Origin of the sequence: Limosilactobacillus coleohominis 101-4-CHN (assembly GCF_000161935.1) — a bacterium.
Taxonomy (GTDB): domain Bacteria; phylum Bacillota; class Bacilli; order Lactobacillales; family Lactobacillaceae; genus Limosilactobacillus; species Limosilactobacillus coleohominis_A.
Genome location: NZ_GG698802.1, coordinates 320594 through 547476, shown reverse-complemented (window position 1 = coordinate 547476; position 226883 = coordinate 320594). Strand labels below are relative to the sequence as shown.

Annotated in this window: 251 protein-coding genes, 4 tRNA genes, 1 other RNA gene, 3 pseudogenes and 2 other annotated features (1 of these 261 cut by a window edge); of the genes and pseudogenes, 212 read left to right on the top strand and 47 right to left on the bottom strand. The window is 41.7% G+C overall.

All coding sequences use genetic code 11. The annotated features are described in order from the left end of the window. From mutM to HMPREF0501_RS02795, 20 genes are all read left to right on the top strand, one after another. Window positions 1-687, top strand: the 3' portion of a protein-coding gene (gene mutM, locus HMPREF0501_RS02890) for a bifunctional DNA-formamidopyrimidine glycosylase/DNA-(apurinic or apyrimidinic site) lyase (protein ID WP_006916349.1). The gene continues 147 nt to the left of window position 1, outside the view; the window shows 687 of its 834 coding nt (coding positions 148-834); its start codon lies off the left edge, out of view; it ends in the stop codon at window positions 685-687. Continuing rightward, window positions 684-1274, top strand: coding sequence for a dephospho-CoA kinase (gene coaE, locus HMPREF0501_RS02885; protein ID WP_006916348.1), 591 nt, complete (start codon window positions 684-686; stop codon window positions 1272-1274). Before mutM ends, coaE begins: the two co-directional genes overlap by 4 nt. Before the next feature lie 56 nt (window positions 1275-1330). Beyond that, window positions 1331-1807 (top strand): transcriptional regulator NrdR, encoded by a 477-nt coding sequence (gene nrdR, locus HMPREF0501_RS02880; protein WP_006916347.1) that lies wholly within the window; start codon window positions 1331-1333, stop codon window positions 1805-1807. Beyond that, window positions 1800-3197, top strand: coding sequence for a DnaD domain protein (locus HMPREF0501_RS02875; RefSeq protein ID WP_006916346.1), 1398 nt, complete (start codon window positions 1800-1802; stop codon window positions 3195-3197). The genes nrdR and HMPREF0501_RS02875 overlap by 8 nt, the downstream gene beginning before the upstream one ends. After that, window positions 3197-4108, top strand: a complete 912-nt coding sequence (dnaI, locus tag HMPREF0501_RS02870; RefSeq protein ID WP_006916345.1) for a primosomal protein DnaI — start codon at window positions 3197-3199, stop codon at window positions 4106-4108. The genes HMPREF0501_RS02875 and dnaI overlap by 1 nt, the downstream gene beginning before the upstream one ends. Before the next feature lie 54 nt (window positions 4109-4162). Next, window positions 4163-4297: a sequence feature (ribosomal protein L20 leader region), on the top strand. A gap of 43 nt (window positions 4298-4340) precedes the next feature. Beyond that, window positions 4341-4865 carry a translation initiation factor IF-3 gene (gene infC, locus HMPREF0501_RS02865; RefSeq protein WP_006916344.1) on the top strand — a complete coding sequence of 175 codons (525 nt, stop codon included), beginning with the start codon at window positions 4341-4343 and terminating at the stop codon, window positions 4863-4865. A 9-nt stretch (window positions 4866-4874) separates the two neighbouring features. Further along, a complete protein-coding gene (gene rpmI / locus HMPREF0501_RS02860; RefSeq protein ID WP_006916343.1) occupies window positions 4875-5072 on the top strand; it encodes a 50S ribosomal protein L35 in 198 nt (65 codons plus the stop codon). A 52-nt stretch (window positions 5073-5124) separates the two neighbouring features. Further along, window positions 5125-5478 (top strand): 50S ribosomal protein L20, encoded by a 354-nt coding sequence (gene rplT / locus HMPREF0501_RS02855; protein WP_006916342.1) that lies wholly within the window; start codon window positions 5125-5127, stop codon window positions 5476-5478. 120 nt (window positions 5479-5598) lie between these two features. Then, entirely contained in the window at window positions 5599-6129 is a 531-nt protein-coding gene (locus tag HMPREF0501_RS02850; RefSeq protein ID WP_006916341.1) for a YqeG family HAD IIIA-type phosphatase, read from the top strand. Then, window positions 6122-7249, top strand: a complete 1128-nt coding sequence (yqeH, locus tag HMPREF0501_RS02845) for a ribosome biogenesis GTPase YqeH (protein WP_006916340.1) — start codon at window positions 6122-6124, stop codon at window positions 7247-7249. Before HMPREF0501_RS02850 ends, yqeH begins: the two co-directional genes overlap by 8 nt. Before the next feature lie 17 nt (window positions 7250-7266). After that, window positions 7267-7578 carry a ribosome assembly RNA-binding protein YhbY gene (yhbY, locus tag HMPREF0501_RS02840; protein WP_006916339.1) on the top strand — a complete coding sequence of 104 codons (312 nt, stop codon included), beginning with the start codon at window positions 7267-7269 and terminating at the stop codon, window positions 7576-7578. Window positions 7579-7590: 12 nt separating this feature from the next. Continuing rightward, window positions 7591-8220, top strand: coding sequence for a nicotinate-nucleotide adenylyltransferase (locus tag HMPREF0501_RS02835; RefSeq protein ID WP_006916338.1), 630 nt, complete (start codon window positions 7591-7593; stop codon window positions 8218-8220). Further along, on the top strand, window positions 8213-8827 hold the full coding sequence (gene yqeK / locus HMPREF0501_RS02830; protein WP_006916337.1) for a bis(5'-nucleosyl)-tetraphosphatase (symmetrical) YqeK: 615 nt from the start codon (window positions 8213-8215) through the stop codon (window positions 8825-8827). The genes HMPREF0501_RS02835 and yqeK overlap by 8 nt, the downstream gene beginning before the upstream one ends. Beyond that, window positions 8827-9183: a ribosome silencing factor gene (gene rsfS / locus HMPREF0501_RS02825; RefSeq protein WP_006916336.1), complete on the top strand. Its 357-nt coding sequence runs from the start codon at window positions 8827-8829 to the stop codon at window positions 9181-9183. Before yqeK ends, rsfS begins: the two co-directional genes overlap by 1 nt. Then, window positions 9184-9927: a class I SAM-dependent DNA methyltransferase gene (locus HMPREF0501_RS02820; RefSeq protein ID WP_006916335.1), complete on the top strand. Its 744-nt coding sequence runs from the start codon at window positions 9184-9186 to the stop codon at window positions 9925-9927. 1 nt (window position 9928) lies between these two features. Continuing rightward, window positions 9929-11086, top strand: coding sequence for a nucleotidyltransferase (locus HMPREF0501_RS02815; RefSeq protein WP_006916334.1), 1158 nt, complete (start codon window positions 9929-9931; stop codon window positions 11084-11086). A gap of 54 nt (window positions 11087-11140) precedes the next feature. After that, on the top strand, window positions 11141-11692 hold the full coding sequence (locus tag HMPREF0501_RS02810; RefSeq protein ID WP_006916333.1) for a DUF177 domain-containing protein: 552 nt from the start codon (window positions 11141-11143) through the stop codon (window positions 11690-11692). A gap of 50 nt (window positions 11693-11742) precedes the next feature. Continuing rightward, on the top strand, window positions 11743-11922 hold the full coding sequence (gene rpmF / locus HMPREF0501_RS02805; RefSeq protein ID WP_006916332.1) for a 50S ribosomal protein L32: 180 nt from the start codon (window positions 11743-11745) through the stop codon (window positions 11920-11922). A 138-nt stretch (window positions 11923-12060) separates the two neighbouring features. Then, the gene (locus HMPREF0501_RS02800; RefSeq protein WP_006916331.1) at window positions 12061-12747 is read left to right on the top strand and encodes a response regulator transcription factor; all 687 of its coding nucleotides are present in this window, start codon (window positions 12061-12063) and stop codon (window positions 12745-12747) included. Between the two features lie 15 nt (window positions 12748-12762). Beyond that, on the top strand, window positions 12763-14250 hold the full coding sequence (locus HMPREF0501_RS02795) for a HAMP domain-containing histidine kinase (protein WP_006916330.1): 1488 nt from the start codon (window positions 12763-12765) through the stop codon (window positions 14248-14250). A 50-nt stretch (window positions 14251-14300) separates the two neighbouring features. Here HMPREF0501_RS02795 and HMPREF0501_RS02790 read toward each other — a convergent pair whose 3' ends face one another. From HMPREF0501_RS02790 to HMPREF0501_RS02780, 3 genes are all read right to left on the bottom strand, one after another. Beyond that, entirely contained in the window at window positions 14301-14711 is a 411-nt protein-coding gene (locus HMPREF0501_RS02790; protein WP_006916329.1) for a peptide deformylase, read from the bottom strand. 143 nt (window positions 14712-14854) lie between these two features. Further along, complete coding sequence (gene yidC, locus HMPREF0501_RS02785; RefSeq protein ID WP_040455681.1) at window positions 14855-15793, bottom strand: membrane protein insertase YidC; 939 nt, start codon at window positions 15791-15793, stop codon at window positions 14855-14857. A 72-nt stretch (window positions 15794-15865) separates the two neighbouring features. Further along, window positions 15866-16144, bottom strand: a complete 279-nt coding sequence (locus HMPREF0501_RS02780; RefSeq protein WP_006916327.1) for an acylphosphatase — start codon at window positions 16142-16144, stop codon at window positions 15866-15868. A 60-nt stretch (window positions 16145-16204) separates the two neighbouring features. On the opposite strand from HMPREF0501_RS02780, the gene HMPREF0501_RS02775 reads away from it, so the two are divergent. The 10 genes from HMPREF0501_RS02775 (at window position 16205) to HMPREF0501_RS02730 (ending at window position 24533) form a co-directional block, all read left to right on the top strand. Beyond that, on the top strand, window positions 16205-16978 hold the full coding sequence (locus HMPREF0501_RS02775) for a TrmH family RNA methyltransferase (protein WP_006916326.1): 774 nt from the start codon (window positions 16205-16207) through the stop codon (window positions 16976-16978). Window positions 16979-17063: 85 nt separating this feature from the next. Further along, window positions 17064-17570 (top strand): HD domain-containing protein, encoded by a 507-nt coding sequence (locus tag HMPREF0501_RS02770; RefSeq protein ID WP_006916325.1) that lies wholly within the window; start codon window positions 17064-17066, stop codon window positions 17568-17570. A gap of 26 nt (window positions 17571-17596) precedes the next feature. Next, on the top strand, window positions 17597-17929 hold the full coding sequence (locus tag HMPREF0501_RS02765) for a winged helix-turn-helix transcriptional regulator (RefSeq protein ID WP_006916324.1): 333 nt from the start codon (window positions 17597-17599) through the stop codon (window positions 17927-17929). A 288-nt stretch (window positions 17930-18217) separates the two neighbouring features. Next, window positions 18218-19264: a phenylalanine--tRNA ligase subunit alpha gene (pheS, locus tag HMPREF0501_RS02760; RefSeq protein WP_006916323.1), complete on the top strand. Its 1047-nt coding sequence runs from the start codon at window positions 18218-18220 to the stop codon at window positions 19262-19264. 6 nt (window positions 19265-19270) lie between these two features. Further along, window positions 19271-21700 (top strand): phenylalanine--tRNA ligase subunit beta, encoded by a 2430-nt coding sequence (pheT, locus tag HMPREF0501_RS02755; protein WP_006916322.1) that lies wholly within the window; start codon window positions 19271-19273, stop codon window positions 21698-21700. A gap of 87 nt (window positions 21701-21787) precedes the next feature. Then, window positions 21788-22147, top strand: coding sequence for an endolytic transglycosylase MltG (locus tag HMPREF0501_RS02750; RefSeq protein ID WP_006916321.1), 360 nt, complete (start codon window positions 21788-21790; stop codon window positions 22145-22147). Between the two features lie 15 nt (window positions 22148-22162). Further along, window positions 22163-22804, top strand: a complete 642-nt coding sequence (gene udk / locus HMPREF0501_RS02745; RefSeq protein ID WP_040455677.1) for a uridine kinase — start codon at window positions 22163-22165, stop codon at window positions 22802-22804. Between the two features lie 86 nt (window positions 22805-22890). Next, a complete protein-coding gene (gene greA, locus HMPREF0501_RS02740) occupies window positions 22891-23367 on the top strand; it encodes a transcription elongation factor GreA (protein WP_006916319.1) in 477 nt (158 codons plus the stop codon). Window positions 23368-23433: 66 nt separating this feature from the next. Next, entirely contained in the window at window positions 23434-23880 is a 447-nt protein-coding gene (locus HMPREF0501_RS02735; protein WP_006916318.1) for a DUF3290 domain-containing protein, read from the top strand. A gap of 11 nt (window positions 23881-23891) precedes the next feature. Beyond that, window positions 23892-24533 (top strand): DUF421 domain-containing protein, encoded by a 642-nt coding sequence (locus tag HMPREF0501_RS02730; protein WP_006916317.1) that lies wholly within the window; start codon window positions 23892-23894, stop codon window positions 24531-24533. A gap of 100 nt (window positions 24534-24633) precedes the next feature. Here HMPREF0501_RS02730 and HMPREF0501_RS02725 read toward each other — a convergent pair whose 3' ends face one another. Continuing rightward, complete coding sequence (locus HMPREF0501_RS02725; RefSeq protein ID WP_412047819.1) at window positions 24634-27225, bottom strand: YfhO family protein; 2592 nt, start codon at window positions 27223-27225, stop codon at window positions 24634-24636. A 262-nt stretch (window positions 27226-27487) separates the two neighbouring features. Here HMPREF0501_RS02725 and HMPREF0501_RS02720 point away from each other — a divergent pair, with 262 nt between their 5' ends. From HMPREF0501_RS02720 to HMPREF0501_RS02690, 7 genes are all read left to right on the top strand, one after another. Continuing rightward, window positions 27488-29539, top strand: coding sequence for a peptidoglycan D,D-transpeptidase FtsI family protein (locus tag HMPREF0501_RS02720; protein ID WP_006916315.1), 2052 nt, complete (start codon window positions 27488-27490; stop codon window positions 29537-29539). 141 nt (window positions 29540-29680) lie between these two features. Continuing rightward, window positions 29681-29830: a 50S ribosomal protein L33 gene (gene rpmG / locus HMPREF0501_RS02715; RefSeq protein ID WP_006916314.1), complete on the top strand. Its 150-nt coding sequence runs from the start codon at window positions 29681-29683 to the stop codon at window positions 29828-29830. Between the two features lie 119 nt (window positions 29831-29949). Next, window positions 29950-30507, top strand: a complete 558-nt coding sequence (locus HMPREF0501_RS02710) for a 5-formyltetrahydrofolate cyclo-ligase (RefSeq protein ID WP_006916313.1) — start codon at window positions 29950-29952, stop codon at window positions 30505-30507. 9 nt (window positions 30508-30516) lie between these two features. Further along, the gene (locus tag HMPREF0501_RS02705) at window positions 30517-31179 is read left to right on the top strand and encodes a rhomboid family intramembrane serine protease (protein ID WP_006916312.1); all 663 of its coding nucleotides are present in this window, start codon (window positions 30517-30519) and stop codon (window positions 31177-31179) included. A 2-nt stretch (window positions 31180-31181) separates the two neighbouring features. Beyond that, window positions 31182-31403: a YqgQ family protein gene (locus tag HMPREF0501_RS02700; RefSeq protein ID WP_191975855.1), complete on the top strand. Its 222-nt coding sequence runs from the start codon at window positions 31182-31184 to the stop codon at window positions 31401-31403. A gap of 13 nt (window positions 31404-31416) precedes the next feature. Beyond that, window positions 31417-32400 carry an ROK family glucokinase gene (locus HMPREF0501_RS02695; protein WP_006916309.1) on the top strand — a complete coding sequence of 328 codons (984 nt, stop codon included), beginning with the start codon at window positions 31417-31419 and terminating at the stop codon, window positions 32398-32400. Between the two features lie 25 nt (window positions 32401-32425). Continuing rightward, entirely contained in the window at window positions 32426-32848 is a 423-nt protein-coding gene (locus tag HMPREF0501_RS02690; RefSeq protein WP_006916306.1) for a rhodanese-like domain-containing protein, read from the top strand. Between the two features lie 57 nt (window positions 32849-32905). Here the strand turns inward: HMPREF0501_RS02690 and HMPREF0501_RS08715 are convergent, their stop codons facing one another. After that, the gene (locus tag HMPREF0501_RS08715) at window positions 32906-33082 is read right to left on the bottom strand and encodes a DUF3042 family protein (RefSeq protein WP_040455674.1); all 177 of its coding nucleotides are present in this window, start codon (window positions 33080-33082) and stop codon (window positions 32906-32908) included. Window positions 33083-33167: 85 nt separating this feature from the next. Between HMPREF0501_RS08715 and miaA the strand changes: the two genes are divergently transcribed. Continuing rightward, a complete protein-coding gene (miaA, locus tag HMPREF0501_RS02680; RefSeq protein ID WP_006916304.1) occupies window positions 33168-34091 on the top strand; it encodes a tRNA (adenosine(37)-N6)-dimethylallyltransferase MiaA in 924 nt (307 codons plus the stop codon). Between the two features lie 280 nt (window positions 34092-34371). After that, window positions 34372-36819 (top strand): mucin-binding protein, encoded by a 2448-nt coding sequence (locus tag HMPREF0501_RS02675; RefSeq protein ID WP_006916303.1) that lies wholly within the window; start codon window positions 34372-34374, stop codon window positions 36817-36819. Between the two features lie 70 nt (window positions 36820-36889). Here HMPREF0501_RS02675 and HMPREF0501_RS09240 read toward each other — a convergent pair whose 3' ends face one another. Then, window positions 36890-37015 carry a hypothetical protein gene (locus tag HMPREF0501_RS09240; protein WP_006916302.1) on the bottom strand — a complete coding sequence of 42 codons (126 nt, stop codon included), beginning with the start codon at window positions 37013-37015 and terminating at the stop codon, window positions 36890-36892. A gap of 222 nt (window positions 37016-37237) precedes the next feature. Here HMPREF0501_RS09240 and HMPREF0501_RS02670 point away from each other — a divergent pair, with 222 nt between their 5' ends. The 10 genes from HMPREF0501_RS02670 (at window position 37238) to HMPREF0501_RS02625 (ending at window position 44074) form a co-directional block, all read left to right on the top strand. After that, the gene (locus HMPREF0501_RS02670; RefSeq protein ID WP_006916301.1) at window positions 37238-38125 is read left to right on the top strand and encodes a hypothetical protein; all 888 of its coding nucleotides are present in this window, start codon (window positions 37238-37240) and stop codon (window positions 38123-38125) included. Beyond that, a complete protein-coding gene (locus HMPREF0501_RS02665; protein WP_040455671.1) occupies window positions 38118-39047 on the top strand; it encodes a hypothetical protein in 930 nt (309 codons plus the stop codon). Before HMPREF0501_RS02670 ends, HMPREF0501_RS02665 begins: the two co-directional genes overlap by 8 nt. Before the next feature lie 12 nt (window positions 39048-39059). Further along, window positions 39060-39578 (top strand): hypothetical protein, encoded by a 519-nt coding sequence (locus HMPREF0501_RS02660; RefSeq protein WP_006916299.1) that lies wholly within the window; start codon window positions 39060-39062, stop codon window positions 39576-39578. 380 nt (window positions 39579-39958) lie between these two features. After that, window positions 39959-40032, top strand: a tRNA-Arg gene (locus HMPREF0501_RS02655). A gap of 494 nt (window positions 40033-40526) precedes the next feature. Continuing rightward, window positions 40527-41162: a TetR/AcrR family transcriptional regulator gene (locus tag HMPREF0501_RS02650; RefSeq protein WP_006916297.1), complete on the top strand. Its 636-nt coding sequence runs from the start codon at window positions 40527-40529 to the stop codon at window positions 41160-41162. Between the two features lie 60 nt (window positions 41163-41222). Beyond that, window positions 41223-41292: a sequence feature (ribosomal protein L21 leader region), on the top strand. 12 nt (window positions 41293-41304) lie between these two features. After that, the gene (gene rplU / locus HMPREF0501_RS02645; RefSeq protein ID WP_006916296.1) at window positions 41305-41613 is read left to right on the top strand and encodes a 50S ribosomal protein L21; all 309 of its coding nucleotides are present in this window, start codon (window positions 41305-41307) and stop codon (window positions 41611-41613) included. Between the two features lie 13 nt (window positions 41614-41626). Continuing rightward, window positions 41627-41953: a ribosomal-processing cysteine protease Prp gene (locus HMPREF0501_RS02640; protein ID WP_006916295.1), complete on the top strand. Its 327-nt coding sequence runs from the start codon at window positions 41627-41629 to the stop codon at window positions 41951-41953. Between the two features lie 22 nt (window positions 41954-41975). After that, entirely contained in the window at window positions 41976-42257 is a 282-nt protein-coding gene (rpmA, locus tag HMPREF0501_RS02635) for a 50S ribosomal protein L27 (protein WP_006916294.1), read from the top strand. A 72-nt stretch (window positions 42258-42329) separates the two neighbouring features. Then, window positions 42330-43406, top strand: coding sequence for a M24 family metallopeptidase (locus tag HMPREF0501_RS02630; RefSeq protein WP_006916293.1), 1077 nt, complete (start codon window positions 42330-42332; stop codon window positions 43404-43406). Between the two features lie 2 nt (window positions 43407-43408). After that, window positions 43409-44074, top strand: coding sequence for a 2'-5' RNA ligase family protein (locus tag HMPREF0501_RS02625; RefSeq protein WP_006916292.1), 666 nt, complete (start codon window positions 43409-43411; stop codon window positions 44072-44074). A 137-nt stretch (window positions 44075-44211) separates the two neighbouring features. Here the strand turns inward: HMPREF0501_RS02625 and HMPREF0501_RS02620 are convergent, their stop codons facing one another. After that, window positions 44212-45333: a tyrosine-type recombinase/integrase gene (locus tag HMPREF0501_RS02620; RefSeq protein WP_006916291.1), complete on the bottom strand. Its 1122-nt coding sequence runs from the start codon at window positions 45331-45333 to the stop codon at window positions 44212-44214. A 77-nt stretch (window positions 45334-45410) separates the two neighbouring features. Between HMPREF0501_RS02620 and HMPREF0501_RS02615 the strand changes: the two genes are divergently transcribed. After that, window positions 45411-45623 carry a hypothetical protein gene (locus HMPREF0501_RS02615; RefSeq protein WP_006916290.1) on the top strand — a complete coding sequence of 71 codons (213 nt, stop codon included), beginning with the start codon at window positions 45411-45413 and terminating at the stop codon, window positions 45621-45623. On the opposite strand, the gene HMPREF0501_RS02610 is transcribed toward HMPREF0501_RS02615, so the two are convergent. From HMPREF0501_RS02610 to HMPREF0501_RS02580, 6 genes are all read right to left on the bottom strand, one after another. Then, window positions 45620-46018, bottom strand: a complete 399-nt coding sequence (locus HMPREF0501_RS02610; RefSeq protein ID WP_006916289.1) for a DUF2513 domain-containing protein — start codon at window positions 46016-46018, stop codon at window positions 45620-45622. The genes HMPREF0501_RS02615 and HMPREF0501_RS02610 overlap by 4 nt on opposite strands. Window positions 46019-46527: 509 nt before the next feature. Beyond that, complete coding sequence (locus HMPREF0501_RS02600; protein ID WP_006916287.1) at window positions 46528-46818, bottom strand: zinc ribbon domain-containing protein; 291 nt, start codon at window positions 46816-46818, stop codon at window positions 46528-46530. 208 nt (window positions 46819-47026) lie between these two features. Then, window positions 47027-47143 carry a zinc-ribbon domain-containing protein gene (locus HMPREF0501_RS08710; protein WP_191975854.1) on the bottom strand — a complete coding sequence of 39 codons (117 nt, stop codon included), beginning with the start codon at window positions 47141-47143 and terminating at the stop codon, window positions 47027-47029. A 65-nt stretch (window positions 47144-47208) separates the two neighbouring features. Then, on the bottom strand, window positions 47209-47688 hold the full coding sequence (locus HMPREF0501_RS09045; RefSeq protein WP_006916285.1) for an SHOCT domain-containing protein: 480 nt from the start codon (window positions 47686-47688) through the stop codon (window positions 47209-47211). A gap of 1 nt (window position 47689) precedes the next feature. Beyond that, window positions 47690-47989 (bottom strand): hypothetical protein, encoded by a 300-nt coding sequence (locus HMPREF0501_RS02585; RefSeq protein ID WP_006916284.1) that lies wholly within the window; start codon window positions 47987-47989, stop codon window positions 47690-47692. Between the two features lie 18 nt (window positions 47990-48007). Continuing rightward, entirely contained in the window at window positions 48008-48340 is a 333-nt protein-coding gene (locus HMPREF0501_RS02580; RefSeq protein ID WP_006916283.1) for a helix-turn-helix domain-containing protein, read from the bottom strand. A 144-nt stretch (window positions 48341-48484) separates the two neighbouring features. Here HMPREF0501_RS02580 and HMPREF0501_RS02575 point away from each other — a divergent pair, with 144 nt between their 5' ends. Both HMPREF0501_RS02575 and HMPREF0501_RS02570 read left to right on the top strand, forming a co-directional pair. After that, a complete protein-coding gene (locus tag HMPREF0501_RS02575; RefSeq protein WP_006916282.1) occupies window positions 48485-48700 on the top strand; it encodes a helix-turn-helix transcriptional regulator in 216 nt (71 codons plus the stop codon). A 41-nt stretch (window positions 48701-48741) separates the two neighbouring features. Continuing rightward, window positions 48742-49035 carry a hypothetical protein gene (locus HMPREF0501_RS02570; protein ID WP_006916281.1) on the top strand — a complete coding sequence of 98 codons (294 nt, stop codon included), beginning with the start codon at window positions 48742-48744 and terminating at the stop codon, window positions 49033-49035. A gap of 64 nt (window positions 49036-49099) precedes the next feature. On the opposite strand, the gene HMPREF0501_RS09085 is transcribed toward HMPREF0501_RS02570, so the two are convergent. Next, window positions 49100-49243 (bottom strand): hypothetical protein, encoded by a 144-nt coding sequence (locus HMPREF0501_RS09085; RefSeq protein ID WP_006916280.1) that lies wholly within the window; start codon window positions 49241-49243, stop codon window positions 49100-49102. A 50-nt stretch (window positions 49244-49293) separates the two neighbouring features. Here HMPREF0501_RS09085 and HMPREF0501_RS09235 point away from each other — a divergent pair, with 50 nt between their 5' ends. Continuing rightward, complete coding sequence (locus HMPREF0501_RS09235; RefSeq protein WP_263598698.1) at window positions 49294-49422, top strand: hypothetical protein; 129 nt, start codon at window positions 49294-49296, stop codon at window positions 49420-49422. 5 nt (window positions 49423-49427) lie between these two features. Here the strand turns inward: HMPREF0501_RS09235 and HMPREF0501_RS09005 are convergent, their stop codons facing one another. Then, window positions 49428-49598, bottom strand: a complete 171-nt coding sequence (locus tag HMPREF0501_RS09005; protein ID WP_191975853.1) for a hypothetical protein — start codon at window positions 49596-49598, stop codon at window positions 49428-49430. 195 nt (window positions 49599-49793) lie between these two features. Between HMPREF0501_RS09005 and HMPREF0501_RS08905 the strand changes: the two genes are divergently transcribed. Next, window positions 49794-49946 (top strand): hypothetical protein, encoded by a 153-nt coding sequence (locus HMPREF0501_RS08905; protein WP_006916275.1) that lies wholly within the window; start codon window positions 49794-49796, stop codon window positions 49944-49946. Here the strand turns inward: HMPREF0501_RS08905 and HMPREF0501_RS08900 are convergent. Then, a complete protein-coding gene (locus HMPREF0501_RS08900; RefSeq protein WP_006916274.1) occupies window positions 49943-50107 on the bottom strand; it encodes a hypothetical protein in 165 nt (54 codons plus the stop codon). The genes HMPREF0501_RS08905 and HMPREF0501_RS08900 overlap by 4 nt on opposite strands. A gap of 61 nt (window positions 50108-50168) precedes the next feature. Here HMPREF0501_RS08900 and HMPREF0501_RS02560 point away from each other — a divergent pair, with 61 nt between their 5' ends. Together HMPREF0501_RS02560 and HMPREF0501_RS08895 are read left to right on the top strand one after the other, a co-directional pair. Continuing rightward, on the top strand, window positions 50169-50384 hold the full coding sequence (locus HMPREF0501_RS02560) for a hypothetical protein (RefSeq protein WP_006916273.1): 216 nt from the start codon (window positions 50169-50171) through the stop codon (window positions 50382-50384). Between the two features lie 2 nt (window positions 50385-50386). Continuing rightward, window positions 50387-50527, top strand: coding sequence for a hypothetical protein (locus tag HMPREF0501_RS08895; RefSeq protein ID WP_155801143.1), 141 nt, complete (start codon window positions 50387-50389; stop codon window positions 50525-50527). Here the strand turns inward: HMPREF0501_RS08895 and HMPREF0501_RS08890 are convergent. Beyond that, window positions 50524-50685: a hypothetical protein gene (locus tag HMPREF0501_RS08890; protein ID WP_006916272.1), complete on the bottom strand. Its 162-nt coding sequence runs from the start codon at window positions 50683-50685 to the stop codon at window positions 50524-50526. The two genes, HMPREF0501_RS08895 and HMPREF0501_RS08890, sit on opposite strands and share 4 nt — an antisense overlap. 57 nt (window positions 50686-50742) lie before the next feature. On the opposite strand from HMPREF0501_RS08890, the gene HMPREF0501_RS02555 reads away from it, so the two are divergent. From HMPREF0501_RS02555 to HMPREF0501_RS08880, 17 genes are all read left to right on the top strand, one after another. Continuing rightward, window positions 50743-51165 (top strand): hypothetical protein, encoded by a 423-nt coding sequence (locus tag HMPREF0501_RS02555; RefSeq protein WP_006916268.1) that lies wholly within the window; start codon window positions 50743-50745, stop codon window positions 51163-51165. Window positions 51166-51181: 16 nt separating this feature from the next. Next, the gene (locus HMPREF0501_RS02550) at window positions 51182-51421 is read left to right on the top strand and encodes a hypothetical protein (RefSeq protein ID WP_006916267.1); all 240 of its coding nucleotides are present in this window, start codon (window positions 51182-51184) and stop codon (window positions 51419-51421) included. A gap of 12 nt (window positions 51422-51433) precedes the next feature. Then, complete coding sequence (locus HMPREF0501_RS02545; RefSeq protein ID WP_040455665.1) at window positions 51434-51640, top strand: hypothetical protein; 207 nt, start codon at window positions 51434-51436, stop codon at window positions 51638-51640. 5 nt (window positions 51641-51645) lie between these two features. Further along, window positions 51646-51870 (top strand): hypothetical protein, encoded by a 225-nt coding sequence (locus HMPREF0501_RS02540; RefSeq protein WP_006916266.1) that lies wholly within the window; start codon window positions 51646-51648, stop codon window positions 51868-51870. A 43-nt stretch (window positions 51871-51913) separates the two neighbouring features. Further along, window positions 51914-52228: a hypothetical protein gene (locus HMPREF0501_RS02535; protein ID WP_006916265.1), complete on the top strand. Its 315-nt coding sequence runs from the start codon at window positions 51914-51916 to the stop codon at window positions 52226-52228. Continuing rightward, entirely contained in the window at window positions 52218-52463 is a 246-nt protein-coding gene (locus HMPREF0501_RS02530; protein WP_040455662.1) for a hypothetical protein, read from the top strand. Before HMPREF0501_RS02535 ends, HMPREF0501_RS02530 begins: the two co-directional genes overlap by 11 nt. A gap of 11 nt (window positions 52464-52474) precedes the next feature. Further along, a complete protein-coding gene (locus HMPREF0501_RS02525; protein WP_006916262.1) occupies window positions 52475-52972 on the top strand; it encodes a host-nuclease inhibitor Gam family protein in 498 nt (165 codons plus the stop codon). Between the two features lie 11 nt (window positions 52973-52983). Beyond that, window positions 52984-53700, top strand: a complete 717-nt coding sequence (locus HMPREF0501_RS08505; protein ID WP_006916260.1) for an ERF family protein — start codon at window positions 52984-52986, stop codon at window positions 53698-53700. Next, a complete protein-coding gene (locus HMPREF0501_RS02515) occupies window positions 53700-54398 on the top strand; it encodes a putative HNHc nuclease (protein WP_040455659.1) in 699 nt (232 codons plus the stop codon). The genes HMPREF0501_RS08505 and HMPREF0501_RS02515 overlap by 1 nt, the downstream gene beginning before the upstream one ends. Next, window positions 54379-54693: an HNH endonuclease gene (locus tag HMPREF0501_RS02510; protein WP_006916258.1), complete on the top strand. Its 315-nt coding sequence runs from the start codon at window positions 54379-54381 to the stop codon at window positions 54691-54693. Before HMPREF0501_RS02515 ends, HMPREF0501_RS02510 begins: the two co-directional genes overlap by 20 nt. Window positions 54694-54895: 202 nt before the next feature. After that, window positions 54896-55378 carry a single-stranded DNA-binding protein gene (ssb, locus tag HMPREF0501_RS02505; protein ID WP_006916257.1) on the top strand — a complete coding sequence of 161 codons (483 nt, stop codon included), beginning with the start codon at window positions 54896-54898 and terminating at the stop codon, window positions 55376-55378. An 11-nt stretch (window positions 55379-55389) separates the two neighbouring features. Next, window positions 55390-56340 carry a DnaD domain protein gene (locus HMPREF0501_RS02500; RefSeq protein WP_006916256.1) on the top strand — a complete coding sequence of 317 codons (951 nt, stop codon included), beginning with the start codon at window positions 55390-55392 and terminating at the stop codon, window positions 56338-56340. Continuing rightward, a complete protein-coding gene (locus HMPREF0501_RS02495; protein WP_006916255.1) occupies window positions 56337-56639 on the top strand; it encodes a hypothetical protein in 303 nt (100 codons plus the stop codon). Before HMPREF0501_RS02500 ends, HMPREF0501_RS02495 begins: the two co-directional genes overlap by 4 nt. Beyond that, window positions 56636-56908 (top strand): hypothetical protein, encoded by a 273-nt coding sequence (locus tag HMPREF0501_RS02490; protein WP_006916254.1) that lies wholly within the window; start codon window positions 56636-56638, stop codon window positions 56906-56908. Before HMPREF0501_RS02495 ends, HMPREF0501_RS02490 begins: the two co-directional genes overlap by 4 nt. Beyond that, window positions 56905-57420 carry a DUF1064 domain-containing protein gene (locus HMPREF0501_RS02485; RefSeq protein WP_006916253.1) on the top strand — a complete coding sequence of 172 codons (516 nt, stop codon included), beginning with the start codon at window positions 56905-56907 and terminating at the stop codon, window positions 57418-57420. Before HMPREF0501_RS02490 ends, HMPREF0501_RS02485 begins: the two co-directional genes overlap by 4 nt. A 193-nt stretch (window positions 57421-57613) precedes the next feature. Beyond that, window positions 57614-57772 (top strand): hypothetical protein, encoded by a 159-nt coding sequence (locus HMPREF0501_RS08885; protein WP_006916251.1) that lies wholly within the window; start codon window positions 57614-57616, stop codon window positions 57770-57772. Continuing rightward, window positions 57762-57917: a hypothetical protein gene (locus HMPREF0501_RS08880; protein WP_006916250.1), complete on the top strand. Its 156-nt coding sequence runs from the start codon at window positions 57762-57764 to the stop codon at window positions 57915-57917. Before HMPREF0501_RS08885 ends, HMPREF0501_RS08880 begins: the two co-directional genes overlap by 11 nt. 11 nt (window positions 57918-57928) lie before the next feature. On the opposite strand, the gene HMPREF0501_RS02475 is transcribed toward HMPREF0501_RS08880, so the two are convergent. Further along, window positions 57929-58147, bottom strand: coding sequence for a hypothetical protein (locus HMPREF0501_RS02475; protein WP_006916249.1), 219 nt, complete (start codon window positions 58145-58147; stop codon window positions 57929-57931). Between the two features lie 67 nt (window positions 58148-58214). Here HMPREF0501_RS02475 and HMPREF0501_RS02470 point away from each other — a divergent pair, with 67 nt between their 5' ends. The 11 genes from HMPREF0501_RS02470 to HMPREF0501_RS02420 all read left to right on the top strand — a co-directional run bounded on the left by HMPREF0501_RS02470 (window position 58215) and on the right by HMPREF0501_RS02420 (window position 62551). After that, window positions 58215-58412, top strand: coding sequence for a helix-turn-helix domain-containing protein (locus tag HMPREF0501_RS02470; RefSeq protein WP_040455656.1), 198 nt, complete (start codon window positions 58215-58217; stop codon window positions 58410-58412). Next, complete coding sequence (locus tag HMPREF0501_RS02465; RefSeq protein WP_006916248.1) at window positions 58405-58638, top strand: hypothetical protein; 234 nt, start codon at window positions 58405-58407, stop codon at window positions 58636-58638. The genes HMPREF0501_RS02470 and HMPREF0501_RS02465 overlap by 8 nt, the downstream gene beginning before the upstream one ends. Beyond that, entirely contained in the window at window positions 58631-58981 is a 351-nt protein-coding gene (locus HMPREF0501_RS02460; protein WP_050755739.1) for a hypothetical protein, read from the top strand. The genes HMPREF0501_RS02465 and HMPREF0501_RS02460 overlap by 8 nt, the downstream gene beginning before the upstream one ends. Further along, window positions 58971-59258, top strand: coding sequence for a hypothetical protein (locus HMPREF0501_RS02455; protein ID WP_006916246.1), 288 nt, complete (start codon window positions 58971-58973; stop codon window positions 59256-59258). The genes HMPREF0501_RS02460 and HMPREF0501_RS02455 overlap by 11 nt, the downstream gene beginning before the upstream one ends. Further along, a complete protein-coding gene (locus tag HMPREF0501_RS02450) occupies window positions 59239-59448 on the top strand; it encodes a hypothetical protein (RefSeq protein WP_040455654.1) in 210 nt (69 codons plus the stop codon). Before HMPREF0501_RS02455 ends, HMPREF0501_RS02450 begins: the two co-directional genes overlap by 20 nt. A gap of 229 nt (window positions 59449-59677) precedes the next feature. Then, window positions 59678-60166 (top strand): ArpU family phage packaging/lysis transcriptional regulator, encoded by a 489-nt coding sequence (locus tag HMPREF0501_RS02445; RefSeq protein ID WP_040455651.1) that lies wholly within the window; start codon window positions 59678-59680, stop codon window positions 60164-60166. A gap of 346 nt (window positions 60167-60512) precedes the next feature. Next, a tRNA-Asn gene (locus HMPREF0501_RS02440) sits at window positions 60513-60585 on the top strand. 434 nt (window positions 60586-61019) lie between these two features. Further along, the gene (locus HMPREF0501_RS02435) at window positions 61020-61490 is read left to right on the top strand and encodes a Panacea domain-containing protein (protein WP_006916242.1); all 471 of its coding nucleotides are present in this window, start codon (window positions 61020-61022) and stop codon (window positions 61488-61490) included. Further along, window positions 61480-61920, top strand: a complete 441-nt coding sequence (locus HMPREF0501_RS02430) for a hypothetical protein (RefSeq protein ID WP_006916241.1) — start codon at window positions 61480-61482, stop codon at window positions 61918-61920. Before HMPREF0501_RS02435 ends, HMPREF0501_RS02430 begins: the two co-directional genes overlap by 11 nt. A gap of 212 nt (window positions 61921-62132) precedes the next feature. Further along, window positions 62133-62348, top strand: a complete 216-nt coding sequence (locus HMPREF0501_RS02425; protein ID WP_006916240.1) for a hypothetical protein — start codon at window positions 62133-62135, stop codon at window positions 62346-62348. After that, the gene (locus HMPREF0501_RS02420; protein WP_006916239.1) at window positions 62348-62551 is read left to right on the top strand and encodes a hypothetical protein; all 204 of its coding nucleotides are present in this window, start codon (window positions 62348-62350) and stop codon (window positions 62549-62551) included. The genes HMPREF0501_RS02425 and HMPREF0501_RS02420 overlap by 1 nt, the downstream gene beginning before the upstream one ends. A gap of 129 nt (window positions 62552-62680) precedes the next feature. Here the strand turns inward: HMPREF0501_RS02420 and HMPREF0501_RS02415 are convergent, their stop codons facing one another. Beyond that, window positions 62681-63067 (bottom strand): type II toxin-antitoxin system HicB family antitoxin, encoded by a 387-nt coding sequence (locus HMPREF0501_RS02415; protein ID WP_006916238.1) that lies wholly within the window; start codon window positions 63065-63067, stop codon window positions 62681-62683. A gap of 59 nt (window positions 63068-63126) precedes the next feature. Beyond that, window positions 63127-63312: a type II toxin-antitoxin system HicA family toxin gene (locus HMPREF0501_RS08700; RefSeq protein WP_223206775.1), complete on the bottom strand. Its 186-nt coding sequence runs from the start codon at window positions 63310-63312 to the stop codon at window positions 63127-63129. A 103-nt stretch (window positions 63313-63415) separates the two neighbouring features. Here HMPREF0501_RS08700 and HMPREF0501_RS02410 point away from each other — a divergent pair, with 103 nt between their 5' ends. The 37 genes from HMPREF0501_RS02410 (at window position 63416) to recN (ending at window position 95327) form a co-directional block, all read left to right on the top strand. Then, the gene (locus HMPREF0501_RS02410) at window positions 63416-63973 is read left to right on the top strand and encodes a terminase small subunit (protein ID WP_006916237.1); all 558 of its coding nucleotides are present in this window, start codon (window positions 63416-63418) and stop codon (window positions 63971-63973) included. Next, a complete protein-coding gene (locus HMPREF0501_RS02405; protein ID WP_006916236.1) occupies window positions 63924-65084 on the top strand; it encodes a PBSX family phage terminase large subunit in 1161 nt (386 codons plus the stop codon). Before HMPREF0501_RS02410 ends, HMPREF0501_RS02405 begins: the two co-directional genes overlap by 50 nt. Before the next feature lie 221 nt (window positions 65085-65305). Beyond that, a complete protein-coding gene (locus HMPREF0501_RS02400) occupies window positions 65306-65932 on the top strand; it encodes an HNH endonuclease signature motif containing protein (protein ID WP_006916235.1) in 627 nt (208 codons plus the stop codon). A 192-nt stretch (window positions 65933-66124) separates the two neighbouring features. After that, window positions 66125-67855, top strand: a complete 1731-nt coding sequence (locus tag HMPREF0501_RS02395) for a phage portal protein (RefSeq protein ID WP_006916234.1) — start codon at window positions 66125-66127, stop codon at window positions 67853-67855. Then, window positions 67845-68789 (top strand): minor capsid protein, encoded by a 945-nt coding sequence (locus HMPREF0501_RS02390; protein WP_006916233.1) that lies wholly within the window; start codon window positions 67845-67847, stop codon window positions 68787-68789. Before HMPREF0501_RS02395 ends, HMPREF0501_RS02390 begins: the two co-directional genes overlap by 11 nt. 211 nt (window positions 68790-69000) lie before the next feature. Further along, on the top strand, window positions 69001-69609 hold the full coding sequence (locus HMPREF0501_RS02385) for a DUF4355 domain-containing protein (protein ID WP_006916232.1): 609 nt from the start codon (window positions 69001-69003) through the stop codon (window positions 69607-69609). 20 nt (window positions 69610-69629) lie between these two features. Beyond that, window positions 69630-70526: a N4-gp56 family major capsid protein gene (locus tag HMPREF0501_RS02380; protein ID WP_006916231.1), complete on the top strand. Its 897-nt coding sequence runs from the start codon at window positions 69630-69632 to the stop codon at window positions 70524-70526. 19 nt (window positions 70527-70545) lie between these two features. Next, window positions 70546-70896 carry a phage head-tail connector protein gene (locus HMPREF0501_RS02375; protein ID WP_006916230.1) on the top strand — a complete coding sequence of 117 codons (351 nt, stop codon included), beginning with the start codon at window positions 70546-70548 and terminating at the stop codon, window positions 70894-70896. Beyond that, window positions 70890-71231: a hypothetical protein gene (locus HMPREF0501_RS02370; RefSeq protein ID WP_040455647.1), complete on the top strand. Its 342-nt coding sequence runs from the start codon at window positions 70890-70892 to the stop codon at window positions 71229-71231. Before HMPREF0501_RS02375 ends, HMPREF0501_RS02370 begins: the two co-directional genes overlap by 7 nt. After that, the gene (locus tag HMPREF0501_RS02365) at window positions 71215-71709 is read left to right on the top strand and encodes a hypothetical protein (RefSeq protein ID WP_006916228.1); all 495 of its coding nucleotides are present in this window, start codon (window positions 71215-71217) and stop codon (window positions 71707-71709) included. The genes HMPREF0501_RS02370 and HMPREF0501_RS02365 overlap by 17 nt, the downstream gene beginning before the upstream one ends. Further along, entirely contained in the window at window positions 71709-72113 is a 405-nt protein-coding gene (locus tag HMPREF0501_RS02360) for a hypothetical protein (protein WP_006916227.1), read from the top strand. Before HMPREF0501_RS02365 ends, HMPREF0501_RS02360 begins: the two co-directional genes overlap by 1 nt. Window positions 72114-72151: 38 nt before the next feature. Further along, window positions 72152-72865, top strand: coding sequence for a hypothetical protein (locus HMPREF0501_RS02355; protein WP_006916226.1), 714 nt, complete (start codon window positions 72152-72154; stop codon window positions 72863-72865). 252 nt (window positions 72866-73117) lie between these two features. Beyond that, window positions 73118-73618 carry a tail assembly chaperone gene (locus tag HMPREF0501_RS02350; RefSeq protein ID WP_040455644.1) on the top strand — a complete coding sequence of 167 codons (501 nt, stop codon included), beginning with the start codon at window positions 73118-73120 and terminating at the stop codon, window positions 73616-73618. Window positions 73619-73638: 20 nt separating this feature from the next. After that, window positions 73639-73992 (top strand): hypothetical protein, encoded by a 354-nt coding sequence (locus HMPREF0501_RS02345; protein ID WP_040455641.1) that lies wholly within the window; start codon window positions 73639-73641, stop codon window positions 73990-73992. Further along, window positions 73989-78884: a tape measure protein gene (locus tag HMPREF0501_RS02340; RefSeq protein ID WP_006916224.1), complete on the top strand. Its 4896-nt coding sequence runs from the start codon at window positions 73989-73991 to the stop codon at window positions 78882-78884. The genes HMPREF0501_RS02345 and HMPREF0501_RS02340 overlap by 4 nt, the downstream gene beginning before the upstream one ends. Before the next feature lie 16 nt (window positions 78885-78900). Next, window positions 78901-79809 (top strand): phage tail domain-containing protein, encoded by a 909-nt coding sequence (locus HMPREF0501_RS02335; protein WP_006916223.1) that lies wholly within the window; start codon window positions 78901-78903, stop codon window positions 79807-79809. Then, window positions 79806-81488 (top strand): phage tail protein, encoded by a 1683-nt coding sequence (locus HMPREF0501_RS02330; RefSeq protein WP_040455638.1) that lies wholly within the window; start codon window positions 79806-79808, stop codon window positions 81486-81488. Before HMPREF0501_RS02335 ends, HMPREF0501_RS02330 begins: the two co-directional genes overlap by 4 nt. Further along, complete coding sequence (locus tag HMPREF0501_RS02325) at window positions 81485-82576, top strand: hypothetical protein (RefSeq protein WP_006916221.1); 1092 nt, start codon at window positions 81485-81487, stop codon at window positions 82574-82576. The genes HMPREF0501_RS02330 and HMPREF0501_RS02325 overlap by 4 nt, the downstream gene beginning before the upstream one ends. Before the next feature lie 13 nt (window positions 82577-82589). After that, the gene (locus tag HMPREF0501_RS02320) at window positions 82590-82862 is read left to right on the top strand and encodes a hypothetical protein (protein ID WP_006916220.1); all 273 of its coding nucleotides are present in this window, start codon (window positions 82590-82592) and stop codon (window positions 82860-82862) included. Continuing rightward, window positions 82862-83980, top strand: coding sequence for a phage baseplate upper protein (locus HMPREF0501_RS08500; RefSeq protein ID WP_050755738.1), 1119 nt, complete (start codon window positions 82862-82864; stop codon window positions 83978-83980). The genes HMPREF0501_RS02320 and HMPREF0501_RS08500 overlap by 1 nt, the downstream gene beginning before the upstream one ends. A gap of 15 nt (window positions 83981-83995) precedes the next feature. Then, window positions 83996-84451 (top strand): hypothetical protein, encoded by a 456-nt coding sequence (locus HMPREF0501_RS02310; protein WP_006916218.1) that lies wholly within the window; start codon window positions 83996-83998, stop codon window positions 84449-84451. 12 nt (window positions 84452-84463) lie between these two features. Beyond that, complete coding sequence (locus HMPREF0501_RS02305) at window positions 84464-84820, top strand: hypothetical protein (protein ID WP_006916216.1); 357 nt, start codon at window positions 84464-84466, stop codon at window positions 84818-84820. Next, a complete protein-coding gene (locus HMPREF0501_RS08695; RefSeq protein ID WP_006916215.1) occupies window positions 84820-84942 on the top strand; it encodes an XkdX family protein in 123 nt (40 codons plus the stop codon). The genes HMPREF0501_RS02305 and HMPREF0501_RS08695 overlap by 1 nt, the downstream gene beginning before the upstream one ends. Window positions 84943-85066: 124 nt before the next feature. Next, window positions 85067-85381: a hypothetical protein gene (locus tag HMPREF0501_RS02300; protein WP_155801142.1), complete on the top strand. Its 315-nt coding sequence runs from the start codon at window positions 85067-85069 to the stop codon at window positions 85379-85381. Further along, the gene (locus HMPREF0501_RS02295; protein ID WP_223206774.1) at window positions 85368-85655 is read left to right on the top strand and encodes a hypothetical protein; all 288 of its coding nucleotides are present in this window, start codon (window positions 85368-85370) and stop codon (window positions 85653-85655) included. Before HMPREF0501_RS02300 ends, HMPREF0501_RS02295 begins: the two co-directional genes overlap by 14 nt. Continuing rightward, window positions 85636-86886: a LysM peptidoglycan-binding domain-containing protein gene (locus HMPREF0501_RS02290; RefSeq protein ID WP_081443404.1), complete on the top strand. Its 1251-nt coding sequence runs from the start codon at window positions 85636-85638 to the stop codon at window positions 86884-86886. The genes HMPREF0501_RS02295 and HMPREF0501_RS02290 overlap by 20 nt, the downstream gene beginning before the upstream one ends. A gap of 100 nt (window positions 86887-86986) precedes the next feature. Further along, window positions 86987-87274 carry a type II toxin-antitoxin system RelB/DinJ family antitoxin gene (locus tag HMPREF0501_RS02285; RefSeq protein ID WP_040455636.1) on the top strand — a complete coding sequence of 96 codons (288 nt, stop codon included), beginning with the start codon at window positions 86987-86989 and terminating at the stop codon, window positions 87272-87274. Then, window positions 87264-87584 carry a hypothetical protein gene (locus HMPREF0501_RS02280; protein ID WP_006916209.1) on the top strand — a complete coding sequence of 107 codons (321 nt, stop codon included), beginning with the start codon at window positions 87264-87266 and terminating at the stop codon, window positions 87582-87584. Before HMPREF0501_RS02285 ends, HMPREF0501_RS02280 begins: the two co-directional genes overlap by 11 nt. Before the next feature lie 418 nt (window positions 87585-88002). Continuing rightward, entirely contained in the window at window positions 88003-88446 is a 444-nt protein-coding gene (locus HMPREF0501_RS02275; RefSeq protein WP_006916208.1) for an Asp23/Gls24 family envelope stress response protein, read from the top strand. Then, complete coding sequence (nusB, locus tag HMPREF0501_RS02270) at window positions 88446-88859, top strand: transcription antitermination factor NusB (RefSeq protein WP_006916207.1); 414 nt, start codon at window positions 88446-88448, stop codon at window positions 88857-88859. The genes HMPREF0501_RS02275 and nusB overlap by 1 nt, the downstream gene beginning before the upstream one ends. Window positions 88860-88934: 75 nt before the next feature. Continuing rightward, a complete protein-coding gene (locus tag HMPREF0501_RS02265) occupies window positions 88935-89795 on the top strand; it encodes a bifunctional methylenetetrahydrofolate dehydrogenase/methenyltetrahydrofolate cyclohydrolase (RefSeq protein WP_006916206.1) in 861 nt (286 codons plus the stop codon). After that, window positions 89788-91179: an exodeoxyribonuclease VII large subunit gene (gene xseA / locus HMPREF0501_RS02260; RefSeq protein WP_006916205.1), complete on the top strand. Its 1392-nt coding sequence runs from the start codon at window positions 89788-89790 to the stop codon at window positions 91177-91179. Before HMPREF0501_RS02265 ends, xseA begins: the two co-directional genes overlap by 8 nt. Beyond that, on the top strand, window positions 91166-91465 hold the full coding sequence (locus tag HMPREF0501_RS02255; protein ID WP_006916204.1) for an exodeoxyribonuclease VII small subunit: 300 nt from the start codon (window positions 91166-91168) through the stop codon (window positions 91463-91465). Before xseA ends, HMPREF0501_RS02255 begins: the two co-directional genes overlap by 14 nt. A 9-nt stretch (window positions 91466-91474) precedes the next feature. Next, window positions 91475-92338: a polyprenyl synthetase family protein gene (locus tag HMPREF0501_RS02250; protein WP_006916203.1), complete on the top strand. Its 864-nt coding sequence runs from the start codon at window positions 91475-91477 to the stop codon at window positions 92336-92338. An 8-nt stretch (window positions 92339-92346) separates the two neighbouring features. Then, the gene (locus tag HMPREF0501_RS02245) at window positions 92347-93165 is read left to right on the top strand and encodes a TlyA family RNA methyltransferase (RefSeq protein WP_006916202.1); all 819 of its coding nucleotides are present in this window, start codon (window positions 92347-92349) and stop codon (window positions 93163-93165) included. Between the two features lie 15 nt (window positions 93166-93180). Further along, complete coding sequence (locus HMPREF0501_RS02240; RefSeq protein WP_006916201.1) at window positions 93181-93630, top strand: arginine repressor; 450 nt, start codon at window positions 93181-93183, stop codon at window positions 93628-93630. A 14-nt stretch (window positions 93631-93644) separates the two neighbouring features. Further along, window positions 93645-95327 carry a DNA repair protein RecN gene (gene recN, locus HMPREF0501_RS02235; protein ID WP_006916200.1) on the top strand — a complete coding sequence of 561 codons (1683 nt, stop codon included), beginning with the start codon at window positions 93645-93647 and terminating at the stop codon, window positions 95325-95327. A 51-nt stretch (window positions 95328-95378) separates the two neighbouring features. Here recN and HMPREF0501_RS02230 read toward each other — a convergent pair whose 3' ends face one another. Then, window positions 95379-95714 carry a hypothetical protein gene (locus HMPREF0501_RS02230; protein WP_050755737.1) on the bottom strand — a complete coding sequence of 112 codons (336 nt, stop codon included), beginning with the start codon at window positions 95712-95714 and terminating at the stop codon, window positions 95379-95381. A gap of 171 nt (window positions 95715-95885) precedes the next feature. On the opposite strand from HMPREF0501_RS02230, the gene gmk reads away from it, so the two are divergent. The 31 genes from gmk (at window position 95886) to rplS (ending at window position 129264) form a co-directional block, all read left to right on the top strand. Continuing rightward, window positions 95886-96506 carry a guanylate kinase gene (gene gmk, locus HMPREF0501_RS02225; protein WP_006916199.1) on the top strand — a complete coding sequence of 207 codons (621 nt, stop codon included), beginning with the start codon at window positions 95886-95888 and terminating at the stop codon, window positions 96504-96506. Continuing rightward, a complete protein-coding gene (rpoZ, locus tag HMPREF0501_RS02220) occupies window positions 96503-96778 on the top strand; it encodes a DNA-directed RNA polymerase subunit omega (RefSeq protein WP_006916197.1) in 276 nt (91 codons plus the stop codon). The genes gmk and rpoZ overlap by 4 nt, the downstream gene beginning before the upstream one ends. A gap of 80 nt (window positions 96779-96858) precedes the next feature. Then, window positions 96859-98055, top strand: a complete 1197-nt coding sequence (gene coaBC, locus HMPREF0501_RS02215) for a bifunctional phosphopantothenoylcysteine decarboxylase/phosphopantothenate--cysteine ligase CoaBC (RefSeq protein WP_040455748.1) — start codon at window positions 96859-96861, stop codon at window positions 98053-98055. Between the two features lie 17 nt (window positions 98056-98072). Beyond that, the gene (gene priA / locus HMPREF0501_RS02210; protein ID WP_040455634.1) at window positions 98073-100493 is read left to right on the top strand and encodes a primosomal protein N'; all 2421 of its coding nucleotides are present in this window, start codon (window positions 98073-98075) and stop codon (window positions 100491-100493) included. Between the two features lie 13 nt (window positions 100494-100506). Then, window positions 100507-101457 carry a methionyl-tRNA formyltransferase gene (gene fmt / locus HMPREF0501_RS02205; protein ID WP_006916194.1) on the top strand — a complete coding sequence of 317 codons (951 nt, stop codon included), beginning with the start codon at window positions 100507-100509 and terminating at the stop codon, window positions 101455-101457. Further along, on the top strand, window positions 101450-102793 hold the full coding sequence (rsmB, locus tag HMPREF0501_RS02200) for a 16S rRNA (cytosine(967)-C(5))-methyltransferase RsmB (RefSeq protein ID WP_006916193.1): 1344 nt from the start codon (window positions 101450-101452) through the stop codon (window positions 102791-102793). The genes fmt and rsmB overlap by 8 nt, the downstream gene beginning before the upstream one ends. 18 nt (window positions 102794-102811) lie before the next feature. Further along, window positions 102812-103543, top strand: coding sequence for a Stp1/IreP family PP2C-type Ser/Thr phosphatase (locus tag HMPREF0501_RS02195; protein WP_006916192.1), 732 nt, complete (start codon window positions 102812-102814; stop codon window positions 103541-103543). 17 nt (window positions 103544-103560) lie between these two features. Continuing rightward, on the top strand, window positions 103561-105480 hold the full coding sequence (gene pknB / locus HMPREF0501_RS02190) for a Stk1 family PASTA domain-containing Ser/Thr kinase (RefSeq protein ID WP_006916191.1): 1920 nt from the start codon (window positions 103561-103563) through the stop codon (window positions 105478-105480). A gap of 12 nt (window positions 105481-105492) precedes the next feature. After that, window positions 105493-106362: a ribosome small subunit-dependent GTPase A gene (rsgA, locus tag HMPREF0501_RS02185; protein WP_006916190.1), complete on the top strand. Its 870-nt coding sequence runs from the start codon at window positions 105493-105495 to the stop codon at window positions 106360-106362. A 16-nt stretch (window positions 106363-106378) separates the two neighbouring features. After that, window positions 106379-107032, top strand: a complete 654-nt coding sequence (rpe, locus tag HMPREF0501_RS02180) for a ribulose-phosphate 3-epimerase (protein WP_006916189.1) — start codon at window positions 106379-106381, stop codon at window positions 107030-107032. 46 nt (window positions 107033-107078) lie between these two features. Then, entirely contained in the window at window positions 107079-107744 is a 666-nt protein-coding gene (locus HMPREF0501_RS02175) for a thiamine diphosphokinase (protein ID WP_006916188.1), read from the top strand. Between the two features lie 121 nt (window positions 107745-107865). Further along, window positions 107866-108054, top strand: a complete 189-nt coding sequence (gene rpmB, locus HMPREF0501_RS02170) for a 50S ribosomal protein L28 (RefSeq protein WP_006916186.1) — start codon at window positions 107866-107868, stop codon at window positions 108052-108054. A gap of 139 nt (window positions 108055-108193) precedes the next feature. Further along, window positions 108194-108556 carry an Asp23/Gls24 family envelope stress response protein gene (locus HMPREF0501_RS02165; RefSeq protein ID WP_006916184.1) on the top strand — a complete coding sequence of 121 codons (363 nt, stop codon included), beginning with the start codon at window positions 108194-108196 and terminating at the stop codon, window positions 108554-108556. A 25-nt stretch (window positions 108557-108581) separates the two neighbouring features. Further along, window positions 108582-110267: a DAK2 domain-containing protein gene (locus HMPREF0501_RS02160; protein WP_040455632.1), complete on the top strand. Its 1686-nt coding sequence runs from the start codon at window positions 108582-108584 to the stop codon at window positions 110265-110267. Window positions 110268-110391: 124 nt separating this feature from the next. Continuing rightward, a complete protein-coding gene (recG, locus tag HMPREF0501_RS02155; RefSeq protein WP_006916182.1) occupies window positions 110392-112422 on the top strand; it encodes an ATP-dependent DNA helicase RecG in 2031 nt (676 codons plus the stop codon). 15 nt (window positions 112423-112437) lie between these two features. Continuing rightward, entirely contained in the window at window positions 112438-113469 is a 1032-nt protein-coding gene (gene plsX / locus HMPREF0501_RS02150; protein WP_006916181.1) for a phosphate acyltransferase PlsX, read from the top strand. A gap of 39 nt (window positions 113470-113508) precedes the next feature. Then, the gene (gene acpP / locus HMPREF0501_RS02145) at window positions 113509-113757 is read left to right on the top strand and encodes an acyl carrier protein (RefSeq protein ID WP_006916180.1); all 249 of its coding nucleotides are present in this window, start codon (window positions 113509-113511) and stop codon (window positions 113755-113757) included. An 80-nt stretch (window positions 113758-113837) separates the two neighbouring features. Further along, a complete protein-coding gene (gene rnc, locus HMPREF0501_RS02140) occupies window positions 113838-114539 on the top strand; it encodes a ribonuclease III (protein WP_006916179.1) in 702 nt (233 codons plus the stop codon). A 15-nt stretch (window positions 114540-114554) separates the two neighbouring features. After that, a complete protein-coding gene (gene smc / locus HMPREF0501_RS02135) occupies window positions 114555-118124 on the top strand; it encodes a chromosome segregation protein SMC (RefSeq protein ID WP_006916178.1) in 3570 nt (1189 codons plus the stop codon). 14 nt (window positions 118125-118138) lie between these two features. Continuing rightward, window positions 118139-119473, top strand: coding sequence for a signal recognition particle-docking protein FtsY (ftsY, locus tag HMPREF0501_RS02130; protein WP_006916177.1), 1335 nt, complete (start codon window positions 118139-118141; stop codon window positions 119471-119473). A gap of 27 nt (window positions 119474-119500) precedes the next feature. Then, a complete protein-coding gene (locus tag HMPREF0501_RS02125; protein WP_006916176.1) occupies window positions 119501-119842 on the top strand; it encodes a putative DNA-binding protein in 342 nt (113 codons plus the stop codon). A gap of 12 nt (window positions 119843-119854) precedes the next feature. Beyond that, the gene (gene ffh / locus HMPREF0501_RS02120; protein ID WP_006916175.1) at window positions 119855-121297 is read left to right on the top strand and encodes a signal recognition particle protein; all 1443 of its coding nucleotides are present in this window, start codon (window positions 119855-119857) and stop codon (window positions 121295-121297) included. 114 nt (window positions 121298-121411) lie between these two features. Further along, window positions 121412-121993 carry a histidine phosphatase family protein gene (locus tag HMPREF0501_RS02115; RefSeq protein ID WP_040455628.1) on the top strand — a complete coding sequence of 194 codons (582 nt, stop codon included), beginning with the start codon at window positions 121412-121414 and terminating at the stop codon, window positions 121991-121993. A 92-nt stretch (window positions 121994-122085) separates the two neighbouring features. Next, window positions 122086-123165 carry a YSIRK-type signal peptide-containing protein gene (locus HMPREF0501_RS02110; RefSeq protein ID WP_040455626.1) on the top strand — a complete coding sequence of 360 codons (1080 nt, stop codon included), beginning with the start codon at window positions 122086-122088 and terminating at the stop codon, window positions 123163-123165. Continuing rightward, window positions 123131-125407, top strand: a complete 2277-nt coding sequence (locus tag HMPREF0501_RS02105) for a mucin-binding protein (RefSeq protein WP_006916173.1) — start codon at window positions 123131-123133, stop codon at window positions 125405-125407. The genes HMPREF0501_RS02110 and HMPREF0501_RS02105 overlap by 35 nt, the downstream gene beginning before the upstream one ends. Window positions 125408-125458: 51 nt before the next feature. Then, on the top strand, window positions 125459-125734 hold the full coding sequence (gene rpsP / locus HMPREF0501_RS02100) for a 30S ribosomal protein S16 (protein ID WP_006916172.1): 276 nt from the start codon (window positions 125459-125461) through the stop codon (window positions 125732-125734). Window positions 125735-125754: 20 nt separating this feature from the next. Continuing rightward, entirely contained in the window at window positions 125755-126015 is a 261-nt protein-coding gene (locus tag HMPREF0501_RS02095) for a KH domain-containing protein (RefSeq protein WP_006916170.1), read from the top strand. 60 nt (window positions 126016-126075) lie between these two features. Next, window positions 126076-126591: a ribosome maturation factor RimM gene (gene rimM / locus HMPREF0501_RS02090; protein WP_006916168.1), complete on the top strand. Its 516-nt coding sequence runs from the start codon at window positions 126076-126078 to the stop codon at window positions 126589-126591. Then, a complete protein-coding gene (gene trmD, locus HMPREF0501_RS02085; protein WP_006916167.1) occupies window positions 126591-127349 on the top strand; it encodes a tRNA (guanosine(37)-N1)-methyltransferase TrmD in 759 nt (252 codons plus the stop codon). Before rimM ends, trmD begins: the two co-directional genes overlap by 1 nt. Further along, a complete protein-coding gene (locus tag HMPREF0501_RS02080) occupies window positions 127339-128775 on the top strand; it encodes an APC family permease (RefSeq protein WP_006916166.1) in 1437 nt (478 codons plus the stop codon). Before trmD ends, HMPREF0501_RS02080 begins: the two co-directional genes overlap by 11 nt. 126 nt (window positions 128776-128901) lie before the next feature. Then, window positions 128902-129264, top strand: a complete 363-nt coding sequence (gene rplS / locus HMPREF0501_RS02075) for a 50S ribosomal protein L19 (RefSeq protein WP_006916165.1) — start codon at window positions 128902-128904, stop codon at window positions 129262-129264. 106 nt (window positions 129265-129370) lie between these two features. Here the strand turns inward: rplS and HMPREF0501_RS08690 are convergent, their stop codons facing one another. Then, entirely contained in the window at window positions 129371-129547 is a 177-nt protein-coding gene (locus tag HMPREF0501_RS08690) for a tyrosine-type recombinase/integrase (protein ID WP_006916164.1), read from the bottom strand. 158 nt (window positions 129548-129705) lie between these two features. Here HMPREF0501_RS08690 and HMPREF0501_RS02070 point away from each other — a divergent pair, with 158 nt between their 5' ends. After that, window positions 129706-131052, top strand: a complete 1347-nt coding sequence (locus HMPREF0501_RS02070; protein ID WP_006916163.1) for an FAD-dependent oxidoreductase — start codon at window positions 129706-129708, stop codon at window positions 131050-131052. A 48-nt stretch (window positions 131053-131100) separates the two neighbouring features. On the opposite strand, the pseudogene HMPREF0501_RS02065 reads toward HMPREF0501_RS02070, so the two are convergent. Continuing rightward, window positions 131101-133765 (bottom strand): annotated as a pseudogene (locus HMPREF0501_RS02065) (HAD-IC family P-type ATPase). Between the two features lie 254 nt (window positions 133766-134019). Between HMPREF0501_RS02065 and pyrR the strand changes: the two are divergent. From pyrR to HMPREF0501_RS02020, 9 genes are all read left to right on the top strand, one after another. After that, a complete protein-coding gene (gene pyrR, locus HMPREF0501_RS02060; RefSeq protein ID WP_040455746.1) occupies window positions 134020-134541 on the top strand; it encodes a bifunctional pyr operon transcriptional regulator/uracil phosphoribosyltransferase PyrR in 522 nt (173 codons plus the stop codon). 115 nt (window positions 134542-134656) lie between these two features. Then, complete coding sequence (locus HMPREF0501_RS02055; protein ID WP_006916158.1) at window positions 134657-135610, top strand: aspartate carbamoyltransferase catalytic subunit; 954 nt, start codon at window positions 134657-134659, stop codon at window positions 135608-135610. Next, entirely contained in the window at window positions 135610-136896 is a 1287-nt protein-coding gene (locus HMPREF0501_RS02050) for a dihydroorotase (protein WP_006916156.1), read from the top strand. The genes HMPREF0501_RS02055 and HMPREF0501_RS02050 overlap by 1 nt, the downstream gene beginning before the upstream one ends. Before the next feature lies 1 nt (window position 136897). Next, window positions 136898-137977: a carbamoyl phosphate synthase small subunit gene (locus tag HMPREF0501_RS02045; protein ID WP_006916155.1), complete on the top strand. Its 1080-nt coding sequence runs from the start codon at window positions 136898-136900 to the stop codon at window positions 137975-137977. Window positions 137978-137979: 2 nt separating this feature from the next. Continuing rightward, window positions 137980-141156, top strand: a complete 3177-nt coding sequence (gene carB / locus HMPREF0501_RS02040) for a carbamoyl-phosphate synthase large subunit (protein WP_006916154.1) — start codon at window positions 137980-137982, stop codon at window positions 141154-141156. Between the two features lie 19 nt (window positions 141157-141175). Beyond that, entirely contained in the window at window positions 141176-142102 is a 927-nt protein-coding gene (locus HMPREF0501_RS02035; protein ID WP_006916153.1) for a dihydroorotate dehydrogenase, read from the top strand. Between the two features lie 274 nt (window positions 142103-142376). Beyond that, window positions 142377-143303 carry a DNA/RNA non-specific endonuclease gene (locus tag HMPREF0501_RS02030; RefSeq protein WP_006916152.1) on the top strand — a complete coding sequence of 309 codons (927 nt, stop codon included), beginning with the start codon at window positions 142377-142379 and terminating at the stop codon, window positions 143301-143303. A gap of 33 nt (window positions 143304-143336) precedes the next feature. Then, window positions 143337-144722 (top strand): RsmB/NOP family class I SAM-dependent RNA methyltransferase, encoded by a 1386-nt coding sequence (locus HMPREF0501_RS02025; protein WP_006916151.1) that lies wholly within the window; start codon window positions 143337-143339, stop codon window positions 144720-144722. Between the two features lie 12 nt (window positions 144723-144734). Then, window positions 144735-145145, top strand: coding sequence for an OsmC family protein (locus HMPREF0501_RS02020; protein ID WP_006916150.1), 411 nt, complete (start codon window positions 144735-144737; stop codon window positions 145143-145145). A 176-nt stretch (window positions 145146-145321) separates the two neighbouring features. Here HMPREF0501_RS02020 and fni read toward each other — a convergent pair whose 3' ends face one another. From fni to mvk, 4 genes are read right to left on the bottom strand one after another with little or no spacing between them, the layout of a single operon-like run. Then, entirely contained in the window at window positions 145322-146350 is a 1029-nt protein-coding gene (gene fni, locus HMPREF0501_RS02015) for a type 2 isopentenyl-diphosphate Delta-isomerase (RefSeq protein WP_006916149.1), read from the bottom strand. Window positions 146351-146365: 15 nt separating this feature from the next. Beyond that, window positions 146366-147469, bottom strand: a complete 1104-nt coding sequence (locus HMPREF0501_RS02010; protein ID WP_006916148.1) for a phosphomevalonate kinase — start codon at window positions 147467-147469, stop codon at window positions 146366-146368. 21 nt (window positions 147470-147490) lie between these two features. Further along, on the bottom strand, window positions 147491-148459 hold the full coding sequence (gene mvaD / locus HMPREF0501_RS02005) for a diphosphomevalonate decarboxylase (protein ID WP_006916147.1): 969 nt from the start codon (window positions 148457-148459) through the stop codon (window positions 147491-147493). After that, a complete protein-coding gene (gene mvk, locus HMPREF0501_RS02000; RefSeq protein WP_006916146.1) occupies window positions 148456-149403 on the bottom strand; it encodes a mevalonate kinase in 948 nt (315 codons plus the stop codon). Before mvk ends, mvaD begins: the two co-directional genes overlap by 4 nt. A 201-nt stretch (window positions 149404-149604) precedes the next feature. Between mvk and HMPREF0501_RS01995 the strand changes: the two genes are divergently transcribed. The 13 genes and pseudogenes from HMPREF0501_RS01995 (at window position 149605) to HMPREF0501_RS01940 (ending at window position 165029) form a co-directional block, all read left to right on the top strand. Continuing rightward, window positions 149605-152445: a helicase C-terminal domain-containing protein gene (locus HMPREF0501_RS01995; RefSeq protein ID WP_040455619.1), complete on the top strand. Its 2841-nt coding sequence runs from the start codon at window positions 149605-149607 to the stop codon at window positions 152443-152445. Window positions 152446-152492: 47 nt separating this feature from the next. Beyond that, on the top strand, window positions 152493-153011 hold the full coding sequence (locus HMPREF0501_RS01990) for a DUF5590 domain-containing protein (RefSeq protein ID WP_006916144.1): 519 nt from the start codon (window positions 152493-152495) through the stop codon (window positions 153009-153011). Between the two features lie 21 nt (window positions 153012-153032). Then, window positions 153033-154331, top strand: coding sequence for an asparagine--tRNA ligase (asnS, locus tag HMPREF0501_RS01985; protein ID WP_006916143.1), 1299 nt, complete (start codon window positions 153033-153035; stop codon window positions 154329-154331). 149 nt (window positions 154332-154480) lie between these two features. Beyond that, window positions 154481-155209, top strand: a complete 729-nt coding sequence (locus HMPREF0501_RS01980) for a DnaD domain-containing protein (protein ID WP_006916142.1) — start codon at window positions 154481-154483, stop codon at window positions 155207-155209. A 94-nt stretch (window positions 155210-155303) separates the two neighbouring features. Then, window positions 155304-156308: a DUF1002 domain-containing protein gene (locus HMPREF0501_RS01975; RefSeq protein WP_006916141.1), complete on the top strand. Its 1005-nt coding sequence runs from the start codon at window positions 155304-155306 to the stop codon at window positions 156306-156308. A gap of 137 nt (window positions 156309-156445) precedes the next feature. Then, on the top strand, window positions 156446-157396 hold the full coding sequence (locus HMPREF0501_RS01970; protein WP_081443401.1) for a DMT family transporter: 951 nt from the start codon (window positions 156446-156448) through the stop codon (window positions 157394-157396). A 275-nt stretch (window positions 157397-157671) separates the two neighbouring features. Beyond that, the gene (gene pdhA / locus HMPREF0501_RS01965) at window positions 157672-158763 is read left to right on the top strand and encodes a pyruvate dehydrogenase (acetyl-transferring) E1 component subunit alpha (RefSeq protein WP_006916139.1); all 1092 of its coding nucleotides are present in this window, start codon (window positions 157672-157674) and stop codon (window positions 158761-158763) included. Between the two features lie 2 nt (window positions 158764-158765). After that, window positions 158766-159743: an alpha-ketoacid dehydrogenase subunit beta gene (locus HMPREF0501_RS01960; RefSeq protein WP_006916138.1), complete on the top strand. Its 978-nt coding sequence runs from the start codon at window positions 158766-158768 to the stop codon at window positions 159741-159743. A gap of 15 nt (window positions 159744-159758) precedes the next feature. Continuing rightward, window positions 159759-159932, top strand: a pseudogene (locus HMPREF0501_RS09350) (biotin/lipoyl-containing protein); the annotation flags it as partial. 195 nt (window positions 159933-160127) lie between these two features. Then, complete coding sequence (locus HMPREF0501_RS01955; RefSeq protein ID WP_050755743.1) at window positions 160128-161351, top strand: 2-oxo acid dehydrogenase subunit E2; 1224 nt, start codon at window positions 160128-160130, stop codon at window positions 161349-161351. 7 nt (window positions 161352-161358) lie between these two features. Next, window positions 161359-162765 carry a dihydrolipoyl dehydrogenase gene (lpdA, locus tag HMPREF0501_RS01950; RefSeq protein WP_006916135.1) on the top strand — a complete coding sequence of 469 codons (1407 nt, stop codon included), beginning with the start codon at window positions 161359-161361 and terminating at the stop codon, window positions 162763-162765. 24 nt (window positions 162766-162789) lie between these two features. Then, entirely contained in the window at window positions 162790-163809 is a 1020-nt protein-coding gene (locus HMPREF0501_RS01945) for a lipoate--protein ligase (protein ID WP_006916134.1), read from the top strand. Between the two features lie 80 nt (window positions 163810-163889). Further along, on the top strand, window positions 163890-165029 hold the full coding sequence (locus HMPREF0501_RS01940) for a GDSL-type esterase/lipase family protein (RefSeq protein ID WP_006916133.1): 1140 nt from the start codon (window positions 163890-163892) through the stop codon (window positions 165027-165029). Between the two features lie 33 nt (window positions 165030-165062). Here HMPREF0501_RS01940 and HMPREF0501_RS01935 read toward each other — a convergent pair whose 3' ends face one another. Continuing rightward, a complete protein-coding gene (locus tag HMPREF0501_RS01935; protein ID WP_040455616.1) occupies window positions 165063-167297 on the bottom strand; it encodes a transglycosylase domain-containing protein in 2235 nt (744 codons plus the stop codon). Then, on the bottom strand, window positions 167290-167925 hold the full coding sequence (gene recU, locus HMPREF0501_RS01930; RefSeq protein WP_006916130.1) for a Holliday junction resolvase RecU: 636 nt from the start codon (window positions 167923-167925) through the stop codon (window positions 167290-167292). The genes HMPREF0501_RS01935 and recU overlap by 8 nt, the downstream gene beginning before the upstream one ends. A 107-nt stretch (window positions 167926-168032) precedes the next feature. On the opposite strand from recU, the gene HMPREF0501_RS01925 reads away from it, so the two are divergent. From HMPREF0501_RS01925 to HMPREF0501_RS01895, 9 genes are all read left to right on the top strand, one after another. Continuing rightward, on the top strand, window positions 168033-168617 hold the full coding sequence (locus tag HMPREF0501_RS01925) for a DUF1273 domain-containing protein (protein ID WP_006916127.1): 585 nt from the start codon (window positions 168033-168035) through the stop codon (window positions 168615-168617). 105 nt (window positions 168618-168722) lie between these two features. Next, the gene (gpsB, locus tag HMPREF0501_RS01920; RefSeq protein WP_191975852.1) at window positions 168723-169085 is read left to right on the top strand and encodes a cell division regulator GpsB; all 363 of its coding nucleotides are present in this window, start codon (window positions 168723-168725) and stop codon (window positions 169083-169085) included. Window positions 169086-169117: 32 nt separating this feature from the next. Beyond that, window positions 169118-169491, top strand: an RNA gene (gene rnpB, locus HMPREF0501_RS08685) — RNase P RNA component class B. 135 nt (window positions 169492-169626) lie between these two features. Then, window positions 169627-170637, top strand: a complete 1011-nt coding sequence (locus HMPREF0501_RS01915) for a LysM peptidoglycan-binding domain-containing protein (RefSeq protein ID WP_006916125.1) — start codon at window positions 169627-169629, stop codon at window positions 170635-170637. After that, on the top strand, window positions 170637-170954 hold the full coding sequence (locus tag HMPREF0501_RS09080; RefSeq protein WP_223206773.1) for a hypothetical protein: 318 nt from the start codon (window positions 170637-170639) through the stop codon (window positions 170952-170954). The genes HMPREF0501_RS01915 and HMPREF0501_RS09080 overlap by 1 nt, the downstream gene beginning before the upstream one ends. Continuing rightward, a complete protein-coding gene (locus tag HMPREF0501_RS09075; RefSeq protein WP_223206772.1) occupies window positions 170951-171112 on the top strand; it encodes a hypothetical protein in 162 nt (53 codons plus the stop codon). The genes HMPREF0501_RS09080 and HMPREF0501_RS09075 overlap by 4 nt, the downstream gene beginning before the upstream one ends. A gap of 79 nt (window positions 171113-171191) precedes the next feature. Continuing rightward, window positions 171192-172361, top strand: a complete 1170-nt coding sequence (locus HMPREF0501_RS01905) for an ATP-binding protein (protein WP_006916123.1) — start codon at window positions 171192-171194, stop codon at window positions 172359-172361. Then, window positions 172348-172806, top strand: a complete 459-nt coding sequence (locus tag HMPREF0501_RS01900) for an NUDIX hydrolase (protein ID WP_006916122.1) — start codon at window positions 172348-172350, stop codon at window positions 172804-172806. The genes HMPREF0501_RS01905 and HMPREF0501_RS01900 overlap by 14 nt, the downstream gene beginning before the upstream one ends. Before the next feature lie 21 nt (window positions 172807-172827). Next, on the top strand, window positions 172828-173961 hold the full coding sequence (locus tag HMPREF0501_RS01895) for a THUMP domain-containing class I SAM-dependent RNA methyltransferase (protein ID WP_006916121.1): 1134 nt from the start codon (window positions 172828-172830) through the stop codon (window positions 173959-173961). Window positions 173962-174145: 184 nt separating this feature from the next. On the opposite strand, the gene HMPREF0501_RS01890 is transcribed toward HMPREF0501_RS01895, so the two are convergent. Next, the gene (locus HMPREF0501_RS01890) at window positions 174146-176218 is read right to left on the bottom strand and encodes a BglG family transcription antiterminator (RefSeq protein WP_006916120.1); all 2073 of its coding nucleotides are present in this window, start codon (window positions 176216-176218) and stop codon (window positions 174146-174148) included. A gap of 135 nt (window positions 176219-176353) precedes the next feature. Here HMPREF0501_RS01890 and HMPREF0501_RS01885 point away from each other — a divergent pair, with 135 nt between their 5' ends. From HMPREF0501_RS01885 to tkt, 4 genes are all read left to right on the top strand, one after another. Then, entirely contained in the window at window positions 176354-176794 is a 441-nt protein-coding gene (locus HMPREF0501_RS01885) for a PTS sugar transporter subunit IIA (protein WP_006916119.1), read from the top strand. A gap of 13 nt (window positions 176795-176807) precedes the next feature. Further along, window positions 176808-177104, top strand: a complete 297-nt coding sequence (locus HMPREF0501_RS01880; protein WP_006916118.1) for a PTS sugar transporter subunit IIB — start codon at window positions 176808-176810, stop codon at window positions 177102-177104. Window positions 177105-177195: 91 nt separating this feature from the next. After that, window positions 177196-178548 (top strand): PTS ascorbate transporter subunit IIC, encoded by a 1353-nt coding sequence (locus HMPREF0501_RS01875; protein ID WP_006916117.1) that lies wholly within the window; start codon window positions 177196-177198, stop codon window positions 178546-178548. A gap of 101 nt (window positions 178549-178649) precedes the next feature. Then, window positions 178650-180611 carry a transketolase gene (tkt, locus tag HMPREF0501_RS01870; RefSeq protein ID WP_006916116.1) on the top strand — a complete coding sequence of 654 codons (1962 nt, stop codon included), beginning with the start codon at window positions 178650-178652 and terminating at the stop codon, window positions 180609-180611. 70 nt (window positions 180612-180681) lie between these two features. On the opposite strand, the gene HMPREF0501_RS08680 is transcribed toward tkt, so the two are convergent. Further along, entirely contained in the window at window positions 180682-180930 is a 249-nt protein-coding gene (locus HMPREF0501_RS08680; RefSeq protein ID WP_006916115.1) for a tyrosine-type recombinase/integrase, read from the bottom strand. Window positions 180931-181855: 925 nt separating this feature from the next. On the opposite strand from HMPREF0501_RS08680, the gene HMPREF0501_RS01865 reads away from it, so the two are divergent. Continuing rightward, window positions 181856-181928 (top strand) — tRNA-Asn (locus HMPREF0501_RS01865). Window positions 181929-182396: 468 nt separating this feature from the next. Here the strand turns inward: HMPREF0501_RS01865 and HMPREF0501_RS01855 are convergent. Continuing rightward, window positions 182397-182786, bottom strand: a complete 390-nt coding sequence (locus HMPREF0501_RS01855) for a ribonuclease HI family protein (RefSeq protein WP_006916112.1) — start codon at window positions 182784-182786, stop codon at window positions 182397-182399. A gap of 32 nt (window positions 182787-182818) precedes the next feature. Here HMPREF0501_RS01855 and HMPREF0501_RS01850 point away from each other — a divergent pair, with 32 nt between their 5' ends. Genes HMPREF0501_RS01850 through HMPREF0501_RS01830 form a run of 5 tightly spaced genes read left to right on the top strand, consistent with a single transcriptional unit; the run spans window position 182819 to window position 188244 of the window. After that, the gene (locus tag HMPREF0501_RS01850) at window positions 182819-183226 is read left to right on the top strand and encodes an EbsA family protein (RefSeq protein ID WP_006916111.1); all 408 of its coding nucleotides are present in this window, start codon (window positions 182819-182821) and stop codon (window positions 183224-183226) included. After that, on the top strand, window positions 183216-183719 hold the full coding sequence (gene lspA, locus HMPREF0501_RS01845; protein ID WP_006916110.1) for a signal peptidase II: 504 nt from the start codon (window positions 183216-183218) through the stop codon (window positions 183717-183719). Before HMPREF0501_RS01850 ends, lspA begins: the two co-directional genes overlap by 11 nt. Then, window positions 183688-184614 carry an RluA family pseudouridine synthase gene (locus HMPREF0501_RS01840; protein WP_006916109.1) on the top strand — a complete coding sequence of 309 codons (927 nt, stop codon included), beginning with the start codon at window positions 183688-183690 and terminating at the stop codon, window positions 184612-184614. Before lspA ends, HMPREF0501_RS01840 begins: the two co-directional genes overlap by 32 nt. Window positions 184615-184664: 50 nt before the next feature. Next, window positions 184665-185747, top strand: a complete 1083-nt coding sequence (locus tag HMPREF0501_RS01835; protein ID WP_006916108.1) for a carbamoyl phosphate synthase small subunit — start codon at window positions 184665-184667, stop codon at window positions 185745-185747. Then, entirely contained in the window at window positions 185740-188244 is a 2505-nt protein-coding gene (locus tag HMPREF0501_RS01830; RefSeq protein ID WP_006916107.1) for an ATP-grasp domain-containing protein, read from the top strand. The genes HMPREF0501_RS01835 and HMPREF0501_RS01830 overlap by 8 nt, the downstream gene beginning before the upstream one ends. A 26-nt stretch (window positions 188245-188270) precedes the next feature. Here the strand turns inward: HMPREF0501_RS01830 and HMPREF0501_RS01825 are convergent, their stop codons facing one another. Then, entirely contained in the window at window positions 188271-189956 is a 1686-nt protein-coding gene (locus HMPREF0501_RS01825) for an NFACT RNA binding domain-containing protein (RefSeq protein ID WP_006916106.1), read from the bottom strand. A 192-nt stretch (window positions 189957-190148) separates the two neighbouring features. Here HMPREF0501_RS01825 and HMPREF0501_RS01820 point away from each other — a divergent pair, with 192 nt between their 5' ends. Beyond that, window positions 190149-191024: a DegV family protein gene (locus HMPREF0501_RS01820; RefSeq protein WP_006916105.1), complete on the top strand. Its 876-nt coding sequence runs from the start codon at window positions 190149-190151 to the stop codon at window positions 191022-191024. Continuing rightward, entirely contained in the window at window positions 191024-191560 is a 537-nt protein-coding gene (locus tag HMPREF0501_RS01815) for a hypothetical protein (protein WP_040455609.1), read from the top strand. The genes HMPREF0501_RS01820 and HMPREF0501_RS01815 overlap by 1 nt, the downstream gene beginning before the upstream one ends. 21 nt (window positions 191561-191581) lie before the next feature. Here the strand turns inward: HMPREF0501_RS01815 and HMPREF0501_RS01810 are convergent, their stop codons facing one another. After that, on the bottom strand, window positions 191582-192238 hold the full coding sequence (locus HMPREF0501_RS01810) for an HD domain-containing protein (RefSeq protein WP_006916103.1): 657 nt from the start codon (window positions 192236-192238) through the stop codon (window positions 191582-191584). A 101-nt stretch (window positions 192239-192339) separates the two neighbouring features. On the opposite strand from HMPREF0501_RS01810, the gene HMPREF0501_RS01805 reads away from it, so the two are divergent. After that, a complete protein-coding gene (locus HMPREF0501_RS01805; RefSeq protein ID WP_006916102.1) occupies window positions 192340-193158 on the top strand; it encodes a glycosyltransferase family 8 protein in 819 nt (272 codons plus the stop codon). Here the strand turns inward: HMPREF0501_RS01805 and HMPREF0501_RS01800 are convergent. Both HMPREF0501_RS01800 and HMPREF0501_RS01795 read right to left on the bottom strand, forming a co-directional pair. Next, a complete protein-coding gene (locus HMPREF0501_RS01800; protein WP_040455606.1) occupies window positions 193144-193788 on the bottom strand; it encodes an endonuclease III domain-containing protein in 645 nt (214 codons plus the stop codon). The genes HMPREF0501_RS01805 and HMPREF0501_RS01800 overlap by 15 nt on opposite strands. A 1-nt stretch (window position 193789) precedes the next feature. Then, a complete protein-coding gene (locus HMPREF0501_RS01795; RefSeq protein ID WP_006916099.1) occupies window positions 193790-194647 on the bottom strand; it encodes an alpha/beta hydrolase in 858 nt (285 codons plus the stop codon). A 135-nt stretch (window positions 194648-194782) separates the two neighbouring features. On the opposite strand from HMPREF0501_RS01795, the gene HMPREF0501_RS01790 reads away from it, so the two are divergent. Beyond that, window positions 194783-195304 (top strand): GNAT family N-acetyltransferase, encoded by a 522-nt coding sequence (locus HMPREF0501_RS01790; RefSeq protein WP_006916097.1) that lies wholly within the window; start codon window positions 194783-194785, stop codon window positions 195302-195304. A 162-nt stretch (window positions 195305-195466) separates the two neighbouring features. Here HMPREF0501_RS01790 and HMPREF0501_RS01785 read toward each other — a convergent pair whose 3' ends face one another. From HMPREF0501_RS01785 to HMPREF0501_RS01760, 6 genes are all read right to left on the bottom strand, one after another. Continuing rightward, window positions 195467-196810, bottom strand: coding sequence for a PFL family protein (locus HMPREF0501_RS01785; protein WP_006916095.1), 1344 nt, complete (start codon window positions 196808-196810; stop codon window positions 195467-195469). Window positions 196811-196822: 12 nt separating this feature from the next. Next, on the bottom strand, window positions 196823-197089 hold the full coding sequence (locus HMPREF0501_RS01780) for an ACT domain-containing protein (RefSeq protein ID WP_006916094.1): 267 nt from the start codon (window positions 197087-197089) through the stop codon (window positions 196823-196825). 281 nt (window positions 197090-197370) lie between these two features. Further along, window positions 197371-200364, bottom strand: a complete 2994-nt coding sequence (locus tag HMPREF0501_RS01775; RefSeq protein WP_223206778.1) for a mucin-binding protein — start codon at window positions 200362-200364, stop codon at window positions 197371-197373. Window positions 200365-200379: 15 nt separating this feature from the next. Then, window positions 200380-201390 carry a YSIRK-type signal peptide-containing protein gene (locus tag HMPREF0501_RS08495; protein ID WP_050755736.1) on the bottom strand — a complete coding sequence of 337 codons (1011 nt, stop codon included), beginning with the start codon at window positions 201388-201390 and terminating at the stop codon, window positions 200380-200382. Between the two features lie 292 nt (window positions 201391-201682). Then, entirely contained in the window at window positions 201683-202003 is a 321-nt protein-coding gene (locus HMPREF0501_RS01765) for a carboxymuconolactone decarboxylase family protein (protein ID WP_006916092.1), read from the bottom strand. 18 nt (window positions 202004-202021) lie between these two features. Beyond that, window positions 202022-202435: a cupin domain-containing protein gene (locus HMPREF0501_RS01760; protein WP_006916091.1), complete on the bottom strand. Its 414-nt coding sequence runs from the start codon at window positions 202433-202435 to the stop codon at window positions 202022-202024. 133 nt (window positions 202436-202568) lie between these two features. Between HMPREF0501_RS01760 and HMPREF0501_RS01755 the strand changes: the two genes are divergently transcribed. The 4 genes from HMPREF0501_RS01755 (at window position 202569) to HMPREF0501_RS01740 (ending at window position 207600) form a co-directional block, all read left to right on the top strand. Further along, window positions 202569-203450, top strand: coding sequence for a LysR family transcriptional regulator (locus tag HMPREF0501_RS01755; RefSeq protein WP_040455599.1), 882 nt, complete (start codon window positions 202569-202571; stop codon window positions 203448-203450). A 55-nt stretch (window positions 203451-203505) separates the two neighbouring features. Then, window positions 203506-204858 carry a hemolysin family protein gene (locus tag HMPREF0501_RS01750; RefSeq protein ID WP_006916084.1) on the top strand — a complete coding sequence of 451 codons (1353 nt, stop codon included), beginning with the start codon at window positions 203506-203508 and terminating at the stop codon, window positions 204856-204858. A gap of 105 nt (window positions 204859-204963) precedes the next feature. Further along, the gene (locus tag HMPREF0501_RS01745) at window positions 204964-205530 is read left to right on the top strand and encodes a hypothetical protein (protein WP_006916083.1); all 567 of its coding nucleotides are present in this window, start codon (window positions 204964-204966) and stop codon (window positions 205528-205530) included. Window positions 205531-205596: 66 nt separating this feature from the next. Beyond that, window positions 205597-207600: a KUP/HAK/KT family potassium transporter gene (locus tag HMPREF0501_RS01740; protein WP_006916082.1), complete on the top strand. Its 2004-nt coding sequence runs from the start codon at window positions 205597-205599 to the stop codon at window positions 207598-207600. Between the two features lie 166 nt (window positions 207601-207766). On the opposite strand, the gene HMPREF0501_RS01735 is transcribed toward HMPREF0501_RS01740, so the two are convergent. After that, window positions 207767-208990 (bottom strand): MFS transporter, encoded by a 1224-nt coding sequence (locus HMPREF0501_RS01735; protein WP_006916080.1) that lies wholly within the window; start codon window positions 208988-208990, stop codon window positions 207767-207769. Window positions 208991-209109: 119 nt separating this feature from the next. Here HMPREF0501_RS01735 and HMPREF0501_RS01730 point away from each other — a divergent pair, with 119 nt between their 5' ends. Both HMPREF0501_RS01730 and rpsN read left to right on the top strand, forming a co-directional pair. After that, window positions 209110-209961 (top strand): metallophosphoesterase family protein, encoded by an 852-nt coding sequence (locus HMPREF0501_RS01730; RefSeq protein WP_006916075.1) that lies wholly within the window; start codon window positions 209110-209112, stop codon window positions 209959-209961. Window positions 209962-210081: 120 nt separating this feature from the next. Beyond that, on the top strand, window positions 210082-210351 hold the full coding sequence (rpsN, locus tag HMPREF0501_RS01725; RefSeq protein ID WP_006916073.1) for a 30S ribosomal protein S14: 270 nt from the start codon (window positions 210082-210084) through the stop codon (window positions 210349-210351). 33 nt (window positions 210352-210384) lie between these two features. Here rpsN and HMPREF0501_RS01720 read toward each other — a convergent pair. Next, a pseudogene (locus HMPREF0501_RS01720) lies at window positions 210385-211792 on the bottom strand (C69 family dipeptidase). Between the two features lie 85 nt (window positions 211793-211877). Between HMPREF0501_RS01720 and HMPREF0501_RS01715 the strand changes: the two are divergent. The 8 genes from HMPREF0501_RS01715 to HMPREF0501_RS01680 all read left to right on the top strand — a co-directional run bounded on the left by HMPREF0501_RS01715 (window position 211878) and on the right by HMPREF0501_RS01680 (window position 223535). After that, on the top strand, window positions 211878-213710 hold the full coding sequence (locus HMPREF0501_RS01715; RefSeq protein ID WP_006916070.1) for a cation:proton antiporter family protein: 1833 nt from the start codon (window positions 211878-211880) through the stop codon (window positions 213708-213710). Between the two features lie 84 nt (window positions 213711-213794). Further along, window positions 213795-215300, top strand: a complete 1506-nt coding sequence (gene glpK, locus HMPREF0501_RS01710; RefSeq protein WP_006916069.1) for a glycerol kinase GlpK — start codon at window positions 213795-213797, stop codon at window positions 215298-215300. Window positions 215301-215318: 18 nt separating this feature from the next. Continuing rightward, window positions 215319-215573: a hypothetical protein gene (locus HMPREF0501_RS01705; protein ID WP_040455593.1), complete on the top strand. Its 255-nt coding sequence runs from the start codon at window positions 215319-215321 to the stop codon at window positions 215571-215573. A 65-nt stretch (window positions 215574-215638) separates the two neighbouring features. After that, window positions 215639-215712, top strand: a tRNA-Pro gene (locus HMPREF0501_RS01700). Window positions 215713-215775: 63 nt separating this feature from the next. Next, a complete protein-coding gene (locus HMPREF0501_RS01695) occupies window positions 215776-218673 on the top strand; it encodes a YfhO family protein (RefSeq protein ID WP_006916067.1) in 2898 nt (965 codons plus the stop codon). A 34-nt stretch (window positions 218674-218707) separates the two neighbouring features. Beyond that, window positions 218708-221215, top strand: coding sequence for an excinuclease ABC subunit UvrA (locus HMPREF0501_RS01690; protein WP_006916066.1), 2508 nt, complete (start codon window positions 218708-218710; stop codon window positions 221213-221215). A 132-nt stretch (window positions 221216-221347) separates the two neighbouring features. After that, window positions 221348-222658, top strand: coding sequence for a PTS transporter subunit EIIC (locus tag HMPREF0501_RS01685; RefSeq protein ID WP_006916065.1), 1311 nt, complete (start codon window positions 221348-221350; stop codon window positions 222656-222658). Further along, window positions 222645-223535, top strand: coding sequence for an alpha/beta hydrolase (locus tag HMPREF0501_RS01680; protein WP_006916063.1), 891 nt, complete (start codon window positions 222645-222647; stop codon window positions 223533-223535). Before HMPREF0501_RS01685 ends, HMPREF0501_RS01680 begins: the two co-directional genes overlap by 14 nt. 176 nt (window positions 223536-223711) lie before the next feature. Here HMPREF0501_RS01680 and HMPREF0501_RS01675 read toward each other — a convergent pair whose 3' ends face one another. From HMPREF0501_RS01675 to HMPREF0501_RS01665, 3 genes are all read right to left on the bottom strand, one after another. After that, window positions 223712-224314 (bottom strand): nitroreductase family protein, encoded by a 603-nt coding sequence (locus HMPREF0501_RS01675; protein ID WP_006916061.1) that lies wholly within the window; start codon window positions 224312-224314, stop codon window positions 223712-223714. Window positions 224315-224391: 77 nt separating this feature from the next. Next, a complete protein-coding gene (locus HMPREF0501_RS01670) occupies window positions 224392-225393 on the bottom strand; it encodes an asparaginase (protein ID WP_006916059.1) in 1002 nt (333 codons plus the stop codon). 78 nt (window positions 225394-225471) lie between these two features. Continuing rightward, a complete protein-coding gene (locus HMPREF0501_RS01665; RefSeq protein WP_006916058.1) occupies window positions 225472-226869 on the bottom strand; it encodes a DHA2 family efflux MFS transporter permease subunit in 1398 nt (465 codons plus the stop codon). Window positions 226870-226883 lie beyond the last annotated feature (14 nt).

Below are 226883 nucleotides of genomic sequence, written 5' to 3'. Positions count from 1 at the left end.
ATCGAACACGTTGATCGACGTGGCAAATACTTATTGTTTAGATTTTCTAACCACCTAACGATGATTTCACATTTACGGATGGAAGGGAGTTATTTTAAACAAAAGACGGGAATGCCGGTTGATAAGCATACTCACGTGATTTTCCATTTTAAGAATGGTACAGATTTATGTTACCGTGATACTCGTAAATTTGGCCGGATGCGACTAGTAACGACTGGTGAAGAGATGAATTACGGTGGTCTACGGACAATTGGCCCTGAACCCACTGAACAAGACTTTAAGCTCGATTATTTTGAACGGATCTTACACAAGAGTCGCGGCAAAATTAAGCCATTTTTATTAAATCAAAGTCATGTTGCTGGTCTCGGTAATATTTACTGTGATGAAGTATTGTGGATGAGCAAGATTAATCCGGAACAGGCTGCCAACACTCTTACCCATGAACAAGCTAAGACGTTACGAGAAAATATTATTAAAGAAATTGCAACGGCCACAGAACATAAGGGGACGACTGTGCATACTTATAAAAACGCATTTGGGGATGCCGGTGGTTTTCAAGACTACTTAAAAGCTTATGATCATGGTGGCGAGAAGTGTCCCCGTTGTGGAACCAAGATGGTTAAGATTAAGGTTGCTCAACGCGGTACAACTTATTGTCCGCATTGCCAAGAATTGATTGAAAAATGAGGATTATTGGTATTACTGGTGGTATTGCCTCTGGAAAGTCAACGGTCAGTAATTATTTAATCCGCTGCGGTTATTCAGTAGTGGATGCTGATCACGTTGCTAGACAGGTGGTTGCACCAGGAACGCGTGGTTTGAAAAAAATTGTGCAGACATTTGGCCCCCAAATTTTAACTGATGATGGACGTTTAGATAGGCAGAAATTAGGCCAGGTGGTTTTTAATTCACCAAATCAATTACAAAGATTAAACGAGATTTTGCAACCACTGATTCGACAGGAAATTATCCGACAATTGACAGCATTGCAAAGGACAGATCACCAATTAATCTTTTTAGATGCACCGTTACTATTTGAGCAACATTATGATACACTGTGTGATTTAGTAATGGTTGTGGTGGTTTCGCCAGCGATTCAATTAAAACGTTTAATGAAACGTAACCAGCTTACTGTTGAACAGGCTGAGGCAAGAATCAAAAGTCAGCTGCCATTAGGGACTAAAAAAACATTAGCTGATCTAGTCATTGATAATGATTCGACCATTGCTAGAACCGAACAACAAGTCCAGCAATGGTTGGATAATGTTCAGTAATTTGAATGTGGTATAATGATGCTTGTTTAGTAAGCTAGTATAAGGAGGGCAGTAGTTTGATATGTCCACACTGCCATAAAAATGGCTCCAGAGTAATTGATAGTCGCCCGAGCGAAGATGGTACTTGTATTCGCCGGCGGCGTGAATGTGCTAATTGTGGTTTTCGGTTCACTACTTTTGAACGATATGAAGAAACCCCACTGTTAGTTGTTAAAAAGGACGGGACCAGACAGGAATTTAATCGTCAAAAAATTTTAAATGGTTTGGTGCGTTCAGCCGAAAAGCGGCCAGTCAGCATGGAACAACTTACAAAGATTGCGGACAAAGTTGAAAGTCAAGTCCGTCGTTTGGGTGAGACCGAGGTTTCAAGTCAGCTGATTGGTAAGTATGTAATGACCGAATTAAAAGCGGTAGATGAAGTTTCATATATTCGTTTTGCAAGTGTTTATCGGCAATTTAAGGATGTGGATGCCTTTATGAGTGAATTACAAACCATGATTGGTAACAACAAACGAAGTGATCATAATGACTAACTTTCAGTTAACCCCTAAAACCGGCTATGTTGTTAGTGCCGCCCCCGATTTTGCTAATAATAATGAACAAACTTTTGTTGATTATTATTTACCGTTAATGAGTCCCAATGCTTTGGGGCTTTTTTCAGCATTGCAGTATCAACTGAAGGAACGCCCAATGATTTCTGATCGCCAACCAATTACCAAATTATTATCCCAATTAAACGTGGGTATTCGGGCGATTACAGAAGCACTTTCACAATTGGAAGCCGTTGGGTTAATCAAGACGTTTACCAGAAATGACGAATTAGGGGCGGTAGCCGTCTTTGAATTGCATCCCACGTTAACCCCAGCTGCGTTCATGAAAGATGAATTACTAAGTGTTCAGTTATTAGAAATGGTGGGCCCGGAGCGTTTTGAGCAGTTAGGGACTGCGGCATTGAGTTATTATTTAGATGTCGATGGATTAACAAATGTCAGCCATTCCTTCTTTACAGTGTTTCATCCAGATCGGGACTATCTGGCAGATGATGTCGCACTTAAACGCACACAAAAACAAATTAAAGACGCCACTAGTCATCGGGTGGCCACTAATCAGGTTCCTACAGACGGGTTCGATTTACATTTTGTTGCACAACAGTTATCGGGAGCTGGGGCTGATCCCGAAATAGTTAATCAATACCAAAAACTAATTTTAGTTGAACACCGGACATATGGATATGATGAGTTAGCTATTGCTCGTCTGATTGAGCAATCGATTGATGTGGTTGATAATCAGTTCAGTGTTGAGGAATTTAAGAAACGGGCGCGCAATGCTAGTCATGTTTCTACTTCGGCTCAACAAGAAAGTCGCCCGAGTGACAAACCAGTCAATGAACTAGCAATGACCAGTTTACCAGAGAATGTGCAGGAACTAATTCGGCAATGTGAAAGCCAAGCGCCAATGGAGTTTTTAGCACAACTGAAACACCAGACAAATGGTTACGTCAGTTCGGCAGAACGGTACACAGTGGAACGGCTCGTCCAACAAAGTGGGTTATCCGATGGTGCGATCAATTTATTGCTATGGTATATTATTGGTGAACAAGGTTTGGCAACGGTTAAAGCTAATCTAGCAGATGCGATTGCAAATAACTGGGGACGTGCTGGAGTGCAAAATTCGGTGGATGCTTTTAATGAAATTAAACGGCATCAAGCCGCTCGACTACAACGGCAAAGGGCTGGACGTTCGTTCCATAGTAATGGACGAAAAGGATCAGTTAAAGAAAAATTACCTGAGTGGGCAAAGAAGGGCTACCAACCGAAAACCAGGTCAGCGTCTCCTGAACAATTGGCCGAGTCAAAACGATTACTGGCTGAGTTAAGAAAGAACCGTCAAAAGCGTCATCAAGGAAATGGGGGTGACCATTAATGGAACCACTACGTAAGCTATTAAAGAATCAAAATAGTGAAAAAACCACTGAGCAGATTTTTTCTGAAGTGTTTGCTGATCAAGATGTTAAAGCATTTTTAAATACGAATCGAGATCGGCTAACTGATGAAGATATCCAACGGGGACGATCAAAACTATATGAATATGTTCATGAAAAACATCTCGCTCAAAATGGCGCACCGAGTGTTGCTCCCGGATATACTCCACGGCTTGTGATGTCAGCTGGGCAAATTGACGTAACTTATGTTCCAACTGCACAACTATTAAAGCAACAAGCGCTTCAGGCAAAGCAGCGACGAGTCAGCAAGCGGTATATGCCAAAATTTATTGAACATGCGACCCTCGATGATTATTACACTAATAATGAAGGCCGAGCTGCGGCGCTGAATGCAGCTGTAAAATTCGTTAACGGTTACTCGAAGGGTAACTTTGTTCCAGGGATCTACCTTTCTGGTAGCTTTGGGGTGGGGAAGACCTATTTACTTGGGGCCATTGCAAATGAACTGGCAGATCAGGGAGTTAATAGTATGTTAATTCATTTTCCAACCTTTGCGGTGAATATGAAGGGCTCGATTGCTCGTCACACCACTGAGCAAGAGCGTGATGAAGTGAAACAGGCACCTATTTTAATGCTTGATGATATTGGGGCAGATGCATTGTCACCGTGGTTACGGGATGAAGTTTTAGGTGTGATTCTGGAATATCGGATGCAAGAAGAATTGCCCACCTTCTTTAGTTCGAACTTTTCCATGGATGAGTTAACCGACCATCTTGCACAAGATAATAATGGAAATAGTGAACCGTTGAAGGCGCAACGGATCATGGAACGAATCCGCTTTTTGTCCCGTGAGGTTCGGATGGTGGGACCAAATCTTCGGACAAAGGGCTAAAATGAGATTTAGTCTTGACAAAGTCAAGCAAATTGATTAATCTATTATTTGTTGAAAGAAAAGCAGAAGCGCCCGCTTCTCGCCTTGGTGACTAGAGTCGCCGGGCTGACGAGTTGAATGAATCTAGATTACGGATGTGATTTAGTATTTTCAAGCGGGGTGGTTTGCACCTCGCTTTTTTTGCTTGTTCTTTCGTTATCAAAATTGGAGGTGTATTGCCATAGCTCAAGGAATGAATGTCAATAACGGTATCCGTGCCAGAGAAGTTCGCTTGATTGATCAAGATGGAAATCAATTAGGAATCAAATCCAAGCGTGAAGCTTTACAATTAGCAGAAGACGCTGATTTAGATTTGGTTCTTGTTGCACCAAAGGCTCGTCCAGCGGTTGCACGAATTATGGATTACGGTAAGTATCGTTTTGAGATGCAAAAGAAGGAACGTGAAGCCCGTAAGAATCAAAAGACTCAGGCGGTAAAAGAAATTCGTTTGAGCCCAACGATTGATACCAACGATTTTAACGTTAAGTTAAACCGGGTTCGTAAGTTTATTGCCAAGGGTGATAAAGTACGAGTTTCATTACGTTTCCGTGGTCGGGCGATCACGCATAAGGATATCGGTCGTGACATGATTGAAAAGATGGCAGATGAGACTAAGGACATTGCCACCGTTGTTCAACGACCAAAGATGGAAGGACGGAGCATGTTTTTAACACTTGCCCCAATTACTGATAAGGCAAAAAAAATAAAGAGAAGGTAGGAAATAGTTATGCCAAAGATGAAGACTAATCGCGCTGCTGCAAAGCGTTTTAAGCGGACTGCTAAAGGCGGTTTCAAGAGTGGTAACTCATTTACTAGTCACCGTTTCCACGGTAAGACCAAGAAGCAACGTCGTCAATTACGTGGTCTGAGCATGTTAGACAAGACTAACGTAAAGCGTTTCAAGAAGATGCTTCCTTCGAAGTAATGCATACTGCTAATTAATTTAACAATACAAATCAAACTAGGAGGTTACCACTATGCGAGTTAAAGGTGGAACAGTTACACGCGCTCGTCGTAAGCGCATCATGAAGTTAGCTAAGGGTTATACTGGTTCAAAGCATCGTCTCTTTAAGACTGCTAAGGATCAAGTGATGAAGAGTTACACTTACGCTTTCCGTGACCGGAAGGTGAACAAGCGTAAGTTCCGTGAATTATGGATTGCACGGATCAATGCTGGTGCTCGAATGAACGACATTAGTTACAGCAAGTTAATGCACGGCTTGAAGCTTGCTAACATTGACATCAACCGTAAGATGTTAGCTGACTTAGCCGTTAACGACCCAGAAGGTTTTAAGGCGGTTGTTGACGAAGCTAAGAAGGCTTTGAACTAGTTCATCAATTTATTGAGATTAGGGGAACCCAGCGAAGTGACCCTAATCTTTTTTTATTAATTGAACCACCCCTGTTCAATCGTTATAATTAGATTGATTAATGAAACATGAGGTAAGACATTGATAGCAAAATTCAAACCAACGTGGATGGTAAAAACAGTTTATAATATTTCACCTGATCAATTAAAACAACACGGGATTAAGGCGGTGTTATCGGACCTTGATAATACGCTGATTGCTTGGAATAATCCAAACGGTACTCCCGAGCTACGGAAATGGATGAGTGAATTACGACAGGCGGGGATTCCGTTAATCGTTGTTTCTAACAATAGTGCACACCGTGTTGCGAAGGCGGTTAAACAACTTGATTTACCGTTTGTTTCGCGTTCTTTAAAACCGCTGAGCTTTGGGATCACAACAGCACGGAAACGCCTTGGGCTTTCCCAAAATGAGGTGGTCATGGTTGGCGATCAATTGATGACAGACATGCTGTCCGCAAATATTGCTGGAGTACGGTCAATTTTGGTACAACCGTTAATTAACACTGATAAATGGGACACCCAGATTAACCGTTTCTTTGAAAAATTTGTGATGAAAGATCTGCTTAAAAGATATCCAGAATTAAGATGGCAGGAGGATTTGGATGACTGAACAAAGTAAAACTAATGAAGAATTACGGTGTATCGGCTGTGGAGCGATTATTCAGTCTGAGGACCCAAATGAGCCCGGGTATACTCCTGCGGCGGCCGTAAAAAAGGGATTAGTAAACAATGAATTATATTGTCAGCGGTGCTTTCGTCTTCGTCATTATAATGAAATCGCCCCAGTTTCATTAACGGATGATGATTTTCTACAATTACTGAACCATATTCGTGAAGCTAATGCACTGATTGTGTATGTTGTGGACATTTTTGATTTTAATGGGAGTCTCATTCCAGGTCTCCATCGCTTTGTAGGTAACAATCCGGTGCTCTTAGTCGGTAATAAGGAGGATTTACTACCGCATTCTTTACGCCGAACAAAGTTGCGCGATTGGATCAGGCAGCAAGCCAATGTTGCAGGTATTCGGCCCATCGATACTCTTTTGGTATCGGCTAAAAAGAACCACCAGATTGAGGAACTATTAAATACGATTGAGAAATATCGACAACATCGTGACGTTTATGTGGTGGGGGTCACCAATGTTGGTAAATCGACCCTGATCAACCAAATTATTAAACAACGAACGGGCGTCAAAGACTTGATTACAACTTCGCGTTTTCCAGGAACCACTTTAGATAAAATTGAAATTCCACTTGATGATGGACAAGAGCTAATTGATACACCGGGGATTATTCATCAACATCAGATGGCGCATGTTTTACCGGCTCAAGACTTAAAATTAGTGGCACCACAGAAAGAAATTAAGCCTCGTACCTATCAATTATCTGATGGCCAGACCATTTTTATGGGTGGCATTGCACGTTTTGATTATTTAAAGGGTCCTAAGGTCGGTGTGGTAGCATACTTTGATAATAATTTGCAACTTCACCGGACCAAATTTAGTAATGCCGATACGTTCTATGAAAAACATCTGGGCGATTTACTAACTCCACCGACCAAGACCACTAAAGGCCAAATTCCATCATTAGAACGTTTTGAATTTTCTACTGACGAAAAGACCGATTTGGTTTATGAAGGCCTGGGTTGGATTACGGTTCCAGCTGGAATTGCGGTCGCGGGATGGGCTCCTCAAGGGGTTCGTGTTCTGACTCGGCGAGCGATGATTTAATAATAAGGAGTAAACAATTGAAATTAAGAGGAAAACAAAAACGATACCTTCGTGCACAGGCTAACCATTTTCAAGCAATCTTTAGTGTTGGTAAAAATGGGTTAACTCCAGAATGGCTAGCACAGCTGGATGGTGCACTGAATCGTCGTGAGTTAATTAAGGTTAATATTTTGCAAAATGCTGATGTTACAACTGATGAAGTTCGTGATTATATCGAAAGTCACAGTGATATTGATGTTGTTCAGGTCATTGGCCGCGTTCTAGTCTTATTTAAGGAATCTGATCAACCAGAATTTCGCAATGTTTCGTTAAAAGTGAAGAAGATTTAAGGGGCGGTAGTTTTGCGAGCGGCGGTTCAAACGGTACCAAAGGTTAAGTATCAACGCGTGGGTTTTAAGCGACGTAAACGAATTGGCCTCTATGGAGGCACATTTAATCCCGTGCATAATGCGCACCTTCTGGTTGCGGACCAGGTGGGGAAGGCTTTGGGATTAGATAAAGTATTGATGATGCCAGATATGATCCCACCACATGTTGATAAAAAGGATGCTATTGCGGCAAAGTTACGCGTCAAGATGCTTCAATTAGCGATTCAAGGGAACCCGTTTTTGGGGATTGAATTAGCTGAAATTCAACGTGGCGGTGTGAGCTACACTTACGATACCATTTGTGAATTAAAGCAACAGCATCCAGAAGTGGATTACTACTTTATTATTGGCGGTGATATGGTTGACTATTTACCAAAGTGGTACCGAATTCGGGATCTATTAAAAATTGTGAATTTTGTCGGCGTTCGTCGGCCAGGAGCAACTAACAAGAGCGACTATCCAGTAATTTGGGTGGATGTACCTGAAATAGATTTTTCGTCAAGTGATATTCGACAACGAATTCATGATGGTCGTTCGATTAAATATATGGTTCCAGAAAAGGTTGAGCAGTATATTAAGGAGCATCAGTTATACATTGACTAGGCAAATTACATATCAGGAAAATTTATTACCATTATCTAGGAAAGAATTGGTTGAACGGTTACAACAGGCACTTTCAAAGGGGCGCTTTGAACATGTTTGCAGGGTCGAACAAACAGCGATCGAGCTGGCCCAGTTATATAATGTTGATGTCGAAAAGGCCAGTATTGCTGGGCTCTGTCATGACTATGCAAAACAACGCCCAGATGAGGACTTTATCAAGTTAATCCATCAACGCAAAATGTCCCCGGAATTACTCCAGTATGGTAACGCGATTTGGCATGGAGTCGTTGGTGCTGAATTGGTTAAGGATGAGCTTGGCGTTCATGATGAAGATATCCTTAACGCAATCCGTCAACACACCACTGGGGGTCAGTATATGACCAAGTTAGCCCAGATTATTTATATGGCCGATTATATTGAACCGGGCCGTGATTTTCCGGGGGTCGAAGAAGCACGACGAATAACGAAAACAGATTTGGGGGCTGGAGTTGCCTATCAAACTAAACATACGTTAAACTACTTGATTGCCGCTGGACAGCCCGTTTACCCCAAAACGATTGATACTTATAATGCATGGGTACCAAAATATAGAAAGGAAATTAATTAATGAATAGTAAGGAATTATTGGAAAAAGTTGTGAAGGCCGCTGACGGTCGGCGTGCTGAAGATATTGTGGCACTACAAGTGGACCAGATTAGCCCAATGGCCGATTACTTTGTTATTATGACTGGTGGCTCTGATCGTCAGGTCCAAGCCATTGTTAATGCAATTGTTGAGATGGCACATAGTAACAAATTGGAGATTGGCAGTGTAGAAGGAAAAAATGCTGCTCAATGGGTTCTAGTTGATTTAGGAGATGTTGTTGTTCACGTTTTCCGAGAAGAAACGCGGCATTTTTATAATCTAGAAAAACTTTGGTCTGACGCACCATTGGTGAACGTTAGTGAATGGGTTAATGACTAAATGATTTACGGATCTTTTGCCCAATACTATGACGAGTTGTTTGATGAACAATTATATTCAAAATGGGCTCAATACGTTCAAGAGAATACTTCAACGGGAGGGCAGCTACTTGATTTAGCCGGTGGCGCTGGTCGGTTGGGTGTTTTGTTAGCTCAAGCAGGTTATCAAGTTACAGATGCTGATTTATCCGATGAAATGCTTGCTCTTGCTTCCAACCATGCATTGGCAGCGAATATTAAACTGCAATTAGTGCAGGCTAATATGCTGGATTTAACGGCACTAGGCTCGTTTAACACCATTACTTGTTTTGCTGACTCGTTATGCTATCTGCGTGATTTAACAGAAGTAGAGCAAGTTTTTCAACAGGTTCAGCAACATTTAGTTGATGGTGGGATCTTTTTGTTTGATATGATTACACCATACCAAACGGATGTCGTGTATCCGGGATTTATGTATAACTATCAATCTGAAGACCAGCACCGCTATTTTTTGTGGTCAAGTTATCAAAATGATGATGTTGAACACGGTGTGATTCATGAATTATCATTTTTCAATCGACTACGTAATGGTAATTACCAGCGACTTGCTGAAACCCATTTTGAACGTTCATACCCGCGTCAGCAAATTGTCAAGGCACTTCAGCAGACGGGCTTTAAAAAGGTTGAAGTATCCAGTGACTTTGGTCATGGAAAGCTCAATGCACAAACAACTCGTTGGTTTTTCAAGTGTCAGAAGGGTGAATAAGATGAAAGCAGTTGGGTTAGTTGTTGAATACAATCCTTTTCACAATGGTCATTGTTATCACCTGCAACAAGCGCGTAAATTGACCGGAGCGGATGTTGTAATTGCGGTAATGAGTGGTAATTTTACCCAGCGAGGCGAACCGACCATTGTTGATAAATGGCAACGTGCTGAAGCAGCATTGGTCAATGGGGTCGATTTAGTGGTTGAATTGCCACTAGTCACTGCAGCTGAACCTGCCGATCGTTTTGCGGCAGGAGCGCTCCGCCTTTTGGCTGATCTCCAAGTTGACTCAGTTGTGTTTGGTGCCGAACATCCGCAATGGGATTTTGAACGGATGGTAGCGATGGAGGACCGCTTTTCTACTGAACAATTTAAACAGTTTGACCAAACCTACGCAACGCAATTTAACAGTCAGTTACATGAACAGTTAGGAATTTCATTAATTGAGCCGAATGATATTTTGGCGTTTAGTTATACCAAAGCTAAACTCAAAAATGATCTGGACATTAATTTGATTCCGCTCGCCCGTCGAAACAGTCAGTATCATGATCGAACCATCACTGGAAAGATTGCCAGTGCTAGTGCCATTCGGCATGCAGTTCAGGAACGACAATGGGATCGATTGAAAAAGACGGTTCCAAACAAAACCTTTCAGCAGCTGCAAACTCAGTCAAGGGTCCCTTCGTGGGAATCCCTATATCCGATATTGAGAAACGAATTAATCCAGGCACCTAGCTCACGATTAGCGAATATTTATCAGATGTCAGAAGGACTGGAAAATCGTTTAAAACGAGCTGCTCAACACCACCTCACTTTTACAGAGTTTATTAAGGAAGCCAAGACAAAACGCTATACATACGCCCATTTAAGCCGTCTGTTACTATACGTTGTTCTACAAGCTACTGACGGTCAAGTCAATACTGCCATTCAGAATCCATATCATCACGTGTTGGGGTTTACGTCGCGCGGACGCCAATATTTACACGACGTCAAAAAACAATTAGAATATCCATTAATTGTGAAAGTTGACCAAACTCTAAATGGCGGCCGGCTTGATTTAGATTACCGGGCGGGAAAATTGTATCAAAACTTTACGTCAGTTGAGCAGGACTTGAAACACTCACCATTGCGGTTAGAAGTGTCAAGTAAAAGTCGTTGACATTCATTAGTGGTCAGCGTATAATTGGGCACGTTGCATTAGGAGGTTAGTACTATGAAATGGTCACTAAACGAATTACATCGCTATTCAGAAGAACCACTTCATTTCAAAAGTACTTTTGATCTGAAAGCATCATTAATGAAGCGTTTCCCGAATGAAGTTTTGGATGCGCAAGCAATGGATGTTGAAGGTTACGTTAGCTATGACGATGGCGATGCCACAGTCACTGCTCACGTTCAAGGACAGATTACCGTGCCTTCCACCCGTTCATTAACACCTGTCAAGTTGCCGTTAGATTTTGACTATTCAGAGACATACACGGCAGAGGAAAGTCATTTGTCACGGTATGATGATCAAGAGGTCGTTTTCTTGTTACCACATGATCATCAGACAATTGATTTTGACGAGTCGTTATTAGAAAATATCTTTGAGCAGATTCCGACGCGGGTGTTAACCCCTGATGAACAATCCAAGGATCAGTTACCTTCAGGAAAGGGCTGGTCAGTAACTGAAGAGGTTACTGATGATCATCAGGAAACTAACCATGTTGATCCACGTTTCGCTAAGTTAAAAAATTTATTTCCTGATCAGGACACAGATGATTAGCGGACGGTTAAAAACCAAGTGGATAAAATTTTTATAAGGAGGTGTCAAACATGGCTGTACCAACACGAAAGACATCAAAGACTCGTAAGCGTAACCGTCGGGGACACATTAAGTTGACTGTTCCTGGTTTAGCACCTTGTCCAAACTGTGGTGAACTTCGTAAGTCACACATGGTTTGCCCAAACTGTGGTTACTACAATGGTAAGGAAGTTGTTGCTAAGAACAACTAAGCGACCAACTTTAATTAAAGGCTTTCCTCTAGGCGCCGGACCTGGGAAAGCCTTTTTTATTTTGTAATTTTGGGACCGTTAATTAGAGAACTATGATAAACTTAATATTGATTTAGAAAAAATTGTGAAGGTGAAAAAATGAGTCGGATTTTAATCATTGAAGATGAAGAAAACCTTGCCAACTTTGTTAATTTGGAACTGAAACATGAAGGTTATGAAACAGATGTTGAACTTGATGGTCGAGCTGGGTTGGAAGCGGCTTTAAATGAAGATTTTGATGTAATTTTATTGGATCTGATGTTGCCAGAGCTTAACGGTATTGAAGTAGCCCGCCGGGTTCGCGAAGAAAAGAATACGCCGATTATTATCATGACAGCACGTGATTCGGTTATTGATCGAGTATCGGGGTTAGACCATGGTGCTGATGACTATATCGTGAAACCATTTGCGATTGAAGAGTTGTTAGCACGGGTCCGTGCATTACTACGGCGGATTAGTATTGAAGATGGAAATAATAATAACCATCAAACGACGGTTAAGTATCAAGATTTAACCATTGAAAAAGAAAATCGGGTGGTCCGTCGCGGTGATGAAGTGATTAACTTAACTAAACGTGAATATGAATTATTACTCATTCTAATGGAAAACATCAATGTGGTCATGTCGCGCCAGGAGTTACTCAGTAAAGTATGGGGATATGATGCCAAGGTGGAAACCAATGTTGTTGATGTCTATATTCGGTATTTGCGGAATAAAATCGATCGCCCGGGAGAGAAGAGTTACATTCAGACCGTTCGGGGGACTGGCTATGTAATCCGTTCGTAAAACGGGAGGCAGCTTATGGATGATCATGAACAAAAGCCGCGCAAGTTTTTTTCTTTAAAACTAAAGTGGGCGTTTGGGACGGCCATTGGCTCGCTGGTGATTAGTTTAATCGTCGTTCTAACTATCTTTAGTGCGTTTACGAGTGATCTATTGAATCAGGAGCGGACAGCGCTTAGACAAAGTTTAACGACAATTAGTCAGCAATTAGGCGAAAATGCTAATCAACGAGAATTAACTCGTCAGATAGTAAGTGATACTTTACAGAAAAAGGTACTTGATTCGCAACAGGAGACTAGTGAAGATAAAATCTATCACCGGCCTGTGCTTCAAGGATTGAGTGATGCTCACCAAAATGTGACAGTTTTTAATTTAAACGGCAAGCCATTATTTCAAACTGGTGATGTTATACAAAAATTCCAACGTGCTGCGCATCAACGAGTCACGCTAAAAAAATGGCATGGTCATAAAATGATTGTTGGTCGTTCGCCAATTTATGATAAACAGACTCATCAAATTATTGGGTATTTACAAATTGAAAATCCGTTAGTTAATTATTATCAGCACTATCATCGGATGTTATTAATTGTCGTTTTGGCATTATGTTTAGTGGTGATTTTTAGTGGCTTACTAGGTTATGGACTTTCATATATCCTATTACGTCCCTTAACGGATATTGGGAAAACTCTTGCAGTGGTGACGAAAGATCTGACCAAAGATGTTCGGACTCCCGAAACCAAGCGGAACGATGAACTGGGGGAATTAAGCCACTTATTGAACGAAATGCTTGATCGGACGCAGCGTTATATTGACCAGCAGTCCCAATTTGTCGGCGACGTTTCTCATGAATTACGGACCCCAGTAGCAATCATTCAAGGACATATGGAAATGCTAGAACGGTGGGGCAAGGATGATCCTAAGGTTTTGGCAGATTCAATTAAGGCAGCACTGGCAGAAACAAGCCGGATGAATAATCTCGTTCAAGAAATGCTAGATCTATCTAGAGCAGAGCAAGTTGAGATTAAGTTTCGTGATGCCACGACCAAGGTCGAAGAGGTTGTTGAACAAGTTTATAATAATTTCAAGATGATTCATCCAGATTTTCAATTTACTCTCGATGATGACTTACGCCAAGATGTGGAAGTGAATATTTATCGGGATCATCTGGAACAGATTTTAATTATCTTGTGTGACAATGCTGTGAAGTATTCTGCAGAGCGGAAGGAAATTCATTTATCGTTGTCGCGTAATTATAGTTCGGTCGAAATTGCTGTTCAAGATTTTGGTGAAGGAATCGCGCCAGAAGAGGTCGATAAGGTATTTGATCGCTTTTATCGAGTGGATAAAGCTCGCAGTCGTAAGAAAGGTGGTAATGGTTTAGGATTGTCCATTGCCCAGCGGCTAATCAAGGGTTACCATGGGACAATTACTTTGGAAAGCCAGTTGGGTGCTGGTTCCATTTTTCGGATTACACTACCAATTGTGAAGCATGATGACAATAATTAAGCATAAAGGGAGCGTCTATTGACGCCCCCCTTTATGCTTGTTAGTGAAAGTTAAATTAAAATGCCATTGCAGTGGTCAATTTCATGTTGAGCAATTTGTGCGGGAAAACCGTTTAACGTTATTTGCTGACGATGTCCTTGGATATCCATAAATTGAACTGTAATGGTTTGATAACGAGTTGTCGCTCGTTGCCCATTTAGGCTTAAGCAACCTTCTTCAGTTTGATATGGTTGTTGATGATTAATGATTTCTGGATTCAACATTGCAACTCGGGCTGGGCCAATCGTGATTGCTATGATTCGTTTGTGAATGCCAATCATATTGGCAGCGAGCCCAACACAACTTTCCTGATGAGCTTGCAGGGTATCTAGCAAATCTTGAGCGATCTTGACATCACTAAGCTGGGCTGGGGTACTGACCTTGGTTAAAATGTTTTGATCATGAATGATTGGTTTAATCATGTGGAAACTCCTTTATAAAAAAGACGTGATAGAAGCTATTGATAACTTCGGCGTCACGTCCTGAGATAAGTGACTCTCAAGCGGCATGTTAGTGGACACTGGAGTCAATTTACATATTGGATTGTAAGACACAGTACCGTGAATTATGAATTATGATGGTGCTGTTGTTTACCAGCGTTCCGTCGTTTAGGCTTAGTCACTGTTTTATTTTGTAATTGTTGAATGGTGTCTTGATGATCAGCTTTGGTATTGGTCATTGGTTGGGGATGCACAACCGGCTTTGGCGCTGGCCGATTTTTAACCTCTTGAGCAATTTGTTTCTTCAAGTGCGGTCGGTAGGCATTGATTAACCAAGTTTGCAGGATGGCAAATAAACCACCAATAAAGAAATACAATCCTAAACCAGCTGATGAAGTCATTGAAATGAAGAAAATCATTACTGGACTCATTAACATCATCATCCGCATTTGGGCCTGCTGATTTTTAGGCATTCCAATCATTGAAAGCCACCCTTGGAAAAGGTAAGCCACAAAAGATAAGATCGCCAACATAATACTTGGCTTCCCCAGAGGAATACCAAGGAAGGTCGCATGATAAAGATCAGGAGAGTAACGAATGGCGGCGTATAATGCTGCAAAAACCGGTAGTTGAATAAGTAAGGGGAGGCAGCCAATTCCACCAGTCATACTAATATTGTTGTCACGGTACAGCGCCATCATGGCTTGAGTAGCAGCAGCTTGCTCTTCAGGTGTCTTGGCCGCTTTTTGTTGCCGTTGAATTTCTCGTAATTGTGGTTGAATCATTGACATTTTTTCCTGCATCAATGTCGACTTCTTCATTTGACTCATCATTACTGGCAGCAGGATTAGACGAACGACAATTACGATGACGATAATTGCCCAGCCATAATTATTTCCCATCAAACTTGCTAACCATTCCATTAAGTGCTGCATTGGTTTAGCAAGGTATTCATAGACCATCCCGTATGGTTTACCACTTTTGGTCGTTCGTACACAACCGGAAAGTACGAGCAATGCACTAAGCAGGCTTCCCGCTAATAACCAGCGTCGTTGTTTTTTCAATAAACTCAATCCTTTATTTTAAAATTATACAGAAGGTATCTTACCGTAAAAACGGGGGGAATTCCAGTCAGTTTACCATGATTCCTTAATCGAAAACGTTTGGGTATCGATTAAGTTTCCTGGCTTAATTTGGACGTTTGTCACGTGGGCGTATTGATTCACCCCGGTTTGAACTTGTTTGATAAATTTACGCACTATCTCATGTGGCCCCTGAACGATGATATAGACCGTGCCGTCAATTTGATTTTTGACAAAACCGACGAGTCCAAGTTCCTTTGCCAATTGATAGGTACTCCAGCGGAAACCAACGCCTTGCACCTGACCGCTAACTATTAAATGATAATTAATCATTGTAAAACGCCTCCGCTTGATTAATGTTATAATTGCGTTACTAAAATGAGGTGAAACTAAATGAGAGAACAAATAACGTCTGTTCATAATCAACACGTTAAAGATTGGCGCAAGTTGCAAACCAGAAAGGGACGCAAAAAATTCGGCCAATACTTATTAGATGGTTGGCATCTTGTTCAAGAGGCTAGTCACAGTAATCAACGGTTGATTGCATTGATTGGGAGTGCAGAAGAGTTATCCCAACACGAAGACATTGTAGCACGATTTGAAAATGTGTATGAAGTGACACCGGAGATTATTAAGCACATCACAGAAACCAATACCCCGCAAGGAATTGTTGCTGTGGTAGAAATGCCGGATGTAAATCAGGTTACTAATCCTAAGACAGGGGCATGGTTGCTATTAGACCGGGTACAGGATCCAGGAAATGTCGGAACCATGGTCAGAACAGCTGATGCTGCAGGCTTTGCTGGGGTTGTTGCCAGCAAGCGGACTGCTGATTTTTTCAATCCCAAGGTGGTTCGTTCCATGCAAGGAAGCCAATTTCATCTTCAGTTAGTGGTAGCCGATTTAAAACGGTGGATTAACGATTTCCAAGATGATCAGCATCCAGTATACGGGACCCAGTTAAATCCACTGGCCAAAAACTTTCGCCATGTTCAGCCAGGCAAAGATTTTGCATTAGTAATGGGAAATGAAGGCCAAGGAATGGCTGAGGAATTATTAAACCAAACGACTACCAATTTGTATATCCCAATGCGGGGTAATGCTGAATCACTGAATGTTGCCGTTTCGGCTGGTATTTTAATGTTTCAGTTAAATCAGGGGAGCTAAACTTATGAAAAGTAAGTTTGATGTTCCTTTTTGTTTTAAAATCGTGTAAAATATAACTAAAAATAAAAAAGGGGTAATGATCTCAATGAGAACACCGGATGAGTGGAAAAATGACGCCCAGTATGTTGCCATTGTTCAGGATTTGTTAGCTCAACCTGCCGTTCAAAAATTAGCCAATTATACTCAGCACCACCATTCAAATCGTCTCCGTCATTCGATTGCTGTTTCTTATGATAGCTACCGAATCGCCAAGCGAATGCACCTGGATTACCGGAGCACTGCACGGGCAGGATTATTACACGATTTGTTCTATTATGACTGGCGGACAACGAAGTTTGATTTGGGTTCCCATGCTTTTATTCACCCACGGGTGGCTTTACGAAACGCCGAAAAGATTACCAACCTGAATGATAAGGAACGCGACATTATTTTAAAGCACATGTTTGGTGCAACACTAGCAGTGCCAAAGTACTTAGAAAGTTTAATCGTCTCATTAGTTGATGATTATGAAGCGGAGCATGAGTTCTTTAGTCCACTTCGGGTTCGGGTTGAGTCACGGCTTCGTAAGCGTTCATATAAAAAGCTTTCGTAAAATATCTAGAAAAAGGAGGTCAAGTTATGGAGCATTCTAATCGTCAACAGGATGATTTCTGTCTCTGTCCTCGTTTCGAACATACCTTTACAATTTTAGGGAAGAAATGGAACGGGCTAATTATCGAAGTGCTTTTCAATGAGCACACACAGCGTTTTAAGGATCTTGCTGCACACGTTGATAAATGTAGTGATCGGGTCTTAGTTGAAAGACTGAAAGAGTTAGAAGACGAAGAAATCGTTCAACGCAATACTTTTCCTGGTGAAAGCCGGATTGAATACTCACTAACTAAGCGGGGCCAAGAATTAGCCCCAGTAATGAGTGCGGTTCACACTTGGAGTGACAAATGGTGTGATTAGTTCTTGACGTTGGTTGCGGAATTAGTTTACAATAAGACCAACTTTTTAGAAAAGCAATGATGGAAATTAGTAGTCTGGTAAGTCTAGCAGGGAGAAACGATTCATAAACTGCAAGTCGTTTTTAGACTTTAAAGATGAATTTCACTTCCAGAGCTGGTATTGATGTACCCGGTTGATGACCGTTACTGAATCGTTATAAGTGTATGACGATTGTCATAAACTAGGGTGGTACCGCGATAGCCTCGTCCCTTGATGGGATGAGGCTTTTTATTTTTTAAGGAGGATCATATGGGATTAAAGGAAAAACTAGAGGAATTACGTCAGCAAGGTGCTGATGAAATTCAGAACAGTGCGAATTTAGATGCAATTAATCAAATTCGGGTCAAGTTCCTAGGGAAAAAGGGACCAATTACTAATGTCTTACGTGGGATGAAGGACTTAAGTGCCGACGAACGGCCAAAGGTTGGGAAGTATGCTAACCAAGTTCGTGATGATTTACAAAAGATGTTAGAAGAACGGCGCGCAACTTTAGAAAAGCAATTAATGAATGCCCGGCTTGCAAAGGAAAGTCTCGATGTGACATTGCCAGGGACACCAGTTGCCCAGGGACAACCACACGTGATTCAGCAAGTGATTGATCAATTAGTAGATCTGTTTACTGATATGGGATATGAAGTTGCGGTTGGTGATGAAGTAGAAGAGGAAGTTTACAACTTTGAAAAATTAAACCTACCAAAGGATCACCCTGCTCGGGACATGCAAGATACTTTCTATGTCACCCATTCAATCCTGATGCGGACCCAAACCTCGCCGATGCAAGCACGGATGCTTGAAAAACACGATTTTAGTCAGGGCCCGTTGAAGATGATTTCACCAGGTAAAGTTTACCGGCGGGATACGGACGATGCCACCCACAGTCACCAATTCCACCAAGTTGAAGGAATGGTTGTTGGTAAGCACGTCACAATGGCTGATTTGAAGGGAACATTAGAAGTAGTGGCTCAACACCTATTTGGTGATCAATTAAAGGTTCGTCTGCGGCCAAGTTATTTCCCATTTACTGAACCATCAGTTGAAGCGGATATTACTTGTTTCAATTGTTTAGGTAAGGGCTGTGCCATTTGTAAGAATACCGGTTGGATTGAAGTATTAGGTGCTGGAATGGTTCACCCAAACGTTTTAAAGATGTCTGGCGTAGATCCTGAAGAATATGGCGGCTTTGCCTTTGGATTAGGTCCGGATCGCTTTGCGATGTTGAAGTATGGGGTCGAAGATATTCGTGACTTTTACCAAAATGATGTACGGTTCTTAACCCAATTTGATCAGAAAGGATAGTGGACTATGAAAGTATCATATCAATGGCTAAATAAATACCTGCCGCTAGCGCAAAACAAAATTAAGCCAGCTGCACTGGCAGAGAAATTGGCCCGAACGTCAGTAGACATTAATGCGGTCTATTCCCCAAGTGACGGTTTAAAGAAAATTATTGTTGGTTATGTAGAAGAATGTGTTCCGCATCCTGATTCTGACCATATGTCAGTTTGCCAAGTTAAGATTAGTGATGATGAAACCATTCAGATTGTCTGCGGAGCGCCAAATGTGCAAGCAGGTAAAAAAGTGATCGTGGCCCTCCACGGAGCACGGATTGCGGACAACGTTAAAATTAAGCGGGGCAAGATCCGTGGTGAAGAGTCTGACGGAATGCTTTGTGCACTACAGGAAATCGGCTTTAGTGAAAAGGTAGCACCAAAAGACTATGAAGACGGCATCTGGTTCTTGCCTGATGATGCTAAAATTGGTGAATCAGTCTTTCCATACCTTGGAATGGACGATACGATCGTGGATACTGATGTCACGCCAAACCGTGGTGATATGTTGAGTATTTATGGGAATGTGAATGATCTTGCAGCAATCTATGATTTGCCAAATGGTTTTGAAAGTCACGCGGTCAAAGAAAACGACGATGCCAAGGCTGCCGATTTAATTTCCGCAGAGGTTGCTGATGATCAAATGGCACCAGTTTATAAACTGCGGGTCATTAAAAACGTTCAGATTGCGGATAGCCCAATGTGGCTCCAAATTCGTCTGTGGAATTCTGGCATTCGTCCAATTAACAACGTTGTTGATATTACTAATTATATTTTACTGAAGTACGGACAACCATTACACAGTTTCGATTATGATAAGCTACCTAGTCACAAGATCCTTGTTCGGCATGCCAATGAAGATGAAACCATGACGACCCTTGATGGTGAGGAGCAGACGCTCAAGGCCCAAGATATTGTCGTAACTGCAGGTGATCAACCAGTTGCACTTGCTGGAACCATGGGTGGCGAAAGTACCAAGGTCGATGATCAAACAACGAACGTCGTATTAGAATCTGCGATTTTTGATCCAGTGATGGTTCGTAAGCAAGCACGACGACTTGACTTGCACAGTGAATCTTCAATGCGTTTTGAACGGGGAATCAATCCGGAAACTGTTGAACGAGCATTGGATGAAGCGGCATACTGGCTGCAAAAATTAGCTAATGGACAAGTGACTAAGGGGATTGTGGTTGGTCATGACCAGCAATATCCAGCACATGAAATTACCTTGTCTTTACAAAAAGTTAAGCATGTTCTAGGGATCGATATCGATATGGAACAAGTAAAGGCGATTTTTGATCGATTAGCCTTTGAGACAACCCAAAAAGATGAGGATACGTTAGTAGTTAATGTTCCAGCCCGGCGGTGGGATATTAGCCTGCCAGCAGACTTATACGAGGAAATTGCCCGTTTGTATGGTTATGACAATATTCCATCGACACTGCCAGTGATGACTCGGAACTGGGGTGGTTTAACTACCCGGCAAAAGAAGTTGCGGGCTAGTCGCCATGTTCTGGAAGGAATGGGCTTGAATCAGGCGATTAGTTATTCGTTAACCACGGTGGATAAAGCTAAGCAGTTTGGGGTTACCCCAAGTACGACGGAGCCGATGAAGCTGGATTATCCGATGAGCTCTGATCACGTGGCAACGCGGATGAGCATTATTTCTGGTCTGTTAAATGATATTGCCTATAACGAAGCCCGGAAAGTATCCAATGTGGCACTGTATGAACAAGGTCGAGTCTTCATTCCGAAGGGTGGCGAACGCCCTGAGGAACAAGAACATGTTGCTGGTGCAATCACTGGGAGTTTAGTTGCAGATAGCTGGAATCAAAAGGCGCGTCCGGTTGATTTTTATCAAATTAAAGGGATTGTGGAACAATATCTTGATAATTTAGCAGTGGCAGGGACGATTACTTTTGTTGCCGATCAAAGTCGTCCAGAAATGCATCCAGGTCGGACCGCTAATATTTTACTAGATGGTGAAGTAATCGGCTTTATTGGTGAAGTTCATCCAAATGTTGCTAAAGAATACAAGATTAGTGAAACCTACGTGTTTGAAATCAATTTGGAAGCAGTTTTGGCAGCGGATGTTCGTGATAAGCACTATCAACACATTAGTAAGTATCCAGAAATTACCCGTGATATTGCTTTATTAGTCGATGATACCGTTACGAATGATGAAGTCGTCGCAATTATTAAGCGGCGTGGGGGTGCTTTCTTGAAGCACATCCACCTCTTTGATGTTTACACTGGTGTTCATTTACCGAAGGGTAAGAAGTCATTGGCATACACGCTGACTTATCAAGATGATCAGGGAACATTAAAGGAAGAAACGGTTAATCAAGCATTCGCAAAGATCGAAAAACACCTCACTGAAGAATTAGGTGCAGAAATTCGTTAATGAATAATTAAATTGGCAAGGGGCTGAAAGAGAATTTCCGGTCTCTTGCTTTTCGTGTTGTTGTAAGTGAAAGAAAGGGCCTAATTCATGCACCGATTTTCAAAAAAACAAATTCGGCAACAGAATTTGCTGGCCTTAGCAATTGTAGCTTTGTTTTTGGTGGTGGGGGTATGCGTCCATGGTTACTTTAATTATTCGTTAACCCCCGTGAATAAAAATAGTCAAAAGACGAAAAAAGTGATTATTCCACGAAACAGTACTGATCAGCAGGTTAGTACAATCTTGAAGCGACAAGACCTAGTACGCAGTCGCTATGTCTTTTACTATTATTTACAGACACATAAGACGAATGGAGTTAAGGCCGGTACTTTTACATTGAAACAATCTCAGTCGGTTCCCGAAATTACGGTTCGGCTGCAAGAAAACCGTCACGCAAAGAAGCACTAACAATTGGAGGCAAAAATGGAAAAAAAACGACCAATTATCATTGGGGTCACAGGTGGTTCCGGCAGTGGTAAGACGACTGTTGCCCACGCAATCTTTGACCAATTACATGGCAATTCAATTCAAATTATTACGCAAGACACCTACTATAATGATCAGAGTGAGATGACAATGGCTGAACGGAAGGCCGTTAATTATGACCATCCGTTAGCATTTGATACGGCGCTGCTGGTTCAACAGCTGGATCAATTGCGGCATAATCAAGCAATTGAAATGCCGGTCTATGATTATGAACAATATACTCGGTCAGCGGAAACAGTCCACGTAGAGCCACAAGATGTCATTATTTTGGAGGGAATTTTGATTCTTGATGACGAGCGGTTACGTGATTTAATGGATATTAAAGTTTTTGTGGATACGGATAGTGATTTACGCATTATTCGTCGGATTAAACGTGATATGCAAGAGCGTGGCCGGTCACTTGATTCAGTGATTAACCAGTATTTGGCAACTGTCAAACCAATGTATCATCAATTTATTGAACCTACGAAACGTTACGCTGATATCATTGTTCCTGAGGGTGGTCAAAACCAAGTGGCAATTGATTTGTTAGCAACTAAGGTTCGCGATATTCTAGTTAAACGGGGTCATCAGGTTTAAGTAATCGTAATCCAATAGTTGAAAAATTGGTGCCGAAATGGTAATGTTGCACTTGGTATTTTTTAATAAAGGGGAATTAAAAATTTATGGCTGATGAAAAAACATTTCCGATGACTGCGGAAGGTAAAGAAAAGTTAGAACAAGAACTCGAAGATTTACGTTTGAAGCGTCGTCCAGAGGTTATTAAACGCATTAAGATTGCGCGGAGTTATGGTGACCTTTCTGAAAACTCTGAATACGAATCCGCTAAGGACGAGCAGGCATTCGTTGAAGGCCGAATCAGTCAAATCGAAAATATGCTGCAATATGCGGTCATCATCGATAATGATGATGTAGCGGCGGATGAAGTATCAATGGGGCGGAGTGTAACCTTCAAAGAGTTACCGGATGAAGAACCAGAAACATATACAATTGTCGGCGAATCAGAATCTGATCCGCTCTCTGGTAAGATTTCTAACGAATCACCAATGGCAAAAGGACTGTTAGGTCACAAAGTTGGTGAAAAAGTAGATATTGATATTCCAAGTGGGATCATGCATGTGGAAATTATTGAAGTAAAGTAGTAGAAGATAATTTAGTGGGGATAACGGCAGTGTTATTACTCACTATTTTTTTATAAAGGATAAAAAATGACGTTTTACAATTTGACATATTTAGAAAATCACCAGCAAGCTAATACTATTTTTAGCTATGCGTTGATCATTATTTTGGGTGGGTTGATGCTGTTAATGCTGGTTCAGTATACTCGGCATCGTTTGGAAACAAAGTATCGTGATTTGGGAATTATTTTCTCCTTGTTGCTGTTAATCATCATTGGGTTGCAATATACCAAACTGGAATCGCTAAATACACAGAAATCGCAATCTTCACAGATGGTTCCTTTTGTTAAGGCAGTAGCCAAAGATCGCCACGTGAAGACTGGGGAGGTTGTGGTTAACTCAACTACTTTGACGGATGGCATCATTGTGCGGATTAAGGATAAGGATTATCGGGTGAATTTAAGTGCAGATAGTAATAATTATACTTTGACAAGAGCCCACGTGATTGATCATCGCGTAATTATTAAGAAGAAGTAGGGAGGTGCAAGATGGATAATACTTATTTGTTAATTACTCTTAAATTTGCTTTAGGAATGCTCTGCCTGATTTTACAAATCAATTTGCTTGGTAAGGGAAACTTAGCACCCACCTCGGCCCTCGACCAAGTACAAAATTATATTTTAGGGGCTATTATTGGGGGCATTATTTACGATAATGACATTAGCATTGTTGAATTTATTCTAGTCCTCCTTATTTGGACGGTGATTGTTTTAATTCTCCGGTACGTCAAGGAACATAATCGATGGGTCCGGATTGCGATTGATGGGCAGCCACAGTTACTGATTAAAAATGGTCACGTGTTAGTCGACAATTGCATTCGTTCAGGAATGAGTGCGAATGATCTGATGTTTCGTTTGCGGAGTCAAGGCATCTATGAAGTGGCCCGCGTCAAAAGTGGTATTTTGGAGCAAAATGGCCAGTTAGTGGTAATTGAAAATAACGAGCATGATGTGAAATTTCCATTAATCAGTGATGGCCAGTTGAATACAGATATTTTAGAATTAATTCATCGTGATGCTCAGTGGGTAGAACAACAGATCACGGCTGCTGGTTATCATGGATTAGATGATATTTACCTTGGCGAATATTTGCATGGTGAATTGCGGTTGGTCGGGTATCCCAAACGTTGAGTTAAATCAATTAGCGGATTTAAAAATGGCCGTGTCAGTTCAATTGATTCAGAACTGGCGCGGCCGTTATTGTATTATGCAGTTTTTCTTGGAATATAGATTATTGTCGTTTAGATCGCCGTTTTTGGTACCAGCAGCATATGACGAGGGTAATTAGACTAATCAACGTTCCAGAAACGAGAAATGGTGGAATGTAAGTCATGATGACATGATGGGTTCCAGCATTCATTGGAATTCCCATGAAAGTACCAAGGACCTTAAATGGCGTGACGGCATGATTATCCACTTTAACATGCCAGCCCTTTGCATAAGGGATGGTGGTCATCAAAAATTGATGTTGTTTTCGCAAGGTTACCGTTCCCTTAATTTGATTAGCACGGCAATTGGTCACTTTTAAGCCGGCACTTTGCAAAGTTTTGCGGGATTTATGGAATGCTTGACCATTAAGTCGGTACAGACTGACGTTTTGCATCCATAAAGCCTGCTTCTTAAGTTTGAATTGAATGCTAATGGGTTTGCCCTTTTGTTGGTGAGCCACATTAATCACGATGGTATTGTGATAGGTCGGATATTGATCCAGCGATCGCCCATTAAGCTTAATTGAAGCAACGCTTTTGACGCTCGGCCCAAGGGTCAGGTAGTAAGAGTCATTGGTCTGCGGTGTAAAGTGGAGGGTGACGCTGGCAGATTGCAACGGTTCTCTGCGCGTAAAGGTGGTGCCAGTAATTTGTTTGGCACTTTGAACGTTTTTGAAGGTCACATGGTCAAAGTTTTGAACGTTGAAGAGGCGGTTATTGACTGACTGCCCAGCTAATAATTGATAAATTTGTGATTGGTAGCTGAGTGGGTCTAATGTCACGTCATGAAAATTAAGAATTTTTTTGCTAGCACCAAAAGCAATGGGAAGGGCGTTCGCATTTTCCTTAATATTTACTAACTTAGTATGGTGATAATCGCGGATACGATGCCAATCCATTCTAGTACTGGTAATGGGCAGAACTTGATTGTCATTAACTTGACCATGGTGACGGGCGGTTAGAAAGTATTTGAAGCCCAATAAAGAATCGGTAACCTGGGTTCCATTAGAGTAGGTAATGAAACCATCGCCGGCTGGCTGACCAATTGTTCCCATGAAAGTTGAAACGGCAGGTTCCATTGTGGAACCAAAGTGTTCAGCGCCGTAATAGTCACTTTGAAATGGATCATCCTTAGTGCGCATGAAGTTTTTAGCAATTCTGTACCAAGAATGGTCCCCCTGTTTGGTTTTACGAACAGCTTGGTTCATTGCAGTTGTGTAGTTGCCAAACTCGGGTTGAGATACGTACGAGATATGGTTGAGTGAGATTGCCGCATTACTTGTGACATCAACAATAACTAATAGGACAAATAGGAGGTTTGTCATTTTAGGTGCGTGGTGATAATCGATCAGGAGCAGACAGATGCTGATTAGAGCAAAACTGAGACCAATTGCTAGTTGGGATGAATTGATGTATGAAAAATGAGTTTTGTTTAACCACAAATAGGTTGTAATTGCACAAATGAGGATCAATAAACCACCCGCAACATACCAGTTGATTTTAAGGGCGGGTTTTAGAGTCATTGCGGTTAGGTAAAGAACCCAGAAACAGAAAACAAACGAAAAACGAGATGGGTACCAGACAGGAAATTGTCCAAGGTGCCAAATTAAGTCTAATGGTTGAAAACAGAAGGAGAAAACTAGCAAGGCAGAGATCAACAATGCTGTTAATTTGGCCGGCCAATGGTCATGACTGTAAATGAAATAGAGACAGGCTCCAATGATAAATAGCATTCCCACATAAATATTAGGTTGTCCAGAGGGCATTTGGCCAAAGTTAAATGAGCCGGGTACTAATTTAGCTAGAATCTTGAGTGGCTGATACTCAAAGGCCCATTTAATTTTTTGTTCCGTATAAGTTCCCTTGCTTTGAGTTAGTGCATAAATGGTCGGGAGCGTTACGATAGAACTAAGTAGGCCGCTGACGAGTGAAAAGGTGCAGAAGCGTCCGGTAACTTTTCCCAAATGGGACCAGTTACTAAATTGACGAGTAGTTTGCCAAATAAAAAAGAGGACAGTAAAAAGAGCGACCATCCAGGCCATATAGTAGTTATCCAAGATGGTAAGAGTTAACCAAACAACATAACGCCATGGACTCTGATTGTTAATTAAACGGAGCAGGCCGTCAATTACAAGGGGCAGTAAGAAAAGAACATCTAGCCAAATAATATTTAACTGATTGGCAATCATCCACCCCATGAGGGCATAGGCCGTTGCAAAGGCCCAACTACGGGGTGGTGTTTGGAGGTGCCAACGTTGAATTAACCAACAAAAGCTCAGACTAGCGAATCCATATTTGAGTAGTACAAGGATTAGGATCCCAGATGAAAGTGACTGTCCAGGAAAAAACAAGAGAAGCAGATTGAGGGGGCTAAATAGATAGTAAGCATTGGTACCGAGCATTTCACCGCCAAGCCCCTTAGAGAAGGAGTAAAATAAACTGGTTGGGTGGTGAAGAACTAAATTTCGAAAGGCGGCCAAGAAGTCGACGTACTGTTGTCCAAGGTCAACAGTTAAAATCGAATTTTGACCGAAGGGGGCCATTTGGCGGTAAGCGAAATAGCTTCCCATGATGATCACCGGAATAAAGAATGCAACTAACAATGATGATTGCATGTGACTGTGTTTTTTAAACAATAAAATCACCTCAAATAAACTAGCATGTATTATATAACAGGATGCTTTTTTCAACATTGGTTATCATGAAGGTTTTAAATTTAATTAAATCACTGTTAAAGTGCTCACTTTTGATTAAAAAGGGAGTATTATTAACACCGTTACTTTAATATGGAATAATTTTGGTTATTAGCTTGAATGACCATCGATAATCTTTAAAATGAAAAGTTAGAGTTTTCTAACTAATGAAGGAGAATGTCAAGTGAATTTTTTGAATCGCTTTAAAGGACTTTTTAAATTTCGTTCTCGCTCACGAAATAAGACAGCCCAGTCCGCAATCCCATTTCGGTTAAACTTTCTGTTGTGGATTGTCGGCTTGCTACTGCTTGCGCTTGCGATCCGACTGTTCTATTTGCAGGTGTTGAACGGAGCTTCTTACAAGGCAGAGGTCAAGCGTTCTGACACCACGACACAAACAAATAATGTTCAACGGGGAATGATCTATGATGCCACTGGTAAAGTGATGGTTGGTAATCAGGCAACCCAGGCTATCACATATACCAAGGGTCAAAATGTTGATAGTGATGACTTGTACAAAATTGCCAACCGGCTTGGTAACTATTTAACGGTGCCTACTAGTCGTTTAACAACGCGGAATCAGCAAGATTACTACTTAGCTGATAAACAACATTTAAAAACCGTAATCAAATTAGCGAAGAGTACCGATAGTTCTAGTCAGTATGATGATGCAATTGATTACTTAAATCGCCACCCCCACTACTTTAAGCTTACAAAGAGTGAAAAGAATAAGGCGATGATTTATGGCTCCATGAGTGGTGCCTACTCACTTTCAACTACCTATATTAAATCTAAGAATGTATCAGCTAAGGAACTGGCGGAAGTTAGTGAACACTTGAGTGAAATGCCTGGTGTCAAGATTGGAACTGCTTGGTCGCGAAATTACCCATCTGGTAAAGACGTTAAGAGCTTGGCCGGGACGGTTTCGACGACCGGATTACCAAGTGATGAAGTTAATAGTTTATTGTCACAAGGGTATTCACGGAATGATAATGTCGGGCAAAGCTACCTTGAGAAGCAATATCAGGCCACCCTTGCTGGTTCGAAGTCACAAACCCAGGTCACAACTAGTGGCAATAATGTCACGAAGACGAAAGTTACTTATCCAGGTAAAAAGGGTGATAATCTGGTCCTGACTGTTAATGCAAAATTCCAAAATGATGTGCAAAAGATTCTCAAGAGTAACTTCCCGGCAGGTGGTAACTCGACGGGGGTTTATGCCGTGGTTATGAATCCATATACTGGGGCCATTTATGCGATGGGTGGAATTGATCGTAATCCATCAACCGGTAAAATGACCGATGATCAAATTGGGGCAATCAATCACCCCATTACAATGGGATCAGTTGTTAAGCCAGCCACAATTATGGGTGGATTGATGGAAAAGGTAATCACACCAGAGAATAATACGTTAACGGATACGCCAATTAAGGTTGCTGGGACCTCAGTGAAGAGTTCTTGGTTTAACAAATCAGGATCAGCAAGTATGGCATTAACCGCGCCGGAAGCACTAGAAGTGTCATCCAACTCCTATATGATGCAAATTGCGATGAAGGAAGGCGGCATGAACTACCATAGTGGTGCTCAGTTGACTTTGAAACCAAGTATTTTCACTAAGATGCGGTACTACTACAACATGTTTGGGTTAGGTCAAAAGACTGGAATTGACCTCCCTGGGGAAGTATCTGGTTATAAAGGACCATCGAAAAAGAAAAATATTGGTTCTGCACTAGACTTGTCGTATGGAAACTATGATGGTTACACTACTATCCAGTTAGCGCAGTACATGTCGACCATTGCAAACGGTGGTTATCGGATGAAACCATACATTGTCAAGGAAATTCGGGGAACCAAGTCCAATGGTGAGTTAGGAAACATTACCTATACTGCACAACCTCAGGTTCAACAGGTGATTCCAGCACCGAAGTCGTACTTTGAATTGGTTCGGCGGGGATTGTATTTAGTTACTCACGGGACAAATTCTTACACGACTGCTAAGTCGTTAAGTAGTGTTAAGCCATCTATTTCGGCGAAGACGGGGACGGCGGAAACCTTCTACAAAAAACAAAGTACTGAAACACTGAGTTTTGCTGGTTATGCGCCATCAGATAAACCACAAGTGGTAGTTGCATTAGCGATTGCTAACGCTTCAGGTGGAGAAAATAACTTGACGATGGCTAAACAGATTTTCCAAGCTTATTGGAAAGATGTTCAAAGCGATAAGACGAGTCAATAAAGTGTCAAGGAAAAAACCTTAACAAACTTTGGTAAAAAACTGGTCAAACTTACGAATTAATGATATAGTTGTACGAGTTAGGGTTACGTATTAAATAACGTATTCTCGTTAAAAATAAAATTAAGTTTGGAGGCAAAAACAATGCGTGTAAATATCACACTTGAATGCACTGAATGCCACGAACGGACTTACTTAACTAGTAAGAACCGTCGTAACAATCCCGATCGGCTCGAATTAAAGAAGTACTGCCCACGGGAACGTAAGGTTACCTTACATCGTGAAACTAAGTAAGGTAGATGCATGAGACGTCATGGAATTCATTCCATGACGTTTTTTGCTACTATTGGCCTTTTCATTCAATTTGATCATCGGTATAATAGTGCCCGTTAACTATTTGAAGGAGGATAACCATGTATAGCAAAAAGGAAATGCGTCAGGCCTATATTGCTCGACTGCAACAATTGGATCTTAATACTCGTTTGGAAGAAGAAAAACAACTTGCTTCCAAATTATACGATCAGCCAGAATGGTTAAGTGCTCAAACGATTTCAATTACGTTAAGTCAATCTTTCGAAATCAATACTGCACCAATTATTCTTCATGCACGGCATAAGGGACAACAAGTTGTGGTCCCACGTACGCTTCCTCATCGTCAAATGGAATTTGTAACACTTACCGAGGAAACACAGTTTGCCGAGAGCCACTTTGGGGTATTAGAGCCGGTCAATGGCCAGGTAGTTACTCCTGATCAAATTGACCTCATGATAGTTCCGGGAGTCGCCTTTACGCTATCCGGAAAACGGTTAGGATTTGGCGGTGGTTACTATGACCGTTATTTAACTAAATATCACGGTCCTAAGTTAGCGTTAGCTTTGAATACCCAATTGGCAGATGATGATGAATGGACCACAGAAGAGTTTGATATTCCAATGGATCGGGTGGTCAATCTTGCTGGTGATGAAGGATAGAGGCATGGCATGAAAAATTCTTTACGACAAATGCCGGTTACAATTACGCTAATTGCAATTTGTGTTGGCTGTTATATATGGACGATGGTCCAAGGTGGATCAACGAACCTGGCAGTTTTAATTCATTCAGGAGCTAAGGATACTCCGCTGATTTTACAAGGCCAATGGTGGCGATTGTTAACTGCTGGTTTCCTTCATATTGGTATTCAGCATTTAGTAATTAATATGCTAACTTTGTACTTTTTAGGGATGTATGTGGAAACACTCTTTGGTCATTGGCGAATGCTAGTGATTTACTTAGTCAGCGTTGTTAGTGGTAATTTGTTTAGTATGGTGATGCAGCCGGTTAATTCAGTGAGTGCCGGAGCTAGTACAGGGTTATTTGGCCTCTTTGGGGCTTTTATTATGTTAGGAATTGTTTTTCGAGACAATCTTTTAGTTCGCCAAATTGCCCGTCAATTTTTCATCCTGGTGATTTTTAATTTTGGAGCGGACTTGTTAATGCCCGGAGTTGATTTAGCAGGGCACTTGGGCGGCTTTCTAGGTGGCCTTTTAAGTGCTGGGATGTTGGGTTCAACAAAAATTGGCAAAATAGACTTGCTAAAGCGTTTTCTTAGTGGCACTATATTAATTGTATTTATTATCTTAATGTTTTGGAAGGCGGTGTCATAGGGATGAAACCGATTGTACACCTGCGAACGTTATATGACGTTCAGCAACTTCTAAAGCGCTTTGACGTTTTTGTTTATGTTGGGAAACGCTTATGGGATATTGAACTAATGGCGCTGGAAATTGATAACCTCTATCAGGCCGGGGTAATTGATCGAGATCTCTTTTTACAAGCAAAATTAGTGTTAAAGCGTGAACACCGGAATGAACAAAGAATGGCAAAATAAAGGAAGAAATTATATGGAAACAAAGAATAAAAAGCTCATTGGGGTAGATCTTGGTGGAACCACAATCAAGTTTGCAATTTTAACCGCTGCGGGGGAAATTCAACAAAAGTGGTCAATTCGTACTAATATTTTAGATGAAGGATCCCATATTGTTCCTGATATTGTTGACTCAATTAACCACCATATTGACCTTTATAAGATGAGTCGGGATCAATTTATTGGTATCGGGATGGGAACTCCCGGGACTGTTAACCGTGAAAAAGGAACGGTAATTGGGGCTTATAATTTAAACTGGAAGACTCTGCAGCCAGTTAAAGAGCAGATTGAGAAGGGGACAGGTTTGAAGTTTGCCCTTGATAATGATGCTAACTGCGCTGGCCTTGGCGAACGCTGGAAGGGTGCTGGTAATGATGGTGACGATGTGGCCTTTATTACACTGGGCACTGGAGTTGGTGGTGGATTAATCGCCAACCGGAAATTGATTCATGGAGTTAACGGTGCTGGTGGTGAAGTTGGTCATATTATCGTTGAACCAAATGGTTACCAATGTACTTGTGGTAATCATGGTTGTTTGGAACAATATGCATCCGCAACGGGGGTTGTCCATTTAGCTCAAGACTTGGCAGAAGAATACGAAGGTGATTCCAAGCTGAAGGCCATGATTGACAATGGGGATGAAATTACTTCCAAAATTGTCTTCGATTTAGCCAAGGCGCATGATTACTTAGCTAATCGAGTGGTTGACAAAGTTACCTATTACTTAGGGCTGGCAGCTGCCAACATAAGTAACACCCTCAACCCAGAATACATGGTTATCGGTGGAGGTGTTTCTGCAGCGGGTGACTTCCTTCTTGACCGGGTTCAAAAGAATTTTGAAAAGTTTGCCTTCCCAACTGTCCGGACATCGACTAAACTGAAGTTAGCAGAATTGGGAAATGATGCTGGTGTCATTGGCGCTGCTTCATTAGCAACCCAATTTGAAGAAAATGCCAACTAGAATGCAGAGAAAGTAGGGAAAAGAATTGGTAATTGGAGCAATTAGTACCAGTGCCTTGATTTTGGACATTATTTTTATTGCGATTATCTTGGTATGGTTAGGTAGTTATTTATTCGGTCGCTGGCGTCGTAATAAATATGCCACGGTAATTGATGAAGAGGATTTTCAAAAAGGAATGCACAAGGCTCAAGTCTTGGATGTACGTCCAAAAAATCAGTTTGACCGGGGCCACATTTTGGGAGCACGATCAATGCCGCTGACTTTCTTACGTCAACAAATGGGTGAACTTCGTCCAGACTTGCCAGTATATTTGTATGATGAAGGAATGACTTTAAGTACGCAAGCCGCAGCATATTTGGGTAAGCGTGGTTTTAATAAGGTCTATATCCTGAAGGATGGTTATGCCAAATGGTCTGGAAAGACTAAGAAGGCTAAGTATGCGGATTAATAAAAAAGGACAGCGCTCATAGCTGAACGCTGTCCTTTTTATCATCATGATGGGTTATTACATTTGGTGAGCAGAACGTCCCTTACGGTTTGCTGCTCGACGGTTAGTATCGAACTTTTCTTCCGTTTCTTCGATTGGTTCGATTACAGTTTTATGGAATGTGATAATGCCAGTAGCAACGGCTCCCAGGGTTGCTAAAGTCCCTAGAGCAAAACCTTTAGTGAATTGTTTCATAATGGAAACTCCTTTCGTTCTTACTGGTTCCATTATGCAAGATTTTTAAAGAGATTTCCAGTCATCTATAGAAAGGGGTAGGCAGATGGTCAAAGTTGTGGGAATTGTTGGACCGACAGCGGTAGGCAAGACCGCACTGTCGATTCAATTAGCCAAACAATTAAACGGTGAAATTATTTCTGGTGATTCTATGCAGGTGTATCGTGGCTTAGATATTGGGACTGCTAAAATTACTCCCTCTGAAATGGCGGGGGTATCTCATCACCTGATTAATGTACGAAATGTTGATGAACGGTTTTCTGTAGCAGATTTTCAGCAATTAGCCAATCAAGAAATTCAAGAGATTAGTTGCCGTCATCATCTGCCAATGGTGGTTGGTGGAACGGGGTTTTATCTTCAGTCTCTAACCCAAAATCTGACATTAGGGGCTGATCACTTTGATGAACAATCAGCAAAGATTCGTCAAAAGTGGCAGCAAATTGCTGAACAACAAGGGGGACAATTCGTTTGGAACCATTTGAATAAGCTTGATCCAGTTGCTGCCGGTCAAATTCCTGTGGCAAATGTACGTCGGGTAATTCGGGCTTTGGAAGTCATCCAAAAAACTGGCCATCCATTTTCACAACAGGAACAGCGACCAGCATTAAATGATTTTTACTTAATTGGTTTAAACACTGATCGTCAGAAGTTATATCAACGAATTAACCAGCGGGTTGATGAAATGGTTACTCAAGGCCTGGTTGCCGAGGCTCGTTCCCTATATCAGGCCGGTGGCAAAAATTATCAGTCGGGAAAGGGAATTGGTTATCGTGAATTGTTCCCATATTTTGATGGTGAGATTTCACTTGCGCAGGCAATTGATAAAATTAAGTTAGATTCTCGTCACTATGCAAAGCGTCAGTTAACCTGGTTTAGAAATAAAATGACTGTTCACTGGTTTGATTTGGTAGGTGGGCAGAATACGATTACAGAAATTAAGCAGCAGGTTGCCGAGTGGCTTGCCCATTAATTAACCTAAATCAAAAATCCTGAGTTTGGTGATTTTAACCAAGCTCAGGATTTTTTAATGATTGATAATTCGAGATTGCCCACCTTGCCCCGCTTTATATTCCCTAAGGTAACATTTCGAGAATAAATAAATAGATATAATTTTAATTATTATGATTTAACAAGCCCTTGATAAATCATTTATTAATATAACCTTATTTATTCACTTTGAAACCATTGACAAGCGTTTATCAATTATCGTATAAATTTTATTGTTAAAATTCCAGAGGAGTGAGTAAATAATGTTATCACCTAATAACAAAAATGAATTTTTGAAGAAGCAAATTTCTCAACGGCAAAAATTTACCATTAAAAAGTTAACGGTGGGAGTAGCTTCAGTATTAATTGGTTTCATGTTTATGTGGGGTGGCACAAACACCGCTAGTGCAAATACTAACGATGCTAGTGAAACTGCTATCACTGCTAAGAAACAGAGTAATGATCAGAAATTGACGGACAGTCAAAATAATGATCAGGAGATTAATAATAGTACAGGCCAGAGCACCAATACCATTGCAAACAATAGCGGAACAAAGCAAGGAGAAGCTACAACTACGACTAATGAAAGTCAAGATCAATCAACACCTGTACCGAGTTACTACAACATCACAGTGAACTACCGGGACGTAACTCGTAATAATCAACCAATCCAAACGTTAACCAATAATAAGTGGGAATATAAGCAACCTTTTAAGCAAGCAGCAGTCCGGGCTGGTAATAAGGTTTATCAAATCTTTAAAGCCCCATATGCTGGTTACAAGCTGATGAATCCAGAAGTATTAGACCAATACTTCACATTTGATACCTCTGGTTATGCAACTTTGAAGTCGGGACTGACTGACCAAGATATTAACATTACGTTGGACTATGCAATGCTTTCACCAATTAAGGTGGAGTATGTGGATGTTGATAATGGGAATGTGCTCGCTTCAATGGTTTTGCCAACGTACTGGATTACTACTGAATCACCTGCCCACCAAGCTGGTGATATTAAAGCTCCTGATGCATCACGTTATGAAGGTGCAGCAATTAATATTCCAGGTTATGAATTAGTTTCAGAACCAGTTCTTGGCGGTAAAATCACGGGACAAACGCAAAATTCCTTACAAGATCCTAATTATGTTTACCTAACATTTAAATATAAAAAAGTGATGACCAATGATGATGCGGTTACCACTACGTCGGGTAAGGGAAGCGATGGTGCAGTTATCGTACGCCAATGGACCAGTTTACCTGGAATGTTCACCATTCAAGGGGTTTACGGTACCCGGATTGATGAGGACGGTAACGGTGATGTTGAAAAGCGGACTAGTGATCTGATTAACCATTACGAAAAGCAAGGTTATTCCTATGTTGGTACTACTGGTAAGTATTACAATAGTGATTACTACAATTACTATGCTAAGGGAACGAACCTGTACTTACTACCTAATAAGCCAGTGGTGGTTCGGTATGTTGATGAACAAGGAAAACAATTAGCGGCTGACGAAACGATTGCCTTTAACCAAGCAAACCCTGATCAAACCAATGATGGGCTGAATGAAAGGGAACACTGGTATCCAGCTGGCGAATGGCAAGCTGAAGCTAAGTCAATTGATGGCTACCACCTAGTTAAGACTGCCGGAGCAACTACTGGTCAATTTACTGCTTATCAATACGTAACAACCTTTATTTATGCAAAAGATCAAGGAAATGTAATTGTTAAAGTCCATGATCTAACTGATAATAAAGATTTAGATGATTATATGTATGAAACTGGTCTTCAAGATGTTGATACGCCGGTTAATTATCAAATTGCTAAAACCATTGCTGAACTCCAGAAAGTTGGCTACAAAGTTACTAATCCAGATGTTTCTGTTCCAGGGAGGATTGCTAAGGGGACCCAAACGGTCACTATCTATGTTGAACATGATACAGTAACCGTTACCCCGGATAAGCCGGTTGATCCTGATACTCCAGTTAATCCGGATAACCCAACTGGACCTAAGTTTCCTGAAGGAACTTATAATGAACATTTAAACCACAGTTATGTACGAACCATTAATTATATTGATGACAGTACAAAACAATCGGTAGCCGATTCAAAGAAACAAACGGTGAACGCAAAGCGGACTGCTCTCGTTGATAGGGTTAACGGTAATCTCCTTGGCTATGTTGGCGAAGATGGTCAACTCATTGATGGTGATGGTTGGCAGAAAGATTATAATGGATGGGAAGCTGTTAAATCTCCTGAGGTCGATGGTTACCTTACTCCAGATATCACGGAAGTGGAAGCTGTTCGGATTAATCCAAATGATCCATCTAACCACCAACTAGTTAATGTTTCTTATAAGACAAAACCAGGAAACATCGATCCGGAAAATGATGAACCTGGTATTCCAGCTGGCCCAACACCAACGACGCCGGAAACGCCAGATACCCCAGCTCCAGAACAACCAACGACGCCGGCAACACCTGTTACACTAGCTCCAAAACAACCTACTATTCCAGAAAAGCCAACGACAAACACCATTATTGTACGGACCTCAGTAGGTAGCTCGAATAAATGTAACTCAGGTCAGACTAAAGACATTGCTAGTCAATTGCCACAAACTGGTCATGACGACCAAAAATTAGTTGCCTACGTTGGATTAGGGATGTTAACGAGTTTGTTAGTATTAGTTGGTTTAAAAAAACGTCAACAAGATTAATCGAAATCAAATAGAAAAGAGGTTGGGATAACTCCCAACCTCTTTATTAGTTTAATGTTTAATTTTTAAATTAATCACTAAGCTTGGCGGCGTCAGCGTCGATCTTTGCAAAACCAGAGCCATCAGGCTTCTTAGTACCACGCTTTTCCATAGCCTTACGAGCCATTTCTTTGCGTTCTTGCTTACTTAAAGTCATCAACATTCGCCTCTTTCCGAATCCAAACAGTTAACTACTTCACATATGTAAAATAACTAACTATCTCTATTATAGGTCGCCAAATCTAAAATGCAAATTCGTCATAAAATCTTAAGAAATATTACAAGATCAATGATTAACTTTAATTTATCGATCAGAATGGTTAAAATTAATAGTATATAATTACACAGATTATGTGTAACAGTTAAGGAGATATCATCCATGGCAAACGAAAAGTATGACAATGAAAAACTTGATGTGGGTGGCATGATTAACCAGGCCATTACGCAAAAAATTGATTATTTAACTAAACTCAAGGCAGCAGTGACTCGCCATCAAGATGCTGAAATTTACCGTTTACTTGATAATCAACGTTATGCGGCAGAAATTGAACATCGTGAACAACAGGCTAATGATGCTGGGGTAATGAATCTAGTTGATAATTTGGCTGACCAATTAAGTGATTATTTAAGTAAGAGTTTGATCGACTATTTAGGCAAAGCTTACCCATTTTTCTATTATGAAGAGTACCAAACTGGTCATTACCGAATTTATTTTGGTAATTGGTGGGATCGGCGACAATTTGGTGAGTTGGATGTTTTGAATATTCGCTTTGCCTTTAATCAGGATGAATACAATAAGCTTGCCCAGTCATTTAAGTTAAGTGAAGAGGGTAAAAAGTACAACAGTGCTCGTATTCAAAAATTATCAGAAGAAAATGATCATTTACAAAGCTTAATTGATTCCGGAACGGAACGAGAACAAGAAAAGGCAACATTACAGAATGAACTTAAGGAAGCTAATTCGCGATCCGGCTTATTTGAATCAAGTAAGAATAAGGAAGCTCGGCAAGATATTATTGATCGGATTAGCGAATTAGAGGATCAAACTGAAGAAGCGCGGGGTGCTCAGGCACATATTAAGCAGAATAATCAAACGGTTTTGGAATTGTCCAAGGAGAATACGATTTTGAGTTACGAACAAAAGAGTATTGTCGACACGTTTGGCAGCTTTGAAGATTTTGAATTAGCCAACCGCAACCTATATGCCCATTATTTAAAACACTTAGCACAACAAGATGACGGAAAGCAGGTGGCTGATCATGAGTAGTGAAAAAATGCCAGAAACAGCCACTGAAAAAGTCCAAGCGTTAAGTGATTCCTTAACGAATGGACTGCGAATTGGTGAACAATATGTTGCCTTGTTAAATGAATTATGTGGGAAGACAGATCCAAAAGATTTATTAACGGCAACCGTTAAATTAGCTAAGATTGATTTATCATCACCATTTGTAAAGTTTCCTCAACATTATCAAACAGCGGACTACTATCTTTTATTTATGGGTCGCTTATTGGACTTAGCTAATATTTCGGGGTTAAGTATCAATGAAGATGAAACAGAACATCGTTTGTCAATGATATCAACTCATTTTGAAAATATTGAATTTCGTTTTGAGCTAGACCAGCAAAATGGCGGAGCATTTTTTACGGAACAAGAAAAACATGAGCCGTTGTTTTATCTGAATTTGGAACGGAAAGTTTTGCGGTTTAGCAATCGATCACTAGTTAACTTCTTTGTGATTAGGGAGATTAATCGCTATAGTGACTTGGATATTCAAGCAACTTTACAGTCACTAATTGATTTCTCTAAAATTCTGGTTAACGAGTTAGGCTTTACCGTGGATCTCGGCATTTTGGATGTATCCAATGAAGTTGCGTTCCCACTGCAAGCACCTGAATTAGATTTAACAGTAATTGATCGGTTGTTTGTCAAAACTACTGACACAGAATTCATGTTGTTAAGTCTACCAAAGAATAATGGAGCATTGTTAGACTTGGACCGAGAAATTAAGTTAACTCTCTCATATGATCCTGATGATTACAGTAAGCAATGGTACTTCCACGTTAGTGATCCTGATGAACAATATTCATTGTTTGATATCTTGCTGCATTACGATATGATTCGTGATTGGTACCTGAATAACCGGGAGGCGTTAGCAGTACGTTCGGATCCGGTTGTATTTGCTGACTAGTGGGGTGAACACGTGTTAGACATTACTCAATTACTGCAGGATACAATCTATTTTGATAATCAAATCATTGAACAGCGGGACTTATTATTAGGACCGGAGAGCCATCTAAAAGAAATTTTAGTCCATTGTGACCGTTCGTTGGCAAACTTGTACCAACCTGCGATTAGCTATGATTTAAGTAAGACTCCAGCAGTACCGTTATCTGACCACCAGATTTTAGAACGGTATGTTGCTGTTTTGCACTGGTTTTTACTATTTAGTGCGCAAAAACAGTGGACGCACTTAGTTGTCATGGATGAGGATAGCTATCATAAGTTAATCCAGGCAAAGCCAGTTTCAAAGTTAGCGGATCAGGATCAGCAATACTTAACGATTAAGCATTTTCTATTTACGAGTTATTATACCCATCGGCAAGCGGATTTTCGGCATGCCTGGCGGCTTTTGATTAAATATGGCCTGGTCGACCTCAAGCTATCAACGGACGCAATTATGCAAGAACATGAACGTTTAATAAAGGAAAATATAAGATAGAAAAATGGCGTTACTGCATTTAAACAGTAACGCCATTTTCCTGTTGATAAGATAAAAGAAAAAGATCGGCTATGCTTTATGGGAATCCACGCTTGCAGCATGACGTCCCTGGGAGTGCTTCACCGGCTGGAAACCTGATACTTTGGCCTGAGCGACCGCTGATAATGAAATAATTAATACGATGACGATTAATGGTAACATTTCAACACCCCCACAAAACATTGTCTAACTCTTATTATTATCAAAACGATTAAAAATGCAATCTTTTTGTAACATTTAACATCTATTTTTAATATTTCTTAAACAAATTAGGCAGGTTGCTAAAAAGCAGGGATAAAATTGACAAATTTTAAAAAAGTCAGTATATTGTTTATTGGCTTGGGAGGATAGCTCAACTGGATAGAGCATCGGTCTTCTAAACCGAAGGTTGTGGGTTCGATTCCCACTCTTCTCATTGAAATCGCCTTAGAAGCCTTGATTGGATAGGCTTCTTTTTTATTTGTACCCCCGTTGTACCCCAAGCTACCGATGAGTGAAATTATTTCTGGTTTATTAACAATATGATTGTTAACTTTTAAATGTTCAATCTTAAAAGACGGTACCTTGATTTATGTGTTAATGGATCATATAATTTGGAAATGAATAATAGGAAGCCTTCGTAATTAGACTTTCTATTTTTTTATCATCGTGGCTAATTAGTAATGTAGATTATAGAATTTAATGGATAAACAATTTTCATGTGATAAGTTCAACATAATTAACTAAAAAGTTAAAATTATTCAAAAATAATTAAACAATCACGTTCTATAAACCAAATTACTATCGCTAAATAGATGAATAGGGATTAACTGTAATGATTTTTCTTTGACAAAGTGCGGCTAAGCTTTTACACTGCTGGTAAAAGGAATAATTAAGGATTTAATTATCATAAGATGGAGGCTGATTTTTATGGTAGATAAGAAATTAGACCCTCGGGTAGTAAAAACGCGGACGAACTTACGTAAGGCATTGGTTTATCTAATGCAAAACGAAAAAATTGACAGTATCAGTGTTCAGAAGATTACTGAAACTGCCCACATTACACGAGGAACATTTTATTTACACTATAAGGATAAGAAAGACTTTGTTAAAAAGGCAATGGATGAAATTATTACCGAATTTTTTGATTCAGTAATGGTTGATTCAGATACCTTAGTCAATGGTAAGACAGTTCAATTAATGTCACTGAATAAGGCTTTCGACTATATTGAAAAGAATTCTGACATTTTTACAATTTTATTAGACCGAGCGCAAAATAATAATTTCTATCGGCAACTGTATAGTCGTTTGACTAGTGAAATGGAAACCTTCATTAAAGAGATGGGCGAAGATCTTGATGATATGGACGTACCAATGAAGGTCCAGGTTGCTTTCACAGCTTCTGCCATGTTGGGATTAATTACTCAGTGGCTAAATAATGGTTTGATTTATACGGCAAAATACATGACAAAGACAGTGTCACGGATTTTGAATCGTTTTGAAGCAACAGGTATTTTACTTCCATCATTCTTTGATGATGAATTAGAAAGTGGCATAAGTATTTAAGGCTTAACTATTGACGTATTGATAAATCCTTGGTAATATACAAACGTTGTATTTGTGAACCAACAACTACAACCGCACGGTCACAAGTAAAAAGCATTTGCTACTTGTGTCGGCGAGTCTGAGATTTAAGGAGGTGCACAAGATGTACGCAATTATTGTTACAGGTGGAAAGCAATACAAGGTTGAAGAAGGTCAATCAATCTTTGTTGAAAAGCTTGATGTTAACGCAGGCGACAAGGTTACCTTTGACAAAGTCGTTTTTGTTGGCGGTGACAACACTAAGATTGGTACTCCATTCGTTGATGGGGCATCAGTTGAAGGGACTGTTGACAAGCAAGGCAAGGAAAAGAAGGTTGTTACCTTTAAGTACAAGCCAAAGAAGCACACCCACACTAAGCAAGGTCATCGTCAACCATACACTAAGGTTACGATTAACGCTATTAATGCCTAAGTGAGGTGAGATTATGATTCGCGCAGTGTTTAATGTGACGCCGAATCACGAGATTACTTCATTTAAGTTAACGGGACACGCTGATGCAGGTGATTATGGTCATGACATCGTGTGTGCTGCAGTTTCTGTTTTGACCATCTCGACAATTAATGGATTAGAACGGGTTATTGATACTCATCCTGATGTTGAGATGAATGAAACGGAGGGTGGCTACATTAATGCTACTAATTTAGATTTACGGCATGATTCGCAAATCTTATTACAAACTTTCTTGAATGGACTTTTAGATATTCAAGATCGTTACCAACAATACATTGAAGTTAAAATGTATGAAAAATAGTTCATTCTGGAGGTGAACGATTATGATTATGGATCTTCAATTCTTCTCCCACCATAAGGGGGGCGGTTCTACTGCTAACGGTCGTAACTCAGCTGGTCGTCGTCTTGGTACCAAGGCTGCGGATGGTTCTGTAGTTACTGCTGGATCAATTATTTACCGTCAACGTGGTACTCACATCAACCCTGGTGAAAATGTTGGCCGTGGTGGTGACGATACGTTATTTGCAAAGATCGATGGCGTTGTTAAGTTTGAACGCATGGGTCGTAGCAAGCGGAAGGTTTCAGTTTACCCAGCTGAAGCTTAATTTCAAAAAAGCTTTCGTGAATGCGGAAGCTTTTTTTATTGCATTAATTTGATTGAAAGGTTATCAGAGTATATGACAAGAATTGAACGACTCCAAAGGAAATTACCTAGCCTGTATTTAGATGCGTTTTTAGTAACTGATAGTAAAAACATTGAATATTTAACGGGTTTTTCATTGATGCAGGGTGACGGTATTTTATTGATCTCCAATCACCAAGCTATAGTGATTACCGATGCACGATACCAATTAGCATTAGCAGAGTATGAATCAAAATCCGTGGTTGGCTTGATTACTGCAGATTATTATGGAACGCTTAATGAACTTTGTCAGAAAATGCAAATTCAAGTCTTAGGGTTTGAAAAGTCGGTGTCTTATCAGATTTATGATTTGCTGGATGAAATAATGGTTGCCGACCTGGTTCCGTTTGCGAATGTGATTGAAAAGTTAAGGTCAGTCAAAGATTCAGCTGAAATTGCAAAATTAAAACACGCGGCTGATCTATTAAGTGCTGGCTATCAATACGTCCTTAAAATGATTCAACCTGGTATGACAGAAAGGCGCGTGGCTGCAGCATTAGATTATTGGATGAAGGAACATGGTGCGACCGCAGCTTCATTTCCATCTATCGTGGCGAGTGGCCCTAATGCGGCGAAACCACATGCGACGGTGTCTGCCCGTAAAATCCATTCGGGAGATATTGTCATTCTGGACTTTGGCTACTATGTTGATGGTTATACTGCTGATATGACTAGAACGTTTGCTGTTGGCTCCATTGATCCGGAATTACGTGATGTTTATCAAATTGTGAATAATGCTCGCCAACAAGTTATTAACCATGCTCATTCTGGTGTTCGTGGAGATCGGTTAGATCGGTACGGGCGATCTATTATTGACGAAGCAGGCTATGGTGATGAATTTAATCATGGGATGGGGCATGGCATTGGTTTGGCAGTGCATGAACTACCTGCAAGTTATGGACCAGCTGCTCATGGTTTAAAATTAGAAGCTAACCAGGTAATTACTGTTGAACCTGGAATTTATATTCCTCAATTGGGCGGTGTGCGTATTGAAGATGATATCGTAATCACCCATGGCGAACCACAGCTATTGACGAAAGCACCTACTGAGCTAGTAGTTGTAGGTAAGTAACGATGGATGAGCCACTAGACCGACTTTATAAGAAAATTAATCAACAAGGCAGAATTGCAATTCAATGTAGAAATGAACAAATTGACCCCTGGTTAGGCCAGCTGAGAAACGATCACCGCAGATCACTCACACTGATTGCAACGGTTCCCGCTCATGTTTCCCGTAATATAAAAATGTGTCTTCAAGGAATGGAAGCTAGTGTTCCAGAATTATATTATTATCCAAGTTCAGCATTTCATTTAACCATTATGGACTTGTATCGGGGATACCCATCAGATCAACTTCTGGATGATTATGTTAGTCAACTGCAACCATTAGTTAATCGCTTTTTACCCGTTCAATGGCGAATGCAGGGGTTGATAGTCAGCTCAGGAGCGGTTTTAGTTAAGGGTTTTTATTCGTCATCATTAGGGGATTTGCGAAATCAACTTCGTCAGCAAATACCGTTAGCTAACCTTCCGTTAATGGAACGCTATCAGACGTCTTCGGGTCATATGACCATTGCTCGCTTTCCAACTGAGGTTCAACATCGAGCAGGTTTATTAAAATATGTTGAACAAAACTCCAACTTACAGTTTGGAACTTTTGAGGTAAATCAGCTCGACTTGGTAATCCATGATTGGTATCATCGCCGGGTACAATCGGTCGCAACCTTTTCTAATACATAGGGTGATGAATTGTTGCAATTCGGGGCGATTTAGTGCAAAATAAATATAAAAAGATAAGAGCCGTTGATATTGCAATAATACCAACGGCTCTTTTAGTATGCTAAAAGCTGTTTGGGGCACGTATGGGGCTTTCTCGGTTAATCTAGGTTCAAAATTGTATTATCAAATTTTGATTTAGCTTTATTGGTGACATGCAAATATACATTCCGAATAGTAGCAGAATTAGCATGACCAATCCGATCTTCGATGATGTACAAAGGTACACCTAATTCAGCTAATTTTGAAACGTGCGTGTGTCTAAATGTATGCGTGGTTAATTCTTTATCAATTCCTAGGAACTTCTTAGCGTTGAATAATTGGCGATTTAACGTAGTGAAAGAGAAGAAGCGATTATCATAAACGAACAGGAAATCGTCAGGCTGTTTGCCAAAACTCCATTCCTTGTATAACTGAACCGCTCGGTTGGGAAGCAAAACAGAACGCAGCCCACTAGCGGTTTTAGTAGCGTCTTGCTTATAGTAGTCACTGGTTTTCAAGTCGGTGTAAATAAGGGTTCCTGTAACCTGAGCATAGTAGTTACCCTTGTCTTCATAGATGTTTTTGACCTGCATACCTAGTGCTTCACCGATTCGCATACCTGTTAAATATTGCCATTCAAAGATTGCCCCATGTTGGTGGTTATGTTGATAAACATAATCTAGGACGGCTTTGGCTTCAGAATCTTCCAGAAACTTTTTGGCAATCTTTTGATGAGTTTCTTTCTTCCAGTTAATATCTAAATGATTACGTGGCGACTGAGTTACATAATCACGTTTGTAAGCGAAGCGGAGAATGGCGCTTAACTTCCAATAGATATTGCGAACAATTACGTTACTCATATTTTCTTTATACAGTAGTCTTTCGCAAAGCTGAATTAAATAGCGGTCGTCCATTTTATTAACCAAAGTATCAAATCCAACATAATGTTCTATTTTCTTTTTAACTTGGTCGTAATGTGAGAAAGTAGTGGGGCGAACTTGGTTTCTATAAATTGGTTCCCACTCTTCGATGACTTGACCTAGTGTGACACCTTTCTGCACTTTGCCGTTTTCTTGAAGTCGTTTCTGGATTTTAGCTTCAAGAATCATTTGCGCTTTCTTAGCAGTAAATTTGTTATTTTTGTCTAATGAAATAGTAACCTTTTTCAACTTACCAGTTAGAGGGTCTTTATAACGTTCACTATATTTATATGAACCCGATTTGTTCTTTTCAACCCACACGATAACACCTTCTTTCAAACAGATGTTCTGAGTTGTGATAAGATAACAGTAAATAATTAAACGAATGGGGCGGTATTATGAAATCTAAGTTGCCAAGAATTGTTGAAACTCCTAAACATTTCTACATTGATTCAGTTGATCTATCGGGTGCGATTAGCGATAAAACAGGTACCAAAATTAAACCTCTTGAAAATGGTAAGGTGATGGTTACTAAAACTTTCATTGCTAAAAGTTATGAATGCCTTGATGAGCAAGACTTTTACGATTTTTCAAAGCCTAAATTGGATTAAAAAAATAACTTTGTCATAAATCGAGAAGCACTTTGCGGTGTTAGGGGAATTCCTTCATCATGAAGTGCTTGTTTAACTTTTCGCCACGCCTTGGGTTCATTTATTACTGCTAAATAGTTATGGCCCTTAGTTGTTAATCCTTGAATAATATAATTAGTTCCTAAAAAAGCCATAGGTTGTGATTTAGCAACAATTAATTCGTCAATAGCCAAGTTACGGACTATCCTAACAATAGTTTGCGTCATTAATTCACCGTTATAGCCGAGCTTCACAAAATATTGGAGTTCTGGTTTTGGACGTAAAATCTTAATGAGTTGAAAACAATCTCTTATATTGTATTGATTAATTGTTGTTAAGATGAGGTTATAAAATTTCAGATAGTCTTCATTATTCATTCCATATCACTTCCTAAACGTATGTTCTAATATAGCTATTTTTAAACCGCTCCAGAAATGGGGCGGTTTATTACCAACATCAAAAAGTATATACTTTATAAAAAATAAACAGGGGGGGTGCTAAAATGACTCAATTTTCTAAAGATCAGCTAATTCAAATAAAACATTTTTTAAATGATTATGAGAATTATATTTTTGAAAAATACAGTATTCGTAGGGACGATAATTTTCGACCCTATTATTATGATGAGTATTTACAGAAATTTATTTATCATGACGATCTGGTTCAGAAAGTTGTTCGTTTGGATGGGCTTCTTTCCATTCTTGACTCGGTAAGTATAAAGTAGTGAAGATGTTTTCAACTCCATGTAGCATAGATTCAATATCACTGACGGCTGTGAATCCTTGGTTATAATGCGAAATAGAGTTTCTGAAAATAAAAGTTGCACGTATTCTATTACTTTGCCGACGATCAATTAAGCCCAACTTTTTTAATGCACTTAAATAATCTAGTAGAGTCGGTTCACTCCCCAGAATGTAGCCCAAACAATAACACTAATTAAAGCACCAAGACCGGCTTTTTTAGCATTATTAGGTTCAGAGTTACGCCAAATAATATATAAAATCAATCCTACAATAGGAATAAAGAAACCAAGGAAAGCCCAACCGACAGAACCAGTATCGTTTTGAGCATTTACAACTTGATTGTTAGTAACTGGTGCGGGTAATGCTACACCACAGTTAGGGCAAACAACTGCTTTTGGTTCAACTTCTTTACCACAATTAGGACAATATCGCATAGTGTCACTCCTTTAGTAAGGATAAGCAGAAGCGGCGACCGCTACATAAATAATCCACCATACGATTTGCACTGCAAATCCTACCCAAGCCCATACAGCACAACGATGAGCGCGTTTAGGCGTTTCTTTGTGGAATACAAAGTAAAGAATCCAACCAACAATCGGGAAAAAGAATCCTAAAAAGCCCCAACCAGCCGATGGCTTTGGTTCAGCGTTGGGGGGGGGTAACTCCAGTCATTGTTGCGCCTGCAACAGGAACCCCACATTTAGGACATACAACGGCTTCCTCATCAAGTTGAGCACCGCAATTTTGACAGTATTTCATAATGAATACTCCTCCTAAAAAAATAATTGCACCAGCTTTTAACGTCATCAGGATTTGGACAATTTTTATAGTCCTAATAATTGTTTCTTCTTAGTGTCAAATTCTTCTTGAGTAATGGTTCCATCATCAAGTAACTTCTTAAATTTAGCGATTTCGTCAGCAGAACTAGTAGTTGAACCATTGTTAGAATGTACTTCGCCAATTTTTTTGTTAATAAATTCAACAAGCTTGTCCATTTCTTCTTTATGCTTCTTGCCAAAAATTATGGCATTTTTCTTTCCCCAAGCTGATCCAGCATAAATGGGGTCAAGACCACCGAAGCCACCACCATGTTGGTCACCGCTCATAGGCGTTACTACAATATGGCCCCGTGTTAAGCCAGGTTCTTTATAGTCAATGTTAGCAATAGAAGTATAAGGTATAGATTGTGAGCCAGTTCCACCGTGATTAGCTAAACTCCTAAGGCCTTTATGCTCAACAGTAACCTTTTCATCATCAGCAGTAATAATTGCATGTTCCGGGATTTTAATTTCTACTTTGATCATTTTAGTTTCCTTCTTTTCCAAATAATTCGTTGTATCTACGTTCGCTTTCCTTTCGTGCCCAGCCTTCGGCTACCATCGTTTTGCGTTTCTCCTGATTAGATAAGTTGCAGTAATCATAATCATAGTGAACCGTTTCATGAAGGGCAGTTTTGAGCCAGTCAAGATCAGGCTGAAGAGTATTAATATAAACTTCATTACCCTCAATGTGCCCATGATATTTAGGATTATTGATTTCGATACCATAAAACGCTAAATTTGGGTATTCGTCTTCAATTTTTTCAAGGTCTGATAATTCACACATAGAACCACCAGCCTTACATTAAATTCTTCTTCTGAACTTTTTAGCAGCTTGAACCATCTCAATAATAGCGTCCCGCTCTTCATCAGAAGTATCAGGGTCGATGGAGTAGGCTATTAGTTTCTGGTTTTTACTTAAGTCCTTGTCAGGTAGTTTTTCAGAAGTTCTACCTAACAAGTAATCAGTAGAAACATTGAAATAATTAGCAATGCTATTAATTACACTAGAAGAAGGTTCTGATTTACCATTTTCCCATTTAGTAATAGCTTGCTGGGAAGCATGAATAGCCTTTGCTAAATCAGTTTGCGACATTCTCTTTTGAGTCCTTAGCTCATGTATTTTATCGCCTATCATAGTTGTAGTACCTCCCCTTTAGTAGTAATTGTAGTACAAAGAAGTTGTATAAAAAAATTTTATTTAAAAAAATAGTATAAAAGTATTGCATTTTACTCTTAATGTAGTATTATATAAATGTAAACAAGGAAGGGAGGTTAATTAATGAAAAAGGATTTAATGCAATTGAGGAAAGACGCGGGTCTTTCAAGATTCCAACTTGCAAGAAAATTAAATAACACTCCTAATTCCATTTACAATTGGGAGAAGGGAATTTCAAAGCCAAGTGCAGAATCAATCTACAATATGGCGAAGATTTTCAAAGTATCCACTGATGAAATTTTTTTAGCTTTAAATACTACGAACGTAGTAAGGCAGTAATGACAGCTATTATCAAATGTAGTAAAGAGGAGGTGAGAAAGGTGAACCTAAAGGATAAACTCAACGAGCTTCAAAAAAAGCACCCTCAAACAAAATTGAGAGCGCTAGTCATTGAAGATACAGATTTAAATTTTACTTTTACTTTTAGAAGGTCGTTGGGAATTACAGCAATTGAGAGTAATCGGTATAACGGGATTTTATTTCAACGAATTACTCAAGATAGAACGGATCCAGAAAATCCTAATTCATTAAAGATTGAATTGATTGTTAATAGTGAAGAGTTTGATATATCAACAGTTCGTTCAATGTCATTAATCAAGAAATATGAAATATGAACTCATTGAATTTCTCAGAGTAATCAATTCCATTCTTGGAAGCCCAAGACCAAATATGTTGCTTTTAATTTGGTACTTCGTCAAAAGCTAAGGCGTTAACTTTAAATTCTTTCTGATTATTCTTCTTAGCTTTTTTAAGTTCCATATCAAGAAGCAAATAGTCTTGTTGCTCAAATTCTTTGAGTTCTTCATCAGAATATTTAGCCATAAAACTTACCTCCTTTCTAAGGAGAGTATATCAGAAAGGAGATGGACATAATGAAAAGCGGTCAGCAAGTATTTCGCCATTTAGAAAGTTCATATTATGCGAAACCAAAACCACATAACCAAATGAAACAAATTGGATTTAAAAAAGACCAGCCTGCTAAAAAGCAAACTGGTCAATAGATGAACTACTTCTCAGTTCTTACGCCTTTGAACTTAGTACCGTCTTGCTTGACATTTAAAAACTGGCCGGTTTTCGTATCACGCTTCACGTATTGCTTAGTTACAGGATTGTAAGTTTGAGAACGTCCACGAACAGCGCCTTTACGGGAGCCATCTTTAGGTGGATTTGTAGCCACATCATTCACCTCCTTTCTCAAGGAGATAAATACAGTATAGCAAAAAGGAGACGGACATCATGAAAAAGAGCTTTGATTACCAAGTAGTAGATAAAACCAACGAAGGCGCTGATATTCAATTAATGGATTGGGTCAACGACGCTGACTACACAGAAGGTCAAGTTATTCCACGTTAGTTAAAAGGGGACGTAAAAGGTGAACGAAATCCAAAAAAACATCGTTTTGGAAATTACAAATAAAAAAGAGTTTGAAGATTCAATTGATGAAATGATTTCAAGAGTTAAGACCTTAAACGGTGAACTAAAAAAAGCCAATTCTTTATTAAAAGAACTGACTTATAAAGATTAGCCTTTGCTTACAGTAACCAAAGTTCCGCAATTTGGACAATGATTACTACCCAATGAAACCTTAAATTTTAAATGGCAGTTTGGACATTCGGTTTCAAAAGGCTCTTGCAAGGCTTCATCGATAATATCATTTGCAATTTTACCAACGTCAAAATCATTCATATAGTCACCTCCTCAAGGCGATTATATCAAACGAAATAAACACACATAGGAGAAATAAATCATGGATAACACAAACAGTAAACATCTTAAATGTGATTATTGCGGAACTGATATTTTTGGCCCATTCAACATGGAATTTAGTGTTGAGTATTACCGCTACAAATTCAACGGCAGTTATAAAAACTTCTGTTCATTAATGTGTTCAGGAAAGTTTGCTAAAAAACATGGCATTGAAGATGTGTTTGAAGAACCAGTACCACTTAGAAAGGAAGTTTAACAATGAGTGGAGAGGAAACAATCACAAAAACGGCTTGTGATACTTACAAGAAGTTAAAAAAATCGGTAAACCTTAACGATGAACGGATCATTAAGATTGCCGAAATAATCAAAATCTTAGCAACAAATATTAATGGATTTTAATTTAGCTCTTTTTGAATTTGATCAGCGAATTTAGTTGCTTCTTCGTAAGCCTTCTTATAAACTCGTAACTTTTCTTCAACAGTGATTTTATCAGAAGAACTTTGGACGCAAGCAATCGCAAAATCCATTGGATTAATTCGATAGTCTTTTAGTTCCATTTAACTCACCTCCTTTCATAGAAGCTGAGTTGATTATATCAGAAAGGAAGTGAACCAATGACCGAGCTAAACGAGCTTGCTACCAAGCAAGACTTACTAGATCTTAAACATTCAATCATTAATTCGATTGGCGAAATGTTGAAAGAACCAAAAGAAGAATCAATGCCTAAACGGGTATCTGGAAAGTTTTTAATTGAACATCACATTGCGGGAATTGGTGGTTATACCACATTGAAAAGGCGACTGGAACAAATGACCCCAGCGGAATTTGAATCCATCAGGTTCAAAGACGAAGGTAACGCACCAGAGTATGACCCACAAGCATTTCAAGATTGGTTTGATGATTACCAAGCCAAGAAGAAAACGGAAAGCAAAATTGACCCTCGGCTGAAATTGAAAGGGGGTGATCTGATGGCAGTCGCTTATATGCCTCTATTTATGTCGTTAATTGGAATTGCAGTAATTATCTATAACCTTTGAAAGGGGGGTGAAACAAATGGAACTTAATGAGCAGTTAGTAACGGCAATTAAGCGTAAACTTGGGGAACTAAATTTATCCACCGTAGCGCTTGGTTGTCAACTTGGTTTAAGTCGGCGGACGCTGGATAACATTTTCAAGCGTGGTCATCGCAAGGTAACACCAGCAACTTACAAGAAATTAAGTGACTGGTTAATTAGTGAGTATGCAACGGCGGATCAGAAAGAAAGTCAGTTAGTCGCAACTCAGGACAAATAAAGGGTGGTTTGAATGGATATTTTTTCAGAGGATGACCAACGGCAGTTGTTGACCATTAAGGGGCTACATAGACTGACCCGCAATGATTTAGCTGTTCAAATTGGTGTTTCTTTACCAACGATGACGAAACTTATTAATTCACCAGCGCCAATGGCGTTGCAATCAGTTATCTATAAAAAGTTCAAAAGCTGGTTAAATCAACAAACGAAAAAGGAGTGAAAACAATGCGAGTTCTTAAACCACTTATTTATATTGTCACATCAAGTATTGCGACAATTGCATATCGAGAAGGTAACGGTGTGTTAATGAATGTGGTGGCACTAATTATGATCGTGCTTTTCGCCTACGATTGCGCAATGTACATGACTAACAATGAACATTCATTTTTGCAGGACATTGCCAACGATTTCTTCGCTGACAGCACAAAAAAAGGAACTAGCCGCCACTAGTTCCTGAATAGCAAATCTAAATAGATTACGAGGTAATAATATCATGAAATATCTGGAATGTAAAAATTGTGGCTGCACGATCGGTCTTGATCAAGAAAGCGAAGATGATCGCTACTGGTACGCACCTAAGTGTCCAAATATTGTTTTTTGCACGATAGAAGATTGTGCCTACTGGTACGGCTTTAAAAATGTCGATCAAGGTGTGAAAGCCTTAAATATTAAGTTTGCTTATGCAAGTGATATTTACCAAGATCAACTAGACGAAGAAGAACATGAACGTTACTTAGCTGATCGCAACCGTGATGGCTATGTTGATAGTCATTATTTGGACGCAAGGGGTGTTTACGTTGGCTATTAAATTCAAATGCTACATTTGCCAAAAGAAAAAGACGGTAACTGATTGGCACCAGTTTTTTCAATTTGATGGAAATAAGTTTTGTTCTAAAGCGTGTGCTGATAAGTACCAACGAGCAAGAACTAAGCGTGATATCCAATACTACAAGGGCAGTATGGATCAAGCCGGCAAGTTTAACCACGAAGCATTAAAGCAACGTAAAATCCGTAAATTTGCAATTGATGATTTACCTTTTTAGGAGGATTAGCAATGATCGAAGAAACTAAACAAGAAGAAAAGCAACGCTGGACGATTGAAAACGATGACGCTTTAAAATGGACGCTTGATAAAATTCGTTCTTTACAGCTTTATCAAGCAGCTAACACGAAGCACGTCGAAGAAGTGCAAAAACGTGCTGACAAAGAAAACGAAGCATTGCAAAAGGATATTGATAACTTTACCCAACTTGTCAACGAATATACTCAACCGAAGTTTGACGCTGACCCTGAGTATAGATTTAAGTCAACAGCCGGGAACGTTACTTTTGACAAGCAACGTGACAAATGGAATTACAACACGGCCATGTTATTAAAACAACTTGACGGCACTAAATGGGTCAAAGTTAAGGAAAACCGTTCCATTGATAAGACTGGAATTAAGAACAATTTCAAAGTACAGGATGGCAAAGTATTTAATCCTGAAACCGGTGAAGTTCTCAAGGGAATTAACGTTGTTCAAGGAACTAAACAAATGAAGATCAAATTTTAGGAGGTGGCAGCATGGCTGATGAAACAACAAGCAAAGCGGAATTGTTTAAAGCATTAAATCAATTCCATAAAAACCTTGAACAACCATCAAAAGATGGAAATAATCCATTTTTCAAAAGCGGATATGTAACGCTTGAAGGTGTTCAAGATGCTGTTGATAAAGCACTTGAGGGAACAGGCCTTTCATACTTTCAAATGGTCTTTGATGATCCATCTGGGAACAAGGCAGTTAACACAGTAATTGCTCATGAAAGCGGAGCAACGATTACAATGGGGGCTTTGTCACTAAGTCCAGTCAAGAGCGACCCACAGGGCTACGGAAGTGCAATAACTTACGCCAAACGTTATCAGTTAGCGGCGGCTTTTGGAATTAGTTCTGAAAAAGACGATGACGCTAATCAAGCAACTTTTAATAGACAAGCTCCGAATAAAAAGCAATCATCAACTAACACTCGAACAAAGCGATCAACATCAAATAGCCGGCAACAAAAGAAACAGAATCCTCTGCAAAATTTGGCTACTGAATACAAGCAAAAATTACAAACGGCTGTTCAAGCAACCGGAAGTACAGAGAAAACTATTCAGAAAAATGTTGTTGATACTTGCAAATCAGACGTTAAAGGGTATGCCGAATTTGATCGGCAACAGCAACTAAGACAATGGATAAAGGTACTTGATAGAATCCTTCAAAACGCAGCGCAAGTTGATATGTTTGCGGAGAATAACTAGTGTTTGGCTTTATACGTAAAATTGTTGGCCGCTTCCTGATTATTCGACTTAATGATGATCCTGACTTGACTAAATTATTGAAGTACAAGCGTAAGGGTAAACATATTAGAGTCAAAGTTGAAGCGATTGACGATCGACAAATCAGTGATGATCAGCGTAAGAAAATCTTCGCCTTAATCAATGACTTTTGTAATTACACGGGTGACGTTCAACATGACGCTGAGGAATATTTCAAATTCCGTACTCAAATGAGTTTTGGGATTGAATACTTTCATTTATCCAATTGTTCTGTTACGACGGCTAATCAAATGATTTTAACCATCCTGGACTTTTTATTTGAAGAAAATATCCCGTTCAAGCTGAAAACATGGGAAGCCATTCCAAACGAGTTTCCCAAGCAAGTATTAGCCATGAAGACTAGATCGTGTGTCATTTGTGGCAAACCAAATGCTGACTTAGCCCACTACCGGGCCGTTGGAATGGGCCGTAATCGACACGAAATTGACGAACGCAAAATGTATTTCATGAGTTTGTGTCGTGAGCACCATCAGTATCAACACCAGATAGGGATTAACAGTTTTTGCCAAAAATTTCATATTAAACCAGTCAAATTATCAGACGAGGATCTAGTGAGATTTCATATTTTGACAAAAAAGAGATTGAAGGAGTTGAAAGAGGATGACCGAGAAAAAGCGTAAATTTAAATATTTAAATTCATCATATTACATTACAGACCAAGGACATATTGAAAATGCTGATCATCATAGATTAAAGTCATTCGATAACGGGGAAGGATATTTAACAATAAGTTTATCGTCAAATGGGCATAGGAAAAACTTTTATATTCATAGGCTTGTTGCCATGAAATTTATTGACAATCCTAACTTGTTACCAGAAGTAAATCATAAAGATGGAAATAAGAAAAACAATTCCGTAAGCAATCTTGAATGGGTATCAAGGAAAGAAAATGTTCATCACGCAATTAAAACTTGATTAACACCAACAGGCAGCAGAAGTTGGAATGCAAAACTAACCAGTGATCAAGCAGAATTAGTTTTTGATGCTTACTGGTGTGGGATTTCGGTTCTTGAAATTATGAACGCTTTAAATATCAGTCGGCATACAGTTTGTGATATTGCAAAAGGCGACGCTTACAAAAATGAAACCAAGAAACGATTAAAGGAGTTACAAGACAATGATTAATCGAACAGTATTAACTGGACGCTTAACTGATGATCCGGAGCTACGTTATACGAATCAAGGTACCGCTGTTGTGGCCTTCCGCTTAGCTGTTAATCGTCAGTTTCGTAATCAAGATGGCAGTCGTGATGCTGACTTTATTAACTGCGTTGTGTGGCGTAAATCTGCTGAGAACTTTGCCAATTTCATGCATAAAGGCTCACTAGTTGGCATTGATGGCCGATTATCAACCCGTAATTATGAAAATAAGCAAGGGCAAAAAGTTTATGTAACGGAAGTGACCGTTGAGAATTTCGCCTTACTGGAGTCAAGAAAAAACAATCAGGAAAATTACAACGATCAGCAAGACAACTACAACAATAATGTTAATCAATCAGCATCAAACCAGCAGGGCGAGAATGTCGATCTAAGCACGTTACCGTTCAATAACGATGAAATTAACGGAAGTGCAGCAGATACCGATGACGTGCCATTTTAGGAGGTATAGGAATGGCAAAAATTAAAAAGGTATATCAAAAGAGCTTTACTACCCTTGATAATACAATTCTTAATGATGAAGTAGCTTCGTGGAAAGCCAAGGGCCTTTTTACTTATTTATGGTCTAAACCTGATAACTGGAATTACAGCGTTAAAGAAGTTTCAAAGCATGCTAAAGATGGCCGTGACTCAACCAGCGATGGTGTTCAAGAACTCGAAGAACTAGGTTACTTAAAACGTGAACAAACAAACGAAAAAGGTAGTTTTGGCAGTAGTGTATGGACGTTATCTGAAAGACCTATCTTTAAGAATCAAGCCAAGACTAAAAAAGAAGAAACACCGAAGCCGGATAAATCGTTAACGGAAAATCCGTCAACGGGAAACCCGAGCACGGATTTATCGTCATCGGAAAAATCGTCGACGGAAAATCCGGCACTACTAAATACTGACTTACTAAATACTGATATTACTAATAACGGAGTAACTAATCATGAATCCCCTAAAGCCCCCAAGGGCGACGATCCATTTCGATTAGCTCAAGAGTTGAATATCAACGTCAGCGGTGGCACACATATGCCAATGTTTGTTAGTTATATTGACCGACTAGGAGCCGAGCTAGTTTGCTATGCGCTGAAAAAGACCAATGAACAAGCTAATAATCCGGGATGGCGGTACCTAGTAGCTGTTCTTAATCGGCTAGAAAGCGATGGGATTACCACCGTTCAGCAAGCTCAAGAACAGGACGCTAAACGTCGACAGCAGAATCAACAGCGCTACGAGCGTAAGCAACAAGGCAGGCTTAGAGAGCCACAACCGGATTGGTTTAAAAAGCAGCAGGAGCAAGAGCGAAAAGCAAGGCAACGTAGAATGGCCCAAGAGTCGCCGGAAGTAGGACATCCAGCGCTTTTGAGTGATGGGACAACTCCTCCTGAATTGCCAACATTTGGAGATGGTGAATCATGAAAAGCACACTAACTGCACGGGATAAAGTAACCCAAGATGATTTTAAAGAATTTAAGTCAGATCAATTAGCGGCGATTATTAGCGGCCGAATTGATTTTATGCAAATGCGCCGTAAAACATTAACGGCAACACATGGCCGATATCGTTTGACGAACGTTAATCCACCGCTGTATGACAATCAGCTTAAATGGCTGCAAGCGGAACCAGTAACCGTTGATAAAGCGGTGTGGGTGTGGAATAACTGCGCTAATTACTTGGCTTACTGTGAAAAGTTAAAGAAAGCGGGGGAAGTAGCATGAAATATATTGAATTTCAAAAGAAAGTTGAAGCAATGGGTTTTAAAGTGATTTTTAATGAAAACGGTTGGGTCCAAGTGCAAAACCAACAGGGGCAATGGTTAGGCACTGTATATGCAACTGTTCCCTATGATTTGCAATTGTGTATTCAAGACCTGTTTGATTTTTGGGGTGGAGAAATTAAGCGGTGCTTCTTAGATAAGCTCATTGTTCAATTAGCTTCCACCGAGATTAGTAATCGGGGCAGAATGCCGATTGGAGTAGTTTCATGAAACATTTCGGTAAGAAGGTCACGTACAAGGGCGTCAAGTTCGATAGCCAAAAAGAATTAGATTTTTTCAAAAAGTATTTAGAGCATTGCAAATATCGTGTAGAAATACACCAACGATTTCAGCTATTAGGCAAGTTCCCCGTATGTGGCTACAACATGAGCGGGATAGCTTACACTCCTGACTTCGTTGTTTACGATCAGGAAGGGCGAATGCTCCATGTTTACGACGTCAAAACGGGGCTTACCAGTTGGCTAATTGATCCAGCGGCAAAGATCAGATTTAAGCTATTTGCTTGGAAACATAACCTGCCAGTAGAAGTTGTAGTACCACGAGCGCATGATTTCAAAATGAAAATGCCTGGGTTTACAACAAGTGCAATGCACGATAAGCACGTTCACTATGACCGTCACGGCAACATGAAGATTAACAAGCGTAATGGGCAACCTGTCTATGACCGTTACAACGTCTATCGTGACATCAACTACAGCATTCATGAAATTGTGGGGTGGTAGTAATGGGCAGAAGGAAAGGGCTGTACGCTATGTACAAAGGCGATGAGTTCATTGATCTAGGAACGATACCAGGCCTAGCCAAAAAGTATCACGTTAGGGAAGACAACCTAAGGTATAGAGCAACTAAAACATATCGTAGACGTGTTAAACACGGCACTCTGCTAGTTAGAATCGAGGACGAAAAGAATGACGATTGAAGAAGCACAACAACGAATGGATAGTGACCAGCCTGTTAAGTATCGGGGGACATCTTTACATGGTGATCGGCATTAACAAGTTAAATAACATGGTCACGATTGCGCAAGGTGCCGTAGGTAAAGATGTGAAAGCGAGTGAATTAGATGGAGAGTAAACAAAAAATCCCTCACATCAAAATTGATGGAGAGATTTACGATGCGATTAATATTACTAAAAATAACGGGGAATTGATTGCTTCAATTGGGCCAAAAGATGTAATTGAGGCTGACGGATATAAGGTTACTTTTGTAAAACATTAATCAATATTACTTTAGTCTAGATTATTGTTTACAGTTTTATCTGGCTTTGAAACTGGAGTATCCACATTATTAATTTTGCGAACTGAATAACGTGGATAATTACCATTTTTAATTTCACGGACAAACTGAGAACGGGTCATATCGTTTCCAGAATAGTTATCGTGAAAAGTGAGGTTTCTTCCAGTGCTTGATTGGCTAGTTGTTGTTACTCGTTTACGAATAAAAGTCACCTCTTTTCTCGTCTAATGGTCATTATATACTACATTATATTGTGGTACAAACGGAGGTTCGCACAAAATGTGGAAGAATGTTCAAAGAATAATGAATGATAGAAATATGACGGTTTATAGGCTGGCTCGTGAGACAAAGATAAACGAGAATACTTTATATTCGTACAGTAGAGGAGTTTCAGAACCCAGCTTTAAAAACATGTGCAAAGTTGCTGATGCATTAAATGTTAGTTTAGATAAGTTTAGGGAGGATCAACATGGATAAGGATATTAAATCAATCGGGTATGGCGTGAAAGTTGGGAAAACTTACGTTGCCAGTGAAGATACAATAGGAACCTTTTTTGGGAAAGTTAGGAAAGGATTACATTTAGCAAAGGAAAATGTAAAACTGTTTGATGATCTCGATGACGCTAAAGGCACTGCCAATGCTACTAACGGTGAGGTCGTGGAACTCTACGCACGGGAAGTTGAGGATAACGAAGATGAGTGAGAAGAAAGTCTGTCTCGGCGAAGCGATTTACGAAGAACTACAACACAATGATTATTTAGAAAAGTTATCAGTGATTTTAGATAATCAATATTTCAATTGTCTAAATGGGGAGCCGTTTTCATTGACCAGAAAACAGATTAGTCATTTATTACGCTTTGCTGATTTACTATCCAAATCCTTTAATAAGCAAGGGAGCATTAATCAAAAGGTGCGAGCACGAGAAATTATGGATAAAATGCTGAAACTATATCCAACTCGCCCCGATATTCGATACGTTGCCAATTCGGTTTATAAGCACGCTGGATATAACAAACGGTTGGAGGTGTTTGTTGATGAAGATTGATGAATTTATCAAAAAATTAAACCAAAATGACCGTATGTATGCAGAAACGGTTGATGGAGTAGTTGCTATCTATGATGATAGTGAACACGAGGTGCTCGATATTGCTTGCGATGCAACGAATTGGTTAGATATTAACTACTTTATAAATAGTTTTGGTTCCTGTTTTGGCAAGGCAAGTCGTGAGTATTTATCAGCACTAATTGAAGAGTTCCTACACACACCCGTTAAAAAACGTTTCCCAGAAAGGGGGATACCGTTTGCGGTGGCTAGACTCTGATAACTTGGGGGATGGTGAAGCGACTTATCTAGGTCGAAACAATGGTATTGTTGGCAACAAAGCTTATTGGACGCCTCACACCAAATCTATGGCAGAAATTTTTACTGAATCAGAACTAGAAGATTTGAAAAAAGAAAATCCTAAGTTAGCCCCAGCCATGAAGGAACCTGTGGATGGAGATAATGAATAGGTTAATCAAATATGTACCAACGATAATTGCTGGCCTTGTACTGGCTGATGCGATAGAAACAAAATGTGTTGAAGATGTGTTGATGATGTTGGCAATAGTATTTGTGATAGTTGCGGCAGTTAATCTCATCGTCGTTTGGTGTGAAAATGTATAAACAAAAAAAGCCGTCACAATGGACAGCTTCCCTAAATATCAATCAAAAATAATTATAACAAAGGGGAGTGCTGTTGTGGGGCTTTTACCAGAAATTGATAAGAAGGCTACCATCGACCAAGTTCGTGACTTCTTTTATGATGACGATAAGTACGAACGAATTTGTCGAAGAGCTGGAGACTGGGGACTACACTCCCCAAGTATGGATATAACTGGAGTGCCGGGTGGCGGTGCTGGTAATTCGTCAGAACGAAAATTTCTAACTTACGTTGACTATAACAATGCTAAGCGAGCCGTTGATTTCGCCGTTAAAGGGTGTTCTCATGACTCACGATTAATCCTTGAACATCGTTACATTACTGGTAAACGTGACCGATTGGCAGTTTATCAAATGGTGGGACTGCTCAATTGTGGGCGAGACAAGTATTATTCATTAGATGATGATGCGTGCTGGGAGTTCGCCGATACAGTTGAAACCGGCTGCGAAATTTACCATGTTAATCCAGCAATTATTCCAGATTTTCATGTAAGAATTGAAAAACCGGACGATTTACCGACAAAGTAGGACGAAAAACCGACAAAATACCGACACTGAGCCGACACTTAAAGCAGTATATTGGTATTGTTGAAAAGAGTAAAGATACGACCTGAGCATGTCGTTAAAAGGTTCAAGACTAGCAACTACGTTTTGATTGAAGTCGTAACAAGGGACACTCCGAAATAAATACTAAATGTCTTTTCTAACTTAATCTATGGTTATGCTTACAAATTGGTGTTTCTGCTGGTCTAGCACCGCCTGACCCAAAAAGCCCGTTGCTTAGCTTTCACAGGTTTAGCAGCAACAATTTTTAGCAGTCGTGGAACACTGCTAATTATACCTAGGAGAAGGGACAACTCTTCTGTTAGGTTTTGCAGACATAGCCCAGTTGGTAGAGCGTCTGACTGTTAATCAGAGGGTCACAGGTTCGAGTCCTGTTGTCTGCGTTTCCGTGTTTTTACTCATATCCGCACGGAAAGTGCCAACGTTCCTTGGTAGGAGCATAGACAAACAGTCTCGTCTACGCATGAAAATGGTTCGATTCCATTTCTTGGCATTGGCTACCATTAACAGGCGGAACGCTAGTAGTGACGTAAACATCTATTAGTGCTGTTCGGTAGTCTTTAAAAATAGCAAGAATAAGTTTCTTGTAATTGATTGGTTATAGGTAGCATAGAGAAAGCGTCAACTACACTATTAGCTTGATCAGGGGAGCGTGAACCTGTGCCTATATTGTCCGTGATAGGACAACATTTTATTTCACCTTGCCTAGTCATTTTGACTGGGCTTTTCCATAATTTAAATATTAAGAATAGCTCAAAAATGGTTCATAATGCTACCACTATGGTATTATTTAAATGCAAAGTAAGGAGGGAGCATTATGTATAATGTTTTTGAAATCGTAAATTGGTTACGTGTAAAAAACAATGCTGATATGCGTCAGAACCCCAACATTGAGGAATTAACTCAAATGAAGGTAATGAAATTGTTGTACTATATTCAAGCCGCAAGTTTATCGATAACAAATAAGCGAATGTTTGATAATGATATTGTTGCTTGGAAATATGGACCCGTTGTAGAAGCAGTTCATGAAAAATACAAAGGTTATCGTGGAATAGTTGGTGAAATAACTGACGAGGATCTTCGTGATTACAGCAAGCTTCAAAGTGACGCAACAGCATCTAGCATTCTCAATAGTATTTATGATGTTTATGGATACAGTTCGGCTTACGATTTAATGCGACAAACACATAGAGAAAAGCCATGGAAAGAAACGCCTCAAAGTGAAGTCATAAGTGATGAATCTATTAAAAATTTCTATAGTGGGGTATTTGTTTCTGATGAAGATTAAAAGTAAAAACTTTAAATCACCATCATTTCCTAAGAAGACTAAGATTAAACCCCACCATACTTCAAGATTTGCTTTTAATTTCTCTTTTTTAACGAAAGATTCTAAATATAATCTTGATAATCGAGGTACTACTATTAATAGTAAGGTTCGATGGAAGTTCTTAGAAAGAATATGTCAACTATCTCAGGAAGATATTGTTAAGGTACTTGGTTATAACAAAAAACAAGGCCTTGAAAAAATTCCCGAAGCTGAAGTGCGGTTAAGAATCCATTCAGACTTTAAATCGAGTGATCGTTATAAAGAATGCGAGGATGATTATTGGGTATTTCGCTTAGGAAGTCTCGGTAGAGTTCTCGGCAAGAAGAATTCAAATATATTTTATGTAATGAGTATTGATGCCACGTTTGATCAATATGATCATGGATCGTAAAAAAGTCAGCTTAACGGCTGGCTTTTTTAGATAGTAACTTAGATAGCTAGATATAGCTGTGAATAGTAGATATATAGTAGGAGGTTCACGATGGACGTACGAAGTAAACTCATCGCCCTGTGGTGGGCTGATTACATATACAGAAAACTGAACAACGAACAAGCCTGTGATCATGATTGGTGGTCGCAGGCTTTTATTGTGGGGTGAATTGTATGCTAATTGATATAAAAGATGTCAACGACGTTAAACAACTAGTTGAACTAACAATTAATAATGCTAAATCAGACCCTGAATTAGCTCATTCTAACGAAGATTCATTGTATTGGTCTGTTCTGGATGCAGTTGCTAATGGCAATCCTAATGCTATTGACATGGCTAAGGAAGCATTGAAAACAAAGGAAATTGACTTTCCTAGGTGGTGTGCGTAATGAATAATCAAGAAACGAATTGGCAGGAGTTAGACAAAAACCTTAGAAGGGTTAGTTTAAAAATAAGGCAAGTCTTGCAACAAATTGCGTTAAGAAGCGTTAAAAAGCGTGAAAAACAGGAAGTTGAAAAGGCACTATTAACGACTGTTGATAAGCGAAAACGGGCGCATGATGATTTCCATAAGTTTGTGAGGTCACTGTAATGTGAAGTACAAAAAGTTACGGTGTGGTTAGTTGCTGGCAAGAACACAAGATGTTGGTGCAAGCAGAACACACCTTTGAAAGGAAGCAAAAGAAAAAGCCGACAGGTCAACGCTTGCCGGCGGTTAAAGTTAAACACTAAGTTTTTCTTTTAATGCAGTTGTCATTACTTCACTAAAGTTAATGCCATTCTCTTTTCCTAATTCATTTAAGTAGTTAGGAATAGTAATGGTCTTTTTAATCACTTTGTTGTCGTGCTTACGTTTATATTCTGAAACGTTGACGGTAACTAGAGTGACCAAAGAACCGTCTTTAGATTTAGGCAATGTGGTATTAGATTCAGGCAACTTATCTTCCAGAGAATAAGTGCCAATATAATCTTTGGCCATTTCCATGGCGTCAGCAACTGATTTTCCTTCGGTCATTCCGTCAATGTCTGGAATTTCAACAAAGTAAGGGTAATCGGTGTTAGTTTTGTCTTTAGTAATGATAATTGGAAATACTTTAATGTCGTCCATAGTACGCCTCCTAAAATTTGGTACACAAAAGTTCGGCTCGATTAGGAGCCTTGCCTTTGCTATTTCAGATTGAATTTTCTTATCAAAACCTTGTATAGTTTGTCGCTGAACTTTGGGTGACGTGGCAGTTGAGTTTTAATCTTGCCGTTTGACCAGATATCATGATTGCCACCATGTCTAACAAAGTACCAGCCATTATCTTTGAATTTCTTTTCAACCTTGCGACGTTGTACCAAATGTTTCACTTCCCTTCAACACTTATTATAATACACGTATTTGACACGTGCGTCAATACAATGATACATATTTAGCACGTATTTTTTTAGAAAGGTGGTGTGGTGATATGCCATGAAATTAACACAGAAACAACGACTGTTCGCTGATGAGTACATAAAAAGTGGCAACGCCACAGACGCCTATGTTAAGGCTGGTTACAAGTGTTCACGATCAACAGCACGCAGAAATGGTAACAGATTGCTGACAAATGCTGACATTAAATCGTATATAGCAAATAGAACAGCTGAAATTGAGTCGCACAAGATTGCTGATGCTAAAGAAGTACTTCAATACTACACTCGTGTGCTTAGAGCCGAAGAAACCGAAAAGGTAGTTGATGTAGTTAATGGTGGCCTAATTGAAAGCCCACCAACAATTAAAGAACGAACATCGGCCGCTAAAGAACTCATGAAGCGTTATCCACTTAGTGATCCGATGGCTCAAGTAAAATTAAAGAAGCTGAGTGCTGATACTCGAATTAGTGAAGCTAAGGCTCGAGTTCTTGAAAGGGTTGATGATGCAAGTAACGAACAGTTGGACGCAATTCTTAATAAATTAATTGAGGAGGTACCAAAGCAGAATGGCAATTCAGAATCTAATGACCAAGAAACAGATTCAAGTTCTGAGTAGTTATGTTAATGATGATTGGAAGTATTTAATCTTGTCTGGTGCCGTTCGTTCAGGCAAGACTTATGTCGATAATTACTTGTTTTTGTTAGAATTGCGCAGAGTTCATCAGTTAGCAAAAGTACGGCATGACCCTAAACCACAATATATCTTAGCTGGTTACTCATCTAACACGATTTATACCAACGTCATTAGTTCGCTTCAATCACAGTTTGGAATTGAGTTACCTGTGGATCGTCACGGCCATTACCACTTATTTGGAGTTGATATTGTTCCAGCGTACACAGGCTCAGCTCGTGGTATGAATGCTATCCGTGGTATGACTTCATACGGTGCTTATGTGAACGAAACATCATTATCAACTCACGATGTTTTCCAAGAAATATTAGATCGTTGTTCTGTTCCAAATGCTCGTGTTCTATGTGATACCAACCCAGACAATCCTCAACATTGGTTAAAGGTTGATTATATTGACAAATCAAACGAGCCTAAAAATCGTATCAAAGCATTTCATTTCACAATTGATGATAACCCGACACTTGACCCAACTTATGTCAGCACGTTAAAGGCGGTCACCCCTAGTGGCATGTATTATGATCGTTCAATCTTAGGTCTATGGGTTACTGGTGAAGGCGCTGTCTATAAAGACTTCGACGAGCGTAAAATGATTGTTGATAAGGTCCCACCGATGGCTAGATACATAGCTGGTGTCGACTGGGGTTACCAGCACTACGGTTCAATTGTAGTGTTTGGGGTTGATAAAGATGACAACTGGTATTTAGTAGAAGAACATTCAGAAAAGTACAAAGAAATTGATTATTGGACTGATATAGCTCATGAACTGCAAGAAAAGTATGGCAAGAATATGCCATTCTATTGTGATACCGCCAGAACAGAACACATTGACCATTTCAAACATTCAGGGATTAATGCTCTGTATGGTTGGAAGTCGGTTGTACCAGGAATTGAAATCGTAGCGTCCTTGATGAAACAAGGACGTTTTTTTGTGGAGAAAAAAGCTCCAGTACGTTTCTTAGATGAAATTTATAACTACCAATGGGACGACAAGAACGAAGATGCAGTTGTTAAAGAGAACGATGATACACTCGATTAACGATTCTAATTGAGTCGAGTATAAACGCAGGAAAAAATCTGGAAAGCTGAAATGCCAATCAGAACTGAAGTCTTAATTCAAAAGTTAAGACAGGCGCAACGACTAGATAGTGAAACTCTGTTAGAGAATATAACCTATCCACGAGGCCTGCGGTTAAGGGAATAGTTATGGACGCTTGCTGATACTCGATGGTATAATATTCATTGAAAGGAATGGATATTATGAGCAAAACAATTGTCTATGACGGATATAGATTTACAAAATCAGAACATCATCATTATTATCGAAATACTGAACTTGGTATTGACCTTCACCGTTATGTTTGGGAAAAGTATAACGGGCCTATTCCTGACGGATATGAAGTCCACCACAAGGATAGGAACACGGATAATAATGATATTTCAAACTTAGAATGCTTGAGCATACATCAGCATAGAATGTTGCACGCAAAAACTATGAGTGTGGCACGTAAAGAACAGTTACGGGAAAACATGGAGGAAAATGCACTCCCACAGGCTATAAAATGGCACAAGTCCAGTGAAGGCAGAGCTTGGCATAAAAAGCAGTATCAGCGAACTAAGGATAAGTTGCACAAAGTAAGACACTTCGTTTGTCAACAATGTGGCAGGAAGTTTTCTTCTATGCAGTCAAATGCTAGGTTTTGCTCTAATGCTTGCAAAAGTAAGTGGAGAAGAGAGCATCATTTAGATGATGAAGAAAGAACATGCTTGTGCTGTGGCAAAAAGTTTACGTGTAATAAATATTCTAAGAAAAAGTTCTGTTCAAGAAAGTGTTCGGCAAGATATAACGCAGAACATAAGTTGAATCTTCCCCTTAGCAAAAGATAGTCTGAGCTAATACGAAATAAAGTATTAGAAGTAGAGGATAAAGAGCCTTTACGATAACAAAATGGCAGTTAGATATACAATTGCTACATACTTACATTTGAAAGAACGCAAGACCTACCACCCTGAAAGCAATAACCGTCAGGGAATTATGGAAGGTATGCGCCGATTTGGTTTATAAAGTGAGGTGGTTTAATGCTACAAGATAATCAAGAATTATATTCACGTTCAATTTTGAGTGGTCAGCGTTGGAATCCACAAGCCAATCAGTCTTATGTAATGCCGGCTGATGTATTCCATGCTAACTTTGATCACGATAACGTGGCAATGATTGCTGATATTGTGAAGAAGTTCGTAGAGAAGCATTCAACAATTGATGCGCCACGTATTGCAAAGCTACAACGCTACTACTTAGGTGATAACGATATCCATTACTGGAATAACAACAAGAAAGCAATGAACCGAGCAGACAATCGAATTGCGTCAGGCTTTGCTAAGTTCATTACTAACATGCGTGTCGGTTATATGCTAGGGAAACCAATTCAATTCAAGTACAACAATGATGATGGTAACGATAAGAACGATGAACTAGATGATTTAATCAAACCATTCAATCTAGCCAACGATGAGCAGTACCACGAAAAGGTTATGAAAACCAATCTGTCGGTAACTGGTCGTGCCTATGAACTCTTGTACGCTGACGAAGCCAAAGAAGATAGTGATGGAAATGTTGCTACTCCTGATGTCAAAATGCGGGCTATTGATCCATCAACAGCGTTTGTGGTTTATGACACATCAATTGACCAGCATTCATTGTTTGGCGTTCGTTATTACGTAGTGAACTATGACAATCAGCAACAATATTATGTTGATGTCTACACTGCTAACAAGACTTATCATTTCAAATCAAACGATACTAGCAACTCTTCTACTGGTAACTACACACTGATTGGGCAAGAGCAGACTAACTTTGGTGCAGTGCCATTAACTGAGTTCATTAACAACGAGAACAAAACTGGTGACTGGGAATCGAAGCTAGATGAAATTGACGCCTACGATTTAGCAATGTCAGAAATGGCAAACAGTGAAGAAGATTTCGCTAATGCAAAGCTCATGATCAACGGTGACTTTGACTTCTCGGATAATATGAAAGTGGTTCTAAAAAGTGATGGGAAACCATTGTTAGATGATGATGGGCAACCAGTGAAGGTTCCTAACATTGATAGCAAAGACCCGTTTATTTGGTTAAAGCCGTCATTCCATGACAATGCTAACGGCACAACGGTAGTTCCATCGTCAGCTCAATATCTAACTAAACAGTTGAATGAACAAGGTTGGCAGACTTATATCAACCAACTCATTACTGATCTCCATAAGGACACCAACACGCCGAACACGACCGACGAAGCGTTTAGTGGTCAGTCGTCAGGGGTTGCGTTGATGTACAAGCTATTTGGGGAAGACCAAGAGCGGTCAATGCAAGAAAGCCTGTACACTCGGGGGATTATGCGCCGGTTACGTTTGCTAGGTAATTATTGGAAATACAACCGAGCAATTAGTGACCCTAGTTTGATGAATAATTACAAGCCTGACTACCACCCGAACTTGCCACGTAATAATGCTGACATCGTTCAAATGGCAGTCCAACTTAATCAAACTGAATTATTAAGCGACCAGACATTACGTGAGTTCTTAGCAACGGTTACTGGTATTTCTGCTGACGCCGAACAACAACGAATTGACGATGAAAAGGAACAAGACCCTGATCAGAATACCTATGGATTTAATCAAGCACCCTTACAAGGCACCAACCCTGCTGATTTAGCCGAAGCCAAGGCGCAACAATTAGCTGGTCAACAACAACCACAAACACCAGAAGAGTTCATCGCTCAAATGCAGCGCAAGGGTGGTAACAATGCTAAGTAAAAAGCAACAGCGAAAGATCATTAAATCATTCTATGGTGCGGGTAATGATTTAGATAAAGCAATTGGCAGATTGTATCGTATTGCTAATCGTCAAATTAAGGGCGAAATTAGCGCTTTTCTTGCTGATAAGGTTAATTGGTCAAGTAAGCCATCAAAAGCTGATATACAGGACGCTCTGGACGAATTAGCCCAGTTTGGTGAAGATGTTCAACCGTTGACTAATTTCTATGCTTCTGGTCTGTTACTGGGTCACCCTAAAATGGGCGATGTGGTTACAGCTCGCATTGCCACACCGATGATTAAAGTAGCGTCACAAGTTCATAAGATGGTGGGAACGATGGGACATCAGGCACCAAAACAGATTAGAAGGGCAACCGTAGAACAGCATTCCGTTACCCCAAAATTACACAGAATTCCATATAACTATGATGTGATGTTGCAGAAGTCAGTATCACGTTCAGTAGTTCAACGAGAAGGCATTCATACTGACATTAACCGCAATATCCAGCAGACCATTTCTAAGATCAAAGATATTTGTAAAACGGCGTCGTTGGATACTGACGCCAAGCATGATTATGTGAAAGATGTTGACCGAGTGCTTAATGGTAAGGACGGTACTGGTGGTTCATTAGCAAGAGCGAGAACCATATTCAGAACACAAACTTGCCGAGAACTTAACGGGGCAACTATTGGGGATTTAAAAGCACGAGGAGTAAGCAAGTATCGTTTCTTATCGTTGGAAGCGTCGAATACTTGCGCTGAATGCTCACACATTGATGGCAACATCTATGATGTGGACGATGCCGAAGAGGGTATTAACCTGCCACCAATGCACCCGAATTGTCAGTGTTGGATTGAAGGTGTCGAAGAAACCGATACCGATGATTTACCAACAGTTGATGAGATGATGGATAACCCAGATTTATTTGAATAGGTTTAGTCATTTCAAATGACAAAACCTATTTTTTATTTTCTCAATTAACTTAAAAGCAAAGAGAACCCTTTTATATCAAAGGTTCTCTTTTTTCTTAACTAAATTATTTTGACTTTGGCGGTCTGGCAGTCGTTAAAGAATCAGGCTTGTTTCGTCGCCGGACGTTAAACGAGTTTCGCTGGCGAGCGTTACACGCAAAGGAGTTTTAACTATGGAAGAACAAGAACAACCAAAAACTACTGATCAAGTTCAAAACAATGAAGAGCCGAAAGAACAACCAGAAAAAGAAGCTCAAAAGTCTTTTAACCGTGATGAATTAGGTTCGATTGTTTCAGCTCAAATTGCTAAAGAACGTGAGAAGTGGGAAGCCGAACAAAAGCAAAAGATCGAACAGGTACGTCAAGAAGGGATTGACGAGGGTAAAGAAATGGCTGGAATGTCTGCTAAACAACTTGCTGAAAAAGAAGCCAAAGATCGTGAAGATAAGTTGAAGCAACAAAAGTCTGACCTTGATCAACGTCAAAAACAACTTGACCACCGTGAATATGTTGCTCACACCAAAGATCTTTTGTCAGAACAAAACTTGCCAACTAGCGGGGCTGAAATGCTCTTGGGTGAAACCGAGGAAGAAACCAAGTCAAACATTGATATGTTCAAGAAGCTAGTTGATCAAGGGGTACGTAACGAACTACATCGCTCGTCTGCTGGTAAGGCTCCGCAAGGCGGTGCTCCTGCTCAACCACAGGCTCCAACTAAAAATTTGGCTGATATGAACTATGAAGAAATGCAAAAGCTCGTTGATAGCCAGCAACAACAATAATTGAAAGGAAGTTTTAACTTATGGCAACACCAGGTCCTAATAACTATACTCACTTTGCCGATATGCTAGACCCACAAGTTCTAGCTCCAATGATCGGCGCTCAATTATCAAAACTCAATGTATTTCAATCAATCGCACCAGTAGACACTACTCTTGAAGGTAAGCCAGGCGATACGATTACGATTCCAAAGTATGAATTTACTGGAACCGCTCGGGAATACGGTGAAGGCGAACAAATTGACTTTGATAGTCTGAAGTACACAACTCAACAGGCCAAGATCAAAAAGATCGTATCTGCTTACAGTATTTCTGATGAAGCGGCGTTCATTCCTTTTGGTGACCCACGAACAGAAGCGGCACGTCAAATGTCAATGGCACTAGCAACCTATGTTGATGATGATATTCTCAACACTGCCAAGACGGCTCCGCTTCAAGTAACTGGTCACACCCCAGACCAAGTTGACCTGATTGATGATCTGGAAGATAAGTTTGCTAATGCAACTAATGCGGTTGAAGGTGCTACTTATCCGCAACAAGGTGTTCTGTATGTTTCATATAAAGATGCTGCTTCATTACGTAAGTTAGCAGGGGACAACTGGACTCGGGCTTCTGATTTAGGCGACAACATTTTAATTAACGGTGCTTTTGGTGAATTACTTGGTTGGGAAATCATTCGGACGGCTAAGTTGACCAAAGGTCACGCAATCGCAGTTAAGCCAGGCGCTATGAAGACTTATTTGAAGAAAGCACCAACTGTCTATGCTTGGTACGATGGTGATCACCAAATTAACAAGGCTTCAACCACTGAATACCTCGCAACGTCCATCTACAACGATGCATTACTTGCAACTATTGGTTTTGCTGGCGGGTCTACTCCATCACCACAACCATCAAACGATGGCAAACAAAACAAGTAATAAGAAAGAGGTGGTCTGAATGCAAGACGCAAAGTTCAACGAGTTATTGACCACCGTTAAATTAGATAAGAATATCAAAGGCACTGACCTTGATATTCAATTAACAAACTTCATCAAGCAAGCGTCAGATATGGTTTGTTTGTATGTTGGTCAAGATAAACTGCCCACTCAACTAGAAGTGGTAGTGATCAGAATTACAGAAGCTCACTATGTTCAATCACTGAATGACGCTGACGGGGCTAAAACGTATAGTGAAGAAGGGGCGAGCTGGTCGTTTCAAGATAACGAACTCAACCCCTTTATTCCATTATTGGAACGCTATATTGATAACCAACGTTCAGGGTCAAAAGGTGGTGTCTGGACATGGTAAGCCGCATTAGACCAATCGTGTTATGCACCAAAACCGTTATTCATGGAACGCTGGACGATAGCGAAATCTGGACTTATCAACATGTTATCGCTCATGTTACCGAAGTGAACGGGGCTCAGGTTCAAAATAACTTGTTTGGAAAGCAATTCAACATGACTTGGGTTGCTCGTGTTCAGGGCAACCAGAAAGCCAATGCTGTTGCTTTTCCAGAACAAGAGACTAGTGATGATGATTTAAAGAAGTACAAGATCATTCAGGTTCGCAAACATGCAACGAGAACTGATATTTATTTCTCAAATGATTTGAAGGTGGATAGTAATGAGCTGGAACAATGACAACGTCCCCAAGATTATTCTTGATTACGATGATAGCGATTTGCGTCAAACGATGGCTCAGATATCCGCCACACTGGATAAAAACGAGTTTGGTGCTGGTGGTCGAAGATTGCGTAATATGACCGCTGTTGCTTCTGTTAATGGCGAACGGGCTACTAACAAGATGGCGGAGCGGGCAACCAATGAGGTTCGTGATTTGATGAAGTCACGCCAATACCATTCAAAGAGTGGTTATGAAGGCCGCGGATTTATGGTTAAACATTTAAAAGATCATGTTCAAGGCAATCGTCATGAGATTTATACGGACGCGACTAATGGTGGATATAACTACTCACAGGCGTTTGAGTTTGGTCTTTTAACTCGTAAATATCCAGCACACCACCCGTTTGAAGATGCAGCAAATCACTTGAACCTGAACCAATTAAATGGGCCATTTGAACAAGCAATTGATGAAGCAATTCGAAAGGGGTTTAGCTAATGAATGATAAACCATCTTTCGTAAAGATTTATGAATGGTTGGTTGAACATATTGAAGCAATAGGCATATCGACATTTTCAGCGTCACAAGACGTGCCAAAGAAAATGCCAGTATGCCGAGTACAATTCTTGAGTGGTAGCTCTACGGATCAATTTAAAAATGCAACTGAATACAGTTATCCATTTCAGATTGATGTGGTTGACAGTCAGAACAAGCTTGTAAGAAGTTTAACCAATGCCTACAGAATTATGCGTTTGTGTGAACAAGTAAGCATAGACGGTTATTCTGTGGGGTTGGTAGACAAGCTACAGTTATCATCAATGGTTGACAGCTCAACCAATCAGATTTTAAATCGACAAATTATTCGAGTAACTTATAACGTTATTGAAGACGCGGTTTTATAGCCGTGTCTTTTATTTTAAAGAAAGGAATGAATTAACTAATGCCAGTATTAGCAAATGATAATTCTCAAAAGCCAATTGTCGAAGCTCGGTCTTCTGACAAGGTTATGTACTACTACAAACTCCCTACGGAACCAGTAACTAACCCTTGCCATGTTTTAGGTACACAAGGGGCAACTTCTGGTACTAACACCGCAACCTTAGGTTCAACACCAACTAAGCAATTCAACATCAAGGACACTGGTTCCAAGAACCAGCAACGGGTTGTCAATGTTGTTATGACTAAGGGTGATGGCTTTAAGACCGATGTTGCTCGTGACCTTTATATGGTTTGGCAAAACGGTTGGACTATGCCTTTATGGCGTGTCGACTGGAACACTCTTCGTAAGAATGCTAGTGGTAAGCAGGTTGTGGACGCTGAATTCGCTCTGGTTAAGATTTCAGCATTACCAGAAACCGAAGCGCTTAACACGGCCATTGCGCAAAACGTTACCTTTGAAGTCACTGGTGAAACTCGCCGGTACGATGATAACGGTAACCCATTTACTTTAAGCGCCGAAGACTTCGATGAAGGTATGTTTACTGCGGTTGCTAAGTACTACAACTTTACTAAGCCGGGTCAAATTGGTTCTGGTGAAAACGGTGGCCTTGTATCTACTGCTACTGACGATTCCAAGGCTGGTGACGCTTCTGGTACTGTTCCAATGAGCCAAAAGCTCACGGCTGGTAGCGACTCTGCGAGTAGCAACCAATAATCCAACAACCGACAGCACGCCAAAGCCAACGGTTCAAAAGCAACCCGACACTAGCAATCCATCTAATGATGGAGTAGTTGGCTCAAAGACTGGTGACCAACAAGGAACACCTACAACTACACCAACTGGTGATGGTTCTAAAACCGAAAGCAACGGTCAAAATGCTTAATTGATTTGATTAGCTCGCCTCCCACAAATACACAATTCGTTAGTTAATGAGAGCTAACGGGCGGGCGATATGGAGGTATATACATGCAATCTTTAACCATTGATGGTCATGAATACGAAACAAAACTCGATTATAATTTTTACAATCGTTTGATTGAAAAGACAAAGAACAAGGATAATGCAACGGCTGATGGTTTTAGTCAATTAATTGCAGGATTGGTTGATCAAGACCCTGATGCAATTATCACTTTCTATCAAGCCGCAGTTGTAGGCAAGAAGCGTCCAACTCGTGCTGATGTAGAAAAAACCCTTGCTGAAATGGGTGTATGGGACGAAAAAGATCCATACGGGACTGTTTACAAGGAAATTCAGAACGTAGGTTTTTTAAAGTTGAAGATCAATCACTTACTTCATACTCTTCACGAAGATATTACGACTTCAAAAGCCGCCTTAGAAGTAGTCGAAGAAACGAACGACAATTCCAAGGAAGGCAAGAAGAGCCTAGCGGAAGCTCAGAACGGAGTGGCACTAGCCAAGAAACAATACGAACTAACCAAGAAGTTCCTCGAACAGTTAGGCAAGTAATTGCTGACTTTCATGAGTCAATGTTTGACCGCTTACGTTTAATTAACGAAGTGGTCGGTAAGACAACACTTGAAGAAGTGTATGGAATGAGCCCACGAGAGTATGAAGTTGTTGTTGCTGGTGGTTATAAACGTAGTTACAACTTGTTGTCAGATATGCGGTTTGCCTTAGGATCAACGTTGTTGCCAACGGTAATGGTTGACCCAGACAAATATAACGATGATCAGAATAAGAAGACCTTAAATGATCGGTTGCAAGCCATTAGATCAATCACTGACAAACAGTTACAGCATAAGATCACCGATCAGCGCAAACAACAACAACGGTTTATGGATATTTTCATGCCAGATAAGAAAGGAGGGAGAAGCTCATGAGTGATGGTGGAATTATTGTTGAAAAGAAAATCGTAGTTAAAGCGATTGATGAAGTTACTAGCCCCTTAGCTAGAATGAACCAAAGCATGTCTAATCTGGAGCAAAAGCTTGGTCAGTTAGGCATGAAGTTTAATTCTGGGGCAGCGGAACAGACAACGTTTAAGTCCGCTCTAAATGGTACCAAGGCTTCTCTTTCTGAGACTGGTGAAGCAACTCGCAAGCTGGATAAGTCCATCAATGGTCTTAAAAGCAAGAACATTAAAGTTAAGGCTGATACGACCGAAGGACAGGAGAAAGTAACCCGGTTTGATAAGAACGTTAGGGCTCTTCAAAGAGTGAAACCGACTGTTACTCCTAAAGTTAATTCAACAAGTGCTAACGAGAAACTAAATGGTCTGAAGCGTAATGCTGAAAGTACCGGTCATTCATTTACCAAGCTGAAAACTATTATTGCTGGTACCGCAATTGGTACTTCAATTTCTAATAGTTTTGGTATGGCTTTAAGTGGTATTAAGAACGGTATTGTTGGTGCAATGCACGCTGGTATTCAGTTCAACATGACCATGCAAGAAATGAACGCCACTTGGGACACTTTGACCGGTAGCTCTGCCAAAGCTAAGTCGATGTCTAACTCTATTGTTGATTTATCCAACAAACTTGGTTGGGGTGTTGATGTTACCAATGAACTAGCTCAACAGTTCTATCACGTTTTCGATAATCAACCGGAAACTATGAAATTGACTAAATCATTCCTAACGATGGGTGATGCTATTGGTCTTTCTAGTGACCGCTTAAAGCAAGTAGGAATGGACTTTACTCATATGCTTTCTAGTTCAAAGTTGCAACTAGGCGATATGAACCAGATTACAGACGCATTCCCAATGTTTGGGGAAGCACTTCTAAAGTATGAACGTAAAGTCCAACACAATTCTCATTTGACAATGTCAGAACTGCGTAAGGATATTTCAGCAGGTAAGGTATCGGCAAAAGATGCTGAAACAGTTTTCAACGGACTTGGTGACAAGTACAAGAAGGCGTCTGAAAACCTAATGGGTACTCTACCCGGCATGTTCCGTCAAATTTCAGCTAAGTGGAAACAATTAATGGGTGATGCAATGGCACCATCTACCAATGCAGCTAACCCAATTGTTAAACAGGTTTCTGAATGGATTAAGGACAAGAACACCACCAAGGAGTTTGAAACTCTCGGTAAAGCCGTGAACAACGGTGTCGGCTCGGTAATGAAGGCCTTAGCTGACGCCTTTGGTAATGGTTCAGTGTCTAAAATGCTTGATAATATCGTTAGAGGTTTAACTAATTTCGTTAAAACAGTATCCAATTGGACAGCGAATAATGCAGAAAGCATTGTGAAGACCATAAAAGGCTTGGCGTCTATTAGTTCGTCCGTTGGTAAAGGTGTTTTTGACGCTATTGGTGATATGTTGAAAATCGTTAGTGGTACCAGCGGTGATGGCCTAAAAGGTATTGCCAACGCCCTTACAGAAATTTCTAAGCATAAAACAGCTCTGAACATTATTGGACGTGCTCTAGCCACATATTTTGTATATTCTAAGTTGTCAAAGGCAGCTAAAGGGCTATCAAATATGTATTCAGCTATTAAAGGTATCGCTGGAACTTCTGCGACTAAAGTTAAAGCGGTCATGTCTGCCCTGAACGGTGATTATGACGGTAGTAGCAAACTTTTAGGTATGCTAAGTGATCATAAAGCTAGTAAGCCAGTTGGCCCAACTGGAGTTTTAGCACAGGAAGCCGCTAAAGATGGTGAAAAAGCTGGTGGCAACTTTTCAAAGTCATTTATGCTGAAGTCGAAGGGCCTTGGACGTGGCATTACTGGTTTGTTCTTGCCAAGTAGTTTCTTAGATGTAGGAAGTAAGATTGGTAGCAAAATGGTTGCTGGTTTATCGAAGGCATTTAAACCAGGCATTATTGCCATTAAGAAATCTGGTAGTGCCTTGAAAGATCTATCTGCGGTCATTTCTGAAAAAGGTTTTGCTTTGAAAGGTAGAATTGCCGGTTCAAGGTTTGCCAGTGCTTTTGTACGTGCTGGTGGTGCTATAAAGGGCTTTGCAACGAAATATATCATTCCTGAGACTTGGGTAAAGGGAGGCAGAAAAGCTGGAACATTATTCCAACGTGGATTGAGTGCTGCAAGTTCTAAACTGGGTGATTCCTTCATTGGACGTTTAGCATCTAAAATGGGTGGTTCTCGTTTGCTTGGTATTGGTAAAGGTATCGGTGGAAAACTAGTATCTGGTCTCAATATTGCTATTGGTGCCATTGACATTTTACGTGCACTAACAGGGTCACATATCCATAACCGTGCAAAGATGGCTGGTAAAGGTATCGGTACTATTTTAGGTGGCGTCATTGGTACAATGCTTGGTGGACCAATTGGTGGTGCTATCGGTGGAATGCTCGGTAGTGCTATTGGTGGTAAAGCTGGGCCTGCACTTTCTAAGATGTTCAAGGGCGGTCTTGATTTCTTCAAGAAGCTATTGAAAGGTGACTGGAGTGGTGCACTTGGCGGTATTGCTAAAGGGTTCCAAAAAATATGGAAAGGTGTTACTGGCTGGGCAAAAGATACTTTGAAAAAGGTAAAAAATTGGTGGAATAATGATGATGAAAGTAGCTCATCAAGCTCGCATAAGTCTAGTTCTCATAAGTCTAAAAAACCATCTTCTAAGGAAATTAAGTCGCTCGGTGGTAACCATTACTCCAAGACTGATATTGCCAACATTAAGGAAATGAACCGTGCTGTATTGACTTACACGCAAACTTTGAAGAGTTTGAAGCAGGTCGTCAAGCACAATGACCCGACTAAATCTTTAAACAAGATGAACAAGGGCCTAAAGAATTTCGTTAAGGATATGGCGAAGTCAGCCAAGCCGTTAGAAAAGCTTGCTAAGACCTTTAAGACGTTTGGCAAGTCAACTAAGACGATGGCTAGTTCTATTAAGTCACTGACTGGTAAACATGGTTTGGGTGAATTTACCAAATATTTAGACAAGCTCAATAAGGATATGAAGCATACGAAAGTAGGCACGTATTTTGAGAAACTAGCTAAGTCAATCAAGAAGTCAAAACTCGCTGATGAAGTAAAGAAGCTCGACACTTGGTTTGGTGGCATGGTTAAGGACTTCAAGCAATTAACTAAACCGCTGAAACAAGCGACGAAGGAATTTACTAGCTTTGAAAAGACAATTGGCAAACTAGCTAATAAAAAGACTGGTTTGTCAAAAGTTGATAGCGACATTAAGACCCTATCTAAGGATTTGAAAAAGTACAACTTTGGTAAAGTGCTCGGTCAGCAAATGGCCGAAGCCGATAAAGCAGTCGGCAAGCATAGATTCATTAAAGAGTTTGGTTCAATGATGAAAGTGGTCGAAGAAGCCCTTAAATCATTTAGCAAAGACTTTAAACGTTATTGGGGCGATACTTGGAAGAATCTTTCAAGCCAAGCCCGTAGCGGTTTGAATAAGGCCAACCGAACTATCAGTAGCAAGCTTGATGATATTGATGATACGGGACACGACTTTGAACGTGGTTTCAAGCGTTCATGGGATAATTGGCTTGATGATTTAGTATCGGCGTTCAAGTCTGATTTCAACAAGTTACCTAATATTGCTGAAAGCGCCATGAAAGATATTGTTAGCCGTCTGAATAAAGGTATTTCAGGTATTAACAAGGTCATTGGTGACTTTGGCGGTGACAAGAAACTCAGTTCAATCAGTTATGCTTCTGGTACTTCTATGCACAGTGCTGGTTCTGCTTATTCCGCTCACCCTGGTGGTATGGCCGTTATCAATGATGGCGATGGCCCTCATAAGCAAGAATTAGTTTGGCAACCATCACGAGGTTGGCAACTGTTTGCGGGTATTAATCGGCATGTTTGGCTAGAACCCGGTTCACAAGTTATTCCGGGCGAAAAGTCGCATGAATTTTTATCAAAGAAGCGAATTCCCCATTATGCTGATGGAACACTATCTGATGATGAAATGGATAAAATCGCTGACGCCTTCGATAAGAACCCGATTAGTGCTTCTAAGGATTTAATCCTGAAATTAACTGATTGGAACTCGTTAAAGAATATCATTCCAACGTTTGGTAAAGCGTCAGCCATTGCATTTAGCCGTGGAATTGCTAACGTGTTGAAAGACTTATTAGCAATCGTTCAGGAACCTAAAAACGGTGATTGGGGCCCTGTTATTCGTTCGGCTGCTCGAAAGATGAAAGCCCACATCAATGATGGATTTGTATCGAATTTAAAGCAGGTTATCCAAAACGAATCTGGTGGACAAGAAACACGAATTCAGGATGCTTCAACTCATGACCAAAACTCTGGTGGTAACGAAGCTCGGGGACTGTTGCAATATACGGTACCAACATTTAATGCTTATGCTATGCCAAAGTTCCATAACATCATGAAAGGGTTCCACCAATTAATTGCTTTCTTCAACAATAGTGATTATGCTAATTCGATTGGTTGGACGACTATTTGGGGCCACCGTAAGATGGAATGGCTTCACTCTGGTCCGCAAGGTTCACGGCGGTTTGCGTTTGGTGGTCGGGTTCGTGGTTTACAAAACGTTACGGTTGGGGACAACCCAGAACAAGATGAGTTCATCATTAACCCGTACAACAACAATGCTCTACCGTTAATGAAGCAAGCATGGCAAACGATGGAAGCCCACCACCCTGAATTGCGTTCTAACGAGAACGGCAGTCAATTCAACGGGCAAGTTGTTACGTTGCTTCATGAAGTTGTTAAGGCAGTTAATAACATTGATATGCAACCACAACTGGTTGTTGACGAAGTGACTAATGCAATTAATAAACGGAATGCTCATAATTGGCGCAATGCTTATAACTAGAAAGGAGTGAAGAGTAGTGCAAGTATTTTCAACGAAGAAAGTAAAACCACATCTTTACCCCTTTTTGGGTCCGCATGATGACCCAACACCGTATGTCGATTTTGAACCCATTGAGTTCTCAATTTCAGAAGATGGTAAAGAGTGGCATTCGATTTATGATCAACCTGATTTGAAAGATGTTTTATGTTATCTGCATAGTCCAGCACCAGTTCAACAAGAAGACAACCTTGAAAAACTTGGCCTGCAAGATGGGCAGAAGTTAAATTCAACGAGTTATAACACTCGTGAAATTACTATGTCGATTCACTTCTATGGTATGAATGAAGCTGACGCTTTTCTTGCGTTTGACGCCTTGCAAAAACTCATGGATAGCCGAGAAACATATTGGATTTGTTGGGCAGATTTTCCTCAACGTATGTATAAGGTACGGGCTAAATTAGCAGCCCCAACCTTTACCAGTGAAAGAGGGTGGATTTGTCAGGTCACGTTGACTGACCTTTATGGCCTTAGTCGTAGTGTGGGCACAACGGCTGACTTCGATGATATGGTTGAAGGGTTTGGCAACAACCAGCCTATCGACCGTCCACAATATGTGTTTACCAGTAATTCATTTACGGTGCTGAATACTTCCGAAGTCATGATTGACCCTGAAAGACGGGGGAAACCATTAACGATTATTTTAGAAGGTTCGGCTGGTGGGGATATGTCAATCAAAAACAAAACCACAGGCGATGAAGTTACTCGAAAGGGTGGCTGGTCTGGTATCTGGTCTTTGGTTGATGTAAACCCCATGCTCAACGGCAACCATGATGGCATTAACACTAATCACAAAATCATTACCCTTGCTAAGGGACCAAATGAATTTGTAATTAGTGGATTTCAAGGTAAAGTCACATTTGATTTTCCTTTATGGTGGAAATCATGATTGATGTAGCAGTGATCAAAAGCCATGATGGAAAAGCCGAAGAGCGAGTTAATTTTGCTGACCTTTATAACACTTGGCAACGCACTTTTGAGCTGAGTTCAACCTATCAAGTTGAATTTACGATGCGATACTTAAACGGCTTTGAGTACGTTTTTAATCTGGCTCAGGTTCAAGCCGAAGTGTTGTTTATGGGCCAGTCTTATAAGATCAAGGACATTGAACCTGTTACTAACGAACAAGGGGTCGCAACCAAAAAGATTACCGCTACTAACGCTTTAATTGATAAACTTAAAAACCTACGGGTTGCCGATGATGATAAGTCAGACAATTCTTCTAGTGACAGTTCATCAAGCGATGATAATAAACAGCCTGGTACAGTCATTAAACCAGCTCCAGCCGACCCAACCTATACGTTAGACACGGTTATGCACCAGTTCTTTGATAATAACGATCAAAGAATTAGTTACGAACTTCACGGAAGTTTTACCGCTCTAACCGAAAAGGCAAGCGGTAGTTGTTTAGATTTTCTAACATCTAATCTTGCTGGTTGCGGTGGTTACTGGATACCTGACGGGAATGTCTTAAAGATTTATGATCTAAACTCATTAACTCATCAAACGGGCGAAACGTTTAGATACCTTTATGATTCGCCCAATGTAGATATTCAGCAGTCAACGGCTGACTTGGTTAATGTGGTCAATGTGAAAGCTGGGAAGATGGAGAAAACGACTACTACTTCTGATAGCAGCGGACCAGTTTCTCAGGACGCTCAAGGACTAATTAACTATGCTCGTTCATGGTTGGGGCGCCCTTATATCTTAGGTGGACGAACTGAAGCAGGTTCTGATTGCGCAGGTTTTGTGCACTTCTGCTATGCCAAGATGGGTGTTGATATTGGTTGGACGACCTACACACAGGTTGGCTCATTCCATCAAGTAGGCTCTGCACAAACGGGGGACGTTGGGTTTTATGGCTCATTCAGTGCTCCGTATCACGTTTGCCTATTTCTTGATGCCAATACGATTATCTATGAACCGCAGGAAGGCGAAAGCTGTAAGGAAATCCCAGTAGGTAATTACCCGCCATCATGGATTGGGCGCAATGACCAAATGGCTTCTATTATGAACGGCGGTGGTTCGGCTGGTAGTACATCAAGTTCGACAGAAGAATTCTATCAACTCAACTTTCAATTTAAAGACCAACAGTCAATTGATCTTTATGATGAACACGTTGGAGAAGATCAAACCCTTGATACGATTTATGACCAGAACCAAGCAACTCAATATCTACAATCACATTTACAAGTTGCCCCAGCAACTACCATGACATGGACACATAAGGGTGATTGCCCGTACCAACTCGGCGATAGCGTTCATACGTACGACCCCGAATTAAACGTTGACACTGACATGGTTGTGTTCAGTGTCACTACTAACGATTACAACCAGAACAACGATGCCACGATTAACTTTAACAACACGGGTAAAGCGATGAATGACATTAATGAGGCTATACGGAAGCAGTTCAGAAATATCAACCAGCAAATGGTGGGTATCTCCTCGAGTGTTCAAACGGCTACTAGCGGTGCTCGTTATGAAGATCATTTCCAAGGGATTACTACCGTAACGACAAGTGATATGGAGAAGGTCAAAGCATTAACAGGAGGGATTCAATCATGACGGAAGAGATGATTAGACCAATGACCTTGATTGATTATGAAGACCCTGAGAGCCATGTTCCTGTTAAAGCATGTTCTCCTGATAACGGGCGAACGGTTAAAATCTATTTCACGCCTTGGGGGATCGTCTGGCACGCTGACGATGTAGAAGTGTTATGGAATGATTTTCTCAAAGATAAAGTTAAATCTGCTATGTCAGTTGATTGGGATAGCATTCAGAATAAGCCTAAATTTGTTACGCCTGACGAGTTGGAAGCACGACTGAATAAATTATCGATGCCAACGGTTAAATGGGCTGACATTGAAGATAAGCCGGTAATTCCAAGTACTGATGGTTTAGTAAGTAAAAGTGAATTGTCAGGCTATGCGAAACTATCGCAGATTCCTAAAATGCCGGATTTGAGTGGTTATGCCACTACAGCAATGTTGGTGGATTATGTGAAACGCACTGAATTACCAGACTTTACACAATTTGCCAAACGGTCTGATATACCAAGCATTGCTAATTTAGTTAATAAAGCGGAGCTTGATAATTACGCTAAAAAAGAAGATCTACCTGATTTTAGTCAATTTGCTACCAAAGCTGATCTTTCTTCATCTAGTGGTGTGAAACAATCTGACTTGGATAAAGTGAGGGCGACTGCTGAAAGTGCATTAAGTAATGCTAAAAAGGCACAATCAACGGCAGACGCTAATTCCAGTAAGTTTGATTATTATGTCACTACTGAGACGTTGGATAGCTTTGAAGGCGCCGTCAGTGATTTACTTAGCAACAAAGCCGACCGAAATGAATTACCAAGTATTGATACTAGCGATTTACATACAACTAAAAAGCCGTCTGATTATTCTGACGGCTTTTCTTATGAAGTGAAAGCATTATCTGATTTAGGTATCGATCTGACTAAGTACGATAAATCAGTTCAGAACGGCTGGATTGGGCTAGTTAAATCCGAACGTGTTTCTATCTTCAATACGGTGTATGTAACACAAACGGTCAGAGTGCTTGGCTCTTATCGTCCATCAACATTCATTCGTAATGGCAGTAATGACACTTGGTACCCGTTTGAATTGCTTAATACTTGGTCTTAAAGGAGTGATGTAAGTGGCTGAACAAATTAAACTTCATACGACCGATTTACCAATGGTGATTAACCGAGAATTCTATGATGATTTGGTCGAAAACTTTACAACGATTGAGCAAGAAATGAATGAGTTTGCGGAAATGGTTGGGGATAAGAAGTCACAAGCTAATTTCCAAAAACAACTTAACGAACTCAAATCACGAATTAATACCGTTGCCGTTGGGGGAATTGATGAAATCGCCTTAGAAAATGCGGTAACGAGAGTCTTGCAACAGAAAGGGGTGATTAACTAATGGAAATGATGACGTTTCACGTTGACAGCGACAGGCGGAAAATAGCCGGAACAATGGATAGCAATGTGCTTAATATTGACTGGAGCAGTGATCAATATAATTGGATTCAAGCACGGCAATATGATAGTGCAATGCGGCAAGTCCTTGTCCAGGTCTACCGTGGAGATGGTTCAGCAGACAGCCCACAAGTTCCGTTTGATCTAACTGGTTGTAACGTGGTGCTTGAAGGGGTGTTGCCTGACAAGACACACCGTATTTATGACAGTAAACACTGTGTCATGCTGGACGCTACGGGTGGTCAGTTCCGTTTTGACTTCCCAGCGCAAGCCTTTGCTTTGGCTGGATCGTATGCACAAATCTTTTTCCGTATCATGAAGGAAGGGCAGTCAATTGCTACCCTTGAGTTCAACATGGAAATCATGGCAGATAGGGTCATTTCGGGGTTAGTTGCGAGCGACTACATTACACCATTCAATGATCTATATGATAAGTTGTCAGCAATCATTGCTAATGCTGACGGTGATCTTAAGAAGTTCAAAGAAACATGGGATGCTACTATCAAGGCTTTTCTTGCAACTTACACCAAGGACTTCAACGATTTACAAGACGTTATTTCACGGCTTGAAAGTCGGGTTCAGGATATTGTGGCGGAAGTCAAGGCTAATGATGTAGTTACTATGTCAATGCTAGCTCGCTATGCTGGTTGCCCAGTCATGATTGGGATTGCTCATCTAGAGCTTGGCACTAACAGCCAAGGGCTACCAGATATTTACCCGTCAGTCCATGCTTACGCTGGTAAGTATGGGGCAGGTATTGGTGGCGCTGGCGAAACGCCGGCTGGTGGTTCAACGGTCTACGATGTGAATGTACGAGCAGTGCGGAATGAGCCAACGGAAGTTGAGCTGTTCGTTAGCCCTGATAACATTCACGGGTTCATGTCTGATTTAGATATGAGTGACCCAGACGCAAGTTTCGGTGGTTCATTTGTTTATGTTTACAGTGGTATCTTTACCATCGTTTTAGAGTTCAAAGGGGCTACAGTAACCAAGTTTGATGTTGCAAATGACTTCGTAGCGAACTTCAAAGATACGCAACCAGCAAAGACAACAAGCAATTAGAAAGGAGATTGAATAATGTCCGATTATTCAAAATTAAAATTGGCTCATGGTGAATTACCATGGGATCCCAAATATAATGGTTTAGTAGATGCGGTTAGTGATTTATCGGAACAGTACCAAGGCTCCGAGAGTACCGCCAATGTTACCCCATTAAGTGGTGTAACAATTGACCAAAGCGCCATTAAAATTAGAAAGTTAAAGTTTAAAGACGTTACGGTAGTTTTCTTTAATATTTACATTGGTAAAGTCAACGCAAAGCAATGGCAATCAGTACCGGTTTTGAGTATTCCAGCCAGTTTCTTAGATGGTCACTCTAAAGTTGAAAACTATTCAAGTTATCAACATACTGATGACGCAAAGGAATTTACTTATGACTGTAACGCTAATGGAACAATTAATATTTTCCCAAGAACCGCAAACTTTGAAAATCAAGATTTGTATGTGCTGGGTACTCTAATGGCTTATGACTAAGGAGGGTATTTTATGAAGAATATTTATTATTTTGATCAAAACGGAAATTATCTTTACATGGATACCATTAATGCAGATCAAAATATACCAAGCAATGCAACGACGCTGGTTCCTGAAGGATTACATCCACGATTTGACGGTACTAAGTGGAATGCAATGAGTCGTGAGGACTTTGATAAAGCTAATCCACCAATGCGACCAGCTACACCGCAAACACCAAGTCCTGCTGATAAAGCACTTAATGCTTTAGGACTTCAATTAGCCGAAACACAAAAGCAGTTGCGAATTACTAACCAAGCGGTCAATGCGCTTGGTTTACAGTTTGCGAAGCAACAACAAGGCAATACTAAGAATGGAGATGCTCAATAATGTTTGATTTTTGCAAATATATGTTTGAACTGAATTGCCCAATCGAAGGGTATGTTGGTCTTTCAATTACTGCTGACCAATACAAGCAAATTACAGGTAAGGATTACGTCCCTGCCGCTTAATTAAGAAAGGGGGAACCCTTTTTCGTAACACTTCTCGCCTTTGAAATACACAATACATTATGTTGAACCACAGCTCATCACTGTGGTTTTTCTTTTGGGCGGGCTAAAGAAAGGTGGTAATTATGTGAGGTGGTTAATCACACCGCATACTTTCTTGTCACTAGGTTGGGAAGAGTGGGCTTCAATCGTTGCTATTATTACAGCGGTGGCGCTGGTTGGCCGTTGGTTGATTAACACGGCGAAAAGAGAACTGCTGGCAGAAACCAACGATCAACTCCGCCTACTTAATCACAATATGGAGGTCAAAAATCGCCACGATGAACGGGTAGATAATCGTCTTGAAAAGGGCGACCGCAAATTTGAAGAGAACTCGGTTAGGCTAGATGACCACGAAAGGCGCATTACAAGATTGGAGGACGAACAGCATGAAAGAAAATAAAATTACACAAGCATCTTTGAAGAAGTTTTTAAATACAGACGGCACGTTAAACAAAACTGTCGTTGCGTCATTTATTACCTTGTTAATTGTTTTAGTTCAACAGGTCATGATGGCTTGCGGGGTTTCCTACGGTCATTGGGACCAATTAGTCGGCATTATTAATACGGTTCTGACGATTCTAGGGCTTTGCGGTTTTGTAGAAGGAAACGGTGAAGTGGAAAACCCAACCAATGTAAAGGTAGGTGACACGACCAATGAAGCACAAACTAAATAGATGGCTGACGTTTGTAATTGCAACCGCCTTTTTATTTTGTGGAATTTCAACAACCTTCTCAGTTGGGGGAATCACCACAACGACAATTCCTACAGCTTATGCTGCTAAGGGCGATCAAGGAGTTGACTGGTCTAAGTATCAAGGCAACTTTGGTGCTTGGGGGTTGAATGATGATAAGTTTTCAATCAGTCAAGTTGGGGGATATTACAACGGTTCATTTGTTGAACAATACACCTATCCAACGCAGGTAGCGACTACCATTGCACAAGGCAAGCGAGCACACACCTATATCTATGCTCAATTTAGCGGCCGGTGGCAAGCTGACCAAATGCTCAATTACTATCTACCAAAGGTACAAACGCCAAAAGGTAGTATTGTCATGTTAGACGTAGAAAGTGGTAACCCGGACACTGATTCAGTATTATATGCTTTGAAACGTGTACAGGATGCAGGTTATACAGCGGTATTATATGGCTACAAGAATTTCTTGGTTAATCACTTAGATCTACACCAGATTGCTAGTCAATATCCATTGGCATTAGCGGAATATCCTGACTACAACGTAACGAAGCATCCAAACTACAACTACTTCCCAAGCTTTGAAAATATCGGTATCTTCCAGTTCACATCAACATATAATGCTGGCGGCTTAGATGGCGATGTTGATTTGACGGGGATTACTGATAATGGATATAAGGCAGGTAATCCACAGAAGCCAAAGACGAATACTCCAGCTACAACTACTGGTAAGCAACTCCACCAAGACACTCATAACTACACGGTTAAAGCTGGTGACTCTTGGTGGAGCATTGCTCACAAGTTCGGGATGGATATGAACGCTCTAGCGAAGTTGAACGGTACCACCATCAACACCGTTATCCACCCGAACCAAGTATTACGGGTTGCTGATCACGGTTCAGGTAGTCAAGTATCGAACAAGGTACAGAAACCAATTGCTCAACCTAACCAGTCAAACTGGACTGATAACATGGGTGACACTTGGCACCGTGAAAATGGTACCTTTACTTCTACAACATGGTTGCACTTGCGGTGGGGAGCTAAACCAAGTTCTTCATCAATTGCTTATGTTGGACCAGGTACCACCATTAAATATGATGCTTGGTCAAAGCATGATGGGTTCATTTATGTACGTCAGCCACGTTCTAACGGTTATAGTTACATTGCGGTGAGGAACGCATGGAACCATGAACCTTATGGTACATTCAAATAACAGTAAACCCTAGTGGTCATTACAAAAGTAGTGACTGCTAGGGCTATTTTTGTTGTGTTTTAACGATTAAAGAGTATAATATAGTTATGAGGTGATGACAATGGATTCTGTAATGATGAAAAATAAAAACAAAAAGTTACAAGTGAATATTAATCGTGAATTAGCTGGAGAAGCAGAAGATGTAATCGAAGAACTGGGATTAACACCAACCGCTGTTATTAATGCTCTATATCGTGAAATTGTAGCGACTGGCAGAATTCCGCTTAACTTAACCCTTACTCCTGAACAACGTACAGAGTTACACATTCGTCAGTTGTCTAAAGATAAACCAGAAGTAGAAATTAAGACTAATAAAGATTTCGAGGAGTTTTTCGACGATGAAGACTAATGATATTTCAACAGCCTATATTTCTTTTCCTGGTGGCGGCAAACGTAGACCTATCTTCATTATTTCTGATAAAGAAGGGGTTGTTCGTTTTTATAAAATCTCTACTAAATATGCTAACAAGTCCAATAAAATCAAAAAGATGTATTTCCCAATAGATCATTGGCAAGAAGCTGGTTTAAATAAACAGTCATATATTGATACGATTACCGTTGGTCGTATTAATAAACATGACTTTAAATTAAAATTGATTGGTAGACTCATTCCAGAAGATGCACGAAAATTAGAAATGTTCCTTGAACAGCAGTCATAAATAAAAAATCCATCAGCTAAAAGATGATGGACAACGACTATATATTGGAATTTTTACGCAATTTCAGTATCGCAATTTCAGTATATAGTCTTTTTTTGTTTCCGTAAAGAAATGCAACAGATTTTCATTGATAGTTGAATCGGACAATTGCGGTTAAACTCGACAAGTAATATAATAAATTCATGTTCATGGGGCAGAATTAAAGATTTTCACTGAAATTTAACGTGAGGTGCACACAAGGGGCAAACTTTCAGAAATGATATCAACAATCTGGAAGAAAATAATGGTCATTTCAGTTTATGATGGTTGAAAAATCAACTTCTGAAAAACATTGTTTGCCAAGTGAAAAACCCACGATTAGTTTAGTGCAAAATAAATACGATAAGCTATATGAAGAAAGATAATTGGAGGTCAGAGAATGGCTGAGGAATCAAAGATCGTTTTAAGTAGTAAAGATCAAACATTAGGGGCAATTCAAATTTCCCCACGTGTCTTAGAATTTATTGCGGGAATCGCAGCCAGTCAGGTCGATGGGGTTGCGAAGATGTATGGATCACTGGCTAATAATGTTGGTGAATTACTGGGTCGTTCTGACCACCGCCGTGGCGTTAAATTAACGCGTTCTGATGATGATACTTTGATGATCGATGTTGCAGTTTATCTTGATTACGGGGTTTCCGTGCCACAAGTGGCTGCAAAAATTCAAGAAAATGTTAAACAGCGCATTGCTTCGATGACTGATTTAGTGGTCACCACTGTAAATGTCCATGTCCAAGGAATTAATGCTGAAAAGACCGAAAGTGATATTGACCCCAACGATATTTTTGGAACACAAAACAATGATAAAGATGGTGAAGAGTAGTGAGTTTTAGTCGTCATACAATTCGCATTGCAGCCTTTCAAACGCTGTTTGCATTAATCAACAATCCATCAGCAGATAAGGGTGCACTTTATGCTGAAGTTTTAAAACTCGGTTCCAAGGAAACTGCTCCCCAATATCTTGATGAATTAGTAAGTGGAGTTCAAGAACATCAAGCAGATTTGGATGCAATTATTAGTAACTATTTAACCAATAATTGGACGATTGACCGTCTTGCTCGTCCAAATCTAGTTATTCTTCGTATTGCTTTATACGAACTCCAATATGAAAAAGAGTTACCAGCACCGATTGTCATCAATGAAGCGCTTGAATTAGCTAAGTCATTCAGTGATGATAAGTCACGACGGTTTATTAATGGTGTGTTGGGTCACTATGAAAAAGAGCATGCTAATTAATTTCAAAGATACGTGAATTAGGAAAGAGGCTGGCGGTGCCCAACCTCTTTTTTGCAATATGAAAAGGGGAATACGATGGCAAAAGTAATTGATGGCAAACAAATTGCTTCAAATTTAAATCAGCAAACCGCAATGCGGACACAGACACTTATAAATCGTGGAATCACTCCTGGATTGGCAGTGGTCTTGGTTGGCGATGATCCGGCAAGTGTAATTTATACCAGAAATAAATCTCGGCAGGCCAATCGTCTTGGTTTTTATTCCGTTTTGAAAAAGTATCCGGCGGAGGTTAGTGAAGCAACGTTACTTGGTGAAATTCAGAAATTAAATGATGATCCTCAAATCCATGGCATTTTGGTTCAATCCCCTTTACCGGCTCATATTCCTGAAAGTCGGGTCATTGAAGCAATTGCTCCGCAAAAGGATGTCGATGGTTTCAATCCTGTCAATGTTGGCAAATTGTATACCAATGATCAAACTAACTATCCCGTTGCTTGCACACCACGCGGGATCATGACCATGTTGGAAACGATGGATATTGATGTAACTGGTGCCGAAGTGGCTATTATTGGACGTAGCCATTTGGTCGGCAAGCCTCTTCAGTCCCTGATGATGAATCATGACGCGACGGTGACGATTCTTCACCATGCAAGTCAAGATGCCAATTACTATTTAAAACACGCTGATATTGTGGTCGTTGCTGTTGGTAAACCGCAATTTTTAAAGGCTAATCAAGTTAAACCAGGTGCAGTTGTGATCGATGTTGGTATTAATCGTAAACCAAATGGTCACCTTGTTGGTGACGTTGATTATGATGACGTTAGCAGCGTTGCTAGCGCAATTACACCTGTTCCGGGTGGAGTTGGACCAATGACCATTGCAACTTTGATGCAACAAACAGTCGACTTAGCAGAGTGGAGTACAAATAATGACTGAAGTAGAACCAATTACTGTCAATCAGCTCACCAAATATATTCGACGAAAGTTCCAAGCAGACCCTTATATTTACCAGACTAATTTTTGGTTAGTCGGGGAGTTAACTGATTACCGACCGAGTAGCCGGCACCAATATTTTTCTCTCAAGGATGATAATGAAGAATTATCAGCTCGCGACCAATATAAGATCAGCGCGGTGATGTTTGCCAATGATTTTCGTAAGGTTAAGTTTCAACCGGAAAATGGGATGAAAGTGCTGGTTTATGGACATGTTGATATCTATCCTAACCGCGGCGCTTACCAATTTTATGTTAGTCAAATGGAAGTTCAAGGAATTGGTTCCCTTCAAGTTGCCTTCCAGCAAATGTATGAAAAGCTCAAAAAAGAGGGACTGTTTGACCAACCTAAAAAAGTAATTCGATCATTTCCGCAGCGGGTGGCGATTGTAACGAGTAATGATGCGGCAGTAAAACATGATATTATCACTACTTTTCGGCGACGTAATCCACTCATTCAGCTCGTTTGTTATCCAACTAAGGTTCAAGGTGATGATGCAGCACCAATGATTGCACACCAAATTCGCCAGGTCAGCGCTGATGGTAATTACGATACTTTAATTGTGGCTCGTGGTGGTGGTTCGCGGGGCGACCTCTGGGCATTTAACTCGGAAGAAGTGGGGCGTGCGATTGCTGAGTGCCCCATTCCGGTTATTTCATCAGTTGGTCACGAAGTTGATACTACAATTGCTGATTTAGTAGCCGATGATCGTGAGGCAACCCCGACTAGTGCGGCAGTTCGCGCTTCTGCATGGTTACTAGCGGATGTTAAAACGGAAATTCAAAATGTTCGGCAGCAACTTTCCCATTTAATGAAGCTCGACATTGATCATCTTCAAGAACGGCTGACCGCACTACAAAAGAATTATATTTTTCAGGAACCAACGCGGATTTTACAACAGCCCACAGAACGATTAGATGATCTTAAACAACAATTAATGGTAAGTGTTCGTCAACGTCAGCATGAAAAACAACAACAGCTACGTTTATTAACTACTCAATTACATAGTTTTTCGCCTACGGATCGTTTCAAACGAGATCGTGAACGTCTACAGGGCTTGCAACAGCTGTTGCGGACAGTTGGTAGTCGTCAGATTCATCAATCACAACTAGAGTTAACGGGATTAATTAATCAATTGGTGACTCTTGATCCGGAAAAAGTGTTAGCGCGTGGATATAGTTATGTAACGCAAAGTAATCAGGTCATTAAACAGGTTGGGCAGGTAAAAGTTGCTGATCGCATTACTGTTCATTTAGTTGATGGCGACGTAGAAGCAGAAATTAAACAGATTAAACACAAGGGAGCAACACAACATGGCAACAACTAGAAAAAAAGTGACGTTTGAGGAGCAGATGAATGAACTGCAAGAAATTGTTAATAATCTCCAACAAGGAAATCTGTCCTTAGATGATTCACTGAAGCAGTTTAAGAATGGGATGAAATTAGCTAATAAATTGCAAAATCAACTTGATAAAGCAGACGAAACCTTAGCACAGCTGATGGGGGCGGATGGTCAATTACATCCGGCAGAAGAAGCCGGGGATGATTTAAGCAACAATGGTGTTCAGAATCAGGGATATCACTCTGAATTTGTTGATAAAGATGAAAAGTAGGGTAAAGTTATGATTCATGACTATCAAAAGCAGATTAATCAATATTTAAGTGACCATGTCGAAAATGAATGCGCTGAACCGACGTTAGCCACTTCGACCATTTATTCCTTAATGGCGGGCGGTAAACGCCTTCGACCAGCGCTGACGTTGGCAATTTGTGATGCTTTTCAACAATCAATTAATCAAGATGTTTTACGGGCGTCCTGCGCAGTCGAATTATTACATACATATTCACTTATTCATGACGATTTACCAGCGATGGATAATGATGATTTGCGGCGGGGATTGCCGACTAACCATCGCCGTTTTGGTGCAGGGATGGCAACGCTAGCAGGAGATGGCTTACTAACCTTAGCTTTTCAATGGCTGAGCGATAATAATTTGGCAACCACGACCCGGTTATCGCTAGTTAGGGAACTAGCAACGGCAGCTGGACCAGCAGGAATGGTTGCAGGTCAAGCAATGGATATTCATAATGAAGGACATCATTTAGCGTTGCCAGACTTGCAATTGTTGCATGAAAAGAAAACGGGAGCATTAATTCGCTATGCGGTTCTTGCGGGAGGAATTATCACGAATCAAGCTCCGGAAACTAAACATTTACTGGCCAGATTTGGTGAGTATTATGGTTTGGCATTTCAAATTTATGATGATCTAATGGATGTTGTGGGCAGTGAAGCACAGATGGGCAAAGCTGTTCACAAGGACCAAGTGGAAGCAAAAAATACTTATCCAGGTTTGTTAGGTTTAGCTGAAACTAAGCATCAGTTAGCCATAGCCTTAGTTAAGGCTCGCAAATTGGAGGAGGAGCTCAATCGACAAACCAACGGAGATTTTACTGTTTTAGAAGAATTCTTGGCATACTTTAAATAGGTGAAAAAATGGAAAAAGAACGGGTTGACGTATTATTAGTTAAGCAGGGGTTATTTGATTCTCGTGAACAAGCTAAGCGGGCAGTAATGGCTGGAGAAATCCTTGGTAAAAATAATGAAAGATTAGATAAACCGGGACAAAAGATTGCAGTGACCACCACTTTACACATGAAGGGCAAAAAGATGCCATATGTTAGCCGTGGTGGCTTGAAATTGGCTAAGGCCTTAAAGGTGTTTGGAATAACGGTTCGAGATCTGACGGTTCTTGATATTGGTTCGTCGACTGGTGGTTTTACGGATGTGATGCTTCAAAATGGAGCCAAACGCAGCTATGCGCTTGATGTTGGGACAAATCAACTAGTATGGCAATTGCGTGAAGATCCCCGTGTTGTCGTAATGGAACAAACTAATTTTCGGTATAGTAAACTAGCGGATTTCACAATGGGACAACCAGAATTTGCTTCCATTGATGTCTCATTTATTTCCTTGAAATTGATTTTGGAACCATTAAGTCATATCCTCAAGCTCGGTGGTTCTGTGGTGGCATTAATTAAGCCACAATTTGAAGCAGGCCGTAACCATGTCGGTAAGCATGGGATTGTCCGTGATCGAAATGTTCATGAAGAGGTTATAAAGAATGTCTGTCAATTTGCGGTCGAAAATCATTTTGATGTTAAAAATCTCGATTTTTCACCGATTAAGGGTGGACAAGGCAATATCGAGTTTTTGGTCCACCTTCAGTTAACGGATCATCAGGGAACTATTTCCCCAATTGTAGATATTGATCAGGTAATTGATAACGCCTATGCTGAACTTAAACAGTCCTAGAAAGGAGCATGTGGAATGAAAAAATCGGAGCGACAGGATAAAATCCGTGAAATGATTGAAAATCATGATGTTGAACGTCAAGAGGACCTCGTACGGCTTCTTTTGTCTTCAGGAATTCATGTTACACAAGCGACCATTTCGCGAGATATTAAAGAGATGCAGTTGGTGAAGGTTCCCAGTGCAGCAGGTGGTTATCGATATAACATGCCAACTCATCGGCAGGATAATAAGGAACAACAGTTGGCGGATGCGGTGACTAATGATTTGCAGTCGTTAAAGCGTTCTGACCGTTTTTTATCCTTAACGATGCGGCCAGGCCATGCACCAATGGCGGCGGTGCTGATCAAGCGACTTAATTTTCCAGAAGTTTTTACAGCAATTGGTGATGACACAAGTGTTTTGGTGGTCTGCCAATCAGCAGAAGATGCAGTTAAATTTGAGCAAATCATTACTAGCCTGAATTAAAGGGAGGGCGAGTCGTGTTACAAGAAATTACTATTGATAATCTCGCCATTATTAATCATTTAACATTGGCCTTCGGTCAGAATATGACCGTCCTGACGGGGGAAACTGGTGCGGGTAAGTCAATCATCATTGATGCGGTCGGATTACTGGCTGGTGCTCGCGGATCGCAGGAACTAATTCGCCAAGGAACCGATAAACTTGAGGTTCAGGGCCAATTTCTGATTCCGGACGATCCCCAATATAGTGAATTACTTGATCAGTTGGGGATTGATCATGAGGACCGCACCGTTATTATTTCGCGAGAAATTCATCGGAACGGGAGAAATACAATTCGAGCAAATGGAACATTAATTAATACCACTATTTTGCGGAAAATTGGTGCACCACTGGTCGATATTCAAGGTCAAAATGATAATCAGCGTTTATTACAGCCTGATCAGCATCTACCAATGTTGGATCATTTTGCTGGTGCGGAAGTTCAAAAATTACTTCAACAATATCAAGAACATTATCGTCAGTATCGAAAGTTAAAAAAAACCTTGGCCACCAAGCAAGCCAATGAACAACAATGGGCACAACGGTTAGATATGCTCCGCTATCAGGTTCAAGAAATTCAGTCTGCTGACCTAAAGGCTGATGAAGAAGATACTTTAATTAGTGAACGTGATCGCTTAGATCATTTCCAGCAGATTCAAAATACATTACAACAACTAGTCGCGATTTTGAATGGTGGTGAAAATGCACCGGTACTGGATCAGTTGGCAACGGCCATGGATGCAGTCAATGAAATTACGCAATTTGATGATAACTATGCTGACATTGGCAAAGCATTGGAAGATTCATACTATTCATTGCAGGACGTGGCTAACCAATCAAGTCATGAACTGGATGGCTTAGAATTTGATGAAGAACGCCTTAATGAAATTAATACTCGCTTGGATTTGATAAATGATCTGGAAAGAAAGTATGGAGATACTGTGCCGGACATCCTTGCTTATTACAATAAGATTCACCACGAATTAGCTGACATGGAAGGGACAGTGGATTCGAATGATGAGTTAGAGGAACAATTAGCCACAGTTGTGAAACAACTAGAAGAATTAGGAAATCAATTAAGCGAGCAACGAAAAAAGGTGGCTAAGGATCTAGAAAAACGGGTTCATCATGAATTAAGTGCTTTATACATGGAAAAGGCAGTTTTTAAGGTTCATTTTGCTAAGGTTCCGGTTCATAGTTTCACCCCAACTGGGATTGATGATGTTGAATTTTATATTCAAACTAATCCTGGTGAACGGATGGGGCCGTTAGCAAAGATTGCTTCCGGTGGGGAGCTTTCCCGGGTAATGTTAGCTTTGAAGACGATTTTTACGGAGCAAGCGGATGTAACTAGTATTATTTTTGATGAAGTTGATACTGGAGTTAGTGGTCGTGTTGCACAAGCAATTGCCGATAAAATTAAAGTCATTGCTGATCATTCGCAGGTTCTGTGCATTACGCACCTTCCACAAGTGGCCGCAGTTGCTCAACACCAGTTTTTAATTCAAAAACAAGTCCACGATCAACGAACCACTACGACCGTAACTAAATTAAACCATCAAGAACGGGTGGATGAATTATCACGGATGCTGGCAGGAGAAAAAATTACTAAATTAACGCGTGAACATGCTAATGAACTTTTAAAAATGGCTCACGAATAAAAAAGGAATCGTCGTAAACATTCACTATGTTTATCGACGATTCCTTTTTAGTTAACCAGCAATGTAGCGAACCTGTTTTAAGGTGAAAATGTAAGAGACATTTTGATTGCGCAGAAGAAAACGTTTGTTTGGAAGCGGATAAAGTTGTCCACGACAATTGGTAATCTGCCCTTCCGGGGTTAGTGGATTTAATTGGATAAAAATAGATCGATGATCTTCTACTGCAAGCTTAGTAAACAGTTTTCGCTGAGCAACGGGTTGGACTGGTAGTATCTGAGGTACCGGCTGACCGTTGTTTGAAGTGATCTCATCATCAAAAAGGTGGTGGAAATATCTGTTGAGAGCTACAGACCCACGATTGATGAACTTGGTACTTGGATTTTTCATTTGATCATCTCCGAACGCTTGTTTGTAAAATCATTATACGAACAAACGTTCAAAATTGCAAGAGAAATTCAATTTTTTTATTTTGATTGCTAGCAACTGTTGAATTACGGGTGATTTTATTTAATAATGTTTACTAATTACTTTGAATCAATTATGAGGGGTTAACTAATCATGACAAAACGTGGAATGTTGATTGTACTTTCTGGTCCTTCTGGCGTTGGCAAAGGAACAGTGCGTAAAGCATTATTTGATCAACCAGGAAACGACTTTCAGTATTCAATTTCGATGACCACCCGTAAGCCGCGCCCTGGTGAAAAGAATGGTGTCGATTATTTCTTTGTTTCTAAAGAAGAGTTTGAGCACAATATTCAAACTGGACAAATGTTAGAATACGCAAAGTATGTTGACAACTATTATGGAACACCATTAAAATATATTGATGATACATTAGACTTTGGAAAAGATGTTTTCCTTGAAATCGAAGTTAATGGTGCGATGCAGGTCCGTTCAAAACGTCCGGACGGCGTTTTTATTTTTTTGACGCCACCCGATTTAATGGAATTAAAGCACCGATTAATTCACCGTGGGACTGATAGCATGGACGTGATTAATAAACGGATCCATAAAGCATTTGGTGAAATCGAAATGATGCAGAATTATGACTACGCCGTGGTGAACGACAAGGTGGATAATGCTGTTGAAAAAATTAAGGGAATCATTCGCACTGAGCGATTACGGGTTCCACGAGTAATGCCGGATTATCTTGAAATGTTAGGAGATTCAGAAAAATGATTTTATACCCATCAGTTGATGAATTATTAAAGCGGGTTGATTCTCGATACTCATTAATCATGTTGGCCAGCAAGCGTGCCCATGAAATTGATAAATATGAAGCGGATCAATGGCGGGCTGATCACGGTGACAAGCCAGTTAGCATGGAAGGCGACAAGCCATTGTTATTGGACCACTACCAATCAGCAAAATCAGTTGGTAAGGCCTTAGAAGAAATTGAAGCAGGTAAGGTCACGATTGATCCATACCATACTGAAGACAAACAAGACTAACGTACCTTTTGATGGGTTGGGGGATAACAATGGTTATTTTCTAACCCATTAATTATTCTTGGGGAAATTTGGTGAAAATGATGGCAAAAATTTTGGTACATGTGAGTGGTAGTATCGCTGCCTTTAAAGCTGTTACGGTAGTAAGAATGTTACAACGCGCTCATCATGAAGTGCGGGTCGTAATGACTAAATCCGCCACTAAATTGGTGGGCCCAGCGACTTTTACAGCGTTAACCCACTATCCCGTGTTAGTGGATTTATGGGAACCAACGTTGAATGGCGACATTCCTCATATTGAGTTGGCTGACTGGGCGGACTATTCAATTGTAGTTCCAGCGAGTGCAGATGTGATTGCAAAAATTGCCAATGGGATTGCGGATGATGCTGTTACCACAACGGTTTTGGCAACGCCGACGCCAGTTATGATTGTGCCAGCGATGAATACTCACATGTGGAATCAGCCATCAACACAACGGAACCTGGATCAATTACGCCGTGATGGGCGATTAATTCTTTCACCAGTTCATGGACAGCTAGCTGAAGGCTACGCAGGTGATGGGCGGATGCCCGAACCAAAGGTAATTGTCCACTTTATGGATCAGGTTATGTCCTCTCAAGAAATTTTAAAAGGAAAACATGTGTTAATTGCGCTTGGCGGTACTGTCGCACCGATTGATCCGGTCCGCTATATAGGAAATTGGTCTTCTGGGAAAATGGGCTGGTCAATTGCACAGGCTGCTTTAACAATGGGAGCCGAAGTGACGGTCATTGCTGGTCGCACTGATATTCATCTTGAAGCGCAAAAGCGGTTAATGATTCAGCGGGTTCGGACCACGCAGGAAATGTATGAACAGATTGAAAAGCACTTTGGTCAATGTGATGTTTTGATTATGGCAGCGGCAGTGGCAGATTTTAAACCAGCCAACGTTGTTCAACAGAAAATTAAAAAGGATCCTCACCAAACGGTTTTAAACTTACAACTAACACCAACAGTGGATATCTTAAAAAAGATGGGGCATCGCAAAAATCATCAGTTAGTAGTTGGGTTTGCTGCAGAAACTCAAGACGTCCTTGCAAATGCACAGCAAAAGTTAGTTAACAAGGGGGCCGATATGATTGTAGCAAATGATGTTAGTCAAACTACAACGGGCTTTAATGCTGATAACAACAAAGTGACGATTTTACGTCCCCAACAAAAACCGCTTGCCTGGCCAACCGCAACTAAACACGAAATTGGTCAACGCTTAATGAAGTTGATTGCTGAGCAATTATCTTAAAAAAGGAGGGGGTGGCAGTGGCTGAATTAGCGCAAGTCATTGTGGATGTACCGACGTTGCAAACCAATCGGCCATATACTTATCAAGTGCCGCCAAAACTAGAACATCAAATTCAAGTCGGCATGCGGGTGATTGTGCCCTTTGGCAAGGGAAAGCGGTCTGTTCAAGGATTCGTAGTGGGACTTGATCAACCGGCTGATTTTCAAGGAACCCTCAAGCAAATTACGGCCTTAATGGATTTAGTTCCGGTGGTAAATTCGGAAATGATGCAATTAAGCCACTGGCTGGCAGACAAAACCTACTCGTTTTGGATTTCGTGTTTATATACGATGCTTCCAAACATGCTCAAGGCTAAATCCAAGCGCATTGTTAAGCTGGTTCAGCCATTAGCCCCTGAGGATCAAGCGATTTTTGGTCAACAAAACGTACTTGATTACTCATTGGTTCAAAATCAAGCTTCAATTGTTAGTCGACTACTAACGCTCAAGCGCGCTGGTAAGGTTCAATTTGAATATCAGGTTCAAGACCGTGCCCGGGTAAAAACTGTGGCTCAGATTCAACCAGTATTGACGGTTGATGAATACAAGCAACTCCGTTCGAAAACCCGTGCCAACGCTACCGCTCAACGAAAAATGCTGGACTATTTACAATCAATTGTTGGCCAGCAAGTTTTAATTAGCCAAGCCCAAAAGACCACACACCTGTCTTCGGCTAACTTTAGGCAGGCGGAAGATAAGGGCTGGATTTCTATGCAACAAATTGAACAATATCGCCAACCATTCGGTGCGGAGTTGACAGATCCTGCTGCTAAGGACCCCCTTTACTTAAACCTAGATCAGCAACGAGCATTAGCATCAGTTAAACAATCAATTGACAATCGCCAGTCCACGGTCTTCTTGTTACAAGGAGTTACCGGGAGCGGTAAAACCGAAGTTTATTTACAGGCAATGGCTCATGCTCTCCAACAAGGAAAAACCGCGTTATTGATGGTTCCAGAAATTTCGTTAACGCCGCAAATTGCAGAACGAGTTCGGGCTCGTTTTAGCTCCCAAGTTGCGGTTCTTCATTCCGGATTATCGGCTGGGGAACGTTATGATGAGTGGCGGAGAATTGAACGTGGTGAAGCCCAAGTAGTTGTGGGCGCACGGTCGGCGGTCTTTGCACCATTGAAAAATATTGGAATTATTATTATGGACGAAGAGCATGAGACCAGCTATAAGCAAGACGATGCGCCCCGCTACCATTCTCGCGAAGTTGCTAAGTGGCGGGCAAAATATCATCATGCGCCTTTATTATTAGGTTCAGCAACACCGAGTTTGGAAAGTTATTCACGGGCACTGGCAGGTAATTATCAACTATTACAATTACCACACCGGGTCAACAAACGTCCATTACCACCAATTAAAATTGTGGATATGCGTCCAGAGGTTCAGCGACGAGGGGAATCTAACTTTTCAACGGCACTTTTAACCGCTTTGCAGGAACGGCTTACCAAACATGAACAGAGCATTTTAATGCTGAACCGTCGCGGATTTTCCTCTTTTATCATGTGTCGTGATTGTGGATTTGTGTTGAAATGTCCTAATTGCGATATTTCATTAACAATGCATTTAGATACCCATACGATGCGGTGCCACTATTGTGGTCATGAAGAACCCATTCCGCAACGCTGCCCACAGTGTCATGGTCGTCATATTCGTTATTATGGAACTGGTACTGAAAAGGCAACTAAGGAACTACAGGCCTTATTACCCACGGCCCGAATTCTGCGGATGGATGTTGATACCACCCGTCGTAAGGGAATGCATGAAAAGCTGTTGCAAAAGTTTGGCAGCGGTCAAGCAGATATCCTACTGGGGACACAAATGATTGCCAAAGGACTAGATTTTCCTAACGTTACCTTAGTTGGGGTGTTAAATGCCGATACGGGACTTGATTTGCCTGATTTTCGGGCGAGTGAACGCAGTTTTGATTTGTTATCACAAGTCAGTGGTCGTGCGGGCCGGGCTGACAAAAAGGGTCAGGTAATTGTCCAAACTTTTAATCCAGATAATTACGTAATTCGCTTAGTTCAAGCACATGACTATCGTAAATTTTTTAACACTGAGATGCAGATACGACAATTAGCGAGCTATCCACCTTATTACTACACGATTCGTCTGATGGGGAGTCATGAAGATGAACAAGTGGCTGCCAAAATGATGTATGATATTAGACAGGAATTAGGGAAACAGCTTGCGAGTGATACAATGATTTTGGGGCCCACCCCGCGCGCAATTGCTCGTTTGAAAAAACGGTATTATTATCAAATTGTAATTAAATACCGTCAGGATCCTCAACTTCATTCATTATTAACTAAAATTATGCAAGAAGCACAAAATAAATATCAACGTGGTGCGGAATTGGCAATTGATCCGGATCCGCAGTACTTCCTATAAAGAAGGGATTAATATGACATCAGTAGTTTTTATGGGGACTCCCCAGTTTGCTGTGCCCATTTTACAGGCACTAATCACAAGTCCAGATTATGATGTTCAGGCAGTTTTAACACAACCTGACCGGCCGCGGGGCCGTAAACATGTGATGACGGCTTCACCGGTAAAGGAATTAGCAGTCAAAAACGGAATTGAGGTTTTGCAGCCGGCTAAGTTAAGCGGTAGTCCGGAAATGGAACGGGTAATTGATCTCCATCCGGACTTAATGATCACGGCCGCATATGGACAGTTTTTGCCAACTAAAATGTTGCAAGCGGCTAATATCGCAGCGATTAATGTACATGGTTCACTATTACCGAAGTACCGGGGTGGGGCCCCAATTCAGTATGCTGTAATGAATGGTGATACCGAAACGGGTGTGACGATTATGTACATGGTGAAAAAGATGGATGCAGGGGATATTATTGCCCAGCGATCCATTCCAATTACTAAGCAAGATGACACTGGTACGATGTTTGAAAAACTAAGTCTTTTAGGACGAGATTTGTTAATGGAGACCCTGCCAGCATTAATCGAGGGGACTGCACCTTCAATCCCACAGGATGAAACTAAAGTCGTCTTTTCACCAAACATTTCGTCTGCTCAGGAGCGAATTGACTACACTCTGCCAGCTAATCGGATTGATGACTTAGTACGTGGCCTTCGCCCTCAACCATTGGGAAATATGATTATTGATGGGGTACGGACTAAAATCATTGACGTTACTCCATTACCGGAATCAACGTCATTGGAACCTGGTAAGGTCGTGCGGATAGCAAAACATGCGCTGGTAATCGCTGGTGGTGATGGTACAACCTATCAAATTAATCGGTTAAAACCGGCTGGCAAAGGCTTGATGGATATTACCGCATACCTAAATGGTAACCAAGATTTACAACCAGGAGTACAAGCAATTACTAATGAATAATTCAATTCAAAATAGCCCCCGTAATTTGGCTTTAGAAACGCTCGATAAGGTCTTTCAACGGGGGTCTTATTCTAATTTACAATTAAATGAAACACTAAAGCGCCATCAATTAAAAGAAGTTGATAAACGACTAGTGACCACATTAGTTTATGGTGTATTACAACACAAACTAACCCTAGAATACTGGTTAACGCCACTGGTGAAGCGTGATCCCGATAGTTGGGTTAAAACGTTATTGATGTTGTCTTTTTATCAGTATCAATTTATGGATCGGATTCCAGAATGGGCTGCGACAGATGAAGCTATTAAGATTGCTAAATGGCGGGGAAATCCGGGAATTCGAAAGTTTGTAACGGGCGTTTTGCACTCTTTTCTTCGTCAGGGACCTGCTGACCCGTTAGAGATTGCTGATTCCATTAAACGGTTATCGATTATTGGTAGTATTCCTGAATGGTTGGTACGTTGTCTGCTTCATCAGTATGGTCAAGAGCAGGTTGAAAAATTAGTTCGCCAGATTAATGAACCTTCCCGTGTCAGTTTACGAGTGAATACTGCGCGGACAACTGTTCAAGAAGCAATTCAAACCTTAGCTAATGAGCAGATTGATGTTCAACAGAGTAAGGTTGCGCAGGACGGCCTGGTAGTTCAAAGTGGCAATGTACTTACTAGTGCAGCGTTTGCTAACGGGATGGTTACTATTCAGGATGAAAGTGCCATGTTAGCAGTGGAAGCGCTCCAACTTCGGGGCGATGAACGTGTGCTGGACGCGTGTGCTGCACCAGGAGGCAAGACTGGACAAATTGCTGCTGCTTTGGATCCGGCAATGGGTCAAGTTGATGCTTTGGATATTCATCAGCATAAGGTTCGACTAATTCGTAAGAACATGGAGCGGCTAGGGGTTGCTAACCGAGTCGTGGCACGGCAATTAGATGCCCGTCAGGTAGATGATTACTTTACAGATGAGTCTTTTGATAAAATCTTGGTTGATGCCCCATGTTCGGGGATCGGATTAATCCGACGTAAACCGGAAATTCGTTATGATAAAACTAGTTCCACTAGCAGTCGGCTTCATGAAATTCAAGGGACAATTTTAAATGCGGTTGCCCCGAAAGTTAAAAAAGGCGGTATAATTGTTTACAGCACGTGTACAATTCTTCAAGAAGAGAATGAAAACACGATTCAAACGTTTTTGGCACACCATCCAAATTTTCAGTTGTTAAAAACGCAAACGGCACGTGCAATTAAGGCTAACCGTCAGCAGAAGACACTCACGATTTTACCGAGTGATTATGGTTCCGATGGTTTCTTTATCGGGACCCTTCAACGGATTAAATAAAGGAATATTATTTAGATTATGAAAACTGCTTATCAAACTGACATTGGAAAACAGCGCTCACAGAATCAAGATCGTGTGCGAGTCTTTCATAATGGTAAGAATATGCTTGCCATTGTTACAGACGGGATTGGTGGTAACCGGAGCGGTGATGTTGCCGCAACGATTGCTATTGATCAACTTGGCCGCCAATTCATGGCTGCCCAGCCGCAAAGTGTTTCAGAAGCAAAACAATGGTTTCAAGAACAAGTGCTGGCAGCAAATGCATTAATTTTAAAGAAATCACAAGAGAATCAATCGTATCAGGGAATGGGGACAACACTGGTTGTTGCGCTCTTTTTTAATGATCAACAAGTAGTGGTTGCTAACATTGGTGATAGTCGTGGATATATTTACCACGATGGTCTATTGACCCAGATCACGATTGATCACTCATTAGTAAATGAATTAGTAAAAAATGGTGACTTATCTGAGGATGCCGCGCGTGTTTCACCACAAAAAAATATTATTACTCGCGCAATTGGTATTTCTCCAGATGCCCAAATTGAAGTGAACAGTTTTCCGGTTAACCCCGGGGACCTGTTTTTGCTGTGTTCAGATGGTCTGTCCAAAATGGTTAACAACGAACAGATTAAGGCAGTTCTTAGCACTGATCAGTGGACACTGGGTGAAAAATGCCAACGCTTAGTTTCCTTAGCAAACCAAGCGGGTGGCCCGGATAACGTTACCGTGTTAATCAGCCAAAATAATTAAGCGAGGCATGAAGCTATATGAAACCCGGATATGTACTAGGCAATCGGTATAAAATTATCCGATCACTTGGTGAGGGCGGAATGGCCAATGTATATCTAGCACATGATTTAGTCTTAGATCGCGAAGTGTCCGTTAAGTTACTGCGTTTAGACTTGCATGACGATCCGCAAACTAAGAAGCGTTTTCAACGTGAAGCACTTGCCGCAACCCAACTGAATGATCCCAACATTGTTGGTGTTTATGATGTTGGTGAAAACCATGGTATGCAGTATATGGTTATGCAGTATGTGGAAGGCATGGATCTGAAAAAATACATTGCGCAAAATTATCCGATTCCGTTGCCCCAAGTGATCAATATCATGGAACAAGTATTGTCAGCTGTTGAATCAGCACATGAACATGGCATTATTCACCGCGATTTAAAGCCGCAAAATATTTTAATTGATCAAAATAAAAACATCAAAATTACAGATTTTGGCATTGCCACAGCCAGTTTTGACAACTCCTTAACCCAAACGAATACGTTAGTTGGCTCCGTGCATTATCTGTCACCGGAGCAAGCACGCGGTAGTGTAGCCACCAAACGTTCAGATATTTATTCGCTCGGTATTATTCTTTATGAATTATTAACGGGCACAGTTCCTTTTGAAGGCGAGAATGCTGTCTCAATTGCATTAAAGCACTTTAAGGATCAAATCCCATCAGTCCGCGAGTTTAATCCGGCAATTCCTCAAGCAATGGAAAATGTGGTTTATAAAGCTACCGCCAAGGATCCCCAAGAGCGTTATGCTAGTGCCAAGGAGATGGCAGCTGATTTACGGACTTCACTAGATAATCGACGAAGTGGCGAACCACGGTTTAGAGAAAATAGTCATTGTGATGATGAAACAAAGGTTTTGGACCTAAAGTCGATTCAACATGCAAAAAAGCAAGCTGAGCAAGATAATGGTCAAACAAAAGAGATCGGACAGCCTAACCATCAAAATAATCCTACGGCAAAGAAATCCGTCAGTCATCGACGCTGGTGGGTTGGCTTAGCAAGTGGAGCAGCAGTAATAATATTATTTGCTGGTTGGTATTTTAATCGTTTAGTTACCGTGCCTAATATAGATGGGCAATCGACATCCCAGGCTGAAAAAACGTTGGCTAAACGACATTTGCGTGTTGGCAACATTACTAGAACCACCAGTAAGGTTGTGGCGAAGGACCATGTGGTATCGATTGATAGTCCAGAACGGGTACGGTTTGGTCGTTCGGTGGATATTGTTTTGAGTAGTGGTGTGAACAGCTACAAGATGGCTGACTTTGTTGGCGACGATTATGATCACACGGCAGCTCAACTACGTGCGAAAGGATTCACCGTTAATAAAGAAATGGTGTATTCAAATGAAGTTGATGAGGGATCAATTATTAAACAAAACGTTAGTGCCGGTAGCGTCATTAAACCACAGAATAAGGCTATTACCCTGACGGTGAGTCGTGGACAGCATAAGGTCAAGATTCCTAATTTTAAGAATAAAGATCTAAATGAAGTTCAGGATTTTGCTAACAAACACCACCTTCAAGTAACGGTGATTAAAAAGAATTCCAATAAGATTGCAGTTAATCACGTTATTAGTCAAACCCCAAAAGCGGGAACTAAATTGGCCGAGAATGATACCATAGCTGTTCAGGTGGCTGATACAGGAGCCAATTTAAAGACGACTAACATTCAGATTAATATTCCGTTTGATGGAAATGGTGGCAAAAAGGAAAACCGGGTTCAGGTTTATATTTCGGATGCGTACCATAATCTCACAATGGAATATCAAGACATTACGATCAACCAAGAAACTACGATCAATGTTCCGTTTACACTACGGAATCACCAAATGGGCGCTTACAAGGTTATCCGTAATGGTCGAACAATTATGAGTGCAACCAACATCACAGGTTAATGGAGGTGCTTTTTGAAGGAAGGAATTATTCAACAATCATTGAGCGGTTTCTACGATATTATTGCTGACGGCGAGATCTATCGCACGCGAGGCCGGGGGAATTTTCGCAAACGGGGAATTAAGCCACTGGTGGGTGATCATGTTCAGTTTGCCGATGGTTATCTCCTAGCAATTGAGCCGCGCACCAATCAGTTGGTGCGGCCAATGGTTGCCAATGTTGATACGGCTATTGTGGTTACTGCAGCCAGTAATCCGCAGTTTTCAAGCAACTTACTAGATCGCCAGTTAATTGCTCTAGAAGCGCAGTCCATCACACCAATTATTTTCTTTTCAAAAGTGGACCTGTTATCTGCAGAAGAAGCTCAGAAACTGCAAACTTTTGTGGATGGTTATCGACAGATCGGCTACTCGGTTTACTATTCTAAAGAACCATATTGTCAGACCAATTTGGATCAATTGCAGCAACAGATTAAAGGGCAAATTGTTACGATGATGGGACAAACAGGTGCCGGGAAATCAACTTTATTAAACCATTTGGCACCTAACCTTGACCTGCCAACCGGTGAAGTTTCAAAGGCTTTGAAGCGAGGGCGGCACACAACGCGTAAAGTGGCCTTGCTAAAGGTCGGGAATGCTTTAGTTGCAGACACCCCTGGCTTTTCATCCTATGAGGATTTCCAAATGACCAAGGAAGAATTGCCCCAATTATTCCCGGAAATGAAGCGACTGGCTCCAAAATGCAAATTCCGTGGATGTCTACACTTACAAGAGCCAGGTTGTGCTGTGAAAAATGCGGTGGAAGATGGTAAAATATTAGAGTCAAGGTATAATAATTATGTTCAATTTCAAGAACTAATTAGAAACCAAAAGCCAAAATACTGAAGTGAGGTAGTAGATTATGATTAAAGTTGCACCATCAATTTTGAGTGCTGATTATGTTAATTTGCAAAAGGACATTGAAAAGGTAGACCAAGGCGGTGCCGAATATCTCCACATTGATATTATGGATGGCAGTTTTGTGCCAAGCATTTCTTTTGGCCCGGGTTTCGTTAAGGCCATTCGTCCAATTACAAAAATGGTATTAGATGTTCATTTGATGGTTCAAAATCCTGAACATATTATTCCAGCATTTATTGATGCTGGGGCTGATATCATTGGGGTCCAAGTTGAAGCAACGCAACACATTCACCGCGCATTACAAATCATTAAGAACGGTGGTGTTAAGGCTGAAGTAGTTATTAATCCTGGAACACCAGTTGAAATGATCAAGCCAGTTCTTCATATGGTTGATCAAGTGTTAGTAATGACAGTTAACCCTGGTTTTGGTGGTCAGAAGTTCTTGCCAGAAACGGTTGAAAAAATCGCCGAATTAAATCAACTAAAGAAGGACCATGGCTACGATTTTGATATCGAAATTGATGGCGGAGTCAATGACCAAACAGTTGTTGACTGCTACAAAGCAGGCGCAACCGTTGCCGTTGCAGGTTCATATGTTTACGGTGCTGATGATCCAGTTGCCCGGATCAATGCCATTAAGAACGCAACAAAGTAACAATTAATGGTGCCATTTAATGTAATGGCACTTTTTTTAGAGAAAAATGACAGTAGTTAATTTAATGGTAGGTGGACCGGCCAAGGAAATCCCCCTGGATATTGTGTTAAAGCATCAACATGAACTGTGGATTGGGATCGACTATGGGGCCACCTACTTATTGCAACATGGAATTACCCCAGCAGTCGTGGCGGGGGATTTTGATTCTACTGATCCCCAAGAAATGGAACACTTAAAGCAAGTGGTTGGTGATGTTCGTGTTCTGCCGACGGCAAAGGATGTTACAGATACTCAATATGGTACTAGGTTAGCAATTCAGAGGTTTCATCCAACACAGATTAATATTTACGGTGGTACCGGTGGTCGACTTGATCAGTTATTAGCGAATCTCTTCATGCCAATGCAGGATGAATTTCGTGATTATTTAGACCGAATTAGGTTGATTGATCGAGAAAATACGGTAGATTTTTATTCGCCAGGTTCATATTCAGTTGTCAAGGAGACGCGGATGCGATACCTCGCTTTTGTCAATTTAACACCTGTTCGCGGATTGAATTTACCGGATGAAAAATATCCATTAGTGGATTTTAATTCAGATATTCCGTTTTCATGGTCAAGCAATGAATTTGTTGGAAAGGTGAATCACTTTTCATTTCATCAAGGAGTGGTTGCAGTGATTCAGAGTTATGACCAGATCCATGGTAATGATTAGTGTCAAGTAAAAATACTTGAAAGAAACTATTGCAAAGTGCGTCTGCCTATGGTAAATTATTTAGGTGAGTTACAGCGCAGTAATGCGCACGAAAAAACTGATGAGGAGAGGAGGTTCCAACATGGCTAAGGATTTTATTACTGGTAAAAGTACTAAGCTTGGTAACAAGCGTTCCCACGCCCTTAACTCAACTCGTCGCAGCTGGAAGCCTAATTTGCAAAAAGCTACTATTTTAGTTAATGGTAAGCCAAAGAAGGTTTACGTTTCAGCACGTACTTTGAAGTCGGGTAAGGTTACTCGTGTTAACTAAATAAAAAGTATGGCTGCCTACGGGCAGCCTTTTTTATTTCTATTTCTGCAAAAAGCGACATTATATGAATTTGTCTCATTTGCTAAGTGTGGTAAAATAAACAGGATAATTCATTAATCACGACAAGGAGGCCATAAAGATGGCAGTGAAGATTAAAACACAATCAGGTACGATTGATATTTCTAATGATGTGATTTCGACCGTAGTTGGTGGTGCAGCAACTGATAATTACGGTGTAGTCGGCATGGCTAGTCGCAACCCATTGAAAGATGGCTTTAACAAGATTTTGCAACGTGATAATTACAGTCAAGGCGTAGTTATCCGGCAACAGGATAACGGCATTGCTGTTGAAGTAAATATTATTGTTGAATATGGGATCAAGATTTCCGAAGTTTCAAAAAGTGTTCAACAAAAGGTTAAGTACAATTTAGAAACATTATTAGGAATTACCGCAAACGCTGTGAATGTTAACGTTCAAGGTGTTCGGGTTTCTGAAGACTAAATTTGGTAGGCGGAGGAATAATATTTTGGCAATCACAAAGATTACAAATCTCGAATTCGGTAAAATGGTTCAGGCCGCTGCGGCCAAACTCAATCAGAATGCAGAATTTATTAACTCGTTAAATGTATTTCCTGTTCCCGATGGTGATACAGGTACAAACATGAGTATGTCCATGGCGAGTGGTGCAAAATATGAACGGGAAGACACGAGCGAAAATGTTGGCGACTTAGCCAATTCCTTAGCTAAGGGTCTCTTAATGGGGGCTCGGGGAAACTCTGGAGTAATTCTTTCACAAATTTTCCGTGGCTTTGCCGGTGGCTGCAAGGGCAAGAAAGATCTGAGCGCTCAAGAATTCGTTGATGCTTATGCAAATGGTGCCCAAACTGCCTATAAGGCCGTGATGAAGCCTACAGAAGGAACGATTTTAACGGTAGTTCGAGAATCTGCCCAAGCAGGGATTGACACTGTTAAAACCACCAACGATATTGAAAAGATTTTAGAGGAAATTTGTTCGGCGGCTGATCAAGCACTCCAAAAGACACCTGATTTATTACCGGTTTTGAAAGAAGTTGGGGTGGTTGACTCTGGTGGTCAAGGCTTAGACTATGTTTTACATGCATTCTTAGAAGCATTAACCGGTAAGGTAACTGTTGAAACTAAACCAGATAATGCCCAGATGAATGAGATGATTAATGCTAAGCATCATCAAAGTGCGCAAGGGAAATTAGATCCAGCTGACATCAAGTATGGTTATTGTACCCAAATCATGGTTCGAATCGGACGGGGTAAGCAGGTAACTCAAAAGTTTGACTATGATACATTCTATAATTACCTAGCCAAGCTTGGTGATAGTCTATTAGTTATCAATGATGATGAAATTGTGAAGGTCCATGTTCACACTGAACACCCAGGGAAAGTTCTATCTTGGGGGCAGCAATTTGGTGATTTACAGACCGTTAAAGTTGATAATATGCGGTGGCAGCAAGAACAAATCATGGACGAAGATGAACCATCAGTAGCTGAAAACGCTGATGCCGATGGCGAAAAGGAAGCACCGGGCACTGCGGTTATTGCAGTTGCTGCAGGTCAAGGAATTAGCGAATTATTGAAGAGCTTGGGTGTGACTCACATTATCAGTGGTGGGCAAACGATGAATCCAAGTATTCAAGATATTGCTGATGCAATTAATAACAGTGGTGCTAAACAGGCTTTGGTGCTCCCAGATAATGGTAATATCTTCATGGCGGCAGATCAGGCAAAAGATATTGCAGAAATTCCAACGGCCGTTGTTCACACGAAAACCATTCCACAAGCAATGACTGCTTTATTGGAATTCAATCCTGACAGTACCTTGGATGAAAACCATACAGCAATGGAAGACGCACTTGATACTGTGAAGAGTGGTGCAGTTACTACTGCTGTCCGTGATACGACTGTAAACGGAATTACAATTAAAAAAGATGATTATATTGGGATTGTCGATGGTGACATTGTGACAACCGATAGTGACTTGGCAACTACTGCCGAAGCAATGGTTAAGAAGATGCTAGACGAAGATAGCAGTGTGGTTACCATTTACTATGGGGAAGATGGTAACCAAGATCAAGCTGATCAATTGCAGAGGGCAATTGAAGAGATGGATGATGAATTGGATGTTCAGGTATACGAAGGTGACCAACCAGTTTATCCATATTTAATTTCTGTCGAATAACTAGGAAAAAGTTAACTTGCTATTCAGCGAACTGCTAAGTGATTCCAGGTTGATTGAGTGGGAAATTGAACTAACTAGCTAGTTCTTTCCCACTTTTTTTATAACAGAAGGAGGGAGATACATCATGAAGAGTTTACAAGATCCAGTTAGCACGATCCGTGGTGTTGGCCCCAAAACTGCCGAAGCTTTAACTACATTAGGAATTCAAACAGTTGAAGATTTATTAACGTATTTTCCGAGTCGTTATGATGATTTTGCACCTACTGATCTTGAAACCGCAAAGGACAAGCAGAAGGTGACGATTCACGGTACGATTGTCTCTGAGCCCGTGATGTCACGTTTCGGCTACCGCCGCACGCGGCTCGGCTTTCGGGTAATGGTTGGTCATGCCGTCGTTCAAGTGGTGTATTTTAATCAGCCATACTTAAAGAAGCAGGCTGTAATGGATCAGGATGTCACGATTATGGGAACCTGGAATGCTTCACGACAGGAAATTCAGGGGACCAAGTTATTAACCAATCAACAGGATCAAGAGATGGGCGCAATTTATCCGGCAAATAAGCATGTTCATCAAGCAACCTTGCGTAAGCTGATCAAGATTGCATATCATAATTATGCTAATGTGATTGCGACGTTACTGCCGATTAGCTTACGACAACGTTATCAATTGCTGGATCGACGGACTATGATTCATGATATGCACTTTCCTAAAGATGGCTCAGCGGCACGGGCAGCACGTCGGACCGCTGCTTATGAAGAGTTTTTCCTGTTTCAATTACGACTGCAATCAATTCGGCGAGCTAATCGGCAAAAGGATGGCAATCAAATTCTTTACAATAATCAAGAATTACGCGATTTTATTAAAACAATTCCCTTTGAATTGACGGGTGCTCAAAAACGGGTGGTTAATGAGATTTGTCGCGACCTTCGACAGCCTTACCAAATGAATCGACTTTTGCAGGGGGATGTTGGTTCAGGAAAGACGATTGTGGCGGCAATCGCCATTAATGCAGTCGTGATTGCTGGCTACCAAGCAGCTTTAATGGCGCCAACCGAAATTTTGGCAGCCCAACATGCCCAAAAATTAGCTAAGGTTTTTGTAGGAACGCACGTGAATATTGGATTATTAACTGGTTCGATGAATACCCGTCAGAAACGGCAAATGTTAAAAGGGATCAAAGATGGTAGTATTAACCTCATTATTGGGACTCATGCATTGATTCAAGAGCAGGTTGATTACGCTAATTTGGGTTTAGCCATCATTGATGAGCAGCACCGTTTTGGAGTTAACCAGCGTCAGCAATTACGGATGAAGGGGGTTCATCCTGATGTATTAGCGATGACGGCGACACCGATCCCACGGACTCTAGCAATTACCAGTTATGGCGAAATGGATGTTTCCATCATCGATGAATTACCTGCTGGTCGTCAGCCGATTAAGACCACCTGGCTGAAATCAAATCAAGCGGATCAAGCTTTACAATTTTTAAAAGGCCAGTTGGCTCAGGGAGCGCAGGTATATGTGGTTTCCCCATTAATTGAACAATCAGAAACTCTCGACGTTCAAAATGCGACTGATTTGTATCAAGAATTTGTCGAGTATTTTGCGCCGCAATACCAAGTTGGCCTTCTTCATGGTCGAATGGACAACGAACAAAAAGAACAGGTTATGCAAGATTTTCAAGATAATAAGATTCAGGTGATGGTCGCCACGACGGTAATTGAGGTTGGGGTGGATAATCCCAACGCTACGGTAATGTTAATTTATGACGCTGACCGTTTTGGCCTCGCACAACTACACCAGCTTCGGGGTCGGGTTGGCCGTGGTCAGCAACAAAGTTATTGTCTGCTAATTGCTGATCCCAAAACTGAAGACGGTGTTAAAAGAATGCAAACCATGGTTGAAACTAATGACGGTTTTGTTGTTGCCCAACGTGACTTGGAGTTACGTGGTTCAGGTGATGTTTTGGGGAATAAGCAGTCTGGGGTGCCAGATTTTAAAGTTGGTGACCCGGTGGCTGATTTGAAAATGTTACAAATTGCGCGCTCGGATGCAGCAAACTTAATTAATACTCCTCACTGGGATCTTCGTGATGAAAATCAACCATTAGTATATTACCTAACTCGGCATGAACTAACGACACACTTTGACTAAGAAAGGAAGATAAATATGAAAATAGCTGTTGATGCAATGGGTGGCGATCGTGCACCCCAAGTGATTATTGAAGGAATTGAAAATGCGCGTGATCAATTTAATGACCTGGAATTTCTTTTATATGGTGATGAACAGAAGGTCAAACCATTAATTAAGAATCCTGAACGTTTAACGCTAATTAATACCACCGAAGAGATTGCCATGGGTGAAGAACCAGTTCGGGCAATTCGGCGCAAGAAAGATTCTTCAATTGTCCGAGCGGCCAATGCCGTCAAACATGGTGAGGCCGATGCATTCTTTTCAGCCGGTAATACTGGGGCAATCCTTGCTGCTGGAATTTTCATTATTGGTCGGATCAAGGGGATCGATCGACCTGGATTAACAAGTATTTTGCCTGTAGCACAACCAGGACAGCAAGGACAAGGTTTTGTATACCTTGATTCAGGTGCCAATGCCGAATCGAAAGAAAAAAACCTAGTTGAATTTGCCCATTTAGGCCGGTTCTATGCTCAAAATGTTCTTAACATTCAAGATCCTCGGGTGGCGCTTTTGAATAATGGCGCTGAAGCGGACAAGGGTGATCAATTGCATAAGGCCGTTCATCAAGATCTTGCTAATCAAAAAGCTTTGAATTTCATCGGTAATATTGAATCTGGTGACCTTCTCCATGGTGCAGCAGATGTAGTTGTTTCTGATGGTTGGACGGCGAACGCGGCTTTGAAGGCGACTGAGGGAAGCGTTCGAATGATGATGACCCTGATTAAGGATGGCATTCTGAATGGCGGGCTCCGTGCCAAACTGGGTTACCTTTTATTACGACCGGTTTTCCATCGAATTGGACATTTGATGAATCCGTCGCAATATGGCGGAGCGGTCTTATTAGGCCTTAAAGCACCAGTTGTGAAGGCTCATGGTTCCGCTGACGTGACTGCCACTACAAAAGCTATTCAGCAAATTCGGACAATGATTAACACAAAAGTGATTGATCAAACCGTTGAATTCTTTAGTAATGAAGAAAACGTAGACAACGGGACAAAAAACGAATAAAATAGATAGGTAGTTATTAAATATAAGAGGTATTTAGCAATGGAAAAAAATGAAATCTTTGATAAAGTATCAGCCATTGTTGCTGATCACTTTGACATTGATCGTGCCAAGATTACCGATGATTTAAATTTGAAGACAGATCTCGATGCTGACTCAATTGACTTTGTAGAATTTGTTTTGGAAGTTGAAGATACCTTTGGGGCAGAAATCGATGACGCGGAAGCAGAAAAGTTAAGCACCATTGGTGAAGTAGTCGACTATATTGCTGCCCATCAAAACGACAAATAAATGAAGATTACGGTAATATTATGATGTGGGCCGCGATGAAGGATTTTCATCGGCGGCTTTTTTTGAGAAAGGAAAGCGGTATGATTACTGAATTACAACAATATCTGGCAGATGAATTTGACATTCATTTTCAGAATCCAGACTTATTAGCTGAGGCGTTTACCCAAGCCTCATACGTCAACGAACATCCTGAACAGCACTTAAAGTATTATGAACGGATTGAATTTTTAGGCGATGCCGTTTTACAATTGTTCGTTTCAGAATATATCTATCGGCGTTATCCAGAATTACTTCAAGGAAAATTAACTCGGTTACGGGCGGCAATGGTGTGTGAAGATAGTTTTTCTAAATTTGCCAAAGAATGTCATTTTGACCAATACATTCGCTTAGGTAAGGGTGAAGAAATGGCTGGAGCACGAAATCGTCCAGGCTTATTGTGTGATATTTTTGAATCATTTATTGGGGCATTGTACTTAGATCAGGGTCGTGATGCTGTTGAACGCTTTATTCACCGGGTAATTTTCCCGAAGTTGGATATGGGATGGTTTGATCATGCTGTTGATACCAAAACCAGTTTACAAGAATTTCTCCAACGGGACGGCGATGTTGATATTGAATATCACCTTCTTGACGAAACTGGGTCAGAAAACGCCCCTGAATTTAAGGTAAACGTCAGTGCAGATGGCCAAGTACTAGCCCAAGGGACGGGATCGTCAAAGAAGCATGCTGAGATGGATGCAGCTGCGCAGGCGCTGAAAAAGTTACGAGCAACGACAAAATAAGATGGTGAACGTTTAATGCAACTTGTGTCAATGGAAATTGATGGGTTTAAGTCATTTGCCCATAAGACCACGATTAAGTTTCAGCCTGGGATGACCGGTATTATCGGCCCCAACGGTAGCGGGAAAAGTAATGTAATTGAAGCCCTCCGTTGGGTAATGGGCGAACAATCTGCCAAAACGCTTCGTGGTGGCAAAATGGTTGATGTGATCTTCAATGGTTCTAAGGATCACCATCCACTCAATCGGGCGGTTGTTAAAATGACCCTTGATAATAGTGACCATTATTTGCAAAGCCAATATTCTGAAATTACCGTGACTAGAAAGCTTTATCGAAATGGTGATAGTGAATATCTTATTAATGATCACCGTGTCCGTTTAAAAGATATTGTAGATTTATTTATTAACTCAGGCATTGGTCGTGAGTCATTTTCGATTATCTCGCAAGGACGGGTTGCCGAAATTTTTAATGGACAACCAAGCGATCGTCGCCGCATTATTGAAACGGTCGCCGGGGTTGCTAAGTATAAGCAAAATAAGACGACCGCTGAAAAGAAGCTTCAAGAAACCGCTGAGCGCCTTGACCGGGTTAATGATATCGTCGTTGAATTGGAACGTCGACTAGAACCCCTAAAAGAAGAAAGTTCACTGGCGCAAGATTATTTAGAACAAAAGCAAAAACTTGATCAATTTGATCGTACACAAACGGTTCGTCAAGTATTAAGAGATCAAGCTGAGCTGACCAGTATTCGTAAGAAATTGGGTCAGTCTAATCAAATGAGCGCCCAGTATGATCAGCAAACGAAAAAAGCAAAAGATACCTTACAAAAGCTTCAGGAGAATCGACGTCAGGTTCTGCAACAAAAGGATCAAGCCCAAAATGAGGTTACTGCTAAGGTTGAAGAAATTGCTAAATTACAAAATCAGCAATCACTATCTTCTATTCGCCAGGAACAACGGCTTAAAGATCAGCAGCGGTTAACATCGCAAAAACAGGAGCTCAAAGAACGCCAGGAGCAACTCACTCAACAGTTGGCCCAAAATGAGCATCAAGCTGCGGAGCTAAAGAGTAAGTTATCAACAGAGCGCAAAAAATTAAAAGATTTGCGATCACTGAGTGCGGCGGAAAGGGTGCAAAGATTAAACCAGGAATTAGAACAACTCCAAGAGCGCCAGGTTGATTTAATGCAGCAGTTGACGACATTGCATAATGAGCGGGTGTACTTAAAGCAAAATCATGAACGTAATTTAAACGTCGTGAAGCAAGATCAGCAAAATCTAGTTGAAGGTCGTCAACAATTGAGCACGGCGCGCCAACAATTAGCTGCCCAACAAAAAGAATTAGCGGAAGCACAAACTAAGTTGACGCGGGCGGAGCGTGAATTGAAGGCTGCTAATCAACATCGTCAACAGTTGCAAAGTCAATATGAACAGGTCCAAAAGCAATGGTATCAATCTTTAGGGACAGTTCGTTCGGCTGAACAGCAAGTGAAAAACTACCAGGCGATGTTGACGGACTACACTGGTTATTATGCTGGAGTTCAAACGATCTTGAAGGAACGGCAGCATTTTTCAGGCCTGGCAGGTTCAGTTAGTGAGTTAATCCAAGTACCAGCTCAGTACACCACAGCTATTGAAACGGTTCTGGGAAGTCAACTGCAGCAGTTGGTAGTTGATAATCAAAATACTGGTAAACAGATTATTAATTACTTGATTCGTCATCGTGGTGGTCGGGTCACCATTTTGCCATTAGATACGATTCGTCCAGGATGGATACCTAAAACACTGGCTGATGTTCAAAAGATGCCTGGCTATATCGGCCAAGCCACTCAGTTAATTCAGTATTCTGATCAATTCAAGTCCGTGATTGACCACCTGCTGTCGACAACGGTAGTAGTGGATAATCTTGATCACGCTACAGCCATTAGTCGTGCGGGACACCACCAGTTACGGGTTATCACGTTAGATGGTCAATTAATCAATGCCAGCGGTGCCATGACGGGTGGAGCTAATCGCCATCAACGGGTTGGTTTATTGAGCCAAAAGCAGCAGTTAACCAAATTAAAGGCAGATTTGCAACAAGAACAACAAAATGCGTCTGCTTTAGAAGAACAGGTTCAAAAACTAACGACCGCGCGACAGGCTAATCAACAAACGATTGAACAGTCCGAAGCTCAATTTAATGAGCAGCGTCAGGTAACTGACCGCTTGCAAACTACGGTTGAGGTTACCGAAAACCATTTAAATGAATTACAACGGCGGGTTCAAGCTTTTGAGTTTCAGGCCAACCAGCGGAATGATCAACAGGTATCTTTTACTAATCAGCAACAAGCAAATGAAGAGAAGACGGCGGACTTAAATCAGCAGTTAACTGATGCCAAGGATCAGGTTCAGCAGACTAAAAAACAAATTGCTGAATTAGAATCCAATGCGTCTAGTCAAGATGAAGTCATCCATCAATTGGAACAAGAACAAGCAGTCGCTAAGGAACGTCAGCGGCAACTAGCCAACCAGCATGATGAACTAAGCCGTCAACAAACTGATGTGCAACAACAATTAGCAACTATCGAACAACAATTAAATGAATTGGCACAGGGAGCTGCTAATGATCAAACGAGCACGCAGGATCAAGAAACAGCTTTACAACAGGCCCAAGTTGTTTTGAAAAAGGCACGTCAAACCGTTAGTGATTGTAATGATCGGCAAACAGCCTTAGAAGAAAAAATTGATCAGGCGACCGCAGAAAGTGAGCGATTACAAGAATTAACTCGGGCAGTATTAAATGATGTGTCCGGATTAAATGATCAGAAAGGTCATTTAGAAGCTGCCGTTGATCAGGGCTTGAATAAGCTGAGTGAACAATATAGCATGACGCTTCAAGAAGCTCAGCAAAATCAATCAACGATTTCAGATGAGAAATTATCCCGCCAGATTAAGCTATTAAAACGGGGCTTGGCGGAAATCGGTAACGTTAATCTTGGTTCGATTGATGAATATAAGCAGGTTTCAGAACGTTACCAATTCTTAACTGGGCAAAAGGATGATTTGTTAGCGGCTAAGGAACAGCTAGAAACTACCATGGATAAGATGGATGACCAGGTCAAACAGCGCTTTATTAAAACATTTAATGAAGTTTCCCAATCATTTACGGAAACATTCCGCCAGATTTTTAATGGTGGTCAGGCTAAGTTAATTTTAACGGACCCTGACGATTTGCTGGAAACGGGAGTGGACATAATGGCGCAACCACCTGGCAAGAAAAATCAGCAATTAAGCTTGCTATCTGGTGGTGAGAAAGCCCTTACGGCGATTGCATTATTATTCGCAATTTTGAAAGTGCGGCCAGTACCGTTCGCTATTCTTGATGAGCCGGAAGCTGCATTAGACGATGTTAATGTTGACCGATTCGCCAACTATTTGGATCGCTTTGGCAATTCCGGGCCGCAGTTTATTGTGATTACACACCGAAAGGGAACGATGCGGAATGCAGATGTCCTTTACGGGGTGACCATGCAGGAATCCGGGATTTCCGAGGTAGTTTCAGTTGATGTTGCCAAAACGTTAGGTGAAGAGACAACCAATCAATAACGAGGTGAAATTAAATGGGATTATTTGATATTTTTCGTCGGAAACGACACCAAGACGAACAAGAAGAAGTAAAGCCAACTCCAACCGAAGATCCAGCGACCGAAGAATCTGCCGAGGTTGATCAAGCTCAGGACGCAACGCCAACAGAAAATCCACAGGATGGTTCCGCACAATCAGTTGACTCGTCCAAAGCAGAACGCCTTAAGTCAGAATCCGCAGTTGAAAACCATGTTGACCGCTCCGCTAATGAAGGTGATACAGTAGTAGAAAATGAAGAAAGTTCAACTACGACTGAATCACGGGTTGATGAAACTTCATCATCCCAAGAAGACGGGGAATCAATAACTGAATCAGCTGAAGAGGAAGCAAGCTCAACTGAACCGGTAAATAGCGCTTCTGCTGATAAGACGAGCGAAGAGAAGTATGATGTCGGATTAGAAAAATCACGGAACGGTTTCGGGGCCCGACTAAATAAGTTTCTGGCTAACTTCCGTCACGTTGATGAAGACTTCTTTGAAGATCTAGAAGATTTAATGATTGAATCTGACGTTGGGTATGATATGGCAATGAAATTAAGTGATTCGTTGCGGGAAGAAGTTAAGTTACAAAACGCTAAGTCGAAACAAGACGTTTCCAATGTTATTATTCAAAAGATGGTTGAATTATATGATGACGCTGGTCAAGATGAACAAACGGGAATTAATTTTGCTCAATCTGGGCCAACCGTGATCATGTTTGTGGGGGTCAATGGTGCTGGTAAAACGACCACCATTGGTAAAATGGCTGCGCGTTTTAAAAACGAAGGCAAAAAAGTGCTGCTTGCTGCTGCTGATACATTTCGGGCAGGAGCAACTGAGCAGTTGGACGTCTGGGCTAAACGAGATGGGGTCGATATTGTAACCGGACCAGAAAATGGTGATCCTGCCGCGGTGGTCTTCGATGGTGTCAAAAAGGCCAAGGCGGAAGGTTATGATGTCCTCTTTGTGGATACCGCTGGTCGACTGCAAAACAAGGTCAACTTGATGAACGAGTTAGCCAAAATGAAGCGGATTTTAACCCGTGAAATTCCTGATGCACCACACGAAGTATTACTTGTATTAGATGCCACCACTGGTCAAAATGCATTAAGTCAAGCCAAACTCTTTAAAGAAAGTACGGATGTTACTGGGATCGTTTTAACTAAACTAGACGGTACCGCTCGTGGAGGAATTGTCTTAGCGATTCGTAATGAACTTCATTTACCAGTGAAATTCGTCGGCTTAGGTGAAAAGGTCACCGATCTCCAAGAATTTGATGCAAGTGAATTTGTCTATGGATTATTTAAGGGCTTAGTTACCACTACTGATTAGTGTTGATCCATATAATGAGGTGAAAAAGTGGAACTAGAAAAAAATGAGCGAATTAATGACCTATTTGAATTTTACTCTCCACTGTTAACCAAAAAACAGTATGATTATATGCAACTGTACTATGCGGATGATTACTCGTTGGGAGAGATTGCGGAGGATTTTTCCGTGTCAAGACAGGCAGTCTATGATAATATTAAACGCACCGAGAAAGCACTGGAAGGCTATGAACAGAAGCTACATCTTTATGCCGAGTTTAGTCGCCGCAATCAGCAAGCGGAACGAATTCAACAGTATGTTCAAAAGCACTATCCAGATGATCAACAACTAAATCACTTGGTGACACACTTGGAAAATCTAGAAGAAGAATAAAGAGGGATACCAATGGCATTTGAAGGATTGACGGAACGGCTGCAAAAAGCCATGGAGAAATTGCGGCGAAAGCCGAAAGTCACGGAAGCAGATTTACGAGAGACGATGCGGGAAATTCGGCTCGCTCTGTTGGAAGCCGACGTTAACTTTACGGTGGTTAAGGACTTTGTGAAAAAGGTTCGGACTAAGGCGACCGGTGCAGAAGTCTTAAAGGGATTAAATCCGGCACAACAAATCGTCAAGATTGTTAATGATGAATTAACTGAATTAATGGGGAGTGAGGCCGTTGCTCTAAATAAGGCGCCACACATTCCAACCGTAATCATGATGGTCGGACTCCAAGGGGCAGGTAAAACGACCACCGCTGGTAAGTTAGCATACCGTCTGAAAAATGAAGATCATGCCCGGCCGCTCTTCATTGCGGCGGACGTTTATCGGCCGGCGGCCATTACACAATTACAACAGGTTGCGGACTCCATTGACGTACCTGTATTTGAAAAAGGAACGGACGTTGATCCAGTTGAAATTGTTCGCGAAGGTTTAGCGGCGGCCAAAGCCAACCATAATGACTACGTGATTATTGATACTGCTGGGCGTCTACAAATTGATGAACAGCTAATGGATGAATTAGCTAATATTAAAGAATTGGCCCAACCAAATGAAATTTTGCTGGTGGTCGATGCAATGACTGGGCAAAACGCGGTTGCGACTGCTCAAGGCTTTGACGATAAACTGGACGTGACCGGGGTAGTTCTGACTAAGTTAGATGGTGACACTCGTGGTGGGGCCGCAATGTCCATCCGTGCAGTCACTGGTAAACCAATTAAGTTTGTCGGTGAAGGGGAAAAGATGGAGAACTTAGATGTTTTCCACCCTGATCGAATGGCTTCACGGATTCTGGGTATGGGGGACATGATGACCCTAATTGAAAAGGCCCAAAAGAATTTTGATGAAGAGCAGGCCCAGGAAACGATGGAGAAGATGCGGGCCAATGAATTTGATTACAATGACTTTCTTGCCCAATTAGATCAAATTAGTAACATGGGCCCACTGGAAAATATTTTGAAAATGATGCCTGGAATGGCTAATAATCCAGCGTTAAAGAATCTCAATATTGATCCTAAACAGTTTCTTCATATTAAGGCGATTATTCAATCGATGACCCCAGAAGAACGGGAAAATCCAGATTTGATGAATCCAAGTCGCCGTCGTCGGTTAGCAGCGGGTGCTGGTCGACCAATCGTTGAAGTTAACCGGATGATTAAACAGTTTGGTCAAATGCGGAAGATGATGAAGCAAGTAACCAATGGTAACTTTTCTGGAATGCAAAATATGATGGGTGGCCAAATGCCTGGTGGTAAGATGGGCCAAATGGCGATGAACCGAATGGCGCGCAAGATGAAGAAAGATAAATTAAAACGGATGAAGAAGTTGCGTAAATTACGTAAGAAGTAATATTCCGTTGATGAAAAATTAACTCTAGAGGGTTGAAATCAACTTTCTAGAGTTTTTTGTTTGCTGGCGGATGGATTGAGTTAAAATATGGGCAATAACTTGGGAGTAATAACAATGGAGTTATATTTAGTTCGCCACGGGCAGAGCAAGGCAAACGCGGCGCATATTTTACAGGGAGCAAAAGTTGATACAGCATTAACTAGTGAGGGCTGTCAGCAAGCTGAATTGACCAAAGAGCGGTTACTTGACCAACATTTTGACCGTGTATATGTGAGCCCATTGCACCGGGCCAGTGAGACTGCGAAGATTATTGTGGGTCAATCCACTACGCTGACTTTTGATTCACGGTTAGTTGAGTTTGATTATGGATCCTGGGACGGGCAGAAAATTGAAGATCTCCTGGATCAGTATCCGGAGTATTTTCATGATCCGGTTTATTTTAGTCAGTCATGGAAAGTTTCAGGCGGTGAGCGTTATCAACAAGCCCAAACCCGTTTAAAGCACTTTATGGATGATTTAAATGGTGATGCTGACGAAAAAGTGTTGGTGGTTTCACATGGCATGACGATTAAATTATGGGTGGCTCAGTTATTGGGACTTAAACATCCCGAAAATCTTGCGGAACCAGCGAATGCTAGTGTTACGAAAATTAGTTTGACCAATGGTCAGCCAATTCTAAAAATTTACGGTGGTTAAATATTGATAATTAGATTAATAGTGATATTCTAATTAAGGTTACGATTATTTATCATTTAATATCATAATTAAAAATTTGGGGAGCGATGATGATGATGACAGGAAAGAATAATCACCATTTTTCAGATCAACGGATTCAACATTATGGTTTACGGAAGTTAAGTATTGGGGTTGCTTCTGTTCTCCTATCAACTGCTATTTATTTAGGAGTGACGCAGGAGAATGGTTTTGCAAGTACACTCGACAATCGTGCTGTAACTGAAGCGCAGGATGTGCCTAACTCTGAGCCGACTAGTGGTCAGTCAGCTGATCAAGAATCAACGGTGCCCACCGCTGAGCACAATGTCAAGGATCAGTTAACGAATGAGAATGTTTCCAACATTCATGTCGAAAAGGTCTCGGGACAGTCGGATCAAAATGGTATTTCAACGGCGGGATCCACAAAGTTGAGTTTTGAATTTAACCTTTCAAATGAGCAAGTTCAACAACTAAAAGCGGGCGACTACTTTGATATCCAAATGGGTGTGCCCTACACGGTGACGGCAACGGGTCAAACTAAGCGTTTGAGCTATGGACAGGTTGTTAAACAAAATACGCCAATTGAGGTTTGGTCTAACCAGGGGCACTTAATTGGGTATGTAGTTCCAATGGATGCCGAAAATGCTTATTTAGGTTCACAAAGCCAGACTAATACCGGTACGACCTCATCGCAGTGGACAGAAGTGATGAAACATAATGAAGATGCTGTTAAGCAGCTCGGTGCTACCAATGGTTATTATCGACTGATTTTTGTTGATGATATTAATAAATATGGCGCGGTATCCACCAAAATTTCTGCCTTGAATTGGTACAACGCCTTTGTGAATGAAGACAGCACAAAGGCTTCGACTGATACGGATAGTTTTACGTTGTATTCACCAGACAGCAGTATTTCGGAATATCAGCCAAAAGATGATATTCAAATTGGTTCTGCGATTGCGACAAGTGGTTTGAGCCTAAAGGTTACTCATGGTGATCGTACCGCAACCTTAAATCGTGCCGATGAGCTGGGGGGGGCTAACACTTCAACGAAGACGGCTGCTCATTGGTGGTATCAACGTGAGGACGGTACTTGGGTACTCGGTTATAATTCATTGAATGATTCTGCACAAAGTGAAGGGGGTCAGTCTTGACCATTCGGTGGGAAATGACTTTAATCTCACGGTTACTAAACCAGCTGATACTGATAAGGTTGAGTACTTCTTTGCGGATGATAATCAAGTTCAGCAGGATCTGAAACGTACGATTGTGGGGGCAAGTGAAACCCAGTCAGCGGATCCATTGGTGGACAATGAAAAAATCGCGGTGGGTAGTGAGACGGTAATTACTAAACCGCAAGTAACCGTTACGAGTACGCAGAGTGGTAACACCAAGACATATCATGTTCATATTGATGGCGATTATTTAGGTTTTCGTCATGATTCAAATGGCACGCGTTCATATGCTTCGACCATTACCCTATTGAGTTGGAAGCCGAAAAATGCCTTTGATTTGCTGCCACCAGCGGATGCGGGAATTTCGGATTATAATTCTGATGATTCGAATGCAATTGCCAAAAAGTATCCAAATTATCACCATGTAGCTGGAGTACTAGTAGATGATGGCTTAATCAAAGAACTTGAAAATCATCCTTGGCAAGTCCAAGTTACGGATCACCAGGGAAAGAAGATAAAGCTAACGAATGTTGGTGAAAATGGCCAAGCGGGATATTTCTTTATGAAAAATCCGCAAACAATTTTGCACGCTCCTAATAATTACGGGATTGCGGTCGGGCAACGGCCAACCTTTAATCAAGGAGTTGCCAAGCAAATCATTCATTATTGGTTTGATCAAGTTGGTGGAAAGACAGCAGCTAACGATACAGTGCGGACGGTTACCTTTGTTAGTTCAGATAATGGTGCCACTTGGTACAATGGAACTTCGCCAGAAAATAGCCATTTTCAAGAAGGACAGTTTTATGATGTTGATGTTCCGGTAATTGATGGGTACACTGCCTACCAAGCGGGCGATTTAAAGACGCCGATTACCAAGGCTGGCTTCCAAGGTTACTTTACCTACGGAAATTCAACGAATGCGTCTGATTATACTCGTCAAGTAACTTATGATCCGTCTGAAAAGGCATTAGTAGTTAATGTGATTTATCAAGGGCAGCCGCAGCATCTTTATTATCAAGTTGTATTAGAAGACGCTAATGGTAACTATCATTCAACGCTTGTCCCCCGGACATTACTAGAAACCGGTAAATCAGATGCTGCTATTAGTAATGCTACGCAACAAGAGTGGGATAATCTTCTGCAGAAGTACCAAGAGTATACTGACTCTGGATCTCATGCTCGGTATTCAATTGTTGATAATAATTCTTCCAATACCAAACTAAAGAAGACGGATCAATTGCCAGTACACTTTGATCATGATTCAAGTGTCGACCAGATTGTCACAATCTATTTAGCACCGGCACCAAAGTCAAGTTCGGTTACGATCCACTATATTGATGTTGATCAAACATTGCGTAAAACCCCAGGTAAAACGAACTTTATGCCGACTGACGGAAAAGAAGTGCACTCCAAAGGGCCATTGACTGGTGAATCAGGTACTAATTACACTGTTTCAAGCCCATGGGATTATCAAGCCAACCATTATGTACTTGCAACGAAACTCGATTCGCGAGCACAATCTGGAACGTATGGGGATCAAGATCAGGACGTTTATGTTTACTTGAAACATCAAGTAACGCCGTTAAGTGAAAGTAAGACCGTCACAGAAACAGTGCATTATCTTTACGCAAATGGACCATTACAAGGCCAAAAGGCTGCACCAGATCAAGTCCGTCAAGTATTTTTCACTCTGCAAGGGAGTCAGGACGAAGTTACTAAGGAGAAAAGTTGGAATGGTTGGCAACCATTATCGAAAACTATTGCGGCCATTAGTTCGCCAGTAATTGATGGGTACGTAGCAGATCAAGAAGTGATCCCAGCGGTTAATGTTAACTATGATACGCTCAATTTCGAACGGACGGTCAAATATACACAACAAGTAATTCCAACGCCGCATCCAGACATTCCTAATCCAGAGAGTGATGAACCCAGAACGGATCCAAAGGTTGATAATCCGCAATCCGTAACTCCAATGCCAACACCTCAAACACAACAAGAAGTAGTTCAATCCGTAGGAAAGACGACTACTGATAATCAGAAGACTTCTCGTGAGGGCCAAACTACTCAGAAGGAGAAACTTCCCCAAACTCGTCAAGATGGGTTTGGGTTAATGGGCTTAGGATTAATTACCATGATGTCAACTTTAGGATTATTAGTCCGTGATCAGAACCGGCGTAAAATAATTAAGCCTGTCAAGAAAAAATACTTTACATTCTTCTAGAAAATTGGTATATTATTACCTGTTAGAAAAAAGCCGAGGGAGGTGTCATTAATGTCCGTAAAGATTCGTTTAAAGCGCATGGGTTCTAAGAGACGTCCATTCTACCGGATCGTTGTAGCTGATTCACGTGCACCACGTGATGGTCGTTTCATCACTAGTCTTGGTACTTACAACCCACTTACCACTCCAAAGGAAGTCAAGTTTGATGAAGACGCCGTTATGGAATGGTTGCAAAAGGGTGCACAACCTTCTGATACTGTTCGTAACATGCTTCAAAAGGCTGGTGTTATGAAGAAGTACCACGAAGCTAAGTACGCTAAAAAGTAGTGGTTTTGAGGTCATAATGCATGAAAGAAATTGATTTTTCAAAGTTGATTGTGACGTTGGTTCAGCCATTAGTTCAAGAGCCCAGTGCTATTACTGTGACTGAGCGCGATACTGAACGGTATCGGGAATACGTACTAGACGTTGCCGCTACTGACGTCGGTCGAGTGATTGGTCGGCAAGGACATGTTGCGAGTGCGTTACGGACCGTGGTCGAAGGAGCACGGAACAAACATATCAACGCGAAGAAAATTCGGTTAGTCATTAATGATCACCGCCATTAAAAAGGACTGGGAGTAATTTCCCGGTCTTTTTTCGTAATTTACTAAAAGGAGATTGGAGTAATGCCAAAACCAAACTATTATCATGTCGGGAAAATTGTAAATACTCATGGCATCCGCGGTGAGGTCCGGGTGGTGCCGATTACCGATTTTGCGGATGAAAGATTTAAGGCTGGTAGCCAATTGGTAATTGAAAAAAATCATGAATATATTCCAGTAACCATTGAAAAAGCCCGCCCTCATAAGGGGATGGAGCTAGTTAAGTTTCAAGGCTTCGACAATATTAACGAAGTCGAAAAGTTCCGGGATTGTTTTCTCGCAGTTTCTGGTGACCAACAAGACGAATTAGCAGATGGCGAATATTATTATCACCAGATTATTGGTCTCGATGTTGTGACGGTTGATGGTCGTCATTTAGGTAAGATAAAAGAAATTATGTCGCCAGGTGCCAATGATGTTTGGGTTGTTCAACGAGAGAATCAAAGTGACTTGCTCTTACCAGTAATTAACGATGTCATTAAGGATGTGGACTTAGCTAAACAAGTAGTTACAGTAGAATTACTGGAGGGATTAGAGTAATGCGAATTGATATTTTGAGTCTGTTTCCCGATATGTTTCAGGCAACTCTTGGTGAATCCATTGTCGGTCGCGCACAAGATGACGGTTTTTTAGATATCAATGTGACGGATTTTCGTCAGTACACTACTGATAAGCACCGTCACGTTGATGATGCACCGTTTGGTGGCGGTGCAGGAATGCTTTTGCAGGCCCAACCGATTTTTGATGCAATGGCAGCGATCGATCAAGAAGTTGCGGGTAAATATCCAAAGGGACGGGTTATTTTGATGGATCCCGCAGGACGTCGGTTTGACCAAAAGTATGCCCAAGAATTAGCTCAAGAAGAGCACTTAACGTTTATCTGTGGACATTATGAAGGCTATGACGAACGAATTCGTAATTTAGTGACTGATGAAGCATCCTTAGGTGATTACGTCTTAACTGGCGGTGAATTAGCCGCGATGGTGATGATTGATGCGACAGTGCGCTTTGTTCCTGGTGTTTTAGGAAATCAAGCTTCACCAATGGGAGATTCATTTTCTAATGGTTTGCTAGAATATCCCCAATATACTCGTCCGGCAGATTTTCGTGGCATGAAGGTTCCAGAAGTGCTGACTAGTGGTAATCACCAAAAAATTAAGGAATGGCGGATGCGAGAATCATTGCGTCGCACACTGGAACGCCGTCCTGATTTACTTGAGGCAGCCCATTTGACACGGGAACAGGAAATTATGTTGCAAGATTTAAAGTTAGATCAGGAGAGTGACGATGAAGAATAAGTTTGTTCAGCGTCTTTTGCAAAAAGAAGATCCGTCAGTGTATCAATTGAAGGATGGCAATCTTGATCCAACTTTGACAACTTTGGATTTAATTGGCTTGGGTACTGGGATGGTGGTTGGAACCGCTATTTTTACATTACCGGGGATTGTGGCAGCTGACCACACTGGTCCAGCAGTACCGCTGGCTTTTATTGTGGCGGCGATTGGTGCTGGCCTATCGGCGTTAGCTTATGCTGAAACCGCGTCAGTCCTGCCCTTTGCTGGATCGGCATTTTCGTGGATGAATGTGTTGTTCGGTGAATTTTTTGGGTGGATTGCCGGTTGGGCACTGCTTGCTGAGTATTTTATTTCGGTAGCGTTTGTGGCTTCAGGATGGTCTGCTTATATGCAAGGCTTTTTAGCCAGTTTTGGTATTCAACTGCCGAAAGCACTGACAGGTGGTTTTAGCCCCCAACAGGGGTCCTACGTTGATATTTTGGCAGCCGTGGCGATTTTAATTGTCGGCGTGTTGTTATCACGTGGAGTTCACCAGGTTAGTCGGATTGAAAATACGATTGTAGCCATTAAGCTGATTGTGATTATCATGTTTGTTGTAGTGGGTGCGACAGCAATTCATCCGCAGAATTACGTACCGTTTATTCCAACGCACCAACCAGGGACGTCCTTTGGTGGCTGGACTTGGATTATGGCTGGAGCTTCACAGATCTTCATTGCTTACGTGGGATTTGATGCAATTGCTGCTAATACAGCAGAAACGAAGAATCCGCAAAAAACGATGCCCCGGGGGTTAATTGGTACGCTGGTACTTGGTACTGGATTCTTTATCGCAGTTTCCCTTGTGTTGGTCGGAATGTTTAAATACACCAACTATAAGGGAAATGCAGAACCAGCAGCTTGGGCATTACGCCATGCAGGACATTATATTACTGCTAATTTATTATCGATTGTGGTCATTATCGGAATTTTTTCAGCGTTGATTGCTATTCTGCTTGCATCATCACGTTTGATTTATGCTTTTGGTCGGGACGGTCTCTTACCAAAAACATTAGGACATGTCAATGATAAAAAAGTTCCCAATCATGCCTTGTGGACCATTACTGTTCTCGCAATGATTTTAGGATCCGTTTTTCCATTTACGTTTTTAGCAACCTTGGTTTCCGCGGGAACCTTAGTGGCCTTTATCTTTGTGTCATTGGGGATTTACACATTACGGAAACGCGAGAGGCATGATCTTCCAGAAGCGTCATTTAAGATACCAGGCTATCCATATTTGCCGGCAATTTCCGCGTTATTCTCAGCGATCATTTTTTGGAACTTAAATGTTGATGCTAAATTATTAATGGTGGGCTGGTTTGCCCTTGGATTAATCGTTTATTTTGGTTATGGAATTCGGCATTCAGTGTTAAATTCCCGTCAACACCCATAAAACCAAATTGGGTGTTGAGTGTAGCAGGAAATTATGTTATATTAGTTCATGGCTGTTTAGCCATATAAACGGTATTCCGCTGTTCCCAAGGGAAAGAATGAATGTCGGCGAAAGGAAAGAAAAGATATGCGTCAAAATCAATTGATCGAAAAGATCACTGCAAGTCAACTTCGGGATGATATTCCTGATTTTCGTGCCGGTGATACAGTACGTGTTCACGCCTTGATTGTTGAAGGTTCACGTGAACGTGTTCAAATGTTTGAAGGTGTTGTTATTAAGCGCCATGGTTCAGGTATTTCAGCTACCTACACTGTTCGTAAGATCAGTAACGGTGTTGGTGTTGAACGGACATTCCCTCTTCACACACCACGTGTTGAAAAGATTGATGTTATCCGCCATGGTCGTGTACGTCGTGCTAAGTTGTACTACTTACGTGAACGTACTGGTAAGGCTACCCGGATTGCTGAAAAGCGCCGCGACGTTAAGTAGTCTAAACCCTTGGTACACAAGGGTTTATCAAAATGACAAAGACCGTCTCACTTTTGGTGAGGCGGTCTTTTTTGCTTTAGGGGGGGACTCTAGGGGGATTTTTGATTTAAAAGTCATTTAGCTTATTGATTAATTCTTTTTCAGCATTGTTAGTTACGTGCAAATAAATTTCTTGCGTAATATTAAAATGAGAGTGCCAAACTCGTTTTTGAATCACATAAAGCGGGACTTCCAATTCCGCTAATTTTGAAATATGTGTGTGGCGGAAAATATGATTAAGCAACTGTTCTTCGCTATTTCATTAATTTAAGACTTTACTTTTGGCTTTAGCAATAATTTGGCATATCAATTAATTGCCAAATACCTAGAAATTATGTATACTGAATTTGAAATACTTATTAAAAGTAAGCTATTAAGCTGAAATATTCAGGAGGCGACACCATGACAAAACGTTACCAAAATATTGTTGTTGGCTTTGGTAAGGGTGGTAAAACACTTGCTAAGTTTTTAGCCACCCAGCATGAAGAAGTGTTAGTAATTGAACAATCCAATCAAATGTACGGCGGTACCTGTATCAATATCGGCTGTCTGCCATCAAAGAACTTAATTTTAAATGGTCAGAGGAATGTGCCATTTACTGAAGCCGTTTCACGACGGGGTGAAATGACCGCTCAATTGCGGAACAAGAACTACCACATGCTTGCTGATGAACCGACAATCACGGTCCTTGATGGTAAGGCAACGTTTAACAGTAATCATCAAATCAGTGTACGCAAGGCTGATGGCACTGAAGTAACCGTTGAAGGTGAACGGATCTTTATTAATACTGGGGCGCAGCCAATCATTCCTAACATTTCCGGATTACAGTTAGGCAAACGCGTTGTAACGTCTAAAGAGGCGATGACACTACCTAGTTTGCCCAAACGTTTAGCAATCCTAGGTGGTGGGCACATTGGCCTAGAATTTGCAGAAATGTTTAACAGCTATGGAAGTGGTGTTACCATTTTTGATCATCATGATCAGCTGCTGGGACGTACGGAGCCGGAAGCAGCTAAATTAGTAGCGAATGACTTAAAAGCATCTGGCATTCATGTTGAATTAAACAGTGAATTACAAAGTGTTCATCCGACAGATCATGATATAACGATTAATTATCGCCAAAACGGTCAAATAAGTGAACAAGAATTTGATGTACTGTTAGTTGCAACTGGCAGAAGACCAAATACTAGTGACCTTGGGCTTGAAAATACCGACATTGAATTAACCAAGCGCGGTGCGATTGAGGTTGATCAGCACCTTAAAACGACCGTTAATAATGTATGGGCATTGGGTGACGTGAATGGTGGTCCCCAATTTACCTACATCTCACTTGATGATTTCCGGATTGTCAAGGATCAGCTATTTGGTGATGGGCAGCGGACCACAGCAGACCGTAATGTCGTTCCTCACAGTACGTTTATTACACCACCACTATCAAGTGTTGGGATGACCGAAGAAGAAGCCCGGCAGGCGGGAAAGAAGGTATTGGTCTTCAAATTAATGGCTAATTCGATTCCCAAAGCACGGGTAATTGAAGACCAACGAGGTATTTTTAAGGCGATTGTTGACCAAGATTCACATGAGATTTTAGGAGCAACGATTTATGCGGAAGAATCTCACGAATTAATTAATACGATTGCGCTAGCGATGAAGGGCCACTTGTCATATGAAATGCTTCGTGACATGATTTATACTCATCCAACAATGGCGGAAGCATTTAATGATTTATTTAAACAACCGGTGAAATAGGAATATAAAAAGGCGAGACATAATTGTCTCGCCTTTTTTAAAATAAAACTATCGTTGGCGAATAGCCATAATCAATTTATCTAGCTCTGCCAAAATGAAGGTCAGGGCGGCAAAGATAATTACGGCAATCCATTCAATGATACTTAACCCTTCAACGTGGAAAACACTTTGCATGAAGGGAACGTAAGTAAGGATTAACTGGAAGCCAATCATTAGGATGATGACTCCCCAAGCTTTAGTAGTAATGCTGTTAAGACGGTGAGCACCATAGTCATCAGTTCGAATACTGAAGAAGTAGAAGATTTTACTGAAAACAATTGTGTTTACCATCATTGTCGTAGCATTAATTGTATCTGCTCCAGCATGAATAAACCAGTCATAGCCGACTAAGGCAAAGATTGCCATTAAGGCTGCAACATATCCCATTTGAATTAGATCATGTCGATCCATCAGTCGTTGATGGACCGGTCGTGGTTTACGATTCATAATCCCCTTGGCAGCTGGCTCAAAGACAAAGGCAAACTGAATAGTGATTGCGGAAATCAAGTTGATCCATAATAATTGAGAAGGTTGTAGTGGAACCTCCTGTCCAGTTAACAGTGAAAAGGCGACCACTAATCCTTCCGCAAAGGAAGTTGGAAGCAGGAAGAGAATGCTTCGTTTAATGTTGTCGTAGATTCGTCGTCCTTCTTTAATAACTGCCGCCATTGTGGCAAAGTTATCATCGCCGAGGATCATATCAGCTGAATCTTTAGCAACGTCCGTTCCCTTAATCCCCATTGCAACCCCAATATCAGCCTTTTTGAGGGCGGGGGCATCATTCACACCGTCACCAACCATGGCGGTTGTTTTTTGCTTCTTTTGGAGCGCTTCAATAATCTCAAGTTTATTTTGCGGCGTCGTTCGTGCAAAGACTTGTGTTTGATCGGCAACATCTGGGCGAGCGTCTTCTGGTAGCTGGTCCCATTCAGCACCGGTAATGGCGTTAATTTCACCCGGTGCCAAACCAAGCTCTTTCCCGATTGCTCGCGCAGTTGTTGGGTCGTCACCAGTAATCATTTTAACGGCTACCCCAGCATTATTCATGGTTTTAAGGGCGGCAATGACCTCTTTACGAGGTGCATCCCGCAGTGCCGCTAATCCGAGGAATTTGATACCTGCAAAAAGATGTTCATGTTCAACATCAGTTAGCGTTTCATTATATGGTACTTCACGATAACCAACGGCGATTACCCGTTTACCATCCGCTGACCAATCAGCAACTCGTTGCTGCCATTTATCCAGTGCGAAGTTCGGATTTCCTTTGGTTGCCATTTCAAAAAGCTTATCAGGTGATCCCTTAACAAAAATATATTGACGATCATTTTCTTGATTTTTGGTTAATTCTGCGATGTAGCGATAATCTGAGTCGAACGGCAAGAGATCCTCAGGTTCATATGGTGATTGATAATCGACCCCGAGCGCCTTTCGATAAAGGGTGAGAAAGGCACCGTCAGTTGGTTCACCATTAATTGACCATTTACCATCCGTTTCTGTCAAAATTGTATCATTAGCTTGATAACCAGCTTCGAGAAAAAGTTTCAAGTCATTGGTAATTGGTGCGGGTTGACCAACGGTTGTAATTTCACCAACCGGGGCGTAACCATTCCCACTAACCGTATAATGATGATCGCCAACCCACAGCTCTGTCGCGCTCATTTCGTTCTTAGTAAGCGTTCCGGTTTTATCTGTCGCAATCACGTCGACAGATCCTAACGTTTCCACCGCAGGCATTGACTTAATAATGGTGTTATATAGTTTGGCCATTTTACTAATTCCAAAGGCTAGAATCACGGAGGCGATTGCTGGTAATCCTTCGGGGATGGCCCCCAACTAGCATGGCAACGACCGCCAGTGCCAAAGCGGGTAGTGAGTAAATTTTTAAGAAGAAGCCAACGATAAAGACGATCACCGAGGCAATGATGGTAATGTAAGAAACAACCTTACCAACGTAGTCGATTTCCTTAGTTAGTGGGGTCTTTTGCGCTTTGATTTGAGCGACTTCTTGAGAAATCTTACCAATTTCAGTTTGTTCAGCGGTCGCCACGACGATTCCCATTCCGCTCCCGCTGGTAACCGATGTGGAAGCAAATGCCATGTTGACCCGCTCGGCCAGGGGAACATTGTCATCGACTAACGGCTCCGCGGTTTTGATGACCGAGTTTGTTTCACCAGTTAACGCGGATTCTTCAATCCGTAGGTTGTCCGCCGAAACGATTCGCAGGTCCGCAGGAACGTTATCACCGGCTTCAAGAAAGACGACGTCGCCGACTACGAGATCCGCTGCGTTGACGTCTTGCCGTTCACCATTACGGTAGACCGTGGCGTGCTGGGCCATCATTTCTTTAATCTTTGCCAGAGCGTTGGCAGCACTGGTTTCTTGAAAATAACCAATTAGCGAGTTTAAGATCACTACAGCAGCAATTACCACGGCATCGGTATAGTGACCGATTAAGATTGTTAATAAGGTCGCGGCCAGCAAAATGTAAATCACAATGTTGTTGTATTGACGTAAGAAAATTTTCCATTTAGGAGTTGGCTTCACTTCAATTTCGTTGGGGCCATTTTCTTGTAGTCGTTGAGCAGCTTCTTGACTAGATAACCCAGTCGTCCAGTCTTGAATGCCAAATTGTTGCTTCAGTTCATTTAAAGTTAATTGATATTGTTCCTTCAATTTAGTCTCCTTACTTTTTTTTGGTTTATGTCATTATTTTATCATAACTATTTTTTAAAAAGACGTTGACATTCTTAAATTTTTTTTATATTATATTGGCAATCAATGTCCTTTAAGTTAGTCCCGTGAGGCTAGTAAGGAGCGGTTAAATATTACTTAGCATGACTAGGTTTTTATCTCGCAACCCCTAGACTACACGGATGGTGTAGCTAGGGGTTTTCTTATTGGACATCGAAAAGCGAAAGGTGGTTCATATGGAAAAGACAATTGCGGACAACTTAACAATTCAACGGTCACTGACGCGACTGACCTACGAAATTATTGAAAATAACAAGGGAATTAATAACCTAATTTTAGTGGGCATCAAAACTCGGGGAGAGTTCCTTGCAAAACGGATTGCGGATCAAATGACAAAGCTAGAAGGAGCCCATGTTCCAGTCTTTGCAGTTGATGTTTCTGCTTATCGGGATGATCGGCAGAATTCAGAAGCCAGCCAATTAACCAACCAAATTTCGACCAATATTGACAACCAGCACATTGTTTTAGTGGATGACGTGTTCTACACTGGTCGGACAATGCGGGCGGCAATGGATGCTTTAATGGATATGGGACGTCCACAACGAATTAGCATTGCAGTCTTAGTTGATCGGGGACATCGTGAAATGCCAATTCGTCCAGACTTTGTTGGGAAAAATATCCCCACTGCCAACGACGAAAAAGTCCAAGTTAATTTATCAGAAGTTGATCAGCACGATCAGATTAATTTAATCAAATAATCGACCATTAAATGTGCTCCAGAGAGGGTAAGATGGTAATAAAATCACGCTAGGCGTGAACCATCTCCCGGAGCAATCTTTGCGACCGGGTTTTATTTTTATAGAGGAGAATATTATGACTGAAGATTTAGTAGCATTACCTCATTTTGTCAGTGTTGAACACCTAACCGTTCCGGAAATTAAGGCGCTAATTAACCGAGCGGAATCCTTTAAGCACGGTGGTGCAGTGCCACAGCTAACGCAACCGGTATACGTAACAAATATGTTTTTTGAAAATTCAACCCGCACCCACACGAGCTTCGCCATGGCAGAAAAAAAGCTGGGCCTGACCGAAATTCCGTTTGATGGTTCGCACAGTTCCCGAAGCAAGGGTGAGACCATGTATGATACCTGCTTAGTGATGAATGCTCTGGGGGTTGATTTGACGGTAATTCGTGATTCACAAAACGAATACTATGAACCGTTAATTCATCCAGCAGCCAACCATCATCTTAATATCGGAATTGTCAATGCCGGAGATGGAAGTGGCCAGCACCCGTCCCAAAGCCTGCTAGATATGATGACCATCCACGAACATTTCGGGAGCTTTCAGGGATTAAAAGTGGCCATTGTCGGTGATATTACTAACTCGCGGGTAGCACGCAGCAATATGGAAATTTTGACGCGGTTGGGAGCCAAGGTCTACTTTTCAGGCCCTGAATATTGGTACGATCATGCTTTTGATCGTTATGGAGAATATCGACCCTTGGATGAATTGGTTGATCAAGTTGACGTTATGATGCTACTCAGGGTTCAACACGAACGCCATGCCGGTGATGCAAACGAAAGCCAATTTGATGCAGTCAAGTATCATGCTGAATACGGGATTAACCAAGCTCGTTATGATCGATTAAAGCCAGAATGTCTGATCATGCACCCCGGTCCCATTAATCACGATGTGGAATTAGCAGGTGATTTAGTGGAAGCGCCAAAGAGTGCTTTCTTCCGTCAAATGCAAAATGGTGTCTTTATGCGGATGGCAATGTTGGAAGCTGTACTACGGGGCCGGCACCTAGGAGGATTAAATTAATGAAAACATTGATTCACAATGGAACAGTTGATGTAAATGGTCGTTTGCTTGGTGCAGACATTTTGATTGATGGACAAAAGATTCAAGCGATTGGGAAACCAGGGAGTTTTGGAAACGAAGTCGACAAAATAATCGATGCAACGGGAATGCTAGTTACGCCAGGATTAGTTGACGTGCACGTTCATTACCGTGATCCTGGTGAAACACAAAAGGAGACCATTAAGACTGGTTCTTTGGCGGCAGCCCATGGTGGCTTTACGACCGTCGGTGCGATGCCCAATTTAACCCCCAGTCCGGATACTCCTGACCGGGTTGCTGAAATGGTCAAAAGGAATCAACAAGAAGGGGTTGTGCATATTGAACAATTTGCCACAATCACGACGGGCCGGACTGGTGATCAACTAGTCGACTTTGCTGGTATAAAAAAAGCCGGCGCCTTTGCAGTCAGCAATGATGGTTCCGGGGTGCAAACAGCGGGAACCATGTATCGAGCAATGCAAGCAGCCGCCAATGTCGGCTTACCACTAGCTGCTCATGTTGAAGACAATTCATTACTGTTTGGTGGAGTGATGACTGAGTGCCAACGATCAAAGGAATTAAGCTTGCCAGGTGCGCCCAGTGTTTCTGAGTCAGCTCAAGTAGCGCGTGACCTGGTCTTGGCTAAGGCGACAGGAGTTCATTATCACATTTGCCACGTTTCCACAAAAGAAAGTATTGAAATGGTCCGTTTTGCTAAGCAGCAAGGGGTAAACGTAACCTGCGAAGCCTCACCACACCATTTGCTTTTGACGGTTGATGATATTGATGGTCATGATACAAACTACAAAATGAATCCACCACTGCGGACGGCAGCTGATCGGCAAGCATTAATTCAAGGTTTACAAGACGGGACGATCGACATGATTGCTACTGATCATGCTCCCCACACGGTTGCGGATAAGCCAGCTGATTTCCGTCGTGCGGCCAATGGGATCACCGGCAGCGAAACCGCCTTTAGTGAACTCTACACTAAGTTGGTGCAGCCTGGAATTATTTCCCTCTCAAAACTGATTGACTTAATGACAGCTAAGCCAGCTGACTTGTTCCACCTTGAACAGGCTGGCCATTTGGAACCGGGAAAGCCAGCCGATATCGCTATTTTTGATATTGACCATCCGGCCACGATTCATGCTAACGATTATAAATCAAAGGGCATTAATACCCCATTTACTGGTGATGAAGTTTACGGTACGACCGTAATGACTTTAGTTGATGGGCAAGTAGTTTACCAACGAAAGGAAAATTAATATGAAGCGATACTTAGTTTTAGAAGATGGTAGTGTATTTGCCGGTGAAGGATTTGGTGCCGCGGTTTCAACTATTGGGGAAGTAGTTTTTAACACTGGAATGACGGGCTATCAGGAATCAATTACCGACCAGTCTTATGCCAACCAAATCCTGGTATTTACTAACCCATTAATCGGTAACTATGGGGTCAATCTTGATGACTTGGAAAGCTTGGAACCACAGATTAAAGGAGTAATTTGTCGGCAATTAGCACGGCATCCCAGCAGTTGGCGGATGCAGGATACTTTACCGCATTTCTTAAAGCAAAATAATATTCCGGGATTGCAAGGAATTGACACTCGTGAATTGGTCCGTCAATTGCGCGAACATGGAACCTTGCGGGGCACGATTGTGGATAGTGTTGAACAGGTAGATGAAGTGATTGCACACTTAAAGCAGGTGCAACCAACCAAGGGGATTATTCAAAAAGTCTCCACCAAGTCCGCATACCCGAATCCAGGAACGAAGCGCAACATTGTGGTCGTTGATTTTGGAATCAAGCACAGTATTCTTCGGGAATTAGCCAAACGTGACTGTAACGTGATTGTGGTGCCTTGTTCAACCACGGCCCAACAAATCATGAACCTTAATCCGGATGGTGTCCTGTTAAGCAACGGTCCCGGTGATCCGGAAGAAATGACCGCCGCAGTAAAAATGGTGGCGGAAATTGAGCGGCATTTTCCCCTCTTTGGCATTTGTATGGGTCACCAAATCTTTGCGTTAGCTAATGGGGCCCAAACTTACAAGATGAAATTTGGTCATCGTGGGTTTAATCATCCGGTCAGAGATATTGCAACGGGTAAGATCGCGTTTACCTCCCAAAATCACGGATATGCAGTCGATGCCAACTCCATTGATAAGAACCAATTGTTAATCACTCATGAGGAAGTGAACGATGGGACGGTGGAAGGACTGCGGCACAAGCATTATCCAGCATTTTCAGTGCAATTTCACCCAGATGCAGCTCCTGGTCCCCACGATGCAGACGCATTGTTTGACGATTTTATCAATATGGTTGATCAGCAAAAGGAGGAACGTTAATTATGCCTAAACGCAAGGATATTCATAAGATTATGGTCTTTGGCTCCGGCCCCATTATCATTGGTCAAGCTGCAGAATTTGATTATTCGGGGACTCAAGCCTGCTTAGCTCTTAAAGAAGAGGGCTATGAAACGGTCCTCGTTAATTCAAATCCAGCAACCATTATGACGGATAATGAAATTGCTGATCACGTTTATATTGAACCGTTGACGGTTGAATCAGTTTCCCGAATTATCCGCCAGGAATACCCGGATGCCATCTTACCAACATTAGGTGGTCAGATTGGCTTGAACTTAGCTGTGGCGCTTGCTAAGACCGGTCTTTTAGATGAATTAGGAATCCAATTGCTGGGGACTAAATTAGATTCGATTGACCAGGCGGAAGATCGGGAACGCTTTAAGGAACTAATGCAACAATTGCATGAACCAGTACCGGCCTCGCAAACAGTCTCAACAGTTGACGAAGCATTAGCATTTGCCCATCAAATTGGCTACCCAGTGATTGTTCGGCCGGCTTTTACAATGGGTGGTACTGGTGGCGGAATGTGTCATGACGATGATGAAATGAAAATTATCGCGGCTAACGGGCTTGATTTATCACCGGTCACCCAGTGTTTAATTGAAAAATCCATTGCCGGGTATAAAGAAATCGAATTTGAAGTAATGCGGGATGCCAAAGATGATGCGATGGTGGTATGTTGTATGGAAAACTTTGATCCAGTGGGAATCCACACTGGTGATTCCATCGTCTTTGCTCCCAACCAAACCTTATCGGATCGTGAATACCAAATGCTACGGGATTGTGCTCTCAAGCTGATTCGTGCATTGAAAATCGAAGGGGGTTGCAATGTTCAACTGGCCCTGGATCCAAATAGTTACCACTATGATGTGATTGAAGTTAACCCACGGGTTTCCCGGTCATCAGCATTAGCTTCTAAAGCGACTGGTTATCCAATTGCTAAAATGGCGGCTAAAATTGCAGTGGGGTTGACATTGGATGAAATTATTAACCCCGTTACCGGTACCACCTATGCAGAATTTGAACCAGCACTCGACTATGTTGTTTGCAAGATTCCGCGGTGGCCGTTTGATAAATTTACGCGGGCTGATCGGATATTAGGTAGCCAAATGAAAGCCACGGGAGAAGTCATGGCTATCGGCAAGAATGCCGAAGAGGCTTTTCAAAAGGCGGTCCGGTCTCTGGAAATTGATACGAAAGATTTCTATTTACCGGCGGCTCATCAGGCAACGGATGTTGAATTAGAAGATAAACTGGTCCATGCGCAGGATGATCGATTATTCTATATTGCGGAAGCGTTCCGCCGTGGTTATTCAATTGAAGATATTCACGAATTAACCAAAATTAACTATTACTTTTTGGATATTGTTCAACATTTAGTGGAATTGGAAACCACAATTGAAAATCAGCCGCATGACCTGAAAGTTTTGAAACAAGCCAAGCAGTACGGCTTTAGCGACGAGACAATCGCTCATCTTTGGGGAACTACAGTGGATGCCGTCCGTCAATTACGGCTTGCCAATGGAATTGTCCCTGTTTATAAGATGGTGGATACCTGTGCGGCTGAATTTGCTTCGACAACGCCATACTTTTACAGTACTTATGATCATGAAAATGAAAGTCACCGCTCAGCTAAACCGGCAATTTTGGTAATTGGTTCCGGGCCCATTCGAATTGGTCAAGGGGTTGAATTTGACTACGCCACCGTTCACTGTGTTAAAGCAATTCAACGGCATGGGTATGAGGCAATTGTAATGAATTCAAATCCCGAAACGGTTTCTACAGACTTTTCAATTTCAGATAAGTTATACTTCGAACCGTTAACCTTAGAAGATGTTTTAAATGTTTGTGACTTAGAACAACCAGCAGGAGTAATTGTTCAATTCGGTGGGCAAACTGCCATTAACCTTGCTGCGGGGTTGGACCAACATGGAATTAAAATTCTGGGTACCAGCGTGCAAGATTTGGACGCAGCAGAAGATCGACGGGTCTTTGATCAAGTTATTAAGGATCTGCAGTTGAAGCAACCCGTTGGTTTGACAGCAACGACTCATGAAGGGGTCATTGCGGCAGCAACCAAAATTGGTTATCCAGTATTAGTCCGGCCAAGTTATGTTCTGGGGGGTAAAGCGATGGAAATCGTTTATAACGAAACGGAGCTGGAACAATACCTGCAAGATAACGCTAACGTGGCAGCTGATCATCCCATTTTAATTGATGCATATCTTGAAGGACGCGAATGTGAAGTTGATGCCATTTGTGATGGGACAGACGTTCTCTTGCCTGGCATCATGGAGCATATTGAGCGCGCTGGGGTTCACTCTGGTGATTCAATGGCGGTCTATCCACCACAAAGTTTTGACCAAGATATTAAGCAACAGATTGTTGACGCTACCAAGAAATTATGTCTTGCGCTGAAGTGCATTGGTATTATGAACATTCAATTTATTATTCATAATCATGAAGCTTACGTTTTGGAAGTTAACCCACGGGCTAGTCGAACGGTCCCATTCCTCAGTAAGATTACGGGAATTGAAATGGCACAGGTCGCGACCCGGGTCATTCTCGGCGAATCATTGAAGAACCAAGGTTATCAAGATGGATTGTACCGCGAACCGCAAACAGTTCACGTTAAGGCGCCAGTCTTTAGCTTTAATAAACTGGATGATGTTGATGCCTTCTTAGGACCCGAAATGAAATCAACTGGGGAAGTGATGGGCAGCGATGAAACCTTTGAAAAAGCTTTATATAAAGCCTTTGTGGGCGCTAAAATGAAACTTCCAGAAAATGGTAACGTTTTGCTTACGATTGAAGATCATGATAAACAAGCGATTTTACCAATTGCCCAACGGTTTGCTAAAATCGGCTACCGTTTACTCGCCACAAGCGGAACTGCCGATTTTCTTCAAAAAAATGGACTGCATGTCGAAGTAGTGGATAAGCTCCATGAAGCAGGACAGCATAATATTCTTGACGCGATCAGGAATGAGGTTGACATCGTTATTAACACGATGGGGCATGATTATCAAAAGACATCGGATGGCTTTATTATTCGGCAAACTGCCATTGAACATAATGTCCCATTGTTGACTGCCTTAGACACCGTGGATGCACTGTTACGGGCATTGGAAAACCGTTCATTTGCTACTCAAGCATTGTAAAAACGTGAGGAGTTTTACTATGACTAATCAAATTGCTGTTAAATTACCGGGGTTAAACATGTCTACTCCATTGATGCCTGCTTCGGGGACCTTTGGGTTTGGCGACGCATGGGGTTCTGACCAAGTCGACTTTAATCAACTGGGCGCACTTGCTATTAAGACCACCACGCCTCACGCCACAACTGGGAACCCCCAACCGCAAATTGCTAAATTAACTGACGGGGTAATGAATTCAGTCGGGTTGACTAATCCTGGCGTGGACGTAGTGATAAAAGAAAAGCTACCTAAACTGCGTGCGAATTATTCAACGTTACCAATTTTAGGTAGTGTTGGCGGGGCCTCGTTAACTGAATACGTGACTGTGGCAACTAAGTTGGCGGCTAGCGGCTTAGTAGATGCTTTAGAACTCAACGTTTCTTGTCCGAATGTCGCCCATGGTGGGATGTCCTTTGGTGTGGATCCCCATGCTGTGGAGAAAATTACGCGAGCAGTAAAGGATGTTGCTGGAACAGTTCCCGTTTACGTTAAGTTAACGCCCAATGTTACTGATATCGTGGAGATTGCTAAGGCGGCAGAAGCAGGAGGCGCGGACGGCCTAAGCTTGATCAATACGGTTTTAGGATTACACATTGATATTGAAACGCGCAAACCTGTTCTCGGAAACGGGATGGGAGGCTATTCCGGTACCGCAATTAAACCACTGGCTGTGCGGATGGTTTACCAAGTTGCCCACGCAACAAAACTCCCAATTATTGGCCAGGGAGGAATTGAAACAGCGGCGGACGTTGTCGAATTCTTTATGGCTGGTGCGAATGCCGTGGCGGTGGGAGCAGCGCACTTTAAAGATATTAATGCTTGCCCACACATTGCCCAACAACTACCAGCTTTACTAGATAAGTTGGGAATTGACTCACTACAGGAGTTAAGCAATTCAGTCCGAAACTAGAACATTAATTGAATAGAGGGAGCGTGACAGAAGCCATTTATGGCTTCGTTTTCACGCCCCCGCGAGCGCAAATAGGGCTCCAGGGTTCGGTTTTACCGAGCACTGGAGCCCATTTGCGTACCGCGCAGTTCATATTCAACTTGCTAGAATTACTTATGTCACAGCGCCTCTTTTTAGTCCTTATGAAAATGATAATTTATGCCTAAACAATGGCTCCTCAATAAAAAATCCGCTACAATATGATGGTTATTGATTTGGAAAGTGAGGACCAGAAGTGAACTTTTGGCAAAAATCAAGTAAATATTTCCTGTTACTGATCGTGGGGGCATTACTTGGTGAAGGGGGCACGATTGCTTACCAAGCTCATCATGCGCTTAGTCAACGTAGTCAGTTTGCTCAACAGGATTCACGATCAGCGAGCGTGGTCGGTGGTATCACTGACCATCAACGGCAGTCGTTAGCAGCGCTGAATTATCAACCAGGACAATCTGTCATTGCCTACGTTAATCATGGGCGATCTACGTTGAATCCCCGGTCTTGGACTAGTAATCGGGTTGATTACCAGCCACTTGATGACTTGGGACGGACATCACGTGGTAATACCGCATTTTTAGAACAACACAATCATGCGGATACATCTTTGCGATCGGATCAGAACGCTCAACCAGCCGGTTGGCATGATAATTATGGTGGCAACCTAGTGTATAATCGGGGCCATCTGATTGCCTATTCACTGACGGCAGGGATTAATTCTGATACAGGAAAGTACCAGCCGACAATGGTTGGTGACCAAAATAATCCGCAAAATTTATTTACGGAAACTGATTTTGTTAATCAGGAAGTACAGACTATTTATGAAACGAAAGTCCGGCATGCGATTGAGCATGGTCAGCGGGTAATTTATCAAGTTACCCCAATTTTTCGTGATCGAGAATTAGTACCGCGGGGAATTAATTTGCAAGCAATTTCGACCAATGGCCAGTTAAATTTCAACGTTTACCTTTTTAACGTTGAACCGGGAATTCGGATTAATTACCAAAGTGGCAGCTATGTTCCTGATTTGAAAATGAATGTGCCAGTCCCACTGGATGCGGTGGAGGCGGCTGATAACCAGCATCAAACGAATTCCCAGTTCAAATTTATCGGTAATTATCAGCGGCCAATTGCTAATCATCCACGGCAGTACGTTCGAAAATGGTAAAATAGAGTGAATTTAAATTAAAAGAGGGATTGCATGGACTTACCAGAAGCTTTTAAAAATAAATATCAACAATTATTAGGGGATGAAGCCGCTGCCTTTCTAGCATCGTTTAATCAGCCAAGCACGAGCGGCTTTCGTCAAAATCCGCTTAAAAATGGCAGCCCGACAGCGACGATTGATGGTGCTGACGGCAAGGTTCCTGCAGTACCAGATGGTTACTATGGTTCGGTTGATGGCCGTTCACTTGATCATGTTACGGGGTGGGTATATAGCCAAGAGCCATCCGCAATGTACGTTGGTGAAGTTGTCGACCCGCAACCAGGTGAACGGGTCTTAGATTTATGTGCTGCCCCGGGCGGGAAAAGCACCCATTTAATTGCCAAAATGCACGATCAGGGTTTGTTAGTTGCAAACGAAATTTTTAAGAAACGGGCACAAATCTTGGCCTCTAACCTTGAGCGGTGGGGAACCAAGAATACGGTTGTCTTGAATGAACGACCAGATAGTTTGGAACAACACTTTCCGGCTTTTTTTGATCGGATCTTAGTGGATGCTCCCTGCTCTGGTGAAGGAATGTTCCGAAAAGAACCAGCCGGGATTACGTATTGGAATCCTGATTATCCGGCTGAATGTGCCAATCGGCAGCGGAAGATTTTACAGTCAGCACTTAAGATGCTGAAGGCTGGTGGAACCCTGGTATATTCTACCTGTACGTTCGCTCCTGAAGAGGACGAACAAAATATTGCTTGGTTGTTAAAAGAATATCCTGGCCTTGAAATGGTGGATATTAGGAAATTCCCTGGAATGGATAATGGCCGTCCTGATTGGGCTGACGGCAACCCGGAGCTAGCTAAGGCAGTGCGCCTTTTCCCTCATCATTACAGAGGGGAGGGTCACTTTATCGCTAAGTTGCATTTACGTGACCAGTCAGTAGGAGAACCATTCAAGCAGCGTCAGCGTAATCAACGCAAGAAGAAACGTCGCGGCTCTACGAATAATGGTCGTCCAACTAAGGATGAACGGCAAATGTTCATGGCATTTCAAGACGAGTATCTTCCGAGCCAATCGTTTACACACCTTGTGAAATTTGGTGATCAATTATATTCATTACCAGATGGAATGGTGGAGCTTACTAATTTACAAGTTCAAACCCCGGGGCTCCATTTGGGAACTTTAAAAAAGAACCGTTTTGAACCCTCGTTAGCGTTGGCATTTAGTTGCCAGCCAGAAGAAGTAACCAACCACCTTGTTATCACCAAGGATCAGTGGCGTCAGTATGTCCATGGGGATGTTCTGCGGATCGAACAATCATTACCCAATGGTTGGTATTTGCTGGTTTGTGAACATCATTCAGTGGGGTTTGGTAAAATGGTTAATGGAACCATTAAGAATTTCTTTCCGAAGGGACTGCGATTTTAAGGAGGAATAAAGATGGGCGAATATCGAGTTACAACTGATTTGCAAGCAGAAGAGTGGCAATTAAAGAATCAAGCGCGGGGTCATATCTTTTTTGCGGATGATGTGAAGAGCGATGGTACTGACGCAGGACCAAACCCGGTGGAGTATTTAACGGGCGAGGTTAATTCTTGTATTGCAATGTCCGCCGGAATGGTGATTAAGAGTAAGCAGTATCCGGTCACTAATTTTCGGGTAACAACCCATGCAGAAACTAAGGATCTGGGCCATGCTAAGTCAGTGGTGGACCAAATGACGATTAACCTTAGTTTTGATACATCGTTGACACCAGAAGAACAACAGGAATTTGTCGATTTTGTTTTGCATGTTTCGACAGTTTATCAAACAGTTTCGAAGAGTGTTAAAATGACCATTAATATTAATTAGTAGGAAATGGGAGCGTGATAGAAGCCATTTATGGCTTCGTTTTCACGCCTCCGCGAGCGCAAATAGGGCTCCAGAGTTCGGATTTTACCGAGCACTGGAGCCCAGTTTCGTACCGCGCAGTTTGAGTTCGTATTCAACTTGCTAAAAATACTTATGGCATAGCGCTATTTTAATTTTTATAATCGTTGTTGGATGTAATTTTGTAAATCTGCACCGTAGACATGGGAAACTTGAGGTAAATCGTTAAAGTGCTGACAGCCCAGAATCGTCATAATTCTTTTAAGCTCTTCTTGCCAGTTGAGTACTGTTTGCAGTAATCCATCTTCACCATTTTGGTAATATTCATGGAGAAAATAACCAGCAACACCGACTGCTTGCGCCCCCATCACGCCAGCTTTGATGACATCAAGAGGACAGGTAATTCCACCGGAAGCAATCACGGTTAGATCTTTGACCATCTGTGCCTCGAACAGTGATTCAGGAGTAGTTAATCCCCATTGGTAAAGATCCGCAAAACTAGCATCATGATTACGCCGATCTTCAATCTTGACAAAATTTGTACCACCACGACCTGAAATGTTGACAAGTGATACGCCAAGCTTTTTTAAGCTGGTTAAGTTTTCTTTGGTCATGCCAAAGCCAACTTCTTTCACAATAATCGGCACATCAAGGTGTTGGATGAGCTTCTTAATATTTGCTGCCCACCGGAAACTTCGTTCACCTTCGGGCATCACAATTTCTTGTGTACTATTAAGATGGATCTCTAGAGCATCCGCGTGCAGCAAATCAATGGCTTGTTGTGCTTGCTCAACTGTCACGTTTGCACCAAGATTCGCGATGACGATTCCGTCTGGATTAATTTTCCGCACGGTCTTAAATGAATCATTAAATTGCGGGAGCTTAAAGGTAATGGATAAGGATCCTGTTGCCATGGCAAGACCAGTTTTTTGTGCGACTCTTGCCAATGCAGTGTTAACTTTCTTAGCTTGATCGCTACCACCAGTCATCGCTTCAAAATAAAAGGGCCATTGCATGTGAAGCCGACCAATTTTAATGGCTGGTTTCACATCGGCAACCGCCGTTTCCGGGAGAGCGTTAGGGAGTAAACGAACCTGGTCAAACGGATGCTGGTGGTGCGTTTGATCATAAAATTTTTCCGCGAGGGAGAGGTGTTCATTTTTCCTTTTTGCATGTTCTGGAATCATAGATTAGATACTCCATTATTTTAATTTAATCGTGTAACGATGAACATTGTTCATGAAGTGGACAGCGAGTGGGAGATGTTCAATATTTTCTGCCGTCCACTGGTTAATCATGGATTGCAAATCAGCTTGGGCATCAATTGCAACAATTCCACAATCACCACCACCAGCACCGGAAGTTTTTGCAGCGCCGCCGAACTGTTCCGCAATTTGACAGAGCTGCTTTAATACTGGAGTTTCAATTTGCACTCCCGAGCGCCGAGCTAATTCTTGTAAGAGGGAACGATTATAACGAATTTCGGTTTGGATCATTTCCAGACTTCCAGCGTGAAAGCCATTAATCATTCGTTGAATACATTGTCGACTGGCATTGAGAAATTCTTGGTACTGGGCTTGCTGACGAGCTTTAAATAAAGAAATCTTATCCACTAATTGTGATGTTGAAGCAGGTTTGCCTGTCCACCCAATCACTAGTGCTAAATTGGCAGGAGCAGTCAGCGTTTCAATTTTGAGATTTGGCCAGGGAAGGTTAAGGAGAGTAGTCAAGTCTAAAAACTTACGTTGCTCTGCTAGCCACTGCCGGTCAAAGGAGTGGTAAGCAATCCAGCCACCGTAGACTGAGGCGGCAACATCACCTAAGGAACCATTGCCTTGAACGGCAAAATGAGCGATGGCAGCGAGTTTAAAGATCCGGTCGTTATTCACTGGGAGGTGATAGAACTGACAAAGGGCTTTGACTGTCGCCACGGTTACGGCTGCTGAAGAGCCTAGCCCATACTTCTTTCCAGAAGCGGAATCTAATTCACTATCGATGTGCAAATCGTAAACGTCCAGTGGTTTGTTGAGCGTTCGGGCGTATTCTTCAGTGACCTGAATTGCAGACAGAATGTATGAAAACGGATTGTCGCGTTGATCTACAATCATTTGATCACCCTGGCGGTGCCATTGCACTGCATTATTCTGGTATTGGTGACTAACGATCTTTCCTGTACCATTTGTCGACGGTTCGATTGAACAATACACAAATTGATTTAAAGCAACTAAAATCGCCGGGAACCCATTTTCGACAACGGCATATTCACCGGCGATATAAAGTTTTCCTGGTGCCTTTTCAGTAATCACGATTGAAATTCCTTCCCCATGTTAGATTAAGTGAGCTCCTGGTCCTGGTTGAGCAATGATTAAGTGATCCTTACCAAACACCGGAGCTAATTTATCAATAATTCGTTGACGGTCCTGGTGGTTATAGATTACTTTGACGTTAGGACCCGCATCCATCGTATAATAGCAGTTTATTCCTTGTTCTCGCAAGCCTTTAATCAGATTGATGGCTTTAATAGTGGCCCCTTCAAAATAGGTATATGCCGGATCTGCAGACATGGTTAACGCATGCATCCGCATCGCATTCTCTTCAGCAATATGTCCCATCTGATTAATATCCCGTTTGGAAATTGCTGTTTTCATGGCTTGCATATCGTCCGCAACCACTTTTCGCCACGCTGGATAAAATGGTGATGTAGTGACTGATAATTGCATTCCACCACGACTAGAGACCTTTTTTTGCTTAGTGTCAATTAAGATGGCAATCATTTCGATTCCAAAATCGACTTGTTCCATAATTGGTTCTGCATAAGAACTAGCATCATCTACACCAGCGTGCCATTCCACCAGACCACCAAAAATGGAACGGGTTGCCGAACCAGATCCGCGGCGGGCTAACCGCGATAAATCGCGTGGTGATAAATGTAATCCAGCAGCTGTACTTGCTGCTAGTGCCAATGCTGCAAAGGCAGATGCGGATGACGCTAAACCGGCTGCCATTGGTACATTATTTTGTGAAATTACTTTGGCAAAATAATGTTGATGGCTTAAAGACCGAACTTGACTCAGGACCGCCGTCACTTTAGCCATTTTTTGTGGTGCCACTGGCTGGTCATCAATAATGAGTTCATCCTGCTTTAATGATTCAATAAATTCCACCGTGGTGTCGGTGAAGAATTTATCAAGGGTTAGTGATAATGAATCAGTTTGTGGAATGATTAGTTGGGGATCTTTTTTCCCCCAGTACTTAACTAAGGCAATATTCGTATGTGCCCGTGCACTTGCTTTCATGATGTTACCCCTTTATTAAAGGGTTGAATCCAAGTGGCCACTGCGCCATGTTCTTTGAGAATGCTGGCAAGTTTTCGTGCACCTAACGCTGACTTGGTAATGGCAAACATGCAGCCACCACGCCCGCCACCAGTTAATTTTGCCCCTAAAGCATGGTTAGCTAGTGCCGTCGTAACAAGTTGGTTTAGTTTTGGATCACTTACGCCAAGCTGATCAAGGGCATGGTGGGCAGCAGTGAGTTTTTCACCTAACCGGGTAGCCTGATTATTGGCGACTGCATCACGGCTTTCTTCAGTCAGCTGTCCTAATTTGTCGATTAGTTGTTGTGCAGCCTTTGGTTGATGCTGGAGCTTGTCTTTGACGGTCTGAATTGCTTCTCTAGTCGCACCCTTAATTCCGGTGTCTGCAATGACCATGGTTGCCTCAAGATTCAAGCTAATTGGTGTGCCCTTGGCACCCTTTTTAAACCAGACTGGGTTGGCTGAACTAACAGTGGCAGCATCTAGTCCGCTGGGACTACGGTGAGTGACCTTTTCTTCAACGTCCGCCCAGCGAAGAAGGCTTTGACGATCGAGTGACTGGTCATAAAAGTCAAACATGGCGCGAATAATGGCTACGGTACAGGCAGCCGAGGATCCCATGCCTCGTTCAGCTGGAATGTCACTAGTAATTTTCATTGTCCAACCATCCGCTTGGCCTGCAAAGTGGATTACTAATTCCTTAATCAATTTAGCAATTCCACTCATGGCTTGCGGCAGTTCTGCCACCGGACCAGAAAAGTAGCGACTTTCAATTATTTGTTCATGATTATCATTACCGATCATGACGACCTCGGTGGTCACATTTGGGAGGGGGAGAGCAATTGCAGGCTGCCCGTAAACAACGCTATGCTCGCCCATCAGGATAATTTTGGCGTGACTGTTACCAATTCCCTTTTTTTGCATGGTAAAAACATCAACCTGCTTTCTAAAAAAGTCCAAATTCCATTTTACCATTATTTTGATTCGCGCGGTGAATTTTTGCGGAACCTTAATATTTCTTGGGAATGGTCAAGTTAAACTTTCCATAGTATGATAAGAAAAGATACTTTTACGGAAAGTGTCAATCCCACGTAATCATTAATTTAATCGTAGGTGATTTGGACCATGAAAACGAAGCAGCGGAAAAGAGGACCAATTTATTCCGTGGTTGATTTAGAAACAACAGGGACCAGTGTCAAAAGCGGCGACCGGATTATCCAAGTCGGGCTAGTGATGATCCAAGATGGAAAGATTATTAACCAGTTTGAAACTCGAATCAACCCATTAATGAAGATTCCGCGAAGCGTACAACAATTAACCGGGATTACTGATAAGGACGTTAGTAAAGCACCTTTATTAGAAGATATCGCTCCAACTCTGGAAAGCTTGCTGAGTGGGACCATCTTTGTTGCGCACAACGTTAACTTCGATTTTCCCTTTATTAACCATGAATTGACGCGGGTAGGTAGGGATCCCTTACGGATTTCCGCCATTGATACCGTTACGCTCAGTCAGATTTTAATGCCCACAGCCAAAAGTTACCGACTGCGTGATTTAACTAGCTATTTGCATATTGAACATGATCATCCGCATAGTGCGGTTTCTGATGCTGAGGCAACTGGTGTGTTACTAAAGGATCTTTTGGCTAAATTACGTGCTTTGCCGACAGTTACTTTACAAACGTTAGTGAAGATGGAAATGCAGTTGCCATTTCAAACGGCTAATCTTTTTCAACGGGAATTGGATGAGCGTAATCAGCACCCACTTCCGTTAGCTGATCATTTATACATTAGTGGCGGAGTCGCTTTGCGAAAAGAACGACCAATTGCTCCGGAAACAGTACCGACGATTCACTACCCACGAACAAAACGCCAGAAGGAACGACTGTTTAAGCAAAAGCTAGAATATCGGCCTGCTCAGTCGAAAATGATGAACGCCATTTATAATCACTTTAGTCGTGATGGAAATAATCAATTGGTGATTGAAGCAGGTACTGGAATGGGGAAAACCCTTGGTTATCTACTGCCATTGAGCTACTTAACCTATCCACGCCATAAAATTGTGATTAGTACTACAACGAATGTTTTGCAAGAGCAGCTTATCTCTAAACCAGTGGATCAATTAAATCAAATCTTGCCTTTTCACACGACTGCGGTGCTAGTAAAGGGGAATTCCCATTACTTAAATTTGAGTAAATTTGTGCACTCGTTAAGTGTCCATGACGATTCACAACTGGTTCAGATGATCAAAGCGCAAATCTTGGTATGGCTACTACAAACTACTACGGGGGATTTAGACGAATTAAACCTTAATTCCCAGCGGTCACCATTCTTCACAGAAATTCGTCACCATGGAGTTGCTTCGCTAACTAAGGATGATCCGCTTTATCGGAACGATTTTTTGGTACGGCGACAGAAAAAATTAGCGACGGCTAACATCATTGTCACTAATCACTCCTATTTAGTTGCTCATGCTCAAGAGTTAGGTGCAACCAGCCCATTAACGTACTTGGTAGTGGATGAGGCTCAGCACTTGAGTGAAAGTGTTCTCCAAAATTCACGTGATGAAATTAGTTTTTCACGGGCGGCGGTCGCCATTAACCAATTACAGACCTTGACTGAAGCCGAAAGCGAGCAAGGCTTAACTAAGTTGTTCGCTAAATTGCCGCTGGGTCAATATAATCTTGAACTTATGCGGGCTGATTTACATGAATTTCGGGCAGCGTTAGACGATATTCAAGAGGCATTATACGGAATGCTCAATCAAACCAAGATTACGGCTGGTGATGAATTTATCGAACAGGTCGTTGACAATCATGATCTGTATGAGTTGCTATCACCAGATCAGTCGTTAATGATGCGATTAGAGCAAGCTCTGGCGAGCCTAAAATTACATTTCACAGCCTTAGAACATCTCTTTAAAGCGCGTAACGAAAGCTGGTTGAGTAGCGATCGGTATGTAATGAATCAGGTTGGCAGCCAGATGAGTGTCCTAACGCACATTGATGAACATTTTCGGCTTGTTGGCCAAAACTTACGAGATGAAAATGATGCGGCAGTGTACTGGCTCAATGTTCGTCAGTCCAGCGAACGGAGTACTCTTCGCCTATCTGGTGGTCTGTTAGCTGCAAACCATTACTTACGAGAAAATGTGTATGCCTATTTCTATCGGCAGCTGTTTGTTGGGGCCACGCTCTTCACTTCCGGCCGGTTAAACTATCTTTACCAGCAATTAGATTTAGATCCGCAGAAGGTTAAAAGCAAGCGTTTCGCTTCAACTTTTGATTATCAGCAAAATGCACGGTTATACGTCGCCACTGATTCCGTAATGCCGGATTATCAAAATGAGAATGAGTATATCAATTATCTGGCACAAAGCATTTATCGAATTGCCCAGGAAAACCAATGTCAAACGATGGTTTTGTTTAATTCATTAGTAACGATCGAACAAGTTTATGGACTGCTTCGGCAAACTGATTTGTTTAATCAACGTGACATTTTAGCACAAGGGATCAATGGTAATCGTGAAAAATTGTTGAAGCAATTTGCAACTGGAACCAACTCGCTTTTAATGGGTGCAAATAGTTTTTGGGAAGGAATTGACTTACCAAACCAACAACTCCAATTACTAATCGTGACCCGTTTACCATTTGACGCGCCCGATGAGCCGTTTACGAAAGCAGAACATCAGCTACTGCAATCACAAGGGAAGAATCCCTTTTATAATTCAGCTTTGCCCAAAGCAACGATTCGCTTACGCCAGGGAATTGGCCGCCTCTTAAGAACTCCCCAAGATTATGGAGTCGCGGTGGTATTAGATTCACGTTTAGCACAACGACGTTATGGTCGAAGTATTCTGAATGCTTTGCCAAAAGATCTGACGGTGGAACAGGTTGCCACTCGTCAAATTGCTACAAAGACAAAAAAATTCTTAAAACACTGTCAACAACATACAAATGGTAATTAATTTGCTATAATATTAAAGTTGTTAAATTGTTGAGAAAGGGAAAAGCAATGCAAAGTCGGCGAGATGTTCAAAAAAAGCAAAATCGCATTAATGGAATGCGCCTATTCCGGCGGATTGTGTTAACGATCTTGGGAATTATTTTAGTGTGCTGGATTTCATTTGCAATTGCCAACCACCCCCGCAGTCAAGCTCGTCATGAGGCATATGCACTGGCTAGGAAGTACGCGAAGGTGGATCAACCGACAGGTTTCTACGTGTATAATCGTGAAAAGACTTACTATACGGTAGCTGGTCAAAACCAGCACCGGCGTCAAGTGCTCGTGATCATTCCTGCCAAGGGTGGTCACATTACGGTTGTTAATCAGGCCAAGGGACTTAATAGTCAACAGGCAATTGCCAAGGTCAAGGCAAATGAACGGCCCCGACGAATTCTCAGAACGGCTCCCGGTTACTTTAATAATAAAGTGGTTTGGGAAGTTACTTATGTTAATTCAAAGGGTGCGTTATGTTATGATTTAATTAATTTCCATAATGGTAAATTTGTACAAAAAATTAATAACTTATAATTTTGAAATGAGGGATATTTAATGGAGACAATTACAATTAGTCAAGCTCCCCAGCATGTCGGGGAAACGGTTAAGATTGGTGTATGGTTAACTGATAAGCGGTCCAGTGGTAAGATTGCGTTTTTGCAATTGCGGGATGGTTCTGGATTTTTCCAAGGAATTATTCGAAAAAATGATGTTGACGAAGCAACTTTTGAAGCTGCTAAGCATGATTTACACCCTGAGACTAGCTTTGTGGTTACCGGGGAAATTGCTGAAGACAAGCGGTCCAAGTTTGGCTATGAAATTCATATCAACGATCTTGAAATTGTTGGACAAAGTGATGAATACCCAATTGGTAACAAGGAACACGGGATTGATTTCTTGTTAGATCATCGTCACTTGTGGTTACGTTCGCGGAAGCCATGGGCTTTGATGCGGATTCGGAGCCAGGTGAAGCTTTCCACAATGGAGTTCTTTGATAAGCATGGTTTTACGCAATTTGATGCGCCAATTTTGACTTCTAGTGCACCAGAAGGAACGACGGAACTCTTTAATGTCGATTACTTTGATGAAGATGCCTACTTGTCCCAGTCTGGACAACTGTATGGTGAAGCAGGGGCAATGGCCTTAGGGCGAATTTATACAATGGGACCAACTTTCCGGGCGGAAAAGTCCAAGACCCGGCGGCACATGACGGAATTTTGGATGATTGAACCTGAAATGGCATGGTGTCATGAAGAAGAAAGTGAAGAAATCCAAGAGCAGTACGTTGCTTACTTAATTCAGGACTTGATTGATAAGTGCCCAACAGAACTTGAAATGGTTGGTCGCTCCGTTGAAAGCTTGAAGCCATTTACTGAATTACCTTATCCGCGGATCACTTATAAAGAAGCGATTGAAATGCTGCAAAAGGGTGGCATGGATGTGAAGTATGGTGATGACTTTGGTGCGCCAGAAGAAACGTTCCTTGCCGACCAATTTAATAAACCGGTCTTCATTAAGAACTATCCACGGTCAATTAAGGCCTTCTACATGCCAACAGATCCTGAGGATGCACAGCAAGTTATTTGTGCGGACTTATTAGCACCGGAAGGTTATGGTGAAATTATCGGTGGTTCTGAACGGTCATACGACTACGAATACATTACTTCTAAACTAGAAGAAAATGGTTTGAGTAAGGAAGATTATGGCTGGTATGACGACTTGCGGAAGTACGGTTCAGTTCCACACTCTGGATTTGGAATGGGACTAGAACGGTTCCTCTCATGGGTTACTCTTCAAGACCATATTCGGGAAAATATTCCATTCCCACGGATGTTGAACCGTCTGCGCCCATAAATTTCAACAGACCAAGGCCGATACCATTTAGAGTAGATTATTAATTACACATCGAGTCCCAGAGTTCAACGATGGTTGTCCTTTGGGACTCGTTTCCGTATTACTGAACTAGGCTTGAAATCATCTTATTAACCGAAAGGAGTTTTATAATGGCTCAACAATCCTTCATGGAAAAGTATGTTGCTGCAGGCACGACCGCGGTTAGTAACTTGCTTCTCCACCATTACCATGAAATTGGGATGACGACGGCGGAATTAATGGTTTACATTGAATTGCGTTCTTACATTGATCGCGGCCAAGGTGATCCTGCGGTCAGCCAAATTGCCCGTCATTTAGGGACGACGGAAGATCAAGTTTATGATCTAATTAATCAAATGATCAAGGATCATTTGATGGTCCAAAAAATGGTAAAAAGTACTGATGGCAAAGAGAGTATGGAATATAATTTTGCTCCATTACTACATAAATTGCAGCGCTTAATTGAGCAGCAAACGACAACCACTCACCAGCAACAAACGAAGAATCAGCGCCAAGAGTTATTTGCAACTTTAGAGACGGAATTTGGGCGTTTGTTAAACCCGATTGAAATGAGTTTAGTGAACGACTGGCTGGATCAGGATCATTATGATATTGAAATTATTAAGTTAGCTTTACGGGAGACCGTCTTAAATGGGAAGTATAATTTTAAATATATGGATCGGATTTTGAGTAACTGGGCGCGACAAAATCTTAAAACTCCACAAGCGGTGAAAGTGGCAATGAAACAATTTGATGAACAACATCACTATTCAAGTGGTAATACTCAGCACGGGGTCCAACCATCAGGACAAAAAATTCCAATTTTCAAATTAAATAATACGGATTCTAATAATTCATAAATTCCGCCAAAAGTTTTTAAGAATTAGTAGCTTTCAGTATTTTTACTAGGCAACGTTGTATAATTAGCTTAATAAAAAATGTGGAGGATAAATCATGAAAACCACAACTAAAATTATTTCCTTAGCGTTATTAGCCACTACGGTGGTGGGGATTGCCAGCCTGCCAACACAAGCGGTAATGGCTGACCAGCAATCGGTGAGCGCAAGTAGTCAATCAAATACATCCACTCTCTCATCATCTTATGTTGTTTATGGTGCTGGGGCACCCCAAAGTGTTTATAGTGACTTAAATGATACGATGGATGTTGATTCGTCTTTTAAGAAATTAACGGCGACAGCGGCTGATTATCAACAGTATATTGGCAATGATTCATCGACGACGAATGCCGCGATGATTTCATCAGTATCGATTGCGCCGACTGATCCTGGTTCAGGTGTTAAAGTTAATATTCGTAAGTATAATGGTAAGTCAAACATTACCAAAGTCACTGCGCAACAGTATGCGATGGTTGCACAAATGGCTGGAGTAACGGATATTACAATTAATGTTACCGCTAACCGTCCTGTTTCTGGCGAGTCGGCATTGACAGGTGTTTACAAAGCATTTGCAGCGGATGGACACCAACTAAATCCTCAAAACACCAGTGCGGCTAACTCAGTTATGGATGCTACACAAGGAGCTATTGATGCAAATTCGGATGATAAGAACTATGCTGGTAAATTAATGGCCGCCGTTGGTGATGTTTCTAAGCAGATTGCCCAAAAGAAACAGAATAGTGGGGAGTTAGCCACTAAACAGGATATTCAAAAGATGTTGAATGACGCGTTGGAAAAGCGGGGAATTGAAGATCAAACGTCAACGCGCCAACAAAATAAGATTGCTAATTCTCTAGTTACTTTCCAAAATTCACCGATTTCCTCAAGTAAGACATACGTTAATAACGTCACTAACACAATTAACAATGTTAAAAATTCAAGCGGCAATTTGATGAATAAAGCTAAGCAGTGGGCGAATAGTGATTCTGCCAAGCAAGCTGAGCAGCAAGCTTCAAACTGGTTCCAACGGTTGGTAAACTGGGTTCGTTCTTTCTTTAATTAAGTAATTGAACATTATTATTTAAAAAAGCTTTGTCAAATTAGTGACAAAGCTTTTTTTATGAGTATTTTTGCTAAAAAGTCAAGTGACTTCATAATTCATGATAAGATATTACTTATATTGAATAAGGAGAAAGACAATTGACAAATCATAACCAAGTCAGAAAAGGGATTCTCTGGGCGGCCATGGCGTCGTTTAGTTGGGGGATTTCAGGAACGGTTCTACAATTAATTTCACAAAATCTGGCCATTCCAGCCTCATGGATGCTATCGACGCGGACGTTCTTTACCGGATTGATTTTACTAATGATTAGTGCCTTTTTATACCGAGGACAAATTTTCAACGTCTTTAAGGATCGGACCAGTTTGATCTCGGTATTTACTTACGCGATTTTTGGGTTAGCGTTTAATTTGTTGACCTTCTACTACGCAATCCAAACCGGGAACGCATCCACTGCAACAATTTTGCAGTACCTCTCACCGTTGTTCATCGTGCTTGGTTCGGTCATTTTTCAACGTAAAATGCCAATGCGGAGTGATTTGATTGCGTTCATTCTGGCATTATTAGGGGTCTTCCTTTGCATCACCCGGGGAGATTTTTCTCACTTAGCAGTACCATTTATTTCTTTGATGTGGGGACTCGGTTCAGGAATTACTGCTGCTTTCTATGTTGTTTTACCCAAGAAAGCGGCTGCCAAGAATCCACCATTAGTAGTCCTCGGTTGGGGAACGATGATTGCTGGAATCTTCTTCAATTGCTTTCGACCATTTTGGGCAAATCCACCTCACTTGACAGTAACTCTGGTTTCTTCAGTTGCTACGGTAATGCTCTTTGGGACCATTATTCCTTTTGGAATGTTACTGTATGCTTCGCGAATTGCTCCATCTGACGTAATTAGTATTATGGATGCAGCACAACCGATTACGACCAGTATTTTGAGTGTTATTTTCTTCCACTTAAATATGAACTGGGTCGAAGCAGGCGGAATCTTAATTGTGATTGTTGCAATCTACATTCTTCAACGTGGTCGGCGTGAAAACACTGCTGTTGCTCCTGAACTAAATGATGATGAAGCTGATTTTCACTATTAAAATAAGCTAATCTAAGCGGTCTGGTTTTCCAGGCCGCGCTTTTTTATCCTTTGTTAAATCAAATCAGCAATTGGTCCAGAAGTTCACAATTGAGCAAAGTTGCTAATTACAAAATAAATTCATCTTGGATTCGTTGGTTTAACAACAACGTAGCCGGGTAGTGTGCATAGTAATTACCGTGTAAATGTACACAAAATTGAATAATATAAAAAAAGATGTAGAATACTATATGTAAGCGTTATCAACTTAGACAATTATTAAGGAAGTGCAAACAAATGGTTCAATTAGATTTTGAAAAATTAAAGCACACCCCACAATACCAAACACTGCAGGTGTTGAACGAAAACGGGGAAGTTGTGAACCAGGATATGATGTCTGATTTAACGGATGATCAACTGGTAGACCTATTTAAACAAATGATCTGGTCACGGATTGTTGATGACCGGACGACCAAGCTTAACCGCCAAGGGCGACTTGGCTTCTTTGCACCCACTGCTGGTGAAGAGGCTAGTCAGATGGCTTCCAACTACGCCATGACGAAGGATGATTACCTGCTCGGTGGTTATCGTGATGTTCCGGAACTAGTTAAACATGGTTTGCCACTTGCCAAGGCCTTTATGTGGTCCAAAGGCATGGTTAATGGTAATAAGTATGAGGCAGATTTGAATGCGATGCCGCCACAAATTATTATTGGTGCCCAGTATGTACAAACTGCTGGAGTCGCGCTTGGCTTAAAGAAGAAGGGCAGCAAGGCGTTTGCTTATACCTATACTGGTGATGGTGGAACTTCGCAAGGTGACTTCTACGAAGGAATGAACTTTGCGGGCGCATTCAAAGCCCCAGCCCTCTTCATAGTTCAAAATAACCTTTATGCAATTTCTGTACCACGGGAATTGCAAACGGCTGCGCCAGTTTTGGCACAAAAAGCGGTGGCTGTTGGTATTCCTGGTGTGGTTGTTGACGGAATGGATGCCCTGGCGGTTTATACTGCAGCTAAGCAGGCGCGTGACTACATTGTTGCTGGAAATGGCCCAGTCATGCTAGAAACGCTGACTTATCGGTACGGTCCCCACACTTTATCAGGTGATGATCCAAAGCGCTACCGGACTAAGGAAGAGGAAGATGCTTGGCATGCTAAGGATCCGTTAACTAGGATGCGGAAATTCCTAACCGCCAAAGGGATCTGGAGTGAAGAACAAGAAACAGCCTACGAAAAAGAAGTTGAAGCAGAAATTGATGACGCCATTCATGAAGTTGAATCTCAACCAGCGGAATCAGTAACTGAATACCTTAAGAATGAATTTGTGGAAACACCACCAGCAATTCAAAAACAAATTGATGAATATACAGCAAAGGAGGGCAAGTAATCATGGCTAAATTAACAATGATTAAAGCAATTACCAACGCCCTAGATGAAGAATTGGCCCATGATGATCAGGTGCAAATTTTTGGTGAAGATGTTGGTAAAAATGGTGGTGTCTTCAGAGCTACCGATGGCTTGCAAGCAAAGTATGGAAAAGATCGGGTTTATGATACGCCGTTAGCTGAATCCGGCATCATTGGGTTAGCCAATGGTTTGGCAATGCAAGGCTTCCGTCCCGTTCCGGAAATTCAATTTATGGGCTTTGTTTTTGAAGCATTTGATCAAATTGCTGGACAATTAGCTCGTGAACGGTTCCGAATGGGCGGATCAAGGAAGTACCCAGTCACGATTCGAACACCATTTGGTGGTGGTGTACACACTCCAGAACTGCATTCTGACAGTTTTGAAGGGTTGGTTGCACAAGTTCCAGGATTACGAGTGGTTGTTCCAAGTGGCCCATATGATGCCAAAGGACTTTTGATTTCTTCCATTCGTTCTGACGATCCGGTTATTTTCTTGGAACACATGAAGTTATACCGTTCTGTAAAGGAAGAAGTTCCAGAGGATGCCTATACAGTACCGCTGGATCAAGCGGCCGTAAAGCGGGAAGGAACCGATGTTTCAATTATCACTTATGGTTACATGGTTCAAGCGAGTCTTAAGGCTGCCGATCAACTGGCTAAGGAGGGCATTAATGCGGAAGTTGTCGATTTGCGAACGATTGCCCCATTAGATGAAGACACAATTCTTGCCTCCGTGAAAAAGACTGGTAAGGCGGTTCTGGTTCAAGAAGCGCAACGTCAAGCTGGCGTTAGTGCTCAAGTAGCTGCCCTAATTGCGGAAAAGGGGATTTTATCACTGGATGCCCCAATTAAACGGGTGGCAGCGCCAGATACGCCATATCCATTTAGTCAAGGTGAAACGGCATGGTTGCCAAATACGCAAGACATTGTTGATGCCGTTAAAGAAACCGTTAATTTTTAATGAGGTGAACAAAGAATGAGTGAGAAATACCAATTTAAATTGCCAGACATTGGTGAAGGAATGGCTGAAGGGACTGTCGGTGAATGGCATGTCCAAGAGGGCGATACCATTAAAAAGGACGATGATCTCGTTCAAATTGAAAATGATAAGTCCGTCGAAGAACTGCCGTCACCCGTGGATGGAACGATTGATAAGATTCTTGTCCCAGCAGATGAGACTGCTGAAGTTGGTCAACCATTAGTAGAAATGACGGTTGCTGATGGACTCGGTAATGTTGATGCAACGGCAACGCCAGCTACAAAACCTGCAGCCCCCAAGCAAGATGATAATAGTGCCGCTGGTCAGGACATTTATGAATTTAAACTACCGGATATTGGTGAAGGCATGGCTGAAGGAACTGTCGGTGAGTGGCATGTCAAAGTTGGCGATACCATAAAAAAGGACGATGATCTCGTTCAAATCGAAAACGATAAATCTGTCGAAGAATTACCATCACCCGTTGACGGAACGGTGCTGGAAATTTTGGTTCAACCAGATGAGACAGCCGAAGTTGGTCAACCACTCGTTAAGCTTTCGGTAGCTAAAGGGTTGGGCAACGTTAGTGGTTCAGATACTACAAGTACTTCAGCTCCGCAGCCTCATGCTGCTTCAACGAACGATACTAATCAAACTGCTCCTGCTCAAGCTGACCACTCTGTACCGGTTTTGGCAATGCCTGCAGTTCGTAAGTTTGCCCGTGATAATGACGTTCAATTGACGGCTGTCAAGGGAACTGGTCGTCATGGTCAAATCTTGAAGAGTGATGTTGAAGCATTCATGAAGGCGCCATCATCAGATACTGTCGCGTCAACCACTTCCAATGAAACAGCATCAGCTAAACCTGCTCCGGTAAGTGCGGATAGCGCATGGCCAACGCACGCTGAGAAGATGACACCAGTGCGGAAAGCAACGGCGAAGGCAATGATTAAGTCGTCATCAGAAATTCCAATGATTCATCTCTTTGATGAAGTTAATGTGGATAAGCTCTGGGATCACCGTAAGAAATATAAGGAATTGGCGAAGGAACATGGTGTTCATTTAACCTTCATGGCTTATATGACCAAGGCATTAGCGGTAATTATGAAGGAATTCCCAGTCTTTAACGCTACTGTTGACATGGATAATCACGCTATTAACTACCGTGACTACATCAATGTGGGAATTGCTACGGATACTGATCGTGGCCTGTTTGTACCAAATGTTAAGCATGCTGATTCACGCAGCTTATTTGCGATCGCCAGGCAAATTTCGGCGAATACCGCAAAGGCCAAGGATGGTAAGTTAAGTGCCGATGACATGGGACACACCGGAATGTCAATTACGAATATTGGCTCTATTGGTGGTGGCTTCTTTACCCCATTGATTAATTGGCCTGAAGTAGCGATTTTAGGCATGGGGAAGATTTCTCCAGAACCAATTGTCGAAAATAATCAGGTTAAGATTGCTAAAGTGCTTAAACTTTCACTGGCTGTTGATCATCGCATCATTCATGGTGGAACTGCACAACGGGCAATGAACCGGTTAAAGGAATTATTAGTAGATCCAGAATTACTGTTAATGGAAGGATGATTGAATAATGGTTGTAGGTGATTTTCCAATTGATTTAGATACTGTTGTGATTGGTTCTGGTCCTGGTGGTTACGTTGCTGCGGTTCATGCTGCCGAGTTAGGCCAAAAGGTAACAGTAATTGAAGAAAATGATCAGCTCGGCGGAGTTTGCTTACGGGTTGGTTGTATTCCTTCAAAAGCGTTAATCCAAGTTTCGCATGATTATCAAACTACGTTGCATTCCGCAGATGAAGGAGTTGCTGCTAGTGATGTTGATTTAGATTGGTCAAAGGTCCAAGGATATCGTGGTTCAGTTGTTCAACGAATGACCAATGGGGTGGCTTACCTCTTTAAGAAAAATAAGATTGACGTGATTCACGGACGGGCCTTTTTGAAAGATCAACATAGTTTACGGGTCATGAAGGGTGATAGTGCACAAACCTATACCTTCAAGAACTTAATTATCGCGACAGGCAGCCATCCAATCGAAATTCCAGGATTTAAGTTTAACGGCCGGGTGATTGATTCGACAGGTTTGTTAGAGCTTCAACAACAGCCAAAAGAGTTAGTAATCATTGGTGGTGGCTATATCGGTTGTGAATTAGCATCAGCATATGCCAACTTTGGGACCCACGTTACCATCTTAGAAGGAACTGACGCCATCCTGCGAAATTATGAAAAGGATGTTGTTAAGATTGCGCAAACGAACCTTGAAAAGCGGGGCGTCACCATTGTTACAAATGCCATGGCAAAATCAGCGGTTGATGATGGCAATGGGGTTACTGTAACCTATACCTTAAATGACAAGGAAGAAACCGTTAATGCTGATAATGTCTGTGTTGCAGTTGGTCGGCGACCAAATACCAAGGACATCGGTTTAGAGCAGGTTGGCATTCAAACTGATCAACGGGGGTTAATTAATGTCGATGCCCAAGGACGGACCAACATTAATAACATCTATGCGATTGGTGATATTGTTGCCGGAGCCGCACTTGCGCATAAGGCTAGTTATGAAGGCAAGGTTGCGGCTGAAGCAATCGCCGGTCAAAAGTCAGTGGTTGATTATCGAGCAATGCCGGCGGTTTGCTATGTTGATCCAGAAATTGCGACGACTGGATTGACCGTTGCCGAAGCTAAGGATCAGGGCTTGGATGTTAAATCAGCAAAGTTCCCATTCTCTGCTAATGGCCGGGCAGTTTCTATGCACGCGCCAGATGGTTTTGTTCGACTCGTCTTTACCAAAGACCAGTCACAAATCGTGGGTGCTCAAATTGTCGGTGCGGATGCCTCTGATTTGATTAGTGAACTTACACTAGCGATTGAATCTGGTGCAACGGTTGAAGATGTGGCTTTAACTGTCCATCCCCACCCGTCACTTTCTGAAGCAATTATGGATAGTGCTGATGTTGGTCTTGGGATGCCAACGAATATTTAATACAATGGAAAGAGAATTAAAGTAATGCAATATTTAGCAATGAAAAGTCATGACATTCGTCGTAATCTAGCTACTGAACAATATTTAATGAATAGTGACCGAATTAAGCCACCATTTATGTTGTTCTACATCGAGCAAGATTGTATTATTGTTGGGCGGAATCAAAATACCCTCGAAGAAATCAATCAACAATATTGTGAGGAACATGGGGTAACGGTTACCAGGCGGCTTTCCGGTGGGGGAGCAATGTACCAAGACCTTGGTAATCTATGTTTTAGTTTTGTGGTACCAGCGGATGAAATTCGGTTTGGTGATTTTAAAGACCTCGTTAAACCAGTTGTCGACGCCTTGCATGAAATGGGGTGTACCGGAGCTGAAGTCACGGGTCGTAATGACATCGTGGTGGACGGTAAAAAATTCTCTGGTAACGCGATGTATACCCGTGGTGGGAAAACGTTCTCTCACGGAACCTTAATGTACAACGTAAATACTGATTTGGTTGCGCATGCACTCCGGGTGCCAAAGGATAAAATTGCTTCGAAGGGCATTAAGTCCGTTCGTTCACGAGTTACCAATATCATGCAGTATCTGAAACCGGAATATCAGGATTTAACGACAATGGAATTTCGGGATGAATTAATTAAGCACATTTACCATACCGATACCTTAAAAGCGGCTCAGAAAAATGAATATCATTTGACCACCGAAGATAACGCTGCAATTGATAAAATTGAAAAGCAATTGTATAAAAATTGGGATTGGGTCTATGGTAAATCACCTGAATTTACGGTTAAGAAACGACACCACTTTACGAGTGGTACGATTGATGCCCGCTTCTTAATTGAAGATGGTTTAGTTAAAAACCTAAAAATTTATGGTGATTTCTTTGGGACTGCCAATGTCCAAGATTTGGAAGCGGCAATCAAAGGCTTGCGGTATGAACCCGCAGCTATCCGAGCAGCGTTAAACCAGTTTGATTTAAACAAGTACTTTATGGGAATTCCCCAAGCGGATGTGATTGATTTAATTGCTGAACAGCATTAATAATAAACTCATGGGCTCTAGAATTTGGTTTTGCCAAACACTGGAGCCCATTGATGTAATAATGAATGGAGGGGTGAGGAATGCAGTGGGTGCCAAGTCATTATCAAGCAACACATGATATGAGTGCATTGCCGTTTCATTATGATGAATTATGCCAAGTGGTTAAGGTAACGCCGACAATTAGTGGGAACCAAATGCGCCTGAAATTAACTAATCGCTTTGGTCGGCACGTGTTATTATTTGACGACGTGCAGGTGGCAAGCACACCGCATTTTACAGCTGCGCAACAAATAACCTCTCATTATCAACCGCAAATTATAATTCCAGAACATAGTGTCATTCGGACGGATCCAGTAACATTTCCAATCAAGGTTGGTCAACCTGTCTACATTAAGATGATTGCAAATCATCCTCAGGAGTATGTTGATTTTGCTTCGACTTATCAAACAATGCTTACCAATGCGGCCCTTTCACGGCAGAGTGATTTCATTCCGCCGCTCACGGAGCGATGGCGGAACCGCAAAGGGTGGTTCAGTTTAGAAAGCTTGGAGGTATCCTCGTCAATTAACCCTGTATACGTTGAGATTACCGGTGACTCACTAGTTGAAAGCGGGATGGTGGTCGCCGAACTGATTCGTAATTTCAATCAATCTAATCCAAATCAACTTTGTTGGTTGCAAACTGGGATTTCTGGTAATCAGCTCTGTCATGATGCACCAATGGAAGAACCATTATATGAAACTTTTGGGCGCAGCCTTTTAAAACGTCTTCAGAAATCAACGTTGCGGCCTAATATGACCATTGCTATCATCGGGACAAACGATCTGATTTTGCCGTTTTATAGCAAAACGATGGCAGAACAAAACGTAACCCCTCAAGAAATTATCAGCGGATATCAAGAACTGGCTGCCATTTGTCGTGCTCGACAAAGCAAAGTATTAACAACTACCATTGCACCATTCCGTTTATTTGATTTACCTGATCCCTTACCGGCAGAGCAAATTATTACCAGCCAACGGCGAACGATTAATGCATGGTTGCGTCAGCGGTCATGGATTGTCGATGGAGCACGTCAACTCCGTGATGCCCACGATAATTTGTTGACCAAATACGATTTTGGTGATCATCTGCACTGGTCACCAGCAGGCGGTCAAGAAATTGCTAAACTGTTGATTCCACAGGTTAAAAATTGGTTAAATGAAAAGAAAAACAGTCGCTAATACCATCTTGGCATTAGCGACTGTTTTCTATAATTATGGAGTTGTTGGAGCTGAATTTTGTCCAGTTCCGGATGTTTCAGTATTATTTCCAGTAGCACCACCGTTACCATTGTTATTGCCTTCGGTAGCAGATGAACTAGCAGCACTGGAGGAATTATTACTGCTGCTTTCGAAGTATGAACTGACGGAAGAGGATAAGCTCGAACTAGAACTTTCACTGCTTGAAGAACTAGATGAACTATCACTATCGTCGATGGCAGTGTATTCAAGCGCCCACTTAGAGTCCTTAACAACAAGGCCACGCCGTCCACGATAAAGAACCGCTTCAACGGTATCAGGCATTCGCCAATCACTGGCGTGGTTCTTACCGTCTAAGTATTCCATAATTGCGCGGTAAAGTAAGATCGCGGACTTTTCATAAGCACTTGAGATTGAATTCTTCATTGGTTGATCATAACCAGTCCAGATGGCTACTGAGTAATTCTTCGTATACCCAGCCATCCATGAATCCATAACCCCAGATTGACTATGGCCAGAAGGATAATTCGTGGTCCCGGTCTTGCCGGCTTGGTGGACACCACTAATGTGGGCAGCGGTCCCCGTACCATCGGAACTGTCAATGACACCCTTGAGCATGTAGGTAATCATGTATGCTGTCGCCTTGCTCATCGCACGTTTACCATGTTTCCCATAGTTAATGGTCTTGCCATCCTGAGTAGTGATTGATGAGATGTAGTAAGGTTTGTAATAAGTCCCACCATTTGCAAAGGCAGCGTAGGCTGCTGAAACTTGTAGTGGTGAAACATATAAGCCGATCCCGTTATTCAATGTAAAGGCCTTCTTCTGGGAAATTCCTAATCCGTTCAAGAAAGTTGTTGCCCGAGAGATGCCGACCTTTTGTAAGGCCCGAATAGCAGGAATGTTTCGGGATTGAACCAGTGCGTCTTGCATGGTCATGGTTCCCTTGGTCTTGTTATCGAAGTCGTGAAGCTCAGTATTGGTTCCCGGCCAAACAAACTTAGTATCGCGCAAGGTGTAGAAGGTTGGCCAATTCAGATATTCAATTGCCGGACCGTAATCCATCAGCGGCTTAGCAGTAGAACCAGAAGAACGGTTAGTTTGGACCGCTCGGTTCAAACCATATACAATGTTTCCGGTATGCCGACCACCTAGCATGGCAACGATTTGACCATTACGAGGGTTAGTAACCGCCACTCCAGTCTGCATTTGACTGCTTTGGAAAGAGACGGAATTGTTTGCGGCATCATACAATTTATTCTGTGCGCCAAGATCCATGTTGGTGTGCACTTGAAGTCCGTCGGTTTGGGGGTTGTAACCCTTTTGTTCTAGTTGGGCCAATACTTCTTTGACGTAGGCGTCAATAACGGGTTCCTTAACGTTAACATCATTTGACTTAGTATTGCCGTGCGTTTTGTCTAAACCATCGGTCACGGCTTCTGATTTAGCGCTGTTCGCTTGGGACTGACTAATATACTTGCTTCGCACCATGGCATTTAAAACTTGGTTACGCCTGATTGTGGCGGCTTTAGTATCACTTACCGCCGGGTTGTAGTAAGTTGGTGACTGTGGAATTCCCGCCAACATGGCCATTTGGGCCAATGACAATTCATTTAGATTTTTACCGTAGTAGTATTGAGCCGCGGTCTTCATTCCGTAGACCCCGTTTCCCATGTAGACTTTATTGATGTAAAACTTCAAAATTTCATTCTTTGAAAAGTTTCGATCAACGTTAATTGCTAGCCAGGCTTCTTGGGCCTTACGTTTAAAAGTTCGATCTGAAGCAGCTGTTGAGAAGACGGAAAGCTTAACTAATTGCTGGGTGAGGGTACTACCACCCTGCGTCCCATCAGAATGGTGGAACACATTATTTAAGGCCGCCCCAACAATCCGTGTTGGGTCAACCCCGTGATTTTTATAAAAGCGCCGATCTTCAATCGCAACCACAGCGTGTTTTAAAGTTGTTGGAATTTCGTTTGATTTAGCATATTGCCGTTTTTGGGCTCCCAAACGGGAAACCACTTTATTGTTGGCATCGTAAATCGTTGTGGTGGATTGACTAGCTAATTCACTTCGATTGATTTTGGGTGCACTGGATGCCCAGTAAAAGAAGAGGACAGCTCCCGCAATAATTAGTAAAACGATAATTCCCACGGCCCACAGGAGCACTTTTTTGATCAGCGGTCCGCGACTAGTGCTTTCCTCCAGCTCATCATTTTGGCGACGGCTGGGAAATTCGTCATTATTCATTCTTTTCTCCTTTTTTATAGATGGCAATTAACCGATCAACGGCTGGTAGGTATTGGAGCCGTGGATTTAACCCATATTTGACGGGAATGCCATCTTTTTTAATGGTGGTCAGAGTAATTGAACTTTTTCCGCCATTTTGTTGGTCTTGCCAGTAGGCAAAAAGTTTGGTTGCCGGTAATAAGTATAGCAAATCCAAAGTGGTGAATTTAATGAATGCAAAGCAGATACCACCTTGCTTAACACATGCCATCAAATGATCAATTTGGTGTTGATGAAAGTTCTTCAACGGGAATGATCGTTTATTGCGGGTTTCCTTTGCATCAAAGTCAATGTAATAACCCTTGTAGACCCCATTATAGTCAGTTGTTGAAGGTCGTCTGAAGTAGGCTTCCTTGATTACTGCAGCACTTCGCTTTGGGTAATCAACTTTTACCAATTGAATGGGGGTTGGCTTTTTATGAATTACCGCTTGGTGGGTGGCTCGGTAGTATTGATTGCTTTCGTTAATTTCTTTTTCCAAGGACATTCCACGCTTGCTATATGAAGATTGGCGTGGAGCGGGTAAATGATTCACCAGTTTTGTCCGGTGAAGGTGTGGCCCCTGTCCACTTGGATAGTGAATACTCATTATGGCTCCTCCCTTGACTACGTGCTATTATACCAGAGAAATAAAAAATACATTCAAGAGAAATAAAAAATACATTCAATAGTTAATCATAATATGGAGGAATTGAAGTGTATCGTGTCTGGATAACTGGCTATCGGGCCTACGAGTTAAGCGTTTTTCAGGACAATGACCCGAAAGTGAAGGTTATTAAAAATGTCTTAAAAAAAGCGCTCATTGAGCGTCTAAACAACCATTCAGATGAATTTTGGGTCATTAGTGGACCGCAAATGGGGGTTGAACGGTGGGGAATTGAAGTTGCTCATGAGCTCAAGAAAACTTATCCCCAGTTGAAAACCTCAATTATGGACCCTTATGCACAGGTGGCTGCGCGTTGGAAAGCAGAGAATCAAGAAAAATTAATGGCGACTGTGCAACGGGTTGATTTTCATGCGTCAGTCAGCAATCAGCCGTACCAATCACCACAGCAATTACAGAATTATCAACGATTTATGCTTGAGCATACAGATGAATTACTTACGGTTTTTGATGTTGATCGGGAGTCCGAGAGCGAACAAGTCAGTAAGCCTTCGTGGGACTATCGGGCCGCGATTAAATATCAAGAGAACCATGACTACCAGTTAACCACGATTGATTTTGATGAACTCCAGGAAGCAGCAATGGAGTTAAATGAGGAGCAAAATCCGGATTATTAATTTTTTATTGAGATTTTAAGTTTCTGGCGCATGATACTTGTAATTATAAAGGAAGTCCGCTAGAATAATATGTTGTCGGATTATTTATAGATTGAGGTGTTTAGGTTGGATAACATTAAGTTTACGCCACAAGATATTTTGCATAAGCAATTTAAAGAAAAAAGCATTGGGAAGGGGTACGATGTTGATGATGTCGATTCATTCTTAGATGACGTCATTAAAGACTATGATACCTTTAATAAGACTGTTCAGTCCCTTCAAGACGAAAATGAACGGCTCAAAGCAAAAGTTGACGAACTTAACCGTCAAGTTGAGGTTGGTTCTTCTATTGGTGCCAGTGCACCAACCAATAGTCAGCCGGTATCCAATGCCACTAATATGGATATTTTAAAGCGGCTATCCAACTTGGAACGTCGGGTGTTTGGCTCACAACTAAATAACGACGATAACGATTCACACCTTCTTTAATTGAGATCCGCAAAAATCTGAAATAATTTGCAGACTTTGGGTAATCGAGCACAGCAATTGTTGTGTTAGGAAGGTCCATGCTCGCACGAGCTGCGATGCTCGTAGTGTTTGTGCTCGCTGAAACGATAAGGCGGGGCACCGATTTTCGGTGACGGCGGAAAAAGCGGCTACGGCTTTGGCTATGCCCTAGTATTCCTGAAAAGTGCCACAGTGACGAAGCAGGATTGGAAACAATTCTGATGGAACGCGGTAAACCCCTCAAGCGGTAAACCCAAACTACGGTCGGGGAGCTTTGGATAACAAATTGAAGTGATTCCAGGGGAGTGTCTTTGACGCTGAGATAGATGATTACCACTGTATAATTTGTGCCTGACGATTATACTTTGACAAAACATGGCCTACAGAAGTTTGCAATTCAGGTGCCCGGTTTTCCGGGCTTTTTTTGTATTCGCAATTATTAATAAAATTATTGAAACTCAACCAGAGGAGCAGTACACTAAATTTGTGATATTTTGATTACTGTAGGGAGGAATATCAAGTAATGACTAGTAAAAAACAACTTTCCGCCTTGTTAATGAGTGCGGTGCTTGATGGCTCCACATTTTTGGTGCCAATTGTAATGGCTGATACGGTCAATGGGAGTGTTGAAGAACAGGCTGATATCACCAATTGGGTTGCAAATACCCCAAAACAAATTTCTGACAATATGGCAATGCAGCATATTAATACTAATGATCTCAATGGCACTAAGTACATTGTGCAGTGGGGCGACACTTTGTCAGGAATTTCTGCTGCAACAGGGATTTCGGTTGCAAAATTAGCTTATGATAATCATATTCAAAATATTAATTTGATTTACGCTGGGCAAACGCTGATTTTGAATCGGAACGGTAATGTACCAGAAAACTATCATGTTGTCGGTGATCCTAACCAGGTTGTCATTTCAAAAACAACAATCAATAACGGCCCCAAGAACGTTAAATTTGTAGTCAGCCCAAAAGTGACGGTTAATAACGATAACAGTACTAATACCACGACGACTAACAATGATTCTAGTAATGATCAATCATCAACTAATAATGAAACCAGTAGTGATGCCAAAGATGATAACGAGAGTACCAACAATAGCTCGACTAGTCATCATCAGAAGTCTTCTACTAAATCATCCAAGGCGCCAACAGATGCTGATGATTTAGCAGATGATTTAAGTAATGCTGCGGATGATAATGACGACAATTTGAGTTTTACTAAATACGACGAAGATGATGCCGATCATCTAAAAACCGTTGATTTAGATGATGATGCTGAAGCAATTAATAAAGCGGTCGCAAAGGGAAAGTTTAAGAAGGCAGAACGCCTCATTAAGAAGCACCTGGATGATGACCAAAAAGATGCAGTTGTCGACTACAAAGATGGTGAAGTTACTGTCTACACGAAGAAAGACTCTGATGATTCATCTTCTAGTGATCATGAAAGTTCCAGTGATCAGGACCAGAATAATGATAGTCAACAGGTAGACTCACAAGACGATAATGATGAGGATGACGACTAATGAAGATGTGGACACGAAAAAAGAAAATTACCATTAGTGTGATTATTGCCATTGTTGTGATCTTAGTGGGCGGTTATCTATTTGGAACTCACCGGGTCGCTAGTGCAGTTCCAGGACATGTCTACCAATATACGAGTGTCAATGGAAATAATAAATTGTACATGGCGTTTTCTAAAAATACTGATCAAGTGGTCGTGACAGCAGATAAGGACAAAGCGCTCAAAGCAAATGCCAACGATCGTGATTTCCAAACCATTTACAAAATGGGGAGAGTAAAAACGGCACCTGGCAGTATTTGGCAAAGGGAAGCCATTTGACACTCTCTAAATCGCAATCTGGTAACAATTCACGGTGGCAGTATAATCGGGTCCTCGTGTTGGGCAAGAAGATGTATGCTGGAAGTTTTACTTATCAGATTGCGAATGCCGGTCAAGGAATCGATCGTAAAAATACGACGTTTGAACAACTTCGCTAGACAAGCGACTTAAAATAGCCAGAATGACGTTTGTTATTCTGGCTATTTTCGTTCATAATGGATTAATGATGGAGGATTAATGATGAGGAGTTTTGCGCGTTCAATCAGTAGTTTAAAACAGGTACCAACTGTAGCGGAACTTACCGGGTCCCACCTGTTGATTACCGGTCAAACCGGAAGTGGCAAGACGACGACCACGCTATCATTATTGAGCCAGTTGCAGCAAACTACTGGAACGGTGATCGTGTTAGACCCAACGGGTGAATATACCCGATTACCAAATGCGGTGGTCTACCGACTCGGGGGCAATGCCTATCTTGATGCTGGACAATTCAGTGCAACTGAGTTATTACGCATTACTGGTTTACCACTTTCGCTTGCTCAACTACTGAACCAAGCAATGAATTCATTACGGATCAAGCAAAATCTTCAAGGGACTTTGCAAATCTTTAAAAAGATTAATTATCCAATCAATCAATACCTGCAACAAGTGGCGCAGTTGACTGACTGGAGTTCGTCGTATCCGATAAAGCTGCTTGCTCAGCAAATAATTGAGGAATTGATGGTACCATTTGCTGATCACCGGGCAAATTATGATGTTTGTGGTCAAGAATATGATTATCAGCAGATTCGTCAACTATGGTCATCACTAGTGAAATTACGAACCCAAATTGCTCAACCAGCGTTTCAATCATTATTTGGGACGGGGCAGCAGGATGGCCCGCTAACTGAATTAAATTATATTTTACGGATGTTTTTAACTCAGCCGGCTGACCATCAGACGTTGGTGATTGATTTATCCCCATTGAAACAATATGAGGCAGTGCAGGGTACAGTTATTTCTATCCTGTTGAAGCATTTATTAAACGAACGTTTACGGATTACTACTGATCAGTTACCGGTTAAAATTGTCATTGATGAAGCCCATCGCTACCTGCCAACAAATGGTGATTTGAAAAATAATGGTATTTTTCAAATTGCGCGGGAAGGGCGTAAGCTAAATTTAGCGTTAATTATCACCACTCAATCACCATTAGATTTACCGAGTGAATTGCGGTCACAGTTCGCCAATTTGATTGTTCATCATTTAGCGGCGCCGCAAGAATGGGCAGCCTTTCCATGGACTCATGAAAATAATGATCATTTGGCGACGGGTATGGCAGTGATGAAGTGCGGATTAAATGGTGCGGTAACGGCGAGGATTAATTTACCAGCATGGTGGGAAAGGAGCCAACATGGCATATATTAAGGAACTTCGACAACGAGTTGGTCACATGCCGTTGATTATGACCTCTGCTTCAGGAGCGTTATTGAATGACCAACGACAAATCTTATTACAAGAACGGGCTGATACTGGCAACTGGGGATTTCCGGGTGGTTATATGGAATACGGGGAAAGTTTTCACCAAACGCTGGTCCGTGAATTTAGGGAAGACGCTGGATTAAAGGTTCAACCCGTAAAGCTTTTAGGGATGCTGGATCAGGATTTGTATCAATACCCAAATGGTGATCTGGTTCAACCAGTGAACGCTTTTTATTTAGTTCGGTTAGATGATCAGCATCATTATGCAACCAAGCCGTCTGAAACAACTAGTTTAAAATACTTTGATGCTGATCAGCCACCCCACTTTTTTAATCAGCAATATGAAAAAATGTGGGCAATCATTGTTAAATATTTAAATAATTTGAAGTAATCAATAAATGAGGGATGAATTGTGCAAGAATATCAACTAATTGCCACCGCTGCGGCTGGCATTGAAGCAATTGTCGGCAAGGAATTACGTCGCTTGGGCTATGACACCAGAGTAGAAAACGGGCGGGTTCGTTTTACCGGAAACATTCGTGATGTAATGGTAACCAATTTGTGGCTACGGACGGCTGATCGGATTAAAATTGTGGTTGGTGAATTTGATGCAACGACCTTTGATGACCTTTTTGAACAAACGAAGGCTTTGGCGTGGGATCAATTGTTACCATTAGATGCAGCTTTTCCGGTGGAGGGAAAGAGTCATCGCTCCCAGCTGCATAATGTTCCCAGCGTCCAAGCAATCGTCAAAAAGGCAATTGCTGAAAAAATGATGGCGGTTTACCATCGACGAACGAAGCTTCCGGAAACCGGTCAGTTATATCCATTAGAAGTCGCAATTAATAAAGATTATGTCCTACTAACCTTAGATGCGACCGGTGAAAGTTTATTTAAACGCGGTTACCGCCGGGATAAGGGTGGTGCACCATTAAAAGAAAATATGGCGGCTGCTTTAGTGTTATTAGCCCACTGGTTTCCAGACAATCCGTTTGTTGACCCGGTTTGTGGTTCCGGAACGATTCCGATTGAAGCAGCATTACTGGGACATAATATTGCCCCTGGGATCAATCGGTCATTTGCCTGTGAGCAATGGTCAAATTTGATGCCATCTGGGTTACCTGATGATGTTCGGGATGACGCGGATGCGCAGGCTGATTATGATGTTAAGTTGGAAATTCACGGCTATGATATTGATCAAAAGATGGTGGAAATTGCCCAACGAAATAGTCAGGCGGCAGGCTTAACGCATGATATTACGTTTAAGCAGTTAGCAGTTAAGGATTGGCAAACAGATGAAATTAACGGTGTGATTGTTGCAAACCCACCTTATGGTGAACGGTTGAGTGACCGGGAAACGGTCCATGAATTATACCGCCAGATGGGTGAATTATACCGACCAATGACTTCGTGGAGTAAGTATATTTTGACGGCTGATTTAGAGTTTGAACACTATTATGGTGCCAAAGCAACCAAACGTCGTAAACTATACAATGGGGCATTGCGAACCGACTTATTCCAATATTGGGGAAAAAAGATTAGATAAAATTATAGGGACTTATGTCACAGCCCCCCCTCGAAATAATAAACTACTCGGAAAGAATTCTCGTAGGAAATGGAGTAATCAGCTAAAAAGAATAGCGCTCTACTGATTACGCTTTCATTGCAGCCCTTTTTAGCCATTTTGTTAATACTATTTAATAAATTTAATCAGAGAGGAACATCTGCTACTAAACATTGATGAGATCGGCCATTCTCAATAGCATACTTAGTTCTTTATAATTTTTAATTTTATGCAATTGATCCATTAACTGTTCATTTTGAATAAACTGTAATAAATTCTCTAAAATATGTAAATGTTTTTGTTGATCAACTGGAGCAAGGCCTACTACGAAATTAATTGGTTTTGAAGAATTTTGAATGAAAAATGGCTTTTTAAATAGAGTATAGCTAAAACCTAAATGCTTAACTCCAGCTTTTGGAGCTGCATGAGCCAAAAAAACACCTTTACCAATAGCCATATAGTCACCATTACTTTCAGTTAATTCAATTATTTTATTGATGTATTCATCAGTAATGATGTTCTGATATTCTAATTGTTTCAAAGAAATTTGAATAGCGTTTTTCCAATCTGTATTTTGCTGAATAACGTCTGTAGTATAGATCGCGTTTGTTAATTGTTGAGAAAATTGGTTAGTATTGTAAACACTATTAATATAATTCCTTAAACTATTTTCTAAGCCTTCAGGATCAACGATTCGTGCGTGATTAGAGATAATATCCATGATTATAGAAGGCTGTACTTTATTAGAGTTAGAAATTGAAGTTACACCAGCTTTTTGCAGTGTCCCTTCTATTTGCTGCCAATCATAATTACTAGGAATGACTGGTACGGTAATGACAGGGATACCTTCCTGCATTATTGGCAAATGGATAGTGCTTAATACTAGTTTGATATTTGAGTACGAGATATTTTCGTACTCAAAAGTGTTATAAGGCCCAATGAAGTTTACATCAGGATAGTGGCTACGAAGTTGTGATATCAATAATTCTGAAGTTCCAATTCCACTGGAACAAATTACTAGGACACCGCTTTTACTACGGGATAACTCTTGTGAATTTCGCAGTGCACCACTGAAATAAACAGTAATAAGAGCGATTTCGTCATCAGATAACTTTTGGTGAACAAAATCATTTAAAGGCTGAATAGCCAACTTTACAATTTCAAAAGTTTCCTTATAAACAATTTTAATCTTATTAACTAGTGGGTTTTGGTAATTTATTTTATATTTAACTCGATAATAAGTTGATACTAAATGAATCGTTAAATTTTTATTCAAAGTATTATCTGAGGGAGGCAGGCTGACACAAGCAATTTCGTTGAATCTTTTTATTATTTTAGCGGAGATCTCCCTTAGTGGAGGAATCATAGCATTGTCCGCACTGATATGTTGGAAAGCTTGAGTATTAACGATTTCTGCTAAAAAATGTGCTTCAGCTGAAGAGAAAATTTTAATGTCATTTAGCAGGCTAACCGCCCATGTATATGTTAAAGAATAATTGTCGTCTCCGTCGTTTGTAAGTTGTAACTCACATGATGGACGATTATGGATTCTTTCGCTTGACCATTTCATAAAGTTATTCAGCAATGCTAATGAATCGTCGGTAAATGAATTACCTGTAATACGTTCCAACAGACTTAGTTGTCTACTGAAGTTTTTGTCATTATCAAGTTTCATGTAAGGACTAATTAGAGATAATAATTCACGAAAATTTTCGAAAACCCATCTTCGCAAAGCTATTTCATTTCCGGTTAAAGTTTTGCCATTTTTTTCATTACTTAAAATAATATTCTTAGGTAATGCTTTTTTTATATTTTCTAGATCTTTTAAGACAGTATTTTTACTAATATTAAAAATTTTAACAAGTTGATTTAAGGAAGTAGTTGGACGAGAAATTAATACAAATTGCAGTAACAGTACTCGATCATGTCTATTGAGTATTTCAAACTTCAGACCGTTTTTAAATAAATCTGTAAAAGTAATTGGCTTTTTATCGATAGCTAATGAATCGGATAAAATTTGTCTTGTCTCAGGAGATAATTGATACCCACTGCCTCTGACATTTTCAATCGGATCTAAATTTTGCTGTTGTAATTCAATATTGGTCTTTTTTATTGTATAGAAAATACTTCTTCTGGAAAGTTTAAGGTGTTCCTTTAGAGTTTCTAAAGGAACTGCTGGAGTTGATTGTAATAGCTCGTTAATTAATGCGTTTCCGTGCTTAGTTTTTGTAAATTGCATATGCCTTATCCTAGTTAAATATCTTTTGGTTATATGATAGTTAACTTTTTGCACTTTATCAAGTCACAAGAGTGCACTTGTGAGTGGTTGTGAAATCGTTTACTATAATTGCGAAAAGAGAAATGAGGTGATTATTTGGCACTAGATTTATTGAATAGCGAAACGGTTCAAGTTCTAGATGGAGATACTTTGAATTGGCAGGGGGCTATTCGTAGGGCAGCTAAACCATTGGTTGATAATGGTACTGTCGGAACAGATTATGTTGAAGCAATGATTGATGTTGTTCAAGAAAAAGGACCATATATTAATATTGGCCCTAATATTGCACTAGCCCATTCACGCCCACGTCCTAGCGTTAAGCGAATCGGTTTGTCATTGTTAAAGACTAATGAATCAGTTGATTTAACTAGTAAAGACCACCCAGTTAAATTATGGTTCGTCCTAGCGGCTACAGATAGTACTAGTCACTTAAAGGTGATTCAAGAACTATCGCAAGTGTTAATGGATAGTGAACGGACAAATAAATTGTTAGCAGCAAAGTCTGTTGATGAGATTCTAGATGTTTTAAAGGATTAAGGAGGAACTTATTATGAAGTTTGAAGCACTTTGCCAATCAGGTCTAGGTAGTAGCTTTATGGTTCAAATGAACATTCAAAATCTACTTAAAGAGGAAAATGTTAAAGAAGATATTACAGTTGACCACTCTGATATCGGTAGCGCAACTGGTGATCAAGCTGATTACTTTTTCCTAGACCCAACTTTGGAAACATCAGCTGGAAGTCTTCCAAAGGAAAAGGTTGTTATTCTAAAGAGTTTGGTAGATCCTAACGAATTAAAGGAAAAGGTTAATGCCATTCTCGACAAGGAAGGTATTTCACACGACTAAGATATCTAAGTAGAGATTACAATCGATCTCTTTTTGCAATTATTATTTAATCAATCTTCTACTTATATATCTCACGGAGGAGTTTAAGAATATGGATGGAATATTAAATCTATTTGAAAGTATTGCAACAACTCCAGCTTTGCTGGTTGGATTGATTGCGATGATTGGTTTACTGTTGCAAAAGAAGAGTGCAACAGAAACCATTCAAGGAACTATTAAAACGTTTGCCGGTTTCTTAATTTTAACTGGTGGTTCAACTATTTTAAGTAATGCCTTAACTCCATTTGCTAAAATGTTCAAGTTTGCATTAGGTGTTCAAGGTGTTGTACCAAGTAACGAAGCCGTAGTTGCCATTGCTTTGGTTAAGTATGGTTCTGTAACGGCTTTGATTATGTTAGTTGGAATGATTGTTAATGTATTGTTAGCACGTTTCACGAAGTTTAAGTACATCTTCTTAACTGGTCAAGCAATGCTTTACGTTTCCTGTTTAACTGCTGTTATCCTAATTAGCGCTGGCTTGGGTAACAATTGGAAGACGATTTTACTTGGTGGTTTGTTTGAAGGTACATTATTGACAGTTACTCCTGCTTTCTGTCAACCATTTATGCGTGAAATTACGCATGCCGATAACTTGGCTATGGGACATACTGGTAACATTGGCTATGCCATTTCTGGTTGGGTTGGTCAATGGCTTGGTGACAAGAAGCACAGTACCGAAGACATTGAATTCCCTAAGACTTTAGGTTTCTTACGTGACTCGACTGTTTCAATTACTATTGTTATGGCCATTGTCTACATCATTTTGGCTATTATTGCTGGTCCTCATTTTGTTGAAACTAAATTAAGTAAAGGTACTAACTACATTATCTTTGCTCTTGTACAAGCTGGTACATTTGCTGCTGGATTCGCAGTTGTTTTGCAAGGTGTTCGGATGATCTTAGCTGAAATTGTTCCAGCCTTCCAAGGAATTGCCAAGAAGGTTGTTCCAAACTCAAAGCCAGCTTTGGATGTTCCAATCATCTTCCCATTTGCACCAAATGCTGTTTTACTTGGATTCTTCGTTAGTTTCATTGTAGGTACTTTAAGTATGTTTGCTATGGTTGCAATGCACACCGTTGTTGTTATTCCAGGGGTTGTTGGTCATTTCTTCTGTGGTGGTGCTGCTGCTATTTATGGTAACTCAAAGGGTGGTCGTCGTGGTGCGATCATCGGTGCGATTGTCAACTCACTAATGATTAGTTGGTTACCACTTTACATTTTGCCAGTTCTTGGTAACTTGAAGATGGCCGCATCAACTTTTGCAGACACAGACTACTTAGTTCCAGGAATTTTACTTGGTAATTTAGGACACTTTGGTGCGATTGCAGTAACTTGTGGAATTATCGCATTCACTGTCATCGTCATTATTGTTAGTGCCTTAATGCCAAAACGTGATGCAAATTAGTCATTTAAGTAAACAATAATTAATATGTACGTGAATAACTACTGGTTCCGAATCGAATATTAGGTCCTCAGTAGTTATTCTTATATGTAGGAGGATTTAAGATGGATAAAAAAGAAATGCAAGCTGTAGATGCTTTACGTTTTTTAAGTACCGATATGATCCAAAAAGCAAATAGTGGTCATCCTGGAGTGGCTATTGATGCCGCTCCAATGGCATATGGATTATGGGAAAAAGTGATGAACTTTAATCCCGAAGATGCTGAATGGTTAAACCGTGACCGCTTTGTGCTTTCGGCAGGGCATGGTTCATCATTACTGTACAGCTTGCTGTACTTTAATAATTTTGGTTTGACGATTGACGATTTAAAGGAATTTCGTCAACTTGGTTCTAAGACTCCTGGCCACCCAGAAGTTGGGCACACAGCAGGTGTGGATGCAACAACTGGTCCACTTTCTCAAGGATTAGCAATGTCCGTTGGGATGGCTATGGCTGAAAAGCACCTGGGTGCTATGTATAACAAACCAGGTTTTCCAGTAATTGATCACTACACTTATACCATTATTGGTGATGGTGACCTAATGGAAGGGTTGAGTGAGGAAGCAATTAACCTAGCTGGTGACAAGGGATTATCTAAATTAATCGTTTTATATGATTCAAATGATGTTTCATTGGATGGCCCACTCGATTTGAGTACTAATGAAGACGAAAAAAAGCGTGTCGAAGCTGCTGGTTGGGATTATTTTAAGGTTGCAGATGGTAATACAGATGTTGATGCAATTATTGATGTAATTCGTCAAGCACAAAAGACAGAGAAGCCATCATTAATTGAAATTAAGACGACAATTGGTTATGGCTCTCCAGAAGCAGGTACCAATGCTGTGCACGGTTCTGCTTTAGGTGAAGAAAACGTTGCTAAAATGCGTGAATTCTTTAACTGGAACTTATCACCATTTGATTTCACAGATGAAATTCACAAATTCTTTGAGGATGCAGTTGCTGACAAAAAGCCAGCATATCAAAAGTGGTCTCAAATGTTTAAAGAATACGCGGATAAGTATCCAGCCGAAGCTAAACAACTTACCACTAAGACTTTAGATGTTGATAATTTAACGACTAAGTACCAACCAGGAGACAATATCGCAAATCGTGTTGCCAGTCAGGATATCTTACAAGAATTAGCTAAGGATAATCCAGAATTTTGGGGTGGTGCAGCTGATCTTGCTTCATCTAATAAGACTTACTTAGCTGATGATGGTAACTTTACTAAGGATAATCCTGCTGGACGGAATGTCTTCTTTGGTGTTCGTGAATTTGGGATGGGTGCAGCTGTTAATGGTATGAATCTTCACGGTGGTAACCGCGCCTTTGGTTCAACATTCTTTGTATTTACTGACTACTTACGTGCCTCAGTTCGACTTGCTGCTATTATGAATCTTCCATCAATTTTTATTGGTTCGCATGACTCAATTGCAGTTGGTGAGGATGGACCTACACATGAACCAATTGAACAACTTACAAGTTTTCGAGCAATGCCAAACTTGAATGTAATTCGTCCGGCAGATGCAAATGAAACATTATCTGCATGGAAATTAATCGGCAAAACGACTGATCGTCCAACAATGCTAGTTACATCTCGCCAAAAATTGCCAGTATTGAAGGAAACGGTTGGTGCACCGGTAGAAAAAGGTGCTTATGTGGTTTCTGATTCTGAGAAGTCAACTCCAGATGGTATCATTATTGCGGCTGGTTCTGAAGTATCCTTGGCTATCGAAGCTAAAAAAATCCTAGCCAAGGACGGTCAAGATGTTCGAGTTGTTTCAATGCCATCCATGAATCTATTTAATGAACAAACAGCAAGTTATCAAGAAAGTATTCTTCCAAGTACAGTTACTAAGCGACTAGCTGTGGAAATGGGAGCTAGCATGAGTTGGTACCAATATGTTGGTTTACATGGTAAGGTAATGGGAATTGATACGTTTGGGAAGAGTGGAAAAGGGCCAGAAGTTATTAAAGACTTTGGTTTCACTCCTCAAGGTGTTGTTGACCAATTTAACACTCTCTAAAATATAATGAGTTTCGTGATTATATCACGGGACTTTTTTTAATTTAAAGCACAAATACAGCAAACTCATGTTATTTTAAGCTGAAAATAGTATCGTCATATTTCTGTTTAATTTTTTCTGTGATGTGTAAATAAACGTCACGAGTGGTTGACGAGTCAGCATGGCCTAATCGGTTTTGAATTATATATAATGGTACTTCTAATTCAGCTAATTTTGAAACGTGAGTGTGCCTAAAGATATGGGTGGTTAATGGCTTGTTAATATGTAAATCACGTTTAGCGTTGCGCAGACGTTGGTTTAAGAACTCTTGCCGTTGCAATGTTAATCGGTGTTGCCATTCATTATCATGTTCACGACTGGGTTATTGGCTGATTAATCTTTATGTTATTTGTAGCGATTACTGAAGATTAACAAAAAAGCCGTCACAATGGACGACTTCCCTAAATATCAATCAAAAATAATTATAACAAAGGGGAGTGCTGTTGTGAGGCTTTTACCAGAAATTGATAAGTAAGCTACCATCGACCAAGTTCGTGACTTCTTTTATGACGATGATAAGTACGAACGAATTTGTCGAAGAGCTGGAGACTGGGGACTGCACTCCCCAAGTATGGATATAACTGGGGTGCCGGGCGGCGGTGCTGGTAATTCATCAGAACTAAAATTTCTAACTTACGTTGACTATAACAATGCTAAGTGAGCCGTTGATTTCGCTGTAAAATGTTGTTCTCATGACGCACGGTTAATCCTTGAAAATCGTTATATTTTTATCAAATGGTGGGACTACTCAACTGCGGACGGGATAAGTATTATTCATTAGATGATGATGCGTGCTGGGAGTTCACTGATACAGTTGAAACCGGCTGCGAAATTTACCATGTTAATTCAGCAATTATTCCAGATTTTCATGTGAGAATTGAAAAATCGGACGATTTACCGACAAAGTAGGACGAAAAACCGACACTGAGCCGACACTCGAAGCAGTATATTGGTATTGTTGAAAAGATTAAAGATTTGACCTGAGCAAGTCGTTAAAAGGTTCAAGACCAGTAACCACGGATTGGTTGAAGTCGTAACAAAATACTCCAAATAAATGCTAAATTTCTTTCCTGACTTAATTTATGGTTATGCTTATAAATTGGTGTTTCTGCTGGTCTAGCGCCGCCTGAACCAAAAGCCCGTTGCCTAGCTTTCACAGGTTTAGCAGCAACAATTATTAGCAGTCGTGGAACACTGCTAATTATGCAGACATAGCTTAGTTGGTAGAGCGTCTGATTATTAATCAGAGGGTCACAGGTTCGAGCCCTGTTGTCTGCGTTTTCGTGTGTTTACTCATATCCGCACGGAAAGTGCTAACGTTTCTTGGTGGGAGCATAGACAAGCCAGTTTCGTCTACGCATGAAAATGTTTACGTGATAAGCATTTACCGACGTATCATCCGCAAATGCGGTATGGTTTTAAGCCTCATACCGATAAAGGTAATCATGGATCAGGCGGTTCAAATTATTCATTGACTAGCAAAAAGCATTCGCTGAGAGTTTCAAAAGGAGAGCGTTATCCCATTGACGTCATCAAGTTTAGCAATGGTAATAATAAGAATAATCACCAAACACAAAAACCAATAATGAAACAGCATGGTTACTATGCCAAATTAGTTGCCTTACAAGAGAAATAGACAGGCCCGGAGATTTTGGACCCTTGGGTTGCCTATTTTTTTGCTTTTTGAGTTGAAAATTAAGTAAACGCGTCCTTATTCAGAATGCTTTTTGTTATACTGGAAGGTAGTTATTCAATTTGCCGGAGTGCTTGGTTAGCAAGATGGTGAGCACCATGATTCTCTTTTTCTGGAATCCACTGAGTAATCACGGTTGAAAAGTGTTGCATTAAGGATTCTAAAGAATTAAGTTGGTCTGCATAATGTTTACTGTAGTGTTTGCCAATGGCATCACTCATTAGGCGACTATCAGTATAAAAGAGCACGACTTCATTTGGAGAATAGTGTTCGATTAGGTACTGAAAACCAAATTGTGCTGCCAGAAATTCACCAGTGTGATTACTGGCATTTTTGACGTGATCAGTTAATTGAATTTGCTGCCCATCAACCAGAATCACGGCTCCCAGTCCAGTCGGGCCGGGGTTATCTTTGGTAGCAGCATCTGTAAATAATTTAATCATTTTTAAAACCTCATACTTTGAAGGAGAACAAAATGGAAGAACAAAAACGGTATTTTTACCAACCTGATTTAACAACAGCGATCATTGATTGGAGTTGGACGCTCATTATTCTAATCATTGGGATCATTATTGCATTTGAGATTACCCATTTTCAATGGATTACGGCAACTTTTATTGCGGCATTCTTAGTCGTAGCTGCTTTGCAGATTTTCCGTCGGACGGTAGTAATCTCACCAAGCAAGATGGTTTTTAACCGCTTATTAGTAAAGGAATACTTGGTGATTCCAACGAAGGAGATTCGACAACCATTATTTACGAAGCACACAATGACAATTACAGTCCAAGGCGAGGTAATGACTTTTTCATTTACTGAACGCTCGTTGCGATCCATCCAACATCTGTTGCGTGCCAATGGGGTGATTAAAGACGATGAAAAATAATAAACTTAACTGGCTGCCATACTGTGGGGTGGTTGTCTTTTTAATTGGTGCTGATCAATTATTAAAATGGTGGGTAGCAAATAACATTTTACATAACCAAACCCGCCCATTAATTCCAGGACTCGTGGAATTAACCAACTTGCGGAATGATGGTGCGTCATGGTCATTATTAGAAGGCAAGCAATGGTTTTTTGCCATTGTCAGCATTATTGCCATTGCTGTTTTGATTTATCTAATGCACCGGTTTAAGGACCAATGGCTCGTTGAATTGAGCTTTAGTTTGATTTTTGCCGGAACAATTGGTAATTTCATCGATCGACTCCGCTTTGGATATGTCATTGATATGTTTGAATTAATGCCAATTAATTTTCCCGTATTTAATATTGCGGACGCTTGTTTGACCGTTGGTGTCGTGATTTTAATTATCATTGTGTTGTTAGAGAAGGATGAAGGGAATCGTAATGCCGAATCAACCAACCCAACTAAAGATTAGTGCTCAAGAGACTGGACGGATTGATAAACAACTAGCCACGCTCTTATCTGATGTGTCTCGTTCACAAATAAAAAAATGGATTGAGGATGGTAACGTGACGGTAAATAAGCAGTCTGTAAAACCAAAATACCATCTTCAAGCAGGCGATATTGTTCAAGTGATTCCTGAACAACCGCAAAAAATTGATTTGGAACCCGAGAATATTCCCTTAGAAATTGTTTATGAAGACGATGATGTCTTGGTCGTTAATAAACCACAGGGAATGGTGGTTCACCCATCTGCGGGTCATCCTAACCATACCTTGGTGAATGCACTATTGTATCACTGTCCTCTATCGCATATTAATGGTGAATATCGCCCAGGAATCGTACACCGGATTGATAAGGACACTTCAGGATTATTAATGGTCGCTAAAAATGATCGGGCCCACCGTTCATTAGCGGCGCAATTAAAGGCGAAAACTAATCAACGTGAATATGTAGCACTGGTTCATGGCGTGATCAAAGAAGACCAGGGCACCATCGATGCCCCGCTCGGCCGATCACCCAAGGATCGTAAGAAACAAGCAGTCGTGGCCGACGGTCGACCAGCGGTAACCCATTTTCGGGTACTTAAAAGATACCTACACTACACATTAGTTGCCTGCAAATTAGAAACCGGTCGAACTCATCAGATTCGGGTTCACATGAAATATATTGGTCATCCGCTGGCTGGTGATCCGTTGTATGGACCACGGAAAACATTGAAGGGAAATGGCCAGTATTTACATGCTCGTTTGTTGGGCTTTAAGCATCCGGTTACAGGTAAGGAAATGGTGTTTGAAGCACCTTTACCGACTTGGTTTGCGCAAATGTTAAAGCACTTGGATCAAACAGATTTGCCACGAACAAATTAAAATGTGGTGTAGAATGAAAAAGGTACTAATTGACAGAAGGTGAAATTTCAATGACAGCCCGTTATTTAATTTTGGAAGATGGATCGGTTTATGCCGGTGATGGCTTTGGTTCACCAGCGGTCACTTTTGGTGAAGTGATTTTTAATACCAGTATGGCTGGTTACCAAGAGATTATTACGAACCCCATCTATGACAACCAAATTATTGTTTTCACCCAACCGAATGTTGGCAATGTGCCAATTAACCGGAATATTTACGAATCAATCGTTCCAGCAGCTAAAGGCGTGATTGTGCGCGATTTGGCGGCATTTGATGACCAGCACCGCCAGAGTCTCAGTCACTATCTCCAGCAAATGAATATTCCTGGAATTACGAACGTTGATACACGGGCACTCGTTCATAAATTGCGTTCCGCCACTGAACCCATCCGGGGGAGTATTGTTCCGGTTCCTGATGACCATGCATTTGATCAACTTCACGCGACAGTCTTAACTAATCAGCAGGTGGCCCAAGTAGCGACGCCAAAACCATATCCTAACCCTGACGTCGGCAAGACGGTTGTGGTAATTGACTTTGGACTCAAAAATGGGGTTTTACGGGAACTTTCTCGTCGAAAATGTAACGTTACCGTTTTACCATACACTTCGACTGCTGACGAAATTCTGCGGCTGGATCCAGATGGAGTCGTTTTTTCTAGTGGTCCAGGTGATCCGCATAGTTTAAAAAAATCAGTCTTGAAAATGATTCAAGAAGTTCAGCAGCACGTGCCAGTGTTCGGGATTGGCTTAGGACATGAATTATTTGCCATGGCTAACGGTGCAGCTGTCAAACGGCGCCCGGTAGAACATCATGGAATGAACCACCCGATTAAGGAAATTATTACTGATCAGATTGATTATGCTAGTCAAAGTGCCGGTTTTGAAGTGGATCGGGAAAGTGTTGATCGGCAAAAGCTTTTTATTACTTACGTTGACTTGCTTGATAATAGTGTTCAAGGGCTTCGTCACCGACAATATCCGGCGTTTTCTGTTCAATTCTTCCCGGATGGTGCGCCAGGTCCTGATGAAACCGATCCATTATTTGATGAGTTCATGGACCTCATGAATCAGCGAGGAGATGAAGATTTTGGCTGAAAGTAAACCAACAGCTTTGATTATTGGTGCTGGGAGTGACAACTTACAGCAGGGTGGCGAACTAGACTATGCAACTCTAGAAGTTGGGAAGACCTTGCAAAAAGCCGGTTTTGAAACCGTTCTAGTGGATGATAATCCATTTTCGACGTCACTCGATACAACGAGTGCAATTACGCAACGCTATATTTTGCCACTGACTGCCCAGAGCATTATTGATGTGATTAATCAACGTCATCCGCAGCTGATTGTGCCAACGCTTGGCGGTCGTCGCGCTTTTGAAATTCTTCAAACGGTTGGTGAATCAGGAATTTTAACTGAGAACGATATTCGGATTGCAGGGGTACCTGAAGCGACAGTTCGCCAGGTTAATAATCCAATGTTATTAAACCAGACGTTGCGGCGTTTACAGGCACCAACGAAAAAGATTGCCACGGTGGATAACTATCAGGCAGCATTAGAAATGGCACGGGCAGTTGGTTTTCCAGTGGTGGTCCGTGCTGTCTTTCCCAAATCACTCCGGATGCGGCGAATTGTGCAGGATAGTGAAGAGTTACGAACTGCCGTTAGTCGGGGAATTCAAATGTCGCGTAGCGGTCAGGTAATGGTTCAACAAAGCTTAGCGGGATTAAAAGAAATTGAAGTCATGGTCATGCGCGATTCCTCAGGTAATATGATGTGCCTCGGGATTGCTGAAGACATTGATCCAATTGGGATCCATGCTGGTGATTCAATCACTGTTCTACCAGCGCAAACGTTATTGGATCGTAACATTCAAGATATGCGGAATACGGCATTTGCGATTACTCGAAAACTGCGGATCGTTGGCATTAATCATGTGCAGTTTGCTTTTGATCCCCACCAAAATCGCTACTATGTAATCAAAAATAGTCCATACTTTGATCGCATTAGCACGTTTACTGAAATTGCGACGGGTTATCCTGTGAGTCGGGTCGTTGGCCATTTATATGCCGGGGAACTACTGAGGAATATTCGCCTGGATCACGGTTTAACGAAGCATACGGCGGTCACAGAACCAGTGATGGATCGGACAGCGGTCCGGATGCCAGTTTTTCCTTTTAGCCAACTAACCGTTAACAATCAGAAATTGGGTACCCAGAAAAAATCAGTCGGTAGTACAATCGGGATTGGCCGCAGTTTAATTGAAGCATTACTTAAAGCGAACGCGGATTATCAATTTGGATGGCATAATGGCCAGGCCAAATTGATGCACGGAATTAGTGACGATCAATTGGACCAGCTGCTTATCCATCCCCATGGGGACCGGCTTTATTCGTTAATTGAAGCGATTCGTCGGGGATATTCAGAAAAAGAATTAGCAGAGTTAACCAAGATTGACCGCTATTATTTAGCGCAATTTAATCGCCTGTTAAAAATTCAGACGGAAATTCGGCAGTTGAAAGAAAGCCCGGCGGTACTGAAAGAGGCTAAGTATTGGGGATTTGATGATGGAAAAATTGCGGAATTATGGGAGACCAATGATGAGCAAATTTTCAGTTTACGCGAACAGCATCAGATTAACCGAACATTTAAAGAAGTTGATCCATCGGCGGGGGAATTTGATCAGCATTCACGAACTTTCTATTCTACGTTTGAAATTGAAAATGAAAGCCGACCAGGAGATAGTCAACCAATTTTAGTCGTTGGTAGTGGTCCCCGCCGACTTGGTAATGGAAATGCTAATGATTATGTAATTAGTCGGGTGATGAACGAATTACGTAACCATGGTTACCGAATCGTGCTGGTTAACGATAATCCTAGTTCACCGACCATGGCCAGTTTGTTTTCAGATAAACGGTATGTTGAACCATTAACGAACGAAACGGTTATGGATATTGTGCGGGTGGAAAATCCGGCCAAGGTGATGGTGGCTTCCAATCAAGGTGAGCTATTAGAACGTTTACGAAAGCATTTACCGGAATCCATGCCGCTACTCACTATTCCAACGGCAGATCAGTTGGAGGATGTGGTCAGCAATGAACCACTTTTGGAGTATAATGCCTTGTTTGACGGTCAATACGTTTATCCATTGGGAATGACGGCTGCGTTGCAAGCAGATGACCAGCTTAACTATCGGACCGTTGCTAAGCGTTATCCAACCACCTTAGCGCCAGCTGATGTCAAAAAGGTCATGGCACTCGGTGAGCAATCGGTCCGTGAGCTAACCAGTCCTGGACTTTATCAGGTTTTGTTGAAAACCGATCCGCTTGGCAATTACCAGGTCCAAATGGTGCGCTCTTTGCCGGCTCCGGACATTGCATTCCTATCAAAGGTTTTGCAATTAGATTTATCCGCAGTGCTTGCTCGTTTGGCGATTAATAAGTTTAGCGGTAAATTATTGCAACGCTCAATGGAAAAGCAGCCGTCACAACAACGGACAGCCGTCTATCGGGCATTATTCCCGTTCAAGGCATTGCAAATCAAGGAACCGCCAACGGCGCTCAAAGTGATGGGTGCAGAAATGCAGTTTATAGAATAAAAAGGATTGGGAATATTCCCAATCCTTTATTTTTGTAATAATTTAGGAGTCACGCTCAGTGTTTTCTGCCCCCGAAAAATAACGAAACCAGGCTTAGCACCATTTGGCTTATGCAGTTGTTTGACCCGTAGGTAGTCCACTGGAACGTGATCCGAATTACGTCCCTTGGAGAAATAGGCGGCCAGCTCTGCGGCCTCTTGAATCGTTTCGTTTGTTGGTGCTGTACTCCGGACGATTACGTGAGAGCCCGGTATATCCTTAACGTGGAACCAAAATTCATTCTTATTAGCGGTCTTAAAACTTAAGCGATCATTTTGCAAATTATTTTTACCAACCAAAATGGTTGTCCCGTCACTAGCATGAAATTCTTCTGGCTTGCTGGTACGAACTTTACGCTTCTTCTTACCTTTATTCCGTTGTTTAATGTAGCCCTGTTCTTGGAGTTCGACCTTAATATCTTGAACATCGGCGGGGGAGGCAATTTCAATTTGGCTCAATATATTTTCAAAGTAGTCGATTTCCTTTTGTGTCAGTGCTAATTGCTCATTCACGTACGCAACGGAGTCCTTCAGTTTATCGTACTTGGTAAAGTATTTTTGGGCGTTCTTAGATGGGGAAAGCTCCGGTGCTAGCTTAATATGTAACGGCTGGTTATTATCGTAGAAGTTCGGCAGATCAATGTCAGTCATCCCGGCCTTAACTTTGCCCATAAAGGTGGTCAAAATTTCACCCCGGACCCGGTAATAGTCTGCATCCGCAGCTTCAGAGAGTTGGTGATGCAGCTTTTTTACCTTGCGACGATCTTTTTTGAGTTCGTTCTTAACAACTTTTAAAACTTGTCCAGCGAGTTCCTTTGTCCGGTCGCTTTCCGCTTTTTGGGCGTAAAAGGTATCAAGCATGGCACTTAAAGTCGGAAATGTTTGCAGTGAACCTTGATGATCAACTGGCGGAAAGGCCATGAATGACTTCTTACCATGGTCATTGGTAAGAATGGTTGGTGTTGGGTGGTTGAAGTGATTAATAAACTGTTCATAAGCAGTTGGCAGGTTATCAGCGGTCAACAGCTCACTGGCTAATTCGTGAGCCGTTGCTGGTGCCAATCCTTGGTAGGTTTGCTGAAGGGCATGTGCCAGACCATCAAGATCTTTTTGATATTGACGAACGAGATCAGAATACTTTTGGTTAGGCAGGTAGGGATTGGTTCGTTCTTGTTTTGGTGGCATCACAAATGGTGCTCCCGGCAATAGGATTCGGACCCGGTTTTGGTCTGAACCAACATGTTTAATTGTCTCAATAATTTTGCAATTGGGTTCACTGACTAACGAAACATTACTATGGCGGGCCATAATTTCAATATAAATAACCAATTTTTGGTTATCACCGAGTTCATCGCGGTTGGTAAAGTTAATTTTCACAATTCGGTCGTTTTCAACCTGTTCGATTGATTCGATAATGGCCCCTTCAAGGTATTTGCGCATTGTCATCGCAAAATTACTTGGCACTGCCGGATTTTGATAAGGAATGGTGGTTAGTTGGACTCGGGGGTAGGATGGGTTCGCAGAAACCAGTAATGAGTAATTATGGCGGTGTGCCCGTACAACCATCACCATTTCGGCTGGATACGGCTGATTAACGCGCATCACTCGACCAGTTTGTAATGTATCATTGAGTTCTTTAACCATTGCATGGGTAAAAAAACCATCAAAAGCCATTGGGTAGATCCTCCTTTTTAGACATTTACGTGCTATTATACCTTTTTTGACGAATCCAGTAAAACACTGTAAGCTAATTAATGATTGTCATATCAAGCAAGATATGGTATTTTTTTAGTATTATTGAGTTCAAAAATAAAGCAATTATTTACATTAAAATCATTTTGAAAATCATATTTGGAGGAAATAACAATGAAAATTGCGGTTGTTACCGACAGTACAGCATACTTAACCGCAAAGGAAGTTGCGGATTATCATATCCATGTCGTCCCGATCCCGTTTACGATTGACGGTAAAGATTATCAAGAGGGCGTTGACATCACGACAGAAGATTTTTATCGTGAATTAAAAACCTCAAAAACCTTTCCAAGTACCTCGCAGCCACCAATTGGTGAAATGATGGCATTGTACCAAAAGTTGGCAGACGAAGGCTATGATGCGGTTATTAGTATTCACTTGGCGAAGAGTATTTCTGGCTTTTTAAATAACATCCAATTGCTCGCGGAGCAGATGAAAGACACCATCAAGATTGTGCCATTTGATTCGCAAATCACGGTTAAGTTGATGGGGCAAATTGCGATTGAAGCCGCAAAACTTGTCGACCAGGGTGATGATGTAGATACCATCGTCGATAAATTAACCAAGTTACGAGCAACCATTCATGACGATTTTGTAGTTGACGATTTACAAAATCTGGTACGGGGTGGTCGTTTATCTAACGCGTCAGCTTTTGTTGGTTCCATTTTGCGCATTAAGCCATTATTGTCATTTGATAATCCCAACCATGCAATTGAGGCGTTTGAAAAGGTGCGCTCAATGAAGAAAGCAAAGCTTCGGGTTGAACAGATTTTTGATGAATCCCTAGCGAAGACTGATTATCCGGTTCGGGCATACGTTTTCCACGCCGCAGCTGAAGAGGCAGGGCAAAAGTGGCTTGCTGATTTGCAAGAGAAACATCCTGACATTGATTTTGAATTGTCATATTTTGGTCCAGTCATTGGTGTCCACCTTGGTCAAGGAGCTCTTGCGCTAGGGTGGATGCAGGATACCAGAAAGAAGCCATTATAATGAAAAAATGGGGGTTATGGTCCGGACTAACTGTTTTCGCAGTACTCCTATGTTTTGTGCAATGGCATTATCCATTGCCAACGGGAGCCGTGACGGTTCAAATTGCCGGTATCATGGTGATTATTATTGCCTTAGGGATGAACCTGTTGCAAAGTTATAGTACCTTGGTGGTAGTGGCGGTTACCATGCTGTTATTAAATATTCATAATTGGGCAATCGTGGTGCCAATCTTACTTAGTTTATTGGTCGTTTCAATGATTCTGCGTTGGCAAACGCCGTTGACGGTTCATATGAGTCATACGGAGGCCATCAATTTTGGCCTGATTGCGGGGCTGTGCCAGTTCGTTGGGATGTTAGCAGTCGTATTTGTGCAGGCCTTATTGATTACAAGTAAATGGGACGATTTTACAATGATATTGGGAATGGGGTTACCAGCGGCCTTACTCAATGGGTTGCTCGATTGTTTATTAATTCCACCATTAACGTTGTGGCTACGTCACTATACAGAAGTAGTTGAAAAAAATAATCAGGAGTAAATTTTACTCCTGATTATTTTTTTAGCGGATTGATGCCCATTCATCTTTAAATTCATCGAGGAAGTCAAGCATAACTTGCTGACGATGGGCGGCGATTTGTTGGGCGGCCTTGGTATTTAACATTGGTTTAATTTTTAATAACTTTTCGTAAAAATGATTAATAATGGTTTCGTGACGGAGGTCGCGGTAATCATCACGCGTCATGTTTTCCCGTGGTGCCATTTCTGGATCATAAATCCGTTCACCATGCTTGCCACCGAAATAGATGGCCCGGACAATCCCAATTCCGCCAATGGCATCGAGCCAGTCGGCGTCTTGAACCACCTGGCCTTCGGGTGATAACGTCGGTCGTTCACCATCTAAAGTATCAGCAAACGACATTTGAGTAATAATTGCCATGACTGCGTGAATTTGATTTTGGGTAAAATCAATTTTGCGCAAAAATTCCCGCAGTTCATCTTGGGCTTCTTTGACACTCATGACTAGTTTTTCATCAATCGTGTCATGTAAGTAAGCGGCTGCAGTAGCGATAAATTCATCGACTTGTTCATCCTTAGCCAGCCGTTTGGTCATTTTAACCACTCGGCGAATGTGATCAAGACCGTGGCCGGTATGATCCATACCGAGTTTTTGAATCGTATAGTGTTTCACAGCATCGAGCTGCTCTGCTGGTTCCATTATCTTTACTTTCCTCTCTAATTCCAGTTAGCATTAAGGGTAAATCATCTGTTTCCGATTGGCAAGTCCTTCGGTATAATAATCTTGATGAGGAGGATACTATGAACCTACTATTTTCGATTGATGATCGTTTTTATCAACAACTGCTAACCGTTTTATACTCCATTTACCTCAATTCTTCAGCAAATGATATTGATGTGTACGTCATTGTGACGAAGGATTTTACTCATTCGGCTGAATTGTCCGCCGGTTGTCAAAAATTAGGGATGCATTATCACCAGGTGGAGATTCCCGAAAGTGCATTTAAAAATGCGCCGGTTACGGATCGTTATCCCACGACAATTTACTATCGGCTATTAGCGCATCTCTATTTGCCGAAGCAATTACACCGGATTTTGTACCTGGATGCAGATTTATTATGCATTAATGATTTGCGACCGCTTTATGAAATTGATCTCCAGAATTACATGTATGCTTCTGCCATTCATACCAATCTGACGAATGCGACGGATGTGATTAATAAAATTCGTCTACAAAATTTTGATGCGGATGGCTACTATAATTCGGGAGTGCTCTTAATGAATTTAGATGAAATTCGCCGACGAGTTGATCCCAATGCCATTTTTGACTATATTCGCGACCATATTCTCCTGTTACCAGATCAGGATGTTTTAAACGCGCTTTATGGCCGCTACATTCTTTCCGTTCCGGATGAATTGTATAACTTTGATGCTCGTAATCTCCGGGTATATGAAACAATTACGCTTGGTAAATGTACCCTAGACTGGGTGATTAAAAACACGGTGATTCTGCACTATTGTGGACGACAAAAACCATGGTTAGCAACTACTAACCATGGCCGTTTTACATCTCTATATAAAAATTATTTCCAAATGACGAGTCGATTAATGCAGGATTAGCTGGTAATCATCAAGAAAACTATCCGCAAAGTGATCAGTTCGTCGCAGGTATTTTTTACCAATTTCATCGATTAACCCGTGAAATTCTTGGGCATCCGCTAGGGAAAATGCGACCGTTAGTTGACAACGTCGTGCTAAGGACTGATAATCTTTTAATCCTTTGATGCCCAAGTGGGTAAAGAGGGATCGGGCGTATTTATCACTAATAAAGGTGGGCTGGTCAAAGACATAGGTCAGTAGAACATCGGCAGTTTCATTGCCAATCCCATGGAGCGTTAGGAGCTTTTTGCGCAAATCTTTGCCAAACCGCTGGACCACTAATTCAGGTTGATAATTAAACTGGTGATACCAAGCAAAGAAATTATGAATTGCCTTGCCCTTATTTTTAAAGAACCCTGCTGGGCGAATCAGATTTTCTAGTTTTGCTGACGGTAAATCAAGTAAAGCATTGCCATCAAAAGCGGTCTGGATGCGTAAATTAGCGGTGGCTCGCTCGGCATTTTCCGCATTGGTATTTTGAATTAGGATCGCTTCACAAATAATTTCATTTTTGGAATCAGCTGGCCACCAACCGGTCGGTCCCATTTGTTGCAGCATCATCTGATAAAGTTCGTACAAGGTGATTTTCATTTTATTTACCCCATAGGAATTGGATTAACACTTTATCTACTGCTGGGTTGCTGTGAAGTTTACTATGACGGGCTAATTTACCGTGGAAAGTTTTAACTTCATATGACTTGGCCCGCTGTGCAACTAAATACTTTAAACTTAGAGATGACACGTTTGTGACCGTGCCATCGGTTTTGCCACCAATATTACCGATAATGTTTAGTACCCGAATTTGATTTGTCGGATAGATTGAACGAAGTTTGGTCATTTGCCGATATGTGGCATTCATGTGGTTAGGCTTACCGTTGCGATCCAGCTTTAAATTTTGTGGTTGACGAATCTCAGCTGGAAGTTGTGCGAAATCTAATCCATCGAAATGGCCAGCCATATCCACCTGTTTGCGGAGTTTAGGCATTGATTTATTCTGCGCATTTTGGAGCAGATAATAAATGATGGAAATATTCCCGAGTGAGTGACCCACCATATTGATGTTTTTAATCCCATATTGTTTTTGCAGTGCTTTGACCACATTGGTGGCCCAAACACCGTGCTTATTAAAGTCTAACTGGCGATTATCTTCATAATTAACTTCCACGATTGGGTTAATGGAATTTTTATGCATGGTGCCGTGTAATGTCACGTGACCATCTTTGGCAACGTTAGCACGGAGCACTGTCTTAGTAACGCCAGCCTTTTTGGCGGCGTTAACCATATGTTCTTCAGCATGATAACTGCTGCCACCGCCATGGAAAAACAGGGTTGGGGTGGTGGACTGAACAAATTTGCTAGATTTTTTGTGTTGGTACCACGCGCCACCAACAATCCCTAAAATGATAATGATGATAATCGTTGCAATACTATAGCGTGCTGATTTAGACAATTTAAACCCTCCTTTAATAATCTCATGAATATTATATAACCGCTTGGTTACTTTTTGTTAGAAATTTGAGATTTGCCCAAAACTTGTGTACAATGGTTTCTTGTGAATTAAATTATTAGGAAAGAGGGTTGCATTATGCACATTGAAAAAGCACAAATGACAGATTACGAACGCGTTGTTGAAATCCTAAAGGACGGGCGCAATCAGTTGGCCGAAAAGGGGATTGATCAATGGCAGGGTGACTACCCTAATCCACAACACGTCAAAGAAGACGTTGAAAATGGTTTTGCGTACTTAGTTCATTCCGACGATGATGAAACTGTGGGAACGTTTACGATCCTGCCTGCTCCTGACCATGCATATGATGAATTAGATGGCCAGTGGTTAAAAGACACTGATGCATACTTAACCATTCACCGGGTGGCGATTCATTCTGATCATGCTGGTCAAGGGTATGCTTCCAAACTGTTTGTTGCTGTGATTGACCATATTAAGAATGAGCGGCCTGATATTGAATCCATTCGGATTGATACTCACGAAGATAATAAGGCAATGCAACATCTAATTACGAAACATGGTTTCACGCGGGTGGGCACTCTTCATGGAGTCTACCGTCCTGATGAAACGAGCTATGTTTACGAAATGCTTACTAAATAATCAAAGGGATCGTGTCATAAGTAATTCTACTAAATGGAAATACGAATGGCGCGGTACGCAAATGGGCTCCAGTGCTCGGTCAAACCGAACTCTGGAGCCCTATTTGCGCTCGCGGGGGCGTGAAAACGAAGCCCTAAATGGCTTCTGTCACGCTCCCTATTTTTAATTCTTAAAACTATGCACTGGTGCTGGAATCAATCCACCACGTTGAATTAGATTGGTACTTACTGCCGGGTTAACTGCCATTACTGGGGCATGCCCAAGCAATCCACCAAACTTGACTTCATCACCAACTTTTTTACCCGGTGCCGGAATGACCCGCACGGCAGTGGTTTTATTATTAATCATCCCAATCGCTGCTTCATCCGCAATCATTGCGCTAATCGTTTCCTGCGGTGTGTCACCAGGAAACGCAATCATGTCGAGACCAACTGAACAAACTGCCGTCATCGCCTCTAATTTTGAAATATTCAGGGTTCCTGCATTCACGGCTTCAATCATTCCCGCATCTTCAGAAACGGGGATAAATGCACCCGACAAGCCACCCACATGGCTACATGCCATAATGCCACCTTTTTTAACGGCATCGTTGAGCATTGCTAATGCAGCCGTAGTACCGTGGGTCCCCACTTGCGCAACCACAATTTCTTCTAGCACCTCAGCAACTGAATCACCAGCAGCTGCGGTGGGGGCTAATGAAAGGTCGACAATCCCAAATTGCACCCCTAGTCGATCAGCGGCGAGGGTACCGACTAACTGTCCCATCCGGGTGACTTTAAATGCGGTCTTCTTGATGGTTTCTGCTACCACATCCATTGAAGCCCCTTTAACTTTTTCCAGAGCATTTTTGATTACGCCGGGTCCAGAAACCCCAACGTTGATTACAACATCTGGTTCACTGACCCCATGAAAACCACCAGCCATAAATGGGTTGTCTTCAACGGCGTTACAGAAGATAACTAATTTGGCGTTGTTCATCATATCGCGCTTGGCACCCTCAACGACCACTTTTCCCATTTGAGAAACGGCATCCATGTTAATTCCGCTACGGGTGGACCCAACGTTGACGGATGCGCAGACAAAGTCAGTTTCAGATAGTGCTTCCGGGAGGGAGGCAATCAGTGTCTTATCACCAGTTTGGTAGCCTTTTTGGACTAACGCGCTGTAACCGCCGATAAAGTCGATCCCCAAAGCTTTTGCAGCGCGGTCGAGTGTCTTGGCATATTTTACATAGTCATGGTCATGCGAGGCTGCGGCGATGAGTGAAATTGGCGTTACCGTGACCCGCTTATTAGCGATGGGAATGCCATATTCAGCTTCAATTTGCTGGCCAACTTTGACAAGATCTTTAGCCTTAGTGGTAATCTTTTCATAAATTTTCTGACAGGCGCGGTCACTGTCACTATCAATACAGTCGAGTAATGAAATCCCCATCGTAATGGTTCGGACATCTAAATTTTCATTATTGATCATTCGACTAGTTTCATAAATTTGCTGTGAATTCATGGGGACCTCCTTTTAAAGATTATGCATGGCATCATAAAGTTTGGCGTTCCGCAGGTTAATTTCCACGCCAATTTGTTTTCCTAGTTTAGTAAATTCAGTGTTTAACTGGTGGCTATCGAGGGCCGCTGGTACTTGAACAGACATCATCATCACGAAGTTACCGTCCATGATGGTTTGTGATACGTCGAGAATGTTGATTTTTTTATCTGCTAGGACTGTGCTAATCTGGGCGATAATCCCAACTTGGTCTTCACCCAAAACTGTAAGAATAGCTTTCATTAATTTTTCCTCACTTTCATTTAATTGAAATAATTTTAATATATTAGAGTCTGCTTTTCTAGGTATTATTCGGATATCATGGCCAATTTATCTTGGAAATGCTGAATTGAAGATATACATAGAAAATATCCGAACATTATTGAATATGCAAAAGGTGACCCTTAGTTTGACTCTAGAACGCTCAGCAGTCCTATAAACCGGCTAGATCGTTACCGATAAATACAAAAAAATGACCTGCCAAATGGCAGATCATTTAGGTGGTTAATCCTTATTAGAGAGGATTAGTTATGCTTCTTTTTCCGTAAGCTAGCAAGTCCAAATAAACTTGTGAGGCCGGCACTTAATAACCCAAGGGTTGCTAACTGATCAGCGTTGGTATTACCAGTTTGTGGTAATTCAGCTTGGTGTTTAGCTTCAGATTGGTCGTTAGCTTCGGATTGGGTTGGTAATTGATCATTCAATTTACCATTCGTAATTGCTTCCCGATTAATTCTGTCACCAGTTGATGATGCTGGAAGGGCAGTGTAGGTAATCACGATGTCGGGATCACTAAAGTCGCTAGTAACATCGATCGCTGGAACTTCTGCTAGACTAGCCACGTATCCTGAAATCTTTGGAGCATCGTATGCCGCAAAGTGACCAGTAGTCCAATCACTGTAACCAATGACAGTTCCCGTAACTTCATCAATCGTTGCCGAGCGGGTCAGGATAATCGTTTGACTAGCATCGATCTTGGAGCCATCAGGCTTAATGACGGTAATTGTCCGCTTGATAGTCTTATGAAGGTCATTGTAGTCGACCCCGGTTGGATAATTCTTTCCCGGATTATCAGGGAGCTTATCATTAGGTGTCTTAGGATCAGTTGGTTGAACAGTTGTGGTTTGATGTTCAACTTGAATGGTAACAGTTGGAATGCCATTAGGGGTTGCTTTTTCCGTCTTTGGAATATTCTGTCCAGGGACAAGTTTGTACCCAGCAGGAATATTAGGCGTGATGGTGATCGTTTCGTCGGTCTTACCAGTCAATGGAGTAATGCCAATCTCTTTACCATTATCAACATAAGAAATCTTCCCATTTTGTTCATTTGGTGTGTAAGAAATCTCAATCTTTGGATCCACGTAATTGACATCAACCGTAGCGACACTTGGAACTTCGGCTTGGGTTGGTGTGTAGCCTGGAACAGTTGGTGTTGTGTACTTGTCAAATGATGAGGTTGTCCAGTCACCATACTGGGTAACCTTACCAGTAACTTCATCAACGGTTGCTGTGCGAGTTAGGTGGACCTCTTGACTGGCATCAATCGTACTGCCATCAGGCTTCTTAACTATGATGGTCCGCTTGATCGTCTTGTTTAAATCATCCTTTGCAACACCAGATGGGTAATTCTTACTTGGATTGTCCGGAAGCTTATCACTTGGTGTCTTAGGATCAGTTGGTTGAACCGTAACCGTCTTGTGTTCAACCTTAACGGTAACATCAGGAATCCCGTTGGCGGTTGCTTTTTCAGTCTTTGGCGTGCCTTGTCCAGCTACGATCTGATAGCCAGTTGGGGCTTGTGGAGTAATCGTTACTGATTCGTCAGTTTTACCAGTCAGTGGAGTTGTGCCAACTCGTTGACCATTATTATCTTGGTCAACGTAAATGATGTTACCGGTTTGCTGATTTGGTGTATAAGTGACGTTAACATCGGCAGGGTGATCAGTTGGTTTAACCGTTAATTCGGGCACAGAGGTTTGACTAGCGGTATATCCAGGCACGGTTGGCACGGTCACACTCGTTAATTTTTGTGTATCATGGTCATAGGTCTCGGTTTGGTGCTTCGTTACCAAATCAGTATCAGTCGTCTTTTGGAAAGTAACCGTTTGGCTTTGGCTCTGCGGCTTCTGACCGGGTTCAGTAATCGTTACTTTTCGAGTAACGGTTACTGGCGTGGTCGTGATGGAATGCTTATGTTTCAAATTAATTGTAATCGTTTGGTTTGTAGGGCCAAAGGTGGCTTTAGTTGGCAATGCCCCAGAGACCAGTTCATAATTTTCGGGAATTTGGAGCGTGATATCTTCGGATTGATCTTTCAAACCAGTTTTAACATCTGATTTGATTAGTTGGTTCTTGTTATCCGTATCGACAAATTTGTAAGTATTCGTAGTGTTGATGGTAAACGTTGCTTGACCGGAAAGACCATCAGCATTTATTGTGACGTTTGGTTGATTGTCTTGGCCAACTCCGGCTTTCTGGTTCAGATAATCTTGGAGATGAGCTACAATGGCGTCCTTGTTTAGGGCAATTGTGTAGACTCCGCCATCAGTTGGGGCCTTACCATCGGTAGTATTCCAAGTATAGTCACCATCTTGGAGGGTGTAGTTGCCATAATCAAGCGTCTTAACGGTAGTACTTTCGCCAGGTTCGTCACCTTGGATCGTAACTGGTGCCGTCACATGAACGGTAATCTTACCATCTTTATTAACTTCAGCCGTTGTCGTAGCTTGACCGTTATAAACTTTGGCATTTTGACCACTTAATTTAGCCACGCCATCATCAGCATAAATTTGATAATCAGCAACTGTACCAAATTTCCAATTATAGTTATTACCGTTATTACCATCAGCGACTTTTACTTTATTAATGAAATCTTCGGATAATTTCACTGGATAAGAGCCGACATTAATTGGCTTTTCACCGTTTGTTAATACAACGTCATCTTTTTGCAAGGTAAGCGTTACTGGGGTGCCATCAGATTTGTATACTGTGACCTTATTGGTGTTGTTGTCAGCAAGGCCAAATTGTGTTTGGAAAGCACTCAGATCATTGGTACCATCGTATGGCTTGTACCCACCACCGTTTAAAATGACCTCTTTGGTGGCTTTTTGAATGTCTAATGTTGCTGAACTTGTAACGGCGGTAAGGTCAGGATAGGTAAAATCATCGGTTCCCAGTTGATCTTTAATATCTTGCAGACCTTGTGCAGTGAGAACAACTTTATAGGAGCCAACATTGCCCGGCGTCCCTTGGACTTCCAGATCGCCATCTGTAAGTTGAACTGGTTCAGTTGTTCCATCGGCTGCCGTAATCGTTACATGGAAACCGGTCGGGACAGATTTATCCTTAAGCAGTTGCTGCCAGCTACTATCGCCGTAATAGATACTACTGTTTCCCGTTACTTGAATGGTGACCTTTTGTTGATCTTTTTTAACATTAATTGTAACCGTCTGATCGTTGTCCGGAATGGTAACCGTGGTTGGTAGATTGCCTGAAGTTAGCTGGTAGCCAGTTGGCACGGTCAACTTAACAGCTTATTCAGAGCCAGCCGAACCACTAACTGAGGTAGCAGTACCGACTTCCTGACCATTTTGATCAACAAATTTATAAGTTACCGTGTGGTTAGCATTCTTTTTGTAATTGACTTCGATGTTGACAGAGTTGGTCTGAAATGGTTGGAACGTCCATTCGCCGAGATTACTATTAGCTGGTGAAATCGTGTACGAGTATCCAGGTACATTGAATTGGCTTTCGTCAATGGCTGGTAGAGTGGCAAGAAAATCTGGGTTTTTGTCATACGACATAAATTTCTCATACCCTTGTTTATCCGCTTCACTATCAAAAACAATTTTTCCATTAACTGCCTTTGCTTGAACCCGATCTCTGAAAAGCATTTTAGTTGATCTAGTACCATTATTATTAATAATGAAACCAATCATTAAGTTATAACCAACTGGGCCATTTTCGATTAGTTCATGACTACTTCCTGCGACACCTCTAACTCGAATTGATTGCGTAATTGTTTCATCGCCACTGGGTTTATGCATTGTCACAGTTCGATTAATTATTCTAAGGCTCTTTGTTTCTTCATTACTATGATTATAGTAATCGTTTTTATCATCCAAAGCTTTATAATAGTCACTAACAGTCATGCCTGTTGCCAAGGAATCATCTGCAGTTGCCGCTTTGCTTTCTGTCAAGGTGTTTGGGTCTACTGCCTTAGCGCTAGAAACTCCAAGTTCATTCGTTGCGGACCCCTGATTGGCTGAATTAGGTTGTGCATTACTTTGAGATTTAACATCCGTTAAATTAAGACTAGATTTTTGATTTTCACTATCCGACGTATTTGTTGTGGTCTGTTCAGTTTCCTGAGTAGGGGGGGTGACAGGAGCGTTTGTATCAGCTAAGACGGTTGTTCCACCCCAGTATAGAGTCGTCCCTAATAAGACTGATGCGACCCCAATGGAAAGTTTACGCAGGCCATAGTGAGGCTTGCGATTAGCATTCCATTTTTCATATTTAATCTGATTATTCTTTGAAACCATTGAAAAATAACCTCCCAGTATTAAAAACATTATGTAACTAACGACCTCATTGTAATCCCTTTCTTAGTGAAATTCCAATTATCTATGACTAAATCTATTTACAAAATGTGTTAAAAATACCCCATTAACACAAAAGTGAAAACGGGGTATTAATTATTTTATATTTAAAACGTTGAGGCAATTTGCTCTTGTTAATTACTGAAAAGTTATTAGACAATTTTGACATTAGTAATTAACAAGAAATTATTTTTTTAAATTATATTTGACAGACCGGCTTACTTCGTCAAATTTGCTAATCATCCCAAACTTTTTTAGCAACGTTAAATGCGGACCAGGCATTTGGCCACCCGACGTAGAAGGCTAATTGGGTGATCATTTCAGCGATTTCTTCCTTGGTAATACCATTTTTCTTGGCGGTTGCCATATGGTAAGGGAGTTGTTCAAAGGCGCCCTTAGTGATTAAGGCAGTCACCGTTAGAAAACTCCGGTCACGAGGGCTAAGTTCCTTTTCTCGCGACCAAACTTGACCAAAGAGGACATCGTCGTTTAATTCTGCAAACTTTGGGGCAAAGTCCCCAAGCTGATCCCGACCAGCTGTTTGTTTTTGAGCCATTTTAAAAACTCCTTTCGCTTAACCTAAAGTGTTGTAGTAGTCATCATCGACTTTTTCAAGCCATTCACTGGTACCCTTCGTAATTGCGATGTGGGAGAACCAGGAATCCTTAGTCGCACCATGCCAGTGCTTAACTCCTTCATGAATGGCAACGACATCACCAGGGTGAAGCAGTTGGGCAGGTTTGCCTTCTTCTTGATACCAACCTTCACCAGCAGTGACTAAAAGAATTTGAAAACCATTGTGGTGGATGTGCCAATCATTCCGGCAACCAGGTTCGAAGTTAACATTGGAAACATTGACGTCAATGTTGTCATCAGCACCGACCAGACCATTAAGGTAGCTGGTGCCAATAAAGTACTTCGCAAAGGCGACATTCTTGTCACCAAAACCAAACAGATTGTTTTTAACTTCATTTTCATTTTTTGCCATTGAACTTTCCTCCATTTCATTAATTGTCTTTATTATATGAAGCTTCTTTATTAATGTGAAATGCTTATTTATATTGTTGATTAATGCATTTTTTGTATGATTCGGTATAATGATTCTAGGAGGAGTGATACCAATGGAGACACGCGTCTTAAAGTACTTTTTGGAAGTTGCGAAGCGGAATAATATCACGCAGGCAGCGGAGCATTTACACATTACCCAACCGACTTTATCACGACAAATTATTGAACTGGAGAAGGAACTAGGGGTACAGCTGTTTGATCGCGAGAAGCGTCAAATGCGCTTAAACAAGGCTGGTGCGCTTTTTCAACAACGGGCTGCCACCATCTTAACGCTGTTGGATCAAACCGAAAGTGAATTGGTGAATACCCAAAATGAATTATCTGGGACCATCAATTTGGGAGTGGTTGAAAGTGCGGTCGCTAACTTTATGATGCAGGCCGTCGCGGACTTTCAAGACCAGTATCCGGCAGTCCGTTTTAATATTTTTGATGGGGATGGTGATACTTTACGTGAGCGACTGGACCAGAGCCTTTGCGATTTAATCGCCTTGATTGAGCCAGTTGAAGCCGCTAAGTACAACTACTTTAGCTTACCAGTTCGTGAAAAGTGGGGATTGATTATGCGGAAGGATGCCCCGTTAGCCCAGCGCCAGACGATCATGGCCCATGATTTATATCAATTACCATTAATTGTTGGCCGGCGAAATATTGTTCGCGATGATATTTTAGATGGCCTCCATTTAGATCCGCATAAGTTGGACTGGAAGATTCAGATTAATTTACCACAGAATAGTCGCGATTTATTACTATCCGGTAAATACTATCATTTAGGAATCTACGGTGTTTTTGAAAAGTATCATGACGACCGTTTGACCTTTGTACCATTTAGTCCAGAGCGGACGACGGGACATTTATTAGCGTGGCGAAAAAATATCCAACTAACGCCGGTCGTGGAGAAATTTCTTCAGTTTGTCGCTGAACGAACCGTTGATTGAAAAGTTTGGTATAATTAGAAACAGATTATTTACGTAAAGGTGTGAATATTAATATATGGAATCCTATTGGATACGTTTGTTAATTATCGTTGTTATTTTACTACTGGCGGCCTTGTTTACTTTACTCGAATATTCGGTTGTTAAGGTGCGGCCGAGTGAGCTCCAGGAATTAAAGCAAACCAAGGTGGTTAAAAAAGCCGAGCATATGGTTGGAAACATGTCAGAGTACCTTTCAACCGCTCAGGTTGGGGTGACAATGACTTCACTGGTTTTAGGGTGGATTGGTGATGAGTTTATTACGGACTTATTGCTTAAGATGAACTTTATTCCAGCAGATGTTTTAAAACCACTAGCGCCGGTAATTGGGGTCTTAATCTTTACCTTCTTCCATGCGGTCTTTACCGACTTGGTGCCAAAGAATATGGCGATTGACCGGCCGGTCCCAATTTTATTGGCGATTGTGCATCCCATTCAATTCTTCCACTGGATCTTCTACCCATTTGTCTGGTTATTTGCCGTTGTTGCGGGATCGATTACTAAGGCTCTTGGCTTTAGTACGCATCCTGAAGAAGATACTTATTCCCAAAACGAAATTTTATCGCTTTCGCAACAATCGCAAAAAGCCGGTGAAATGGAAAAGGAAGACATTACTTTCATGCAACGGGCCTTTGAAATGAATGATAAGACCGCAGCGGACATCATGATTGACCGGACGCAGTTGGAAGTGATTGATCGCAATGCCGCGATTGCCGAGGCAGCGCACCTGTACTTTACGAAACGGTTTACCCGTTATCCGGTTGTTCAAAATAACGATAAGGACCACATTATTGGTTACATCTTTAGCTATGACATCATGCGCCAAAACCAGATCAATCCTAAATCTTCTATTCGCGAAATTATTCGGAAGATTCCGGTGGTTTATGAAGGGGAGTCATTGACAGATGTTCTCCGGAAGATGATGCGTAAAGAAGCCCCAATTGCCGTTGTTCAAGATGAATACGGTGGGACTTCTGGGATCGTGACTGATAAGGATATCTATGAAGAAATGTTTGGTAACGTTCGTGAAGAAATTTATCACGTTTCAGCTGATATGATTGAAAAACAAGGAACTGATAAGAAGGGTAATCGGGTCTTTAAGGTTTCAGGTAAGACACCGTTGTCCGACTTTGAACGTTACTTTAATGTTGATATTCCACAATTTGAAGACAAGGATGTGGCAACTTTGACGGGGTACTTCTTAGAAGAAGAGTATCCAATGAAGTTAGATCGGCCAATTCGGCTTGGCGACTTCTCGTTTACGCCGACTGAGGTGCAAAATGAGTACGTCAGTGAGTTCCGTGTCGTGCAAATTCAAAAACCAAGTTCATCATCCACCAAAAAGGATCAGTCCGCGGCGGATGATAAATAAGCCTTTGAAACTCATTCTTAATTGAATGAGTTTTTTTGATGGAAAAAATTCTCAAAGACGGTTAAACTAGTATTAATTGAGTTTACGAATTTGGGGAATTTTAAAATGTTAATGTATTTAGATGTGATTGCAATTGTTTGTTTTGTGTTGTTTATTTTGCTATTGATTAGACGGGCTCACCGAATCCGCAAAACCGGTAACTATAGCAATGCAGGCCGGTTCACGATTTTTTTGAGTTGGCTTTTGTTGATTGTTTTCTTTATCAGTATTTCTGGAATTGCTTATGGGGCAACGAACCCATCTGGTTTTGACCATTTACAAACGGTTGCGGCCGATCAAGTTGCTAAGGTCAGTCACCATCATCAGTCTTCAGCAAAATCGCACACTAAAGAGTCAAAGCACTCCCGCCCATCACAAAGCACGGAACCGAAGAAAGTGAGCTGGTCGCCTGAGACGCCGCAGTTGAAGAGCGGTGAAGCAAAGGTCACGTTTACGGTTCCCCAATCAACGACGGTTGTGATCAAGGGACATCTACATCACCAACAGTATGGTAAGATCAGCGCTGATGATCATGCTAAAAAGTCAACAATTAAGTTTACCTATGCTGGTCAATATGATGTGGAAATCAATCAAGATGGTGTTCAGCATACCGCTACACTGACAGTTAAATAAATTACAAATTGAGAGTAAGGATGGGCATCCTTGCTCTGTTTTTAGATTCAGAAAAGGGATGACAATATGCAAGCGGGAAATCGACATTTGCTGGCGAGTGGGTTAGTCGCTTTAGGAATTGTTTATGGTGATATTGGAACTTCACCACTGTATGTCATGAATGCATTGATTAACGATGCTGGTGGTACGAAATCCTTAACAACCGACTACATCATCGGCGGTATTTCATTGGTCTTCTGGACATTAATGCTGATGACAACGGTTAAGTATGTCTTAATTGCGCTGTGGGCTGATAATAATGGTGAAGGTGGCATTTTTGCTTTGTACGCGCTAGTCCGTCGTCAAGCTCGCTGGCTAATCATCCCCGCGTTATTAGGCGGCGCGGCGTTGCTTGCTGACGGGACGTTGACGCCGGCAGTGACGGTCACGACCGCAATTGAAGGTTTGAAAGGAATCAAGTTTGGTTCTTCGGTATTGGTAAGTGACCAAAATGAGGTCATTGTCATCACATTTTTGATTTTACTGGTCCTCTTTATGATTCAACGGTTTGGTACGAGCGCCATCGGCAAAACATTTGGTCCAATCATGCTCCTTTGGTTTCTGTTTTTAGCATTCTTCGGTGTTCTGAACTTGATGAGACAACCGGTTATTTTAAAAGCTCTGTCGCCGGTTTACGGAATCCGTTTGCTCTTTTCACCAGCTAACCGGGCCGGAATTTTAATTTTAGGGGCGGTCTTTCTAGCAACTACTGGTGCTGAAGCCCTCTATTCAGATATGGGGCATGTCGGACGGAATAGCATTTACCTGACTTGGCCATTGGTTTGTGGTTCATTAGTTTTGAATTATTTGGGCCAAGGAGCGTACTTGTTGAATCATTTAAACGAACTCGGCCAGCAGGGTTCTGGTTATAATCCGTTTTACCAAATGCTTCCGGGTTCGGTAACCATTTTTGGGGTATTGATTGCAACCTTAGCGGCGATTATTGCATCACAAGCACTAATTACTGGATCGTTTACCCTGGTTGAGGAAGCAATTGGTTTAAAATTACTGCCTCGTTTAAAAGTTCGACATCCTTCGTTATCACGGGGGCAAATCTATATTGGCCCTATTAACTGGCTCCTATGTCTCACCACTTCGGGAATCTTATTTTATTTTCAAACGTCTGCCCACATGGAAGCGGCTTATGGACTGGCAATTACCATCACAATGTTAATGACCACTCTGTTGCTGCATCAGTATTTAGCTAATCACGGCTCAAAGATCTTAGCGATGCTTTTCTTAATAGGGTTTGCAACAATTGAAACGGTCTTTTTATTGTCCAGTTTAGCGAAATTTGTTCATGGTGGTTTCGTCACCGTGATTATTACGGCGATGATTCTCCTCGTGATGATTTGTTGGTACTATGGCGGTCAGGTTCGTGACGAAATGAATGATGAGAGCAAGTATCTGAATTTGGAAGATTATAAAGAACAGTTACAAACTCTTTCTGCGGACGTAACAATGCCACTGTACGTCAGCAATTTGATTATGATGGCCCGGATTAATAAGAACCACTTACTTAAGCGCGAAACATTATATTCAATTTTGGATAAATCGCCAAAGCGGGCGCAGGTATACTGGTTCATTACGGTGAACACAACGGATGAACCATATACTAGTTATTACAAGGTCGATATGATGGGCACGCGGAATGTGGTTAATCTGCAATTGTACCTTGGTTTTAAGATTGATAATAGTGTTAACCTCTATCTTCGTCAGGTAGTTCAGGAACTAATGGCGGAAAATGTGATTGATTTGCAACCGCAAAAGTACACCACCACACCCGGCAGAAACGTCGGTGACTTCCGCTTTATCTTCCTACGTGAACGGTTATCGCCAAATTCTGAAATTACCGGCTGGAAACGGTGGTTAGTTCAAATGCGGTTGTTACTGCAAAATTTAACCCTTTCGCCAGTCCAATACTATGGTTTAGAATTCAGCCAAACCTATGAAGAAACCGTGCCACTATTTATTAAGAACCGGCAGGGGACTACACTGGACCAACGCCAGGTCAAAAACTATGTGAAATAAAGAAAAGGGGCTGTGACATAAACCCGATTACTTTAATAAAAAGCGAACAGCGCAGTACACAAATGGCCTCCAGTGCTCGGCAAAGCCGAACTCTGGAGACCTATTTGTGCTTGCGGGGGCGTGAAAACGAAGTCATAAATGACTTCTGTCACGCTCCCTTTTAAATTTAACTATGAACTTTTTTGCGACTGCGGCCAATGACGACAATCCAAATGTTAATAAAGAGGGTTGCACCAGTCAGGGCAAAGACCATTGAATAGGTTGATACACCAGAAATTACGGAGCCTAGCAGGGCACCAAAAACCGATCCTGCAGCCTGAAATGATTGGTTATAGGAAAAGATTCGTCCAAACGCTTCATCTGGAACGTCCAGTGTCAAGATCGTTTGGGCAGCTGGCATCAGACCAGCATTAGTCATGCCGAGCAAGAAACGCCAGAAGGCTAACATCCATGGGGAAGTGGTAAAGGTCATCGGGATAAATAACAGGGTCGCGATGATTAACCCAATCATTAAAACTCGTTCTGGACCAATTTCATCCATGATGTGGCCAACTTTCGAAGCGGACAGTAAGTTACCAAGGCCTGGAGTTGCCGCAACCACCCCGGCCACAAAGGCAATGTCACCAGTGCCATGCTTCATTTCTTTAACGTAGAGACTCACGATGGGGTCAATACTCATAACGGATGCTTGAACGATCATGGTGGTAATGAACATGGCAAAGATAATTTTCACGTTTGGAATCTTGTGTAAAAGATCCTTCATTGGTTTCATTGCTTCTTTATCAATTGGGGTGAAGTGTTCCCTTGTGTTGGTCCAGGTGGTAATGAAGACCAGAAACATTAAACCACCGGTGATAAAGAATGGAATTCGGTAACCAAAGTGACTTGATAACGCACCACCGATTAACGGACCGATTAAGTTTCCGGTCACTCCGGCAGTCATCATTGCGGACATTACCCATCCAGATTTACGATGGGGAGTTTCTCCAGCCATTAGTGCTGTTGCGTTATTAATGTAGCCGGAGAATGCTCCTTGTAAGAATCGCATTCCAATGATCATCCAAACGCTGGTGGATAGTCCTGTAATAAAGATGGTACAGGCCATGACTCCAGAGGCCCGCAAACACATCAATTTACGGCCTTTTTGGTCGGCGAGGTTTCCCCAGTATGGTGAAACGATTGCTTGTGAGATAAAGGTCATGGCAAAGGCAAGACCAGAATATAGATTGAGTTCAAACCGGTTAAAAGTTCCGAGTTCATTAATGAACAAGGAGATGAAGGGCATCGTCATCGAATAGCCCATTCCGGTAATAAAACAACCAATCCAAAGTGTATAAAAGGTCTTATGCCAACCCTTCGGCAGGGGTTCTGGCGAATCTGTGGTATCCATAGATTTATTCATCACTCCTCAAAAAATTATATAGAAATTAGTATACCAGATTTCCGATACTTAATTCTTGAAAAAATGTGGTAAAGTTAAAAGAAGATTGAGAAAGCGGAGTGATAATGGTGACAAAACGAATTGCGGTGTTTTCAGATGTTCACGGAAATGTTCACGCCTTTCGGGCAATGTATCAGGATGCGATCAAGCAGCACGTGGACGAAAGCTGGTTTATTGGTGATTTATTAATGCCCGGTCCCGGAATTGACGAAATTTGGGAGATCTTTCAAAAATTAGCACCAACGATCATTGTTCGGGGGAATTGGGATGATCTAACGGTCCGAGGTGCACGGGGACAGATGGATCTTGACCGACCATCACATGTTTATTTTGCACGGTTGGCCGAATACATTGGTGAACGAATTGATCCAGCCATTATTGATGAAATTGCTGGGTGGCCGTTGCACCGGACGGTTGAAGTGGGACCGCTAGTCTTTGGTATTTCACATAATTTACCAGATTTGAATATGGGACAGGCACTTTTCCCAACGAAGGCCTCAACTAATTTTGATCAATTATTTGATCAGGAGCGGCCTGATGTAGCCATTTATGCCCATGTTCATCATGAACTGCTTCGCTACGCGAGTGATGAACGGAAGGTTTTAAATCCGGGTTCAGTTGGTGAACCGTTTAATGGGTGGGCCCGTCTTCAAACGGATACCCGGGCTCACTATCTGATTATGGAAGTTGATGACCAGGGAATTGCAGGCTTAAATTTCCGGCACGTCGGTTATGATCGGGTAGCAGAAGGCCGGTTGGCTGACCAATCTGGCGTTCCGTATCTTGAGTTATATCACCGCACTCTTAAGAGTGGACGGGTTGATACCCATAACCAACCGCTTGTGGATGCCCAGAACCAAAAGTATCACTACGCAGCTCAATATCGTGATTATGTTGCAAAATTAAATAATAAAAAGTAAGTAAAATACTTGATAAATCCCCAAATTATGGGATAATAGAGATTAGAAATTGACGAAGAAATGTTTAATATTAACCAAATTACAACACCAAATTAATTGTCGAAGGAGGACGATATTTAGATGGCAAAAAAGTCAAAAATTGCTAAATTAGCACACCAACGAGCATTCGTTAAGAAGTACGCTGCTAAGCGTCGCGAATTAAAGTCCAGTGGTGATTACATTGCATTATCAAAGTTGCCACGCAATTCTAGTCCGGTGCGGTTGCATAACCGTGATGAATATGATGGACGGCTACATGCGTACATGCGAAAATTTGGCATGTCACGTTTAACCTTCCGGAATTTAGCTCATAAGGGGCAAATTCCGGGTGTCAAAAAGGCGAGTTGGTAAAGAAAAGCAATCGCAGAAATGCGATTGCTTTTTTTATAGGTTCTCGTCGGTATTAAAATTCAAGGGACTATTATCAGTCAACTTGGTGATTAATTCAGCAGTTAGTTGCTGGTACTTTCGTAAAATTTGTTGGGCGAAGGCTGTATTTTGTTTGGTAATGTAATATTCCCAATTAGAATCGAGATTTAACTTAGCCTGATCCATTTCTTCAATAAACTTAATGGCCGCCTGATTGACGTTTTTTTGCACATCTTCAAGGAGTGGTAGTAGGTTGTGAATGTCACTATCCACGAGGACCCCGGCGTGTTTAAAAATCCAATAAGCTGAGTTGGGCTGCGCTGGTAGCTTACCACGGCGATAAGCAGCCGCAGTTTCATTAATATCTGCGAAGAATGGTACGAAAGAACTTTCGGCGGTCACACCCATCGCTAACCAATGAATATCATTACCGTGCGGTCGATTCATCTGCAAAATATGTGATTCTTGTGTTTTGGCGAGACTAATTGGCCGGTAGCGATGCCGATCATGCATATCTCCAGTTCCGATTGGATCATACGGGGTGCCTTGGTAGTGAGAACCAAGGTAGTCTTGGACATCAAAGACACTGATCAGCTGATCTGGTTTCATGATGAACGGTAGGGATTGTGATTCTGGCGTTTCATTCGTCGCTTGCCGAGCACTAAACATTTGATGACCAGACCAAACCCGTGGTGTACTATAAATAGCGTCAGACCGGTCTGCAGTACCAAAGATTTGCCGGAAATTAAAACCAGTTGGCTGTGGGTTCAGGTGATGCTGTTCCACGAACTCTTGAATACCTTGGTGATACAAGAAGTTGCGGGAATCATTAAAGTCGACTTCTTGAATGGCAAGTTGGTTACCCGCAACCGCATAGGCATCGTCAGGAATTCGCTGGGCAACCCAGTAGTGACCAGCACCACTTTCAAAATACCAAGCTTCGTTATCATCGGCAAACAGGACCCCATTCGTTTCGCCGGTTCCATACTGAGCAATTAGTTTGCCGAGTCGCTGGACACCCTCGCGTGCTGTCTTAACAAATGGCAAGACGACGGTAATCATGCCTTCCTCGTTTAATCCATTTTCCACGAGGGGGTCAAATCCTAATACTAAGTCATTCGAATAGGCACTTTCTGTGGCACTCATGGCAACATTAAATTCATTAATTCCATCTTCCTCAAAGAGGCCGGCCCTTGCTGGTCCATTCGGGAGTAGCAGTGTATTTAAAACTGGGAGTCGGTAAGGGGATTTTAACCTTCGTTTCTTTAGAAACAAACTGATCACCTAATTCACCGCGTTGGTGGACCACAAAGTGTTTGGGCCAAGCCGCTTTAGCATCTTCATTGCGACCAATCATGATGGTACCGTCAAGGGAGGCCTTTTTTCCAACCAAAATACTGGTACATGCAGAAAATTTTTTCATGAACTTGCTCCTTAAAATTAGTTATTGTGTTAATATTACACCCAAAAAATTGTAAAATGGGGAAGAATTCGGAAAGAGGGGTATTATGGCTCGATTATCAATGTTTCTTGTAATGTTAGCAGCGCTATTAATTCCAATCTTAATGGCGCGGTTTAAGATTTCTGGAGTACCCACTGCAGTCGCAGAAATTGTCATGGGGATCCTGATTGGCAAAAGCTGTTTCAATATTGTTCAGGTCACGTCTGATTTGACCCAACTGTCATCTTTAGGAGTGATCATTTTAATGTTTCTATCGGGAATGGAAATTGATTTTGATCTTTTCCGTCCCGGCAATAATAATGAGGAACAACGCTGGTCACCTGTTAAACTAGCTGGAATGGCGTTTGTCGGGACCCTAATTAACGCGTTTGTTTTAGGCCTCATTCTACGCATGACCGGCTTATTCGACAATGTCTTCCTGTCAGTAATCCTCTTTTCAACGATTGCCCTCGGGGTTGTAATTGCAACCCTGAAGGAAAAGGAAATTTTGAGTCGGCCAATGGGGCAAACCATCTTACTGACAGCTGTGCTAGGTGAAGTGGTGCCAATGTTTGCTTTAACCGTTTACGCGTCAGTTAATGGGGGCAACGGGAGCCGGATTTGGTTAATCGTGCTCTTATTGTTAGCAGCCATTTTCTTATTGCGGCGGTTTAAGCAGCCTTACAATTGGTTTACCAAAGTTACTAAGTCCACGACTCATTTGGACATTCGACTAGCTTTCTTCCTGATTTTTACGCTCGTGATCATTGCGGAAACCGTCGGGGCTGAAAATATTCTGGGAGCCTTTTTAGCCGGAATGGTAATGAAATTATTAGAACCGAGTGAAGCAACTCGTGATAAATTAACGTCAATTGGTTATGGTTTTTTCATTCCAATTTTCTTCATTATGACCGGGGTTCGGTTGAATTTACGGACCTTATTAAGTAACGCGCAGGCACTACTTTTAATTCCGATTCTCGTGCTTTGCTTTATCCTGGCTAAGTTCTGGGCCTTTCCGGTCTACCGGCTCCGCTTTGGACGCCGAAATTCATTTGCCGGAGGCTTTCTAACCGTCACGACAATTACGCTGGTCTTACCATCATTACAAGTTGCTCGTAATTTGCATACGATTACGGCCACTCAATCAGATGCGTTCATTCTTGCGGCGGTGATTGTATGTATTGTGGCACCAATTGTCTTTAATTCGGGTTACCACCTTGATCGTGAGGATCTGATTCGGCAACGGGTAGTATTCTTAGGAACAAATGTCTTAACAGTGCCGGTGGCTCAACAATTGCAACGGAATTGGTTTGATGTCCGGATGGTCACTGACGATGAGAAAAATTATAAGACTTACAATAGTCAGGTTGACCAGCTCACTTACTTGCCAAATCTTGATGAGCAATGCTTAACGGATGGGAAGTTCTTTGATACCGACATTTTGGTAACCGGCTTCCGCCGCGATGATAAGAACTTTAAGTTTGGTCATTTAGCAAAGGAAAATGGTGTTAACCGGGTAATTGTCGCGCAAGTTAACCGCACGGTGGATGAAGGACAATTAGCAACCCTCAGTCAAGCAGGGGTGGAACTTTTCAATCCATTTAATGTTGAAGCTTCTGTTATGCGGTCACTGATCGAATCACCAGCGGTTTACCAAATGCTGACCAGTACTGAAGCAGGCCTGTTTGAAGTGCGGGTACGCAACCATAAGTACACTGACCGTCCACTGATGGACCTGCCATTTGTTGATCAGATCACGATTAGTCGAATTCGGCGCGGTAATAAGTGGATCGTGCCGACTGGCGGTACCACGATTAATTACAATGACCACATTATCTTCACTGCTAAGGACATTGGGACTGTGGCTACCATCCGCCGAGAATTAAGTAAGCAGAATTAGCTTACAAATATGAAGGAAAGTCGCGTATCCCAAACGCTTGTTGTAAAATAAAAGGGTATTACGTAAATTGGAAAGGATAACATGATGAGTGATCAACAGTATGTAATGGCGATTGATGAAGGGACTACTAGTACCCGCGCCATTATCTTTAACCATGATGGTCAGGAAGTTGCCATCGCCCAACGAGAATTTCCCCAATATTTTCCGCAACCTGGTTGGGTTGAACATAATGCTTTGGAAATTTGGGATGCGGTTCAGCAAGTCATTTCTGAAGTAATGATCAAAGCTGGCATCCAGCCTTACAAAATTGCTTCGATTGGAATTACCAATCAGCGGGAAACGACCGTTATTTGGGATAAGCATACTGGTCAACCAATTCATAATGCGATTGTTTGGCAATCGAAACAAACCGCTTCAATCGCTGAGCAATTGGCCGCGGATGGCTATACGGATCTTATTCATAGCAAAACTGGATTGGTGATTGATTCCTACTTCTCTGCTACCAAAATTAAGTGGTTACTGGATCACGTTCCTGGTGCGCGACAAAAAGCTGAAAACGGTGATTTATTGTTTGGTACAATTGACACTTGGCTGTTATGGAACCTGACGAGTCACCGGGTCCACGCGACTGATGTGACCAATGCCAGTCGGACCATGTTATTTAATATCCACAGTTTAGACTGGGATGATGATATTCTCCGTTTGCTCGATATTCCACGGCAAATGCTGCCGAAGGTGCAGGCTTCATCATCCATCTTTGGCTACACGGGTGATTACCACTTTTATGGGGTCCAAATTCCGATTGCGGGAATCGCCGGTGACCAACAGGCGGCGCTCTTTGGTCAAGCGGCCTTTGACAAGGGGGATGTCAAGAATACTTACGGGACGGGTGCCTTTACCGTCATGAATACAGGTGACCAGCCGACCTTGTCAGATAATGGTTTATTAACGACAATTGCCTATGGCTTGGATAACAAGATTACGTATGCCCTGGAAGGGAGTATTTTTGTGGCTGGTTCGGCAGTGCAATGGCTCCGGGACGGGTTAAAGTTCTTCAAATCCGCGGGTGAATCTGAGCAAATGGCGGTCGACGCCAAAACCACTGGTGGTGTGTACGTTGTGCCAGCCTTTACTGGATTAGGTGCACCGTACTGGGATCAGGAAGTCCGGGGAGCGATGTTTGGCCTAACCCGGGGTTCTAGTCGAGAACACATTATTCGGGCCACCCTAGAAGCGATTGCTTATCAAACTAAGGATGTTGTGGATACAATGGTTGCAGATACGGGGTTGCCACTCACGATGCTGGCCGTCGACGGTGGGGCTTCCCGCAATAATTTCATGATGCAGTTTCAGGCAGACATCCTTCAGACCCCAATTGTCAGAGCACAAATTGAGGAGACGACCGCCCTCGGGGCGAGTTTCCTGGCCGGCTTAGCAGTCGACTTCTGGGAAGACCAAGCGGAACTGAAGAAACTCAGCAAGCTGGGGACCCAGTTTACGCCGACGATGCCAGCAAAACGGGCGGCCAGTCTGTATCAAGGATGGCAGCAGGCAATTCATGCTGCACAATATTTTTCACATCAAGAATAGTTGGGAGATTCATTAGGAATGAAGAAATTAGTGGCGTTAGTTTTAAGTTTAATTGGGATGCTAGTCATTTTGTATGCGGTCCTTTTTCTCGGCGGTGCCCAGCAGGAAATGATTATGCTTCTGGGGGTGCTCTTTGCTTTAGCAGGAACCGTCAGTGCACTGTGGTCAAGTGAATTAGGTAATAAGGATCGCTGGTTAATGGGGGCCAACGTGATCTTATTTGCGGTTGCGGTCGTAGTTGCCATTATTAAGGTCGCGCTTCACGCTAATTAAGTCGTTGACATTTAAGTGAATCAACGGTAATATATAACTCGTTGCTAATTAGCAGCGAGTAATTTCGGAAAGTAGCTCAGCTTGGTAGAGCACCTGGTTTGGGACCAGGGGGTCGCAGGTTCGAATCCTGTCTTTCCGATCGACAGGCGCGGGTGAGAGTCTTCTTGCCAGCGCCTTTATTTTTTAGGAACGGAGCAGGAGCATGGATTTTTCGTTTAAACGGCGGGATGTAAAAAAACTGTATTTGAAGTATAGTTTGCTGTTCATCATGATTGCCGCTTGTATTTTTGGGACGTATTTAATTTTTGGGCATACTTTTATTTTAAATCGGGATGCGTTGAATCAACACTTGCCGTTAATGGTGAAGTATCGACAGGCGGTATTAGAGTTTCTCCGTCGCCCATTTCATGCTCATCAGGTCTGGTCGTGGCAAATGGGTTTGGGAACGGATACCTTTCAAGTCTATTCATATTACACGCTTGGCGATGTTTTCTCATATTTAGCATTACTCTTTCCCGCGCATAAGATGACCATGGCTTATCAGGTAATTTTGATTTTGCGGATGTATTGTGTTGGACTCGCGTTTGTGTACTTTGCTCAGCATTTCAGATTCCGCGATAATGTCATCCTCGGGGGAACGATTGCTTACATGGTGAATGCATTTTTGCTATATGCATGTATTGCTCAACCGTTCTTTACGACGCCGTTTATCCTGTTTCCTTTAATTGTGGTGCAAATTGAACGGGTCTTACAAAATCGTTCTGCTTGGCCACTAGTGGGGGCCTTTTTCTGGATGCTGGTCAGCAACTACTATCTGGCTTACGTTCTCGGCATTGGGGCCTTTTTATACTTAGTGTTACGGGTGGCGACCCATTATCGCAAGACACTCAATTACCTGCTGGTCCTAGGAAAATTAGCTTTTGCTACGGTTACCAGCATTTTATTGGCAGCCGTATTGCTTGTTCCAGAACTTAATGCGGTGATGAACTCGACCCGGGCTGGTTCTCAATTTGCCAATGGTCTGAAGACATATCCGCTCTACTATTATCTATTCTTACCAAAACAGCTGATTAACGGTGGTCAGTGGTACTTCATGTTTTGGTCGGCGCTGGGAATTGTCAGTATCGGTTTTATTGCGTTGGTTTACCTGTACAGTCAACCGCGCCGTTACCCGTTATTGGCCATTAGCCTCGGTTTATCATTTGTGATGCTTCTCATTCCGGCAGTTGGGGCCTTTTTTAACGGGATGATGTCCGCTTCTAATCGTTGGACGTTACTGATTTATCTGCCACTGGCAATGACAATTTGTATCTTATTAGAAAATGCCGCTAGTCTTTCTCGGCATCAGTTATGGATTTTGAATTGGGCGACCATTATCTATTTGGTGGTTTTGCTCGTCACGTACTTTTTCCAAAATGATGATGCGATGTTTATGCCAGTCTTTTTCTTGATTGGTTCAATGATGGTCCTATGGATTTTGAACTTACATGGTGTTCACCATCCTGATTATTGGCTTTTGGCGATTATCTTGTTAAATGCTGGATTTAACGCCATCTATGCTGCTTTCCCGTATAATGGTGGCTTCTCTAGTCGGATGTTGAACCGTGGCGAGTATCAGACGATGACGAAAAATCGGTACGGCGGGCTGGACCAAGGTCTAAACCAACAATATTTCTATCGGGTGTCCACGATTAGTCAAAACAAGATTATTCCGGGCGTCAACTGGGATAATGACTTAACTTCCGGCTTGAATAACATTGATTCATACTACTCACTCCAAAATAAGTATCTAGGAGCATTCAGTAATTCACTTCAAAACATTCAATACACACCGAACATCCCGATTCGTCAGGCGGATGATCGGACGGTCCTTAATAACTTCTTTGGGGTGAAGTACCTGTTTGTTCAAAGCAATGGTGATAATGCGACTAAGATTCCGTACGGCTATACGCAGGATCAATTAACCGCACCAATTATTAATTATGACCAGGGACAGCCAGCAGATGCGAAGAAGAAGACGGATTTAATCCCCACGCAGACGATCCGTTACAAGACGAAGAATGCCTTTCCACTTCTATACTGGCAAGACACTTATATTCGTCCGCAACGGTACCAACAACTATCTGCCTCCGCTAAAGAACGGGCATTAGCCAGTGGGGTGGTGATCAATGCTAGTCAGAAGAACGCCAAAGGGATGCGGGTTGCTGACTTAAGTAATGCTGTCCAAACGGTCAAGTCAGTGTTGATTTCAAACCGGCTGAATAAAGTCAATCCAAACCACTTAAAATACACTGATAGTGATGAAACCTATCAACTCCAATTTCCAGCAATGGAGAAGTCCAGTAACCGGAAGCAATTAAGTGGTAGTGAAGTGCACATTGATTTCTCTAAAATCAAGTACACACCATTCTCGATGAAAGAGCAGCTTAAGTACGAACAGCAGCATTTATTGGAAATGGCGGTTAATCCCGGACAATATATTAATCACCGTTTTAACCAGTACAAATATTGGCGTTATCACGTTCTCAACGGATCGCCAGATATTAGTTTTAAGTTGAATTTTAAGAGTAAGTTTGGAACGGCAACTGTTGACCAGCCTAAGCAAAGTGTGCTGTCACTGTTTAAGAAGGTTAAAAATGGGACCCTTAACATTGGTTATTACAATGGTAAATTCTCCGAAAAATTAACGTTTAAACCGACTAAGCTGGGAACATATCAACTGAAATATCAAGTCACTGCCGTTAGATTAGGTCATCACTACCAGAATCAAGTCCGAACGATTCAACGGCATGGTCTCAAGAACCTTAAGTTTAGTCCAAATCAAGTGGCTGGTAATATCACAACTACCCGGACCGGGATTTTGACCTCCTCAATTCCGTATTCAACTGGTTGGACCGCTACAGTGAATGGGAAAAAGGCAGCGATTATTCGGACCAATCAAGCATTCGTAGGTATTCGGCTTCCGAAGGGAACGCACCACGTGGTACTGCATTACCATATTCCAGGGTTAAAACTCGGGGCAATCGCCTCCTTAATTGGTTTGATCTGGACATTCCTGTGGGCGATGATTACGATTATAATGAATCGTCGGCACGGATGATTGAATATTATTTAAATGGAAAGGAGTCGTTAACGTGGAGAAATTACCAACGCAAATTGAAGTTCGCGGGGCACGGGTTCATAATCTAAAAAATATTGATGTCGATATTCCGTTGCACAAGTTTGTTGCTGTCTCTGGCCTGTCTGGCTCGGGGAAAAGCTCATTAGCAATGGGAATTCTATATGAGGAAGGGTCACGCCGTTACTTAGAGGCCCTTTCGACCTACACCCGGCGGCGGATTAAAATTGGTGCTCAAGCTGAAGTCACCAGTGTCAAGCATATTCCGTCGGCACTAGCTTTGAAACAACGGCCAAGTATTCCTTCAGAACGTGCAACCGTTGGAACGATGAGTGAAATCTTTAACGTTATTCGACTAATCTTTTCTCGGTTGGGATCGCCGGTCTGCCCGAATGGTCACCGGCTCAAGCCGAGTTTGGAGATTGCGCAGGTAATGAGTATGTCTGGGGATGATATGGGCAAGTTAACCTGTCCAGAATGTGGCGCGCAATTCGATGCCTTTAGCGCGGAAGATTTTGCTTTTAATTCTGCGGGGGCTTGTACTAACTGTCAGGGGACTGGTCAAGTCCGGACAATTGACGATAGTAAATTAATTGGTGATGAAAATCTGAGTCTAGCGGACGGGGCGGTTTCTTCCTGGCACCTTCCGGGAAGAAACTTTATGCCGAATGTTGCTGAGCAAGCAGGTGTACGGATTCACGTCCCATACAAGGATTTGACGGATAAGGAAAAAGACTTTGTGCTTAACGGACCAGAGCAGAAATTTAAGATGGACTTTCGGTCAGGTACGGGGCGGGTATTTCATGACTTTAATGCCCTGTACGAAAATGCCCACGCCGCGGTGTGGCGTTCTGCACAATCTAGTAAAAGTGAACGGGCTCAAAAACGGATTAGTGAATTTTTCCATTATTCGACATGTCCAGTCTGTCACGGGACACGTTTAAAGCCCGAGTTGCTCAAGCAGCTTGCTGGTGGCTTGAACATTGCTCAGGTGAGTGAATTAACACTTGGCGACCTAAAAGACTGGCAACAGGATGTATTAAAAGAACTGCCATCAGATATGCATAAAATGGCGCAAAGCTTATTTAAAGAATTTACGGACAACTTACGACCGTTATTAGAGCTGGGATTGGATTACCTAACCCTGTCACGAAATGGGAATACTTTATCCACGGGGGAACTCCAAAGAATTCAACTCTCACGAACTTTGCGGACCCAAACAACCGGGGTGCTGTATATCCTTGACGAACCATCAATTGGGTTGCACCCGGATAACATTACTGGATTGTTAAACGTCTTCCGGGAACTTGTTCACCAAGGAAACTCACTCGTGGTTGTTGACCACAACGTTGACATTATTAAGGCAGCGGATTGGATCATTGAAATTGGTCCTGGATCCGGCAGTGCCGGTGGTCAGGTTATTGCTCAAGGAACGCCGGATCAAGTGGCCCATGATGATCAGTCCAAGATTGGACCATACCTAAACGGGACCGCCAAGTTGCTGGCCCGGTCAGTTGCTGATCAACCAGCAAAACAGCAAATTGACTTTGGCGTCCAAAATTATTTCAACCTCAAGAATGTCCATGCCCAGTTGCCGGTTAACCGACTTAGTGCAATTACTGGTTTCTCTGGGGCAGGGAAGACAAGTCTGATTTTAGATAGCTTAGTTCCAGCGATTCAAGCCCAAGCGAAGGGTCAGCAACTCCCTAAGCAAGTGACCAAGTTAGTTTCATCATTGAAAGATGTTGTGAGTGTTGACGCAGCACCAATTGGTAAAACTCAACGCTCAACCGTTGCCACCTACACGAGCATTATGGATAACTTACGGAAGCTCTTTGCTGCGCAACCCTTAGCTAAGAAAAAGCATTATACGCCGACTTATTTTTCTTATAACAATAAGCAAGGGGCGTGCCCTACCTGTGGTGGTGCTGGCGTGGTCACTTTAGATATTCAATTTTTGCCAGATATGCAGCAGGTTTGTCCAGAATGTAACGGTGATCGCTATAATCAGGCTATTCAAAAAGTTAAGTGGCATGATTATTCGATTGTCGACATTTTAAAGATGGACGTTCGCGAAGCACTACCCGTATTTAAAGATCAACCACGGATTGAAAAAGAGCTGCAACTTTTACAAGAAGTCGGTCTTGATTATCTGCACCTCGGTGAGAGTACTCCGAGTCTGTCAGGTGGGGAGGCGCAGCGTTTGAAGTTGGTTAAACACCTCAATCGTAATCAAGCAACTACGCTATTTGTGTTTGATGAACCGACAATTGGGCTGCACCCGTTAGATGTGAAGACCCTTGTTAATGTTATGCAGCAGTTACTGGATCGTGGGGCCACGATTATTACAATTACGCACGATTTGAACTTGATTGCCAATGCCGATTATATCCTTGACCTGGGACCGCGTGGTGGTAAGAATGGTGGGCGGATTGTAGCAAGTGGTCGACCGCAAGACTTGGTTAACGATCCACAGAGTTTAACGATTAAATATTTAGCTGACTATTTAAAACGTTATGAATAATGAAAAGGCAGTCTCACAAGAACGTTTGGTGAGACTGCCTTTTGGAGTAGTAATATCACGAAATTAACTATACAGGGCTCGTTAATCAGCTTATAATATGGAGTAATTTGTTTTAATGAATGGAGTGATTGAATGTTCAATCAAGAACGGTGGATTAATTGGATGGTTCGTTTTCGCCAACGGTCATTTATCCAAATCCTGCATCGGACCTTAATTGCACTATTCCCCTTAATTTTAGTTGGTAGCTTTTCGTGGTTGTTGTACGAAAATTTACTGTCCACCAATGGTTTCTTGGGCAGTGTTTTACACGTTGCGGATTGGTTACCATTTCGTCAATTCTGGCGGGCATTTTTTATGGATATGACGAGGGTAACAGTGGGATGGACCGCACCTTTTGCCTGTTTAGTCAGTGCCGTTTTAACTACCAAGTACTATCATAAGGAAAATCCAATTGCTGGTGTGGCCGCAATTGTTTGCTATACCCTGATCTTTGTTCATGGAGTTCAAGGGAATAGTGACATTATCGAAATGAAGTACTATAGTGCTGCGTGGCTGATCATCGGCGTCCTGGTGGGGTATGTAGTTGGGCGAATGTTTGTCCGGCTTGGACGCTCGGCCACCTTTATGGACTTCGCAGAACCAAATTCAGCAATCATAAAGACAGTATTGAAAAACTTAAAGCCATTCATCATTTTAGTCGGTAGCGCCTTTGTACTCCACTTCCTATTTGCGTTATACCGGCAATTTGGTTTAGACGGGATCGTAAGTCAGTGGATTGGATCAACCCTTGACCGGAATAGTAACTACTTTTTAAACATCACTTTATCAGTAGTTAATACTATTCTTGTGTGGCTTGGCTTTGCAGAACCGCTCAGCGCGACCTCGCAGGTTTACAGTAATGAAATGGCAGCCAACCTTGGTTATGCATTGACCCATAAAACGGCCTGGGGAATTCCGTATCCGTTTACGCCTTCATCTTTATATACGGGCTTTGCGGTTTTCGGCGGGGTTGGTTTGACGCTCGCCTTAATAATCGCTGTGCTGTGGAGCAGCCGTTCGCATTATTACCGCCAAGTTTCCCGCTGGAGTATGGCACCAGGGTTCTTCAATATCGGTCTGCCAATTTTGTTTGGGGCGCAGGTATTCTGTAATCCAGTTTATTTACTACCATTTGTGGTTTTACCGGTGGTCAATATTATTTTAGGGAGCTGCCTGATCTTCATCCATGCCTTTCCGCCGTTAGTTTATCCAGTGCCCAATGGTACACCAGGAATTTTGACGCCATTCATTGCCACTGGTGGCAACTGGATAGCATTCATCTTTACGATGGTGCTGTTGGTAATTGATGTTATTCTTTACATTCCGTTTGTTAAACTCGTTGAAAAAGTTGAAGCACGGGCACGTGAAGACTTGAAGGGGGATTCGACAAATGAAAATCACTAAGAAACATCGGCGATTACTCATTTGGTTAGTGATCTTGATTGCAATCTTGACGGGGCTTTCTTATGGCTGGTCGTGTCAAAATGTTCATCAACTGCGGACTCGTCAGCAGTCCAAAATGTCGCCGGTAATTATGATTCCCGGCAGTAGTGCAACGGTGAACCGGTTTGATGGCATGGTCAAAAAGATCAATAGTATGGACCATAAACGTCACAGCCTGCTCAAGGTTAAGGTTTATAACGACGGTAAAATTACCTATACTGGCCGGGTTCGGCACGGTGATAATGAACCATTTATGGTTGTGGGTTTTGAAAACAACCATGATGGATATAGCAACATTAAAAAACAGGCTAAGATGTTTAATAAGGCTTTTAATCAGTTAAAGAATCGCTACGATTTCAACAACTTTAAGGGAATCGGTCACTCCAATGGTGGGCTGGTTTACACTTACTTCTTGGAACATTACTTTGATGAAGATCAGATTACGATTAAACGGCTAATGACGATTGGGTCACCATATAACTTCTCGGAGCCAACTAGTCGGCGGACGGAAATGTTGAAAGACTTTGTTAAATATCGGGACAATTTACCAGATGACCTCGATGTTTATTCAGTGGCGGGTTCGGAAAACTATGTCGAAGACGGGATTGTACCATTGAGTAGTGTCCTCGCCGGTAAATATGTATATCAGGGTGCGGTCAAGCACTATACACAAGTAACCGTTACTGGTAAGTTGGCTCAACATTCATCGCTTCCCCAAAACACGGAAGTCCTCGATTTAATTCAAAGATATATCTTAAAAAATAACCGCAACCCGAATAGCGGGCCGCGGCAATCTAATCAAAAGAATTCGGATAATGATCCGGATAATGGTAATTAATTGCAAAAGCGACGCTGTGACACAAACCCGATTACTTTAATAAAAAGCGAACAGCGCAGTACACAAATGGCCTCCAGTGCTCGGCAAAGCCGAACTCTGGAGGCCTATTTGTGCTTGCGGGGGCGTGAAAACGAAGTCATAAATGACTTCTGTCACGCTCCCTTTTTAATAAATAATTATTGAATTAACTTGAACACTTGATCTTCCGGAAGATATTCTTTATTACCAGCAGGTTGTTCAATTGAACCAAACGGCATCTCTGCACGTAATTGCCAAGTTGTTGGTAAATCAAATGCTTCATGGATGGCGTCGTCAATCAGTGGGTTATAGTGTTGAAGACTAGCGCCAATGCCTTGTTCAGCGAGTGCTGTCCAGACAGCTTGTTGAGCACCACCAATGGCTTGTTCTGACCATGGTTGGAAGTTATCAGCATAAGAAGGGAATTGCTTTTCTAAATTGTGAACAATCTCCGTGTCGGTAAGGTAGAGAATGGTTCCAAATCCAGCGCGGAAAGTGGCAATTTTTGCCTTTGTCTTTTCAAACGCAGCAGGTTCCTTCACGATTTTTTGTAGGGTATTTTCAACAATATCCCAAACTCGATCTGATTGATCTCCAAACAAGACGACCGCCCGGACAGTCTGGCTATTAAAGGCACTTGGTGAGTTACGAACCGTCGTCTTGACGAGGTTAAAAATCTCTTCAGGAGTCTGGCGTACATTTTCCCCGAGTGCATAGATTGAACGACGTTGAGCAGCAATTTCGTTAAATTTTGAAGTCATAGTAATCCCTCCAATGGTTTGATTGAATTTCATTTCTTGACTCCATTTTAACTTACAAAAAGTTAGTAATCAAGGTTTTAATTTAGCTCATCAATGGTGACTTCACCAGCAACGTTGGTGTTAAAGAATTTATCGATGTCTTTAACGTCCATGCCTTGGCCCAATCCCCACATTAGCTTAGTAATTGCACTTTCTGAGGTCATGTCACGAGCGCTAATGGCACCTTCCAGTAGGGCTTGACGACCGACTTCATATTTGGTTAGGTCGCTTCGTTCGTAGAGACACTGACTAGCGGCAATTACTGGAATTCCTTTGCGGATTAATTCACCGATGGCAGCAGCAACATTTCGACGAATAAAGGTCATGCCGCCAAGTCCGTAAGCCTCAATCACAATCCCGTGACAGCCATTTTCTGCCATTGCGTGGAGGAGGGCGGGATCAAAGCCAGGGAATAATTTGATTAGAGAAACGTTTGTGTCAATTGCAGTATTTAAAATGCACTGCCTTGGTTGCCATTGCTCTGGGATTTTGATTTCTAAACCATCGGAGGTCACTTCAGCGACGGGTGGGAAATTAACACTTTCGAAGGCATTAAAGGCCGTTGTCCGGACCTTAACGGCACGACAACCACGCATGACTTTACTGTCAAAAGCTAGGTAGATTCCCGGCTGTAAACTAGCGGCCGCGGCAAAGGCTAGTCGCATATTATCTGGTGCATCACTTAGCAAGACGTTAATTGGCACCTGACTTCCCGTAAAAACAACTGGGACGTCAATATTTTGAAGCATAAAGGTCATCATTGAGGCCGTGTACGCCATCGTGTCCGTCCCGTGAGAAACGACAATCCCGTCATAATCATGCCGGTACTTGTAAATGTCTTCGGCAATGGTTTTCCATTCTTCGGGTTGGATATTGGAAGAATCTAGGTTTAAAATATCCTTCACATCAATTTGATAGGGGAGGTTGCCAACCATTTTAAGCAGGTCTTCACCGGATTCACCAGGGGCCAGACCTTCCTCAGAAATAACGGAAGCAATGGTCCCACCGGTCGAGAGTAACAGTAATTTTTGTTGAGTCAATTCAGTCACCACATTTCAGTTAAAATTCTAATTCTATTTTAAAAGCCCACCCTTGTTTGTACAAGAGTGGGCTGGATTTTAGTGGTTGTTAGCGTCGTCTTGGATTTTGAGTGAGATTAACAAGCCGATCACGACGAGGGCAATGGTGAAGTAGAAACCATAGTGGACCCCGTTAGTAAATGTAAAGGCATTGCTACCAGTGACTGCGTGACGACCAACTTCCAAGAAACTGGTAGCCAGGGCAGTCGCTAACGCTCCGATAATTTGCTGCATTGTGTTCAAAATCGTACTTCCATCCGCAGATTCCCGACCACTGAGTGAATTCAAAGCACTCGTTTGTGATGGCGACATTGCTAATGGTGCCCCAACCATTAAGATGATGTGGGCCATGATGACATACCAAATTGCAGTTTTAGTTGATACAAATGCGAGCAAGATCGCCCCGATTAACGCAATGACGAGACCAAGTCGCGCCGGTAATTTTGCACCAACGTTGTCGTACATTCGTCCGGCAATGGCTGAGACAATCGCGTTGACTAATCCACCTGGTAACATGATTATCCCGGTCAACGCAACCGGCAAGGCCATCCCATTTTGAATATATTGGGGCAATAAGTACATTGCAGAAAGAATAATTCCAAAATCAATCATGACAATTGCGGCGCCCGTCCGGAAGTTTGTGTGCTTGAAGACTCGGAGATTGAGGATGGGCTCATCTAGACGGAGTTGGCGGTAACCGTAGAACACGAGGGCGAGTACCCCAATGATCAGGGAACCGAGAACTTTTGCTGATAGCCAGCCACTTTCACTCGCAAAACTAACCCCAGCAATTAGGCCAGAGAAACCAATCGCGGATGCTAGAATTGAGATAACATCGACGTGTGGCTTGGTTAATTCACTGATGTTTTCCAATGAAGTAATCGCAAAAATTAACGCGATTACCAAGAATGGAACGAATGACCAGAAGACCCAGCGCCAGCTACCAACGCCTAGTAAAATTCCTGTTAATGTTGGACCAATAGCTGGGGCGAACATAATCACGAGTGCACACATTCCCATGACCGCGCCAATTTTTTGCGGCGGAAAGATTTGCATTGCCACGGTGAACATAAGCGGAAGGATCAATCCAGTACCAATTCCTTGGATCATTCGACCGACTAAAACAACCGCAAAGCCATTTCCCATCGCGGAGATAATCGATCCAATAATAAAGTCGCACAGGGCAAAGATAATGACCTGACGAGTTGTAAACCACTTAGTAATTAAACTCGAAAGGGGTAAGATAATCCCAATGATCAACATGTATCCAGTCACTAACCACTGAATCTTTGATTGATTAACGTGGAGCTGAGCCATGAGTTGGGGAAGGGCGATGTTTAATGAAGTTTCACTAAACATTCCGACAAACGCTCCCAACATCATACTAACCATCGCCAGCTTTGGATGGTGGACGGAAACCCGTGCCTGTAGATGCACAGTTTCTTGATTAT

What these genes read in the sequence shown, in the direction of transcription:
- coaE (WP_006916348.1), top strand. Translation starts at nt 684, where the DNA reads ATGAGGATTATTGGTATTACTGGTGGTATTGCCTCTGGAAAGTCAACG.
- HMPREF0501_RS02875 (WP_006916346.1), top strand. Translation starts at nt 1,800, where the DNA reads ATGACTAACTTTCAGTTAACCCCTAAAACCGGCTATGTTGTTAGTGCC.
- dnaI (WP_006916345.1), top strand. Translation starts at nt 3,197, where the DNA reads ATGGAACCACTACGTAAGCTATTAAAGAATCAAAATAGTGAAAAAACC.
- infC (WP_006916344.1), top strand. Translation starts at nt 4,341, where the DNA reads ATGAATGTCAATAACGGTATCCGTGCCAGAGAAGTTCGCTTGATTGAT.
- rpmI (WP_006916343.1), top strand. Translation starts at nt 4,875, where the DNA reads ATGCCAAAGATGAAGACTAATCGCGCTGCTGCAAAGCGTTTTAAGCGG.
- rplT (WP_006916342.1), top strand. Translation starts at nt 5,125, where the DNA reads ATGCGAGTTAAAGGTGGAACAGTTACACGCGCTCGTCGTAAGCGCATC.
- yqeH (WP_006916340.1), top strand. Translation starts at nt 6,122, where the DNA reads ATGACTGAACAAAGTAAAACTAATGAAGAATTACGGTGTATCGGCTGT.
- rsfS (WP_006916336.1), top strand. Translation starts at nt 8,827, where the DNA reads ATGAATAGTAAGGAATTATTGGAAAAAGTTGTGAAGGCCGCTGACGGT.
- HMPREF0501_RS02820 (WP_006916335.1), top strand. Translation starts at nt 9,184, where the DNA reads ATGATTTACGGATCTTTTGCCCAATACTATGACGAGTTGTTTGATGAA.
- HMPREF0501_RS02815 (WP_006916334.1), top strand. Translation starts at nt 9,929, where the DNA reads ATGAAAGCAGTTGGGTTAGTTGTTGAATACAATCCTTTTCACAATGGT.
- HMPREF0501_RS02810 (WP_006916333.1), top strand. Translation starts at nt 11,141, where the DNA reads ATGAAATGGTCACTAAACGAATTACATCGCTATTCAGAAGAACCACTT.
- rpmF (WP_006916332.1), top strand. Translation starts at nt 11,743, where the DNA reads ATGGCTGTACCAACACGAAAGACATCAAAGACTCGTAAGCGTAACCGT.
- HMPREF0501_RS02800 (WP_006916331.1), top strand. Translation starts at nt 12,061, where the DNA reads ATGAGTCGGATTTTAATCATTGAAGATGAAGAAAACCTTGCCAACTTT.
- HMPREF0501_RS02795 (WP_006916330.1), top strand. Translation starts at nt 12,763, where the DNA reads ATGGATGATCATGAACAAAAGCCGCGCAAGTTTTTTTCTTTAAAACTA.
- HMPREF0501_RS02790 (WP_006916329.1), bottom strand. Translation starts at nt 14,711, where the DNA reads ATGATTAAACCAATCATTCATGATCAAAACATTTTAACCAAGGTCAGT.
- HMPREF0501_RS02780 (WP_006916327.1), bottom strand. Translation starts at nt 16,144, where the DNA reads ATGATTAATTATCATTTAATAGTTAGCGGTCAGGTGCAAGGCGTTGGT.
- HMPREF0501_RS02775 (WP_006916326.1), top strand. Translation starts at nt 16,205, where the DNA reads ATGAGAGAACAAATAACGTCTGTTCATAATCAACACGTTAAAGATTGG.
- HMPREF0501_RS02770 (WP_006916325.1), top strand. Translation starts at nt 17,064, where the DNA reads ATGAGAACACCGGATGAGTGGAAAAATGACGCCCAGTATGTTGCCATT.
- HMPREF0501_RS02765 (WP_006916324.1), top strand. Translation starts at nt 17,597, where the DNA reads ATGGAGCATTCTAATCGTCAACAGGATGATTTCTGTCTCTGTCCTCGT.
- pheS (WP_006916323.1), top strand. Translation starts at nt 18,218, where the DNA reads ATGGGATTAAAGGAAAAACTAGAGGAATTACGTCAGCAAGGTGCTGAT.
- pheT (WP_006916322.1), top strand. Translation starts at nt 19,271, where the DNA reads ATGAAAGTATCATATCAATGGCTAAATAAATACCTGCCGCTAGCGCAA.
- HMPREF0501_RS02750 (WP_006916321.1), top strand. Translation starts at nt 21,788, where the DNA reads ATGCACCGATTTTCAAAAAAACAAATTCGGCAACAGAATTTGCTGGCC.
- udk (WP_040455677.1), top strand. Translation starts at nt 22,163, where the DNA reads ATGGAAAAAAAACGACCAATTATCATTGGGGTCACAGGTGGTTCCGGC.
- greA (WP_006916319.1), top strand. Translation starts at nt 22,891, where the DNA reads ATGGCTGATGAAAAAACATTTCCGATGACTGCGGAAGGTAAAGAAAAG.
- HMPREF0501_RS02735 (WP_006916318.1), top strand. Translation starts at nt 23,434, where the DNA reads ATGACGTTTTACAATTTGACATATTTAGAAAATCACCAGCAAGCTAAT.
- HMPREF0501_RS02730 (WP_006916317.1), top strand. Translation starts at nt 23,892, where the DNA reads ATGGATAATACTTATTTGTTAATTACTCTTAAATTTGCTTTAGGAATG.
- HMPREF0501_RS02725 (WP_412047819.1), bottom strand. Translation starts at nt 27,225, where the DNA reads ATGCAATCATCATTGTTAGTTGCATTCTTTATTCCGGTGATCATCATG.
- rpmG (WP_006916314.1), top strand. Translation starts at nt 29,681, where the DNA reads ATGCGTGTAAATATCACACTTGAATGCACTGAATGCCACGAACGGACT.
- HMPREF0501_RS02710 (WP_006916313.1), top strand. Translation starts at nt 29,950, where the DNA reads ATGTATAGCAAAAAGGAAATGCGTCAGGCCTATATTGCTCGACTGCAA.
- HMPREF0501_RS02705 (WP_006916312.1), top strand. Translation starts at nt 30,517, where the DNA reads ATGAAAAATTCTTTACGACAAATGCCGGTTACAATTACGCTAATTGCA.
- HMPREF0501_RS02700 (WP_191975855.1), top strand. Translation starts at nt 31,182, where the DNA reads ATGAAACCGATTGTACACCTGCGAACGTTATATGACGTTCAGCAACTT.
- HMPREF0501_RS02695 (WP_006916309.1), top strand. Translation starts at nt 31,417, where the DNA reads ATGGAAACAAAGAATAAAAAGCTCATTGGGGTAGATCTTGGTGGAACC.
- HMPREF0501_RS08715 (WP_040455674.1), bottom strand. Translation starts at nt 33,082, where the DNA reads ATGAAACAATTCACTAAAGGTTTTGCTCTAGGGACTTTAGCAACCCTG.
- miaA (WP_006916304.1), top strand. Translation starts at nt 33,168, where the DNA reads ATGGTCAAAGTTGTGGGAATTGTTGGACCGACAGCGGTAGGCAAGACC.
- HMPREF0501_RS02675 (WP_006916303.1), top strand. Translation starts at nt 34,372, where the DNA reads ATGTTATCACCTAATAACAAAAATGAATTTTTGAAGAAGCAAATTTCT.
- HMPREF0501_RS09240 (WP_006916302.1), bottom strand. Translation starts at nt 37,015, where the DNA reads ATGACTTTAAGTAAGCAAGAACGCAAAGAAATGGCTCGTAAGGCTATG.
- HMPREF0501_RS02670 (WP_006916301.1), top strand. Translation starts at nt 37,238, where the DNA reads ATGGCAAACGAAAAGTATGACAATGAAAAACTTGATGTGGGTGGCATG.
- HMPREF0501_RS02665 (WP_040455671.1), top strand. Translation starts at nt 38,118, where the DNA reads ATGAGTAGTGAAAAAATGCCAGAAACAGCCACTGAAAAAGTCCAAGCG.
- HMPREF0501_RS02650 (WP_006916297.1), top strand. Translation starts at nt 40,527, where the DNA reads ATGGTAGATAAGAAATTAGACCCTCGGGTAGTAAAAACGCGGACGAAC.
- rplU (WP_006916296.1), top strand. Translation starts at nt 41,305, where the DNA reads ATGTACGCAATTATTGTTACAGGTGGAAAGCAATACAAGGTTGAAGAA.
- HMPREF0501_RS02640 (WP_006916295.1), top strand. Translation starts at nt 41,627, where the DNA reads ATGATTCGCGCAGTGTTTAATGTGACGCCGAATCACGAGATTACTTCA.
- rpmA (WP_006916294.1), top strand. Translation starts at nt 41,976, where the DNA reads ATGATTATGGATCTTCAATTCTTCTCCCACCATAAGGGGGGCGGTTCT.
- HMPREF0501_RS02630 (WP_006916293.1), top strand. Translation starts at nt 42,330, where the DNA reads ATGACAAGAATTGAACGACTCCAAAGGAAATTACCTAGCCTGTATTTA.
- HMPREF0501_RS02625 (WP_006916292.1), top strand. Translation starts at nt 43,409, where the DNA reads ATGGATGAGCCACTAGACCGACTTTATAAGAAAATTAATCAACAAGGC.
- HMPREF0501_RS02615 (WP_006916290.1), top strand. Translation starts at nt 45,411, where the DNA reads ATGAAATCTAAGTTGCCAAGAATTGTTGAAACTCCTAAACATTTCTAC.
- HMPREF0501_RS02610 (WP_006916289.1), bottom strand. Translation starts at nt 46,018, where the DNA reads ATGAATAATGAAGACTATCTGAAATTTTATAACCTCATCTTAACAACA.
- HMPREF0501_RS02600 (WP_006916287.1), bottom strand. Translation starts at nt 46,818, where the DNA reads ATGCGATATTGTCCTAATTGTGGTAAAGAAGTTGAACCAAAAGCAGTT.
- HMPREF0501_RS08710 (WP_191975854.1), bottom strand. Translation starts at nt 47,143, where the DNA reads ATGAAATACTGTCAAAATTGCGGTGCTCAACTTGATGAGGAAGCCGTT.
- HMPREF0501_RS09045 (WP_006916285.1), bottom strand. Translation starts at nt 47,688, where the DNA reads ATGATCAAAGTAGAAATTAAAATCCCGGAACATGCAATTATTACTGCT.
- HMPREF0501_RS02585 (WP_006916284.1), bottom strand. Translation starts at nt 47,989, where the DNA reads ATGTGTGAATTATCAGACCTTGAAAAAATTGAAGACGAATACCCAAAT.
- HMPREF0501_RS02580 (WP_006916283.1), bottom strand. Translation starts at nt 48,340, where the DNA reads ATGATAGGCGATAAAATACATGAGCTAAGGACTCAAAAGAGAATGTCG.
- HMPREF0501_RS02575 (WP_006916282.1), top strand. Translation starts at nt 48,485, where the DNA reads ATGAAAAAGGATTTAATGCAATTGAGGAAAGACGCGGGTCTTTCAAGA.
- HMPREF0501_RS09085 (WP_006916280.1), bottom strand. Translation starts at nt 49,243, where the DNA reads ATGGCTAAATATTCTGATGAAGAACTCAAAGAATTTGAGCAACAAGAC.
- HMPREF0501_RS09235 (WP_263598698.1), top strand. Translation starts at nt 49,294, where the DNA reads ATGAAAAGCGGTCAGCAAGTATTTCGCCATTTAGAAAGTTCATATTAT.
- HMPREF0501_RS08900 (WP_006916274.1), bottom strand. Translation starts at nt 50,107, where the DNA reads ATGAATGATTTTGACGTTGGTAAAATTGCAAATGATATTATCGATGAA.
- HMPREF0501_RS02560 (WP_006916273.1), top strand. Translation starts at nt 50,169, where the DNA reads ATGGATAACACAAACAGTAAACATCTTAAATGTGATTATTGCGGAACT.
- HMPREF0501_RS08895 (WP_155801143.1), top strand. Translation starts at nt 50,387, where the DNA reads ATGAGTGGAGAGGAAACAATCACAAAAACGGCTTGTGATACTTACAAG.
- HMPREF0501_RS08890 (WP_006916272.1), bottom strand. Translation starts at nt 50,685, where the DNA reads ATGGAACTAAAAGACTATCGAATTAATCCAATGGATTTTGCGATTGCT.
- HMPREF0501_RS02555 (WP_006916268.1), top strand. Translation starts at nt 50,743, where the DNA reads ATGACCGAGCTAAACGAGCTTGCTACCAAGCAAGACTTACTAGATCTT.
- HMPREF0501_RS02550 (WP_006916267.1), top strand. Translation starts at nt 51,182, where the DNA reads ATGGAACTTAATGAGCAGTTAGTAACGGCAATTAAGCGTAAACTTGGG.
- HMPREF0501_RS02545 (WP_040455665.1), top strand. Translation starts at nt 51,434, where the DNA reads ATGGATATTTTTTCAGAGGATGACCAACGGCAGTTGTTGACCATTAAG.
- HMPREF0501_RS02540 (WP_006916266.1), top strand. Translation starts at nt 51,646, where the DNA reads ATGCGAGTTCTTAAACCACTTATTTATATTGTCACATCAAGTATTGCG.
- HMPREF0501_RS02535 (WP_006916265.1), top strand. Translation starts at nt 51,914, where the DNA reads ATGAAATATCTGGAATGTAAAAATTGTGGCTGCACGATCGGTCTTGAT.
- HMPREF0501_RS02525 (WP_006916262.1), top strand. Translation starts at nt 52,475, where the DNA reads ATGATCGAAGAAACTAAACAAGAAGAAAAGCAACGCTGGACGATTGAA.
- HMPREF0501_RS08505 (WP_006916260.1), top strand. Translation starts at nt 52,984, where the DNA reads ATGGCTGATGAAACAACAAGCAAAGCGGAATTGTTTAAAGCATTAAAT.
- HMPREF0501_RS02510 (WP_006916258.1), top strand. Translation starts at nt 54,379, where the DNA reads ATGACCGAGAAAAAGCGTAAATTTAAATATTTAAATTCATCATATTAC.
- ssb (WP_006916257.1), top strand. Translation starts at nt 54,896, where the DNA reads ATGATTAATCGAACAGTATTAACTGGACGCTTAACTGATGATCCGGAG.
- HMPREF0501_RS02500 (WP_006916256.1), top strand. Translation starts at nt 55,390, where the DNA reads ATGGCAAAAATTAAAAAGGTATATCAAAAGAGCTTTACTACCCTTGAT.
- HMPREF0501_RS02495 (WP_006916255.1), top strand. Translation starts at nt 56,337, where the DNA reads ATGAAAAGCACACTAACTGCACGGGATAAAGTAACCCAAGATGATTTT.
- HMPREF0501_RS02490 (WP_006916254.1), top strand. Translation starts at nt 56,636, where the DNA reads ATGAAATATATTGAATTTCAAAAGAAAGTTGAAGCAATGGGTTTTAAA.
- HMPREF0501_RS02485 (WP_006916253.1), top strand. Translation starts at nt 56,905, where the DNA reads ATGAAACATTTCGGTAAGAAGGTCACGTACAAGGGCGTCAAGTTCGAT.
- HMPREF0501_RS08880 (WP_006916250.1), top strand. Translation starts at nt 57,762, where the DNA reads ATGGAGAGTAAACAAAAAATCCCTCACATCAAAATTGATGGAGAGATT.
- HMPREF0501_RS02470 (WP_040455656.1), top strand. Translation starts at nt 58,215, where the DNA reads ATGTGGAAGAATGTTCAAAGAATAATGAATGATAGAAATATGACGGTT.
- HMPREF0501_RS02465 (WP_006916248.1), top strand. Translation starts at nt 58,405, where the DNA reads ATGGATAAGGATATTAAATCAATCGGGTATGGCGTGAAAGTTGGGAAA.
- HMPREF0501_RS02460 (WP_050755739.1), top strand. Translation starts at nt 58,631, where the DNA reads ATGAGTGAGAAGAAAGTCTGTCTCGGCGAAGCGATTTACGAAGAACTA.
- HMPREF0501_RS02455 (WP_006916246.1), top strand. Translation starts at nt 58,971, where the DNA reads ATGAAGATTGATGAATTTATCAAAAAATTAAACCAAAATGACCGTATG.
- HMPREF0501_RS02435 (WP_006916242.1), top strand. Translation starts at nt 61,020, where the DNA reads ATGTATAATGTTTTTGAAATCGTAAATTGGTTACGTGTAAAAAACAAT.
- HMPREF0501_RS02430 (WP_006916241.1), top strand. Translation starts at nt 61,480, where the DNA reads ATGAAGATTAAAAGTAAAAACTTTAAATCACCATCATTTCCTAAGAAG.
- HMPREF0501_RS02425 (WP_006916240.1), top strand. Translation starts at nt 62,133, where the DNA reads ATGCTAATTGATATAAAAGATGTCAACGACGTTAAACAACTAGTTGAA.
- HMPREF0501_RS02420 (WP_006916239.1), top strand. Translation starts at nt 62,348, where the DNA reads ATGAATAATCAAGAAACGAATTGGCAGGAGTTAGACAAAAACCTTAGA.
- HMPREF0501_RS02415 (WP_006916238.1), bottom strand. Translation starts at nt 63,067, where the DNA reads ATGGACGACATTAAAGTATTTCCAATTATCATTACTAAAGACAAAACT.
- HMPREF0501_RS02410 (WP_006916237.1), top strand. Translation starts at nt 63,416, where the DNA reads ATGAAATTAACACAGAAACAACGACTGTTCGCTGATGAGTACATAAAA.
- HMPREF0501_RS02405 (WP_006916236.1), top strand. Translation starts at nt 63,924, where the DNA reads ATGGCAATTCAGAATCTAATGACCAAGAAACAGATTCAAGTTCTGAGT.
- HMPREF0501_RS02400 (WP_006916235.1), top strand. Translation starts at nt 65,306, where the DNA reads ATGAGCAAAACAATTGTCTATGACGGATATAGATTTACAAAATCAGAA.
- HMPREF0501_RS02395 (WP_006916234.1), top strand. Translation starts at nt 66,125, where the DNA reads ATGCTACAAGATAATCAAGAATTATATTCACGTTCAATTTTGAGTGGT.
- HMPREF0501_RS02390 (WP_006916233.1), top strand. Translation starts at nt 67,845, where the DNA reads ATGCTAAGTAAAAAGCAACAGCGAAAGATCATTAAATCATTCTATGGT.
- HMPREF0501_RS02385 (WP_006916232.1), top strand. Translation starts at nt 69,001, where the DNA reads ATGGAAGAACAAGAACAACCAAAAACTACTGATCAAGTTCAAAACAAT.
- HMPREF0501_RS02380 (WP_006916231.1), top strand. Translation starts at nt 69,630, where the DNA reads ATGGCAACACCAGGTCCTAATAACTATACTCACTTTGCCGATATGCTA.
- HMPREF0501_RS02375 (WP_006916230.1), top strand. Translation starts at nt 70,546, where the DNA reads ATGCAAGACGCAAAGTTCAACGAGTTATTGACCACCGTTAAATTAGAT.
- HMPREF0501_RS02370 (WP_040455647.1), top strand. Translation starts at nt 70,890, where the DNA reads ATGGTAAGCCGCATTAGACCAATCGTGTTATGCACCAAAACCGTTATT.
- HMPREF0501_RS02365 (WP_006916228.1), top strand. Translation starts at nt 71,215, where the DNA reads ATGAGCTGGAACAATGACAACGTCCCCAAGATTATTCTTGATTACGAT.
- HMPREF0501_RS02360 (WP_006916227.1), top strand. Translation starts at nt 71,709, where the DNA reads ATGAATGATAAACCATCTTTCGTAAAGATTTATGAATGGTTGGTTGAA.
- HMPREF0501_RS02355 (WP_006916226.1), top strand. Translation starts at nt 72,152, where the DNA reads ATGCCAGTATTAGCAAATGATAATTCTCAAAAGCCAATTGTCGAAGCT.
- HMPREF0501_RS02350 (WP_040455644.1), top strand. Translation starts at nt 73,118, where the DNA reads ATGCAATCTTTAACCATTGATGGTCATGAATACGAAACAAAACTCGAT.
- HMPREF0501_RS02345 (WP_040455641.1), top strand. Translation starts at nt 73,639, where the DNA reads ATGTTTGACCGCTTACGTTTAATTAACGAAGTGGTCGGTAAGACAACA.
- HMPREF0501_RS02340 (WP_006916224.1), top strand. Translation starts at nt 73,989, where the DNA reads ATGAGTGATGGTGGAATTATTGTTGAAAAGAAAATCGTAGTTAAAGCG.
- HMPREF0501_RS02330 (WP_040455638.1), top strand. Translation starts at nt 79,806, where the DNA reads ATGATTGATGTAGCAGTGATCAAAAGCCATGATGGAAAAGCCGAAGAG.
- HMPREF0501_RS02325 (WP_006916221.1), top strand. Translation starts at nt 81,485, where the DNA reads ATGACGGAAGAGATGATTAGACCAATGACCTTGATTGATTATGAAGAC.
- HMPREF0501_RS08500 (WP_050755738.1), top strand. Translation starts at nt 82,862, where the DNA reads ATGGAAATGATGACGTTTCACGTTGACAGCGACAGGCGGAAAATAGCC.
- HMPREF0501_RS02310 (WP_006916218.1), top strand. Translation starts at nt 83,996, where the DNA reads ATGTCCGATTATTCAAAATTAAAATTGGCTCATGGTGAATTACCATGG.
- HMPREF0501_RS02305 (WP_006916216.1), top strand. Translation starts at nt 84,464, where the DNA reads ATGAAGAATATTTATTATTTTGATCAAAACGGAAATTATCTTTACATG.
- HMPREF0501_RS08695 (WP_006916215.1), top strand. Translation starts at nt 84,820, where the DNA reads ATGTTTGATTTTTGCAAATATATGTTTGAACTGAATTGCCCAATCGAA.
- HMPREF0501_RS02295 (WP_223206774.1), top strand. Translation starts at nt 85,368, where the DNA reads ATGAAAGAAAATAAAATTACACAAGCATCTTTGAAGAAGTTTTTAAAT.
- HMPREF0501_RS02290 (WP_081443404.1), top strand. Translation starts at nt 85,636, where the DNA reads ATGAAGCACAAACTAAATAGATGGCTGACGTTTGTAATTGCAACCGCC.
- HMPREF0501_RS02285 (WP_040455636.1), top strand. Translation starts at nt 86,987, where the DNA reads ATGGATTCTGTAATGATGAAAAATAAAAACAAAAAGTTACAAGTGAAT.
- HMPREF0501_RS02280 (WP_006916209.1), top strand. Translation starts at nt 87,264, where the DNA reads ATGAAGACTAATGATATTTCAACAGCCTATATTTCTTTTCCTGGTGGC.
- HMPREF0501_RS02275 (WP_006916208.1), top strand. Translation starts at nt 88,003, where the DNA reads ATGGCTGAGGAATCAAAGATCGTTTTAAGTAGTAAAGATCAAACATTA.
- HMPREF0501_RS02265 (WP_006916206.1), top strand. Translation starts at nt 88,935, where the DNA reads ATGGCAAAAGTAATTGATGGCAAACAAATTGCTTCAAATTTAAATCAG.
- xseA (WP_006916205.1), top strand. Translation starts at nt 89,788, where the DNA reads ATGACTGAAGTAGAACCAATTACTGTCAATCAGCTCACCAAATATATT.
- HMPREF0501_RS02255 (WP_006916204.1), top strand. Translation starts at nt 91,166, where the DNA reads ATGGCAACAACTAGAAAAAAAGTGACGTTTGAGGAGCAGATGAATGAA.
- HMPREF0501_RS02250 (WP_006916203.1), top strand. Translation starts at nt 91,475, where the DNA reads ATGATTCATGACTATCAAAAGCAGATTAATCAATATTTAAGTGACCAT.
- HMPREF0501_RS02245 (WP_006916202.1), top strand. Translation starts at nt 92,347, where the DNA reads ATGGAAAAAGAACGGGTTGACGTATTATTAGTTAAGCAGGGGTTATTT.
- HMPREF0501_RS02240 (WP_006916201.1), top strand. Translation starts at nt 93,181, where the DNA reads ATGAAAAAATCGGAGCGACAGGATAAAATCCGTGAAATGATTGAAAAT.
- HMPREF0501_RS02230 (WP_050755737.1), bottom strand. Translation starts at nt 95,714, where the DNA reads ATGAAAAATCCAAGTACCAAGTTCATCAATCGTGGGTCTGTAGCTCTC.
- gmk (WP_006916199.1), top strand. Translation starts at nt 95,886, where the DNA reads ATGACAAAACGTGGAATGTTGATTGTACTTTCTGGTCCTTCTGGCGTT.
- rpoZ (WP_006916197.1), top strand. Translation starts at nt 96,503, where the DNA reads ATGATTTTATACCCATCAGTTGATGAATTATTAAAGCGGGTTGATTCT.
- coaBC (WP_040455748.1), top strand. Translation starts at nt 96,859, where the DNA reads ATGGCAAAAATTTTGGTACATGTGAGTGGTAGTATCGCTGCCTTTAAA.
- fmt (WP_006916194.1), top strand. Translation starts at nt 100,507, where the DNA reads ATGACATCAGTAGTTTTTATGGGGACTCCCCAGTTTGCTGTGCCCATT.
- rsmB (WP_006916193.1), top strand. Translation starts at nt 101,450, where the DNA reads ATGAATAATTCAATTCAAAATAGCCCCCGTAATTTGGCTTTAGAAACG.
- HMPREF0501_RS02195 (WP_006916192.1), top strand. Translation starts at nt 102,812, where the DNA reads ATGAAAACTGCTTATCAAACTGACATTGGAAAACAGCGCTCACAGAAT.
- pknB (WP_006916191.1), top strand. Translation starts at nt 103,561, where the DNA reads ATGAAACCCGGATATGTACTAGGCAATCGGTATAAAATTATCCGATCA.
- rpe (WP_006916189.1), top strand. Translation starts at nt 106,379, where the DNA reads ATGATTAAAGTTGCACCATCAATTTTGAGTGCTGATTATGTTAATTTG.
- HMPREF0501_RS02175 (WP_006916188.1), top strand. Translation starts at nt 107,079, where the DNA reads ATGACAGTAGTTAATTTAATGGTAGGTGGACCGGCCAAGGAAATCCCC.
- rpmB (WP_006916186.1), top strand. Translation starts at nt 107,866, where the DNA reads ATGGCTAAGGATTTTATTACTGGTAAAAGTACTAAGCTTGGTAACAAG.
- HMPREF0501_RS02165 (WP_006916184.1), top strand. Translation starts at nt 108,194, where the DNA reads ATGGCAGTGAAGATTAAAACACAATCAGGTACGATTGATATTTCTAAT.
- recG (WP_006916182.1), top strand. Translation starts at nt 110,392, where the DNA reads ATGAAGAGTTTACAAGATCCAGTTAGCACGATCCGTGGTGTTGGCCCC.
- plsX (WP_006916181.1), top strand. Translation starts at nt 112,438, where the DNA reads ATGAAAATAGCTGTTGATGCAATGGGTGGCGATCGTGCACCCCAAGTG.
- acpP (WP_006916180.1), top strand. Translation starts at nt 113,509, where the DNA reads ATGGAAAAAAATGAAATCTTTGATAAAGTATCAGCCATTGTTGCTGAT.
- rnc (WP_006916179.1), top strand. Translation starts at nt 113,838, where the DNA reads ATGATTACTGAATTACAACAATATCTGGCAGATGAATTTGACATTCAT.
- smc (WP_006916178.1), top strand. Translation starts at nt 114,555, where the DNA reads ATGCAACTTGTGTCAATGGAAATTGATGGGTTTAAGTCATTTGCCCAT.
- ftsY (WP_006916177.1), top strand. Translation starts at nt 118,139, where the DNA reads ATGGGATTATTTGATATTTTTCGTCGGAAACGACACCAAGACGAACAA.
- ffh (WP_006916175.1), top strand. Translation starts at nt 119,855, where the DNA reads ATGGCATTTGAAGGATTGACGGAACGGCTGCAAAAAGCCATGGAGAAA.
- HMPREF0501_RS02115 (WP_040455628.1), top strand. Translation starts at nt 121,412, where the DNA reads ATGGAGTTATATTTAGTTCGCCACGGGCAGAGCAAGGCAAACGCGGCG.
- HMPREF0501_RS02110 (WP_040455626.1), top strand. Translation starts at nt 122,086, where the DNA reads ATGATGACAGGAAAGAATAATCACCATTTTTCAGATCAACGGATTCAA.
- HMPREF0501_RS02105 (WP_006916173.1), top strand. Translation starts at nt 123,131, where the DNA reads ATGATTCTGCACAAAGTGAAGGGGGTCAGTCTTGACCATTCGGTGGGA.
- rpsP (WP_006916172.1), top strand. Translation starts at nt 125,459, where the DNA reads ATGTCCGTAAAGATTCGTTTAAAGCGCATGGGTTCTAAGAGACGTCCA.
- HMPREF0501_RS02095 (WP_006916170.1), top strand. Translation starts at nt 125,755, where the DNA reads ATGAAAGAAATTGATTTTTCAAAGTTGATTGTGACGTTGGTTCAGCCA.
- rimM (WP_006916168.1), top strand. Translation starts at nt 126,076, where the DNA reads ATGCCAAAACCAAACTATTATCATGTCGGGAAAATTGTAAATACTCAT.
- trmD (WP_006916167.1), top strand. Translation starts at nt 126,591, where the DNA reads ATGCGAATTGATATTTTGAGTCTGTTTCCCGATATGTTTCAGGCAACT.
- HMPREF0501_RS02080 (WP_006916166.1), top strand. Translation starts at nt 127,339, where the DNA reads ATGAAGAATAAGTTTGTTCAGCGTCTTTTGCAAAAAGAAGATCCGTCA.
- rplS (WP_006916165.1), top strand. Translation starts at nt 128,902, where the DNA reads ATGCGTCAAAATCAATTGATCGAAAAGATCACTGCAAGTCAACTTCGG.
- HMPREF0501_RS02070 (WP_006916163.1), top strand. Translation starts at nt 129,706, where the DNA reads ATGACAAAACGTTACCAAAATATTGTTGTTGGCTTTGGTAAGGGTGGT.
- pyrR (WP_040455746.1), top strand. Translation starts at nt 134,020, where the DNA reads ATGGAAAAGACAATTGCGGACAACTTAACAATTCAACGGTCACTGACG.
- HMPREF0501_RS02055 (WP_006916158.1), top strand. Translation starts at nt 134,657, where the DNA reads ATGACTGAAGATTTAGTAGCATTACCTCATTTTGTCAGTGTTGAACAC.
- HMPREF0501_RS02050 (WP_006916156.1), top strand. Translation starts at nt 135,610, where the DNA reads ATGAAAACATTGATTCACAATGGAACAGTTGATGTAAATGGTCGTTTG.
- HMPREF0501_RS02045 (WP_006916155.1), top strand. Translation starts at nt 136,898, where the DNA reads ATGAAGCGATACTTAGTTTTAGAAGATGGTAGTGTATTTGCCGGTGAA.
- carB (WP_006916154.1), top strand. Translation starts at nt 137,980, where the DNA reads ATGCCTAAACGCAAGGATATTCATAAGATTATGGTCTTTGGCTCCGGC.
- HMPREF0501_RS02035 (WP_006916153.1), top strand. Translation starts at nt 141,176, where the DNA reads ATGACTAATCAAATTGCTGTTAAATTACCGGGGTTAAACATGTCTACT.
- HMPREF0501_RS02025 (WP_006916151.1), top strand. Translation starts at nt 143,337, where the DNA reads ATGGACTTACCAGAAGCTTTTAAAAATAAATATCAACAATTATTAGGG.
- HMPREF0501_RS02020 (WP_006916150.1), top strand. Translation starts at nt 144,735, where the DNA reads ATGGGCGAATATCGAGTTACAACTGATTTGCAAGCAGAAGAGTGGCAA.
- fni (WP_006916149.1), bottom strand. Translation starts at nt 146,350, where the DNA reads ATGATTCCAGAACATGCAAAAAGGAAAAATGAACACCTCTCCCTCGCG.
- mvaD (WP_006916147.1), bottom strand. Translation starts at nt 148,459, where the DNA reads ATGAAAGCAAGTGCACGGGCACATACGAATATTGCCTTAGTTAAGTAC.
- mvk (WP_006916146.1), bottom strand. Translation starts at nt 149,403, where the DNA reads ATGCAAAAAAAGGGAATTGGTAACAGTCACGCCAAAATTATCCTGATG.
- HMPREF0501_RS01995 (WP_040455619.1), top strand. Translation starts at nt 149,605, where the DNA reads ATGAAAACGAAGCAGCGGAAAAGAGGACCAATTTATTCCGTGGTTGAT.
- HMPREF0501_RS01990 (WP_006916144.1), top strand. Translation starts at nt 152,493, where the DNA reads ATGCAAAGTCGGCGAGATGTTCAAAAAAAGCAAAATCGCATTAATGGA.
- asnS (WP_006916143.1), top strand. Translation starts at nt 153,033, where the DNA reads ATGGAGACAATTACAATTAGTCAAGCTCCCCAGCATGTCGGGGAAACG.
- HMPREF0501_RS01980 (WP_006916142.1), top strand. Translation starts at nt 154,481, where the DNA reads ATGGCTCAACAATCCTTCATGGAAAAGTATGTTGCTGCAGGCACGACC.
- HMPREF0501_RS01975 (WP_006916141.1), top strand. Translation starts at nt 155,304, where the DNA reads ATGAAAACCACAACTAAAATTATTTCCTTAGCGTTATTAGCCACTACG.
- pdhA (WP_006916139.1), top strand. Translation starts at nt 157,672, where the DNA reads ATGGTTCAATTAGATTTTGAAAAATTAAAGCACACCCCACAATACCAA.
- HMPREF0501_RS01960 (WP_006916138.1), top strand. Translation starts at nt 158,766, where the DNA reads ATGGCTAAATTAACAATGATTAAAGCAATTACCAACGCCCTAGATGAA.
- HMPREF0501_RS01955 (WP_050755743.1), top strand. Translation starts at nt 160,128, where the DNA reads ATGGCTGAAGGAACTGTCGGTGAGTGGCATGTCAAAGTTGGCGATACC.
- lpdA (WP_006916135.1), top strand. Translation starts at nt 161,359, where the DNA reads ATGGTTGTAGGTGATTTTCCAATTGATTTAGATACTGTTGTGATTGGT.
- HMPREF0501_RS01945 (WP_006916134.1), top strand. Translation starts at nt 162,790, where the DNA reads ATGCAATATTTAGCAATGAAAAGTCATGACATTCGTCGTAATCTAGCT.
- HMPREF0501_RS01940 (WP_006916133.1), top strand. Translation starts at nt 163,890, where the DNA reads ATGCAGTGGGTGCCAAGTCATTATCAAGCAACACATGATATGAGTGCA.
- HMPREF0501_RS01935 (WP_040455616.1), bottom strand. Translation starts at nt 167,297, where the DNA reads ATGAATAATGACGAATTTCCCAGCCGTCGCCAAAATGATGAGCTGGAG.
- recU (WP_006916130.1), bottom strand. Translation starts at nt 167,925, where the DNA reads ATGAGTATTCACTATCCAAGTGGACAGGGGCCACACCTTCACCGGACA.
- HMPREF0501_RS01915 (WP_006916125.1), top strand. Translation starts at nt 169,627, where the DNA reads ATGACTAGTAAAAAACAACTTTCCGCCTTGTTAATGAGTGCGGTGCTT.
- HMPREF0501_RS09080 (WP_223206773.1), top strand. Translation starts at nt 170,637, where the DNA reads ATGAAGATGTGGACACGAAAAAAGAAAATTACCATTAGTGTGATTATT.
- HMPREF0501_RS01905 (WP_006916123.1), top strand. Translation starts at nt 171,192, where the DNA reads ATGATGAGGAGTTTTGCGCGTTCAATCAGTAGTTTAAAACAGGTACCA.
- HMPREF0501_RS01900 (WP_006916122.1), top strand. Translation starts at nt 172,348, where the DNA reads ATGGCATATATTAAGGAACTTCGACAACGAGTTGGTCACATGCCGTTG.
- HMPREF0501_RS01890 (WP_006916120.1), bottom strand. Translation starts at nt 176,218, where the DNA reads ATGCAATTTACAAAAACTAAGCACGGAAACGCATTAATTAACGAGCTA.
- HMPREF0501_RS01880 (WP_006916118.1), top strand. Translation starts at nt 176,808, where the DNA reads ATGAAGTTTGAAGCACTTTGCCAATCAGGTCTAGGTAGTAGCTTTATG.
- HMPREF0501_RS01875 (WP_006916117.1), top strand. Translation starts at nt 177,196, where the DNA reads ATGGATGGAATATTAAATCTATTTGAAAGTATTGCAACAACTCCAGCT.
- tkt (WP_006916116.1), top strand. Translation starts at nt 178,650, where the DNA reads ATGGATAAAAAAGAAATGCAAGCTGTAGATGCTTTACGTTTTTTAAGT.
- HMPREF0501_RS01855 (WP_006916112.1), bottom strand. Translation starts at nt 182,786, where the DNA reads ATGATTAAATTATTTACAGATGCTGCTACCAAAGATAACCCCGGCCCG.
- HMPREF0501_RS01850 (WP_006916111.1), top strand. Translation starts at nt 182,819, where the DNA reads ATGGAAGAACAAAAACGGTATTTTTACCAACCTGATTTAACAACAGCG.
- lspA (WP_006916110.1), top strand. Translation starts at nt 183,216, where the DNA reads ATGAAAAATAATAAACTTAACTGGCTGCCATACTGTGGGGTGGTTGTC.
- HMPREF0501_RS01840 (WP_006916109.1), top strand. Translation starts at nt 183,688, where the DNA reads ATGCCGAATCAACCAACCCAACTAAAGATTAGTGCTCAAGAGACTGGA.
- HMPREF0501_RS01835 (WP_006916108.1), top strand. Translation starts at nt 184,665, where the DNA reads ATGACAGCCCGTTATTTAATTTTGGAAGATGGATCGGTTTATGCCGGT.
- HMPREF0501_RS01825 (WP_006916106.1), bottom strand. Translation starts at nt 189,956, where the DNA reads ATGGCTTTTGATGGTTTTTTTACCCATGCAATGGTTAAAGAACTCAAT.
- HMPREF0501_RS01820 (WP_006916105.1), top strand. Translation starts at nt 190,149, where the DNA reads ATGAAAATTGCGGTTGTTACCGACAGTACAGCATACTTAACCGCAAAG.
- HMPREF0501_RS01815 (WP_040455609.1), top strand. Translation starts at nt 191,024, where the DNA reads ATGAAAAAATGGGGGTTATGGTCCGGACTAACTGTTTTCGCAGTACTC.
- HMPREF0501_RS01810 (WP_006916103.1), bottom strand. Translation starts at nt 192,238, where the DNA reads ATGGAACCAGCAGAGCAGCTCGATGCTGTGAAACACTATACGATTCAA.
- HMPREF0501_RS01805 (WP_006916102.1), top strand. Translation starts at nt 192,340, where the DNA reads ATGAACCTACTATTTTCGATTGATGATCGTTTTTATCAACAACTGCTA.
- HMPREF0501_RS01800 (WP_040455606.1), bottom strand. Translation starts at nt 193,788, where the DNA reads ATGAAAATCACCTTGTACGAACTTTATCAGATGATGCTGCAACAAATG.
- HMPREF0501_RS01790 (WP_006916097.1), top strand. Translation starts at nt 194,783, where the DNA reads ATGCACATTGAAAAAGCACAAATGACAGATTACGAACGCGTTGTTGAA.
- HMPREF0501_RS01785 (WP_006916095.1), bottom strand. Translation starts at nt 196,810, where the DNA reads ATGAATTCACAGCAAATTTATGAAACTAGTCGAATGATCAATAATGAA.
- HMPREF0501_RS01780 (WP_006916094.1), bottom strand. Translation starts at nt 197,089, where the DNA reads ATGAAAGCTATTCTTACAGTTTTGGGTGAAGACCAAGTTGGGATTATC.
- HMPREF0501_RS08495 (WP_050755736.1), bottom strand. Translation starts at nt 201,390, where the DNA reads ATGGTTTCAAAGAATAATCAGATTAAATATGAAAAATGGAATGCTAAT.
- HMPREF0501_RS01765 (WP_006916092.1), bottom strand. Translation starts at nt 202,003, where the DNA reads ATGGCTCAAAAACAAACAGCTGGTCGGGATCAGCTTGGGGACTTTGCC.
- HMPREF0501_RS01760 (WP_006916091.1), bottom strand. Translation starts at nt 202,435, where the DNA reads ATGGCAAAAAATGAAAATGAAGTTAAAAACAATCTGTTTGGTTTTGGT.
- HMPREF0501_RS01755 (WP_040455599.1), top strand. Translation starts at nt 202,569, where the DNA reads ATGGAGACACGCGTCTTAAAGTACTTTTTGGAAGTTGCGAAGCGGAAT.
- HMPREF0501_RS01750 (WP_006916084.1), top strand. Translation starts at nt 203,506, where the DNA reads ATGGAATCCTATTGGATACGTTTGTTAATTATCGTTGTTATTTTACTA.
- HMPREF0501_RS01745 (WP_006916083.1), top strand. Translation starts at nt 204,964, where the DNA reads ATGTTAATGTATTTAGATGTGATTGCAATTGTTTGTTTTGTGTTGTTT.
- HMPREF0501_RS01740 (WP_006916082.1), top strand. Translation starts at nt 205,597, where the DNA reads ATGCAAGCGGGAAATCGACATTTGCTGGCGAGTGGGTTAGTCGCTTTA.
- HMPREF0501_RS01735 (WP_006916080.1), bottom strand. Translation starts at nt 208,990, where the DNA reads ATGGATACCACAGATTCGCCAGAACCCCTGCCGAAGGGTTGGCATAAG.
- rpsN (WP_006916073.1), top strand. Translation starts at nt 210,082, where the DNA reads ATGGCAAAAAAGTCAAAAATTGCTAAATTAGCACACCAACGAGCATTC.
- HMPREF0501_RS01715 (WP_006916070.1), top strand. Translation starts at nt 211,878, where the DNA reads ATGGCTCGATTATCAATGTTTCTTGTAATGTTAGCAGCGCTATTAATT.
- glpK (WP_006916069.1), top strand. Translation starts at nt 213,795, where the DNA reads ATGAGTGATCAACAGTATGTAATGGCGATTGATGAAGGGACTACTAGT.
- HMPREF0501_RS01705 (WP_040455593.1), top strand. Translation starts at nt 215,319, where the DNA reads ATGAAGAAATTAGTGGCGTTAGTTTTAAGTTTAATTGGGATGCTAGTC.
- HMPREF0501_RS01695 (WP_006916067.1), top strand. Translation starts at nt 215,776, where the DNA reads ATGGATTTTTCGTTTAAACGGCGGGATGTAAAAAAACTGTATTTGAAG.
- HMPREF0501_RS01685 (WP_006916065.1), top strand. Translation starts at nt 221,348, where the DNA reads ATGTTCAATCAAGAACGGTGGATTAATTGGATGGTTCGTTTTCGCCAA.
- HMPREF0501_RS01680 (WP_006916063.1), top strand. Translation starts at nt 222,645, where the DNA reads ATGAAAATCACTAAGAAACATCGGCGATTACTCATTTGGTTAGTGATC.
- HMPREF0501_RS01675 (WP_006916061.1), bottom strand. Translation starts at nt 224,314, where the DNA reads ATGACTTCAAAATTTAACGAAATTGCTGCTCAACGTCGTTCAATCTAT.